The 230686-nt window shown below is 67.9% G+C and carries 211 protein-coding genes, 2 tRNA genes and 5 pseudogenes (2 of these 218 running past the window's edge); 111 read left to right on the top strand and 107 right to left on the bottom strand.

The window, feature by feature from the left end; translation table 11 throughout:
• The 3 genes in view from EV192_RS23030 to EV192_RS23040 are tightly spaced (at most 49 nt apart) and all read left to right on the top strand, a layout consistent with a single transcriptional unit that may run on beyond the window.
• Window positions 1-300 carry the 3' end of an NCS2 family permease gene (locus EV192_RS23030; RefSeq protein ID WP_132118688.1) on the top strand. 1158 nt of this gene lie to the left of the window's left edge, so 300 of the gene's 1458 nt are visible here — the last part of the coding sequence; its start codon lies off the left edge, out of view; the stop codon is at window positions 298-300.
• Window positions 301-349: 49 nt separating this feature from the next.
• Complete coding sequence (locus EV192_RS23035; protein ID WP_132118690.1) at window positions 350-781, top strand: MarR family winged helix-turn-helix transcriptional regulator; 432 nt, start codon at window positions 350-352, stop codon at window positions 779-781.
• A 33-nt stretch (window positions 782-814) separates the two neighbouring features.
• Entirely contained in the window at window positions 815-2116 is a 1302-nt protein-coding gene (locus EV192_RS23040; RefSeq protein WP_132118692.1) for an MFS transporter, read from the top strand.
• Between the two features lie 175 nt (window positions 2117-2291).
• On the opposite strand, the gene EV192_RS23045 is transcribed toward EV192_RS23040, so the two are convergent.
• The 4 genes from EV192_RS23045 to EV192_RS23060 form a co-directional block, all read right to left on the bottom strand.
• On the bottom strand, window positions 2292-2924 hold the full coding sequence (locus EV192_RS23045) for a superoxide dismutase (RefSeq protein WP_132118694.1): 633 nt from the start codon (window positions 2922-2924) through the stop codon (window positions 2292-2294).
• A 223-nt stretch (window positions 2925-3147) separates the two neighbouring features.
• A complete protein-coding gene (locus EV192_RS23050) occupies window positions 3148-3789 on the bottom strand; it encodes a biliverdin-producing heme oxygenase (RefSeq protein ID WP_132118696.1) in 642 nt (213 codons plus the stop codon).
• 76 nt (window positions 3790-3865) lie between these two features.
• The gene (locus EV192_RS23055) at window positions 3866-4459 is read right to left on the bottom strand and encodes a TetR/AcrR family transcriptional regulator (protein WP_132118698.1); all 594 of its coding nucleotides are present in this window, start codon (window positions 4457-4459) and stop codon (window positions 3866-3868) included.
• A gap of 12 nt (window positions 4460-4471) precedes the next feature.
• Window positions 4472-5968, bottom strand: coding sequence for a glutamate-cysteine ligase family protein (locus tag EV192_RS23060; protein ID WP_132118700.1), 1497 nt, complete (start codon window positions 5966-5968; stop codon window positions 4472-4474).
• Window positions 5969-6156: 188 nt separating this feature from the next.
• Here EV192_RS23060 and EV192_RS23065 point away from each other — a divergent pair, with 188 nt between their 5' ends.
• Together EV192_RS23065 and EV192_RS23070 are read left to right on the top strand one after the other, a co-directional pair.
• The gene (locus tag EV192_RS23065; protein WP_132118702.1) at window positions 6157-6954 is read left to right on the top strand and encodes a TrmH family RNA methyltransferase; all 798 of its coding nucleotides are present in this window, start codon (window positions 6157-6159) and stop codon (window positions 6952-6954) included.
• An 8-nt stretch (window positions 6955-6962) separates the two neighbouring features.
• Window positions 6963-7547 carry a DUF2537 domain-containing protein gene (locus EV192_RS23070; RefSeq protein ID WP_132118704.1) on the top strand — a complete coding sequence of 195 codons (585 nt, stop codon included), beginning with the start codon at window positions 6963-6965 and terminating at the stop codon, window positions 7545-7547.
• A 255-nt stretch (window positions 7548-7802) separates the two neighbouring features.
• On the opposite strand, the gene EV192_RS23075 is transcribed toward EV192_RS23070, so the two are convergent.
• A complete protein-coding gene (locus tag EV192_RS23075) occupies window positions 7803-9623 on the bottom strand; it encodes an ABC transporter ATP-binding protein (protein ID WP_132118706.1) in 1821 nt (606 codons plus the stop codon).
• Window positions 9620-11383 (bottom strand): ABC transporter ATP-binding protein, encoded by a 1764-nt coding sequence (locus EV192_RS23080; protein ID WP_132118708.1) that lies wholly within the window; start codon window positions 11381-11383, stop codon window positions 9620-9622. Before EV192_RS23080 ends, EV192_RS23075 begins: the two co-directional genes overlap by 4 nt.
• 148 nt (window positions 11384-11531) lie before the next feature.
• Between EV192_RS23080 and EV192_RS23085 the strand changes: the two genes are divergently transcribed.
• From EV192_RS23085 to EV192_RS23095, 3 genes are read left to right on the top strand one after another with little or no spacing between them, the layout of a single operon-like run.
• The gene (locus EV192_RS23085; RefSeq protein WP_132118710.1) at window positions 11532-13259 is read left to right on the top strand and encodes a glycosyl transferase; all 1728 of its coding nucleotides are present in this window, start codon (window positions 11532-11534) and stop codon (window positions 13257-13259) included.
• Between the two features lie 29 nt (window positions 13260-13288).
• Entirely contained in the window at window positions 13289-13801 is a 513-nt protein-coding gene (locus EV192_RS23090; protein WP_132118712.1) for a SigE family RNA polymerase sigma factor, read from the top strand.
• 5 nt (window positions 13802-13806) lie between these two features.
• Entirely contained in the window at window positions 13807-14637 is an 831-nt protein-coding gene (locus tag EV192_RS23095) for a hypothetical protein (protein ID WP_132118714.1), read from the top strand.
• A 31-nt stretch (window positions 14638-14668) separates the two neighbouring features.
• Here EV192_RS23095 and sepH read toward each other — a convergent pair whose 3' ends face one another.
• Window positions 14669-15916: a septation protein SepH gene (gene sepH, locus EV192_RS55940; RefSeq protein WP_243727008.1), complete on the bottom strand. Its 1248-nt coding sequence runs from the start codon at window positions 15914-15916 to the stop codon at window positions 14669-14671.
• A gap of 159 nt (window positions 15917-16075) precedes the next feature.
• Here sepH and EV192_RS55945 point away from each other — a divergent pair.
• Window positions 16076-16948 (top strand): annotated as a pseudogene (locus tag EV192_RS55945) (glycosyltransferase 87 family protein); the annotation flags it as partial.
• 206 nt (window positions 16949-17154) lie between these two features.
• Here the strand turns inward: EV192_RS55945 and EV192_RS23110 are convergent.
• Together EV192_RS23110 and EV192_RS23115 are read right to left on the bottom strand one after the other, a co-directional pair.
• Window positions 17155-18312, bottom strand: a complete 1158-nt coding sequence (locus EV192_RS23110) for an ATP-binding protein (protein WP_132118718.1) — start codon at window positions 18310-18312, stop codon at window positions 17155-17157.
• Entirely contained in the window at window positions 18309-18965 is a 657-nt protein-coding gene (locus EV192_RS23115) for a response regulator transcription factor (protein WP_132118720.1), read from the bottom strand. The genes EV192_RS23110 and EV192_RS23115 overlap by 4 nt, the downstream gene beginning before the upstream one ends.
• A 146-nt stretch (window positions 18966-19111) precedes the next feature.
• Between EV192_RS23115 and EV192_RS23120 the strand changes: the two genes are divergently transcribed.
• From EV192_RS23120 to EV192_RS23135, 4 genes are read left to right on the top strand one after another with little or no spacing between them, the layout of a single operon-like run.
• On the top strand, window positions 19112-19666 hold the full coding sequence (locus EV192_RS23120) for a hypothetical protein (RefSeq protein ID WP_132118723.1): 555 nt from the start codon (window positions 19112-19114) through the stop codon (window positions 19664-19666).
• Window positions 19663-20751, top strand: a complete 1089-nt coding sequence (locus EV192_RS23125) for a peptidoglycan-binding protein (RefSeq protein ID WP_243727009.1) — start codon at window positions 19663-19665, stop codon at window positions 20749-20751. The genes EV192_RS23120 and EV192_RS23125 overlap by 4 nt, the downstream gene beginning before the upstream one ends.
• A complete protein-coding gene (locus EV192_RS23130) occupies window positions 20748-21428 on the top strand; it encodes an ABC transporter ATP-binding protein (protein ID WP_132118725.1) in 681 nt (226 codons plus the stop codon). Before EV192_RS23125 ends, EV192_RS23130 begins: the two co-directional genes overlap by 4 nt.
• Window positions 21425-22654 (top strand): ABC transporter permease, encoded by a 1230-nt coding sequence (locus EV192_RS23135; protein WP_243727010.1) that lies wholly within the window; start codon window positions 21425-21427, stop codon window positions 22652-22654. Before EV192_RS23130 ends, EV192_RS23135 begins: the two co-directional genes overlap by 4 nt.
• A gap of 39 nt (window positions 22655-22693) precedes the next feature.
• On the opposite strand, the gene serC is transcribed toward EV192_RS23135, so the two are convergent.
• The 7 genes from serC to EV192_RS23170 all read right to left on the bottom strand — a co-directional run bounded on the left by serC (window position 22694) and on the right by EV192_RS23170 (window position 29947).
• The gene (gene serC / locus EV192_RS23140; RefSeq protein WP_132118727.1) at window positions 22694-23830 is read right to left on the bottom strand and encodes a phosphoserine transaminase; all 1137 of its coding nucleotides are present in this window, start codon (window positions 23828-23830) and stop codon (window positions 22694-22696) included.
• 61 nt (window positions 23831-23891) lie between these two features.
• Window positions 23892-25247 carry a serine hydrolase domain-containing protein gene (locus tag EV192_RS23145; RefSeq protein WP_132118729.1) on the bottom strand — a complete coding sequence of 452 codons (1356 nt, stop codon included), beginning with the start codon at window positions 25245-25247 and terminating at the stop codon, window positions 23892-23894.
• Between the two features lie 68 nt (window positions 25248-25315).
• Window positions 25316-25936 (bottom strand): response regulator, encoded by a 621-nt coding sequence (locus EV192_RS23150; RefSeq protein WP_132118731.1) that lies wholly within the window; start codon window positions 25934-25936, stop codon window positions 25316-25318.
• Window positions 25933-27102 carry a sensor histidine kinase gene (locus EV192_RS23155; RefSeq protein WP_132118733.1) on the bottom strand — a complete coding sequence of 390 codons (1170 nt, stop codon included), beginning with the start codon at window positions 27100-27102 and terminating at the stop codon, window positions 25933-25935. Before EV192_RS23155 ends, EV192_RS23150 begins: the two co-directional genes overlap by 4 nt.
• Complete coding sequence (locus tag EV192_RS23160; RefSeq protein ID WP_132118735.1) at window positions 27099-27890, bottom strand: ABC transporter permease; 792 nt, start codon at window positions 27888-27890, stop codon at window positions 27099-27101. Before EV192_RS23160 ends, EV192_RS23155 begins: the two co-directional genes overlap by 4 nt.
• Window positions 27887-28723 carry an ABC transporter ATP-binding protein gene (locus EV192_RS23165; RefSeq protein WP_132118737.1) on the bottom strand — a complete coding sequence of 279 codons (837 nt, stop codon included), beginning with the start codon at window positions 28721-28723 and terminating at the stop codon, window positions 27887-27889. The genes EV192_RS23160 and EV192_RS23165 overlap by 4 nt, the downstream gene beginning before the upstream one ends.
• A gap of 81 nt (window positions 28724-28804) precedes the next feature.
• The gene (locus EV192_RS23170; protein WP_132118739.1) at window positions 28805-29947 is read right to left on the bottom strand and encodes a citrate synthase 2; all 1143 of its coding nucleotides are present in this window, start codon (window positions 29945-29947) and stop codon (window positions 28805-28807) included.
• Between the two features lie 194 nt (window positions 29948-30141).
• Here EV192_RS23170 and EV192_RS23175 point away from each other — a divergent pair, with 194 nt between their 5' ends.
• The 10 genes from EV192_RS23175 (at window position 30142) to EV192_RS23220 (ending at window position 38372) form a co-directional block, all read left to right on the top strand.
• Window positions 30142-31086 carry an ornithine cyclodeaminase family protein gene (locus EV192_RS23175; RefSeq protein WP_132118741.1) on the top strand — a complete coding sequence of 315 codons (945 nt, stop codon included), beginning with the start codon at window positions 30142-30144 and terminating at the stop codon, window positions 31084-31086.
• Window positions 31087-31111: 25 nt separating this feature from the next.
• Window positions 31112-31414 (top strand): urease subunit gamma, encoded by a 303-nt coding sequence (locus EV192_RS23180; RefSeq protein ID WP_132118743.1) that lies wholly within the window; start codon window positions 31112-31114, stop codon window positions 31412-31414.
• A gap of 8 nt (window positions 31415-31422) precedes the next feature.
• Window positions 31423-31779, top strand: coding sequence for an urease subunit beta (locus EV192_RS23185; protein WP_132118745.1), 357 nt, complete (start codon window positions 31423-31425; stop codon window positions 31777-31779).
• A complete protein-coding gene (locus tag EV192_RS23190) occupies window positions 31760-33478 on the top strand; it encodes an urease subunit alpha (protein ID WP_132118747.1) in 1719 nt (572 codons plus the stop codon). Before EV192_RS23185 ends, EV192_RS23190 begins: the two co-directional genes overlap by 20 nt.
• The gene (locus tag EV192_RS23195) at window positions 33478-34143 is read left to right on the top strand and encodes an urease accessory protein UreF (RefSeq protein ID WP_132118749.1); all 666 of its coding nucleotides are present in this window, start codon (window positions 33478-33480) and stop codon (window positions 34141-34143) included. Before EV192_RS23190 ends, EV192_RS23195 begins: the two co-directional genes overlap by 1 nt.
• Before the next feature lie 37 nt (window positions 34144-34180).
• Window positions 34181-34816 (top strand): urease accessory protein UreG, encoded by a 636-nt coding sequence (gene ureG / locus EV192_RS23200; protein ID WP_132119752.1) that lies wholly within the window; start codon window positions 34181-34183, stop codon window positions 34814-34816.
• On the top strand, window positions 34813-35520 hold the full coding sequence (locus EV192_RS23205; RefSeq protein ID WP_132118751.1) for an urease accessory protein UreD: 708 nt from the start codon (window positions 34813-34815) through the stop codon (window positions 35518-35520). The genes ureG and EV192_RS23205 overlap by 4 nt, the downstream gene beginning before the upstream one ends.
• A gap of 111 nt (window positions 35521-35631) precedes the next feature.
• Window positions 35632-36303 carry a pyridoxamine 5'-phosphate oxidase gene (gene pdxH, locus EV192_RS23210; RefSeq protein WP_243727011.1) on the top strand — a complete coding sequence of 224 codons (672 nt, stop codon included), beginning with the start codon at window positions 35632-35634 and terminating at the stop codon, window positions 36301-36303.
• Between the two features lie 199 nt (window positions 36304-36502).
• Window positions 36503-37039 carry a lytic polysaccharide monooxygenase auxiliary activity family 9 protein gene (locus EV192_RS23215; RefSeq protein ID WP_243727012.1) on the top strand — a complete coding sequence of 179 codons (537 nt, stop codon included), beginning with the start codon at window positions 36503-36505 and terminating at the stop codon, window positions 37037-37039.
• Between the two features lie 94 nt (window positions 37040-37133).
• Entirely contained in the window at window positions 37134-38372 is a 1239-nt protein-coding gene (locus tag EV192_RS23220) for an MFS transporter (protein WP_132119754.1), read from the top strand.
• 80 nt (window positions 38373-38452) lie between these two features.
• Here EV192_RS23220 and EV192_RS56860 read toward each other — a convergent pair.
• Window positions 38453-38701: pseudogene (locus EV192_RS56860) on the bottom strand (response regulator transcription factor); the annotation flags it as partial.
• Here EV192_RS56860 and EV192_RS55955 point away from each other — a divergent pair.
• Entirely contained in the window at window positions 38655-38822 is a 168-nt protein-coding gene (locus EV192_RS55955) for a hypothetical protein (RefSeq protein WP_243727085.1), read from the top strand. The pseudogene EV192_RS56860 and the gene EV192_RS55955 sit on opposite strands and share 47 nt — an antisense overlap.
• Window positions 38823-39102: 280 nt before the next feature.
• Complete coding sequence (locus EV192_RS23230) at window positions 39103-39756, top strand: VWA domain-containing protein (RefSeq protein WP_165960558.1); 654 nt, start codon at window positions 39103-39105, stop codon at window positions 39754-39756.
• A 49-nt stretch (window positions 39757-39805) separates the two neighbouring features.
• Here the strand turns inward: EV192_RS23230 and EV192_RS23235 are convergent, their stop codons facing one another.
• From EV192_RS23235 to EV192_RS23245, 3 genes are read right to left on the bottom strand one after another with little or no spacing between them, the layout of a single operon-like run.
• Window positions 39806-40204, bottom strand: coding sequence for a cytotoxic translational repressor of toxin-antitoxin stability system (locus EV192_RS23235; RefSeq protein WP_132118759.1), 399 nt, complete (start codon window positions 40202-40204; stop codon window positions 39806-39808).
• On the bottom strand, window positions 40201-40608 hold the full coding sequence (locus EV192_RS23240; protein ID WP_132118761.1) for a prevent-host-death protein: 408 nt from the start codon (window positions 40606-40608) through the stop codon (window positions 40201-40203). The genes EV192_RS23235 and EV192_RS23240 overlap by 4 nt, the downstream gene beginning before the upstream one ends.
• Window positions 40609-40668: 60 nt before the next feature.
• A complete protein-coding gene (locus tag EV192_RS23245; protein ID WP_132118763.1) occupies window positions 40669-41562 on the bottom strand; it encodes an aldose 1-epimerase family protein in 894 nt (297 codons plus the stop codon).
• 31 nt (window positions 41563-41593) lie between these two features.
• On the opposite strand from EV192_RS23245, the gene EV192_RS23250 reads away from it, so the two are divergent.
• From EV192_RS23250 to EV192_RS23270, 5 genes are all read left to right on the top strand, one after another.
• Window positions 41594-42682 (top strand): RNA-guided endonuclease InsQ/TnpB family protein, encoded by a 1089-nt coding sequence (locus tag EV192_RS23250; protein WP_132118765.1) that lies wholly within the window; start codon window positions 41594-41596, stop codon window positions 42680-42682.
• 167 nt (window positions 42683-42849) lie between these two features.
• Complete coding sequence (locus EV192_RS23255; RefSeq protein ID WP_132118767.1) at window positions 42850-43656, top strand: S1 family peptidase; 807 nt, start codon at window positions 42850-42852, stop codon at window positions 43654-43656.
• Between the two features lie 78 nt (window positions 43657-43734).
• On the top strand, window positions 43735-44277 hold the full coding sequence (locus EV192_RS23260) for a TetR/AcrR family transcriptional regulator (protein WP_132118769.1): 543 nt from the start codon (window positions 43735-43737) through the stop codon (window positions 44275-44277).
• Window positions 44278-44279: 2 nt separating this feature from the next.
• Complete coding sequence (locus EV192_RS23265; RefSeq protein ID WP_132118771.1) at window positions 44280-45098, top strand: MBL fold metallo-hydrolase; 819 nt, start codon at window positions 44280-44282, stop codon at window positions 45096-45098.
• A 141-nt stretch (window positions 45099-45239) separates the two neighbouring features.
• Window positions 45240-46490, top strand: a complete 1251-nt coding sequence (locus tag EV192_RS23270) for an amidohydrolase (RefSeq protein ID WP_243727013.1) — start codon at window positions 45240-45242, stop codon at window positions 46488-46490.
• 36 nt (window positions 46491-46526) lie between these two features.
• Here the strand turns inward: EV192_RS23270 and EV192_RS23275 are convergent, their stop codons facing one another.
• Complete coding sequence (locus EV192_RS23275; protein WP_132118773.1) at window positions 46527-47675, bottom strand: acyl-CoA dehydrogenase family protein; 1149 nt, start codon at window positions 47673-47675, stop codon at window positions 46527-46529.
• A 57-nt stretch (window positions 47676-47732) separates the two neighbouring features.
• On the opposite strand from EV192_RS23275, the gene EV192_RS23280 reads away from it, so the two are divergent.
• Complete coding sequence (locus tag EV192_RS23280) at window positions 47733-48635, top strand: carbohydrate kinase family protein (RefSeq protein WP_132118775.1); 903 nt, start codon at window positions 47733-47735, stop codon at window positions 48633-48635.
• A 205-nt stretch (window positions 48636-48840) separates the two neighbouring features.
• A complete protein-coding gene (locus EV192_RS23285) occupies window positions 48841-50157 on the top strand; it encodes a citrate synthase (protein WP_132118777.1) in 1317 nt (438 codons plus the stop codon).
• A gap of 42 nt (window positions 50158-50199) precedes the next feature.
• Here the strand turns inward: EV192_RS23285 and EV192_RS23290 are convergent, their stop codons facing one another.
• Both EV192_RS23290 and EV192_RS23295 read right to left on the bottom strand, forming a co-directional pair.
• Window positions 50200-51405 carry an ABC transporter permease gene (locus tag EV192_RS23290; RefSeq protein WP_243727014.1) on the bottom strand — a complete coding sequence of 402 codons (1206 nt, stop codon included), beginning with the start codon at window positions 51403-51405 and terminating at the stop codon, window positions 50200-50202.
• A gap of 29 nt (window positions 51406-51434) precedes the next feature.
• Window positions 51435-52346, bottom strand: a complete 912-nt coding sequence (locus EV192_RS23295) for an ABC transporter ATP-binding protein (protein ID WP_132118781.1) — start codon at window positions 52344-52346, stop codon at window positions 51435-51437.
• 126 nt (window positions 52347-52472) lie between these two features.
• Between EV192_RS23295 and EV192_RS23300 the strand changes: the two genes are divergently transcribed.
• Genes EV192_RS23300 through EV192_RS23310 form a run of 3 tightly spaced genes read left to right on the top strand, consistent with a single transcriptional unit; the run spans window position 52473 to window position 54007 of the window.
• Window positions 52473-52907 carry a YbaB/EbfC family nucleoid-associated protein gene (locus tag EV192_RS23300; RefSeq protein WP_132118783.1) on the top strand — a complete coding sequence of 145 codons (435 nt, stop codon included), beginning with the start codon at window positions 52473-52475 and terminating at the stop codon, window positions 52905-52907.
• Between the two features lie 9 nt (window positions 52908-52916).
• Window positions 52917-53231 carry a type VII secretion target gene (locus EV192_RS23305; protein WP_132118785.1) on the top strand — a complete coding sequence of 105 codons (315 nt, stop codon included), beginning with the start codon at window positions 52917-52919 and terminating at the stop codon, window positions 53229-53231.
• Window positions 53228-54007 (top strand): hypothetical protein, encoded by a 780-nt coding sequence (locus tag EV192_RS23310; protein ID WP_132118787.1) that lies wholly within the window; start codon window positions 53228-53230, stop codon window positions 54005-54007. The genes EV192_RS23305 and EV192_RS23310 overlap by 4 nt, the downstream gene beginning before the upstream one ends.
• On the opposite strand, the gene EV192_RS23315 is transcribed toward EV192_RS23310, so the two are convergent.
• Both EV192_RS23315 and EV192_RS23320 read right to left on the bottom strand, forming a co-directional pair.
• Window positions 53943-55436 (bottom strand): glycerol-3-phosphate dehydrogenase/oxidase, encoded by a 1494-nt coding sequence (locus tag EV192_RS23315; protein ID WP_132118789.1) that lies wholly within the window; start codon window positions 55434-55436, stop codon window positions 53943-53945. The genes EV192_RS23310 and EV192_RS23315 overlap by 65 nt on opposite strands.
• On the bottom strand, window positions 55433-56032 hold the full coding sequence (locus tag EV192_RS23320) for a TetR/AcrR family transcriptional regulator (RefSeq protein ID WP_132118791.1): 600 nt from the start codon (window positions 56030-56032) through the stop codon (window positions 55433-55435). Before EV192_RS23320 ends, EV192_RS23315 begins: the two co-directional genes overlap by 4 nt.
• A gap of 16 nt (window positions 56033-56048) precedes the next feature.
• On the opposite strand from EV192_RS23320, the gene EV192_RS23325 reads away from it, so the two are divergent.
• Window positions 56049-57650: an FAD-binding oxidoreductase gene (locus tag EV192_RS23325; RefSeq protein WP_243727015.1), complete on the top strand. Its 1602-nt coding sequence runs from the start codon at window positions 56049-56051 to the stop codon at window positions 57648-57650.
• Here the strand turns inward: EV192_RS23325 and EV192_RS23330 are convergent.
• From EV192_RS23330 to EV192_RS23350, 5 genes are all read right to left on the bottom strand, one after another.
• Window positions 57637-58497, bottom strand: a complete 861-nt coding sequence (locus EV192_RS23330) for a DUF3558 domain-containing protein (RefSeq protein ID WP_132118795.1) — start codon at window positions 58495-58497, stop codon at window positions 57637-57639. The two genes, EV192_RS23325 and EV192_RS23330, sit on opposite strands and share 14 nt — an antisense overlap.
• A 228-nt stretch (window positions 58498-58725) precedes the next feature.
• Entirely contained in the window at window positions 58726-59112 is a 387-nt protein-coding gene (locus tag EV192_RS23335) for a hypothetical protein (protein ID WP_132118797.1), read from the bottom strand.
• 54 nt (window positions 59113-59166) lie between these two features.
• The gene (locus EV192_RS23340; RefSeq protein ID WP_132118799.1) at window positions 59167-59793 is read right to left on the bottom strand and encodes a DUF4232 domain-containing protein; all 627 of its coding nucleotides are present in this window, start codon (window positions 59791-59793) and stop codon (window positions 59167-59169) included.
• Between the two features lie 83 nt (window positions 59794-59876).
• Window positions 59877-60842 (bottom strand): gamma-glutamylcyclotransferase family protein, encoded by a 966-nt coding sequence (locus tag EV192_RS23345; RefSeq protein WP_243727016.1) that lies wholly within the window; start codon window positions 60840-60842, stop codon window positions 59877-59879.
• Window positions 60839-61216 carry a winged helix-turn-helix transcriptional regulator gene (locus EV192_RS23350; protein ID WP_132118803.1) on the bottom strand — a complete coding sequence of 126 codons (378 nt, stop codon included), beginning with the start codon at window positions 61214-61216 and terminating at the stop codon, window positions 60839-60841. The genes EV192_RS23345 and EV192_RS23350 overlap by 4 nt, the downstream gene beginning before the upstream one ends.
• A gap of 102 nt (window positions 61217-61318) precedes the next feature.
• Between EV192_RS23350 and EV192_RS23355 the strand changes: the two genes are divergently transcribed.
• Window positions 61319-61981 (top strand): alpha/beta fold hydrolase, encoded by a 663-nt coding sequence (locus EV192_RS23355; protein ID WP_132118805.1) that lies wholly within the window; start codon window positions 61319-61321, stop codon window positions 61979-61981.
• Here EV192_RS23355 and EV192_RS23360 read toward each other — a convergent pair.
• The 3 genes from EV192_RS23360 to EV192_RS23370 form a co-directional block, all read right to left on the bottom strand.
• The gene (locus tag EV192_RS23360) at window positions 61971-63206 is read right to left on the bottom strand and encodes a C39 family peptidase (protein WP_132118807.1); all 1236 of its coding nucleotides are present in this window, start codon (window positions 63204-63206) and stop codon (window positions 61971-61973) included. The two genes, EV192_RS23355 and EV192_RS23360, sit on opposite strands and share 11 nt — an antisense overlap.
• Window positions 63207-63270: 64 nt before the next feature.
• A complete protein-coding gene (locus EV192_RS23365; RefSeq protein ID WP_243727071.1) occupies window positions 63271-63765 on the bottom strand; it encodes a PadR family transcriptional regulator in 495 nt (164 codons plus the stop codon).
• Between the two features lie 339 nt (window positions 63766-64104).
• A complete protein-coding gene (locus EV192_RS23370; protein WP_132118810.1) occupies window positions 64105-65748 on the bottom strand; it encodes a long-chain fatty acid--CoA ligase in 1644 nt (547 codons plus the stop codon).
• Between the two features lie 417 nt (window positions 65749-66165).
• On the opposite strand from EV192_RS23370, the gene mihF reads away from it, so the two are divergent.
• From mihF to EV192_RS23385, 3 genes are all read left to right on the top strand, one after another.
• Window positions 66166-66477 (top strand): integration host factor, actinobacterial type, encoded by a 312-nt coding sequence (mihF, locus tag EV192_RS23375; RefSeq protein ID WP_132118812.1) that lies wholly within the window; start codon window positions 66166-66168, stop codon window positions 66475-66477.
• Window positions 66478-66603: 126 nt separating this feature from the next.
• The gene (locus EV192_RS23380; protein WP_243727017.1) at window positions 66604-67710 is read left to right on the top strand and encodes an isochorismate synthase; all 1107 of its coding nucleotides are present in this window, start codon (window positions 66604-66606) and stop codon (window positions 67708-67710) included.
• Window positions 67711-67720: 10 nt separating this feature from the next.
• Window positions 67721-68557: a PhzF family phenazine biosynthesis protein gene (locus tag EV192_RS23385; RefSeq protein WP_132118816.1), complete on the top strand. Its 837-nt coding sequence runs from the start codon at window positions 67721-67723 to the stop codon at window positions 68555-68557.
• A 29-nt stretch (window positions 68558-68586) separates the two neighbouring features.
• Here the strand turns inward: EV192_RS23385 and EV192_RS23390 are convergent, their stop codons facing one another.
• The gene (locus EV192_RS23390; protein WP_132118818.1) at window positions 68587-69222 is read right to left on the bottom strand and encodes a signal protein; all 636 of its coding nucleotides are present in this window, start codon (window positions 69220-69222) and stop codon (window positions 68587-68589) included.
• Window positions 69223-69252: 30 nt separating this feature from the next.
• Complete coding sequence (pdxR, locus tag EV192_RS23395; RefSeq protein ID WP_132118820.1) at window positions 69253-70659, bottom strand: MocR-like pyridoxine biosynthesis transcription factor PdxR; 1407 nt, start codon at window positions 70657-70659, stop codon at window positions 69253-69255.
• A gap of 296 nt (window positions 70660-70955) precedes the next feature.
• On the opposite strand from pdxR, the gene EV192_RS23400 reads away from it, so the two are divergent.
• Complete coding sequence (locus tag EV192_RS23400; protein ID WP_132118822.1) at window positions 70956-71444, top strand: hypothetical protein; 489 nt, start codon at window positions 70956-70958, stop codon at window positions 71442-71444.
• A gap of 127 nt (window positions 71445-71571) precedes the next feature.
• Here the strand turns inward: EV192_RS23400 and EV192_RS23405 are convergent, their stop codons facing one another.
• From EV192_RS23405 to EV192_RS23415, 3 genes are all read right to left on the bottom strand, one after another.
• Entirely contained in the window at window positions 71572-73239 is a 1668-nt protein-coding gene (locus EV192_RS23405; RefSeq protein WP_132118824.1) for a substrate-binding and VWA domain-containing protein, read from the bottom strand.
• Window positions 73240-73475: 236 nt separating this feature from the next.
• The gene (locus EV192_RS23410; RefSeq protein WP_132118826.1) at window positions 73476-75269 is read right to left on the bottom strand and encodes an AMP-dependent synthetase/ligase; all 1794 of its coding nucleotides are present in this window, start codon (window positions 75267-75269) and stop codon (window positions 73476-73478) included.
• Window positions 75270-75503: 234 nt separating this feature from the next.
• Entirely contained in the window at window positions 75504-76499 is a 996-nt protein-coding gene (locus EV192_RS23415; protein ID WP_243727018.1) for an asparaginase, read from the bottom strand.
• 53 nt (window positions 76500-76552) lie between these two features.
• On the opposite strand from EV192_RS23415, the gene EV192_RS23420 reads away from it, so the two are divergent.
• Window positions 76553-77791: an SGNH/GDSL hydrolase family protein gene (locus EV192_RS23420; protein ID WP_132118828.1), complete on the top strand. Its 1239-nt coding sequence runs from the start codon at window positions 76553-76555 to the stop codon at window positions 77789-77791.
• 49 nt (window positions 77792-77840) lie between these two features.
• On the opposite strand, the gene EV192_RS57435 is transcribed toward EV192_RS23420, so the two are convergent.
• Window positions 77841-78395: a zinc ribbon domain-containing protein gene (locus EV192_RS57435; RefSeq protein ID WP_424923374.1), complete on the bottom strand. Its 555-nt coding sequence runs from the start codon at window positions 78393-78395 to the stop codon at window positions 77841-77843.
• Between the two features lie 876 nt (window positions 78396-79271).
• Here EV192_RS57435 and EV192_RS23430 point away from each other — a divergent pair.
• The 5 genes from EV192_RS23430 to EV192_RS23450 all read left to right on the top strand — a co-directional run bounded on the left by EV192_RS23430 (window position 79272) and on the right by EV192_RS23450 (window position 83181).
• The gene (locus EV192_RS23430) at window positions 79272-80009 is read left to right on the top strand and encodes an SDR family oxidoreductase (protein ID WP_132118830.1); all 738 of its coding nucleotides are present in this window, start codon (window positions 79272-79274) and stop codon (window positions 80007-80009) included.
• A gap of 70 nt (window positions 80010-80079) precedes the next feature.
• Window positions 80080-80769 (top strand): ABC transporter ATP-binding protein, encoded by a 690-nt coding sequence (locus tag EV192_RS23435; RefSeq protein ID WP_132118832.1) that lies wholly within the window; start codon window positions 80080-80082, stop codon window positions 80767-80769.
• Window positions 80766-81443 (top strand): ABC transporter permease, encoded by a 678-nt coding sequence (locus tag EV192_RS23440; RefSeq protein ID WP_132118834.1) that lies wholly within the window; start codon window positions 80766-80768, stop codon window positions 81441-81443. Before EV192_RS23435 ends, EV192_RS23440 begins: the two co-directional genes overlap by 4 nt.
• 11 nt (window positions 81444-81454) lie before the next feature.
• Entirely contained in the window at window positions 81455-82579 is a 1125-nt protein-coding gene (locus EV192_RS23445) for a sensor histidine kinase (protein ID WP_165960559.1), read from the top strand.
• The gene (locus EV192_RS23450; protein ID WP_132118838.1) at window positions 82576-83181 is read left to right on the top strand and encodes a response regulator transcription factor; all 606 of its coding nucleotides are present in this window, start codon (window positions 82576-82578) and stop codon (window positions 83179-83181) included. The genes EV192_RS23445 and EV192_RS23450 overlap by 4 nt, the downstream gene beginning before the upstream one ends.
• Here the strand turns inward: EV192_RS23450 and EV192_RS23455 are convergent.
• On the bottom strand, window positions 83178-83915 hold the full coding sequence (locus tag EV192_RS23455; RefSeq protein ID WP_132118840.1) for a FadR/GntR family transcriptional regulator: 738 nt from the start codon (window positions 83913-83915) through the stop codon (window positions 83178-83180). The two genes, EV192_RS23450 and EV192_RS23455, sit on opposite strands and share 4 nt — an antisense overlap.
• 97 nt (window positions 83916-84012) lie before the next feature.
• Here EV192_RS23455 and EV192_RS23460 point away from each other — a divergent pair, with 97 nt between their 5' ends.
• From EV192_RS23460 to EV192_RS23525, 14 genes are all read left to right on the top strand, one after another.
• On the top strand, window positions 84013-85473 hold the full coding sequence (locus EV192_RS23460; protein WP_132119760.1) for an ABC transporter substrate-binding protein: 1461 nt from the start codon (window positions 84013-84015) through the stop codon (window positions 85471-85473).
• Window positions 85470-86417, top strand: a complete 948-nt coding sequence (locus EV192_RS23465; protein WP_132118842.1) for an ABC transporter permease — start codon at window positions 85470-85472, stop codon at window positions 86415-86417. Before EV192_RS23460 ends, EV192_RS23465 begins: the two co-directional genes overlap by 4 nt.
• A complete protein-coding gene (locus EV192_RS23470; RefSeq protein ID WP_132118844.1) occupies window positions 86414-87220 on the top strand; it encodes an ABC transporter permease in 807 nt (268 codons plus the stop codon). The genes EV192_RS23465 and EV192_RS23470 overlap by 4 nt, the downstream gene beginning before the upstream one ends.
• Window positions 87217-87972 carry an ABC transporter ATP-binding protein gene (locus EV192_RS23475; protein ID WP_132118846.1) on the top strand — a complete coding sequence of 252 codons (756 nt, stop codon included), beginning with the start codon at window positions 87217-87219 and terminating at the stop codon, window positions 87970-87972. Before EV192_RS23470 ends, EV192_RS23475 begins: the two co-directional genes overlap by 4 nt.
• Before the next feature lie 31 nt (window positions 87973-88003).
• On the top strand, window positions 88004-88726 hold the full coding sequence (locus EV192_RS23480; RefSeq protein WP_243727019.1) for an ATP-binding cassette domain-containing protein: 723 nt from the start codon (window positions 88004-88006) through the stop codon (window positions 88724-88726).
• Window positions 88726-90168, top strand: a complete 1443-nt coding sequence (locus EV192_RS23485; RefSeq protein ID WP_132119762.1) for an aldehyde dehydrogenase family protein — start codon at window positions 88726-88728, stop codon at window positions 90166-90168. Before EV192_RS23480 ends, EV192_RS23485 begins: the two co-directional genes overlap by 1 nt.
• Window positions 90165-90938 carry an SDR family NAD(P)-dependent oxidoreductase gene (locus tag EV192_RS23490; protein ID WP_132118850.1) on the top strand — a complete coding sequence of 258 codons (774 nt, stop codon included), beginning with the start codon at window positions 90165-90167 and terminating at the stop codon, window positions 90936-90938. Before EV192_RS23485 ends, EV192_RS23490 begins: the two co-directional genes overlap by 4 nt.
• Window positions 90935-92293, top strand: coding sequence for an amidase (locus EV192_RS23495; protein ID WP_132118852.1), 1359 nt, complete (start codon window positions 90935-90937; stop codon window positions 92291-92293). Before EV192_RS23490 ends, EV192_RS23495 begins: the two co-directional genes overlap by 4 nt.
• Before the next feature lie 168 nt (window positions 92294-92461).
• On the top strand, window positions 92462-93256 hold the full coding sequence (locus EV192_RS23500; protein WP_132118854.1) for a TIGR03084 family metal-binding protein: 795 nt from the start codon (window positions 92462-92464) through the stop codon (window positions 93254-93256).
• Window positions 93257-93303: 47 nt separating this feature from the next.
• On the top strand, window positions 93304-94989 hold the full coding sequence (locus tag EV192_RS23505; RefSeq protein ID WP_132118856.1) for an acyclic terpene utilization AtuA family protein: 1686 nt from the start codon (window positions 93304-93306) through the stop codon (window positions 94987-94989).
• Window positions 94986-96581, top strand: a complete 1596-nt coding sequence (locus EV192_RS23510; protein ID WP_132118858.1) for an acyl-CoA carboxylase subunit beta — start codon at window positions 94986-94988, stop codon at window positions 96579-96581. Before EV192_RS23505 ends, EV192_RS23510 begins: the two co-directional genes overlap by 4 nt.
• Before the next feature lie 10 nt (window positions 96582-96591).
• The gene (locus EV192_RS23515) at window positions 96592-98526 is read left to right on the top strand and encodes an acetyl/propionyl/methylcrotonyl-CoA carboxylase subunit alpha (protein ID WP_132118860.1); all 1935 of its coding nucleotides are present in this window, start codon (window positions 96592-96594) and stop codon (window positions 98524-98526) included.
• Window positions 98527-98582: 56 nt separating this feature from the next.
• Complete coding sequence (locus EV192_RS23520; protein ID WP_132118862.1) at window positions 98583-99857, top strand: sensor histidine kinase; 1275 nt, start codon at window positions 98583-98585, stop codon at window positions 99855-99857.
• A gap of 103 nt (window positions 99858-99960) precedes the next feature.
• Window positions 99961-100488 (top strand): hypothetical protein, encoded by a 528-nt coding sequence (locus EV192_RS23525; protein ID WP_132118864.1) that lies wholly within the window; start codon window positions 99961-99963, stop codon window positions 100486-100488.
• 31 nt (window positions 100489-100519) lie between these two features.
• Here EV192_RS23525 and EV192_RS23530 read toward each other — a convergent pair whose 3' ends face one another.
• Together EV192_RS23530 and EV192_RS23540 are read right to left on the bottom strand one after the other, a co-directional pair.
• The gene (locus tag EV192_RS23530; RefSeq protein ID WP_243727020.1) at window positions 100520-103522 is read right to left on the bottom strand and encodes an AfsR/SARP family transcriptional regulator; all 3003 of its coding nucleotides are present in this window, start codon (window positions 103520-103522) and stop codon (window positions 100520-100522) included.
• 2316 nt (window positions 103523-105838) lie between these two features.
• The gene (locus tag EV192_RS23540; protein WP_132118870.1) at window positions 105839-106339 is read right to left on the bottom strand and encodes a hypothetical protein; all 501 of its coding nucleotides are present in this window, start codon (window positions 106337-106339) and stop codon (window positions 105839-105841) included.
• A 183-nt stretch (window positions 106340-106522) separates the two neighbouring features.
• Between EV192_RS23540 and EV192_RS23545 the strand changes: the two genes are divergently transcribed.
• From EV192_RS23545 to EV192_RS23555, 3 genes are all read left to right on the top strand, one after another.
• Window positions 106523-107476 (top strand): LacI family DNA-binding transcriptional regulator, encoded by a 954-nt coding sequence (locus EV192_RS23545; protein ID WP_165960560.1) that lies wholly within the window; start codon window positions 106523-106525, stop codon window positions 107474-107476.
• 54 nt (window positions 107477-107530) lie between these two features.
• Entirely contained in the window at window positions 107531-108277 is a 747-nt protein-coding gene (locus EV192_RS23550) for a tRNA(His) guanylyltransferase Thg1 family protein (RefSeq protein ID WP_207926200.1), read from the top strand.
• A gap of 105 nt (window positions 108278-108382) precedes the next feature.
• Entirely contained in the window at window positions 108383-108604 is a 222-nt protein-coding gene (locus EV192_RS23555) for a hypothetical protein (RefSeq protein ID WP_132118876.1), read from the top strand.
• A 48-nt stretch (window positions 108605-108652) separates the two neighbouring features.
• Here the strand turns inward: EV192_RS23555 and EV192_RS23560 are convergent, their stop codons facing one another.
• On the bottom strand, window positions 108653-110992 hold the full coding sequence (locus EV192_RS23560; protein ID WP_132118878.1) for a Tex family protein: 2340 nt from the start codon (window positions 110990-110992) through the stop codon (window positions 108653-108655).
• A gap of 175 nt (window positions 110993-111167) precedes the next feature.
• Here EV192_RS23560 and EV192_RS23565 point away from each other — a divergent pair, with 175 nt between their 5' ends.
• The gene (locus EV192_RS23565; protein ID WP_132118880.1) at window positions 111168-112670 is read left to right on the top strand and encodes a CocE/NonD family hydrolase; all 1503 of its coding nucleotides are present in this window, start codon (window positions 111168-111170) and stop codon (window positions 112668-112670) included.
• 95 nt (window positions 112671-112765) lie between these two features.
• On the top strand, window positions 112766-113725 hold the full coding sequence (locus EV192_RS23570; protein WP_132118882.1) for a ring-cleaving dioxygenase: 960 nt from the start codon (window positions 112766-112768) through the stop codon (window positions 113723-113725).
• Here the strand turns inward: EV192_RS23570 and EV192_RS23575 are convergent.
• Entirely contained in the window at window positions 113694-114323 is a 630-nt protein-coding gene (locus EV192_RS23575) for an alpha/beta fold hydrolase (protein WP_132118883.1), read from the bottom strand. The two genes, EV192_RS23570 and EV192_RS23575, sit on opposite strands and share 32 nt — an antisense overlap.
• On the bottom strand, window positions 114320-114763 hold the full coding sequence (locus tag EV192_RS23580; RefSeq protein WP_165960562.1) for a hypothetical protein: 444 nt from the start codon (window positions 114761-114763) through the stop codon (window positions 114320-114322). Before EV192_RS23580 ends, EV192_RS23575 begins: the two co-directional genes overlap by 4 nt.
• A 79-nt stretch (window positions 114764-114842) precedes the next feature.
• Here EV192_RS23580 and EV192_RS23585 point away from each other — a divergent pair, with 79 nt between their 5' ends.
• Window positions 114843-116291, top strand: coding sequence for a carboxylesterase/lipase family protein (locus tag EV192_RS23585; protein ID WP_243727021.1), 1449 nt, complete (start codon window positions 114843-114845; stop codon window positions 116289-116291).
• Between the two features lie 15 nt (window positions 116292-116306).
• Here the strand turns inward: EV192_RS23585 and EV192_RS23590 are convergent, their stop codons facing one another.
• A complete protein-coding gene (locus EV192_RS23590; protein WP_132118888.1) occupies window positions 116307-117008 on the bottom strand; it encodes a GntR family transcriptional regulator in 702 nt (233 codons plus the stop codon).
• A 175-nt stretch (window positions 117009-117183) separates the two neighbouring features.
• Here EV192_RS23590 and EV192_RS23595 point away from each other — a divergent pair, with 175 nt between their 5' ends.
• Window positions 117184-117699, top strand: a complete 516-nt coding sequence (locus EV192_RS23595) for a DinB family protein (RefSeq protein WP_207926201.1) — start codon at window positions 117184-117186, stop codon at window positions 117697-117699.
• Window positions 117700-117714: 15 nt separating this feature from the next.
• Here EV192_RS23595 and EV192_RS23600 read toward each other — a convergent pair whose 3' ends face one another.
• Window positions 117715-118050: a hypothetical protein gene (locus EV192_RS23600; RefSeq protein WP_132118890.1), complete on the bottom strand. Its 336-nt coding sequence runs from the start codon at window positions 118048-118050 to the stop codon at window positions 117715-117717.
• Between the two features lie 91 nt (window positions 118051-118141).
• Entirely contained in the window at window positions 118142-121144 is a 3003-nt protein-coding gene (locus EV192_RS23605; protein WP_132118892.1) for an AfsR/SARP family transcriptional regulator, read from the bottom strand.
• 85 nt (window positions 121145-121229) lie between these two features.
• Here EV192_RS23605 and EV192_RS23610 point away from each other — a divergent pair, with 85 nt between their 5' ends.
• The 6 genes from EV192_RS23610 (at window position 121230) to EV192_RS23635 (ending at window position 126028) form a co-directional block, all read left to right on the top strand.
• The gene (locus EV192_RS23610; RefSeq protein ID WP_132118894.1) at window positions 121230-122114 is read left to right on the top strand and encodes an NAD(P)-dependent oxidoreductase; all 885 of its coding nucleotides are present in this window, start codon (window positions 121230-121232) and stop codon (window positions 122112-122114) included.
• The gene (locus EV192_RS23615; RefSeq protein ID WP_132118896.1) at window positions 122102-122935 is read left to right on the top strand and encodes an NAD(P)-dependent oxidoreductase; all 834 of its coding nucleotides are present in this window, start codon (window positions 122102-122104) and stop codon (window positions 122933-122935) included. The genes EV192_RS23610 and EV192_RS23615 overlap by 13 nt, the downstream gene beginning before the upstream one ends.
• A 35-nt stretch (window positions 122936-122970) precedes the next feature.
• Window positions 122971-124008 carry an aldo/keto reductase gene (locus tag EV192_RS23620; RefSeq protein WP_132119766.1) on the top strand — a complete coding sequence of 346 codons (1038 nt, stop codon included), beginning with the start codon at window positions 122971-122973 and terminating at the stop codon, window positions 124006-124008.
• 122 nt (window positions 124009-124130) lie between these two features.
• Complete coding sequence (locus tag EV192_RS23625) at window positions 124131-124604, top strand: carboxymuconolactone decarboxylase family protein (protein ID WP_132118898.1); 474 nt, start codon at window positions 124131-124133, stop codon at window positions 124602-124604.
• A gap of 39 nt (window positions 124605-124643) precedes the next feature.
• Complete coding sequence (locus EV192_RS23630) at window positions 124644-125543, top strand: LysR family transcriptional regulator (RefSeq protein WP_132118900.1); 900 nt, start codon at window positions 124644-124646, stop codon at window positions 125541-125543.
• Between the two features lie 44 nt (window positions 125544-125587).
• Window positions 125588-126028 (top strand): group II truncated hemoglobin, encoded by a 441-nt coding sequence (locus EV192_RS23635; protein WP_132118902.1) that lies wholly within the window; start codon window positions 125588-125590, stop codon window positions 126026-126028.
• Window position 126029: 1 nt separating this feature from the next.
• Here EV192_RS23635 and EV192_RS23640 read toward each other — a convergent pair whose 3' ends face one another.
• Together EV192_RS23640 and EV192_RS23645 are read right to left on the bottom strand one after the other, a co-directional pair.
• A complete protein-coding gene (locus EV192_RS23640) occupies window positions 126030-126572 on the bottom strand; it encodes a YciI family protein (RefSeq protein ID WP_132118904.1) in 543 nt (180 codons plus the stop codon).
• Window positions 126573-126582: 10 nt separating this feature from the next.
• Window positions 126583-127191: a class I SAM-dependent methyltransferase gene (locus tag EV192_RS23645; RefSeq protein WP_243727022.1), complete on the bottom strand. Its 609-nt coding sequence runs from the start codon at window positions 127189-127191 to the stop codon at window positions 126583-126585.
• A gap of 39 nt (window positions 127192-127230) precedes the next feature.
• Between EV192_RS23645 and EV192_RS54860 the strand changes: the two genes are divergently transcribed.
• The gene (locus tag EV192_RS54860; RefSeq protein WP_207926202.1) at window positions 127231-127650 is read left to right on the top strand and encodes a MerR family transcriptional regulator; all 420 of its coding nucleotides are present in this window, start codon (window positions 127231-127233) and stop codon (window positions 127648-127650) included.
• Here the strand turns inward: EV192_RS54860 and EV192_RS55960 are convergent.
• The 10 genes from EV192_RS55960 to EV192_RS23695 form a co-directional block, all read right to left on the bottom strand.
• Complete coding sequence (locus EV192_RS55960; protein WP_132118910.1) at window positions 127634-128983, bottom strand: DUF2786 domain-containing protein; 1350 nt, start codon at window positions 128981-128983, stop codon at window positions 127634-127636. The genes EV192_RS54860 and EV192_RS55960 overlap by 17 nt on opposite strands.
• Before the next feature lie 825 nt (window positions 128984-129808).
• A complete protein-coding gene (locus tag EV192_RS55965) occupies window positions 129809-130048 on the bottom strand; it encodes a 3'-5' exonuclease (RefSeq protein ID WP_341770891.1) in 240 nt (79 codons plus the stop codon).
• Window positions 130036-131592 (bottom strand): UvrD-helicase domain-containing protein, encoded by a 1557-nt coding sequence (locus EV192_RS23660; protein ID WP_243727024.1) that lies wholly within the window; start codon window positions 131590-131592, stop codon window positions 130036-130038. Before EV192_RS23660 ends, EV192_RS55965 begins: the two co-directional genes overlap by 13 nt.
• 9 nt (window positions 131593-131601) lie before the next feature.
• Entirely contained in the window at window positions 131602-132759 is a 1158-nt protein-coding gene (locus EV192_RS23665; RefSeq protein WP_243727025.1) for an McrC family protein, read from the bottom strand.
• A gap of 38 nt (window positions 132760-132797) precedes the next feature.
• A complete protein-coding gene (locus EV192_RS23670) occupies window positions 132798-134633 on the bottom strand; it encodes a DUF4357 domain-containing protein (RefSeq protein WP_132118912.1) in 1836 nt (611 codons plus the stop codon).
• Window positions 134633-138748 carry an Eco57I restriction-modification methylase domain-containing protein gene (locus EV192_RS23675; protein ID WP_132118914.1) on the bottom strand — a complete coding sequence of 1372 codons (4116 nt, stop codon included), beginning with the start codon at window positions 138746-138748 and terminating at the stop codon, window positions 134633-134635. Before EV192_RS23675 ends, EV192_RS23670 begins: the two co-directional genes overlap by 1 nt.
• A complete protein-coding gene (locus EV192_RS23680; protein WP_132118916.1) occupies window positions 138748-141645 on the bottom strand; it encodes a DEAD/DEAH box helicase in 2898 nt (965 codons plus the stop codon). Before EV192_RS23680 ends, EV192_RS23675 begins: the two co-directional genes overlap by 1 nt.
• 23 nt (window positions 141646-141668) lie before the next feature.
• The gene (locus EV192_RS23685; protein WP_132118918.1) at window positions 141669-147899 is read right to left on the bottom strand and encodes a protein kinase domain-containing protein; all 6231 of its coding nucleotides are present in this window, start codon (window positions 147897-147899) and stop codon (window positions 141669-141671) included.
• Window positions 147900-148219: 320 nt separating this feature from the next.
• A complete protein-coding gene (locus tag EV192_RS23690) occupies window positions 148220-149380 on the bottom strand; it encodes a hypothetical protein (protein ID WP_132118920.1) in 1161 nt (386 codons plus the stop codon).
• A complete protein-coding gene (locus EV192_RS23695) occupies window positions 149377-149751 on the bottom strand; it encodes a hypothetical protein (RefSeq protein ID WP_243727026.1) in 375 nt (124 codons plus the stop codon). The genes EV192_RS23690 and EV192_RS23695 overlap by 4 nt, the downstream gene beginning before the upstream one ends.
• Before the next feature lie 90 nt (window positions 149752-149841).
• Between EV192_RS23695 and EV192_RS23700 the strand changes: the two genes are divergently transcribed.
• The 3 genes from EV192_RS23700 to EV192_RS23710 are packed head-to-tail and all read left to right on the top strand — an operon-like array spanning window position 149842 to window position 151713.
• The gene (locus EV192_RS23700; protein WP_132118922.1) at window positions 149842-150690 is read left to right on the top strand and encodes a hypothetical protein; all 849 of its coding nucleotides are present in this window, start codon (window positions 149842-149844) and stop codon (window positions 150688-150690) included.
• Complete coding sequence (locus EV192_RS23705; protein ID WP_243727027.1) at window positions 150687-150989, top strand: helix-turn-helix domain-containing protein; 303 nt, start codon at window positions 150687-150689, stop codon at window positions 150987-150989. The genes EV192_RS23700 and EV192_RS23705 overlap by 4 nt, the downstream gene beginning before the upstream one ends.
• A gap of 16 nt (window positions 150990-151005) precedes the next feature.
• Complete coding sequence (locus EV192_RS23710) at window positions 151006-151713, top strand: hypothetical protein (protein WP_132118924.1); 708 nt, start codon at window positions 151006-151008, stop codon at window positions 151711-151713.
• Between the two features lie 19 nt (window positions 151714-151732).
• Here EV192_RS23710 and EV192_RS55970 read toward each other — a convergent pair.
• The 9 genes and pseudogenes from EV192_RS55970 to EV192_RS23765 form a co-directional block, all read right to left on the bottom strand.
• A pseudogene (locus tag EV192_RS55970) lies at window positions 151733-152223 on the bottom strand (DUF2399 domain-containing protein).
• Between the two features lie 293 nt (window positions 152224-152516).
• On the bottom strand, window positions 152517-153071 hold the full coding sequence (locus EV192_RS23730; RefSeq protein ID WP_132118928.1) for a hypothetical protein: 555 nt from the start codon (window positions 153069-153071) through the stop codon (window positions 152517-152519).
• A 6-nt stretch (window positions 153072-153077) separates the two neighbouring features.
• On the bottom strand, window positions 153078-154211 hold the full coding sequence (locus EV192_RS23735; RefSeq protein WP_132118930.1) for a hypothetical protein: 1134 nt from the start codon (window positions 154209-154211) through the stop codon (window positions 153078-153080).
• 4 nt (window positions 154212-154215) lie between these two features.
• Entirely contained in the window at window positions 154216-154548 is a 333-nt protein-coding gene (locus tag EV192_RS23740; protein WP_132118932.1) for a hypothetical protein, read from the bottom strand.
• 12 nt (window positions 154549-154560) lie between these two features.
• Window positions 154561-155073 carry a YbaB/EbfC family nucleoid-associated protein gene (locus EV192_RS23745; protein ID WP_243727028.1) on the bottom strand — a complete coding sequence of 171 codons (513 nt, stop codon included), beginning with the start codon at window positions 155071-155073 and terminating at the stop codon, window positions 154561-154563.
• Between the two features lie 494 nt (window positions 155074-155567).
• On the bottom strand, window positions 155568-155876 hold the full coding sequence (locus tag EV192_RS23750) for a hypothetical protein (RefSeq protein WP_132118936.1): 309 nt from the start codon (window positions 155874-155876) through the stop codon (window positions 155568-155570).
• 53 nt (window positions 155877-155929) lie between these two features.
• The gene (locus EV192_RS23755; RefSeq protein WP_132118938.1) at window positions 155930-156511 is read right to left on the bottom strand and encodes a hypothetical protein; all 582 of its coding nucleotides are present in this window, start codon (window positions 156509-156511) and stop codon (window positions 155930-155932) included.
• A gap of 185 nt (window positions 156512-156696) precedes the next feature.
• Window positions 156697-158646 carry a tyrosine-type recombinase/integrase gene (locus tag EV192_RS23760; RefSeq protein WP_132118940.1) on the bottom strand — a complete coding sequence of 650 codons (1950 nt, stop codon included), beginning with the start codon at window positions 158644-158646 and terminating at the stop codon, window positions 156697-156699.
• A gap of 592 nt (window positions 158647-159238) precedes the next feature.
• Window positions 159239-159739 (bottom strand): hypothetical protein, encoded by a 501-nt coding sequence (locus EV192_RS23765; protein ID WP_132118942.1) that lies wholly within the window; start codon window positions 159737-159739, stop codon window positions 159239-159241.
• Here EV192_RS23765 and EV192_RS23770 point away from each other — a divergent pair.
• Window positions 159738-159953 carry an NHL repeat-containing protein gene (locus tag EV192_RS23770; RefSeq protein WP_132118944.1) on the top strand — a complete coding sequence of 72 codons (216 nt, stop codon included), beginning with the start codon at window positions 159738-159740 and terminating at the stop codon, window positions 159951-159953. The genes EV192_RS23765 and EV192_RS23770 overlap by 2 nt on opposite strands.
• Before the next feature lie 412 nt (window positions 159954-160365).
• On the opposite strand, the gene EV192_RS23775 is transcribed toward EV192_RS23770, so the two are convergent.
• The 3 genes from EV192_RS23775 to EV192_RS23785 all read right to left on the bottom strand — a co-directional run bounded on the left by EV192_RS23775 (window position 160366) and on the right by EV192_RS23785 (window position 163005).
• The gene (locus EV192_RS23775) at window positions 160366-161577 is read right to left on the bottom strand and encodes an RNA polymerase sigma factor (protein WP_132118946.1); all 1212 of its coding nucleotides are present in this window, start codon (window positions 161575-161577) and stop codon (window positions 160366-160368) included.
• Between the two features lie 4 nt (window positions 161578-161581).
• The gene (locus EV192_RS57150) at window positions 161582-161764 is read right to left on the bottom strand and encodes a YciI family protein (RefSeq protein ID WP_341770892.1); all 183 of its coding nucleotides are present in this window, start codon (window positions 161762-161764) and stop codon (window positions 161582-161584) included.
• A 278-nt stretch (window positions 161765-162042) separates the two neighbouring features.
• Entirely contained in the window at window positions 162043-163005 is a 963-nt protein-coding gene (locus tag EV192_RS23785; RefSeq protein ID WP_165960563.1) for an RNA polymerase subunit sigma-70, read from the bottom strand.
• Window positions 163006-163094: 89 nt separating this feature from the next.
• On the opposite strand from EV192_RS23785, the gene EV192_RS23790 reads away from it, so the two are divergent.
• Together EV192_RS23790 and EV192_RS23795 are read left to right on the top strand one after the other, a co-directional pair.
• Entirely contained in the window at window positions 163095-164003 is a 909-nt protein-coding gene (locus EV192_RS23790) for a TIGR03086 family metal-binding protein (protein ID WP_132118951.1), read from the top strand.
• A 548-nt stretch (window positions 164004-164551) separates the two neighbouring features.
• Window positions 164552-165427: an NmrA family NAD(P)-binding protein gene (locus tag EV192_RS23795; protein ID WP_165960564.1), complete on the top strand. Its 876-nt coding sequence runs from the start codon at window positions 164552-164554 to the stop codon at window positions 165425-165427.
• 91 nt (window positions 165428-165518) lie between these two features.
• Here the strand turns inward: EV192_RS23795 and EV192_RS23800 are convergent, their stop codons facing one another.
• From EV192_RS23800 to EV192_RS23815, 4 genes are all read right to left on the bottom strand, one after another.
• On the bottom strand, window positions 165519-166919 hold the full coding sequence (locus EV192_RS23800; RefSeq protein WP_207926204.1) for a peroxidase family protein: 1401 nt from the start codon (window positions 166917-166919) through the stop codon (window positions 165519-165521).
• Window positions 166920-167200: 281 nt separating this feature from the next.
• Entirely contained in the window at window positions 167201-168067 is an 867-nt protein-coding gene (locus tag EV192_RS23805; RefSeq protein WP_132118955.1) for an alpha/beta fold hydrolase, read from the bottom strand.
• 167 nt (window positions 168068-168234) lie between these two features.
• Window positions 168235-169059 (bottom strand): SDR family NAD(P)-dependent oxidoreductase, encoded by an 825-nt coding sequence (locus EV192_RS23810; RefSeq protein WP_132118957.1) that lies wholly within the window; start codon window positions 169057-169059, stop codon window positions 168235-168237.
• A 4-nt stretch (window positions 169060-169063) separates the two neighbouring features.
• Complete coding sequence (locus EV192_RS23815; RefSeq protein WP_132118959.1) at window positions 169064-169567, bottom strand: SRPBCC domain-containing protein; 504 nt, start codon at window positions 169565-169567, stop codon at window positions 169064-169066.
• 88 nt (window positions 169568-169655) lie between these two features.
• Here EV192_RS23815 and EV192_RS23820 point away from each other — a divergent pair, with 88 nt between their 5' ends.
• A complete protein-coding gene (locus EV192_RS23820) occupies window positions 169656-170276 on the top strand; it encodes a TetR/AcrR family transcriptional regulator (RefSeq protein WP_132118961.1) in 621 nt (206 codons plus the stop codon).
• Here the strand turns inward: EV192_RS23820 and EV192_RS23825 are convergent.
• Window positions 170256-170897, bottom strand: a complete 642-nt coding sequence (locus EV192_RS23825) for a hypothetical protein (RefSeq protein ID WP_132118963.1) — start codon at window positions 170895-170897, stop codon at window positions 170256-170258. The two genes, EV192_RS23820 and EV192_RS23825, sit on opposite strands and share 21 nt — an antisense overlap.
• Window positions 170898-170983: 86 nt before the next feature.
• Here EV192_RS23825 and EV192_RS55975 point away from each other — a divergent pair.
• From EV192_RS55975 to EV192_RS23845, 6 genes and pseudogenes are all read left to right on the top strand, one after another.
• Window positions 170984-171631 (top strand): annotated as a pseudogene (locus EV192_RS55975) (thiamine pyrophosphate-binding protein); the annotation flags it as partial.
• A gap of 271 nt (window positions 171632-171902) precedes the next feature.
• Window positions 171903-172226: a hypothetical protein gene (locus EV192_RS55980; RefSeq protein WP_243727029.1), complete on the top strand. Its 324-nt coding sequence runs from the start codon at window positions 171903-171905 to the stop codon at window positions 172224-172226.
• Window positions 172227-172230: 4 nt separating this feature from the next.
• Window positions 172231-172446 carry a thiamine pyrophosphate-dependent enzyme gene (locus EV192_RS55985; protein WP_243727030.1) on the top strand — a complete coding sequence of 72 codons (216 nt, stop codon included), beginning with the start codon at window positions 172231-172233 and terminating at the stop codon, window positions 172444-172446.
• Between the two features lie 14 nt (window positions 172447-172460).
• Window positions 172461-173165, top strand: coding sequence for a flavodoxin family protein (locus EV192_RS23835; RefSeq protein WP_132118965.1), 705 nt, complete (start codon window positions 172461-172463; stop codon window positions 173163-173165).
• Window positions 173166-173226: 61 nt separating this feature from the next.
• Window positions 173227-173886 carry an RNA polymerase sigma factor gene (locus tag EV192_RS23840; protein WP_243727031.1) on the top strand — a complete coding sequence of 220 codons (660 nt, stop codon included), beginning with the start codon at window positions 173227-173229 and terminating at the stop codon, window positions 173884-173886.
• A complete protein-coding gene (locus tag EV192_RS23845) occupies window positions 173883-174122 on the top strand; it encodes an anti-sigma factor family protein (protein WP_132118969.1) in 240 nt (79 codons plus the stop codon). The genes EV192_RS23840 and EV192_RS23845 overlap by 4 nt, the downstream gene beginning before the upstream one ends.
• A 168-nt stretch (window positions 174123-174290) precedes the next feature.
• On the opposite strand, the gene EV192_RS23850 is transcribed toward EV192_RS23845, so the two are convergent.
• The 4 genes from EV192_RS23850 to EV192_RS23865 all read right to left on the bottom strand — a co-directional run bounded on the left by EV192_RS23850 (window position 174291) and on the right by EV192_RS23865 (window position 178220).
• Window positions 174291-175580: an ArsB/NhaD family transporter gene (locus EV192_RS23850; RefSeq protein ID WP_132118971.1), complete on the bottom strand. Its 1290-nt coding sequence runs from the start codon at window positions 175578-175580 to the stop codon at window positions 174291-174293.
• A gap of 10 nt (window positions 175581-175590) precedes the next feature.
• Window positions 175591-176031 (bottom strand): CBS domain-containing protein, encoded by a 441-nt coding sequence (locus tag EV192_RS23855; protein ID WP_132118973.1) that lies wholly within the window; start codon window positions 176029-176031, stop codon window positions 175591-175593.
• A gap of 30 nt (window positions 176032-176061) precedes the next feature.
• Window positions 176062-177267: a cation:proton antiporter gene (locus EV192_RS23860; protein ID WP_132118975.1), complete on the bottom strand. Its 1206-nt coding sequence runs from the start codon at window positions 177265-177267 to the stop codon at window positions 176062-176064.
• A 494-nt stretch (window positions 177268-177761) separates the two neighbouring features.
• A complete protein-coding gene (locus EV192_RS23865; protein ID WP_132118977.1) occupies window positions 177762-178220 on the bottom strand; it encodes a GbsR/MarR family transcriptional regulator in 459 nt (152 codons plus the stop codon).
• Between the two features lie 84 nt (window positions 178221-178304).
• Between EV192_RS23865 and EV192_RS23870 the strand changes: the two genes are divergently transcribed.
• Both EV192_RS23870 and EV192_RS23875 read left to right on the top strand, forming a co-directional pair.
• Complete coding sequence (locus EV192_RS23870; protein WP_132118979.1) at window positions 178305-179207, top strand: ABC transporter ATP-binding protein; 903 nt, start codon at window positions 178305-178307, stop codon at window positions 179205-179207.
• A complete protein-coding gene (locus tag EV192_RS23875; protein ID WP_132119778.1) occupies window positions 179194-179988 on the top strand; it encodes an ABC transporter permease subunit in 795 nt (264 codons plus the stop codon). The genes EV192_RS23870 and EV192_RS23875 overlap by 14 nt, the downstream gene beginning before the upstream one ends.
• Window positions 179989-180280: 292 nt before the next feature.
• On the opposite strand, the gene EV192_RS23880 is transcribed toward EV192_RS23875, so the two are convergent.
• Window positions 180281-180931 carry a maleylpyruvate isomerase family mycothiol-dependent enzyme gene (locus EV192_RS23880; RefSeq protein WP_132118981.1) on the bottom strand — a complete coding sequence of 217 codons (651 nt, stop codon included), beginning with the start codon at window positions 180929-180931 and terminating at the stop codon, window positions 180281-180283.
• Complete coding sequence (locus EV192_RS23885) at window positions 180928-181500, bottom strand: TetR/AcrR family transcriptional regulator (RefSeq protein WP_243727032.1); 573 nt, start codon at window positions 181498-181500, stop codon at window positions 180928-180930. Before EV192_RS23885 ends, EV192_RS23880 begins: the two co-directional genes overlap by 4 nt.
• Window positions 181501-182207: 707 nt before the next feature.
• Between EV192_RS23885 and EV192_RS23890 the strand changes: the two genes are divergently transcribed.
• From EV192_RS23890 to EV192_RS23900, 3 genes are all read left to right on the top strand, one after another.
• Complete coding sequence (locus EV192_RS23890; RefSeq protein WP_132118983.1) at window positions 182208-182657, top strand: hypothetical protein; 450 nt, start codon at window positions 182208-182210, stop codon at window positions 182655-182657.
• A 386-nt stretch (window positions 182658-183043) separates the two neighbouring features.
• On the top strand, window positions 183044-184264 hold the full coding sequence (locus EV192_RS23895; RefSeq protein ID WP_132118985.1) for a hypothetical protein: 1221 nt from the start codon (window positions 183044-183046) through the stop codon (window positions 184262-184264).
• A gap of 460 nt (window positions 184265-184724) precedes the next feature.
• On the top strand, window positions 184725-186365 hold the full coding sequence (locus EV192_RS23900) for a flavin monoamine oxidase family protein (RefSeq protein WP_165960565.1): 1641 nt from the start codon (window positions 184725-184727) through the stop codon (window positions 186363-186365).
• A gap of 1102 nt (window positions 186366-187467) precedes the next feature.
• On the opposite strand, the gene EV192_RS23905 is transcribed toward EV192_RS23900, so the two are convergent.
• Window positions 187468-188751 (bottom strand): glycosyltransferase, encoded by a 1284-nt coding sequence (locus tag EV192_RS23905; RefSeq protein WP_132118989.1) that lies wholly within the window; start codon window positions 188749-188751, stop codon window positions 187468-187470.
• A gap of 183 nt (window positions 188752-188934) precedes the next feature.
• On the opposite strand from EV192_RS23905, the gene EV192_RS23910 reads away from it, so the two are divergent.
• Window positions 188935-189390, top strand: a complete 456-nt coding sequence (locus EV192_RS23910; protein WP_132118991.1) for a GbsR/MarR family transcriptional regulator — start codon at window positions 188935-188937, stop codon at window positions 189388-189390.
• Window positions 189391-189548: 158 nt separating this feature from the next.
• Here EV192_RS23910 and EV192_RS53990 read toward each other — a convergent pair whose 3' ends face one another.
• Window positions 189549-189722: a hypothetical protein gene (locus EV192_RS53990; RefSeq protein ID WP_165960566.1), complete on the bottom strand. Its 174-nt coding sequence runs from the start codon at window positions 189720-189722 to the stop codon at window positions 189549-189551.
• 200 nt (window positions 189723-189922) lie between these two features.
• Here EV192_RS53990 and EV192_RS23915 point away from each other — a divergent pair, with 200 nt between their 5' ends.
• From EV192_RS23915 to EV192_RS23925, 3 genes are read left to right on the top strand one after another with little or no spacing between them, the layout of a single operon-like run.
• Window positions 189923-190273, top strand: coding sequence for a maleylpyruvate isomerase N-terminal domain-containing protein (locus tag EV192_RS23915; protein WP_132118993.1), 351 nt, complete (start codon window positions 189923-189925; stop codon window positions 190271-190273).
• A gap of 12 nt (window positions 190274-190285) precedes the next feature.
• Window positions 190286-190441: a hypothetical protein gene (locus tag EV192_RS23920; protein ID WP_132118995.1), complete on the top strand. Its 156-nt coding sequence runs from the start codon at window positions 190286-190288 to the stop codon at window positions 190439-190441.
• Window position 190442: 1 nt separating this feature from the next.
• Window positions 190443-190898 (top strand): SRPBCC family protein, encoded by a 456-nt coding sequence (locus EV192_RS23925; protein WP_132118997.1) that lies wholly within the window; start codon window positions 190443-190445, stop codon window positions 190896-190898.
• 66 nt (window positions 190899-190964) lie between these two features.
• Here EV192_RS23925 and EV192_RS23930 read toward each other — a convergent pair whose 3' ends face one another.
• Window positions 190965-191810 carry a GNAT family N-acetyltransferase gene (locus tag EV192_RS23930; protein WP_132118999.1) on the bottom strand — a complete coding sequence of 282 codons (846 nt, stop codon included), beginning with the start codon at window positions 191808-191810 and terminating at the stop codon, window positions 190965-190967.
• Between the two features lie 167 nt (window positions 191811-191977).
• On the opposite strand from EV192_RS23930, the gene EV192_RS23935 reads away from it, so the two are divergent.
• Entirely contained in the window at window positions 191978-192511 is a 534-nt protein-coding gene (locus EV192_RS23935) for a GNAT family N-acetyltransferase (protein ID WP_132119001.1), read from the top strand.
• A gap of 125 nt (window positions 192512-192636) precedes the next feature.
• Here EV192_RS23935 and EV192_RS23940 read toward each other — a convergent pair whose 3' ends face one another.
• The 3 genes from EV192_RS23940 to EV192_RS23950 form a co-directional block, all read right to left on the bottom strand.
• The gene (locus EV192_RS23940) at window positions 192637-193644 is read right to left on the bottom strand and encodes a PH domain-containing protein (RefSeq protein WP_132119003.1); all 1008 of its coding nucleotides are present in this window, start codon (window positions 193642-193644) and stop codon (window positions 192637-192639) included.
• A gap of 15 nt (window positions 193645-193659) precedes the next feature.
• Complete coding sequence (locus EV192_RS23945; protein ID WP_132119005.1) at window positions 193660-194475, bottom strand: hypothetical protein; 816 nt, start codon at window positions 194473-194475, stop codon at window positions 193660-193662.
• 335 nt (window positions 194476-194810) lie between these two features.
• Window positions 194811-195542 (bottom strand): PASTA domain-containing protein, encoded by a 732-nt coding sequence (locus EV192_RS23950; RefSeq protein WP_165960567.1) that lies wholly within the window; start codon window positions 195540-195542, stop codon window positions 194811-194813.
• A 77-nt stretch (window positions 195543-195619) separates the two neighbouring features.
• On the opposite strand from EV192_RS23950, the gene EV192_RS23955 reads away from it, so the two are divergent.
• Entirely contained in the window at window positions 195620-198184 is a 2565-nt protein-coding gene (locus EV192_RS23955) for a LuxR C-terminal-related transcriptional regulator (RefSeq protein WP_165960568.1), read from the top strand.
• A gap of 100 nt (window positions 198185-198284) precedes the next feature.
• Here EV192_RS23955 and EV192_RS23960 read toward each other — a convergent pair whose 3' ends face one another.
• Window positions 198285-198467 (bottom strand): hypothetical protein, encoded by a 183-nt coding sequence (locus tag EV192_RS23960; protein ID WP_132119011.1) that lies wholly within the window; start codon window positions 198465-198467, stop codon window positions 198285-198287.
• 1 nt (window position 198468) lies between these two features.
• On the opposite strand from EV192_RS23960, the gene EV192_RS23965 reads away from it, so the two are divergent.
• Window positions 198469-198684 carry a hypothetical protein gene (locus tag EV192_RS23965; RefSeq protein WP_132119013.1) on the top strand — a complete coding sequence of 72 codons (216 nt, stop codon included), beginning with the start codon at window positions 198469-198471 and terminating at the stop codon, window positions 198682-198684.
• 36 nt (window positions 198685-198720) lie between these two features.
• Window positions 198721-199370: pseudogene (locus EV192_RS23970) on the top strand (DUF2326 domain-containing protein).
• 96 nt (window positions 199371-199466) lie between these two features.
• On the opposite strand, the gene EV192_RS23975 reads toward EV192_RS23970, so the two are convergent.
• From EV192_RS23975 to EV192_RS24000, 6 genes are all read right to left on the bottom strand, one after another.
• Window positions 199467-199694 (bottom strand): hypothetical protein, encoded by a 228-nt coding sequence (locus EV192_RS23975; protein WP_132119017.1) that lies wholly within the window; start codon window positions 199692-199694, stop codon window positions 199467-199469.
• 148 nt (window positions 199695-199842) lie between these two features.
• Window positions 199843-201099 (bottom strand): AlbA family DNA-binding domain-containing protein, encoded by a 1257-nt coding sequence (locus EV192_RS23980; RefSeq protein WP_132119019.1) that lies wholly within the window; start codon window positions 201097-201099, stop codon window positions 199843-199845.
• A 643-nt stretch (window positions 201100-201742) separates the two neighbouring features.
• Window positions 201743-201816 (bottom strand) — tRNA-Arg (locus EV192_RS23985).
• 51 nt (window positions 201817-201867) lie between these two features.
• The gene (locus EV192_RS23990; RefSeq protein WP_132119021.1) at window positions 201868-203550 is read right to left on the bottom strand and encodes a site-specific integrase; all 1683 of its coding nucleotides are present in this window, start codon (window positions 203548-203550) and stop codon (window positions 201868-201870) included.
• Between the two features lie 517 nt (window positions 203551-204067).
• Window positions 204068-204140, bottom strand: a tRNA-Arg gene (locus EV192_RS23995).
• 114 nt (window positions 204141-204254) lie between these two features.
• The gene (locus EV192_RS24000; RefSeq protein WP_132119023.1) at window positions 204255-207467 is read right to left on the bottom strand and encodes a penicillin acylase family protein; all 3213 of its coding nucleotides are present in this window, start codon (window positions 207465-207467) and stop codon (window positions 204255-204257) included.
• Between the two features lie 225 nt (window positions 207468-207692).
• Between EV192_RS24000 and EV192_RS24005 the strand changes: the two genes are divergently transcribed.
• Entirely contained in the window at window positions 207693-208340 is a 648-nt protein-coding gene (locus EV192_RS24005) for a response regulator (protein ID WP_132119025.1), read from the top strand.
• Here EV192_RS24005 and EV192_RS24010 read toward each other — a convergent pair.
• The 3 genes from EV192_RS24010 to EV192_RS24020 form a co-directional block, all read right to left on the bottom strand.
• Window positions 208316-209797 carry a GGDEF domain-containing protein gene (locus EV192_RS24010; RefSeq protein WP_132119027.1) on the bottom strand — a complete coding sequence of 494 codons (1482 nt, stop codon included), beginning with the start codon at window positions 209795-209797 and terminating at the stop codon, window positions 208316-208318. The genes EV192_RS24005 and EV192_RS24010 overlap by 25 nt on opposite strands.
• Before the next feature lie 179 nt (window positions 209798-209976).
• The gene (locus EV192_RS24015) at window positions 209977-210624 is read right to left on the bottom strand and encodes a histidine phosphatase family protein (RefSeq protein ID WP_132119029.1); all 648 of its coding nucleotides are present in this window, start codon (window positions 210622-210624) and stop codon (window positions 209977-209979) included.
• Between the two features lie 15 nt (window positions 210625-210639).
• Window positions 210640-211611, bottom strand: a complete 972-nt coding sequence (locus EV192_RS24020) for an SGNH/GDSL hydrolase family protein (RefSeq protein ID WP_424923375.1) — start codon at window positions 211609-211611, stop codon at window positions 210640-210642.
• 74 nt (window positions 211612-211685) lie between these two features.
• Here EV192_RS24020 and EV192_RS24025 point away from each other — a divergent pair, with 74 nt between their 5' ends.
• The 5 genes from EV192_RS24025 (at window position 211686) to EV192_RS24045 (ending at window position 216541) form a co-directional block, all read left to right on the top strand.
• Window positions 211686-212297, top strand: a complete 612-nt coding sequence (locus EV192_RS24025; RefSeq protein ID WP_132119031.1) for a trimeric intracellular cation channel family protein — start codon at window positions 211686-211688, stop codon at window positions 212295-212297.
• 48 nt (window positions 212298-212345) lie between these two features.
• A complete protein-coding gene (locus tag EV192_RS24030; RefSeq protein ID WP_132119033.1) occupies window positions 212346-213041 on the top strand; it encodes a response regulator transcription factor in 696 nt (231 codons plus the stop codon).
• The gene (locus EV192_RS24035; RefSeq protein ID WP_243727033.1) at window positions 213038-214429 is read left to right on the top strand and encodes a HAMP domain-containing sensor histidine kinase; all 1392 of its coding nucleotides are present in this window, start codon (window positions 213038-213040) and stop codon (window positions 214427-214429) included. Before EV192_RS24030 ends, EV192_RS24035 begins: the two co-directional genes overlap by 4 nt.
• A gap of 86 nt (window positions 214430-214515) precedes the next feature.
• Complete coding sequence (locus tag EV192_RS24040) at window positions 214516-215469, top strand: ATP-binding cassette domain-containing protein (RefSeq protein ID WP_132119035.1); 954 nt, start codon at window positions 214516-214518, stop codon at window positions 215467-215469.
• A 268-nt stretch (window positions 215470-215737) separates the two neighbouring features.
• The gene (locus EV192_RS24045) at window positions 215738-216541 is read left to right on the top strand and encodes an ABC transporter permease (RefSeq protein ID WP_132119037.1); all 804 of its coding nucleotides are present in this window, start codon (window positions 215738-215740) and stop codon (window positions 216539-216541) included.
• Between the two features lie 16 nt (window positions 216542-216557).
• On the opposite strand, the gene EV192_RS24050 is transcribed toward EV192_RS24045, so the two are convergent.
• From EV192_RS24050 to EV192_RS24060, 3 genes are read right to left on the bottom strand one after another with little or no spacing between them, the layout of a single operon-like run.
• Window positions 216558-217769 (bottom strand): aminopeptidase, encoded by a 1212-nt coding sequence (locus EV192_RS24050; RefSeq protein WP_132119039.1) that lies wholly within the window; start codon window positions 217767-217769, stop codon window positions 216558-216560.
• Window positions 217770-217772: 3 nt separating this feature from the next.
• Entirely contained in the window at window positions 217773-218885 is a 1113-nt protein-coding gene (locus EV192_RS24055) for an MFS transporter (protein ID WP_132119041.1), read from the bottom strand.
• Window positions 218882-219376 carry a helix-turn-helix domain-containing protein gene (locus tag EV192_RS24060; protein ID WP_207926206.1) on the bottom strand — a complete coding sequence of 165 codons (495 nt, stop codon included), beginning with the start codon at window positions 219374-219376 and terminating at the stop codon, window positions 218882-218884. Before EV192_RS24060 ends, EV192_RS24055 begins: the two co-directional genes overlap by 4 nt.
• A 101-nt stretch (window positions 219377-219477) precedes the next feature.
• On the opposite strand from EV192_RS24060, the gene EV192_RS24065 reads away from it, so the two are divergent.
• Window positions 219478-220341, top strand: a complete 864-nt coding sequence (locus tag EV192_RS24065) for a serine hydrolase (RefSeq protein ID WP_132119045.1) — start codon at window positions 219478-219480, stop codon at window positions 220339-220341.
• Here EV192_RS24065 and EV192_RS24070 read toward each other — a convergent pair.
• The 4 genes from EV192_RS24070 to EV192_RS24080 are packed head-to-tail and all read right to left on the bottom strand — an operon-like array spanning window position 220336 to window position 224864.
• A complete protein-coding gene (locus tag EV192_RS24070; protein ID WP_207926207.1) occupies window positions 220336-221670 on the bottom strand; it encodes a glycoside hydrolase family 36 protein in 1335 nt (444 codons plus the stop codon). The two genes, EV192_RS24065 and EV192_RS24070, sit on opposite strands and share 6 nt — an antisense overlap.
• A gap of 4 nt (window positions 221671-221674) precedes the next feature.
• Window positions 221675-222598: a carbohydrate ABC transporter permease gene (locus tag EV192_RS54870; protein ID WP_243727035.1), complete on the bottom strand. Its 924-nt coding sequence runs from the start codon at window positions 222596-222598 to the stop codon at window positions 221675-221677.
• Window positions 222595-223548, bottom strand: a complete 954-nt coding sequence (locus tag EV192_RS54875; protein ID WP_207926208.1) for a carbohydrate ABC transporter permease — start codon at window positions 223546-223548, stop codon at window positions 222595-222597. The genes EV192_RS54870 and EV192_RS54875 overlap by 4 nt, the downstream gene beginning before the upstream one ends.
• Entirely contained in the window at window positions 223548-224864 is a 1317-nt protein-coding gene (locus tag EV192_RS24080) for an ABC transporter substrate-binding protein (RefSeq protein WP_132119048.1), read from the bottom strand. Before EV192_RS24080 ends, EV192_RS54875 begins: the two co-directional genes overlap by 1 nt.
• Window positions 224865-225125: 261 nt before the next feature.
• Between EV192_RS24080 and EV192_RS24085 the strand changes: the two genes are divergently transcribed.
• Genes EV192_RS24085 through EV192_RS24095 form a run of 3 tightly spaced genes read left to right on the top strand, consistent with a single transcriptional unit; the run spans window position 225126 to window position 228467 of the window.
• Window positions 225126-225938 (top strand): DeoR/GlpR family DNA-binding transcription regulator, encoded by an 813-nt coding sequence (locus EV192_RS24085; protein WP_132119050.1) that lies wholly within the window; start codon window positions 225126-225128, stop codon window positions 225936-225938.
• Complete coding sequence (gene galT, locus EV192_RS24090) at window positions 225935-227035, top strand: galactose-1-phosphate uridylyltransferase (protein ID WP_132119052.1); 1101 nt, start codon at window positions 225935-225937, stop codon at window positions 227033-227035. The genes EV192_RS24085 and galT overlap by 4 nt, the downstream gene beginning before the upstream one ends.
• Before the next feature lie 55 nt (window positions 227036-227090).
• Window positions 227091-228467 carry a S1C family serine protease gene (locus EV192_RS24095; protein WP_132119054.1) on the top strand — a complete coding sequence of 459 codons (1377 nt, stop codon included), beginning with the start codon at window positions 227091-227093 and terminating at the stop codon, window positions 228465-228467.
• Between the two features lie 283 nt (window positions 228468-228750).
• On the opposite strand, the gene EV192_RS24100 is transcribed toward EV192_RS24095, so the two are convergent.
• A protein-coding gene (locus EV192_RS24100) for a serine/threonine-protein kinase (RefSeq protein WP_424923380.1) crosses the window boundary here: on the bottom strand, window positions 228751-230686 show its 3' portion. 410 nt of this gene lie beyond the right edge of the window; 1936 of the gene's 2346 nt are visible here — the last part of the coding sequence; its start codon lies beyond the right edge, outside the window; its stop codon occupies window positions 228751-228753.

Genomic DNA, 230686 nt, shown 5'->3' on the forward strand with positions numbered 1-230686 from the left:
CAGGTCGTGCCGGTGGAGGCCGCAGCGCCCGCGCTCGTCGTCGTGGGTGTGCTGATGATGAGGCAGATCAAGGAGATCGACTTCGACGACTTCTCGATCGCGCTGCCGGCGTTCCTGACGATCGTGGTGATGCCGTTCACGTACTCGATCGCCAACGGGATCGGCGCCGGGTTCATCGCATTCGTGGTGCTGCGGACGGTTTCCGGGCGGGCGCGCACGATCCACCCGCTGATGTGGGTGGTCGCGGTGGCGTTCACGGCGTACTTCGCCATCGGTCCGATCCAGGCCGCGCTGCGGTGACTCAGAGTTACATATGCCAAGCACATAATTTATGAGGTATGCTAACTATATGTCCGAGCCCAGTGGTGAGCGCACGCTGACCAGCCGACTTCGGCTGTCGGTGATGCGGCTCAACCGCCGGCTGCGGGCGCAGCGGACAAGCTCGTCCGTCACGTTGAGCCAGATCTCGGCGCTGTCGAGCCTGCACAAGTGCGGCCCGATGTCACCGGGCGAGCTGGCCGCGCGGGAAGGCGTGCAACCGCCGTCGATGACGCGGGTCATCGGCGCCCTGGAGGACATGGGGTACATCTCGAAACGCGCGCACCCGAACGACGGCCGGCAGGTGATCGTCGAGCTCACCGAGAAGGGCCTCGGCTACATCGAGGCCGACATCTCCGCCCGGGAGGCGTGGCTGGACGCGCGACTGTCCGAACTGGACGACACCGAGCGGGCGATCCTGTCCCGCGCGGCGGAGATCATCGAAAGAATGGCGGGCAAGTAGGGCGGCGGCCCGCCGGTGTGGAGGCGTGCACAGGTGACGACTGGGGCGGGTCAGGCCCGAGAGAAGCGACCAGTCAGCGACTCAGACCTACCTCCGCCACCCGAGGCACCGCCCAGCGGCACCTTCTCGTCCCTGCGGATCCGCAACTACCGGCTGTTCTTCTGCGGCCAGGTCATCTCCAACGTCGGCACCTGGATGAACCGGATCGCCCAGGACTGGCTGGTCTTCACGTTGACCGGCAACAACCCGGTCGCCCTCGGCGTCGCCGCCGCCCTGCAGTTCGCGCCCACCCTGCTGCTGTCGCTGTGGGCGGGGGTCTGGGCGGACCGGTCGGACAAACGGAAGATGCTGATCGTCCTGCAGACCGGGATGGCCGCCTGCGCCGTGATTCTGGGACTGCTGACCGTCACGCACCTGGTCCAGATCTGGCAGGTCTACCTGCTGTGCCTGGTGTTCGGCGGTTTCGTCGCCTTCGAGACACCGACCCGGCAGTCGTTCGTCAGTGAGATGGTCGGCCGGGCCCAGCTCACCAACGCCGTCGCGCTCAACTCCACGTCGTTCAACCTGGCCCGGATCGTCGGTCCGGCCATCGCCGGCCTGATGATCACCTGGGTCGGCACCGGCCCGGTGTTCTGGATCAACGCGGTCAGCACGATCGCGGTGATCACCGGCCTGGTCCTGATGAACCCGGCCGAGCTGCACCGCGGCCCGGCCGTGAAACGGGCCAAGGGCCAGTTGATCGAAGGCCTGCGGTACGTCCGCGGCCGGATGGACCTGGTGATCGTGCTGGTCCTGCTGTTCTGCGTGAGCACGTTCGCGATCACGTTCTTCACCACGCTCGCCGTGATCGCCGCCAACGTCTTCCACAAGCAGGCGGACGGCTACGGCCTGCTCTCCAGCGCACTGGCGGTCGGCACCCTGGCCGGTGCGCTGCTCGCGGCCCGCCGAAGCGTTCGCGGCCGCCCGAAGTTGCGGATGCTGTTCGGTTCGGCCTTGCTGTTCGGCCTGCTGGAGGTCCTCGCCGGCCTGATGCCCACCTACGTCTCGTTCGGTCTGGCGCTCATTCCGGTGGGTCTGGTCCTGATGACGTTCATGAACATGGCGAACACCACGGTCCAACTGTCGGCCAGCCCGGAGATGCGCGGCCGGGTGATGGGCCTGTACATGCTCGTCTTCCTCGGCGGGAACCCGATCGCCGGCCCGATGACCGGCTGGCTGGCCGACCAGTTCGGCGGCCGGTCCCCGATGATCATCGGCGGCGCGGCCGCGGCCGTCGCGGCCGTGGTGTGCGGAGCGGTCCTGTACTTCCGCACACGCAAGCCGATCACGGCCTGAACCTCGACCGGCCGGACCCGTGCTTGCGGATGAAGTGAGGGTAGGCTAACCTCATTCACGTCCGCTTCGTGGTGGGAGCGGCAGTCAGTTCGGGAACAGTGAAGGCCCCGGCCAATCGGCCGGGGCCTTCATCTTTCCTGGGAGCTTCGCTTGTCGGAGCATCCGCTACCAGGGGCTACTTGGCCGTCGGGACTCGCAGTCCGTTCAGGCCGTTGCGGGCGTCCACGAACCGGCTGTTCACGTCCTCCCAGTTCACGACGTTCCACAGCGCGTTGATGTAGTCCGCTTTCACATTGCGGTACTGCAGGTAGTAGGCGTGCTCCCAGACGTCGAACGCCAGCAACGGGGTGGTGGCGATGGACAGGTTGGCGTGGTGGTCCTTGAGCTGCTGGGTGAGCAGGCGTTGGCCGACCGGGTCCCACGACAGGATGCCCCAGCCGGAGCCCTGGATCGTGGTGGCCGCCGCGTTGAGCTGGGCGCGCAGTTTGTCGAACGAGCCGAAGAACTCGTCGATCGCCGCGGCCAGCTCGCCGGTCGGCTTGTCGCCGCCGTTCGGGCTCAGGTTCTTCCACCAGACCTGGTGCAGCGAGTGGCCGGCCAGGTTGAACGCCAGGGTGGTCTCCAGGCCGACGATCGAACCGAACTCGCCCTTGTCCCGGGCCTCGTCGATCTTCTCGACGGTGTCGTTGGCGCCTTTGACGTACGCGGCGTGGTGCTTGCCGTGGTGCAGCTCGTTGATCTCGCCGATGATCGCCGGTTCGAGGTCGGCGTAGTCGTAGTCCAGGTCCGGCAGGACGTACGGGGCCATCGGCCCTCCTCACGAGTAGTTGTGACCATGATGTGGTAATTGCAAGCTACTCGCAACAAGGGATGTGGGCGGGACGGGGGCGGTGTTCCATGGGCCACACGGCCACCCCGGAATACCGCCCCCGGCCTAGCCGTTCGCCAGTGGCTCGTCTACGTAGCCACTGCCCGTGACGGTGATCGTCCCGCCGTCCGGGTTCCCGTGCTGCTGGCCGCCCTGGTTCTGGTCAGGCGACCGAGGACAAGGTCCCGTCCAGTTCGGTGAAGACCGCGGTGTTCAGCTCGAACGCGTACAGCGTCTCCACGATGACCTGCTTGTGGTCCTCCGGCGACCAAGGCGCGGAGTTGAGCAAGGAGCGGTAGCGCTCGCGGAACTTCGCCGGGCTGCCGAGGCCGGTGAAGTCGTAGAAGTGCACGCCGTCGTCGGTCAGGCCGTGGTACTGGCGCATCTTGGCCTTGGTCACCTGGCCGCCCGCGAGGTCGCCCAGGTAGCGGGTGTAGTGGTGGGCGACGAATCCGGTCGGTGTCCCGGACGCCGACCGGATTCGGTCGGTGTAGGTGACGGTGGCCGGGTGCGGGGTGACGGTGTCCCGCCAGTCCGGGCCGATCAGGTGCGCCAGGTCGCGCTCTAACGCGGGCACCCGGTTCAGGCCGTCGTGCACGAACGGACCGGCGACCGGGTGATCCCGGTTGGCCTCGGCGGCCTGTTCCAGTGCCGTGTAGATGAAGTAGTGCTGGGTGACCAGTTGGGCGAACGCGGACAGCGGCAGCGAGCCACCGAGCAGGCCGGACATGTACGGCGAGTCGTGCGCGGTCTGGTGCGCCTGCCTGGTCGCGGTCCGGAGCGTCTCGGCGAACGGTGTGCTCATGGTGCCTCATTCCTGTCCGTTTTTTATGACAGCAATGTCAGAATAAGGCACCAAATCTGGTTAGGCTAGCCTTATCTTAGAGCGTCGCACCCACCGCACGCAGCACGAACCTGACCGCGGTCTCGATCGTCACCTCCAGGTCACCGGCTGTGTCCACCACCTCCCGGCTGGCCAGGCACGCGGTGACCATGGCCACCAGCACGTCCAGCGGGTCATCGGTCATCCGGCCCAGCCGGGCGCCCGCCGCGAGAATCTCGCGCAGCTCGGCGGTGACCAGGTCCACGTGCTCGGCCATCCGCCGGTACGCCTCGGGGGACAACGCCGCGTTCAGCGCCGTCCCCGGCGGGGTGTGCCGCCCGGCCAGTACCCGCAGCTGCATGCGGACGAACACAGCCAGCGCCTCGACCGGGTCGTCGACCGGCGCCAGCGCCGCCCGCAGCCTGGTCACGTACTCGTCGGTCTCGTGCGCCACGAAGGCCACCAGCAGGGCTTCCCGGTCCGGGAAGTGGTTGTAGACGGCCGTGCGGCCGACCCCGGCGGTCGCGGCCACCCCGGACAGGGTGATCGCGTCGAACCCGCTGGCGTACAGCAGCGTCCGCACGGCGTCGAACATCCGGGCGCGAACCTGCTCGCGGTGTTCGGTCAGCGAACTGCCGATGATCTTGGGCACAGCCGGACCTCCTCAGCCGATCGGCCAAGTGTGCACGGGCTCGCCTTCGGTCATCAGCTCGACGTAGCGCCGCAGCATGCCAACCAGGGCGGACTCCCGGCTCAGGCCGTGTTCCTCCAGCCTGGCCACGGTCGCCCGCTGCCAGGACGACCCGGTCCGCCTGGCCACACACCGCTGCTCGATCACGCCGAGGTAGCGCTCCCTGGCCTTGTCGGACACCCCGCAGTCGCGCAGGCCCTCGTGCGCCATCGGCAACAGCCTGCGCAGCACCAGTTCGTCCGGCGGCACCCAGCCGATCCCCGGCCAGTACATCTGTGACGTCATGCCGTGCTTCGCGGCCGCGTACAGGTTCTCCTCGGCCGCCTGGAAGGACATCTGTGTCCAGAGTGGACGGTCCTCCAGGATGAGCGCGCGCTGGGCGCCGTAGAAGAACGCCGCGTTCGCGACCATGTCGAGCACGGTCGGGCCGGCCGGCAACACCCGGTTCTCCACCCGCAGGTGCGCCTTGCCGTCGACGACGTCGTACACCGGCCGGTTCCACCGCCACACCGTGCCGTTGTGCAGCCGCAGCTCGCGCAGGTTCGGCGCACGTCCGTCGGCGAGGACCTCCATCGGGTCCTCCTCGTCGGTCTCCGGCAGCAGACCCGGGAAGAACCGGACGTTCTCCTCGAACAGGTCGAAGATCGACGTGATCCACCGCTCGCCGAACCACACCCGCGGCCGCACACCCTGGTTCTTCAGCTCGTCCGGACGGGTGTCGGTGGCCTGCTGGAACAACGGGATCCTGGTCTCGTGCCACAGCGCCTTGCCCAGCAGGAAAGGCGAGTTCGCGGCCAGCGCGACCTGCGGCCCGGCCAGGCACTGCGCCGCGTTCCAGTGCGCCGCGTACCCCTCCGGCTCCACCTGCAGATGCAGCTGGGCCGACGTGCACGCGGCCTCCGGCAGGATCGACCGGGTGTACGTGCGCAGCCGGTCCGGCCTGGTGCCCGGCATCGGCTGGCCTTCCATGTTGAGCAGCATCTCCTCGCCGCGGGCGGCGAAGATCTCCTCGTTGAGCCGGGCGTACCGGCTGCTCGGCGACAACCAGCGCGCGTCGAAGTGCTCCTCGCCCACCGTGGGCAGGATGCCGATCATCACCATGTCGGCGCCGGCGTCGTGGGCCTTGGCGTTCGCCCGCGCCAGGGTGTCCCGCAGGTCCTGCTCCAACTTGATCGCCTCGTCGCCGGCGAGCGGCCGCGGCGGGACGTTCAGCTCGATGTTGTGCTGGCCCAGTTCGGTGGTGAAGGTCGGGTCGTTGATCTTCTCCAGCACCACGGTGTTCGTCATGGCCGGCCGCAGCCGGTCGTCCACCAGGTTCAGTTCGATTTCCAGGCCCATCTGGCGGCGGTGGAAAGCGAACGTCTCACTGTCGAGCATCGCCGCCAACGCGTCCAGGCAACGTTGGATCTTGCGGCGGTAACGTAGCCGGTCCGTCCGGGTGTATGTCCCGGTCGTCACGTCGCTTCCCATGCCGCCTCCCCTTCACTCGGCTCGGCCAGCACCAGCGGGAGAAATAACGTTGACACAGCAATTGTCCGCCGGGCTAGCGGCCAAATCGGTGCAGTAAGTCACCCGCGGATAACGCTGTGCGAAATATCGTTGGTCCGAACCGGGGTTTCCCGGGCGGCGCGATTTCTCGCCGTGGCAAGATCCGCTGTATGGCGGATGTGACCCGGGTGGGGGACCCTCACGACCCCCGACTGGCCGACTTCCGCGACCTCACCACGGCCGACCGGCGGCCGGACCGGCCCGGGGGAAAGGGCCTGGTCATCGCCGAAGGTGTGGTGGTCGTGCGGCGGCTGCTCGCGTCGCCGTACCCGGTGCGCGCGCTGCTCGGGGTGGAACGCCGGATCGCCGAGCTGGACGCCGAAGTGGACAGTGCGGTGCCGGCGTACGTGACGTCCGCCGAAGTGATGGCCGAGGTCGTCGGATTCCATCTGAATCGCGGGGTGTTGGCCGTCGCGGACCGCGCGAAACCATGGACGTTGGATGATCTGACGGCGGGATCACGCCGGCTCGCGGTCCTCGAAGGCGTGGGCGACCACGAGAACCTGGGTTCGTTGTTCCGCAACGCGGCCGCGCTCGGCGTCGACGGGATCGTCCTCGGCCCCGGCTGCAGCGACCCGCTCTACCGGCGCAGCGTCCGGGTGTCCATGGGCCACGTCCTCGCGGTGCCGTTCACCACCGCCACCGACTGGCCGGGAGCGCTGGAGTCGTTGCGGGACAAGGGTTTTCAGGTCCTCGCGTTGACGCCTCGGGCGGATGCCGTCGCACTCAACGAGGTTCGGGTGGACGGCCCGGTCGCGGTGTTGCTCGGGTCCGAGGGACCAGGTCTGACCGACGAGGCGATCAAGGCCGCCGACCACGCTGTGCGCATCCCCATGGCAGGGGGAGTCGACTCGCTGAACGTCGCCACGGCCGGAGCGATCGCCTTCCACAGTCTGGGGGCTGGTTAGCTGTGCCCGTGGAATTGCGTGTGACCGGTGAGCGGGCGGTGCTCGTTGGCCCGGACGAGCAGGTGATGGACCCGTTCCGGCTGGCCATCTCCGCCGAACTGTCCACGGCGCTGCAGGAATGGGCCCAGGTGGTGGCTGCCATGCTGCGTGCGGAAGCGGCCGACGACCCGACCGCCGCGATCGTCGTGTCCCGTAGAGGGCGCCAATTGGCCGATCGGCTGTCGGCCGCGTTGCACAGCACGGTCCGCTACCACGATCCGCTGACCGGTGAAGTCCTCGTCGTGGACGCCGTGGTCACGCCGGTCGAGGTGATTCCGCAGGAGCCGCGCCCGCCGGAGCCGGTGCCGTGGGTTCCTGGGCTCACGGTCACTGTGCTGATGGCGGTTGTGACGTTGGCCGCGGTGCTCACGTTGGCGGTGACGCTCAACGAGACGAACCCGTTGTTGGCCGTGGGTGCGAACGTCGTGGTCACGGCTGGGTTGGCGCCTTCGGTTTGGCTTGCTCGGCGGGTTCTCGTTTGGCGCTGGGTTGCTTTGGGGGTTGCCGCTGGGTTGGCTTTGGGGTGGGTTGGACTGGTTTTCGTGCTGCTTTGAGGGTGATCCCGGTTCGGTTCGACTGCTTCCGGTTGGTTGACACTCGCTTCCGGTTCGGTTTGACACGGGGGCCCCTGCGGCGGTTGCAAGCCGACTACGCCGGCAGGCCAAGGATCTCTGTTTCGCATCCTCCAGGCCTGTTATTAGGGCGACTTTGGGCCTGCCGCCGCAGCCAGCTTAAAACCACCGCCACCCCGTGTAAAACCGAACCTCCGTCGCTGGGGTTGGCCTGCCACTCCGTCCGTGGCCATGCTTCTATACTAGTGAGTCCACCCAGGCTTGGTGGAGGGTTGCGAATTCTCCGTTGCCTGCCGCTATCAGTTCGTCTGGTGTGCCGTCTTCGGCTATTCGGCCGTTGTCTATCACCAGGACTCGGTCGGCTATCAGCACTGTGGACAGTCGGTGGGCGATGATCAGGGCTGTTCGGTCGGCCAGGACTGTTTCCAGGGCCGCTTGGACCGCTCGTTCGCCGGGGACGTCCAGACTGGACGTCGCTTCGTCCAGGACGAGGACTGTGGGGTCGGCCAGGAAGGCTCGGGAGAACGCGACCAGTTGGCGTTGGCCGGCGGAGAGTCGGCCGCCTCGTTTGCGGACGTCCGTGTCGTAGCCTTCGGGGAGGGCCACGATGAACTCGTGGGCGCCGACGGCCGCTGCCGCGGACTCGATCTCGGCTCGGGTGGCGTCTGGGCGGCCGAGTGCGATGTTGTCCGCGACCGAGCCGGCGAAGAGGAAGTTCTCCTGGGTCACCATGACCACTCGTTGCCGGAGTTCGTTGTCGGTCACGTCCCGTAAGTCCACTCCGGACAGACGGACCGCGCCGGTTGAGGGATCGTAGAACCGGGCGACCAGTTTGGCGACTGTGGACTTGCCCGCGCCGGTGGCGCCGACCAGGGCGACCGTCTGGCCGGGTGGGATGGTCAGGTCGAACGCGGGCAGCACCACCGGGGTGTCCGGTCCGTAGTGGAACTCGACGTTGTCGAAGACGATCCCGCCGCCCTTGGGCAGCTTCTTCGGTGTGGTCGGGTCCGGCACCGACGGCGCTTCTTCGAGGACGCCGGAGATCTTCTCCAGGGCCGCGCTTGCCGAGGCGTACGAGTTGGTGACCATCGCGAGGTCGTCCAGTGGGTCGTAGAACCGGCGCAGGTACAGGGTGAACGCGGTCAGCACACCGATCTCCAGGGTGCCGCCGGTGACCCGCCAGGCGCCGATGCCGAGCACCAGGGCCAGCGACAGGTTGCCGATCGCGCGGACGGACGCCGTGTACGTCGCGATCGCGACATACGCTTTTGCGTCCGCGTCGCGGTACCGGCCGTTCAGTGAGTCCATGATGGACTCGTTGCGGCTCTCCCGGCGGAACGCCTGCACCGCGCGCATCCCGTTCATGGTCTCCACGAACTGGACGATGATCCGGGCGATCGCCGCGCGGGTGACGCGGTAGGTCCGCCGTGACGACCGCTGGAACCAGCGGGTCACCAGGAACAGCGGCACGAAACCGGCCATCACCAGCAGGCCGAGCGGCACGTCCAGGATCAGCATCATGGTTCCGACGCCGCCGACCGTGAGCACCGCGTTGAACAGTTTGTTCAGGCCGTCGTCGAGCAGGTCGTTGATGGTGTCGACGTCCGCGGTCAGCCGGGAGATGATCTTGCCGGACGTGTACGACTCGTGGAACGACAACGACAGCCGCTGGGCGTGCCGGAAGATCCGTTCCCGCAGGTCGAGCAGGACGTCCTGGCCGATCCGGGTGGACAGCCGCTGGAACGTCAGCAGCAGCCCGGAGTTGGCGAACGCGCTCACCACGTACCCGCCGACGCACCACGCGAGCGTCGCGGTGTGGCCGTCGACCGCGCTCGGGATGCCGTCGTCGATCGCGATCGCGATGAGCAGCGGGCCGACCAGGGCGGCGGCGTTCTGCGCGACCACGATGGCCACCGCGAACAGGCACCGCCAGAGGTGTGGCCGCAGCAGTGACCCCAGCAGTCGCCTGGACCGCGCCTGGAGGCGCACTCTGACCTGGCTGTCGAGTTCGTCGGTGTCCTCGGCCGCGACGCCGCGCCACGACTCTTCGTCGCTCACGCCCGCACCTCCTCGGGAGCGTCCAAAGTGGACAGCAGGGTTCGGTAGCCTGGGTTGTTCGCGAGCAGGTCCGAGTGGGTGCCGACGGCGACGATCCGGCCGCCGGCGAGCATCGCCACCCGGTCGGCGAGCTGGACCGTGCTCGGCCGGTGCGCGACGACCAGCGCGGTCACCCCGGCCAGCACCTCGCGCAGGGCCCGCTCGACCTCGGCCTCGGTGTGCACGTCCAAGGCGGACAACGGGTCGTCCAGCACGAGCACCCTGGGGCGCCCGGCGATCGCCCGCGCCAGCGCCAGGCGCTGCCGCTGGCCGCCGGACAGCGACAGGCCCTGCTCACCGATCCGCGTGTCCAGCCCCCACGGTAACCGGTTCACGAACTCCTCGGCCTGTGCGACCTGGAGGGCCTCGCGGACCTGGCCGTCCGTGGCGTCCGGCATGCCGAGCGCGACGTTCTCCCGCACGCTGGCGGAGAACAGCACCGCGTCCTCGAAGGCGGTGGACACCAGGCCGCGCAGGTCGGCCAGGGACATCTCGGTGATGTCCACGCCGTCGATGGTGATCCGGCCGCCGGTCGGGTCGGCCAGCCGCGGCACCAGGGCGGTCAGTGTGGTCTTGCCGCTGCCGGTGGCGCCGACGAGCGCGACCGTCTCACCCGGCTGGACGTCCAAGTCGACGCCGCGGATCACCTCGGACGAGGTCGGTGAGTGCCGGAACCGGACGTTCTCGAACCTGAGCCGGCCCCGGGCCGGTTCGGCCGGCGGCCGGGGGTTCGCCGGGTCGGTGATCGTCCTGGGCGAGTCCATGACCTCGAAGAACCGGTCGCACGCGGACGCGGTCTGGTCGGTCTCGGCCAGCAGCCAGCCGATCGAGTCGGTCGGCCACCGCAGGTAGTTCGCCACCGTGATGGCCGCGACCAGCGTGCCGAACGTCATCGTGTGCTGGGTGACCCCGATCGCGCCGACCACGAGCTGGCCGGCGATGCCGACCTCGGGCAGCAGCACGATCGCGGCCCAGATGATCGAGATGATCCGGACCTTGCGCATCTCGGTGCCGCGCAGGTCACGGGCCTGGCGGAGGAACTTCCCGGCCAGGTGCGGGCCGCGGCCGAACGCCTTGAGCACCCGGATGCCGAGCACCGACTCCTCGACCGTGGTGGCCAGGTCGCCCTGCTGGTCCTGGGCGAGCCGGGCGACCACCTTGTACTTGCGCTCGAACACCGTGGAGATCGCGACCAGCGGCACCGCGCCGAGGAGCACCACCAGGCCGAGCATGAAGTCGAGGCTGAACAGCACGACCAGCCCGGCCAACAGGATCAGCGAGTTCACGATCAGGAACACGCCGACGAACGCCATGAACCGGCGGATGGTGGACAGGTCGGAGATCGCCCGGGACAGCAGCTGGCCGGACTGCCACCGGTCGTGGAACGCCATCGGCAGGCGTTGCAGGTGGTGGTAGAGGTCGGCGCGCATGGTCGCCTCGGTCCTGGTGGTCGGCTTGGCCAGGACCTTGCGCCGCAGGTAGAAGAACCCGGCCTCGCCGAGGCCGAGCATGGCCACCCCGACGATCGGCCACACCAGGCCGGCGGTGTCGTGCCGGGCCACCGGGCCGTCCAGGATCCGCTGGATCAGCAGCGGGATGACCAGGCCGCACGCCATCGCGCAGAACGTGCCGACGACGGCGAAGGCCAGGTATCCGCGGACGGGTCTGAGGTAGGGACCAAGACGTGCGATCGATCTGAAGGCCGACTTGTGTGCGGCCATACTTCTACCCCCCTCTGGTCCGCGCGGTCCCTCGACGTTAGAGATCCACGAACTCCGACGCACTCGAATTTCCGCCCGATGGTGCGACCTGAACCGCACTGGAGGTCAACTACGCAACCTGACGAACCTCTCATGTGTCTCTATACGTGTGACGGATCTCGGCCAGCAGGAGGTGGCCCGCCGCACCCGGCTGACGGCCGTGGACGCGGCGGTGTTCGGGGGCTACCTGCTGGCCGCCATCCTGCTGTTCGGTCGCATGTGGACGGACCTGGACCACGGCTACCTGCTCAACAGCATGCAGGACCAGAACCTGTTCGAGTGGTACTTCGCGGTCGCCGCGCACAACCCGGGCACCCTGGTCAGCACGATGCAGAACTACCCGGCCGGCGTGAACCTGATGGCGAACACGTCCGTGCTGGGCCTCGGCATCCCCTTGGCGCCCGTCACGTGGCTGTTCGGGACGACCGTCACTTGGACGCTCGCCCTCACCCTGAGTGTCGCCGGCAGTGCGGCCGGCTGGTACTGGGTCATCTCCCGGCACATCACCGGCTCCCGGCCGGGCGCGGCGGTCGGCGGCGCCTTCGCCGCGTTCGCGCCGCCGATGATCTCGCACGCCAACGCACACCCCAACTACGTCGCGCTGTTCGTGCTGCCGTTCATCGTCGGCCAGTTGATCAAGCTGGTCCGCGGGCAGAACGCGATCCGGAACGGCATCATCCTCGGGCTGCTGCTGACCTATCAGGTGTTCCTCGGCGAGGAGCCGTTGCTGATGGCGGCGACCGCGTTGCTCATTTTCGGCATCGCGCGGCCGTCGGTGTGGAACCGGTCACTGCTCACCGGCTTGGGCATCGCCGCGCTGACCGCCGTCCCGCTGTTGGCGTATCCGCTCTGGACCCAGTTCTTCGGCCCGCAGAGCTACTCCGGGATGTTCCACGGCCCAGCCGGCAACGACCTGGCCGCCATCACCGGGTTCGCCAGTGCCTCGATCGCCGGTGATCCCACGGCGCAGCGGCTCGCGGTCAACCCGACCGAGGAGAACGCGTTCTTCGGCTACCCGCTGGTGATCCTGGTCGTCGTGCTGACGGTTTGGCTGTGGAAGGTGGCGAACGTCCGGGCGCTGATGATCACGTGCGCCGCCATGGCCCTGCTGTCGCTCGGCGGGACCCTCGTCATCAACCGCGTGGACACCGAGATCCCGTTGCCGTGGCAGTTCGTGCACGAGTTGCCCATCTACGACTCGGCGATCGGCTCGCGACTCACCATGGCGTGCGTCCCGGCCATCGGGATTCTGCTGGCGTTGGCCACCGAGCGGATACTGACCCTTGCCGCGCACGCCACCCACACCCCGTTGCGCCTGCTGTGGGTGGGCGCGTTGCTCGCGGTGCTGGTGCCGATCACCCCGGTGCCCCTGGAAGTGGTGAAACGCCAGCCGACCCCGGCGTTCTTCGCGAACGGCGTCTGGCAGGACTACGTCGGCAAGGACCGGTCGGTGGTCTTCGTCCCGCTGGCCAGCACCGGCTACTCGCTGCCGCTGTACTGGCAGGCCCGGACCGGCCTCGGGTTCCCGCTGGCCGAGGGCTACTTCACCGGCCCGGACAAGAAGGGGAAGGGCACCTACGGAGCCGTGCCCCGGCCGACCTCCACACTGATCGACAACGTCGCGCGGACCGGCATCGTGCCCCCGATCGGGGAGGACGAACGCGCCCAGGCCCAGCGTGACCTGCAGTATTGGCACGCGGGTGCGGTCGTGCTCGCCCCGCACGACCGGCAGGACGCCTTGCGGCAGACGTGCGACGCGCTGTTCGGCGACGGTCGTTATGTTGGCGGCGTCTGGCTTTGGACTGTGCCGGAGGTCACACAACCCATCGGCTCGTAGGCGGTGTCCACGGAGCGAGGGGGTGGAGCGTGCGGGCAACGGACGAGCAGCAGTACACCGAATACGTGTCGGCACGGCTGCCCAAGCTGCGCCGGATCGCGTTTCTGCTCTGCGGCGACGAACACCGTGCCGACGACATCGTCCAGACCGCGATAACCAGGCTGTACGTCCATTGGCGGAAGGCCAGGACCGCGGCGAACATCGACGCCTACGTGCGGACGATCGTGGTCCGCACGTTCCTCAACGAGCAGCGGACCGGCTGGTGGTCGAAGGTCCGGCTGGCGGACGAACTCCCCGACCGCGCGGCACCCCCAGGCCTGGACGTGGAGACGACGCAGGTCCTGCACGCGGCACTCGCCCGGGTGACCCCGAAGCAACGGGCCGTGCTGGTCCTCCGGTTCCTCTATGACATGCCGGTCGCCGAGGTCGCGGGCGTACTTGGCTGTTCGGTCGGCAACGTGAAGGCACAGACCGCGCACGGCCTCGCGGCACTGCGGAAACAACTGGGCGAGCACACATTGAGCCTGTTGGGCGGGAGGTGACGAGGATGGACCACTTCGACGAGGAAGGCACCACGCTCCTGGCACCGCTGCGTGACGTGGAACCGACCGCGCGGTCCAGCGTCGACATCGCCCATGCCCGCAAGGTGGGCAGGCGGCGGCAGCGGAGCCGGGTCGTGGCCGGAGTGGTCGCGGTGGTGGTCGCGGTCGCGGCACCGACCGTGCTGGTGGCCGGCTGGCCGCACGGCGACGTGCTCCCCGCAGGGCCGGGAGACTACTTCGACCCGCTGGAACAGGTGGTGACCGTGGGCTCGGCCGGCGGGTTCACGCCGCGCACCTATCGAACCGGCAGGGACAAGCAGGTGATCGAGTTGGTGTGGGCGGCCGGCGACGGGCCTACGGCCACTGTCACGGTCTACCCACCCGCCGCAGCCAAAGGGAGCGGTGACTACGCCTGGGAATGGACGCCGGGGGCATGGGCGACGATCAGCGTCGCCGGCGCCGGCGGCGACCTCAAGGACAGGCTGGCCCGCGTCGCCGAGAGTGTGCGCCCAGACCTGCACAAGCCCGTCACTTTGCCGTTCTCGCTGCCGGCCACGCTGAACAAGGACCTGGTCGGCGTGTCCTACGACTACCACGACCCGTACGCCGTCATGGCCTTCCAGCCGTCCCTGACTGTGGGCATCGCCCCGGCGAACGACCAGGTCGAGGGGCACCCCGTCGTGGTCCCCGTCGACACATCACCGGAGTTGACGGCCTACGCGACGGACGACGACTCGAAGTCGGCGACACTGCGGTCCTACGCCGCGGCCGTGCGGGTGGTACCCAACCCGAATGACCGGTCCACCTGGGTTCCGCCCTTTCGGGTGAGGGGTTGACGCCAGGCCTCTCGTCGAGGGGCCTGACGTCCTAGCCTCGGTTGGAGCGGACGCCGAGCAGCACGTCCTCCCAGGAGGGCACGATCGGGTGGTTCTTCTTGCCCTTGCCCCGGCGGGCCGGGGCGGGTTTCTCGGCCGGCTTCTTCTCCTCGGCGACCGGGTCCACCAGCTGTTCCTGCACCGGCTCGGTCACCGCGGCCGGCTCCTGGACCGGCTCCGGTGCGACGGGCGGTTCCGCCAGCGCGGCCGGCACCGGCGCCGCTTCGGGCTCCGGTGGCGCGTAGACCGGCGGCTCCGGCTGCGCGTACACCGGCTCCGGCTGGTGGGCCGGTTCCTGCTGCCGACGCGCGGCGGGCTCGGCCGGGCGTTGCGCAGGCTCGGGCTGGCGGTGCACCGGCTCCGGTTGCCGACGGGCGGGCTCCGGCTGGTGCACCGGCTCGGCCTGCTTGTGGATGGGTTCCGGCTGGCGTTGCGCGGGTTCTGGCTGGTTGTGGCCCGGCTCGGGCTGGCGATACACAGGCTCGGCCGGCCTGTGGACAGGTTCCGGCTGCCGTTGCACGGGCTCCGGCTGCCGCTGGGCCGGCTGCCCGGGTGGCATCGGCTGGGTCGGCTCGGCCTGGGGTTGCCGCGGCGGCGCCTCCACCGCAAGCGCTTGCCTGGCCAGCTCGGTCACCGGCCGGACCGTCCGCAGGGACCTGTTCGGGTTCGGGTCGAGCAGTTCGTGCGCGTGGTCGTCCAACGGCGTGATGGTGCCGCCGTGCGCGCCCGGGTGGAAGTTCCAGTGGGCGTGGTTGTCCGACCGGCCGGCGGTCCAGCGCAGCTGCACCACCCACTTGCCGTCCTCGCCTTTCCACGAGTCCCAGGCCGCTTCGGTGTACTCCTGGCCGCGCAGGCCGAAGGAGTGCGCCACCACTTCGCCGAGGGTCTGCACGTCCGGCCCGTCCTCGCGGACCGGGTGGGCGCGCTGGGCCAGGTCCGCGGTGCGGGACCGTTCGAGCAGCACCGGGTACGCGAACCGGTCGACCTTGTCGGCGGGCAGCCCGGAGGCGGCCGTGACCTGCTCGACGGACTCTCCCGCACGGATGCGGGCTTGGATCTCACGTGGGCGCATCTGGCTCTCCAGCTCGATTTCGATCTGGCCGAGTCTGGTGACGTCGCCACGGGCGGCCGCGCGCAGCCGCTCGTCCGCCGGCAGTTGGAAACGCTCGCCACGGATCGGGTCCTCGAGGATGACGGTCGTGCCGTCCTCCCCTAGTCCCACCACCCTGAGCGCGCGCACCGCTAGCCTCCCGATGACTTCACCTCGCTGACTTTGTGACGTTATTACGGCGCGCCTCCTTGACGAGGGAGGCGCGCCGCGCCTCAGCGAGATCCACCTTTGATCTTCCCGCAATTCCAGCCAATGCGCACTCCTGAATTGAGTACCTTGTTGGACGACATGAACGGCAAAAGGTTGCTGGACAAACGGACATGGGTTCTGGTCGTGGTCGCGGAGCTGGCCGCGGTCGCGCTGATCCTCGGCGTGAAGGTGTTGGACGGCCTGGATTTCGAGGTCTACCGGCTCGGCACCGCCGCATGGCTGCACGGGGACGACCCGTATGGCGGATTGCCACCCACCAGCCGTGGCTTCGTGCTGCCGTTCACGTACCCGCCTTTCGCCGTGCTGGCGTTCGTTCCCACCGCGTTGGTGCCGGCCCGCGCGGGTTTCCTCGTGCTGACGGCGATCTCGGTGATCCTGTTGTTCGCCGTGGTGTTCGCGTTCGTGGTCGCGTTGCGTGGTCGCGAGAAAGGGCTTGTGGTCCCGGCGTTCGTCGCCATCGGTGTGCAGGTGCTGGCGGCGGCGACGGACCCGGTGCGGTCCACGCTCGGTTACGGGCAGATCAACATGGTGTTGATGGCGTTGGTCGCGGTGGACTGCCTGGCCCGCCGGCCTCGATGGCCACGCGGAGTGCTCGTCGGCCTGGCCGCGGCGATCAAGCTCACCCCGGCGGTGTTCGTCCTGTTCTTCTTGCTGCGCAAGGACTATCGGGCCGCGATGTGGTCCGGTGTGAGCTTTCTCGCGGCGACCGCACTGGCTTTTGTGCTACTGCCGGGCCCGTCGGTCCAGTACTGGACGAAGCTGGTGTTCGTCGGGGACCGGATCGGACCGCCCTTCTTCGTGGCCAACCAGTCGTTGCGCGGCGCGTTCGCCCGGTTGGCACACGAGACGTGGTGGGTGGCCCCCGCGGTCGTCGTCGTCGCGCTGACTGTGTACGTCGTGCCGCGCGTGCGGTTGCCGTTGGCGTTGGCCGTAACGGCGTTGTGCGGGCTGCTGGTGTCGCCGGTTTCGTGGATTCACCACTGGGTGTGGCTCGTGCCGATCCTGGTCGTGCTCGGTTGGATCGCGGTCACCGAGCGGCGGGTCGTGATCGGGCTTTCGGTGCTGTTCGCGCTGGCGGTCGCGGTCGTCACGCCGGTCTGGCGGTACGAGAAGGGCGGCTGGGACGCCGGCCCGGTCCAGCAGTTGACCAGCGACGCCTACGTGCTCGCCGGGATCATCCTGCTGGGTGTCACGGCCGTGTACGCCAGCGGTAGGTCCACCCGGATGTCCAGGCCACCGGCCCGTGGCGCCCCGGCCGCGATGGATCCGTCGTGGGCCTTGACCACGGACCGCACGATCGACAGCCCCAGCCCGGAGCCGCCGCCGGTGGCGGTCCGCTCCAGCCGCCGGAAGGGCTCGAACAACCCGGCCAGCTCCGCCGTCGGCACCACCGGCCCGGTGTTCACCACCCGCAACGCGGGTGACCCGCCCACTGACACGGACACCGACCCACCTGGCCGGTTGTAGCGGATCGCGTTGTGCATCAGGTTCGTGACCAGGCGTTCCAGCAGGACCGGATCGCCGGCCACGGTCCGCGGCTTGATCACCTTGGTGACCGTCACGTTGTGCTCGTCGGCCAGGCCGATGCACCCGACCAGGACGGTTTCGACGAGCTTGTCCAGCTCCACCAGGACCCGGCCGGGCAGGCCGCGGTCGCTGCGGGCGAGCACGAGCAGGCCCTCGATCAGGCGTTCGCTGCGTTCGTTGGTGAGCAGCAGGTGCTGGCCGAGCCGGCGCAGCTCCGGCGTGGCCGCCGGGTCGGCCATGGCGACCTCGACCAGCGTGCGCTGGACCGCGAGCGGGGTGCGCAGCTCGTGCGAGGCGTTCGCGACGAACCTGGTCTGGCTGTCGAACGCGGTGGCCAGCCGGTCCAGCATGGTGTCGAACGTGTTGGCCAGTTCTTTGAGTTCGTCGTCCGGACCGTCCATGTTGATCCGGCGGTTGAGGTTCTCCGCGCCCAGCCGGCGCGCGGTGGCCGTGATCGAGTGCACCGGCCGCAGCACCCGGCCGGCCATGTACCACGCCGCCACGGTCGCGATCACCCCCGCGATGATCAGGGCCACCAACGACGTCCACACGATCGTGGACACCGTGGAGGTGCGGTAGTCGTCGAGCTTGGTGATGATCACCTGCTTCCCGGGGATCGGCGTCGTCGGCATCAGATCCGAGTCGACCCGTTGTGCCGCGACCGCGGTCGTCGACGGCAGCATCCCCAGCACCAGCAGGTAGTTGACCAGCAGCAGGACCAGGCCGATGGCGACGAACATGCCGCCGTACATGGCCGTCAGCCGGCCACGGGCGGACCAGCGCATCATCGGAGCTGGTACCCGGCGCCCGGCAGGGTGGTGACCAGCGGCGGGTCGCCAAGTTTGCGCCGCAGCGTCATGACCGCCACCCGCACCGCGTTGGTGAACGGATCCGCGTGTTCGTCCCATGCCTTCTCCAACAGCTCCTCCGCGCTGACCACAGCGCCCTCCGCCCGCATCAGGACCTCGAGGACGGCGAACTCCTTGGGCGACAGCGCCAGGTGCCGGCCGTCCCGGGACGCCTGGTGGCGGGGCAGGTCGAGGACCACGCCGGAGCGGCACAGGACCGGCGGCAGCGCCGGCCGGGACCGCCGGCCCAGCGCCTGCACCCTGGCCACCAGCTCGTCGAACGCGAACGGCTTGGTCAGGTAGTCGTCCGCGCCGAGCCGCAGGCCGGCGACCCGGTCGGTGACCTCGCCGGAGGCGGTCAGCATCAGCACCCTGGCCTCGCCGCCCGCGTCGATCACCGCCCGGCACACGTCGTCGCCGTGCACTTTCGGCAGGTCGCGGTCGAGGACGACGACGTCGTAGCCGTTCACGCCGACGCGGTGCAACGCCGCGTCACCGTCGTAGCAGACGTCCACGGCCATGGACAGCCTGCGCAGGCCCTCGGCAAGGGTGTCGGCGAGCAGCTGTTCGTCCTCCACCACGAGTACCCGCATACCGCCAGTGTCCCTCATCAGCGGATAAGCGCGAGATAAGCGCTTTCGCTTAGCGGGCCCGAATCGTCCGGTCCCTAGAACTGACGCCGCGGGCCTGGGCCGTCGGGGGTCCAGGTCCGACCAGAGGCCCCGACCAAGGAGGACAGATGCGACGGCTGATGCTGATCGCGGTGGCGACCGTGGCCCTGACCACGGCGTGTGGCAAGGCCGGCGGGGACGACAACGGCGTGGCGTCGTTGAACGGCGGCGGCAAGCCGTCCGACTCCGCGCAGGGGGCGTCCGACCAGGGGTCGGACGAGGACAAGATGCGCGCGTTCACCAAGTGCATGCGGGAACACGGGATCGACATGCCCGAGCCGGACGGACAGGGCCATGTGCAGGCCAAAGCCGCCGGTGCCCCGGGCGAGATGGACAAGATGAAGGCGGCCGACGAGGCGTGCAAGAGCCTGCTGCCCAACGGCGGCAAGCCCAAGCCGTTGAGCCCCGAGGACCTGGACAAGATGCGCAAGACCGCGAAGTGCATGCGGGAACACGGCATCGACATGCCCGATCCGGACCCGAACAACCCCGGGATGATCACCATCGGCGGCGACGGGGACAAGGACAAGGACAAGATGGACAAGGCCATGAAGGACTGCGGCCTGGGGGTCAAGATGGAGTCCGCCGATGGCGCGGGCGCCGCGTCCGGCGGTGGCAAGTGACCGACGAGGGACCACGCCGGCTGCATCGCCGCAGGCGGACCAGGTGGATGATCACGGGCACGGCTGTCGTCGTCGCCCTCGGCGTCGGTACCGCGGTGGTGCTGACGAGGGTGGGCGCGGGACCCGCCAACGCCACGCCACAAGGGCCCGCGCCCGCCGACACCACCGCGATCGTCAAGACCGACCTGGCCGACCGGCGGACCGTCACCGGAAAGATGGGCTACGGCACGGAGACCGCGTTGCCCGGCCACAAGCAGGGCACGGTCACGTGGCTGCCGACGGCCGGCGCGGTGATCGAGCGCGGCGGTGTCGTGTACAAAGTGGACGCGAAGCCGGTTCCGCTGTTCTACGGCGACATCCCGCTGTACCGGCCGGTCGGCCCCGGGGTCGACAAGGGGCCGGACGTCAAGGTGATCGAGGAGAACCTGAAGGCGTTGGGGTTCGGCGGGTTCGGTACACCGGACGAGAAGTTCACCGACAGCACCGCGACCGCGATCAAGAAGTGGCAGAAGTCGTTGGGGCTGGCGGAGACTGGCACGGTCAACATGGGTGACGTGGTGGTCACCACCGGTTCGTTCAAGGTCAGCTCGGTGACCGGGACGCTCGGCGGGCCGGGCGCGGGCGACGTGCTGAAGTACACCGGGGTGAACCGGGCCGTGACCGTGCAGATCAAGCAGGACCAGCGCGACCTGGCGCAGATCGGCGCCAAGGTGTCGCTGACCGCGGGCGGGAAGTCGACCACCGGTACGATCTCGAAGATCACCGAGGTCCCGCCGGACAGCAACCCGATGCCGGGCCAGTCAAGCGACTCCAAGTTCAACGTGTCCATCGCGCTGGACGACCCGAACGCGATCACCGCGGCGGACTCGACGTCGGTGGACGTGAAGTTCACCGCGGCGAGCCACTCGAACGTGCTGGCCGTGCCGGTCGGCGCCCTGCTCGCGTTGGCCGAGGGCGGGTACGCGGTCGAGTTGGCGGACACCCACAAGCTGGTTCCGGTGACCCCCGGCCTGTTCTCCGACGGCAAGGTGGAGATCAGCGGCCCGGACATCCGGGAGGGCATGCGGGTGGTGACGACGTCGTGACCCCGGTTCTGGCCGTCCGGCAGGTCGGCAAGACGTATCCGGGCGGGGTGCGGGCCCTGCGGGACGTGTCGATCTCGGTCGCGCACGGGGAACTGCTCGCCATCGTGGGGCCTTCGGGGTCCGGAAAGTCCACTTTGCTGCATCTGATGGGCACTTTGGACAAGCCGTCGTCCGGTGTGGTCGAGGTCCGCGGGCATGACGTGGCCCGGTTGACCGACCGTCGGCTGTCGGCGCTGCGGTCGCGGTGGATCGGGTTCGTGTTCCAGCAGTTCTTTCTGTCGGAGGGACTTTCAGCCGTAGAAAATGTTGCTACTGGTCTGCTGTACGCGGGAGTTTCCGTGCGACGTCGAAAGCAGGTCGCGCTCGACGCACTGGAGCAGGTCGGCCTCGGGGCCCGTGCGTGGCACCTGCCGTCGGAGCTGTCCGGCGGGGAACGGCAACGGGTGGCGATCGCACGGGCGGTGGTGAACCGGCCGGCGATCCTGCTGGCCGACGAGCCGACCGGGAACCTGGACTCCACCACCGGCGCGGGGATCTTGCGGCTCTTGGGCGAGTTGAACGCGGTCGGGACGACGGTCGTGATCATCACGCACGACCACGACATCGCGGCGTCCGTGCCGCGGCGGATCGAAATGCGGGACGGCCTGCTGCGCCTCGACACCGGAGTGGCGGCATGACGGCGCTGATGGACAAACCGCCGGAAGCGCAGCCGCTGCCGTCGCCGTACCGGCTGGGGTCAGGCGACATGCTTCGGTTGGGGGCGCACGGAATGCGCACCCGGCCGTTGCGGGCGGTGTTGTCGGCGTTGGGGATCGCGATCGGCATCGCCGCGATGATCGCCGTGGTGAGCATCCCGGCGTCGAGCAGCAAGGCGTTGTCGGACAAGCTGGCCGCGCTCGGCCCCAACCTGCTGACCATCGCGCCCGGCATGACGTTCGGCGGCGACAACGCCACCCTGCCGACGTCCGCGGTGCCGATGATCAAACGGATCGGGCCGGTCACCGGGGCCGCGGCGACCGGCAAGACCGGCGCGACGGTCCGCCGCAACGACAAGGTCGACGCCACCGAGACGTCCGGCCTGGCGGTGTTCGCGGCCGAACCGGACCTGCTCGGGGTGCTGAACGCGACCATCCACAGTGGAAAGTGGCTGGACCAGGTGACGTCGCGGTACCCGACGGTCGTGCTCGGCTCGGTCGCCGCGACCCGGCTGGGCATCTCCCAACTGGACCCGGCGCGGCCCACCCAGGTCTGGATCGGCGGCCAGTGGTTCACCGTGGTGGGGATCCTCGACGCCATGCCGCTGGCACCGGAGATCGAACGGTCCGTGCTGGTCGGCTGGCAGGCGGCCAAGGACCGGCTGGGCTTTGCCGGCAACCCGGGAACCGTGTACGTGCGGGCGAAGGACACCAAGGTCGAGAGCGTCCGAAGTGTCCTCGCGGCCACGGCCAACCCGGAGCAGCCGAACGAGGTCGATGTCCGCCTGCCGTCGGAGGCACTGAAGGCGCAACGCATGGCCGAACAGTCCTACAGCGCGTTGTTCCTGGCGCTCGGCGGGGTGGCGCTGCTGGTCGGCGGCGTCGGCGTGGCCAACACCATGGTCATCTCGGTGCTGGAGCGACGCAGGGAGATCGGGCTGCGCCGGGCGTTGGGCGCGACCCGCAGACAGATCCGTGGCCAGTTCCTGGCCGAGTCCGTCCTGCTGTCGGGTCTCGGCGGCCTGGTCGGGGTGGTGCTCGGGATCGGTGTCACCGCGATCTACGCGCTCAGCCAGCACTGGCCGGCGGTCCTGCCGCCAGAAGCCCTGATCGGCGGAGTGGCGATCTCGGCGGTCGTCGGTGCGGTCGCCGGCGCGTATCCCGCGATGCGCGCGGCCCGGCTGACCCCCACCGAAGCCCTCGCCTGAAAAAGAAGGGCCCTCGCGAAGCGAGGGCCCTTCCGCACGTCAGCCCAGTTGTTCCACGACCCATTCGACACAGGCCGTCAGCGCGGTGACGTCCTCGGGGTCGATCGCCGGGAACATCGCCACCCGCAGCTGGTTGCGGCCCAGCTTGCGGTACGGCTCCACGTCAACGATCCCGTTGGCGCGCAACGCTTTCGCCACCGCCGTGGCGTCCACCTCGGCGGCGAAGTCGATGGTTCCGACGACCTGCGAGCGGTTCGCCGGGTCAGTCACGTACGGCGTGGTGTACGAGGTCCGCTCGGCCCAGTTGTACAGCCGGGTCGACGAGTCGAGCGTCCGGCCGACCGACCAGGACAGGCCGCCGTTGCCGTTGATCCAGTCGATCTGGTCGGCCAGCAGGAACAGCGTGGCCACCGACGGCGTGTTGTACGTCTGGTCCTTGGTCGAGTTGTCCAGTGCCGTGGCCAGCGACAGGAACTCGGGGACCCACCGGCCGCTGTCCTTGATCTCCGCGATCCGCTCCAGCGCCGCCGGGGACATCAGCGCGATCCACAGGCCGCCGTCGGACGCGAAGCTCTTCTGTGGGGCGAAGTAGTAGACGTCGAAGTCCTCGGCCTTGACCGGCAGCCCGGCCGCGCCGCTGGTGGCGTCGATCGCGACCAGCGCGCCGTCCGAGCCGGCCGGTCGGCTCACCGGCACCGCGACACCCGTCGACGTCTCGTTGTGCGCCCAACCGACCAGGTCGGCACCGGGGGAGTAGACGATCGGCGGTGCGGTGCCCGGGTCCGCCTTGACCACGACCGAGTCCTTCAGGAACGGCGCGTCCTGCGTGACCTTGGCGAACTTCGACGAGAACTCGCCGTACGTGAAGTGCTGCGCCTGCGCCCGGACCAGGCCGAACGCGGCCGCGTCCCAGAACGCCGTGGTGCCGCCGTTGCCCAGGACCACCTCGTAGCCGTCCGGCAGGTCGAACAGCGACCGCAGGCCCGACCGGACCCGCCCGACCAGGCTCTTCACCGGCTTCTGGCGGTGCGACGTGCCCATCAGCGCGGCCCCGGCGGACGCCAGGTTGGCCAGCTGCTCCGGCCGCACCTTCGACGGGCCGGAACCGAACCGGCCGTCGGACGGCTTGAGGTCGGCCGGCAACTTCAGCGTGGTCGGGTCGACGGTCTGCGTCATGGCGCCTCTTCATGAGATCGAGGGGGAACGGCGACGTTGCCGGGACGTTACAAGTCTGGCATCACGGTGACGAGGCCCAACCGTGAGGATCGACACCTCCCGGGATGGGCCCGGCCGGCGAGTACGGCCGCCGGGTGAAGATGAACGTGGCCAGGTCGATGTGGCTGACCTTGCCGTCCTCGTCCCGCACGACTCTGAGCGTTTCCCCAGCGTAGTAGGCGTCGACCCCGGTCCAGGTGCCGTCGCCGACCGGCCGGAACCGCGACGCGCGGCCGTAGCCGGTGGTCGGCCCCAGCTCCAGCCACGCGCCGGCCCGCAGTTTCAGCGTGTACGGGGTCGGTCCCCAGTGCCACGTGCCGGTGAGGTCGAGCAGGTCGGGGTGCGCGCTGGCCGGCTCCCACTCGGCCGGCAGGACCGGCTCCAGCTCGTCGGCCGTCTTGATCAGGTCGATGGCGAGCCCGACGATGCCGACCCCGGCGGTGCTGTTGGCCAGCACGAGCGCGCCGGTGCCGCTGCCCTCGTCGGTGAGCAGGTTGGCCAGGAAGCCCGGCATCGACCCGGTGTGCCCGGCGAGCCGTCGGCCGGAGTCCCGGAACAGCTGCAGCCCGAGACCGATCCCGGATGTCCAACTGTCGGCGTCGTCCACCGCGACCGGTGTGCGCATTTCGGCCATTGTGTCCGGATGCAGGATCTCGCCGGTGTCGCCGGCGACGAACCGCAGCCAGCGGGCCAGGTCCGTCAGCGTCGACCACAGTTGGCCGGCGGGCGCCATGGCGCCCGCGTCATGCGCCGGCTCCGGCAGCAGCACGTCCGCGTGCGGGTGCACGGCCCAGCCAAGCGCGTGCGGCGCCTGCGGAACGGGTGTCGTCCGGTTCAGGCCGAGCGGCTGCAACAGCTCCTTGGTGACCGCGTCCAGCCAGGACATGCCCCGGTACCTGGCGACAAGCTCACCGAGGACGCCGAAGCCGACGTTGGAGTAGTGGAACTTGCTGCCCGCGCGCAGCACCATCGCCTCCGGCCCGAGGCTGTCCCGCAACGCCGCCCAGTCCCCGCCGGCGGACCGTTCCCACCACACCCCGGGCGACTCGGACGTGACACCGCTGGTGTGCGACAGCAGTTGCGCGATCGTCCGGTCGCCGAGGACCGTGCCCGGCAGGTGCTTGTCCAGCGGGTCGCCCAGGTCGAGCCGGCCTTCGTCGCGCAGCCGCATGACCAGCGCGGCGATGAACGTCTTCGTGATCGACCCGATCCGGTACTGGGTGTCCACACCGGGTCTCGTGCCGTCGACCTTGCCGCGCCCGCCGGACCACACGATTCCGGTGTCCCGCACCACGGCGGTGACCAACGACGGTGTCCGGCACACGGCCTGCTCATGGGCGACTCGGCGAAGCAGGGCCAGCTCAGTGGTAGGCAGCATGACCTGATTGTTTCCTGCCTGGCCACCGGTGCTGTCCCGCCCCGGGGCATCATCGCGATCTATGGGGCTCACGTGAGAATGCCACGTTCCATCGCGGTGGTGACGGCCGCGGTCCGGTCGGACACACCCAGCTTGTTGAACACGCGCAGCAGGTGGGTCTTCACGGTGGCCTCGCTGATGTGCAGGGCCGCGCCGGCTTCCGCGTTGGTCTTCCCCTTGGCCACCAGGCGGAGGACTTCGATCTCGCGGGCCGACAGCGACTGCGGGGTCGGCTGGCGCATCCGGCGGACCAGGCGGCCGGCGACCGACGGCGCCAGCACGGTCTCGCCTCGGGTGGCGGCCCGGATCGCGCCGGCCAGTTCGGCCCGGGAGGCGTCCTTCAACAGGTAGCCGGCGGCGCCGGCCTCGACGGCTCGGAGGATGTCCGCGTCGGACTCGTACGTGGTCAGCACGATCACCCGGATGTCGTTGGTGGCGGCCATGATCTGCTCGGTCGCGGTGGCGCCGTCCATGCCGGGCATGCGCAGGTCCATCAGCACCACGTCGGGCTGCTTGGCGCGGGCGAGCGCGACCGCCTCGGCGCCCGAACCCGCCTCGCCGACCACCGAGAGGTCCGGTTCGGCCTCGAGCATCCCGCGCAGGCCCTCCCGCACCACGGGGTGGTCGTCCACCAGCATCACCTTGATCACGCGCACACCTCCAGTTCTATCGTGGTGCCCGCCCCCGGCGCACTGGTCACCGACAGGGAGCCGCCGACCTGGTCCACCCGGGACCGCATGCCCCGCAGTCCGAAGCCGTCGGACACGCCGGCCGGGTCGAAGCCCGTGCCGTCGTCGGTGACAAGCAGCACGACCGCTTTGTCCTGATAGGACAGTACGATTTCGACAGTGGCGGCGTTGGCGTGCTTGCGGATGTTCGACAGCGACTCCTGGAGGGTGCGCAGCAGGACCACGTCGATCCGGGTGGGCAGCTGGCGGCGGTCGCCTTGCACGACGAACTCCGCGGCGACACCGGTCTGCTCAGTCAGCCGATGTGCCTGGCGCTCCAGGGCGTCCAGCACCGAGCTCTCGGTCAGGTCGGCCGGAGCCAGCGCGGACACCAGCGCACGGGACTCCGCCAGGTTTTCCCTGGCCGTGCGCAACATCAGGTCCAGGTGCTTGCGGACCTGGGCGTCGTCCCGGCCGAGCTCGGACTCCGCGGCCTGCACCAGGGTGACGATGCTGGTGAAGCCCTGGGCCAGGGTGTCGTGGATCTCGCCGGCCAGGCGTTCCCGTTCCGCTGTCACTCCTGCCTCGTGCGACAACCTGCCCACCTCCGCCTGACTGGCCTCCAGCTTGGCGATCAGCCCGGCCCGTTCGTAGCTCTGCGAGATCACCCGGACGATCCACACCCCGATCAGCGTCGCGAACGCGGTGCCGATGACGCCGATCGGGACCAGCGTCCGGAACAGGTCGTCGGTCGGGCCGACATCCAGCAGCGAGACGAGGGCCGGGACGAACATCCCGGTGGCCACCAGGAACACCGCGGGGAACAGATGCGAGCTGATGAACACGATCGGGATGACCCCGAACAACGCGTACGCGCTGATCGGGGTCAGCCAAACCGAGACCGCGAACAGCGCCATGATCGTCACAAGGAACGCGTGGGTACGCCAGTCGTGTCGGTCTTCCAGCATGTACGCCCGCCCCAGGAACACGTACAGCGCGACGACGCACGTCAGTGCCACGGCGGAGCCGTAGGTCGCCGCCGCGCTCACCTGGCTGGCTTGCACCAGCACCAGGTAGAGCACGGCGAGGTAGACGACCGCGAAGTAGCAGTCCCAGAGCCAGAAGAATCGCGCGGTCTCGTGGCTCACGCTCGGCGGTTGCTCCACCGGAACGTCAGCAGGCACAGCACGAGTCCGACGACGCACCAGCCGCCGAGCACCAGCGCGGTCTTGCCCAGTTCCCATGATCCCGCCATCTCGTACACCTGCATGCTGTCCGGCAGGAACGCCGCCCGGAAGCCCTGGCACACCCATTTCACCGGGAAGAACGACGCCACCGTGACCATACCGGCCGGCAGGTTGGTGATCGGGTTGATGTAAACCCCGGAGATGAACTGCAGCGCGATGTACGGCACGTTCGACACCGCGGCAGCGCTCTGCGCGGAGCGGGCGATGGTGCTGATCGCGATGCCCAACAGCGAGCAGCTCACCACCGACAGCGCGAACACCCACACGAACGTCATCCATTTGTCGACAGTGGACGGCAGCGGGGCGCCGAACAGCAGCTTGCCGATCGCCAGCACCAGCACGGCCTCGGCGAGGCTCGCCACCGCGACCAGGACCACCTTGCCGATGAAGTACGACACCGCCGACATGGGCGTCCCGCGCAACCGGAGCAGTGTTCCGTCGTCCCGGTTCAACGCCACGCTCACGCTCAGGTTCACGAACGACGTCGCGATGATGCCCGCGCCGACCATGCTCGCGGTGAACACGTGGCTGGAGGTGACGCCTTCCGGGTACTCACCCTTGAAGATCGATCCCAGCAGGGTCAGGATCAGCAGCGGGAACGCGAAGGTGAAGACCACCTGTTCCCTGGCCCGGAAGAACTGTTTCAGTTCGATGCCGCCGCGGGCCATACCAATGCTCATCGTGCTCATCGCGAGCCTCCCACCAGGTCGAGGTAGATGTCCTCAAGGGACGGACGGGTCACGGTCAGTCCGGCGAGCTCTCGACCCCCAGCCGAGAGTTCGTTGACCAGCCGGGTGGGGGTCGACGTCTTCATCTCCTGCGGGCCGCGCTCGTCGGTCCACCGCACGGTCGCCTCGGCCATCGCCCGGCCGCCGATGCTCTTCGGCGTGCCCTCGGCCACGATTCGCCCGGCCGCCAGCACGGCCACCCGGCCGGCGAGCGCCTCGGCCTCGTCCAGGTAGTGGGTGGTGAGCAGGATCGTGGTGCCGTCCGCGGCGAGCTTCTCGATCAGCCCCCAGAACTGCCGCCGCGCCTCCGGGTCGAACCCGGTGGTCGGCTCGTCCAGGAACACCAGCTCGGGGGTGCCGATGATGCCCAGTGCGACGTCCAGCCGGCGGCGCTGCCCACCGGACAGGCTCTTCACCCGGGCCTTCGCCTTCTCGCGCAGGCCGCACAGGTCGATCACGTCGTCGACGTTCCTGGGCCTGGGGTAGTACCGGGCGAAGTGCCGCACGGTCTCGGTGACGGTGAGCTCGGCGGCGTCGGTCGCGGTCTGCAGGACCATGCCGAGCCGGGCCCGCCACGCCTGGCCGGCGGTGCCCGGGTCCTCGCCGAGGACACGCACCTCACCGCCGTCCCGGCGTCGGTGCCCTTCGAGGATCTCGACGGTGGTGGTCTTGCCGGCCCCGTTCGGGCCGAGCAGGGCGAAGATCTCGCCCTGGGCGACGTCGAGGTCGATCCCGGCCACCGCCTGGTGGTCGCCGTACCTCTTCTGCAAACCCCTGACTTGTATCGCGGTCATGGGTCAATCGTCGGCCGCCCCAGGCCTGACTGGGACGACCGCGAGACTGAACCCCGGTGTCCACCGATCGGTGGACAGGGCCTACGAATGCGCGATGGTGTCCCAGCCTTCGACGTCCTCCGGACGGCGCGGCCCCGGCCCCACGTAGTGCGCGGACGGGCGGACCAGCTTGCCGGTCTGCTTCTGCTCCATGATGTGCGCGCACCAGCCCGCAGTACGGGCGCACGTGAACATCGCCGGCATCATGTGCGGCGGGACCTGCGCGAAGTCCAGGATCACCGCGGCCCAGAACTCCACGTTCGTCTCGATCGCCCGGTCCGGCCGGCGCTCCCGCAGCTCCGCCAACGCGGCCTGCTCAAGCGCGGCAGCCGCGTCGTACCGTGGCGCGTTCAGCTCCTTGCAGGTACGGCGGAGTACTCGGGCACGCGGGTCCTCGGCGCGGTACACCCGGTGCCCGAAGCCCATCAGCCGCTCGTGCCGGTCCAGGATTCCCTTGACGTAACCACGCGCGTCGCCGTTCCGCTCCACGTCCTGGATCATCGGCAACACCCGCGCAGGCGCACCGCCGTGCAGCGGGCCGGACATGGCTCCGATGGCGCCGGACAGGGCCGCGACGACGTCCGCACCGGTGGACGCGATCACCCGCGCGGTGAACGTGGACGCGTTCAGGCCGTGCTCGGCCGCGGACACCCAGTAGGCGTCGATCGCCCTGACGTGCGCCGGGTCCGGCTCACCTCGCCATCGGGTCATGAACCGTTCGGTGATGGTGGCGCACTCGTCCACCCGGCGCTGCGGCACCGCCGGCTGGCCGATGCCCCGGGCCGACTGGGCCACATAGGACAGTGCCATCACCGACGCACGGGCCAGTTCGGCGCGGGCCTCAAGGTCGGTGATGTCCAGCAACGGCTGGAAGCCCCAGATGGGCGCGAGCATCGGCAGCGCCGCCTGCACGTCCACCCGGACGTCGCCGGTGTGCACGGGAATGGGGAACGGTTCGGCGGGCGGCAGTCCCGGTCCGAACCTGCCGTCCACCAGCAGGCCCCAGACACTGCCGAACGTCGCGTGCCCGACCAGGTCCTCGATGTCCAGACCGCGGTAGCGCAGGGCGCCGCCGTCGCGGTCGGGCTCGGCGATCTGCGTCCGAAACGCCACGACGCCTTCCAGGCCCGGCTTGTAGCCGTCGTCAAAGTCAAACTCAGGTGGGTTCACCGTGGGTGTCGACATGCGTGTTCGCCTCTTCCCGTCATCCCCGACTTTCGCGCAAGGCCACGGGCGGGTGAGCCGGGCGACACTGCGCGGGCTTGGCCGAAACGATTCCCCTCATCAATCCCTATCGCAACGAGACTGAGCCGTGGTTTCGGTCACGATTCCGTGAACGATTCAGTATGCTAGTCGCCTGATTCCGGTAGTAGTTGTCCATGCGAATCCTTTCCGCGACGGACGTCGCCAAGGCGCTGCCGATGCGCGACTGCGTCGAGGTGATGGCCGAGGCGCTCACCGCCCGCGCGGTCGGCGAGGTGGAACAACCCCTGCGTACGGCCTATTCGCCGCCCGGTGCGGACGGACGGCTGACCGTGTGGATGCCCGCGTACCGGGGTGGTGCGCGGCCGTTGTTCGGCACGAAACTGCTGTGTCTGGTGCCGGACAACCCCAGTCGTGGGTTGGACGCGCATCAAGGCGTCACGGTCCTGTTCGACGGCGTGACAGGGGCGCCGGTGGCGGTGTTGGACGCGTCGGCCGTGACCGCGATCCGGACGGCGGCGGTGTCCGCACTGGCGACCCGGACGCTGGCCAACCCGGACGCCTCGATTCTGGCGATCATCGGTGCCGGCGTTCAGGCCGAGGCCCATCTGGAGGCGATTCCGCTTGTCCGCGGGATTTCCGAGGCACGTGTCTTCTCGCCGCGTTCCGCGCCGGCTTTGGTCGACCGGATGACCGTGCCGTTCTCGTTGACGGCCACGAGTTCGGCCGAAGAAGCCGTTCGGGGCGCCGATATCGTCGTCACGGCGACCACTTCGAATATCCCCGTGATCGATTTCCGGTGGCTCAAGCCGGGCGCCCACATCAATGCGATCGGGGCCAGCGTGCCCAGCCACCGCGAGGTCGACGACGCCACGGTCGCGGCCGCCGAGGTGTACGCCGACGCCCGCGAGTCGATCGCCGCCGAAGCCGCGGACATCACGCCCGAGCAGTTGCGCGGCGAGCTGGGCGAGGTCCTGGCCGGCCAGGCACCCGGCCGCGGCTCAGCGAGGTCGCTGACGCTGTTCCGGTCACTGGGAATCGCGGCCGAGGACCTGTTCGCCGCCGACTTCGCCGTGCGCCGGGCCGCTGAGCTGGGACTGGGAGTGGAAGCGCCGATGTAACAACACCTGGGTATTTTCTCCTGTCATGCACCTGACCCCGCACGAACGGGACAAGCTGCTGGTCCACGTGGCGGCCGACGTCGCCCGCAAGCGGCTCGACCGGGGCGTGAAGCTGAACTACCCGGAGGCGGTCGCGCTGATCACCGACCACGTGCTCGAAGGCGCCCGGGACGGGCGGACAGTGAGCGACCTGGTCGCGAGCGGCCGGCATGTGCTCGGCCGGGACCAGGTGATGGCCGGCGTGCCCGAGATGGTCGATGCCGTCCAAGTGGAGGCCACGTTCCCCGACGGCACGAAGCTCGTCACCGTGCACGACCCGATTCCGTGAGGTGACGCGTGCGTCCAGGAGAGATCATCCCGGCCGGGGAGCCGGTCGAGCTGAACCCGGGCCGGCCGCGGGTGCGGCTGGTGGTCCGCAATGTCGCGGACCGGCCGGTCCAGGTGGGGTCGCACTTCCATTTCGCCGCGGTCAACCCCGGCCTGGAGTTCGACCGTGCCGCGGCGTGGGGTCATCGCCTCGATGTCCCGGCGGGCACGTCCGTTCGGTTCGAGCCGGGGGTCGAGCGCGAGGTCGACCTCGTGCCGATCGCGGGGCGTCGCGTCGTCCCTGGACTGAGGCGCGGTGGGGGTGGGAGCCCCCGCAGGGGGCTGGTAGAGAACGGAGGACTCGCCGGTGACCTCGATCGGGCGTGACCGGTACGTCGAGCTGTTCGGGCCGACCGTGGGCGACCGGGTCCGGCTCGCCGACACGAACCTGTTGATCGAGGTCACCGAGGACCGCAGCAGGGGCGCGGGAGCGGGCGACGAGGTGATCTTCGGCGGCGGCAAGGTCATCCGGGAGTCCATGGGCCAGGGCACGGCCACCCGCGCCGAGGGCGCGCCGGACCTGGTCGTCACCGGAGTCGTGGTGCTCGACTGGTGGGGTGTGGTCAAGGCGGACGTCGGCGTGCGCGACGGCCGGATCGTCGGGATCGGCAAGGCCGGCAACCCGGACGTGATGGACGGCGTCGACCCGGCGCTGGTGATCGGGCCGTCCACCGAGATCCTGGCGGGCAACGGCAGGATACTGACCGCGGGCGGGATCGACTGCCATGTGCACTTCATCTGCCCGCAGCTGACTGACCAAGCGCTTGCTTCAGGGCTCACGACCATGATCGGCGGCGGCACCGGCCCGGTCGAGGGCAGCAAGGCGACCACGGTCACCCCGGGCGCGTGGAACCTGGGCCGGATGCTGCAGGCGATGGACGCCCAACCGGTGAACGTCCTGTTGCTGGGCAAGGGGAACACCGTCAGCCACGAGGGCCTTCGCGAACAGCTGCGCGGCGGGGCGGGCGGCTTCAAGCTGCACGAGGACTGGGGCACCACACCGGCCGCGATCGACGCGTGCCTGACGGTCGCGGACTCCGCCGGCGTCCAGGTCGCCATCCACACCGACACGTTGAACGAGGCCGGCTTTGTGGAGTCCACAGTGGACGCCATCGGCGGCCGGTCGATCAACGCCTACCACACCGAGGGCGCCGGCGGCGGGCACGCGCCGGACATCATCCGGGTCGTCGCCGAGCCGAACGTGCTGCCGTCGTCGACGAACCCGACCCGCCCGCACACCGCGAACACCCTGGACGAGCACCTGGACATGCTGGTGGTCTGCCACCACCTCAACCCGTCCGTACCCGAGGACCTGGCGTTCGCCGAGAGCCGGATCAGGCCGACCACGATCGCGGCCGAGGACGTGCTGCACGACATGGGCGCGATCTCGATGATCAGCTCGGACTCCCAGGCCATGGGCCGGATCGGCGAAGTCGTCATCCGCACATGGCAGACCGCGCACGTGATGAAGGACCGTCGCGGCGCGTTGCCAGGGGACGGTCGGGCCGACAACACGCGGGCCCAGCGGTACGTGGCCAAGTACACGATCAACCCGGCGATCGCGCACGGCATCGACGCGCACGTCGGCTCGGTGGAGGTCGGCAAGCTGGCCGACCTCGTGCTGTGGGACCCGAAGTTCTTCGGTGTCAAGCCGCACGTCGTGCTCAAGGCCGGATTCGTGGCCTGGGCGGCGATGGGGGACGCGAACGCGTCCATCCCGACTCCGCAGCCGGTCTACATGCGGCCGATGTTCGGCGCCGCGCCATCGGTCGCAGTCGCCAGTGGTCTCCACTTCGTCGCGCCCGAGGCCCTGGAATCCGGTGTGGCGGAACGGTTCGGCATCGCCCGGCGGCTCGTGCCGGTGGCGAACACACGCCAGGTGGGCAAGGCGGACATGCGCCTCAACGACGCGTTGCCCGACGTCCGGGTGGACGCGGACAGCTTCGCCGTGTACGTGGACGGGGAGCTGGTCGAACCGCAACCGGTCGACGTGCTTCCCTTGGCCCAGCGGTACTTCCTCTTCTGATGGATGTCGTCGCGTTGATCCTGGCGGACTCCCGGTTCCCGGGCGGTGGGCACGTGCACTCCGGCGGGTTGGAGGAGGCCGCGAGCCGTGGGCTGGTGACGGACGTCAGCACCCTGCGATTGTTTCTGGCCGGGCGATTGGCGACCGCGGGTGAGTTGGCGGCCGTGTTCGCGGCGGTGTCGGTGACCTGCCGCGAATGGTCCGCTTTGGACAGTGAACTGGACGCCCGGACGCCGTCACCCGCTCAGCGGGAGGCTTCCCGGGCGCAGGGCCGGGCCACGCTCCGGGCGGGGAAGCGCGCCTGGCCGTCGCCGGTCGTCGACGATCTGGCGGCAGCGACTCCCCGGCCGCACCACGCGATCGTGCTCGGCGCGTTGACCGGGATCGCGGGTGGGAGTGCCGAGGGCGCTGCGCTGGCAGCCGCGTACTTGTCAGTGAGCGGACCGGCGAGCGCCGCGATCCGTTTGCTGGGCTTGGATCCCTTCGCTGTCAACGCCGCCGTGACCGCGCTGGCGGGCGAGATGCGTGGGGTGGCTACGCGTGCGGTGGCCGCGGTCGGGTTACCGTTGGGTGATCTTCCCGCGCCCGGCTCGCCGGGCCTGGACCTGTTGGCCGAGGCGCACGTGCGTCATCACAAGGAAGAGGTGCGTCTCTTTGCTAGCTGACCACACGCACACCCACCCGGTCACGTACGACCCGACGATGTCGGAACCCGACCGGTACGAGCCGGTCGCCGAGGAAGGCCGGGCGTTCCGGATCGGCATCGGCGGTCCGGTCGGCAGCGGCAAGACCGCGCTCGTCGCCGCGCTGTGCCGGGCGTTGGGCGACGAGTTGAACCTCGCGGTGGTGACCAACGACATCTACACCACTGAGGACGCCGACTTCCTGCGCCGGGCCGGTGTGCTGGACACCGACCGGATCGAGGCCGTGCAGACCGGATGCTGCCCGCACACCGCGATCCGCGACGACATCTCCGCCAACCTGGACGCGGTGGACACGCTCGAACACCGCCATCCCGGGCTGGACCTGGTGATCATCGAGAGCGGCGGGGACAACCTCACCGCGGTGTTCAGCCGGGGCCTGGTGGACCGCCAGGTGTTCGTGGTGGACGTGGCCGGCGGCGACAAGGTGCCGCGCAAGGGCGGGCCCGGGGTGACCACGGCGGACCTGTTGGTGATCAACAAGATCGACCTGGCGCCGCTGGTCGGCGCGGACCTGGACGTGATGACGTCGGACGCGGCCAGGATGCGTGGCCCGCTGCCGGTGATCGTTCAGTCCCTGGTGGAAACCCCGGACGCGCCCGAGGTCGCGTCGTGGGTCCGAGAACGCCTGAGATGAGGGCACACGCGCGGGTCGTCGCGGAGGTCGTCGACGGCCGGACGGTGTTGCGTGAGCTGCGATCCATGGCTCCGCTGACACTCGTTCCGCGTCGAGGCGTCCCCGGTGCGGTCCATCTGGTCTCCTCGGCGGCGGCCCCGCTCGGCGGCGACGACCTGGAGCTCTCCCTGGTCGCCGGTCCTGGCGCGACACTCCGGCTGGCCGGCGTGGCCGCGGCCCTGGTCCTGCCCGGCCCCACGCCGGCTGTGAGCCGGGTCACGGTCACCGTCGAAGCGGCCGAGAAGTCCACTGTGGAGTATCGGCCGGCGGCGACGGTCGTCACCGAACGCGCGTCCCACGAGGCGGTGTTCGTTGCGTCACTCGCGGCCGATGCCCGCTTGCTGGCAAGGGAAGTACTCGTCCTCGGCCGGGCCGGCGAGTCGCCCGGCCGGCTGGGCACGGTAACGATCGTTCACCGGTCCGGCGGGCCGGTGCTCAACCAGCGGCTGCGGGTCGGCGCGCTGGCCGCCAGTCCGGCTGTTCTCGCAGGTAGAAGGGTCCTTGCCACGTCCTTGCGGGTCGACGGCGACGAGCCCGTCGACACCGTCGCCCTGGACTGGGCCTCGCTCGTCCCGCTCGCCGGCGGGGGCTCACTGGCTACCGCCCTGGCCCATGACGCGGTCACGGCCGGGCGGCTACTCGATCAACTTGATCGATCAGGTTGATCGGTCAGGGTGACTCCGCGTGGGTGTAATCACCACGCCCGCTGTTTCTCTGGACCCCCCAACCCCGTAACGTCGTTGGGAACCAAGAAAACTAGGCGGAGGATGACTGGCATGACGGACGCCGACGTAACGTCCAACATCACGCTGAACCTGCCGGCGATGCGCGCGTCCTATGAGGGTGGCACGCTCGACGAGTCCGAGCTTCTGCCGAGCTGGCACGAGCAGCTCCAGTACTGGCTGGACCAGGCCGCCCGGTTGGGTGTGGTCGAGCCCAACGCCATGGTGCTGGCGACCGCGGACCCCACCGGCCGCCCGTCGTCACGGACCGTGCTCGCCAAGGGCCTCGACTCGCGGGGCGTCGTCTTCTTCACCAACTACACCTCCAGCAAGAGCCACGAGCTCTCCGCCACCCGCTACGCCTCCGCCACCTTCCCCTGGTACTCGCTGCAGCGCCAGGCGCACGTGCGCGGCACAGTCGAGAAGGTCGACCCCGCCGAGACCGCGGCCTACTGGGCCAGCCGGCCGCGGGAGTCCCAGCTCGGCGCGTGGGCGTCGCCGCAGTCCGTGGTGGTGTCCGGGCGGTCGGCCCTGGACTCCTCGCTGGCCAACATCCAGCGACAGTTCGCCGACGCCGACATGGTGCCCGTGCCGCCGCACTGGGGCGGCTGGCGGATCCGCCCCGAGGTGGTCGAGTTCTGGCAGGGCCGCCGCAACCGGATGCACGACCGGCTGCGCTACAAGCAGACCCGGGACGGGTGGAAGGTCGAGCGGCTCGGCCCGTGAGCCGGGACAACCCGCCCAAAGAGGTCTAGACCACGTGTACCCGCCGTGTTATTTTCGCCACGCAAGGTCGTGACGCGGCGGGGGCGCGACGCACGTCCACGACGGCCAACCCTGCAGGTCGGAAATCGTGGAAGGGGCAGCAATGCCTGCTACCCGGACAAAGCGCGGAATCGGAATCCTCGCTCTTGCCCTCAGCTCCATGTTGTTCTCCGTATTCGTCGCCGACGCGCACGGCTACACCACGGCTCCAGTGAGCCGGCAAATGTACTGCGCCGACGGCACGGTCACCAACTGCGGCGAAATCCAGTGGGAGCCGCAAAGCGTCGAAGGTCCCAAGAGCTTCCCGAAGGCGGGACCGCGGGACGGCACCATCTGCTCGGGCGGGTTGAGCCGGTTCAGCCAGCTCGACGACCCGCGCGGCGGCAAGTGGCCGACCGGGGCGGTGACCGCCGGCACCGCGACGTTCACCTGGCGGCTGACCGCCATGCACGCGACGACGTCGTTCCGGTATTTCATCACCAAGGACGGCTGGACCGGGACGAAACCGTTGACCCGGGCCGATCTCGAACCGCAGCCGTTCTTCACCAAGAACTGGAACGGCCGGCAGCCCGGATCGACGGTCACCGACACCGTCACCGTTCCCAGTGGAAAGACCGGCCGTCACCTGATTCTCGGTGTGTGGGATATCGCGGACACCGGAAACGCCTTCTATTCCTGTTCTGACGTGCGATTCTGACCACTGACGACCAGTAACCACTGGCTGGGAAACCCGTCCCGGCCAGTGGTTACTTGCCTTAAGCTAACGAGTTGTGAGTCTTCGTGACCTGGTCATGGACGTCCGGCCGCTGCGGGTCCCCGCGTACCGCAGGCTGTGGACGTCGACCGTCGTCACCGCCATCGGCAGCCAGCTGACCGCGGTCGCGGTGCCCAAGCAGGTGTACGACCTGACCGGCTCCTCCGGCTTCGTGGGCCTCACCGGCGCGGTCGCGTTGGTTCCCCTGCTGGTCTTCGGCATCTGGGGCGGGGCCATCGCGGACGTGATGGACCGCAGGAAACTTCTGTTGATCACCAACACCGGCATCGCGGTCAGCTCGGTCCTGCTCTGGGCGCAGGCGGCGACCGGCGTGCACTCGGTGTGGGTCGTGCTCGTGCTGCTCGGTCTGCAACAGTCGTTCTTCGCGATCAACATGCCCACCCGCAGCGCGGTGATCGCCCGGCTGGTCCCGACCGAGCTCATCCCCGCCGCCGCTGCCCTGGGGTCGACGGTGTTCACGTTCGGCGCGGTGATGGGGCCGTTGCTGGCCGGCGCGCTGCTGCCCGTCCTCGGGCTGTCCACTTTGTACCTGATCGACTCGGTGGCGCTGGTGCTCGCCCTGTGGGTGATCTGGCTGCTGCCGCCGCTGCCGCCACTGAGCGGGGTGGTGCGGCGCGCCGGCCTGCGGGACGTGTTGGACGGTTTCCGTTATCTGGTCACCCAGAAGGTGCTGCTCGCGTCCTACCTCGCGGACATCATCGCCATGGTGGCCGGGATGCCGCGCGCCTTGTTCCCGGAGATGGCGGAGCGCACGTTCGGCGACCCGCCCGGCGGTGGCGTCGCGCTGGGCTGGCTGTACGCGGCGATCCCGTTGGGCGCGATGCTGTGCGGGCTGTCCTCCGGCTGGATCTCCCGGATCACCCGGCACGGCGCCGGCGTGATCGTCGCGGTGCTGGTGTGGGGCCTCGCGGTGCTCGGTTTCGGCCTGGCCAACTCGGTCTGGCTGGCTGTGGTGTTCCTGGCCGTGGCCGGCGCGGCGGACATGGTCAGCGCGATCTACCGCACGGCGATCCTCCAGACCGCGGCCGAAGACGATATGCGCGGCCGGATGCAGGGCGTGTTCACGGTTGTTGTCGCCGGTGGCCCACGCCTGGCGGACGTGGCGCACGGCTGGACGGCCGCGGCCGCGGGGACGACGGTGGCGGCCGCGGGCGGAGGGATCCTGGTGATCGTGCTGACCATCGCGTGGGTGGTGGTGATCCCGGTGTTCTGGCGATACCGCGCGGTGCCGTCGGACGCCGAGCCGGTGTCGTGACGTCGCCCCCTCAGTGATGGGCGTTGTCGGTGCCCTGGCCGGTTGGGTTCGACCAGGCCGGTTTCGTAGGCGTAGGCCACGGCCTGCGCCCGGCTGGTCAGGTGGAGTTTGTTCATCGCGCGGTAGAGGTGCGTCTTCACCGTGGCCTCGGCGAGCGTCAGGCGAGTGGCGATCGCGGTGTTGGACAGGCCGCGCGCGACCAGATGCAGCACGTCCCGTTCGCGGGCGGTGAGGGATTTCAGGTCGACGTCGCAGGGTGCCGCGTCCGGTGTGCGGTCCTTGGTGAACACCTGGATGAGCCGCTGGGTGATGCTGGGCGTGAACGGCATGTCCCCGGCGGCGAGCTCCACCGCCTCCTCACCTGTCGACCCGCTGTGCCCGTTGCCGCTGTTCGTTCGCCAACTGCTGGCTGAGCGCGGCCAACCGTTCGTTGCAACGCAAAACCAGTGAGCACCAACGCGGAAACCAGATCCCGAACCCAGGGATCGATCCGCCCAGCAACCACAACGGCACGACCAACCCCCTGCCGCACCCACCCCGCCGTCACCACCAAAGCGTAAGCAGTCGCGTGCCCCGTGGCAGGAACAGGACACGCAATCGCCAATCCGCAGGACACCGGGCGCGGTCCGCGTAGCGTCGCGCTGTGGCAGTTTTGCGCTGGGGGTGGATGCTGGGGCCATTGCTGGTTGTCGCCGTGCTCGTTTCGGCGTGTACGAAGGAGGTGCCCGGTGTGGCCGTGCCGGGTTCGAAATCCGTTGCGGTCTGCGACGACGTGGTGGTTCTGCTGATTCAGGTGTCGCTGGGCATGGCGGCGACGGATGTGGCGCCGACTCGGTTGGACGCTGCTCAGCGGGCCGGGAAAGCCTTTGCGGACTCGCTGCCGCCGAAAACCCAACTTGGGTTGATCTCGTTCAGCGCAACCGCGGTGACCCAGGTGGCACCGACAACCGATCGCGGCAGTGTCAAAACCGCCCTCGACAGGCTGATGCTGAACGCGGGGAATGCCACCGGTGAAGGAATCCTGACAGCGGTGCAGGCGATCGACGCTCTCCGCGACATCGGTCTGGCGCCCGGATCGAAACGGATCATCCTGGTACAAGGCAGCAGGCAGTCAGTGCCGGCTGGGCTGGACGATCCCCGAGGCGCATACCCGGCGGCCCGGGAAGCCAACCTGCGCCACATCCCGATCTCCGCCATCGCCCTGGGCACCGCCCAGGGCAAGATCGAGATCGAACCGGACAACGGCGGGCCGACCCCTGTTCCGGTACCGGTCGACCAGACCTCGTTGCGTGAGATCGCGAAACTCTCCGGCGGAAGTTTCCACACCGCAACCAATCTCGCCGAGCTGACCGGGGCCTTTGCGGAGCTGACCTGCCATCGGTGAGGACCGTGTCCGGTAAGTCATCTCAGCCGGAGCGCGATCGCCGGGACGGTTATGTGTCGCCTTTTTCCCAGTAGATGTCGAGGCGGGCGATGGCTTCCTTTCGGGTTAGTTGGGCTACCGCGGATTCGGTGAGGCCTACTCGGGTGAGGAGGAGGTGGACCAGGTCCACCGGGAGGGCGTCCGGGCGGGGTTTGGCTACGCCGCGGTCGGGTTTCTCGCCTTCTTGCACGCAGGCCCAGAAGGTGTCGTTGTCCACGTCCAGTTGGTCGGTGAGGATGTGGTTCCAGAGGTTGGGGCCGTAGGTGGGTCGGCGGGAGACTCGGGTGCGCAGCACGCGTCCGTCGGGCAGGCCGAGTTCGTAGGTGATCCGGGTGCCTTCGCGCACGCTGATCCAGCCTTCGACCTGACAGAACCGATCGTGGTCAGCCGGGGTGGGATCGTCGTTCACTCGGTCGCTCCGACCAGCCACGCGCGCAGTTGGGTGTCGTCGCTGAGGCCGATGAGCTGGACCAGTCCCCAGTTGTCGCGGTGGTTGGGGGTGTCCAGCAGGCGGTCCTGCCAGTCCTGCGCGTACTCGCGTAAAGAGGTGATCATCTCGGTGATCGCGTCGTCGAAGGTGGCTCCGTCGGCGGCGACCGGGAGACCGGGGATGAAGACCGACCAGCCGTCGGGCTCGGCGACCACGTGCGCCCGCGGTTGGTTCATCGTCATCAGGACCTGGTGCAGGCGAACGACATCGACCACCGCTGTCCGCGCGTGGTCACGCCGGATCGTGGCCACGCGCCCTTTCTCCGCCGCGTCAAGGATGTCCTTGAGATGCGTGCGGGCGTCGGTGTAACTGTCGAAGTGCATGACGTCCCCTCTTCTCGCTCGGTTCCAGTGTCCCGAACCGGGTGAGGTACGTCAAGTACTTCACGTACTTGTTGGAGTTATGCCCCATCGGGCGGTCCAGGTCGCCCCTGGTGCCAACACGATCAGGCCGGTTCCGGAGTTCAGGGCGTCCGGCGGGCAGGTCATCGGCTCGATCGCGACCGCCCGCCCGCGCCCGGGGAACTCGTCCGGCGTGAACACCTGGACCCAGCCGAAGTCCGGGTCGGCCCAGAGTTCCACACCGTCCGCCGGCCCGGTCAGCCTGTGCCGCACCAGCCCGTCCGGACCCGGCACGCAGCCGCCGAACGGCGTGTCCAGGTGGACTCCGGACAACGGCCGTGGGGAGCGGAAGTCGTACTCGGTGCCGTCGACGGGCACTGCCGGGCCGTTGGGGATCATCGTCGACGGATCCAACGGCAGCACAGTCGAAGCGGCCAGTTGGAGGACGCACGAATCGGTCGAAGCGTTGCCCGCGCGGGGATACGGATGCGTACCCACGCCGAACGGGGTGGGCTGCGAGCCGACGTTCTCCACCCAGTGGGTCACGGTGAGCCCGTCGTCGCCCACGGCGTACTCGATGGTGGTGCTCAGTTCGACCGGCCACCCGGCCTGCGGGGCGATCACGACGTTGAGCGAGACCGTCGACGCGGTACGCTCCACCACCGTCCACTGTAGACGTCGGACCAGGCCGTGAATGGCGTTCCCCCGCGCCGGCTCGGTGATGTCCAACTGCTGGGTGGACCCGGCCAACGTCCACCGCCCGCCCGCGGTCCGGTTCGGCCACGGCACCAGCACCATGCCCGCGCCGAGCGGCGGGGCCTCGTCGGCGCCGAACGTCTCGCCGTAGGGGACGCCGTCGACCTCGAACGATCGCAGCCCCGCGCCGGTCGCGGTGACGACCGCCCGTGCGTTACCGTGCATGATCTCAAGGCTCATCCTCACACAGTAGCGTGCTAGCGTGTGAAATATGGCGAAGACGCTGGTGAAGCGGGCGTTCAAGTACCGCTTCACCCCGACGGTGCAACAGGAGCGGGAACTGTTGCGCACCTTCGGCTGCGTCCGCCACGTCTACAACATGGCCCTCGAAGCCCGCACCGCCGCGTGGTACCGCGAGCGACGGCGGGTGACCTACGCCGAGACCTCCGCCCTGCTGACCGAGTGGAAGACCACCGACGAGCTGGCGTTCCTCAACGAGGTGTCCAGCGTGCCGTTGCAGCAGTGCCTGCGGCACTTGCAGAAGGCGTTCACCAGCTTCTGGGAGAAACGCGCGCGGTACCCGAGGTACAAGTCCCGCAAGCGTGGGAAGGCCACGGCGGAGTACACGCGCTCGGCGTTCCGTTACCGGGACGGGCAGCTCACTCTGGCGAAGATGGCCGAGCCCTTGGCGATCGTCTGGTCCCGGCCGCTGCCGCCGGGGGCGCGGCCGGCCACGGTGACCGTGTCGCGGGACCCGGCCGGTCGCTGGTTTGTGGCTCTGCTGGTGGAAACCAGCGTCGGGCACCTGCCGGCCGGCGAGGCCGAGGTGGGGGTGGACGCCGGCCTGACCGCCTTCGTGACGCTGTCGACCGGCGAGAAGGTCACGAGTCCGCGCGAGAACGAAGACCGGGCGCGGCTCGCTGTCGCGCGAAGAAGTCTGGCGCGTAAGCAGAAAGGCTCCCGAAACCAGGCGAAGGCACGGCGGCGGGTCGCCCGGATCCTCGCCCGGATCGGCGACCGGCGCCGGGATTTCCTGCACAAGCTGAGTACTCGACTCGTCCGTGAGAACCAAACGATCGTGATCGAGGACCTGAACGTACGCGAACTGCGGTCGATGCTTGAGTACAAGACCCAGTGGTACGGCCGCCGGCTCGTGGTGGTCGACCGCTGGTATCCCAGTACGAGAACCTGCTCGGAGTGCGGGTTGCTGCTCGACCGCCTCCCGGCGCACGTCCGCGGATGGACGTGCCGGCGATGTGGCGCCAAGCATGATCGCGACGTGAACGCCGCGAAAGCGATTCTGGCCGCCGGACGGGCGGTCACGGCCTGCGGAGCCGGAGTAAGACCACCCCGGCACTAGTCGGCAAGGCATCCGGCGCAACCTCCCCCACGGGGCGGCGGAAACAGGAACTTCCCAGCTCACACCGGGGAGAACGTCAAGAATGCGCCTATCGGCGGGTGGTACGACGGTTCGCCAGCGGCGACGCTGAGTCACGGGGGAACCCTGCGATTGGAAGGAACCCGAATATGATCAGGCGTGTACTTGGCACGCTGTTCGCCGCACTCTCCGTCGGCGCGATGGCAGCCGCGCCGGCCGACGCCGTGCAAGCGGCCGACTTCACCGGGATCGTGGCGCTGAGCAACTGTTCCGGCTCGGTGGTGAAGCCGCCGCAGGCCCTGGACTCCGACCCGGCACTGGTGATGTCCAACGGGCACTGCGTGAAGTTGATGGGCGCCAACGAGGTGATCAGAAACCAGTCCTCGAGCCGGACCTTCACGCTGTTGAGCGGCCCCAACGCGTCGACGCTCGGCACCTTGCGCGCCACCAAGATCTCGTACGCGACGATGCACGGCACCGATGTCTCCTTCTACCAGCTCAACCAGACGTACGCGCAGATCAGGCAGCGGTTCCCGCAGTTCCGCCCGCTGGTGCTGAGCACGACGCACCCGACCCAGGGCGCGGGTATCCAGGTGGTGTCCGGTTTCTGGAAGCGGATCTGGACGTGCAACGTGGACGGGTTCGTCTTCCAGCTCAAGGAGGACGTGTGGACCTGGAACGACTCGGTCCGCTACACCGCGGCCTGTGACACGATCGGCGGCACGTCCGGGTCGCCGGTGGTCGACGGCACCGGCAAGGTCGTCGCGATCAACAACACCGGCAACGAGGACGGCCAGCGCTGCACCTTGAACAACCCGTGTGAGGTCAGCCAGAACGGCCAGGTCACCGTGCGCCAGGGGATCAACTACAGCGAGGAGATCTTCCAGATCTCGGCGTGCATCGGCGCCGGGAACCAGTTCACCCTGACCTTGCCTGGGTGCACCCTACCCAGGTAGAACCAAGGGGCCCCCTCGTGTGCACGAGGGGGCCCATTTAGGTCTTGCGGGTAGTAGACCAGTCTGTATAGTAACTTCGTGCCCAAGAAGACCGACACCCGCGAGCGGGTGCTGCGCACCGCGGCTGTCCTGTTCCGCACCCAGGGATACCACGCCACCGGCCTCAACCAGGTCCTCGCCGAGGGCGGTGCCCCGAAGGGCTCGCTGTACTTCCACTTCCCCGGCGGCAAGGAGCAGCTGGCGGTCGAGTCGCTGCGGCTGTCGGCGGCGGAGTTCCAGGCCGAGCTCCGCGCGGCCGGGTCGATCGAAGCCGCGCTGGAGGCGCTCGCCCAGCTACTGGTGGCGTCCGACTTCCGGGAAGGCTGCCCGATCGCGACGGTCGCGCTCGACGTCGTCAACGAGAACGACCAGATCCGTCAGGCGTGCGCCGAGGCGTACGCCGGCTGGACCGACCTGATCATGGAGTTCCTTACCCGCCAACGAGTTCCGGGCGCAGCCGACCTGGCGACCGTGGTGCTCGCGGCGATCGAGGGCGCGTTGCTGTTGGCCAGGACGCGCCGGGACCTGACGCCGTTACGTCAGGTCGCGGCCCACATCCAGACGTTGCTTCCAAAGGAGTGACCATGCGCGTTCACCATCTGAACTGCGGCACGATGCGTCCGTTGGGCGGCAGGCTGCTCGACGGTTCGTCCGGGTACCTGGGGCGCGGCCGGATGGTCTGCCACTGCCTGCTCGTCGAAACCGAGTCCGACGGTCTGGTCCTGGTGGACTCCGGGCTTGGTGTGGCGGACGTGACGAACCCGCGCGGCTCCCTCCCGACGCAGTTCATGCTGCTCACGAACCCCGTGCGGGACATCGAGGAAACGGCTGTGCGCCAGGTGATCCGGCTCGGGTACAAACCCGAGGACGTGCGGCACATCCTGCTCACCCACATGGACCTGGACCACGCCGGCGGGGTGCGCGACTTCCCGAACGCCAAGGTGCACGTGTACGCCGAGGAGTTGCGTAACGCCCAGGCGCAGGCCAATGCGGCGGACCGGATGCGGTTCCGCACGGTCCAGTGGTCGGAGGCGGACTTCGAGACGTACGAAGCCGATGGCGACGCCTGGTTCGGGTTCGAGGCGGTCCGCAACCTCAAGGGCCTGCCGCCCGAGATCCTGATCGTGCCACTGGCCGGGCACACCAAGGGGCACGCCGGAATCGCGGTCGACACCGGGGAGAAATGGTTGCTGCACTGCGGCGACGCCTATTTCTTCCGTGGCGAGATGAATCCGGCCCAGCCGCACTGCACACCGCTGCTGCGGGTGTTTCAGAACGTGGTGCAGACCGACCGCGGCCGCCGGCTCGCCAATCAGGACCGGCTTCGGTCGCTGGTCCGGGAGCACGGGGACCGGGTCGAGGTGTTCAGCGCGCACGACTCGGCCGAGCTGGCTCGGTACTGATCGGAGATATGACCGATTTCAGTCCGTTCTGGACATGGTGCTGGACAGCGCTCGGGGCACCCGTCCTGACCTGCGGGCTCGTGATGTTCTGGCCGAAAGTACGGCGCCGACGTGGAGACTTCCCTAGTACGGTGTCCCATCGTGACAGTGACAAACCAGCCCCCTGCGGGGGCTCCCACCCCCACCGCCGCTATCACGGGTGGATACGTCGTTCCGGTCAAAGGTGACCCCATCGCGGGCGGCACCGTGCTGGTCGAGAACGGGAAGATCGTCGCGGTGGGCGCGGACGCGGACGTGGACGTCCCCGACGACGCCGAGATCGTCGACGCGGCGGGGCTGTGGGTCCTGCCGGGGTTCGTGGAGGCGCACGGCCATGCCGGCGTCGGTGAGGAGGGCATCGGCTGGGAAGGCCGGGACTACAACGAGATGACCGACCCGAACGGCGCCCGGCTGCGGGCGGTCGACGGGATCAACCCGGACGACCAGGGCTTCCGCGACGCCTTGGCGGGCGGCGTCACGACCATGGTCTGCAAACCGGGCTCGGGCAACCCGATCGGCGGGCAGACGGCGGCCGTGAAGATGTGGGGCCGGACCGTGGAGGACATTCTCCTCAAGGCCCCGTGCAGCATGAAGAGCGCGCTGGGGGAGAACCCGAAGCGGGTGTACGGCGAGCAGAAGAAACTCCCGTCGACCCGGCTGGGGGTCGCCGCGGTCATCCGGGACGCCTTCGTCAAGACCCAGGACTACCTCGCCAAACGCGCGAACGCCGCTGAAGAGGGAAAGCCGTTCGAGCGGGACACCACCCTTGAGGGCCTCGCGCTGGTCCTCGACGGCACCATCCCGTGGTGTCAGCACAGCCACCGCGCCGACGACATCGTGACAGCCATCAGGCTCGCGGACGAGTTCGGCTACAAACTGGTGGTCAACCACGGCACCGAGGGGCACCTGATCGCGGACACCCTGGCCGAACGGGACATCCCGGTGATCATCGGCCCGTTGTTCACCAGCCGCTCGAAGGTGGAGGTGAACCGTCGGTCGTTGCGCAACCCGGGCATTCTGGCCAGGGCCGGGGTGAAGATCGCGATCACCACCGACCACCCGGTTGTCCCGATCGACTTCCTGGTGCACCAGGCGACCCTGTCGGTGAAGGAGGGCCTGGACACCGACACGGCACTGCGGTCGATCACCCTCAACCCGGCCGAGATCCTGGGGCTGGACGACCGGGTCGGCGCGCTGGCGCCGGGGCTCGACGCGGACATCGTGCTGTGGTCGGGGGATCCGCTGGACGTGATGAGCCGGGCGCTGCGGGTCTTCGTCGAGGGCGAAGAGGTGTACCACTTCGACGAGGCCACCGGCGAAGGGGTCACCAAGAGCCCCTGGTACAGCGAGTAGGGCACGGGTCGGGCTGGGCACAGCCCGACCCGAACCTCACACCGTGCGCAGTTCCCTGGCGATGACCATTCGCTGGATCTGGTTGGTGCCCTCGAAGATCTGCGGCACCTTGGCCTCCCGCATGTACCGCTCCACCGGGAAGTCCTTTGTGTACCCGGCGCCACCGAGGACCTGGACCGCGTCCGTGGTCACCTTCATGGCCGCGTCGGTCGCGACCAGCTTGGCCACCGACGACTGGCGTTTGAACGGCATGCCGCGGTCGCGTCGGCGGGCCGCGTCCAGGTAGGTGGCGCGGGCCGAGTCGACCGCCGCGGCCATGTCCGCGAGCAGGAACTCCAGGCCCTGGAACTCGATGATGGGTTTGCCGAACTGGCTGCGTTGCTTGGCGTACGCCACCGCTTCGTCCAGAGCGGCCTGCGCCAGCCCGACCGCGCACGCGGCGATCCCCAGCCGGCCGGAGCTCAACGCGGTCAACGCGAGCTTCAGGCCGTCGCCCTCGGCGCCGATGCGGCGGGTCGCCGGGACCCGGGCGCCGTCGAAGATCATCTGGGTGGTGGTCGACCCGGTCATGCCCATCTTGCGTTCCGGCGCGCCGGCCGTCAGGCCAGGGGTGTCCGCGGGCACGAGGAGGCAGCTGACACCCCGGCCGCCGTCCGGCGACGTACGGACCATCGTGGTGTAGAAGTCCGCCTCACCGCCGTGCGTGATCCACGCCTTCGTGCCGGTCACGACGTAGTCCGTGCCGTCCTTCGTGGCCCGCGTGACCAGGGCCGCGGCGTCGGAACCCGCGCCCGTCTCGGACAGGGCGTACGCCCCGAGCAGGTCGCCGCCGAGCATGCCGGGCAGCCACTCGGCGCGCTGTTCGTCAGTGCCGTGTTCGGCCAGCGCGTAGCAGGACATGGTGTGCACGGACAGGCCGACGCCGACGGTCAGCCAGGCGGCCGCGATCTCCTCAAGGACCTGTAGGTACACCTCGTAGCCGACGCCGCCGCCGCCGCCGTACCGCTCCGGGTAGGGCAGGCCGAGCAGGCCGCTTCGGCCGAGCAGCCGGAACTGTTCACGGGGGAAACGCTCCTTTTCCTCGTACTCGCCGGCCAGCGGGGCGAGTTCCTGGGTGGCGATGTCCCGGGCCAAGGCGATGAGGTCCTCCGCCTCGGTGTCCGGGAGCAGACGTTCGACTGTCATCGCGGGTTCTCCGTCATCAACAGTGCTGAAGGACCAGGTCACATTACTATTCCCGGCGTGATCGTCGTCGGTGGTGAAGCTCTGGTGGACCTGGTGCCGTCGAAGGTCGAGCCCGGGTCCTTGCGGCCCGCGCTCGGCGGCGGGCCCTACAACGTCGCGGTGGCGGCCGGGCGGCTCGGTGTGCCGACCGCGTTCCTGTCAAGGATCTCCGAAGACGACTTCGGCGACCGGCTGGTCCAGCGGCTGGTCGACTCCACTGTGGACATCACGTACGTGCAGCGCGGGCCCGAGCCGACCACGCTGGCGGTGGCCGGGATCGGCCCGGACGGCGGCGCCAGGTACACGTTCTACGCCGAGGGCACGGCCGACCGGCTGTTCCGCGCCCCCGAGGTGCTGCCGGCCATGTCGATCCTGTCGCTGGGCACGTTGTCCCTGGTCCTGGAGCCGGGCGCGAGCGCGTACGAGGACGTGATGCGTCGCGCGAACGTGCTGACGGTGCTCGACCCGAACATCCGGCCGGTGCTGATCGCCGACCCGGCCGCCTACCGGGCCCGGTTCAAGCGGTGGCTGCCGGATGTGGGGTTGCTGAAGCTGTCCGAGGAGGACGCCGCCTGGATCGCCGAGGGCGACCCGGTCGAGGCCGCGATGGCGTGGCCCTGCCCGACCGTGATCACGCGGGGTGGCGCCGGGCTGAGCGTTGTCACCGGTGCGGGTGAACTTGTCGAAGTTCCGGCGGCGCCCACGACGGTGGTGGACACGATCGGCGCGGGCGACACCGTGCACGGCGCACTGCTGGCGTGGCTGCATACAGAAGACATCAAGTCGGTCGAACAACTGCGCGGGCTGGATGCAAACTCCTGGCGGGAAGCGTTGCGATACGCCGGGGCCGCGGCGGCGATAACCGTGTCCCGCGCGGGTGCCGAACCGCCGTTCGCGGCCGAACTCGTGATCGGCATCTGAATCGTTCTGTGAATCGATGTGAGAAGCGTCCCACCAGCGTGTCTTACCTTACGCCGCACTGTGCGATTCGCGTTCGGCGCACTAGCGTTGGTGCTTGACAGGACCCCAATGGGGCGGTGCTGCGGTGCGGCGATCATCACGACCGGTACGCACGTGGCCTGATCCGCCAGATCCACCGCCCTGACCGATCGGGAGAGGGACGTTCATGCCCGACGCGACGACCGCGCCGCAATCCGGTACCCGTACCGTCGCGCTTCACCACGACAACGGTGAGCTCGAGATGGCGGTGGTACCCGCCAGCGAAGGCTCCGACGGAATCGAGCTCGGCAAACTGCTCGCGAAGACCGGGATGGTCACGCTGGACCCCGGCTTCGTCAACACCGCCTCGTGCTCGTCGGAGATCACATACATCGACGGTGACGCGGGCATCCTGCGCTACCGCGGCTACCCCATCGAGCAGCTGGCCGAGCGTTCCACGTTCATCGAGGTCAGCTACCTGCTGATCTACGGCGAGCTGCCGAGCGAGGCGCAGCTCGCCGACTTCACGTCCAAGATCAACCGGCACACGCTGCTGCACGAGGACCTCAAGCGGTTCTTCGACGGCTTCCCGCGGGACGCGCACCCGATGCCGGTGCTGTCCTCCGCGGTGTCCGCGCTCTCCACGTTCTACCCGGAGACGCTCCGGCCGGTCACCGACAACCTGACCGAGATCGCCACCATCCGGCTGCTGGCCAAGCTGCCGACCATCGCGGCGTACGCCTACAAGAAGTCGGTCGGCCAGCCGTTCCTCTACCCGGACAACTCGCTCGGCCTGGTGGAGAACTTCCTGCGGATGACGTTCGGCTTCCCGGCCGAGCCGTACACCGTGGACCCGGACCTGGCCCGCGCGCTCGACCTGCTGTTCATCCTGCACGCCGACCACGAGCAGAACTGCTCCACGTCCACCGTGCGGCTGGTCGGCTCGTCCGAGGCGAACCTGTTCGCGTCGATCTCGGCCGGTATCAACGCCCTGTTCGGCCCGCTGCACGGCGGCGCGAACAGCGCGGTCCTGGAGATGCTCGAGGGCATCCGGGACTCCGGCGGCGACGTCGACACCTTTGTCAAGAAGGTGAAGAACAAGGAGGACGGGGTCAAGCTGATGGGCTTCGGCCACCGGGTCTACAAGAACTACGACCCGCGGGCCGCGATCATCAAGAAGACCGCGGACGAGATCCTCGGCAAGCTCGGCGGCGACGACAGCCTGCTGGAGATCGCCAAGAAGCTCGAAGAGCACGCGCTGGCCGACGAGTACTTCATCTCCCGCAAGCTCTACCCGAACGTGGACTTCTACACCGGGTTGATCTACCGGGCGATGGGCTTCCCGACGAAGTTCTTCACGGTGCTGTTCGCGCTCGGCCGGCTGCCCGGCTGGATCGCGCACTGGCGGGAGATGACGCACGACCCGGCCACCAAGATCGGCCGGCCCCGCCAGGTCTACATCGGACCGAAAGAGCGGGACTTCGTGCCGATGGGCGACCGTTAGGTCCTCGTGAGTGGTTTGGTGGGTTGGAACGCGCCAAACCACTCACGAGGTGAGGCCGATGGCGTCCCGTAGGCGGACGCGGCTTCCGGTGCGCAGCACCGCGTTGCGGTAGATCCGGCCGCCGATCCAGGCCACCAGGGCGATTCCGCCGAGGGTGAGCAGGATCGCCGCCACCTGCAACCAGATCGGGGCCACGCCGAGCGCGGTCAGGCCGGGCATCAGGATCGGCGCGAACGGCGGCAGCATCGCCATCACCGTGGTGAGCGTGCCGGAGCTGTTGCCGATCAGCAGGTTGATGCTGAAGATGAAGCCGATCACGATCACCAGGAGGACCGGGGTGAGCACGCCCTGGGCGTCCTCCTGGCGGGACACGAGTGAGCCGACCGCGGCGAAGATGGTGGCGTAGAAGAAGAATCCCAGCAGATACCACAGCACGCCGGTGAGTAGCCCGCCGACCGCGGCGCCGCTGATGGTGAGCACCCCGCTGGCCGTCCCGACGATCAGCCCGACCAGGCCGATGGCCGTGAACTGGACCAGCCCGACCAGTCCGAGCCCGAGTACCTTGCCGCTGAGCAGCTGCCACGGCCGCAGGGTGGCGAGCAGGATTTCCACCACCCGGCTGGACTTCTCCTCGATCACGCCCTGCGCGACGGTCTGGCCGTAGATCATCAACGCCATGTAGAGCAGGATCGCGATCACCAGGCCGATGCCGAGGCGTTGGCCGTTCTCCCCGCTCTTCGGGTCCAGCGGGACGACCGTCACGTGCTGCTGGGCGGCGGCGGCCATGGCGCTCTTGTAGTCGAACGTCCGAGGGTCCACGTCCTGCAGGCCGCTGGCCAGCGCCGCGCTGAGACTCTGCTCCCGGACCAGGGAGTTGAGCGTGCTCAACAGTTCGGGGCCGAGCTTGCCGGGGTCCTTGACCGCGACGCTGAGCGAACCGACCGGGCCGTACACGGACGCGTCCAGGTTGCCGCCGCGCACCTTCTGGTCGCCCTCGGCCTGGTCGGCGATCTCGACGATCTGCACGTTGCTGTTGAGGGCGCGGACGGACGCCTGGATCTGCGGCCCCAGCGCGGTCGCCTGGCCGGTCAGCCCGACCTTGCTCGTCCCCTTGCCGCCGATGGATCCGCTCTGCAGCAGCATGAACACACCGAGCACCAGAATGGACACCACGGTGCTGATCAGAAACGCCCGGGTGCGCAGCCGGGTGTTCAGCTCCCGGCCGGCCACCAGGAGCACTGCATGCATCGGCCTCACGCCTGGGGTCATCTTGGTGCTCAACGGACGTTCCCCTCATGCACGACATTCCGGAACAGTTCGGTGAGCGCCAGCCTACGTCGGCTGAATTCTCGCACCGGCCCGGTGGCCAGTGCCTTGGCCAGGATCTCCTGGTCGTCCACCCAGTCCTCGACCCGGAGCGCCACCCGGCCATCCTCTTCGGACATCACGGTGACGCCGGTGATGTCGGCCGCCCACCCGAGCGGCGCGGCGGGCGCGTGCACCACTAACTCCGTTGGCGCGCCGGAACGCAGTTCGTCCACGGTCCCGCAGGCGACCATTTTCCCCTTGTTCACGATCCCGACCCGGTCGCAGAGCCGTTCGACCAGGTCGAGCTGGTGGCTGGAGAACACCACCGGGATGCCGGCCGCGGTCTTCTCCTTGAGTACCTGGCTCATCACGTCCACCGCGACCGGGTCGAGCCCGGAGAACGGCTCGTCCAGCACCAGCACGTCCGGGGCGTGCACGAGCGCGGCGGCCAGCTGGACGCGTTGCTGGTTGCCCAGGCTGAGCTTCTGCACCTCGTCGGTCCGCCGGGCGCGCAGGTCCAGCCGGGTGATCCACTCCTCGGCCGCGCGGTGCGCGTCGCCGGTGGCCAAGCCGTGCAGCTTGGCCAGGTAGACCAGCTGGTCCAGTACCTTCATCTTCGGGTACAGGCCGCGTTCCTCAGGCATGTACCCGAATCTGCGCCGCATGTCGAGTGTGATCGGCTGACCGCCCCAGCGCACTTCGCCCGCGTCGGCGGCGAGCACACCGAGGGCGATGCGCATGGTGGTCGTCTTGCCGGCGCCGTTGCTGCCGACGAACCCGAACAGTTCACCCGGCCGGACCTCGAACGTCATGTCCGACAGGGCGACGACGTCGCCATAGCGCTTGGAGACGCTGTCGATCTCCAGTCCCGCTTGAGGCACTATCGATCCTTCCTCGCCGCACGTGTCCCCACGAGTATCCAGGCTGCTCCGCCGGGCCCGCGCGGCGGATGTCTCGACTCGGTCACTTTGCCGCGAACAGCACGTGCGTCGGCTTAGATTCGGCCAATGATCCAGGACGGACCATCAGAGCAATGGATCGCGCAGTACGACGAGACGCTCAAACAGGCCGCGGCCGACGCCCAGGCGACCGACCTGGCGCTGCGGCAGGTCGGCGGGGCGGCGACGTCACCGGACGGTGAGGTCGTGGTCCGGGTGAACGCCAGTGGCGCCACCACGGACCTGGTGCTCCGCCCTGGCGTGCGGGGGCTGGAGCCGGAACAGCTGGCCCGGCTGATCCTCCGGACCACCCAGCAGGCCCAGGCCGACGTGGGCCAGAAGGTCGTCGAGACCATGCGCGAGTTCCTCGGCGAGGGTGACGCCCTCGAGTTCGTGAAGAGCCAGGTGCCCGTTGTGCCCGAGCCGGTCGAGGAACCGATCGGCCGGCGCGACGACCGCGCCGACGACGACTACTTCGACAATCCACCTGACTTGATCAAGTAGGGGGTGCTGATGTCTGAATCCTTCGACTTACGGATAGACCAGCTGCTCAAGCACGCGGACACGGTGGCCGGCCTGGCCAACGACGCGCGCGCGGCGGCCACGGCCGCGCAGGCGGCGTTGAGCGGTGACGCGTTCGGCGTCATCGGCCAGTTCCTCGCGGCGTTGCTGCTCCAGGCGACGGGCGAGGCCAAGAACGGCATGACCAAGGCGGCACAGACCATTTCGGACGTCAACACCGGCCTGTTGTCGACCGTCAAGGCGTACCAGGACACCGACAACAAGCACGCGAACGTGTTCGGCCGCATCAAAGGGGGGTCGGAGTGACCACCACGCCCACAGCCCAGCAGAGCGGTACGCGCCTGCTGCCGGACATCAAGAGCACGGTCGCGGCGATCGAGAGCGGCGACTGGATGTCCGCGGCCGGCGGGATCGCGCAGACCGCGCTCGACGTGATCGGGATCTCGGCCGACCCGCTCGGCGCGATCTCCAGCGCCGGCTTCGGCTGGGCCGTGCAGCACGTGTCGTTCCTGCGCCAGCCGTTCGACATGCTGTTCGGCAACCCGGAGTCGATCAAGTCGAACGCGGCGAACTGGACCAACGCGGGCACGCAGCTGGCCACCACCGCCCAGCGCTACCGGGAGACGTCGGTCGCGCAGACGTCGAACTGGACCGGCGCGTCGGCCGACGCCTACCGCGCGACCAGCGCGAACCACGCGGACGGCATCGAGGGGATCGCCCAGGCGGGCAAGGGCCTGTCGGCCGCGATCACCGGCGCCGGCCAGCTGGTGGCGGAGATCCGCAAGCTGGTGATGGACCTGATCTCGAAGGCCGTCAACAAGATCATCATGCAGATCATCCAGGCGTTGTCCACGTCGTGGTGTTCGTTCGGCGCCAGCATCGCCATGGCGATCGTGAACATCGTGCAGACGGCCGTGTCCACCGCCCAGAAGCTGCTCGGCGAGCTGGTGAAACTGTTGCAGTCACTGCAGAAGGTCTTCCAGCTGGTGGTGAAGCTCGTGCAGATCTTCAAGACCGTCAAGGCGGCGATCGAACAGTTGGGGAACCAGGCCAAAGGCGGCCCAGTTCCCGCGAAAGCCTGACGGCTTCCGCGTCGACGAGCCCGATCCGGGTCCGGCGGTGCAGCACGTCGTCGACGTCCAGTGCGCCCTCGTGCTCGACGGCCCAGGCGACCTCGGCCATGGTCAGCTGTGGATGCAGCTGCTCGGGGTCGCCCTGGGCCACCGCGACGGCTTCGGTGCCGTACTTGGCGACCAGTCGGGCGGGCGCGTCGAGCCGGGCCAGCTCGGCGCGCGACGCGGCGCCGACGAGCGGGATTTTGTCGGTCCGGGAAGGGCTTGTGACCAAGCCGGTCGCGTCCACGGCGTCGGCGGCCATCCGGCGGTACGTCGTGAGCTTGCCGCCGACGATCGTCAGCACGCCGTTGGGCGCGGTCAGCACGGCGTGCTTGCGGGACAGATCGGCGCTGGCCCCGTCTGCCTCCAACAGCGGTCGCAGGCCCGCGTACGTGCCGATGACGTCGTCGTTGGTGAGTCTCCGCTCCAGCACCGAGGACGCCACGTCCAACAGGAAGTCCACATCGGACTGTGGCGCGGTCGGCACGTCCGGGATCTCGTCGACCGGCTCGTCCGTCAAGCCGACGTAGACGCGGCCGTCGACCTGCGGCAGCACGATGACGAACCGGTTGCTGGTGCCCGGGATCGGCACGGTCAGCGAGGTGCCGGTGAAGCCGTCGCCGGCGATGACCACGTGCGAGCCCCGTGACGGCCGGAGTTTCACCGACGGCACAAGGCTTCCGGCCCACACACCGGTCGCGTTGACGACCCGCCGGGCCTGGATCTCGAACTGCTCGCCGGTGATCGTGTCCAGGACCTGGGCGCTGTTCCGCTCAAGGCCAAGAGCTTTCGCGCGGGTGATGATCCGCGCGCCCATACCGGCGGCGGTCCGCGCCAGCGCGACGACGAACCGTGCGTCGTCGATCAGTTGACCGTCGTACGACAGCAGCCCGCCGCGCAGGCCGTCCCGCTTCAGCATCGGCGCCAGCGCAAGGGCTTCGGCCGCGGGGACACGGCGTGGGCGCGGAAGCAACGCACCGGGCGTCCGCGCGAACCGCCGCAGCAGGTCACCGGCGTGCAGGCCGGTGTGGGTGAACAGCTCGTGGCCACGGGACACCGTGTCGTGCAAAGGAATGAGCTGGGGGAGGGTCCGGGTGAGGTGCGGCGCGGTCCGGGTCATCGCGATGCCACGTTCAACTGCGCTCTCGTACGCCAACGCCACATCGCCGTGCGCGAGGTAGCGCAGGCCGCCGTGGATGAGCTTGCTGGACCACCGGGACGTGCCGAACGCCAGGTCATGGGCCTCGATCAGGGCGACCGACAAGCCACGGGAGGCCGCGTCCAACGCGACTCCCGCACCGGTCACGCCACCGCCGACCACCAGGACGTCCACGGGCGTCTCGGCAATCGCGGCGATGTCCCGGGCGCGGCGTTCGGCGTTTAGTGATGTGGTCACCGGTCCTCCAGGGCGCCGTCGAGGATCTTCGCCAGTTCGGCGAGCAGGTCCTCACTGTCTACATCGGACGAAGCCGGCCGCATCGACAGCACGAACGACTGCACGACCAGCAGCAGAGCCCGGGCCTGGGCCGGCACGTCCGCCCGGCGGATCGAACCGTCGGCGTGGCCGGCCATGACCTCGACGCGCAGGTACTCCTCGGCGAGCCGTTGAGTGCTGCCGAGCCGTTGGACGACGTACGGGGTGATCAGTTCCGGCTCGAGGTCGAGCACGGCCCGCATGATCGGGTTCGCCACCAACGCCCGCACCCCCTCGACCACGCTCCCCACGAGCCGCTCCCGGGCTGTCGGCGCGGCCACCGGGGTGGCGCTGAGCAGGCCGCTGAACTCCCTGGTCATCAGCGCCGCGATCAGGCTGCGGGCGTCCGGGAACCGCCGGTACAGCGTCATCCGGCTGACCCCGGCCCGGCGCGCGACCTCGGTCAGCGTGGTCCGGCTCACCCCGATCGTGAGCACGCAGTCGCGGGCGACGTCCAGGAGGAGCTGGTCGCCGACTCGATTATGGTGACCTTGTTTACTGTGACGATGTGACGTCATGTGTCACACTGTACTCATGATGAACCGGGAAGACCACCTCCGCAGGGCCGACTGGTCGGCCGAACAGGTCGAGTTGCCGCCGCACGCGCTGCGCTGGCTGCGGTCCGAGACCGGACTGAACGACGTGCACACGCCGACGCGCCAGGTCACGGCGTCCGTGTCGGAGCTGCCGGAGAAGGCGCGGGACGTCCTGGCGGACATCGTCGGGTCGGCCAACGTCCTCACCGCCGACGGTGACCGGCTCGGCCGGGCCGGCGGCCTGTCATATCTGGATCTCTTAGCGCACAAGGGCTCCGGTGCGGTCGCGGCACCGGACGCGGTGGTGCTGCCGGCCGATCCGGACGAGGTCACGGCCGTCCTGGCGGCGTGCGCGGAGTGGGGGATCGGGGTGGTCCCGTTCGGCGGCGGCACCTCGGTGGTCGGCGGCGTCGCGGCGCTGCGCGGCGACAAACAGGCCGTGATCGCGCTGGACCTGGTCCGGCTGGACCAGTTGGTGTCGGTCGACCGGGTGTCCAGGCTGGCGGTGCTGCAGGCCGGGGTCCGGGCCCCGGCCGCGGAGCAGCTGCTGGCGGCGCACGGGTTCACCCTGGGGCACATGCCGCAGTCGTTCGAGCGGGCGACCATCGGCGGCTTCGCGGCCACCCGCTCCGCGGGCCAGGCGTCGTCCGGGTACGGCCGGTTCGAGGACATGGTCGAAGCGGTCCGGGTCGCCACCCCACGCGGCGAGTGGCGGCTGGGCGTGGCGCCCGCGTCCGCCGCTGGGCCTGACCTGCGGCAGCTCGTGGTGGGCAGCGAGGGCACCTTAGGTGTGATCACCGAGGTCACCGTGCGGATCCGGCCGTTGCCGACGGTCCGCCGCTACGAGGGGTTCGTGCTCGACGGCTGGGAACGCGGTGTCGAAGCGGTCCGGGAACTGGCCCAGCATCGGGTGCTCGCCGACGTCACCCGACTGTCCGATATGGACGAAACCACGGTCGGGCTCGCGTTGACCGGCGGGTGGAAGGTCAAGGCGCTGCGGGCCTACCTGAAAGCGCGCGGGGTCAGCGAGCCGTGCCTGCTGATCCTCGGCTGGGAGAGCGACGTGCAACGGCGGCGCGCGGCCACGCTCAACACCCTGCGCGGAGCCGTCCGAGTGGGCAGGCCGCTGGGCGAGGCGTGGCGGCACGGCCGGTTCGCCGGGCCGCGGCAACGGGACGCGCTGATGAACATCGGCGTGTGCGTGGAAACCCTGGAAACCGCCACACACTGGTCGAAGCTGGGCCTGCTCAGGTCGGCGGTCCGGGCCGCGCTCACCGGCGCCCTTTCCGCGCCCGGCCGCAAACCCGTGGTGATGTGCCACATCTCGCACTCCTACGAGACCGGCGCGTCCCTGTACTTCACGGTCATGGTGCCCAGGGACGAGCGGGACCCGGTCGGCCAGTGGAAACGGGCGAAACAGGCGGCGTGCGAGGCGATCGAGAAACTCGGCACGATCACCCACCACCACGCGGTCGGCGTCGACCACAGCCCGTACCTGGCGACCGAGATCGGCGAGTTGGGGGTCGAGGTGCTGGCGGCGGTCAAACAGGTACTCGACCCCACCGGCGTGCTCAACCCCGGCAAACTCACCCCTCGGTAGCCGACTCGTTGGCCGCGTTCGTCGCCTTGCCACACGGGTCCGAAGTGGACGAAACCTCGTACTGGGTGGAGTAGTACGAGTCCTGCGGCGCGTCCCGGAGCCTGACCATGACCATGCAGCGGTTCTGCTGGTCCGGCTCCTGGTGGCGCATGCCCTCCTTGCCCGCGATGGTCAGCGGCTCGCCGTGCTGGTGGCTGGTGACGTTGATGATCTCCTGGCTGATCAGCAGGGACCCACTGCTGCCGGTCATCTCGCAGTTGATGATGGTCGGCCGGCGCAGCGACTTCACCGTCCCGATCTCGTGCGCGAGCCGGTCGACCGGCTGGCACGGGTCGCGGCCGTGAAACGGCGTCGAGTACGGGTTCTGCGGCGGCGTCTTGAGCTGCGCGCGCACAGCGGTCGCGATCCGCTGGGCCTGCTCGCACTGCTTCTCGAACTCGTAGCCGCCCACCGAGATGCTGATCCCGTCGTCCCCGGCCACCTTGACGGTGACCGCGCACGACGAGTCCTGCACCGCAGGCACGCCCGCGAGATCGAGCTGCTTGGCGTCCGGCGCCGCCCGTTCGCCGACGAACGCGCGGGCCGTGGTCCTGACACTGTCAGGTGCGGTGATGGTCGCGACGCAGCTGTGCACGCTGGCGCCCGCGAACTGCTTGTCGCTCACCTTGCCCAACGGGGCCAGCGCGGTCTCGTCCAGGATCGCGCAGGCGTCGATACTCCGCATCGACGCCCACTCGTCCGGGGTCGCGGCCGCGTTGCCGCTGGTCTCCGGCTGGTTGTGGTCGGACGAACTACAGCCAGCGATGAGGAGCAGGGCGACAATCACTGTGTGCAGTCGATTCCTCATACACAGTGATGCTACCTAGTGGTCTAAACCATATCTACTGTCCTCGCTGTGTCTGATTGTCCTCGCTCCGCTCGGACGGGCTTGGTCGCCTTCAGCCGATCATTTCCCCCTCGCACCACGCGACCGACATCTTCGCTCGGGGCAAGTCGCCGCCGTGGCCGGGGCGATGTCGGGCGTGTTGCGAGGCGTAAATGACCGGCGCGACCAAGCCGGTTGTCTTTGCTTAACTCATGCCGTTTTGCGTCTGACTGTCACGAGCCACGCGCAGCCGGCCAGCCCGGCGAAGAACAGGCCCCAGGCCGGGTAGGTGCGGGCGTTGGTCGAGTCCTCGCACATGTGCACGTACTGGGCCAGGACCATCTCGTCGGTCGGCTGGCCGAGGGCGCTCGCCACCTGCGGGGTCTCCACGCCGCCGAGGATGTTGCCGCAGCTCACCTTGGTGGTCTTCGTGGTGTCCAGGGTGGATACCCGGACCGGGATCAGCACCAGCACCAGGCCGACGACGAGCGCGGCCAGGAACAGGACCGCGGCGAAGGTACGCGGCGCGAGCGTGACCTTCGCGAGCGGATCCGCCTGCTCGATGGGGGCAGGCAAGAGGGACGCTTGCACGGGCATGCGCGCAAGCGTCCCTCTTTTCGATCGCCTATGGGTAACGAACCGGCGAATTCACTACTTGTAGTACGCGCTGCCGTCGACTGTCCCGTGCTCGCACACCGAGCCGAGGTTGGCCTTGACCGCGAACGGCTGGGTCTCGTCCGGGGGGATCACGTTGAGGCCGGCCGACTCCGGCTCGCACGGTCCGGACGTCGACTCGGTGCCGTCCGGGACCGCGCCCCAGTGCAGGTTCTTGGTCGCCTTCTGGCCGGGTTGGAGGGTCACCAGCGTCGGCTTTGGGTCCAGGGTGCGGGTCAGTTTGGTCGGCATGTCGGTGCCGGTCGCGTTGGCCAGCGCCAGACCGCCGTAGCCGTACAGGGTGCATGCGGCTTTGCCGGTGTTGGTCACCACGAGTTTGGCGTACCGGTTGCCGGCCGCCGCGTCGCCGTTCTGCACGTCACCTTTGAGCGTCGCCGCGGAACACCTTGACGTGCCGTTGCTCTTGACGCTGTCCGGCTGTTCGGTGCTCGTCGGCGTCTTGCTGGACGTCGGTGACGTTCCAGTCGACGGTTGGGGTCCGCTTGTCTGCGTCACCGTCACGGCAGGCGGCTGCGCGTTGTTCGAGTTGCCACCGCCGCACGCGGTGAGCGTGCCAAGGGCGACAACGGCCACACCGATGGCGATCAGGGTGTGTCGAGCCATGGTTCCACCTTCCGGAAACGTCGTCCCCAGGTCCTATCAGTAAGGACGGGTACCCGCGCGCCGGGTTGCGTATGCTCACTCGGTCAGGCGATCCACAGGTACGTCCAGCAGATCGTGCCATCGGACAAGGAGATTCGGGTCCGCCGGTACTCGTGGCCCTCGTAGGCGTCCAAAGTGGCCAGTGCGCCGGGCCGCAGCGGCAGCACCCAGCCGGACACCTTGCCGTCGCCCCGGAGCAGCCCGGGATACCCGAACCCGGTGTCGAACACCGTGCCGTGGGTGGTCGCCTGGTAGGGCTCGCCGTCGACCCATGGCTCGACCAGCTCCCACGCCGACGACCCCGGCCGGAGTGTGCCGTACACGAAGACCCGGCCCGGGAAGTCCTCAGGGGACGGATCACCATCCACAACGGACACTCGTAGTCCGGTCGTACCGGGCTCGCCGGTGAGTGCCTGTGCCCGCGCCTGGGACATGTCCGCGCACCGCACCGGCTCGCCGTCCACCAGGATCGGCTGCCTGATCTCGGCGGCGCCGGTGTACGCGAGGAGACGGTCCCAGACCGTGCCGTCCTCCAGCTCGACCCGGCCGGTTTCCAAGCGGGACAAGTGATATCGCTCGCCGCGGCCCTCGCAGACGTCAAGGACCCGCACCTGGTCGGCGTCCGCCATCCAGACCGCGTGCGTCTCGGTGACGTCCGGCATGGCGGCCAACGTGACCGGCCGCTGCGTGTCGACCACTCTGAGGCCGGCCGCCCACACCGCTGCCAGGCCGGTGCATCGCACGCGCAGCACCGGCACCGGGCCCGCGAGCCCGAGGTGCTCCCGTAACCAGGTGATCTTGCTGGGGTTGGCGTTCGACCCGTAGGTCAGGACGGGGACGCGTTCGGCCAGGGTCGGCGACTTGGTGTCGGCGAGCCAGTCGTCCAGGTCACGGCCGTCGACCTGGTAGGACCGGGTGAGCGGCCAGCTCCGGCCGTCGAGATGGACATACGAGAACCCGGGACGTTCACCGGGATAGGGCTCAGCGGGGAACTCGGCGTCGACGGTCACGCACGCGCCTTGCGCTCGTCGTACGCCTCCTGGGCGGTGGCGAAATCCTCCCACCGCTCGAAGAGCAGGTCGAACAGCCCCCGCACCGCGGTCGCGGTCCGGACACCCAGCTCGGTGAGGCTGTAGTCGACGTGCGGCGGGATCACCGGATGGACCAGCCGGTGCACGACGCCGTCCCGTTCGAGCGCCTGCAGCGTCTGGGCGAGCATCTTCTCGCTGACGCCGCCGACCTCGCGGCGCAGTTCGTTGAACCGGTGCGTGCCCCGGAGCAGCACGATCTGAACCAGCACGCCCCACCGGCTGGACAGGTGCTCCATCACCGGCCGGGACGGACAGTTCACATCGAAAGGCGACACTACGTGCACACTTTCCATGGCGGCAGTATACAACTTTCCGAACGTGCCATAACTGCTGCTTCTGGTTTTGAGCAGAGCAAGCTATTGGACTTATAGTTCTACCGGTCGCAGAGTTGACCCATGTCCACCTACGTCCTTGTTCCCGGCGCCTGCCACGGCGGCTGGTGCTTCGCGTCGCTCACCACACCCCTGCGCCGGCTCGGCCACGACGTCCACCCGATCACGCTGACCGGCCTCGCGGCCAACCAGTCGGCCGCCGGTGTGAACCTGGAGACCCACATCGCCGACGTGCTCGGCCTGCTGTCCGACGAACAGATCGAGGACGCGGTCCTGGTCGGCCACAGCTACGGCGGCGTGGTCATCACCGGCGTCGCGGACCGCGCGCCGGACCGCGTGCGTTCCCTGGTGTACCTGGACGCCTTCGTGCCCGCCGACGGCGAATCCTGCTGGACGCTGACGAACGACGAGCAGCGCGCCTGGTACACGTCGGTCGACGAGACCGGCTTCGGCACCAGGCCGCTGCCCTTCTTCGATCCCCGCGCCAAACCGCACCCGCTGGCCACCCTCCTCCAGCCGATCCGGCTCACCGGCACGCTGGACCGCTTCGCCCGCCGCGACTACGTGTACGCCGAGCGATGGGCCGGCGAGTCCCCCTTCACGCCGACCCTGGAGCGGCTCCGGGACGATCCACAGTGGAATGTGCACACCCTGGACGGCGGGCACAACCTGATGCGGGACGTCCCGGCCGACGTGCTCAAGATCCTGCAGGCGGCTACGGGGTGATGATGTAGGCGACCCCGCCGGGACCGCCGGCGACGCTGCCGTCCGCGCGGTGCCGCTTGGTGCGCTGCCAGATCGTCTCGAACTGGGCGCGCTTGTACACGTTGCGAACCCTGGTGTTGTCGCTGGCGGCGGGGTCGTTCACGATCACGTCACCGGTCTGGGTGAAGCCGACGACCACCATGATGTGGCCGCTGGTGCCGTAGCCGGCGCCGTCCAGCTCGCTCGACAGGAACGACTGGGACGTGATCACCGGGATGCCCCGGCGGATGTAGCCCTCCAGTTCGGTCAGCGAGTGCAGCCTGGTGATGTGCGCCTTCAGGCCGTAGCTCGCCGCGTACGCGGTGTTGAACGGCCAGTTGCCGGTGCCGTCGTAGTCCTTGTCGTACATGTACCGGGCCGCGTAGTCCACCGTCGGATCCATATAGGACGGATCGATCCACGCCATGTTCTCGGCCGACGGGTGCTTGCCCCAGTACTCGACGACCATCTCCGTGGACGTCGGGCTGCACCAGGCCTCGCCGCCGCCGCCGTACTGCGGATACTGTCCCAGGTGGAGGTTCTGGGCGTACGGCCGCACCGGCAGCTCGATCCCCCACGCGCCACCGGACGGGGAGATGGGTACGGTGAACCGGTCCGGGATGTTGGACGTCATCGCGCCGGCCATGGCCAGTGTCGGGGTGGCGTTGGTGCCCGCCAGCCGGTACAGGGTCACCCGCAGCTGGTAGCCGCGCAGGGTGATCCCGGAGTTCGCCACGAACGTGTCGACGTCCACGAACCCGTTGGCGTCGGACTGGCCGGGCAGGCTGGTCCGGGTGACGTCGGTGTCGCCGAGGGCCCACTGGCCCATGCCGTACCACATCGTCGACGCGCCCGAAGTGGTCCGACCGCGCATGTCCACGCGCAGCCACGTGCCCTTCGGCGTGTCGGCGTTCCAGGAGGCGACGAGCTCGGAGGCGTCGAAGCCGGGCCGGTAGAACGGCGAGGTCCAGGTGCCGTAGTCGTAGGTCTGGGTGCCTGAGGGTTCGGTGTGCTGGACCGTGCCGGCCGGGCGGCCGATGCGCAGGCCCTTCAGTGACGGGACGAGGCCGTCGCGGTCGCCGGCGAACAGCAGCTCCGGCGACCGCCACTGGTGGAAGTTCACGGGCGCGGAGTCCTGGGCGGCGAGGGCGGGGGATGCCGATAACACGAGTAACGCGCTGACGGCGAGCAGGGTGAACCGGGTCATGACAGCTCCCAACGAGAGGGGTGGGAGATATTTTCACCATGCGACCCGATCCTGTAAACCGCTGTCAGGGTGGATCGCGGTCCAGCTCGTCCAGGAAGTCCTTCCAGAACCGTTCGACCGTCCGCTCGTAGCGCAGGCCCAGCTCCAGCGTCTTGAGCTGCCACCGGTCGGCCCGCGACTCGATCTCGGTCCGTTGCTGGTTGTAGCCGTCCGCGCGGGCCCGGTGCGACTCGTAGCGGTCCCGGGCCAGCCGGCGGATGTCCGCCGGGGACGCGCCGAAGCTGAAGAACAGCTTCAACAGGCCGGTGTCCCGGACCTCGGTCTGGTCCAGCGTGGGCTCGGCCAGCCACTCGGCCAGCGCCTTGCGGCCGTCGTCGGTGATCGAGTACGTCCGCTTGCGCCGGCCGCCCTGCTCGATCGACTGGCTGACCAAGCCGGCCGCGACCAGCCGGGCCGGCTCGTCGTACAGCTGCGAGTGCGCGAACGCCCAGAAGTTGCCGATGGTCTGGCCGACCCGCTGCTTGAGTTCGTAGCTCGTGGCCGGGCCGTAGCACAGCATGCCGAGCACGACGTACGACGTCGCGTTCAGCTTGCGAGACCTACCGTTCGGTGGCTCGGTCGGGTCGGCGGGCAGCGGGCACCTCCATCAGGGGATCGCCTTGACCATAGCGATCACCGCACGGTTCTGCCGCTCCCCCATCCCTAACTATGACACCTCGACCACCCAGAACGGCTTGACGAATCTCGAACGGACGGTCCGACCCGGGTCGCGCCCTGGGCCGAGAGTGTCTCGTGTGGACGATGGGCCGATCCGATGAACGGACGCCGGGAGGCCACCCGGGCCGGGCTGACCGCGCGCTGGGCGGTATGCCGCAACGCGCGGTCGAGCGCCTGGACGTCAGCTGAGGTGCGTGATGTCCAGCTTGCCCTCGGCGTACGCGGCCCGGATCCGCTTCTTGTCGAACTTGCCCACACTCGTCTTGGGGACCTCGTCGATGTACGTGAAGTTCTCCGGCACCTGCCAGCGCGCGACCTTGCTCGCCAGGAACTCCCGCAGCTCGGCCGGGCGCACGTCCTTGCCCTCCCGCAGCACGACGGCGACCAGCGGCCGCTCGTCCCACTTCGGGTCCGGGATGCCGATCACCGCGGCCTCGGCCACCGCCGGGTGGCCCATCACCTGGTTCTCCAGCTCCACCGACGAGATCCACTCGCCGCCGGACTTGATCACGTCCTTGGACCGGTCGGTCAGCTTCAGGAAGCCGTCCGGGCTGAACGCGCCGACGTCGCCGGTGCGCAGCCAGCCGTCCCGGAACTTCTCATCGCTGTCGCTGTCGCCGTCCTCCGCCTGCCGGTAGTACGCCGCCGCGACCCACGGCCCACGGCACTCCAGCTCACCGACGCTCACGCCGTCCCATGGCACCTCTTCGTCGGCGTCGTCGACCAGGCGGCACTCGACGGACGCGGGCGGGCGGCCCTGCGTGAACCGGTACTCCCACTCCTGCTCCGGCGTCAGCCCGGTCGGCGGCCGCGAGACGCTGCCCAGCGGAGACGTCTCCGTCATGCCCCACGCGTGCGTGATGTGCACGCCGTAGCGGTCGTTGAAGGCACGCATCAGCGACGGCGGGCAGGCCGAGCCGCCCACGACGACGTCCCGCAGCGACGAGATGTCCTGGGGGTGCGCGTCCAGGTGCGCCAGCAGGCCCTGCCAGATGGTCGGCACCGCGCCCGCGAACGTGGGCCGCTCGGTGGCCATGATCGCGGCCAGCGGCTCGGGCTGCAGGAACCGGTCCGGCATGACCATCGACGCGCCGACCATCATCGACGCGTACGGCAGGCCCCACGACATCGCGTGGAACATCGGCACGATGATCAGGGACTTGTCGGTGGTGGCCAGGTTCATGCTGTCGGACATGCACACCTGCATCGAGTGCAGGTAGATCGACCGGTGCGAGTACACGACGCCCTTGGGGTTGCCGGTCGTGCCGGACGTGTAGCACATGGCCGCGGCTTGACGCTCGTCAACTTCTGGCCAGTTGTACTCCTCCGGCCGGCCGTCGAGCAGCTCCTCGTACGAGTGAACCTCGATCCCGTCGGGCGCCTCGACGGCCGCCTTGGGCCCGTTCGCCACGACGATGTGCTTGATCGTGTTCAGCTGCGGCAGCACACGGGCCAACAGGGGCGCCACGGACGCGTCCACGATCACGACGTGGTCGGCCGCGTGGTTGGTGACGTAGGTCAGCTGGTCGGGGAACAGACGCAGGTTGAGGGTGTGCAGCACGGCACCCATGGCCGGCACCGCGAGGTACGCGTGCAGGTGCTCGGCGTTGTTCCACATCAGGGTGCCGACGCGCTGGTCGCCGGTGACGCCCAGGTCACGGAGGGCGTGGGCCAATTGGGCCGCTTTACGTCCGGTTTGCCCGAAGGTCTCCCGCCGTCCCTCGGTGCCCATCCATGTCACGACCTCGCTGGAGGCGTGGAGTCGGGTCCCATGGCGGACCATCCGCCCGATCGTGAGGGGGACGTCTTGCATCGTGCTGAACATGGTCGCTCCTGTGTCCTGCGTCACCGCACCGTGCGCCTTACTGCACAGTAGATGGTCTTACCTCGAGTAGGTGAGACCTGCGGCACTGGTCACAGGTTGCGACCGGAATTAACCAGGTGTAGTCGGCTATTCCGCGGAGATCAGCAGGATAAGGCCAAAAAACAACGGTGAAACTCGCCGGAGTGTCTCTCCGGATTGCCCGGCGTGTCGCGCTGGAAACCGCCCTGAAGGGTGAATTACGGAGGGTTGTGGCTGGTCGACGGCGGGATGTCCGGCGGAAAGTCCCGCGTGTCGGGGGTATGTTCCGCAGGTGGGTGTCGTTTACTGGGCGCGTCGTTAGGCGCGGCCGGACCCGAAAAAGGGCGGTGCGGAAATCGCGTCGGCGACACCAGACCTCGACATAGGAAGGACAGCACGTTGGCTCTGCCTACGTTGACTCCCGAGCAGCGCGCTGATGCGTTGGCCAAGGCAGCCGAGGCACGCAAAGCGCGCTCGGAGCTGCTCGCCTCCATCAAGGCCGGCAAGACCACCATTGACAAGGTGCTCGCCAAGGCCAAGGAGGACAAGACCATTGGCAAGACCAAGGTCAAGCAGCTGCTGATGGCCGTGCCCGGCCTCGGCGCGGTGAAAGTCTCCGCGCTGCTGGAGAAGGCCGGTATCGACGCCGAACGCCGCGCCGCTGGCCTGGGCGACCGCCAGCGCGGTGCCCTGATCGACGCGCTCAAGTAAACCGGTCCCGAATCGGGGCTCAGTCGTGCCGAAGGTGGTCCTCACATGATGAGGGCCACCTTCCGCAGTTCTGGCCGGACCCAGGGTGCACGATGGTGAACGGGCGGACTGACGAGAGGCGCTGGTGTGGAGCTGATTGACGAGTACCAACCCGGGTCGTTCTTCTTCGCCACCCCCGATCACACCCTGCTGGCCGGTGACCCACGCCAGGTGTTCTCCGAGAAGGACACCTTCGCCCTCGCCGACCAGGTCAGCGCGGCCCTCACCGAGCACGGCGGCCTCGCCGTCGGCGCGTTGCCCTACGACAACACAGGCGAAGCGCACGTCCTGCTGCCCCGGACGGCGCTGTGGGGCGGTCCGGCCAAACCAGGCCCGCAGCCGCCCTTCCTGCCGGGCTACCGGGTCAGCAACGACCCGGCGCCCGCCGAGTATGAACGCCAGGTCGCCCAGGCCCTGCCCGTGCTTCGCCGCGGCGACCTGCAGAAGGTCGTCCTGGCCCGGACGCTTCTGCTGGAGCTCGACGCGCCGCTGGACATGCGCCGGATGCTGGCCAACCTGACGGCGATGAACACCCACGGCTACACGTTCGCCGCGCCGCTGCCGCTCGGCACCACCCTCGTGTCGGCGAGCCCCGAGATGCTCGTCCGGCGAACCGGGTCGACCTTCATGTCCCGGCCCCTGGCCGGCTCCCAGCCCCGCGGCACCGACCCCGCCCAGGACCGGGCGAACGCCCAGGCCCTGCTCGCCTCGAAGAAGGACCACGACGAGCACAGGTACGTGGTCGAAGCCGAGGTGGCAGCCCTCCGGCCGTTCTGCCGGCGGCTGTCCGTGCCCGGCGCGCCCACCCTGGTCAGCACACCCAGCATGTGGCACCTGTGCACACCCATCACCGGCGAGCTGATCGACCCGTCCGTCACCGCGTTGACCCTGGCCGCGGCCCTGCACCCGACACCGGCCGTGTGCGGTTCGCCCACCCCCGCGGCGCGTGAGGCGATCGCTCAGATCGAGTCGTTCGACCGCGGCTTCTACACCGGCGCGGTCGGCTGGGTCGACGCGGACGGCGATGGCGAATGGGCCGTCGCGATCCGGTCCGCCGAGGTCACCGAGCAGTCGTTGCGCCTGTACGCGGGCGCGGGAATCGTGCAGGCCTCGTCGCCGCCGCTGGAACTCGCCGAGACCTCGGCCAAGTTCCAAACGTTGTTGCGCGGCATGGGCCTCGACCTGACGCTGTAGGTTCTGCGTCATGCATCCGTATGTCGTGGCTGACGTCTTCACCTCGCAGCCGCTGAAGGGCAACCCGGTGGCGGTCTTCACCGCGGGTCAGGACGTGCCAGAGTCGCTCATGCAGGACATCGCGCGGGAGATGAACCTGTCCGAGACAGTGTTCGTCCTGCCGTCCACGGTCGCCGACGCCAAGGTCCGGATCTTCACCCCGACCATCGAGCTCCCGTTCGCCGGGCACCCGGTCCTGGGCACCGCGTACGTCCTCGGCCAGTCCACGCCGTCGACGGCGATCACCCTGGAAACCGGCTCCGGCGTGGTCCCGGTCGAGCTGACCAGACAGGACGACGGCCAGATCACCCTCGGCCGCATGTCCCAACCGGTACCCACCTGGCGCGAGTTCGCCGACGCCGGCGAACTGCTCGCCGCGCTGGGTGTCCGGTACTCGGTGCTCCCGGTCGAGATCTACGACAACGGCGCCCGCCACCTCTACGTGATGCTGGACAACTTCGACGTGGTCGCCGCCCTCAAACCGAACCTCTCCGTGCTCGCCGGCCTGCCCCAGGTGGGGGTCAGCTGCTTCGCCGGCTCAGGGACGACCTGGAAGACCCGGATGTTCGGACCGTCGGTCGGGGTGATGGAGGACCCGGCCACCGGCTCCGCCGCCGGGCCGTTGGCGGTGCACCTCGTGCGGCATGGCAAGGTCGCGTTCGGGACGGAGATCGAGATCAGCCAGGGCGCCGAGCTGAAGCGGCCTTCGACGCTGTACGCCCGGGTCTCGGGTGCGGGTGCGAACGTCACCGCGGTGGAGGTCGCCGGGGCCGCGGTGATCACGGCGCACGGGCAGTTGGCTCTGTAAGGGGGCTCCCGGAGGTCCTTTGTGGACGCTCAGTTCGTCTTCGGGAGGGTGACCACGGTCAGGTCGTAGTTCGCTTCCGTGGTCAGCGCGCCGCTGGTGCCGCGCAGGGTCAGGGTGTGCTCGCCCGGCGAGAGAGGGTCCAGGGTCATCCAGAGGCCGCAGCTGAAGGCCTGCTGCTGGCCTTTGCTCGAGTCGTAGGTGATCTTCATCGGCTCGATCTTCCGCAGTTGCTGCGGTTTGTCGTCGAGGAGGGCTTCGCCCTTGGCGTTGGCCATGAAGTTCTGGCAGCCGGCCGCGTCCGGGGTGGTCACGTTGACCGCCGGGCCGGCGATCGGCAGGGTGGACGGTACCTGGCAGCGGCGGTCGGCTTCGCCGCCGTGGGTGCCGGCGACCAGCCAGACGCCGAAGGGCTGGCTGTCCGCGCAGAACTGGCCGTCGGTGTCGTCGACCGGGCTTTGGCCGGGCGCGGCCGAGCTGGCCCAGCTCCACCACAGGGTCTGCAGGCGCTCCGGGGTCAGTGGCTCGGCCTTCACCTGTTCCACCGCGGTCGGGTCCGGCATGGACGGGTCGGTCCAGCCGGGGGCGGCCGGTGCCGGCGGCGTGCTCGAGCAGCCGGCCAGCAGCAGAAACGCGGCTGCGCCAATGGCCACGGGGCGTCGGATCACCGGCGAATCGTAGCCATGCCGGCGGCGCCGTCAGATACAGGCCCTCAACCTGCGCAGGCCCTCCTCGATCCGGGTGGCCTGGATCGCGCCGTAGCCGATCACCAGCCCTGTCCGGCCGGGCCCGAAACGCCGGAACGGGGTCAGCGCGGCCACGTTCACGCCGATCTCGCGAGCACGGCTGCGGATCGCCACGTCGTCACGGTCGTCGAGCAGGTACGCGGACATGTGCAGGCCCGCCGCGGCCGGTACCGGTTCGAGCACGTCCCCGAAGGACGTCCGGAGCACCGACACGATCCGTTCGTGCCGGGCCTGGTACTCGCCGCGGGTTCGGCGGATGTGCCGGGCCAACTGCCCCTCGTCGATGAACTCGGCCAGCGCCGCCTGCAACGGCCTCGACGAGTTCCAGTCACTGACGTACTTCGCCGCGCGCAACGCCGGACGCAGGCTCGGCGGTGCGATCAGGAAGCCCAGCCGCAGCGTCGGCATGAGCACTTTGGACAGTGAGCCGACGTAGACCACCCGGCCGGTGCGGTCCAGGTTCTGCAACGGTTCGATCGGCCGGCCCCAGAACCGGAACTCGCTGTCGTAGTCGTCCTCGATCACCACCGCGCCGGTCTGCTCGGCCCAGTCCAGCAGTGCCGTGCGGCGGGCCAACGACATCGGCATCCCCAACGGGAACTGGTGGGACGGTGTCACGTACACCAGCCGGGCCGAGTGGGGCAGGGCGTCGACGATGAGTCCCTCGTTGTCCACAGGCACCCCGACCACCTCGGCGCCGAGCGACGCGAACAGGTGCCGTGGGCCGGAGTAGCCCGGATCCTCCACGGCGACAACGGTTCCCGGCCCGACCAGAACCCGGCCGATCAGGTCGATGGCCTGCTGGGCGCCGTTGGTCACCAGGACGTCGTCCGCGGTGGCCCGCACCGCCCGGGAGACCCCGATGTGCCGGGCCAGGGCGGCGGCCAATGGGGGATAGGAGGCGGCGCCGTCATGCCCGAGCGAACCGATCCGGCCGAGTGTGAACTGCCGGGCCAGCAGCCGCCGCCAGGTCGCGAACGGGAACAGTCGCCCGTCCGGGATGCCCACCCGGAAGTCGAACTCCGGGGTGGAGGTGTCCGGCGGCGGCGCGGTGATGTCCGTCCACACGTCTCTCGGCCGCGGGCCAGGCGCGTCGGCCGGCTCCGGCGGCCGGTCGAAACCGCTGGCCCGGACGAACGTGCCCGAGCCGGTCCTGGCCGCGACGAAACCCTCGGCGATCAGCCGGTCGTAGGCGGTGCTGACCGTGTTCCGTGCCACTTCGAGGCGCCTGGCCAGCTCCCGGCTGGGCGGCAGGGCGTCGCCGGCACGCAGCCTGCCGTCCAGGATCGCGGCCTTGACCTGCTGGTATATCTGGCCGGTCAGGTCCTCGCGGCCGAGCAGGCTGACGTGGAAATCCACCGGGCGAGCCTACCCGGATTGGCCCAGCCGAACTTGCCGGATTTGGACCTACCGGAGGGCCGGTCGACTTTCCTAGGGTCGGTGCGGGACGCCCGGGGGCGGCCGCCGGTGATCAGTCCGCAGTGGACTGGAAGCCGCGTCCGAAGGCGCAGCGGGCTGGGGGTCCGCTGCGCTGCATCGGCTGTGTTGTCTGCCGGCTCCGCGGGGAGAGCACGTCGGCTGTGTTGTCTGGCGGCTCCGCGGGAAAGAGCACGTCGCCGCGCGGGACCCCTGCGCCGGCCGCCATACTTGACCGCGTGACCGACACGCCGCCGTCCACACCGCACCAGACCACCCTGCCGGAGTGGATCGGAGTGAGTGCGGGCGCTGTCGCGGTGGTCGCCAGCTTCCTGCCCTGGTTCACGTTGTCCGGCACACTCGCCGACCAGCAGAAGACACTCGGGCTGCGGAGCTGGCTGACCGCGTGGGGCGCCGGGTTCCTCGGCTGGTTCCCGACCGTTCTGCTGGTCGTTGTCGCGGCCGTGATCGTCAGCCAGCGGTTCGCCAGGGCACTGCGGATCCTGGCGCCGCTGTGGCTGACGCTCGCCGTGGTGGCGATCGCGATGATCCTGCTGCGGTGGATCACCGTGCCGGACGCCACGAAGCTCACCGGCCAGAGCCCGGACTACGCCTCGTTCCACAGCGGCGTCGGGCTGTACGTCGGCCTGGTCGCGGCCGTGGTCAGCGCGGTCACCGGACTCTTCGCCTTCCTGGCCGCCCAGAAGCAGGTCAGTTCCGCCGAGTGAGACAAACGTGCCCTTGTCCGTGCACCCGAACACGGTCTGTTATCGGATTCGCCGGGCACCGGACGGGATCTGGACCGGCCGCCTCGGTTTGTAACTCTTCTCCGCGAGTGGGCATCGCGGGCATATCTCACGACTTGCCGGAGATGACCCGGCTCAACGCCTGGAAGAAGATCTCGTTGATCTTGTTCGGGTCGGCGGTCGCGAACACCTGGCCGCCGGTGGGCTTCACGATCGCGCCCAGCTCGTCCTTGTCGACCTCGGGGCCGATGCCGATGAACACGATCGGCAGCGGCCGGTTCGGGTCCTGCAGCTTGGCCAGCTGGCCGACCAGGTCGTCCCGGGTGATCGACTTCTTGTCCGCGTTCTGGCCGTCGGTCAGGATCAGCACCAGGTTGATCCGGCCGGGCTCCCAGTTCTGCCTGGCCGACTGGTACGCCGCCAGCGTCGTGTCGTACAGCCCGGTCTCGCCGTTCGGCTGCACCTTGATCGCCCGCAGCTTGTCCAGCGCGCCGTTCGGGATCGCCTCGTCGAGCGGGGCGACCGGCAGGACCTCCCGGTAGTCGTTGTCGCCGTCCAGGTTGGTGGAGAACACCCAGATCCCCAGCTTGGTGTGCGGGTTCATCAGCTTGATGCCCTGCTCGGACGCCTCGAGCGTGACCGCCATCCGGGTCTTGCCGGATCCGGGGATCGTGCTGTTCATCGAGCCGGACACGTCCAGCACGGCCTGGATCCGCGACGACCGGGTGATCCCGGCCCACGTGTTGAGCACCTGGTCCAGCTCGGCCGTGCGCGGCGGCGGAACGGGCCGCAGCAGCCGCACGATCGTCCGGTTGTCCGCGGGCGGAGTGCCCGGGACGCGGCCGTCCGGGAAGCGCAAGCCGTTGGCCGCCAACGGTTCCTGTGTGTCCTGGGACAGCAACGCGCTGCGGAACTTGGCAGCCGCGAGACCCACGTCGTCCGGCGACGGCAGCACGGCGTACGGGAAGTCCAGCGACGGCGCCGCCGGATCCGGGTAGACCGCGACCAACTGCTCGTTCTTGCGCTTGGTGTTGTTGTCCAGCAACGCGTGCTCGGAGGTGGGGAACGCGGTGAGGGCCGGGCCGTTCGGACCGCCCGCCCTGTCGAACAGCTCGGACGCGCCCGAAGCCGCGTTCGGGGACATCCTGCGCAGCGCGGCGACGTTGTTCGCGGCCGGGTCGGCGGTCAACGCGGTGACGCCGCGGACCGCGATCAGCGCGGACACGCCCACGGCGTCCACGGACGGGTCGACCATGCCCACAGTCAGGTCCGCGCCACCCGGACCGATCACGTCCGACCAGGTCAGCTGCTTGTCCGGCCAGCCACGCTTGCGGGCCTGCGGCTCGGCCAGCGCCATCACCACCGGCGAGCTGGCCACCGACGACCCGCTGTCCGGCACCTGTCCGGCGCCCTTCTCCCTGGCCCGGCGCAGCCACACGGTCGAGTCCGGGATCCACACCGCCGGATTGGCGGCCGGACTGTTCTGGGCCAGGCTGTCCGCCTCGGCCGAGGAGTCCCGGATGACCGTCTGGACGCGGTAGCACACGTTCGGGTCGTCCGGGTTCTGCGTGCGGGCCACCCGGTCCACCACACCGGCGATGTCCGGCGCGGCCACCACGTTCAGGGTGACCGGGTTGGCGCACGTCGCCTCCGGTGCACGCAACCGGTCCACGGTGAACCACGCGACTCCGGCGACCCCGCCGCCGACCAGGACGATGGCCAGGGCGAGCACCAGTTTGCGCCAGCCACGCTCCTCGACCATGCCGTGCCGGCCCATGGCGTCAACCTCCTGTCTCCCGCCGGCATTTTTCCGGCCAATCACGAAGTCATCTCGAATGTACTGCCTCGAATGGCGTTGCCGAATACGCCGTGTGCAGTAACACCGGTTTCGTCAATGATTGTCGTTTCAGCCGGCTGGATCGTTATCAATTGGAGGGTGTTGTGCCTGGCCGGACATGTTTTGTCATGCGCATGGTTCGTCACGAATTGTGATCGGTGACCTGAGGTGATCGGTCATGAGTAGAGAGCGGCCACATCCGAGGCGAAGTCCTTCATGATCACCGACCGCTTCAGCTTCAGCGACGGCGTCAGGTGCCCGGTCTCCGGGGTGAACTCGGTCGTCAGGATCCGGAACCTACGCACCGACTCGGCCTTGGACACCGCCTTGTTCCCATCGTCCACCGCGACCTGGATCTCGGCGTTGAGCTGCGGATCCTCCACCAGATCGGCCACCGAGGCGTCCGCCGGCTTGCCGTTCGCGGACTTCCAGAACGTGAAGTAGTCCGGCTCGATCGTGATCAGCGCGGCGATGTAACTGCGCCCGTCGCCGACCACCATGGCCTGGCCGACCAGCGGATGCGCCGCGATCCGGTCCTCGATCACCGCGGGCGCCACGTTCTTGCCGCCGCTGGTGACCAGGATCTCCTTCTTGCGGCCGGTGATCCGGAGGAACCCCTCGTCGTCCAGCTCGCCCAGGTCACCCGTGGCGAACCAGCCGTCGGCGTCCAGCACCGCCCGGGTGGCCTCGTCGTTCTGCCAGTACCCGGTGAACACCTGGCCGCCCTTGACCTGCACCTCGCCGTCGTCCGCGATCCGCACGGTCACGCCTGGCAGCGGGTGCCCGACCGTGCCCGCCTTGAACTTGCCCGGCGCGTTCACCGTGGACGCGGCGGTCGTCTCGGTCAGGCCGTACCCCTCGAGCACGGTCAGGCCGACGCCGCGGAAGAAATGTGTCAGCCGCAGACCGAGCGCGGCCCCACCCGAAATGGCGTACTTCGCCCGGCCACCGAGCGCCGCGCGCAGCTTCGAGTACACGAGCCGGTCGAACACCGCGTGCTTGAGCCGCAACACCAGCCCGGCCCGGCCCTCGGCCTCGCTGAACTGGATCGCGGTGGCCGCCGCCGCGTCGAAGATCTTGCCCTTGCCCTGCGCGTGGGCCCGCTGCCGGGCGCCGTTGTAGACCTTCTCCAGCACGTACGGCACGGACAGGATGAACGTCGGCCGGAACGTGGCCAGGTCATCGGTGACCTTCTTGACGTCGGCGGTGTGCCCGAGCCGCGCCCGCGCCATCACCGCGCCGACCTCCACCATCCGGCCGAACACGTGCGCCAGCGGCAGGAACAGCAGGGTGGACTTCTCCGCCAGGTCGGTGCCCTTGAACACCAGGTCAAGCATCTCGACCACGTTCGCGCCCTCGGCCCAGAAGTTCGCGTGGGTCAGCACACAGCCCTTGGGCCGGCCGGTGGTGCCGGACGTGTAGATGATCGTGGCGACGTCCGCGGCCTTGACCGCCTTCCGCCGTTCGTCCACGGTCTCGGCCTTCTCGTCCGCGCCAGCCGCGACGACCTCCTCGACCGCGCCCTTCTCGATGTTCCACACCTGCTTGAGCGCGGGCAGTTCGGCCCGGACCGCGTCCACCTTGGCGCCGAGCGCGTCGTCCTCCACGATCACCGCGACACTGCCGGAATCCGACAGGATCCACTGCACCTGCTCGTTCGACGACGTGGCGTAGATGGGCACGGGCACCGCGCCGACCGCCCAGATCGCGAAGTCGAACAGGGTCCACTCGTACCGTGTCGCGGCCAGGATCGCGACCCGGTCACCGGCGCCGATGCCGGAGCCGACCAGGCCCCTGGCGAGGCGTACGACCTCGTCGGCGAACTCCTTCGCGGTCACGTCTTCCCAGGTCGCGCCCTTCTTGCGGTTGAACACCACGGTGTTCGGCGCCTCGGCCGCGTTGGTGTAGATGAGGTCGGCCAGTCCACCGCCATAGGGCTCCACCAAGGGGGCGACCGCGATCTCGCGCATACCTCACTCCTCCGACCTGCTACTACCCGGTAACCAGGACCAACATATTGCCTGCCAAGTGGAGCAACGGCCAGAGGGCGCACCCGAATCGGTACCTACCGGACTTCTCGCCCGGCCGGCGGCCGTCCGGTTGGCCGGCAAACGTTTTCCCGGTCCGACGGAAATGTATGACGGGCATTTGTCGGTGGGGGTGGGCGGCCCCTGTAGGGGGTCGGCAATGGACACAGTATCGGTTCAGCTCACTTGGATCTCACCGGAGTCCTGAAATGCTCTCGTGATCTCTTCGCGACCCGCGCCGGCCGCCACCAGAACGTGCAGAAGCACCCGTGCCTTGAACGGATCCAGGAATCCGGCGTTGATCAGCCCGCGGGACAGCAGGTCCTGTTCGGAACCCGGATATCCATATGTTCGGCGGAGGACCGGCCCGGAACCGGTACGGGACGCCAGGACGACCGGTTTGGCGTCGGCCAGCTCGTGCAGCAACGGCACCAGCCTGCTCGGCACGTGCCCACCGCCGAACCCGGCGATCACCAGACCGTCGGTGTGCTCCGCGAACGGCCGCAACCAGCTGCCGTCGTCGCCGAGGGCGGCGTGCACCATCCCGATGGACGTCGTCCGGGTGCCGCGCGGCAGCGGCGGGCACGGGCGGGGGCGGCTGAGCAGGACGAACTCGTTCTCCACGATGTGCCCGATCGGGGCCGCGTTCGGCGACGTGAACGCGTTCGTGCTCGTGCTGTGCGACTTGCGGACGTAGCGCGCCGCGTGGATCTCGTCGGACATCACCACCACACAGCCGAGACCCCGGGCGTTCGGGTCGGCCGCCACCCGGATCGCGCTGAGCAGGTTCGCCGGACCGTCCGGGCTGGCCTGGGTGGGGTGCCGCATCGCGCCGGTCATCACGATCGGGGTGTCGCCGCCAATCGTGCGGTCCAGGAAGTAGCTGGTCTCCTCGATCGTGTCGGTGCCCTGGGTCACCACGATCCCGTCGGCGCCGGCCGCGATCTCCCGTTCGATCACGGTCGCCAGCTCGGCCATCACCCCGAACCCGATGTCCGGGCTGGGCAGCCGCCGGAAGTCGTGCGTGGTGAGGTCCACGTTCACCTCGGCCAGCTCGGGGATGGCCCGCAAGAGGTCGGCGGCGGCCAGCTTGGGGACGACGGCACCCGACTCGGTGCCCGGCGTCATGGCGATCGTGCCGCCGAGGGTCAGCATCGAGACCTTCTGTTTCACGAGGTCAAAGGGTAACTCCCGAAAATGTCAGACCCCCGTGCTTGGATCGGGGTATGCGAAAGAAGCTGCTTCTCAAGCTGGTGGCCACCTTTGTCGGCACGGTCACCGCGATGGGACTCGTGGGCGCCCCGGCGTCGGCGAGTCCGTCTGGGGGCTGGGAAGGTACCTGGACGGCGTCGCCGCAACGGCCCGGCGCCGGGTTCAGCCCGAACTGGTCGGTGGCCGGATTCGCCGACCAGACCGTGCGTCAGGTCGTCCGGATCAGCCAGGGCGGGCCGTCCGTCCGCGTCCATCTCACCAACGTCTACGGGTCCGCACCGCTCGCGGTGACGGGCGCGACAGTCGGCCGCGCCGGGACGGGCGCGGCAGCGACTTCCGTGCGGCCGTTGACTTTCGGCCACTCGCGTTCGGTCGTCATCCCCGTGGGGCACGAGATCTCGAGTGACGCGGCGCCATTACCGGTGCGGCCCTTGGAAAGCCTGACGGTGACGATCTACTTCGCCACGCAGACCGGCGCGGTCACGTACCACGCGGACGCGGAGGCGACGAGCTTCCGTGCCCCGGGCGACCACCGCTCGGACGCCGCTGGCACGGCGTTCACCGAGACGTCGACGTCCTGGTACGCGCTCGCCGGTGTCGACGTGGCGGACTTCTCGCCGCGGCGGGACGTGGTCGTCACGTTCGGCGACTCGATCACCGACGGCGCCTTCGCGGGCGTGGACCAGAACGCGCGATACCCGGACGAGCTGGCCGAGCGGTTACACGGGCGGCTCGGTGTGCTGAACGCGGGGATCGGCGGCAACCGGGTGCTGAACGACTCACAGTGCCTGGGGGACAAGGCGACCACCCGGTTCCGCCCGGACGCCCTGGCCCAGCCCCACCTGCGGACGGTGATCGTCCTTGAGGGCATCAACGACATCGGAGCCAGCGAGTTCAACGATTTCGACTGCTTCAAGCCGAACCCACGAGTCGCCGCGGCCGAACTGATCGCCGGCCACCGCGAGCTGATCCGCCAGGCACACACAGCCGGCGTCCGCATAGTCGGCGCAACCCTGTTGCCCTACAAGGGAGCGGTCTACTACACCCCCGCGGGCGACCAGGTGCGCACGGACCTGAACAACTGGATCAGAACCTCCGGCGAATACGACGCGGTCATCGACTTCGACCGAGCGATGGCCGCCCCAACCGACGCGAACGCGATGAACCCCACCTACGACAGCGGAGACCACCTCCACCCGAACGCCCCCGGCTACCACGCAATGGCCGAAGCCATCAACCTGCACACCCTTTGACGTCCTGCCCACCGTCAACGGGTCGGCATTCCGGCCTGCGTGGCTAAGGTCATGCTTCCGCTGGGGCCGACTGCGGGACCGGGCTCCCGTCCGACACCGGCTCCACAGGCATTGATCTGTCGGCCCGTCCGGCCGCCAGGATGTCGGGTGCCGCGTTGTGGTCCCGGTCGTGGACCGCGCCGCAGGGGCAGGTCCACGACCGGAGGTGCAGCGGGAGCTTGTCCCCGACCGCACCACACGCCGAACACCGGCGGGTGGCGGGAACCATCGGTCGATCCGGCCGAAGGTGCGCCCGTACCGGACGGCCTTGTGCGCCAGCATCGCTGTGAACTGCGCCCACCCGGCGTCGTGCACGGACTTCGCCAGCCCGGTCCGGCCGAGACCCACCACACAATGGCGCGGACTTCGACTTCCGGGGTGGTGAGGCGCCCAAGCCGAGGGCGCGGTCTGGGTTTCCGCCGGCGGGAACTCGGTTGTCCGTGTTGCCGAAGGCGGTGCGGTCCTGCAACGCGTCGAGCTCGGCGAGAACCGGGCACCTTTCGAGGCGATGCTTGGTGGTGCTTGGGTGGTGCTTGGGTGGTGCGGACCGGCGGACACTGTTCATCCTCACCGCTCATTCTCACCGCCGAATGGCGGCCGGGCGACGACGCCACCGCCAACCTCGAACGGCTGACCAACGGGCCTCACACCGGAGAGATCCGGACACACCGCGTGCCCGCGTGCCTGTGCCGGGCGGCCATGACAGGCGGTCCAGGACGACCTCGATCGGCCGGCCTGGTCTCGGGCGGCTGTGATCTGCCGCCGGGCATGCCTTCTTGACCGGCCAGTCGTGGGTCGGCGAGACCACTGCCGGTCGGACACCCGGCCTGGCCTCGGATGGCTGTGATCCGCCACCGGGCGCGCCTTCTTGACCGGCCAGCCGTGGGTCGGCGAGACCGCTGCCAGCCCGGCACACCCGGCCTGGTCTCGGGCGGCTGTGATTCGCCGCCGGGCACGCCTTCTTGACCGGCCAGCCCTGGGTCGGCAAGACCACTGCCAGCCCGACACCCGGCCCGGCCTCGGACGACTGCGATCCGCCACCAGACGCGCCTTCTTGACCGGCCGGCCCTGGGTCGGCAAGACCCTGCCAGCCCGGCACACCCGGCCTGGTCTCGGGCGGCTGTGATTCGCCGCCGGGCACGCCTTCTTGACCGGCCAGCCGTGGGTCGGCAAGACCGCTGCCAGGCCGACACCCAGCCCGGCCTCGGACGGCTGCGATCAGCTGGCCCGACGGCGGCTCTACTTCGGGCGGCTGCGATCAGCTGGCCCGGCGCCGGCTCCGCTTCGGGCGGCCCCGATCGGCGAGCGCGACACCAGCCCGGCCTCGTTGAGAGCCCGTCTGGTCCGTCGACTGGCCGATCTTCGTGGCGGAGCGGGGCGCTGAGTGGGGGCGGTGTGGGTGGAATCGCCTGGTGGGGTGGGCCGGTGTCAGACTCGGGCCATGAACCAGGTTGCTGTGATCACTGGGGCGGGGTCGGGTATCGGTCGGGCGGTGGCGGTCGATCTGCTGGATGCCGGATACCGGGTTGTGTTGGCTGGGCGGCGGGAGGACAGGTTGCGGGAGACCGCCGCGATGAGTGCGGGGCGTTCGGTCGTTGTCCCTACGGATGTGGCGGATGTGGGTTCGGTCAGGGCGTTGTTCGGACTGGTTCGGGCCGAGTTCGGTCGGCTGGATCTGTTGTTCAACAATGCCGGGCTGAGTTTGCCTGGCACGGTGGGGGACCTGTCGCTGGAGCAGTGGCGGACCGTGATCGACATCAATCTGACGGGTTCGTTCCTGTGCGCGCAGGAGGCTTTCAACATCATGCGGGCGCAGGATCCGCGGGGTGGGCGGATCATCAACAACGGGTCCATCTCGTCGGTGTCGCCCAGGCCGGCGAGTCCGGCCTACACGGCGTCCAAGCACGCGATCACCGGGTTGACCAAGTCGATCTCGTTGGACGGCCGGGCTTTCGACATCGCGTGTGGACAGATCGACATCGGCAACGCGGCGACCGACATGGGCAGTCGGATGGCGGACGGTGTGCCGCAGGCCGACGGGAGGATCGCGGCGGAGCCGATCTTCGACGTCCGGCACGTCGCGGACGCCGTGCGGTACATGGCCGGCCTGCCGTTGGACACCAACGTCCAGTTCATGACGGTCATGGCCACCAAGATGCCGTTCATCGGCCGGGGGTGACGGTCGTCATGGATGAGGTCACGATCCGCGACACTTACCGCTCGGGTCAGGAGTTCCTAGCGTTGTTCCCATGGAAACGTCGTTCGAGGGGGTCAGCTACTCCTACGGGAGGGTGCGGGCGCTGACCGACATCAGTTTTCGGGTCCCCAGTGGACAGTGCGTCGCGCTGCTGGGGGCCAACGGTGCTGGCAAGTCGACCATCGTGGACCTCATGCTGGGGCTGCGACGACCGCGCAGCGGAACTGTGACCGTTCTGGGGGGAACGGCGGTCGCCGCCGTCACCAGGGGACGGGTCGGGGCCATGTTGCAGACTGGCGGGCTGCCGGCCGACGCCACTGTTCGGGACGTGCTGGATCTCGCGCGCCGGCTGTACGGAAAACGCCGGAGTCTCAAGGAGTTGCTCACCATCGGTGGGCTGCAGGACGTGGCCCGGCGCAAGGTGGACGCGTTGTCCGGTGGGCAGGCCCAGCGGGTGCGGTTCGCGGTCGCCATGGCCGGCCGGCCCGAGTTGCTGTTCCTGGACGAGCCCACGGTCGCCATGGACTTCCGGGCCCGACGGCAGTTCTGGCAGTCGGTGAAGGCCGACGGGAACACGGTTCTGTTCGCCACGCACTACCTCGACGAGGCGGATGAGTACGCCGACTCCGTCATCGTCGTCGACCGGGGGCGGGTCGTCGCCGAGGGCACGCCCGCCGAGATCCGCGGCGACTCCCGGCTGGAGGACGCCTTGTTCGCGCTGACCGCTGAGGAGGACCGGTGACCGCGTTCATCCGTTTCGAAGTCATCCGGACCTTGCGCAACGTCCGGTACCTGGCGTTCCTGGTCGTCGTGCCGGTGCTGCTCTACCTGATGTGGGGGCGGACCGGCGGGCCGGGCGCGATGGTCGCGATGGCGGTCTACGCCGCCTGCGGCGGGGCGTTGCTGGGCGGTGGCAGCACGATCGCGGAGGATCGGGCCACCGGGTGGCTGCGGCAGTTGAGGATCACGCCGCTGGCCGACCGGGCGTGGCTGGGCGGGAAGATCGTGCAGGGCACGCTCATGGCCATCCCCGGCGCGTTGGTGGTGTGCGTGGTGGCCGCGTCCACTGGGCACGTCAGCCTGTCCGTCGGGCAGTGGGCCGGGCTCGGGGTGCTGATCCTGGTGGGCTGCCTGCCGTTCGCCCTGATCGGTGTGTTCGGCGGCATGTTGTTCAAGGGCAAGACCGCGACTGTCGCGTTGATGCTGCTGTTCATCGCGTTGATGCTGGTCGGTGGCGTCATCACCGGGGGCCAGCAGATCGTGTCGTGGGGGAATGTGGTTCCGTCCTATGACCTAATGGCTGCCGGCATTCAGATCGTGCACGGTACTCCGATTGGCGGCGGGTACGTCGTCAACCTGGGCGGATGGGCACTGCTGGGTGGTGCCGCTGTGCTACTGAGGTGGCGCAGGGCGTAACAATGACCGGTGTGACCGTGGATGATGATCTCACCGACGACCGGCTCCAGATGATGTGGAACCGGCGCCTGTGGTCCCGGTTCGTGCTGATGTACGTGGGTATGGGTGCCTCCACGGCGATCTACCTCACCAATCGTCCACCCGTATGGCAGGCCGTGCCGGTGTTGCTCGCCGCGCTGGTCACCGCGGTGCTGGGCATGCGGACCACCTTCGAGCTGCCCATACCGTGGTTGCGTCGGCTGCCGTTCTGGCCGTCGTACATCGCGCTGGTACTGCTGTCCGTCGCGTTGCCGGCGGTCGCGGGCTCAGAGTGGTCGTTCAACGCGGCGTGGGCCGGTGCGGCCACCGGCTGGATCGGCGGCCGGTGGGTGGTGGTCAGGCTGGCCGCGATCGGCGCGGTGATCGGCTTGATCGCCTGGGTGCAACACTCCGATGCCGCGGTGGTCGTCTGGGTCGCGTTGACCAGTGTGGTCGTCGGGTTCTTCACCTCGCAGGCGCGCGACCAGATCGACATATTCTCCGAACTGCAGGACAGCAGGCGGGAGCGGGCCAGGCTGGCGGTGGCCGAGGAACGTGACAGAATCGCCCGCGACCTGCACGATCTTGTCGGGCACAGCCTGTCGGTCATCGCGGTGAAGACGGAGCTGGCCCGGCGCCTGGTGGCAGCCGATCCGGAACGGGCCGAGAATGAGCTGGCCGACATCGACACGGTGGTCCGGCGGGCGTTGTCCGAGGTCCGACAGGCCGTCACCAACTACCGCCAGCCCACTTTGGCCGGTGAGCTCGCGTCGGCCCGTCGCGCGGCTGCGTCAGCTGGCATCGACTGCCGGGTCCAGGCGCCGGAAAGCTGGAACCTCCCCATGCCGGTGGATGGCGCGCTGGCGTGGACCGTCCGTGAAGGAGTGACGAACGTGCTGCGCCACAGCCGTGCCGCCAACTGCCGGATCCAGTTGTCCATCGTGGACAGTTCGGCGGAGTTGCGGATCGCCGACGACGGCGCCGGCCCGGACGAGCCGGACAGCCGGGGCAACGGCCTGGTCGGCCTGGCCGAGCGGGTCCAGGCGCTGGGTGGCTCGATGTCGTCGGGTGCCGGCCCGAACGGCGGGTTCGTCGTGCACGTCCAGGTCCCGGCATGATCAAGCTGTTGCTGGCCGAGGACCAGACCATGTTCCGCGGCGCCATGGCCACCCTGCTGTCCCTGGAACCGGACCTGGAGGTGGTGGTCCAGCTCGGCCGGGGGGACGAGGTGGTGCCCGCGGCCGAGGCGTTCCAGCCGGACGTGGCCCTGCTGGACATCGAGATGCCCGGGATGGACGGCCTGGAGGCCGCCCGCCGGCTCAGGACCCGCGTCCCGGCGACCAAAGTGGTCATCCTGACCACGTTCGGCCGGCCCGGCTACCTGCGCTCGGCGGTCGACGCCGGTGTCGCCGGGTTTCTGCTGAAGGACGCGCCGGTCACGGAACTCGCCGTGGTGATCCGCCGGGTCGCGGCGGGCGAGCGGGTCGTCGACCCGTCACTGGCGCTGGCCGCGTTGAGCGAGGGCGCGAGCCCGCTGACGCCGCGGGAGACCGAGATCCTGGCCGCCTCCCGTGGCCACGGCACGATCGCGGAAATGGCCCGTGGCATGCACCTTTCGCCTGGGACCGTACGGAACCACCTGTCCGCGGCCATCCAGAAACTGGGCGCCCGCACCCGTGCGGAAGCCCTTGACATCGCGGAGTCGAAGGGCTGGCTCTAGCCCAACAACGGCGACAGCATCTCCCGCTCGGTCTCGGGCAGGTACGGCGCGTACGAGTCGTGCAGCGCCCGCCGGGCCAGCTGGGACGCCAACTCCCCGTCACCGTCCCGAATCGCCTGCAGCACCTCGGTGTGGTGGCGCAGATAGCTCAACATCAACGCCCGCTGGTCCGCCGCGTGCGCGATCCGGTCGGCGATCAGGTCCACCACCACTTCGCGGACGACGTCGCTGCACACCACGATGAGCGTGTTCTGGGTGGCACGGGCCACCGCCTCGTGGAACGCCACGTCCGCGTCGCTGAACGCCGAGTAGCCCTCGTCCACGGCGGCTGCCATCGCGGCCAGGGCCACGTCCATCTCGGCCAGTTCGTCGGCCGACCGCAACCGGGCGGCCAGCAGGTAGGCGGAGCCTTCGAGGAGCATCCGGAACTGCAGCAGCTCGCCAAGTGACATCGAGGTACGGGCCAGGCGCCTCATGGACTTGTGCAGGTTCTCCGGGGACGCGGCCAGGATCTCCGGACCGCGCGGGTCGCCCGCCCGGGACTGGATCATGCCGTTGCTCTGCAGCACGCGCAGCGCTTCCCGGATCGTCGAGCGGCTGACCCCGAACTGGGTCATCAGGTCCCGTTCGCTGGGCAGTCGGGCGCCGGGACGCAACCGGCCGGTGAACACGGCCTGCTCGATCTGGTCGACCACTCGCTCGTACGCCCGGATCGGGCTCACCGGCTGGAACATGGGATCACTCCTCTTGACCAGCACCGGACCGAGTGGGAAGGTCCACTGGTCGGACCAGCATACTAGGTGGTGGTGGCCAGTGCGGGCAGTTGTCGCGATGGTGGCCGTTGCCGCGCTGGTCGCGGGATGTTCGGCGGGGTCGTCCGCGTCCGCCCCGAACGACCCGGACGCGATCTCGATCGGGTTCACCGCGGAACCGGCCAACCTGGACTTCACCCATGCCGATGGTGCCGCGATCCCGCAGGTCCTGCTGACCAACGTGTACGAGGGCCTGGTCAAACTGGACGCCACCGGCAAGATCGTCCCGTTGCTGGCCCGGTCCTGGACGGTGAGCGACGACCAGCGGACGTACGACTTCGACCTGCGGCCGGACGTGCGGTTCAGCAACGGCCAGCCGTTCGGCGCGGCCGACGTCAAGTTCTCCCTCGACCGGGTGAAGAGCGACTGGACCATCTCGTTGAAGTCCAAAATGGACGTGGTGGACCACGTCGAGGTCCTGGCGCCGGACCACGTCAGGGTGGTGTTGCAGCGGCCGAGCAACAACTGGCTGTTCGACATGACCACCCGGGTCGGCGCGATGTTCAGCCCGAGCGGGGTGGCCGACCTGGCGAACACCGCGGTCGGCACCGGCCCGTACGTGTTCGCCGGCCGCAAGCGCGGTGACTCGATCGTGCTGCGCGCGAATCCCGGCTACTGGGGCCGCGAACCCGTGTACACCACGGTGTACCTCAAGTACTTCAAGGACCCGACCGCGCTGAACAACGCCTTGCTGAGCAACGGGATCGACGTGATCTCCGCGGTCACCACGCCGGACTCGATCCCGCAGTTCGAGTCGGACGACCGGTTCACGGTCGTGCAGGGCACCACGAACTCCGAGGTCACGTTGGCGTTCAACAACGCCAAGGCGCCGCTGAACGACAAGACTGTCCGGCAGGCGTTGACGTACGCGATCGACCGGAAGGCGGTCATGGCCACGGTCGCGGCGAACCGCGGCACGTTGATCGGCAGCATGGTCCCGCCGACGGACCCCTGGTACGAGGACCTGTCGAACGTCTATCCCTTCGATCCGGCCAAAGCGCGGGCGTTGCTTGCCGGCCGGCACCTGTCGCTGCGACTGCGGATCCCGAACCTGCAGTACGCGTTGTCGGCGGCCCAGGTCGTCGCGTCGGAGTTGACCGACGTCGGGGTGAGCGTGCGCATCGAGCCGCTGGACTTCCCCGCGGTCTGGCTCAAGCAGGTCTTCACCGACCACGACTTCGACATGTCGATCATCCAGCACGTCGAGGCCAGGGACATCGTCACGTTCGACAGTCCCAAGTACTACTGGGGATACGACAGTCCCAAGGTGCGGCAGCTGATCACCCAGGGCGACACGGGAACACCCGCCGACCAGGTCACGGCCATGAAGGAGGTGGCGCGGACGCTCAACGCGGACGCCGCCGCCGACTGGCTGTTCCTGTTCCCGAACCTGGTGGTGGCCAAGCGCAAGGTCACCGGACTGGTGACCAACCAGGTGAACGAGTCGTTCGACCTGAGCGGCCTGGGGCGGGCCGCATGACCCTCCGGATAGCCCGCCGAGCCGCGATCTTCGTCGTCAGCGTCGCGGTCGCGTCGGTCGCGGTCTTCCTGTTCATGGCCGTGTTGCCCGGCGACCCGGCGCAGGTCGCGCTCGGCGTGAACGCCACTCCCGATCTGGTTGCCAAGACGCGCCATGACTTCGGGATCGACCGACCGTTGGTGACGCAGTACTTCTCTTGGATCGGCAACGTGTTCACCGGGGACTTCGGGCGGTCGTACGTCACCCGTGACCTGATCGGGCCGCAACTGGTCGACCGGCTCGGGGTGACGCTGTGGCTGGTCGGCGCCGGGACGGTGGTGGCGGTGCTTATCGCGGTCCCGTTGGGGACGTTCGCGGCGGCACGGCACCGGAAAGCCAGTGGGGCAGTCGTTTCCGGGCTGTCCCAGCTGGGTGTCGCCGTGCCTGCCTTCCTCGCCGGGATCCTGCTGGTGCAGATCTTCGCCGTGCAGTTGCGGTGGCTGCCGTCCGGTGGCTGGACACCGCCGAACCAGGACTTCGGCGAGTTCGTCCGTGGGCTGGTCCTGCCGGCGTTGTCCTTGGGACTTGTGCAGGGCGCGGTGCTCACCCGCTACGTGCGTTCGGCGGTGCTGGACACCTTGCGCGAGGACTATCTGCGGACCGCGCGAGCGAAAGGTCTTCTGCCGTGGCAAGCGCTGATGCGCCACGGACTGCGTAACGCGGCTGTGCCCGTGGTGACGGTCCTGGGGTTGCAGTTGACGACGTTGCTCATCGGCGCGGTGGTGGTCGAGCGGGTGTTCGTGTTGCCTGGCCTGGGAAGCATGCTGTTGGACTCGGTCGCCTCCCGCGATCTGTTGACAGTTCAGGGAATCGTGCTGGTGCTGGTGGTCGCGGCGCTGCTGGTGAACTTCGTCGTGGACGTGCTGTACACCGCGATCGACCCACGGCTGCGGAGGTCCCGATGAGAACGCTGGGGACCGGGGCGATCCTGGTCGGACTCGTGGTTGTCGCAGCACTGGTGTCTTTTGCCTGGACGCCGCACGACCCGCTGCAGGTGGACGCGGCGATCCGGCTGCTCGGCCCGACCGGCGACCACGTCCTCGGCACCGACAAGTTCGGCCGCGACCTGCTCAGCCAGATCATGGTCGGCGCCCGGACCACGCTCTACGTCGGTGTTGTCGCGGTGGGTGTGGCCGCGGTGATCGGCACCCCGTTGGGGATCCTTGCCGGAATGAGTCCGCGCTGGCTCGGTGAGTTCGTTATGCGGGTCAACGACTTGCTGCTGGCGTTCCCCGCGCTGCTGCTGGCGATCATGTTCGGCGCGGTGTTCGGCGCCGACACCCTCACGGCGATGATCGCGATCGGCATCGCGACGGTTCCGTCGTTCGCGCGAATCGCCAGATCGGGGACACTGCAAGTGATGAGCACTGAGTACGTGCTCGCGGCGCGCGCGGCCGGCAGGCCACGGCTGGCGATCGCGGCCAGACACGTCCTGCCGAACATCGGCGGGCTGCTGATCGTGCAGTGCTCGGTGTCGTTCGCGATCGCCGTGCTCTCCGAGGCCGCGCTGTCGTTCCTCGGCTTCGGCACCCGGCCGCCGACGCCGTCGTGGGGGCGGATGTTGCAGGAATCGCAGGAGTTGCTCGCCGTGCAGCCCAGGCTCGCGCTGGTGCCGGGGATCGCGATCGCCGTCGCGGTGCTGGGTTTCAACCTGCTCGGCGACGGGCTACGGGATCGCCTTGACCCGAAACTGGCAGGCCACCGATGAGCGTGCTCACTGTGCAGAGCCTGACCGTGTCCGTCGACGGCGACTGGCTCGTCGACGACGTGTCGTTCGAGATCGAGCCTGGGGAACGGGTCGGGCTGATCGGCGAGTCCGGGTCCGGCAAGACGTTGACCGCGTCCGCGGTGATGGGCCTGGTGTCCGACGAACTCACCGTGCGCGGGTCGATCCGGCTCAACGGCAAGGAGATCGTCGGCGCCAGGGAACGGGAACTCGCCCGGTCGCGCGGTCGGGATATGGCCATGGTGTTCCAGGAGCCGATGACCGCGCTCAACCCCACCATGCGGGTCGGCAAGCAGGTCGCCGAGGCCATGCTCGTGCACCGGACCCGCCCGGACCGGCGCGACGCCACGAAAGCCGCCGCCGAGCTGCTGGATCTCGTCCAGCTCCCGGACCGGGCCGCGAAGGCGTATCCGCACCAGCTTTCGGGTGGGCAACGGCAGCGCGTGATGCTGGCCATGGCGCTGGCCAACGACCCTTCGCTGCTGATCTGCGACGAGCCGACCACGGCGTTGGACGTGACCGTGCAGAAGCAGATCCTGGAGCTGATCCTGGCCGCCACCGACGACAAGGCCCTGTTGTTCATCACCCACGACCTGGCCGTGGTCGCCTCGGTGTGCGAACGTGTGATGGTCATGCGGGACGGGAAGATCGTCGAGTCCGGGCCCGTGCAGGATGTGTTCACCAGCCCGAGCCACGAGTACACCGAACACCTGCTGGCGGTGTCCCTTGATTGAGGTTCGTGACCTTCGGCGGAACTACCAGGGTATGGCGGCGCTCAAGGGGGTGTCCTTCGAGGTCATGGCCGGGCAGCGGTTCGGGATCGTCGGCGAGTCCGGCTCCGGGAAGTCCACATTGGTCAGACTGCTGGCCGCGCTGGACCGGCCGACCGGTGGGACGATCTCCTTCCGCGGTGTCCGGATCGACCACCTGCCGGAACGGCGGCTCAAGTTCCTCCGGGACGAGCTGCAGATCGTCTTCCAGGACCCGATGGGCTCGCTGGATCCGCGGATGCGGGTGAAGGACATCATCTGCGAGCCGCTGGGCCGCGCCGACGACCGGGCCGGTCGGCTGCGGGAGCTGCTGGACGCGGTCGGCCTGCCGCAGGACGCCGCCGCCCGGTATCCGCACCAGTTCTCCGGTGGGCAGCGGCAGCGGATCTCCATCGCCCGTGCCCTGGCGCCGCATCCCAAGGTGCTCGTCGCGGACGAGCCGGTCAGCGCGCTCGACGTGTCCGTCCGGGCCCAGATCCTGGACCTGCTGGTGGATCTGGTCGAACGCTACGACCTCACGCTCGTCTTTGTGTCCCACGATCTTTCGGTGGTCCGACGCGTCTGCGACACGGTCGCGGTGCTGCGCCGCGGCGAGATCGTCGAGCTGGGGGACGTTGAGCAGGTCTACCAACGGCCGGCGCACCCGTACACGCGGGAGCTGATCGCCGCGGCTCCGACGCTCCGCGGTGCGCTGGCGAGGTTCCAGGAGGGATCATGATGTTCGACCCGCCCTACCCGCCCGGACTCCCGATCGGAGCCGAGTGGATACCGACGGCCACCCGGCCGGTCACGTTCCCGTACGACGGAAGCGCGGTCGCCGAAGCCCCGGAAGGCACCAGTGAACTGGCGGTGAAAGCGATCGACGAAGCCGTGGCGGTCAAGGCCGCGGTCGCGGCTCTGCCGTCGCGCGTTCGCCGGCAGATCCTGACCGACACCTGGCAGGCCATCGAGAAGCACCGCGCCGAGTTCGAACGGTTGCTGGTGCTGGAGTCCGGCAAGCCGTTGGTGGACTGCCGCAACGAGGTGGCCAGGACCATCGTCACCTTGCAGGCGTCGGCCGAGGAGGTCGCCCGGTTGCACGGCGAGACCGTGCCGCTGGACCTGCTGCCGTCCGGGGACGGGCTGGTTGGCTTCTGGACCAGGCGGCCGATCGGGGTCGTCGTCGGCATCGCCGGGTTCAACTACCCGTTGCTGCTCGCGGCGCACAAGATCGCGCCCTCGGTCGCGGCCGGCTGCCCGGTCGTGTGCAAGCCCGCGCCTTCGACACCGTTGGCAACGCTGTGGCTGGTCCACTTGGTCCGGCAGGCGGCTGTCGAGGCGGGTGCGCCGGCTGCGTTCGTCCAGCTGGTCACGGGTGACGCCGAGGTCGGTTCGGCGTTGGTGACCGACTCGCGGGTCGGTGCCGTGTCGTTCACGGGTTCGGCGGCGGTCGGCCACCAGATCGCCCGCGCCGCGGCGCCGCGGAAGACGTTGCTGGAGCTGGGTTCCAACGCGGCTCTCGTCGTCGCTGAGGACGCTGACCTGGATGCGGCCGTGGACGCCGTGCTGCGCGGTGGTTTCTACGCGTCCGGGCAGGCGTGCATCTCGGTGCAACGGCTCATTGTCGTCGAGTCGGTTGTTGACGAGTTCACGAACCGACTCCAGGCCCGGCTCGGTGATGTCGTGACCGGCGATCCGCGCGACGAGGTGACCCGGGTTTCCGTGTTGATCGACGAACGGTCCACGAAACGCGTGCTGCAATGGGTTGACGCCGCCGTTTCCGCGGGCGCGCGGGTGCTGGCCGGCGGCGGGCTTGACGGCGGCGTGATCCAGCCGACCGTGTTGCTGAACGTGCCCGAGGACGCGGCGTGCTGGGTCGAGGAGATCTTCGGGCCGGTGGTGTGCTTGCGCACTGTGTCCACAGTGGAGGAAGCGTTCGCTCTGGTGAACGAGTCCCGGTACGGGCTGAACAGTTCGGTGTTCACCCGTTCGCTGGCGACCGCGTTCCGGGCGATCGACGAACTGGAGGTCGGCGCGGTCGTGGTCAACGAGGTACCCGGCTTCCGGTCGGACACCATGCCGTACGGCGGCGTGAAGGACTCCGGCATCGGCCGGGAGGGCCCGCGGTTCGCCGTGGAGGAACTGACCGTGACCAGGATGGCGGTGATCCGGCCGGCATGACCGACTACACCCAACTGTTCCGTTTGGACGGTCGAAACGCGGTCGTGATCGGCGCCGGCAGCGGCATCGGCCGCGAGTCGGCGTTCGCGCTCGCGGCCCACGGGGCCTCGGTGGTGTGCGCGGACGTCAACCTTGGGGCCGCCGAGGAGACCGCGTCGGCCATCGGCGCCGAGGCGTACCAGATCGACGTACTCGACCCCGACGCAGTCGAACGCCTCGCGGACCGGGACACGGATGTCGTGGTGCTCACGGCCGCAATGAACGTGCGCAAGCGCTTGCTTGAGTACACGCGGGCCGAGTTCGACCGGGTCGTCGCGTTGAACCTGGGCGCGACTTTCGACGTCGTGCGTGCGTTCGGCAGGCGAATGGTCGCCCGTGGCAGCGGCAGCATCATCGGGTTCTCGTCGATCCGCGGGACGACCGTGGAACCTGGCCAGAGCGTGTACGCGGCCACCAAGGCCGGGCTGGTGCAGCTGTTCCGGACCGCGGCCGTGGAGTTCGGGCGGCACGGCGTACGGGTCAACGCGATCGCGCCCGGTGTCGTGGAGACGCCGCTGACCGCGCAGATCAAAGCGGATCCCGCCTGGTACCAGGCGTACGCGGACAAGGGTGCGCTCGGTCGCTGGGCGCAGCCGTCGGAGATGGCGGGAGCCGTGGTGTACCTGGCGTCCGACGCGGCTAGTTTCGTGACAGGCGCGGTGCTGGCCGTGGACGGCGGCTGGACCGCGGTCGACGGACGGTTCGAACCACCCGAGGGGAAGAAAGCATGACTGAGCTGGCGGATGTGGCCGCGGTGGACCTGGTGCCCCGGTACCGGTCCGGTGACCTGTCCCCGGTCGAAGTGGCCGAGGCCGTGCTGGCCAGGATCGAGGCGCGGGAGCCCGAACTGCGGGCGTTCTACAAGCACGACCCGGCGGCCGTGCGGACCGCCGCGAAGGAGTCTGAGCAACGCTGGCGGTCCGGCAGTCCACAAGGGCCGCTCGACGGCGTCCCGATCACCCTCAAGGAGAACATCGCCACCGAAGGCGTTCCGATTCCCCTGGGCAGTGCCGCGACCGAGCTCGTGCCGGCCGTGCGGGACGCTCCGGCGGCGGCGCGCATCCGCGAGGCCGGCGCGGTGCTCCTTGGCAAGACGACCATGCCGGACTACGGAATGCTCACGTCCGGCCTGTCCAGCTTCCACCAGACCGCCCGCAACCCGTGGGACACCGAGCGGACTCCAGGCGGGTCGAGCGCGGGCGCCGGGGCCGCCGGTGCTGCCGGGTACGGCCCGCTGCACGTGGGCACGGACATCGGCGGATCGGTCCGGCTGCCGGCCGCGTACTGCGGTCTGGTCGGGCTGAAGCCCAGCTTCGGCCGGGTGCCCGTGGACCCGCCGTACATCGGCCGCGTGGCCGGCCCGATGACCAAGACGGTCGCGGACACGGCTCTGCTGATGAGTGTGCTGTCGCAGCCGGATCCGCGTGATCACATGAGCCTGCCGCCGAGCGACATCCCGTGGCAGTCCCTGGACGTCGACCCGACCGGCGTGCGGATCGGCCTGCACCTGGACGCGGGTGTCGGGCTGGCCGTCGAGCCGGAGATCGCCGCGGCGGTGCGTGCCGTCGCGGACGCGTTCGCCGCGGCGGGTGCGGTCGTCGAGCCGCTGGATCCGTTCGTCACCAGGGAGATGCTGGACGGGCTCGACCTGTTCTGGCGCACCCGGCTGTGGTCCGACCTGGTCAAGTTCGCGCCCGAGCGGCGGGAGCGGGTGCTGCCGTACATCCTTGAGTGGGCGCGGGCCGGCGCCGAGACCAACGGGGTCGACGTGTACCGGGGATTCAGCCAGATCGACGCGATGCGGGCGAGTGCGCTGCGGGCGACCGAGCGGTTCGACTTCGTGCTGTCGCCGACTTCGCCGACCCAGGCGTTCCCGGCGGAGTGGGCGTCGCCCGTGAACGATCCGGCCAAGCCGTTCGAGCACATCGGTTTCACGGTGCCGTACAACATGTCCGGCCAGCCGGCGGTGTCGGTGAACTGCGGGTTCACCACCGAGAAGCAGCCGATCGGGCTGCAGATCAGCGGGCGCCGGTTCGACGATCTCGGCGTGCTCCGAATGGCGGCGTGGTACCAGCGATCCCAGTAACGGACGCGCCCGGCGAATGGGTCTGGGGGACATTCACCGGGCGTGCCCACGCCCCAAGGTAGGGGCTGGCCAGCGGCTTCGACAGACCTTTCGAACAGGGCCGAATAGTGTCCAGGCAGTGAAACAAGCGCGCTTGCTTGTTTTGCTTCCGGGTGGCACGCTGGGCGGATGTCGACGCAGCTACTCGGCCTGCTGGACGACCTTCGGGCGGAAGGCGACGCACTGGAGTCCCTGGTGGTCGGCCTGCCGGCGGACGGGTGGGCGACACCGACGCCGGCGGCCGGCTGGACGATCGGGCACCAGATCGCCCACCTGGCCTGGACCGATGAGGCGTCCGTGGTGGCCGCGACCGACCAGGTCGCGTTTCAGGCGATCCTGGCGCAGGCACTGAAGGCGCCCACCGCGTTCGTGGACACGGCGGCCGCGCAAGGCGCCGCTCGTGCCCCGGACGAGTTGCTTTCGTGGTGGCGGGTGAGCCGGATCGCCCTGGTGGAGGCGTTGGCGAAGGTCCCGGCCGGCACCAAGCTGCCCTGGTTCGGGCCGCCGATGAGCCCGATGTCCATGGCCACCGCACGGCTCATGGAGACGTGGGCGCACGGTCTCGACGTGGCGGACGCGCTCGGCGTCGAGCGGACCGCCACCGTCCGACTGCGACACGTCGCGCACATCTCGGTCCGTACGCGGGATTTCGCGTTCACGATCAACGGCCGCACCCCGCCGGCCGAGGAGATCCGGGTCGAACTCGCCGCCCCGGACGGCTCGACATGGGCCTGGGGCCCGACTGACGCGGCCCAGCGGATCGTCGGGTCCGCGCTGGACTTCTGCCTGGTGGCCACCCAACGCCGGCACCGCGCGGACACGAACCTGAAGGCGGACGGCCGGGATGCGGACGCGTGGCTGGACATCGCCCAGGCGTTCGCCGGCCTGCCCGGCCCAGGTCGGGCGAGCACCGCCCACGAATAAAACAAGCATGCTTGCTTGTTTTCATCCCGGCTGGCATGCTGGCAGCCATGTCGGCGATCAGGATCGGCAACTGTTCCGGGTTCTACGGGGACCGGTTCGGCGCTGTCCGCGAGATGCTCACGGGCGGGCCGCTGGACGTGCTCACCGGTGACTACCTGGCCGAGCTCACCATGCTCATCCTCGGCCGGGACCGGATGAAGGACCCGCGGCGGGGCTATGCGAAGACGTTCCTGCGGCAGATGGAGGACGGCCTCGGCCTCGCGCTCGACCGCGGCGTCAAGATCGTCGCCAACGCCGGCGGCCTGAACCCGGCCGGCCTCGCCGACGCCCTGCGTGAACTGACCGCGGGGCTCGGCCTGACCGCCAGGATCGCCCACGTCGAAGGGGACGACCTGATCGGCCGGGTGGACGAGCTGGGGCTGGGCAAACCGTTGACCGCCAACGCGTACCTGGGTGCCTGGGGCATCGCGGAGTGCCTCAAAGCCGGCGCGGACGTGGTCGTGACCGGGCGGGTGACGGACGCCTCGGTGGTCGTCGGTCCGGCCGCCGCCCACTTCGGCTGGGGTCCGGCCGACTACGACCAGCTGGCCGGGGCCGTGGTGGCCGGGCACGTGATCGAGTGCGGCGCCCAGGCGACCGGCGGCAACTACGCGTTCTTCGCCGAGCACGACATCCGGCATCCGGGCTTCCCGATCGCCGAGATCAACGCCGACGGCAGCAGCGTGATCACCAAGCATCCGGGCACCGGCGGCGCTGTCACAGTCGGAACCGTTACCGCGCAACTGCTGTACGAGATCGGCAGCGCTCGCTACGCCGGCCCGGACGTGACCGCCCGCTTCGACACCGTGTCACTGTCCCAAGAGGACGTTGACCGGGTGCGGATCAGCGGGGTTCGTGGGGAGGCGCCGCCGCCGACGCTGAAGGTGTCGCTGAACACCCTCGGCGGGTTCCGCAACGAGATGGTGTTCGTGCTGACAGGTCTCGACATCGAGGCCAAGGCCGAGCTGGTGAAGGAGCAGATGACCGAGGCGTTCGCGGCCCGGCCGCCGGCCGAGGTCCGGTGGACTTTGGCCCGGACCGACCACCCGGACGCGGCTGTGCAGGAGGAGGCCAGCGCCTTCTTGCGTTGCGCGGTCAAGGACTCGGACCAGAAAGTCGCCGGCCGGGCGTTCTCCAGCGCGGCGGTCGAGATCGCGCTGGCCAGCTACCCAGGCTTCCACGTGACCGCGCCGCCCGGGGACGCGTCGCCGTTCGGCCTGTTCACCCCTGGGTACGTGGACGCCAAGCTGGTCGAGCAACTGACCGTTGTGGACGGTGTGCGCACAGTGATCCCCCCGGCGCCGGAGGTCCGTGAGCTGGAGCCTGTGCCCGCGCCGCCGTTGCCGGAACCGCTGTCCGGGCCGACCCGGAACGTCCCCTTGGGACTCGTCGCGGGCGCCCGCAGTGGGGACAAGGGCGGCGACGCCAATGTCGGCGTGTGGGTGCGGACCGAGGCGGCGTGGCGCTGGCTGGCGAACACGTTGACCGTCGACGAGTTCCGGCTGCTGCTGCCGGAAACCGCGGACCTGCCGGTGACCCGGCACGTGCTGCCGAACCTGTTCGCGCTGAACTTCGTGGTCAGCGGGCTGCTCGGGGACGGGGTAGCGGCCCAGGCGCGGTTCGACCCGCAGGCCAAGGCCGTCGGCGAATGGTTGCGGTCGCGGCACATGGACATCCCGGAGGCGCTGCTGTGACGCTGTTGCAGTCCACATTGGATACTTCGGCTGACGACTTCGCCGCGAACCGCGACTCGATGCTCGGCAAGCTGGCCGACCTGGACGCGGAGTACGCCAAGGCGATCGCGGGCGGCGGGCCCAAGTACGTGGAGCGGCACCGCAAGCGTGGCAAGATGCTGGCCCGGGAACGGGTCGAGCTGCTGATCGACCCGGACTCGCCGTTCCTCGAACTGTCCCCGCTGGCCGCGTGGGGCAGCGACTACACCGTCGGCGCCAGCGTGGTCACCGGGATCGGCGTGGTCGAAGGCGTCGAGTGCGTGATCATGGCCAGCGACCCGACCGTGCGCGGCGGGTCGAGCAACCCGTGGACGGTCAAGAAGACGTTCCGCGCCATGGACATCGCGTTGGAGAACCGGCTGCCGCTGATCAACCTGGGCGAGTCGGGCGGCGCGGACCTGCCGTCCCAGAAGGAGATCTTCATCCCGGGCGGCCGGCTGTTCCGTGACCTCACCCGGTTGTCCGCGGCCGGCATCCCCACCATCGCCCTGGTGTTCGGGAACGCCACCGCGGGCGGCGCCTACGTGCCGGGCATGTCCGACCACGTCGTGATGGTCAAGGGCCAGTCGAAGGTGTTCCTCGGCGGGCCGCCGCTGGTGAAGATGGCCACCGGCGAGGAGTCCGACGACGAGTCGCTGGGCGGTGCCGAGATGCACGCCCGCACGTCCGGCCTGGCCGACTACTTCGCCGTGGACGAGCAGGACGCGATCCGGATCGGCCGGCGGATCGTCGCCCGGCTGAACTGGCGCAAACGCGGTCAGGAGCCTGGACTCGTTGTCCCGCCGCTGTTCGACGAGGAGGAGCTGCTCGGGATCGTGCCAGGCGACTTGAAGATCCCGTTCGACCCACGGGACGTGATCGCCCGCGTGGTCGACGGCTCGGACTTCGACGAGTTCAAACCGTTGTACGGCACGAGCCTGGCGACCGGATGGGCCCGGGTGCACGGATATCCGGTGGGCGTGCTGGCGAACACGCGCGGTGTGCTGTTCAGCGAGGAGTCGCAGAAGGCCGCCCAGTTCATCCAGCTCGCCAACCAGACCGACACCCCGTTGATCTTCCTGCACAACACCACCGGGTACATGGTCGGCAAGGACTTCGAACAGGGCGGGATCATCAAGCACGGCAGCATGATGATCAACGCGGTGTCCAACTCGAAGGTGCCGCACATCTCGATCCTGATGGGCGCGTCCTACGGCGCCGGGCACTACGGCATGTGCGGCCGCGCGTACGACCCACGGTTCCTGTTCGCGTGGCCGTCGGCGAAGTCCGCGGTGATGGGCCCGCAGCAGCTGGCCGGCGTACTGTCCATTGTGGCCAGGGCGGCGGCGGTGAGCCGCGGCCAGGAGTACGACGAGGATCAGGACGCCGCCATGCGCGCGATGGTCGAGTCCCAGATCGAAGCCCAGTCGCTGCCGAAGTTCCTGTCCGGCCTGCTTTACGACGACGGCGTGATCGACCCACGCGACACCCGGACCGTGCTCGGCATGTGCCTGTCCGCGATCCACACCACGCCGGTCGCCGGCGCGGACGGCTTCGGCGTCTTCAGAATGTGATGTGAGAGCGATGATCACGAGTGTTCTGGTCGCCAACCGTGGGGAGATCGCCCGCCGGGTGTTCCGCACGTGCCGTTCGCTCGGCATCGGCTGTGTGGCGGTGTATTCCGACGCTGACGCCTCGTCTCCGCACGTGCATGAGGCCGACGCCGCCGTGCGCCTGCCGGGGAACGCGCCGAGTGACACGTACCTGCGAGCCGACCTGATCGTCGAAGCTGCCCGCCGGGCCGGGGCCGACGCGGTCCACCCGGGCTACGGCTTCCTGTCGGAGAACGCGGACTTCGCCCAGGCCGTGATCGACGCCGGGCTGGTGTGGATCGGCCCGTCGCCGTCGGCCATCGCCCGGATGGGCTCGAAGATCGCGGCCAAGGAGCTGATGGCCGCGGCCGGCGTGCCCGTACTGTCCTCTATGGAGGATCCGGAGTCGTTCCCGGTGCTGGTCAAGGCGTCGGCCGGTGGCGGCGGCCGGGGGATGCGGGTGGTCCACTCGGCCGCCGAACTGCCCGCCGAACTGGCGGCGGCCCGATCGGAAGCCCAGTCCGCGTTCGGTGACTCCACGGTGTTCTGCGAGCCGTACCTGGAGAACGGCCGGCACATCGAAGTCCAGATCATGGCGGACTTACACGGCACGGTCTGGGCGGTGGGCGAACGTGAGTGCTCCATCCAGCGGCGGCATCAGAAGGTCATCGAAGAGGCACCGTCCCCGCTGGTCTCGCGTGTTCCGGGGATGCGTTCGGAGTTGTTCGACGCGGCCCGTTCGGCGGCTTCCGCCATCGGGTACGTCGGCGCCGGCACGGTCGAGTTCCTGGCCGACGAGCAGGGGCGGTTCTACTTCCTGGAGATGAACACCCGCCTGCAGGTGGAGCACCCGGTCACCGAGTGCACCACGGGACTGGACCTCGTCCGGCTGCAACTGCTTGTGGCACAAGGGGAACGCCTCGCCGCCGCGCCGCCGGACCCGACCGGCCACGCGATCGAGGTCCGCCTGTACGCCGAAGACCCGGCGCAGTCGTGGCGCCCGCAGAGTGGAACGCTCCATCACCTGTCCGTGCCAGGCGTGACCACCTCGTTCGCGGTGCCGTCACACGGCTTGCGACTGGACAGCGGCGTGACCGACGGCTCGGTCGTGGGCGTCCACTACGACCCGATGCTCGCCAAGGTCATCGCCTACGCCCCCACCCGTTCGGAAGCCGCGCTCAGCCTGGCCGGGGCACTGGCACGAGCTCATATCCACGGCCTGACCACCAATCGTGACCTGCTCGTACGCGTCCTGCGGCACCCGGAGTTCCTCGCCGGCAACACCGACACGGCGTTCCTGGACCGCCATGGCCTGGCAGCGCTCGCGGAACCCCTCGCGGACAAGGACACAGTCGAGCTCGCGGCCCTCGTCGCGGCGTTGGCGGACGCGGACTCCCGTAAGTCCGACGTCCCCAGCGGCTGGCGGAACGTGCCGTCCCAGCCACAGCACAAGACCTACCGTTCCCAACTCGGCGACCACACGGTCAGCTACCGGCACACCCGCTCAGGCCTGGTGGCCGACGGCTTCGCCGGCGTCCGCCTGCTCGCCGCCGACGCCGGCAAGGTCACCCTGGAGGTCGCCGGCGTCCGCCGGGACTTCGCCGTCGCGACCTACCCGGATCTGGTCTGCGTGGACTCGGCGCTCGGCCCGGTGGCACTGACCCCGGTGGCCCGGTTCACCGACCCGTCCACCCAGGTCACCCCCGGCTCCCTGCTCGCGCCGATGCCCGGGACCGTGGTCCGGATAGCGGTCGCGGAAGGCGACGAGGTCACCCAGGCCCAACCACTGCTGTGGCTCGAAGCGATGAAGATGGAGCACAAGATCGCGGCGCCGGCCGCCGGAGTCCTCACCGAACTGCCGGTCAAGGTCGGCCAGCAGGTCGAACTGAACGAGGTCCTGGCCGTGGTGACGGGCCCCACCCCCTGACCAAGAGTGGGTCTAAGTCCACTGGCCAGCGGCCGCGGACAGGTCAGAATGGCGGTATGACCGCAGTCGCCGTACGCCCGACCCACACCCGTTGGCAGTTGTTCGGGTGGGGCCTCGCACTCATCGGGCTCGAGGTGCCCGCGTACGTGCTGATGGTGCTGTTCTCGCTGGCCGTGGGGTTCATCCCGTTGTGGATCGGGTTCCCCATGGTGATCGCGGTCACCACGGTGGTCCGCCGGTTCATGAACTTCCACCGGCGCCGGGCCGGGTGGGTGCTCGGCGAGGAGATCGAGCGGCCGTACCGGTCCCGCCGGGCGGACAGCGGGCTGGTCATCCGGGTGTTCGACCTGCTCAAGGACCCGGCGACCTGGCGTGACGTGGCGTTCATGTACGTCCAGACGTCCGCCGGCATAGCCCTGGTGTTCGTCCAGGTCGGGCTGCTGATCGGCGGGATCGGGCACGTCACGCTGGTGGCCTGGTGGTGGGCGCTGCCGGCCGACGCGAACTTGAACCTGGTCGGGTTCCTGTCGGTCGACTCGACCGAGACCGCCCTGATCTACGGCGGCACCCTCGGCGTGATCTACCTCGCACTGTGGTGGTGGGGCGGCCCGCACCTGATGCGGACGCAGGCCCAGATGACCAGGTGGCTGCTGGCACCCACCGAGCGGGCCCGGCTGGCCAACCGGGTGCAGCAGCTGACCGAGTCCCGTGCGGACACGGTGGACACCCAGGCGGCCGAACTCCGGCGGATCGAACGCGACCTGCACGACGGCGCCCAGGCGCGGCTGGTCGCGCTCGGGATGAGCCTCGGCATGGCCGAGGAGACCGTCGCACGGGACCCGGCGGCCGCGCGGGAACTGCTCGCCGAGGCTCGGGCGGCCAGCTCACAGGCCCTGGCCGAGCTGCGCGACCTGGTGCGGGGCATTCACCCGCCGGTGCTCGCCGACCGCGGCCTGGACGGGGCGATCCACGCTCTGGTGCTCTCCCACCCGTTGGCGACCGACGTGGAGATCGACATTCCCGGGCGGTTGTCCGCGCCCGTGGAGTCCGCCGCGTACTTCGCGGTCGCCGAGACGTTGACCAATGTGGCCAAACACGCCGGCGCCAGCAAGGCCTGGATCCGACTGGACTATGCGGACGGACGGCTCACCATCCTCGTCGGCGACGACGGCAGAGGCGGCGCCGATCCCTCAGGTGGAACGGGTTTGCGTGGCATCGAGCGGCGCCTGGCGGCATTCGATGGCACTCTGGTGGTGAGCAGCCCGATGGGCGGTCCGACCGTCGTGGTGATGCACCTGCCGTGCGAGCTCATCGCCACACAGTCGTCCTAAACCGTGTGTTTGTTCCGTGTGGCCGGTGTTCCTACTGTTCTGCGCCTGGGTGACCCCCGATTTGTCGCCCGTAACCACGCGGATCAGAGGGAGAACCACGGACGTGAGCACATACCCGACCACTCCTGCCCAGGGCAATCGCACCGGCGCCGCTCCTGTGCGGCCGGGCACCCTGAAGGCCGCGGTCCTGATCGCCGTCGTCGTCGGACTGGCGGAGGTCGTGAACGCCGTCGTGATGCTGACCGGGGGCATGGACCTGGCCGCGAAGCTGGCCGCCAAGGGCTTGGACATCCTCAACCTCGACCTCGGCGCGGACCTCAACAACCAGGTCATCAAGGAGGCCGCCACGCAGATGCAGAGCACCCTGCAGGGGCGGGCCTTCATCCTGCTTGTCTTCGGTGTCGGGATGCTGCTGTTCGGACTCCTCATGACCAAGGCGGCGACCTGGGCGCGGGTCCTGGTGACCATCTTCGCCGCGCTGACCCTGGGCATGTCCGGCTTCGTCCTGCTGGACGTGAACACCACGCTGATGATGGTCCTCGGCGCCGTCGCCACGCTGGGCGCGATCGTCTCCATCGTGACGACGTGGCTCGGCCCGAACGGCCGCTACGCCAAGGCCCTGAAGGCCTGACATCGCACCACAGTCTCGGGGTCCGGGCACATCAGGGGAGTGCCCGGCCCCCGTTTGCCTTTGGTACGGCCAAGTTCAGCAGCATTCTGAGCAGTGTCGACGAGTTGCCGTCCCGTGGGTCGCCGATCCGCTCGGCCTCGTCCCGGGACGCGTTCGCCGCTCGGGGGTCGCCCGTCGCGTCGTACGCGGCCGCCAGCAGATGCAACGTGATCACGGTCGCTGACGTGCTTCCCATCGCGCGGTACTCCTGAAGACACGTCCGCAGCGCCGGAATCGCCTCGCCGGGCCGGCCGTCGCCGATCCACGCGGCCGCGATCGCCCGGGTGCACGACAGTTCACGAGGTCGTTCACCGAGATCCCGGGCGATTTCCCTGGCCTCCCGGAACGCCCGTAACGACCCGTCGCGGTCATCGAGCCCGGCGCGGACAGCGCCCGACGTGCGCAACACCTTCGCCAAAGCCGACGGTGAACCGACCTTGCGGAGCAACGCGATCGCTTCCTCGGTCAGGTCCAGAGCCCTGGCCAGGTCGTCCTTGGCCAGCACGTAACCCCACGCCCGGTCGTGCAGCGCCATCGCCAGTTGCCGGGGCTCGCCATGTGCCCTCGCCAGGTCAAGCGCCTCCGCCTCGATTCCGTTCGACTCGGCGATCCGACCCTGCCTGCTCAACGCCGCGGCTTGGATGTGCAGAACCGAACCGAGCGCGAACCTGTCGTCCCGCAGCCGCGCACGAGCCGTGGTCGCCAACGCGACCGATTCGTCAGGCGAGCCGACGGCGATCAGGCACGCCGCGAGGTTGTTGTGCACCCACCCCAGCGCCTCGCCCTCGCCCAAGTCGGCCAGTTCCGCCGCACATCCGCGATACTCCTCGATGGCCTGCTCGTAGTTGCCGCGCGCATGGCGAAGCAACGCGAGCACCGACCTGGCGCGTGCCGCCACCCGGCGATCCGGGTTGTCGGCGAGAGCCTGGTAGCCGAGGCGCATGTCCGCGTACTGGCCGTGGAACCACAGGTAGACCGACAGCCTGTCCATCAGCATCATCGCCTCGGCCGCCCAGCCCCAATCGGCCACTTTGGACAGAGCGGTCAGCAGGTTCATCCGCTCGGCGGCGAACCACGCCCCCGGGTTCGCGGTCAGTCGCCGCACCCACGCCGGCGGCAAAGGCTGCGGTCTCGGCAGGGCACCCAGCCGAGGCAACGGAACCGTCCACGGCAGCTGCCGCGCGGCCACGTCCGCGATGCCCACCATCGCGTCGATGATCAACTCGCCGTCGGCCATCCGTGCCGCCTGGTCGTCCTCGGCCCGCGCCCGTTCCATCGCGAACAACCGGACCAGGCTGTGCATCCGGTATCGCGGCTCGCCGGTCTCGTCCGTGCCGGTGGGGTCGAGCAGCCCGGACTCCACCAGGTCCTCCACCGCGTCGTCGGCGGCTTCGGCACCCAGCAAGGTGACGATCCACCACTCGGGCAGGTCGACGATGTCGATGTTCCCCAACCGCCGCAGCGCCGCCCGTGTCGGCTCGCTGAGCGAGGCGTAGCTGAGCGTCAAGCTCGCACGCACCTGGAGGTCGCTCACGGCCAGCTCGTCGAGTCGCCGCCCTTCGTCCTCCAACCGGTCGGCCAACACACCCAACGGCAAGGTCGGCCGAATCGCCAGCCGCGTCCCGGCGATCCGCAGCGCCAGCGGCAGATTTCCGCACGCGGCGGCGATCCGGGCCGCGTCCGGTCGCTCGTCGGCCACCCGCGCCCGGCCGACGATCCGCTCCAGCGCGTGCATCGCCTCGTCGTCGCTGAACGGGCCGACGATCACCCGGCTCGCCCCGGCCAACCCACTCAGCCGACGCCGACTGGTGATCAGCACCGCACACCCCGGCGTACCGGGCAGCAGCGCCCGCACCTGCGCCGGATCGGCGGCGTCGTCCAGGACCACCAGGACCTTCCGGTCGGTCAGCAGGCCACGGTAGGCCGCCGCCCGCGCCTGCGGGTCGTCCGGGACCGCCGGGCCGCTGACTCCCAACCCGCGCAACAGGTCCGCCAGCACCGCCCCGGTGTCCCTCGGTGCGTCCGCGCCGGACAGCGGCACGAACAGTTGGGCGTCCGGGTACACCGACCGAAGCTGGTGCGCGACGTGGATGGACAGCGTCGTCTTGCCCGCGCCGGGGTCGCCGCTGAGGACGACAACGGGAACGCCGTGCCCACCAGGGTTGAGCAGACCGGTCACCTCACTGAGGTAGTCGACACGCCCGGAGAAGTCCGCCGCGACCGCCGGCAGCTGGCAGATCGGCCACGTCGGCCTCGGCACCGGGACATCGGCCTCACCCCGCAGCATCGACTCGTGCAACCGCCGCAGCGCGGCCCCAGGCTCAACCCCCAACTCGTCGATGAGCGTCGCCCGGGTGGCCCGGTAGACCTCCAACGCCTCCGCCTGCCGACCGGAATGCCGCAACGCCAGCATCAACTGCCCGGCCAACCGTTCCCGCAGCGGATGCTCGACCACCATGGCCTGCAGCTCCGCAGCCAACTCCACATGCCTACCCACCGCCAACTCAGCGTCCGCACAGTCCTCGAACACCGCGAGCCGTTCCGACTCCAACCGAGCCACGTCAGCCTCGAGCGCGGGAACATGCATGTCGCCCAACGGATGCCCCCGCCACAAAGCCAACGCCCGCCGCAGGTGCACAGCAGCCCGGTCCGGCTGACCCGCCCGCGCGGCAGTCCGCCCAGCAGCGGCCTGCTCACGAAAGACAAGAAGGTCGACATCCTCAGTCGCCACAAGCAACCGATAACCCCGCCCGGCATGGTCGATCCGAACCCCCGGCAACCTCGCCCGCAACCTGGACACATAAGTGTGCAGGTTCGACGCGTACGACTTCGGCGGCAACTCCGCCCACAACGCCCCCACCAACCCATCGGTCGTGACCATCCTGTTGGCGTGGAACACCAACATGGCCAGCAGAGCACGCTGATGCTCGCCACGTAATCGAACCTCGCCGCCGCTCCCAACGACAGCCAACGGACCGAGCACACCGAACTTCACAATCTCGCTTCTCTCCCCACGGACAGGCGGGATGCAGCATAACCAGCCAAGTGAGCGAATACGTCACCATATAAAACCACGTTTCGTCAATAAGTCACCTCCAACGGTGCTGGTAGAAGCGCTGACACCGGCCGACAAGTGGACTGGGGGCCGGCGACTGCCAGATCAGCTGCCTTACTGGTGAAAGTTGTGCCGGGTTGCCGACCATGCTGCGATGGCGACCGCCGCGTTGGCCCGGCCCTTGTGCTGGATGGTCGTTGTTTTGTGTGGCTGCCGTGGCTTGCCTGTGGGATCGGGGTGGTTGCTGAGTTGAGGTTGACCATTGGGCTGGGTTGATGGGGTTGTTGGGGTAAGGGTGACCGTTGGGCGGGATCGGGTCGGTGGGTGGTGGGTGCGGGTTGGTCATCGCGGTGGGCTGGTCGTTCGGCTGGGATGGTTGGGCGCCGTCTGGCTGGGCGCCCGCCTGGTTGGGTGCTGCGCTGGTTGGCTGTTGGGCCGGATTGGCCGTTGGGCGGGTTGACGGCGCCGGGTTTGATGGGTCGGCGGGTTGGTGAGTTTGATGGGGTCGGCAGGTCGGCAGGTCGGCAGGTCGGCGGGTTTGGTCGTTCGGCGGGGCGGTGGGTCGGCGGGTTTGGCGGGGTTGATGGTGGCTGGGTTTGGTGGTTGGCCAGGTTGATGGGTCGCCAGGTTGGCCGGGTTGGCGGTTCGTGGTTGGGTCGGGTTGACGGTGGACGGTTGGTGGGTGGGGCCGAGTTGGTGGTTGCCGAGGTTGGTAGTTGTGCCGAGCTGACATTGGGTCGGGGGCGACGGCCACGGTGGTTGACGGTTGGGGCTGGGCCGCCGACCGCGGGCCGATGCCGATGCCGATGCCGATGCCGACGGCTGGCTTGATCGTTGGGGCCGACTTGATCTTCGTGCTGAGTTGCCCACCGTGCCGGGTTTGGTCGCCTTGCTGATTGACCGTCGTGAGGGTTGGGCTGTTGTGGGTTGGCTGTTGGGCTGGTTGGTGTCTGTCGGGTAGGCCAATGCGTTGGTTGGTTGTCCTGTGGGTCCGGCTGTGGGGTTGGGTTGATTGTTTGAGTGGGTGGGGTGGCAGTGGTCGGTTGGTCGTCGCAGTGGATTGGTCGCTGGGTCGGGTGGTTGGCTGTCAGGTGGATTGCTTGTTGGGGTGGTTGGCTGTCAAAGGCGGTTGCTTTGTTGGGTGGGGTTGGTGGCCGCCAGGTTGGTTGTTGTGCCGGTTGGTCACCGCGTTGGTGGTTGTCGTGCGAATTGGGTGAGGGGCGGGAGGTTTCTGGGGTGGGGTGAAGATTGGGTTGGGCTTGTTCAGGTGAGTGCTTGTTGCGCGGGTCGCGGGGCTCGGTTGATCCTCGCGGTGAGTTGGTGAGTTGGTGAGTTGGTGAGTTGGTGAGTTGGTGAGTTGGTGAGTTGGTGGGGCGGCTGGGTTGATCCTCGGGGTGAGTCGGTTGGTGGTTGGGGCGGTTGGTTGTCGTGCGGGTTGGTTGTGGGGTCAGAGTGGTTGTCGGGCTGGGGTTGAACATTGGGTCGGGTCGGGTTGTTTGGATGGGGTGATCGTTTGGTGGCGGTTGGCGATGGCCGGGTTGGTCTGAACCGCGGCGGGTTGGCTGTCGCGTTGGTTGCTGCGGCGTTGGGTTGGCCGCTGTGCTGGTTGCCGCGGTGTTGGGTTGGCTGTCGCGTTGGTTGCTGCGGCGTTGGGTCGGCCGCTGTGCTGGTTGGTGGTCGCGGTGGGTTGGTCGTCGTGTGGGTTGTCGTGTGGGTTGGCTGTTGGGCCTGGGTGGTTGCGGGGTTGAGGTTGACCGTTGGGTCGGGTTCGGTTGAGGGTGATCGTCGCTCCGGCTCCGGCTCCGGCTCCGGCTCCGGCTCCGGCTCCGGCTCCGGGTTGGTTGGGTTGGTTGGCGGGTGGTTGTTTGGGTGGGTGGCTGCTGCGTGGCGTTGCCACTGTGTGGGTTGGTGTTGGGTGGGGTGGTGAGCGTGTTGGGCAGGGTGTTGGCGCGGTTCAGGTCGGCCGCGTGGGGTTGGCTTTGCGTGGCATTGGGGTTGGGGTTGTCGGATGGGCTCGCTGTTGTTGGTGACAGCGGTTGGCGTCTTCGTTTCTTGCTGGGGCGTCGGGGACGTCTGGCTGTGCTGGGTGGGGTGGTTGGGCGCTGGGGATGTTGCCGCCGTTGCCGCGTCGGCTTCGGGGCACCGGATGTGGGGCGGGCGAAGCCGATCGCGGAACGGTGGGTTGGTGGCGATGGTTGGGAGTCTTTCGGCAGCACCGGATTCTGAGTGGGGCCGCTGTCAGGTTGGGGGCGGTGGTCAGGTGGTGCTGGGGTTTGGGTGGGGCGGTGGGCGTTCCTCGGTGGGGATGAACGCGTGGCCGGGGGCGTCCGGGTTTGCTCCGATTTTGAGGAGGCGGGCCCTGATGGAGCCGAGTGACCGGCCGAAGTGGGTGGCCAGTTCGCGCCGGACGGTGGTGGCCGAGTGGGTGTCGCCCGCGGCGAGCCACAGTTCCATCAGCTCTTCGTCCTGCTTGGTGGTCCAGGGCGCTTGTGCGTTGGACGCGCCGGTCGTTGTCGGCCGTCCGTTCAATGTGGACACTCCGGTCATGACCTGGTGCAGCAGCCGGCCCACCGCCGCGAGGCCGTCCGGCGGCAGGGTGAATGCGCCGGACGCGCTTGGCAGGCCTTCCATGTCGGTGCCGCCGACGGACACTTCTATTCGCTCACCGAGCTCTCCGGCCGGCGGCAGCGTGGTCGCCCGGACGGTGTACTGACGGCCGTTGGCATACACATCCGCCTTGCAGTCCAACATTCCCATGACTTGCTCCTGTTTCTGGTGCGTAAGCCGCTGGTCGGGCTTTGTGGGTCCAGCTTGCCGTGGGGGTCTGACAGTTTTTCTGGGTAGGTGGTGGGAATCGGCCTTGGTTGTGCGGTCTGAGCTGGGTTCGGTCCCTCAGTCGGGTGTATTTCTCGGGCGGCTCGTTACAGGATGGAAGCTGCCATGAAGAGACCGACGATAGGTGACATCGCCCGACGCGCGGGGGTGTCCAAGGCCGCGGTGTCCTACGCGCTCAACGGCAGGCCCGGGGTGTCCGAGGAGACGCGGGAACGGGTCTCCCGGATCGCGCACGCGTTGGGGTGGCGGGCGAACACCGCCGCACTCGCGTTGTCCGCGGAGCGCGCCGGTGTCGTCGGTCTGGTGGTCGCCGGGCCGGCGCCGTGGGCGATGGTCGAGGGGATCGAGCGGGAACTCGCTGTCGACGGTGTGGCGCTGCAGGTCGCGATCGTGCGGGACACCGAGGCCGAGGCGGAGACGTACCGTGACTGGTGGGCCGCCCGGCGGGTGGACGGCGTGCTGGTGATCGACCCAAGGTCCGACGATCCCAGGATTCCGTTGCTGCGCAAGCTCAACGTGCCCGCGGTGCTCGTCGGAGCCCATGCGCCGGACATGTCCGCCGTCGTCGACGACCCCGTGACGGAATGCCGGCGGGCGGTCGAGCACCTGATCGAACGCGGCCACCGGAAACTGGGGCATGTCGCCGGACGCGCCGAGCTCTGCCGCAACGCGCATCGCAGAGAGGCGCTGTGGCAGGTGTCCCAGGAGCTACTTGGCGTCGTGCCCGTGGCGACCGGTGGGGACCTGCAGGCCACGCGGGCGTTGCTGGCCAGACCGGACCGGCCGTCGGCGCTGATCTACGACGAGGAGACGGCGGCGGCTACGACAGTCGCGCACGCGTCCGTGCTGAACTTGCGGATTCCGACCGAACTCGCGGTCGTCGCGTGGGGCGACTCGGCCGTGTGCCAACTCGTCCATCCGGGTGTCACGGCGATCCGCCACGACGACGGCGCGGCCGGTACGTTCGCCGCCCGTCTCCTGCTGAACCATCTCAAAACGGGCATACCAGAACAGCGGTTGGTCGGCCCAGGCGAACTTGTCATCCGAGGCACCACGTAACCCTGAATGCCGATACTGTTACGCACAGTGTCATCGTGTGCGGAGGGTAACAGCGTGGACGGCGAGGAGTTCGAGGCCAGCCAACGGTCCCGCGAGTGGTTCCACTCGCTGGTTCTGGTGCCGGGCGCGTGGACGGTCCTCAGGGTGGACGGACGGAGCTTCTCCCGGTTCACCGAACAACGCTTCGACAAGCCGTTCGACCTACGCTTCTCGCAACTGATGACGGAAGCCGCACGGGCGCTGCTCACCGAGTTCGGCGCCCGGTACGCGTACACCGAGAGCGACGAGATCTCGGTCCTGCTCGACCCGTCGTCCGAGATCTTCGGCCGCGGCGTGGAGAAACTCGTGTCCGTCTCGGCGAGCATCACCGCCGCCACGTTTACCCACGCGGCCGGCGAACCCGCTCAGTTCGACAGCCGAATCTGGATCGGCAACGGCCCGATGGACGTCCTCGACTATTTCTCGTGGCGCCAGGCCGACGCACACCGTTCGGCACTCAACGGCTGGTGTTATTGGACCCTGCGCAAAGCCGGCCAGTCACGGGAAGAGGCCACCAAGGCACTGGAAGGTGCCAACGCGGCAGCCAAGAACGAATTGCTGTACCGGCACGGCGTGAACTTCAACGAGGTTCCCGCCTGGCAGCGGCGAGGCGTTGGGCTGTGGTGGGAGACGTACGAGCGGCCGGGATACGACCCCATGCGGGAAATGGCGGTGACGGCGACGCGGCGACGCGTGCGCGAGGAGCGTGAGCTGCCGATGAAGGAACCCTATCGGGAGTTCCTGGCGGATCTCATCTCCTGACTCGCCATATCAGGAATCCTGAATGAGTTTCCCTGTTCTTCACCGGAAAGTGGCCACTTTTGAGTGACTTGCGGGGGTGTTCGCTGGCGGGCCAGGCTGGGGGTCATGAGTTTTCGCGACTTGACCATCAGGGTGCTGGGGGAGTTCTCCAACGCGGAGTACGCCGGGCTGGCTTATGAGGTCGGGTTGCGGTTACGGGCCGCCGGGCTGGGTGAACGGTCGATCTTGATGGTGGACGGCGACATGTCGTCGCAGGACATGCACGCGTTCTTCGGCGCGCCGGATCCGTTGCCACACAGGAATTGGACCGCGCGCTGGATTGAGTAACGCGGCTGGGTCGCCGGCGCGATCGGCCGACGACCCGTGCCGCGACGGTTACTTCTTGCCGAAGCCGGCTCGGCGGAGGGCGTCCGCCATGGAGCCGGTGGCGGCGGGTTCGTTTCGGCGTTGGCGTTGTTGGCCGCCGCCGCGGTTGCCTTGGCGGTTGTCCCGGCGGTTTCCGCCGCCGCCACTGCCCGTTGGCTGTTGCGGTTTCCCGGGTTCGTCCTCGAGACGCAGGGTCAGGCCGATCCGCTTGCGTGGGATGTCCACCTCGAGCACCTTCACGCGCACGATGTCGCCGGGTTTCACCACGTCCCGGGGGTCCTTGACGAAGGTGCGGGACATCGCGGACACGTGCACGAGCCCGTCCTGGTGCACTCCGATGTCCACGAACGCGCCGAACGCGGCCACGTTCGTGACCACACCTTCCAGGGTCATTCCCGGCTTGAGGTCGGAGATCTTCTCCACGCCGTCCGCGAACGCGGCCGTTTTGAACGCCGGACGCGGGTCACGGCCGGGCTTGTCCAGTTCGGCGAGGATGTCGGTGACTGTCGGCAGGCCGACCGAGGTGTCGACGAAGTCCTTGGGCTGCAACGACTTCAGTGCCGGGCTGCCGATCAGTTCGCGGATGCCGGCGACTTTGGTCGCGGTCAGGATGCGGCGGACCACCGGGTAGGACTCGGGGTGCACGCTGGACTGGTCGAGCGGGTCGTCGCCGTCGGCGATCCGGAGGAAGCCGGCGCACTGCTCGAAAGCCTTGGGGCCCAGGCGGGTCACGTCTTTCAGGGCGCTGCGGGAACGGAACGGCCCGTTGCGGTCCCGGTGCAGCACGATGTTCTCAGCCAGGCCTTCGCCGATGCCGGACACCCGCGTCAGCAGGGGCGCGGATGCCGTGTTCACGTCGACACCGACGGCGTTCACGCAGTCCTCGACGACCGCGTCCAGGGACCGCGACAGCTTGCCCTCGGTCAGGTCGTGCTGGTACTGGCCGACGCCGATGGACTTCGGGTCGATCTTCACCAGTTCCGCCAACGGGTCCTGCAGGCGTCGCGCGATGGACACCGCGCCACGCAACGAAACGTCGAGCTCCGGCAGTTCCTGCGACGCGTACGCCGAAGCGGAGTACACCGAAGCTCCCGCCTCGGACACCATGACCTTGGTCAGCGGCAGGTCCGCGTGCAGCTTGATGAGGTCAGCGGCGAGTTTGTCGGTCTCGCGGGACGCGGTGCCGTTGCCGATCGCGATCAGTTCGACGTTGTGCTGCTTGGCCAGGCGGGCCAGGGTGGCGATCGACTCGTCCCACGCCCGGCGCGGCTCGTGCGGATAGATGGTGTCGGTGGCGACGACCTTGCCGGTCGTGTCCACCACGGCCACCTTCACGCCGGTGCGGAACCCCGGGTCGAGGCCCATGGTCGGGCGGGTGCCCGCGGGTGCCGCCAGGAGCAGGTCACGCAGGTTCGCGGCGAACACGCGGACAGCCTCGTCCTCGGCCGCGGTGCGCAGTCGCATCCGCAGGTCGATGCCCAGGTGCACGAGGATCCGTGTCCGCCAGGCCCACCGGACGGTGTCGGTGAGCCATTTGTCGCCCGCGCGGCCACGGTCGTCCACGCCGAAGCGGCCGGCGATGCTGATCTCGTAGCCGCTCGGGCCGGTCGCGGGCTCGTCGTCGGGCTCCGGGCTCAGGGTGAGATCGAGGATCTCCTCCTTCTCGCCGCGGAACATCGCGAGGATCCGGTGGGACGGCAGTTTGGTGAGCGGTTCGGCGAACTCGAAGTAGTCGGCGAACTTGGCGCCGTCCTCTTCCTTGCCCTCGCGGACCTTCGAGGCCAGCCGGCCACGCGACCACATGCGCTCACGCAGCTCGCCGATCAGGTCCGCGTCCTCGCCGAAACGTTCGACCAGGATCGCCCGCGCGCCTTCCAGGGCGGCCGCGACGTCGGCGACGTTCTTGTCGGCGTCCACGAACCCGGCGGCGGTCGCCTGCGGGTCCAGTGTCGGGTCGGCGAGCAGCTGCTCGGCCAGTGGTTCGAGGCCTGCCTCGCGGGCGATCTGCGCCTTGGTCCGACGCTTGGGCTTGAACGGCAGGTAGATGTCCTCCAGCCGGGCCTTGGAGTCCGCGGCGAGGATCTGCTGCTCCAGCTCGTCGGTCAGCTTCCCCTGTGAACGCACCGAGTCCAGGATCGCCGCGCGCCGCTCCTCCAGCTCACGCAGGTAACGCAGCCGCTCCTCCAACGAACGCAGCTGGGCGTCGTCGAGCGTGCCGGTCACCTCCTTGCGGTAACGGGCGATGAACGGCACGGTCGCGCCGCCGTCGAGCAGGTCGACCGCGGCCTTCACCTGGTTTTCACGGACACCCAACTCCTCGGCGATCCGCTGGTCTATCGACAGAGTCACATCGAGCATTCTGCCCAACCCGGCAACGCGCCGTCAGCCCGACCACGCCGCGACGGCCGGTCCATGATCGACATCGGCCGGCCCCACTACCCACTCGGGTGAACGAAGTTACTGGTGCGTAACTCTCCGGTGGGTGTCGCGTTGTGCCGGATACGCGACACCCAATGGAGGGTAAATGCGCAGCTCACGGATATTGACCCTGCTGATAGCCGTAGCCGCGGCGGGCACGCTGACCGTCCCCGCCACCAACGCCGTCACGTTCGGCGCTGACATCTCCTACCATTCGATCCCCGGTGCCGGCGGCACGCCGATGCGCGGGTTCGTCGTCACCCCGACCGGGCGCGGCGACGGCCCGTTCCCCCTGCTGGTCATGCCGGCCAGTTGGGGCGCGCCGAACCTGGAGTACGTCGGCGCGGCCCAGAAGCTCGCCACGACCAGCGGTGACGTGGTGATCAGCTACACCAGCCGGGGGTTCTACGACTCCGGCGGTGAGATCGACGTCGCCGGGCCGGACACCGTCAACGACGTCAGCGCCGTGATCGACTGGGCGGTGGCGAACGCGAAGGCCGACGTGAACCGGGTCGGCGTCGCGGGGATCTCGTACGGCGCGGGCATCGGCCTGCTCGCGGCCGCGAACGACCGGCGGATCAAGGCCGTCGCGTCGATGAGCACGTGGGCGGACCTGGAGGCCAGCCTCTACCCGAACCAGACCATCAGCCTGCTGTCCGGGGGCGCGTTGTTGGCCGTGGCGCAGGTGGTCGGCCGACCAGGGCCGGACCTGCGGCGGGTCACGTCCGAGTTCCTGGCCGGGAAGATCGACTACGCCCGCCAGCTGGCGCCGTCCCGGTCCGCGGCGAGCAAGGTTGACCAGGTGAACGCCAACGGGGCCGCGATCATGATCGCGAACTCGTTCGAGGACGCCATCTTCCCGCCGAACCAGGCGGTCGACTTCTACGACAAGCTGCGCACGCCCAAGCGGATGCTGCTGCAGGGCGGTGACCACGCCACGGCCGAGCTGCTGGGCGCGGTCGGGCTCTCGAACGACGTGTGGGACACGGCGACCAAGTGGTTCGACCACTACCTCAACGGCGTCGACAACGGCGTCGACCGCACCCAGCCGGTCCAGGTGATGTCGGCGAACGCGAGTGCGTGGGCGGGCTATCCGTCGTTGGCCGCGGCGGCCACCACGACCGACACGATTCCGTTGTCCACCAGGACTTTCGGCAGCGGTGTCGGTACGGTCGCGGACAGCGGCATCCCGCTGCTCAGCGGCGCCCTGCAGGGCTACCTGAAGATCCCGACCGGGGTGGTGATCCCGGCGGTGCTGCCCGCGCTGGCGGGGATCTGGAACGGGCCGACCTACCGCACGGCCACGACCGTCGTCGGGAAGCCACGCGTGACGGCCACGGTCACGTCCACGGCGTCGAACACGTCGCTGTTCGCGTACCTGTACGACGTGGACGCGCTCGGTATCGGCTCGTTGATCACGTACAAGCCGTACACGATACGAGGCGCACGAACGGCCACGGTCGATTTCCCGTTGGAAGCGATCTCGTGGGACGTGCCCGCCGGTCACCACCTCACGCTCGTGGTGGACACCATGGACCTGCGGTTCACCAGTGCGAGCACCGCCGGCCTGGTCAAGGTGAGCGGCACGTTGACGGTGCCACGCAGATGACGCCGCTGAACCTGTGCCGATAGAGGCTGCCTCCTCGTGAGCACGCGCCAAAGCGTGCTCACGAGGGGACAATGGCGGAGGCGAGAGGAGTCATCATGTCCATCGCGACGAGCGGCCTCCATCACGTGACCGCTATCGCTGGCGACCCACAACGCAATGTCGACTTCTATCTCAAGGCCCTTGGCCTGCGGCTGGTCAAGACCACCGTCAACTTCGACGACCCGGGCACGTACCACCTCTACTACGGCGACAGCGCCGGCAAACCCGGCTCGTTGCTCACGTTCTTCCCGTGGCGCGGCGCGCCGCTCGGCCAGCGCGGCACCGGCCAGGCGACCACCACGGCGTTCTCCGTGCCCGAGTCCGCCATCGGCTGGTGGAAGTCACACCTGGCGGAGGCGGGGGTCGAGGTCAGCGAGGTGGTCAACCGCGACGACGAGGACGTGTTGACGTTCCACGACCCCGACGGCCTGATCATCGCGCTCGTCGCACACACCCAGGGCGACCCGCGTGAGCCGTGGGACCACGGGTTCGTCCCGCCGGAGCACGCGATCCGCGGGCTGCACTCGGTGACCCTGTCGGTGGACCAGGAGGAGGCGACGGCGGGCATGCTCGTCGACGACCTCGGCCTGCGGCAGGTCGGTGCGGACTCGAACAGGTTCCGGTTCGCCGCCGGGCAGGGTGGGGCCGGTGCGCTGGTCGACGTGCTGGTGACTCCGGAGGCGCCGCCCGGTCTGGTCGCGGTCGGGACCGTGCACCACGTGGCGTGGCGCGCGCCGGACGAGGAGACCCAGGCGCTCTGGCGGGACGAACTGATCGACCGGGGCGTGACCGTGACGTCCATTTTGGACCGTCAGTACTTCCGGTCGATCTACTTCCGCGAGCCCGGCGGCACTCTGCTCGAAGTGGCCACCGACGAACCGGGATTCGCCATCGACGAGCCGCTGCTCGAGCTGGGCCGGGCGTTGAAGCTGCCGCCGTGGCTGGAGCCCCGGCGCGAGGAGATCGAGGGGATCCTGCCCCAGCTCACGCTGCCTTCGCCAGTAGAAACTCGGTGACCAGCGCGGCCACTTCCCGTGGCTTCTCGCGGACCATGTTGTGTGAGGCGTCGAACTCGACGACGTCCGCACGGCCGGCGAGGTCGGCGAGAACACCCTTGCGGGCCGCCGTGTAGAAGTCGGCGAACGGCTCCTGTGGCGGCATGAGCCTGCCCGCCACCACGGCGAGTGCCGGGCAGGTCAGGCCGTCGTAGAGCTCGGTGACGGTTTCGTTGTCGACGAGTTCGCGGATCGGCAGCAGGTCGGGGTCCATGGTCGTGGCCATCTGGTCGAAGATCTCGGTCAGCTTCCGTTTCCAATCGGCCAGTTCGGGCTCGGCCAGGCCGGGATAGCCGCTGGGGAAGCCGTGGCCGTCCAGGTTGACGACCGCCGGGCACTCCGGATGCCGTTTGCCCCACCGGACCGCCAAGGCGCCGCCCAGGGACAGGCCGACGACCGCCGGGTTGCCCAGCCCGAGGTCCTCGATCTGGTCGAGCATGGACTCCCAGGTCCATGGGCTGTGCAGGTCGATGGTGTGGGCAGTGCGGCCGGGGAGTTCGAACTCGTCCCAACACGACGAGTTCCCGCCGGCTCCGTGGATGAGCAGCACATCGGTCACGTTCTCGGTCCCTTCAACTGGACGCGTTCCTGGATGGAGGTGACCGTGACGCCGCCGTCGGGATGTCGCGTGAGCTTGTCGCGGGTGACTAGGTCGTGCACGCCTTGCCTGGTCATCCCCAGCATCTCCCCGGCGACCGCGTACGACACGGCCGCTTTGCCGGGGAATCCCATCTGCCGCAACACCACACGGCCCAACGGCGTCCGCCACCAGCCCGCGGGCGGGTCGAACACGTCGTCGCTCGGGTACAGCGCGCCGATGATGCTCGCCACCGCGTACGTGGCATTGGGTCCGGTCAGGCGGGCCGCCCAGATCCGGGCGGCCCGCTCACAGCGGGCCCGGACGTCCACGACCGGGTCCTCCAGCAGGATCTCCAGCGGGTCCAGCAGCCGGTTCGACATCACCTGGATCAGCTGCTCGACGAGTCCGGTCGGGTCCATCGCCCACCTCCTTGACATCAAGTGTCAAGTACTTGACGGAAGGTGTCAAGTGAGCCGAATCTGCCTATAGTTGGGTCGCGTGGCGGTGGTGACGATCGGGCAGGGTCGGCTCGGCGGGCTTCAGTTGGACGATCACGTGGTGTGGCGGGGGATTCCGTACGCCCAGCCGCCCGTCGGTGAGCTGCGCTGGCGGGCGCCGCGGCCGGCACCGGAATGGCAGGGCACCTGGCGGGCCACGGCGTTCGGACCGCAGTCCTTGCAGCCGGAGGAGATCGGGATCGCGCCGGCGCCCTCCAGTGAGGACTGCCTGTACCTGAACGTCTGCGCACCGGCCGGGCCGGTGCCGCCGGGCGGCTGGCCGGTGCTGTTCTGGGTGCACGGCGGCGGATACCGGACCGGCAGCGGCAACCAGCTCAGCGAGGGTGCGGCGTTCGCACGGGCCGGGATCGTGGTGGTGACCATCAACTACCGGCTCGGCGCGTTGGGCGTCGCCCATCTCGGCGGGATCTTCGGCCCGGCTGAGCAGGACGCCGGGGTCGGCGGCCTGCTGGACCAGATCGCCGCGTTGCGGTGGGTCCGGCAGAACATCGGGGCGTTCGGCGGGGACCCGGCGCGGATCACGGTCTACGGCGTGTCCGCCGGCGGCAAGAGCGTGGGCAACCTGATGGCGAGCCCGTTGAGCCGCAACACTTTCCACCAGGCCATCATCAGCAGCGGCGGGGACTACCTGGCCAGCCCCGAACAGGGCACGGCGGTCGCCCGGCGACTGCTGGCGGAACTGGACCTGCGTGACATGCGGTCGCTGCGAGCGGTTCCCGGCGAGGAGATTCTCGCGGCACAGGAACGGATCCTGACCGGACTGAGCGCTGTCTGGCTCTGGCGGCCCACGCCGACCCCGCGGGTGCTCCCTGACCGGCCGACCACGCTGATTCATGACGGTGTGGCGGCGGGGACACGGCTGATGATCGGCACCAACGGCAACGAGGCCGCCCTGTTCGCCGCGTTCCTCGGCGAGGAGGCGACCGCCCCGGCGACCGACGTGCTCACCGAGATCTTCGGCGATACCAGGATTCTGGACACCTACGCGCGAACGTGGGGCGAGGACAACGCGGCGGTCGCGGCGATGGGAGACGAGCGGTTCGGCATCCCGTCACAGCGACTGGCGGACGCGCAAGCCCGGCACGCGCCCGTGTACCGGTACCGGATCGACATCGCGCAGCCCGGCATGCCACATTTTCTGGACGGCGCGCACGGGATGGAACTCGCGATGGTGTGGCGGGTTCCGCCGCAGCTGGCTGGAGCGGCGCCGGAACCAGCCCGGGAACGGGCCGCCGAGTTGGTCCACCAGGCGTGGGTGGACTTCGTCAGAACCGGTGTGCCGTCGCCGGACTGGCCGCGGTACTCCGCGGACCGGCCGGTGTTCGTCTTCGACGAGGACAGCCATGTGGAGATGGATCCGCGCCGGGCGGACCGGCTCGCCTGGGGTGACGTGTCCTGGCAGCCGGGGACATGGTTTCCGGTCACCTGAACGTTTACCAATTGGTCAATAAGAGTGGTCGAACGTGAGGTGCGTGGTGATCCGGTAGCGGTCGCCGCGGTAGATCGAGCGGCTGTACTCGATGACACGGTCCGCCGTGTCCGTGGTGGTCCGTTCGAACAGCAGCGCCGGCGCGTGCAGCGGGACACCGAGCAGGTCGGACTCGGCCGGGTCGGTCACGGTGGGCTCGGTGGTCTGCATCGCCTTGCTGGCGATCACCTCGTAACGCATCCGCAGCAGCTGGTAGAGCGAGCCGGTCTCGAAGTCCGCCGGGGCCACGTCCGGCACGAGCTCGGCCGGCAGCACCAGGCGTTCCACCGCCATCGGATGTCCCTCCACCACCCGCACCCTGGTGACGTGCACCAGTTCCGTGCCGGGGGAGACGCGCATGCGCCGGCCGAGGCGGGCACCCGCGACCTCGGTGGCGAACCGGACCACCCGGTTGATCCCGGTGCCGTCCGGCCCGGTGAACCCGCCGGTCGCGGTCGGCGCCAACTCGTGCACGACATCGCGGGCGCCGGTGAACGTGCCGCGGCCGTGCTCCCGGACCAGCAGGCCGTCCTTGGCCAGGTCGCTCATTGCCGCGCGCAGCGTCGGCCGGGACACACCCAGTTCCTCGCTGAGGTTCCGCTCGGACGGCAACACGTCGCCCGGTTGCCGCGACCTGATCATCGTCCGCAGCCGTTCGCGCACCTCAGCCCGCTTCACCCAGCCAGCCTAGCACCAATAACTGACCAGTTTTCTGCCCCTCCAACAGGGAGATCGGCCCCGAGAGTTTACCTCCAGAGAACCCGTGTGGCGGCGGCAGGCTTACCAGTTGGCCGGTTCGACGGACCAACCGCGCAGTGGCAGGACCTCACCGCCTGCTGACACCATTACGCCGGTGGAACCAGTGTCCGAACCAGAGTTGACCCTGCATGACCCGGCCGACCTGCTGGCCGGGTACCTCGACTACTACCGCGACGGAGTGGTGCGCAAGTTCTCCGGCCTGTCCGACCAGGACGCCCGGCGCAGCTTCGTGCCGTCCGGATGGACACCGCTCGGACTGCTGAAACACTTGGCGTACATGGAACGCCGGTGGATGCGGTGGGGTTTCGCCGGCGAGCGGGTGACCGAACCGTGGGGCGACCAGAAGCTCAAGGACGGCGAATGGTACGTCGAACCCGGTGAGACCGTGGACGACGTGATGGCGTTTTTTCGAGAGCAGTGCTCTCGATCGCGGGCGATCGCCGCGTCCGCCAAACTCGACGACCACGCGGCCGTCGGTGGCCGGTTCAAGTCCGCCGCGGAGACACCCACGCTGGCGTGGGTGCTTTTCCATGTCCTCCAGGAGTACGCCCGGCACCTCGGCCACCTGGACATAGTCCGGGAACTGGCCGACGGCGTCATCGGCGAGTGAGAACACCCCAGTACTTCAGGGGTCCAGGATGGTCCGCGCGAGAGTCGACAGGGAGGACTGGATCTGTGACGGCATCTCACCTTTGCGGATCAGGCTCTGGCTGCGCCACAGGATTTCGGCCATCAGGAACGCGGTGTCCGGGGCGACCGTCGTGAGGTAGTGCGCGGTGCTGGGCGCCCACGTTCCCAGCAGCACGGCGATGTCCATGCCTTCGCGGCCCGTCAGCCGGACAGTGCCGGCGTCCTCGACGACCCGCCACACGCCCGGTGCGGCGTTGCGACTCAGTTCCCGCAACCGCTCGGATGCCTTCCTGACGTCGGTCGCGGCCCGCCCACGCTCATATTCGAACACGTGTGCGATCTTTCGTCGCGGGATGGTCGACTCGCAAGTCGCCGTAACCCGAACGGGGGAGTATCGGCTGGTCAGCGGGTGTGTCGCGGTGTCAACGCCGGTGCGCCTCGATGGTCGCGGTGATCCGGTCGACGTCGCCGCGCTGGGCCTGGGGGAGCGGCCGGCCCACCGACTCCCTGATCCGGGCGGCCTCGTCCAGCAGTCCCGCCGCGTCCACAGTGGACCCTTCCAGGGCGGCGACCCCGGCGAGGCCCTCCAACGCGAGGGCGACGGCGCGTGGCCCGCCGCTCTCCTTGGCGATCTTGAGCCCCTCGGTCTGCCAGCGCCTGGCTTCGGCGGCGTCCCCGCGCAACTCGGCCACGAATCCCAGCTCGGCCAGGATCAGCGAACTCCCGGCTTCGAAGCCGCCCTGCCGGTGCCACTCGAGCACGTGCAGCAGGTGCTTCTCGGCGACGTCAAGCCTGCCCTCGCGGCGCGCGCCCATCGCCAACCCGGTCTCCGCGTACATCTCAGCCGGCTTGAACCCCTGCTCGGCGCCCAGCCGCATGGCTCGAGAGTGCAACTCCCACGCCCGTGGGTAGTCGGCCATGCTCATGGCGACCCGCCCCAGCCACGACAGCTGGTACGAGACCTCGGTCCACAGCCCCAGCTCCTCGGCCATCCGTAAACCGTTGCGGTGTAACCGTTCGGCTTCGGCATGATCCCCGCGTGCCTGCGCGAGCATGCCCAACGTGAACGAGGACTGTAGTTGTCCCCATCGCTCGCCCAATTCCTCGAACAGTTTCGCCGACACCACGGCATCCCGTTCCGCGGCAACGAAATCACCCATGCCGGTCCACTGCGTCACGCGGTCGTCCAGCGCCGCGGCGATCCCCCACTGATCACCTTGGGCCTCGAACAAAGCCAGCGCCTGGTCGGTCAGCCGCGTGCTGCCCGGGTCACCCATGGTCGCCGTGACATAGCCGAGAAACCAGAGAGCTCTGGCCCGCTGGGCCGGGTCTTCGATGTCGTCGGCCGCGGCGAACCCAGCCATGTCGGCCGCCTCCCCGGCGAGCACACCGAGCCCGGCCAACCACGCCGTCGCGTATGCCCGTGGCCCATCACCGGGAATCGCCAGCGCCTGCCGAAGCGACCGACGGGCCTCCCCCAGCCGCCCACGAAGAAACCAGTACCACACCAAGGCATTGACCAGACGCAATGCCAACACCGAGTCATCGTGCAGGGTCTCCAACGCCCGCCGCAGATTCCCACTCTCGGCATCCAGCCGCTCCAACCACCCCCGTTGAGAAGACGTGCGCAGCAACGGATCCGCCCGCTCGGCAAGCTCCACATAGTAGCCGGCATGCCGCCGTCGCATCTCGGCCAACTCACCGGCATCCGCGAGCCGCTCGACACAGTACGCGGCAACAGACTCAAGCAACCGATACCGCGGCCCGGAACTGACCAACGACCGATCCACCAGGCCGGCAAGCAACCCGAGCACATCCTCCGGCCGTACATCGGCTGCCGCGCACAGTGTTTCGGCCGCGTCGAGTTCGCAGCCGTCTCGGTGGACGGCCAACCGGCGCAGGACGACCTGTGCGGGCGGGGTGAGCAGGTCCCAGCTCCAGTCGATCATCGCCCGCAGGGTCCGTTGGCGGGCAGGGGCGTCTCGGCTTCCGTTGTCCAGCAGGCGGAACCGGTCCGACAGGCGGTTCAGGAGCTGGTCGACGCCGAGCGCGCGGACACGGGTCGCGGCCAGTTCCAGGGCCAGTGGGATGCCGTCGAGCCGCCGGCAGATCGCGGCCACCGCTGCTGCTTTGTCCGGCGTGTAGACGAATCCGGCGTCCGACGCCCGCGCCACGAACAGGCGCGCGGCGCTGTATGCCAGGACGTCCGATGTCGACTGCTCGGGCACCTCCAGCGCGGGCACGTTCCACAGCACCTCACCGGCCAGGCCGAGCGGCTCCTGGCTGGTCGCCAGCACCCGCAGTCCCGGAGCCGCCTTGAGCAGGGTCGACGCCAGCCGCGCGACCGACGACACCACTCGTTCGCAGTTGTCGAGAACGAGCAGGATCTCCCGGTCCCGCAACGCGTCCAGCAGGTCGTCGTCACGCACGCCGAGGGCGGCCGCGGTCGCCTCGCGGACGCCGTCGTCGCCGATGTGGTCGTGGCCGGTGAACTCGACCAGCCAGGCGTTGCCGACCTGGCGGGCGACCTCGATGGCCAGCCGCGTCTTGCCGACCCCGCCCGGTCCGGTCAACGTGACCAGCCGGGTCTCCGCCACGAGCTTGCGAACCGACCGGATCGCCGCGTCCCGGCCGACCAGTTCGGTCAACGGCGCCGGCAGGTTGGTCTGTGGCGTTGTGGTCCGCGGCACCGTGCCCGGCAGGCTCTGGGTGAGGATCGCCTGCTGTATCGACGCGGTCTCCGGGCCGGGTTCCAGCCCCAACTCGTCGGCCAGCCGGGAACGCAGCTCCGCGAAGCTCGCCAGCGCCTCACTTTGCCGCCCCGCCAGGTAAAGCGCCCGCATCTGCAGCCCGCGCAGCCGCTCCCGTAACGGATACTCGGCCACCAGTTCGCCCAGCTCGCCCACCAACTCGCCGTGCTCACCGAGGTCGAGCCGCGCCGACGCCCACTCCTCCCACGCGACCAGTCTTTCCTCCGTGAGCCGCTGCACGAACGGCACGACGAACGGAAAGTCGGCGAACTCCGCCAGCACCGGACCCCGCCACAGTCCCAACGCCTCGGCGAGCAACGCGACCCGCCCGCCCGGATCCTCCTTCGCCCGCGCCACCAGATCCCGGAACCGCGCCACATCGACATCGACCCGCATCACGTACCCAGGAGCGTGATAGGCCACCAGGTCCCGCCCGCCCGGCTCGGCCTTCTCCAGGACCCGGCGCAGCTGCGAGATCTTCGTCTGCAGGGTGTTGGTCGGGTTGCCCGGCTGCCGGTCGCCCCACAGGTCGTCGGCCAGCCGGTCCGCCGCCACCGGCCGGCCCGCCGCGACCAGCAGGGCGGCGAGCAGCATGCGGACCTTCACCTCAGGGACGCGTACCTCGCGCCCCTCAGTGGTCCACACGGCCAACGGCCCCAACACTCCGAATCGCACATTCGCGACAGTAACCCCGGGCACTGACATTTTCGCGTGCGGAGACCCCCAGCGAACCGTGCGTGGCTGACGACAGCCTGGTCACATGGAAGAAAACAAACCAGCGGTGACTGTGCTGGGCCTGGGCGCGATGGGGCGGGCGTTGGCGTCCGCACTGCTCGCCGCGGGCCATCCGACGACGGTGTGGAACAGGTCACCCGGCAAGGGCGTCGAGCTGGTGGACGCGGGCGCGGTGGAGGTCGGTACCGCGGCCGAAGCCGTCCAGGCGAGCCGGCTGGTGATCGTGTGCCTGCTCGACCACCAGTCCGTTGTGGACGTGCTGGCCACCACCTCGCTGTCCGGTCGGATCGTGGTCGATCTCACGACCGGCACCCCGGCACAGGGCCGTGCCTTGGCGGAGTGGGTGACTGGCCGGGACGCGGACTTCCTGGACGGCGGGATCATGGCGATCCCGCCGATGATCGGGGAGCCGGGTGCGTTCGTCCTGTACAGCGGATCCCGTGCGGCCTTCGACACGTACGAGTCGGTGCTGGGCGCGTTCGGGGGAAGTCGTTACGTCGGTGCGAATCCTGGCTTCGCCTCGCTGTACGACATCGCGTTGCTCAGCGGGATGTACGGCATGTTCGCGGGGATCGGGCAGGCGTTCGCGTTGATCGCCAGCGAAGGGTTGTCGGCGGCTGAGTTCGCGCCGATGCTCACGCGCTGGCTGGTCGCGATGACAGGAATGATCGCGACCACAGGGGCGTCGGTCGACAAGGGCGTCCACAACGTTGGCGTGACGTCGAATCTCGCCATGCAGTCGGCGGGCTTCTCGAATCTCATCGACACCGCGGTGGACCAGGGCGTCAGCCCGGAACTGTTGGCGCCGCTGGGAGATGTGCTGGCAGAGCGGGTCGCGGACGGGCACGGCGACGACAGTGTCGGCGGAATCATCGAAGTACTCAGGAAAGGTGGACGATGGTCACGGTGATCGGCCTTGGCCCCATGGGCCAGGCAATGGTTCGCAAGTTCGTGGCGGCCGGGTATCCGACGACGGTGTGGAACCGGACCGCCGGCAGGGCGGACGGGCTCGGCGCGGCGGTGGCGCCCAGTGTCGCCGACGCGTTGGCGGCCAACCGGTTGGTCGTCTTGAGCCTGACCGACTACCAGGCCATGTACGACGTCCTCGGCGGCGCGGAACTCGACGGGAAGGTGATCGTCAACCTCAGCTCGGACACCCCGGCCAGGACCAGGGCGGCCGCGAAGTGGTTGGCGGACAGGGGAGCGGAGCTGATCGCCGGTGGTGTGATGGTTCCGGCCCCGCTCGTGGGCACCGAGCACGCGTACATCTTCTACAGCGGCCGTGCGGATGTATACGCTGTACACAGCGAACTGCTCGGCCACCTCGGCAAGGCGCATTATCTCGGCGCGGACCACGCGTTGGCGCAGCTTTACTATCAGGCGCAGCTCGACATTTTCCTCACGTCGTTGTCGTCATATCTGCACGCTTCGGCGCTGCTCAAGGCGGCCGGGGTGTCGGCCGCGGACTTCGCGTCCTTCGCCGTGGACAACTTCAACTCGTTGTCGATGTACGTGGCCGACGCGGCCAGGAACATCGACTCCGGCGAACACCCCGGTGACCTGGCGAACGTGACCATGATGGGCGCGACCGCCGACCATATCGTCGGCGCCAGCCGGGAGCTCGGCGTGGACCCCCGGCTGCCCGAGGCCGTGCAGGCCCAGTACGAGCGGGCGGTCAAGGACGGGCACGGGAAGTCCAGCTGGACGAGCCTGATCGAAGGGTTGACCTAGAGTGCGGTCCAGCTCCTAGGCTGCTCGGTATGACCATGCGTTACCGCGTTCTCGGCGGCACCGGAATCGAAGTCAGCGTGCACTGCCTTGGCACCATGATGTTCGGGCAGATCGGCAATCCCGACCACGACGACTGCGTCCGGATCATCCACGCCGCACTCGACCAGGGAATCAATTTCGTCGACACCGCGGACATGTATTCCGCCGGCGAATCGGAGACCATTGTCGGGAAAGCGCTGAAGGACCGGCGGGACGACGTCGTACTGGCCACCAAGGTGCATTTCCAGATGGGCGAGGGCCCCAACCGGGGCGGGAACTCGCGACGCTGGATCGTCCAGGAGGTCGAGGCGAGCCTGAAGCGGCTGCAGACGGACTGGATCGACCTGTACCAGATCCACCGGCCGGACTACACGACCGACGTCGAGGAGACCCTGTCCACCCTGACGGACCTGGTGCACCAGGGGAAGATCCGCGCGTTCGGCTGCTCGACGTTCCCGGCGGACGAGATCGTCAACGCCTACCACGTGGCCGAACGCCGGGGCCTGATGCGGTTCCGCACCGAGCAGCCGCCGTACTCGATGCTGGCGCGGGAGATCGAGCGGGACGTTCTCCCCGCCTGCCGGCGGTACGGCATGGGTGTCCTGGTCTGGGGCCCGCTCGCCTCGGGGTTCCTGACCGGCCGGTACCGCAAGGACCAGCAGGCCGACCTGTCCACCGGCCGCCCCAGCATCACCCCGCACCGCTTCGACCCGAGCCTGCCGGAGAACGCCGCCAAGCTGGACGCCGTGGAGAAACTCATCGACGTGGCGACCAGTGTCGGCTGCACGCTGCCGGAGCTGGCCATGGCGTTCACGGTCACCCACCCGGCGGTGACGTCGGCGATCATCGGGCCGCGGACCATGGAACACCTCGACTCGATCCTCAAGAGCGCCACGTTGACCCTGGACGACGCGACACTCGACCGGATCGACGAGATCGTGCCGCCGGGGACGACCATGTACGACGTCGGCGGTCTCCGAGACGCCTCCGTTCTCACCAAACACGCCCTCCGTCGCCCGGTCGACGATCGCTGACTTTGTCCCCGTCACCGGCGCCCCCGTTGCCGCCGGTGACGGTCGTCACAGACTGTCACACGCCGAACCACCGCGTCGTCCTGTGTGCGTACGGACGCGAACCCGGATGTGAGGACAGAGCAATGGAACTCCGAGTCAACCTGTTCACCAACGAGACCGCCGGCAAGATCGTCAAGCGGATGTCCGCCATCAGCCAGGTCCTGCAACAGTCGGCACTGCCGCAGTCGACCCAGCTCCTGGTCGAGATCCGGGCCAGTCAGATCAACGGGTGCGGATTCTGCACCGACATGCACACCAAGGACGCGGCCGAGGCGGGTGAGACCTCGGTGCGACTGAACCTGGTCGCGTCCTGGCGGGACGCCACCGTGTTCACTGACGCCGAACGGGCCGCGTTGGCGTTGGCCGAGGAGGGCACCCGGCTGGCCGACGCGCACGGCGGCGTCAGCGACGACACCTGGGCGGAGGTGCGCAAGCACTACGACGAGGAGCAGATCGGCGCACTGGTCTCAGTGGTCGCCCTGATCAACGCGTTCAACCGGCTGAACGTGATCGCCCGTACCCCGGCGGGCGACTACCAGCCAGGGATGTTCGGCTGACGATCACGAAGCCCCGTCCTGCACTCGTACACTCGGAGCGTGGAGCTCGCTGACGTCGAGGCGTTCCTCGTCCTTGCCGAGGAGCTGCATTTCGGCCGGGCCGCGGAGCGCACCCACGTCTCCGCCGCCCGGGTCAGCCAACGGATCAAGGCCCTTGAACGACAAGTGGGCGGGACGCTGTTCGAGCGGACGAGCCGTCGGGTCCGGCTCACCCCATTGGGCGCTCGGATGCGTGCGGAGTTGCGTCCCGCCTACGCGGCGTTGACGGACGCTCTGGCCGGAGCCAGGAGCGCCGCGCGTGATGTCGCGGGCTTTCTGCGTGTCGGCGCGACGACGACCACCTGCGGTCCTGAACTGGACCGGCTGGTTGTGGCGTTCGAGCGCGACCACCCTGACTGTCGCGTCGAGGTCCGGGAGCTGCCTTTGCTCGATCCGCTGTCGGCCTTGCGCGACGGCGATGTCGATGTGCTGGTGAACTGGTTGGTGTTGGGGGATCACGACCTCACGATGGGGCCGGTGATCGCACGCCAGCCGCGGGTGGTGGCGGTGGCCGCGGATCATCCGCTGGCCGCTCGGGACGAGGTGTCCGCCGAGATGCTCGGTGACCACCTGGTCGTCAACTGTGACGCGCTGGGGCCGTTCCTGGCCGCGATCCGACGGGTGATCGTTCCCGAGGTGACGCCGTCCGGCCGGCCGGTCCGGGTGCACCCGACTCCGCTGCGGACGATGACCGAGGGACTGAGCCTGGTGGCCAGGGGACAGGCGATCCATCCGACGGTGGCGTCGCTGGAGCGTCAGACGAACCGGCACGACATCGTGTTCCGGCCGATCGTCGACCTGCCGCCGCTGCCGCTCGGGCTGATCTGGGCCGCCGCTCACGAGAACGCGCGCATCCGCGCTTTCGCCGCCACCGTCAAGGAATCCTTCACGGTCGTTTAGCACTACGGCATTGATGCCTGGCGCGGCTCAGCGATCATTTAGTCATGGAAACGATGTCCGAGCACGCCGGCGGCGAGCCGGCCCTACGTCAGTTCGTGGCGACCTTCTACGCCAGCGTGTTGGCGGATCCGGTGCTGGGGCCGGTGTTCGGCGCGGGCAAGCCGGAGCACGTGGATCACCTGACCGCGTTCGACAACGAGGCGTTCGGCGGGGACGACCGGTACACTCGGGAACTGGGCGGTTTCCAGACGATCATCGATGTGCACCGAGGTCTGCGGATCACGGAGGAGCAGCGCCAACGGTTCGTGCAGCTGTACATGGCCGCGGCGGACACCGCTGGGCTCCCTGCCGACGCGGCGTTCCGCGAGGCGCTGCGCTCCCATGTGGAGTTCGGTACCAACGTCGCTGTGCAGAACTCTCACGCGCGCAGCGACGACGAACTACACCCTTTGCGCGAGGTGCCGCGGTGGAAATGGAACGGGTGATTCACCGCCGTCCGCCGAACTCCCAGTTGTGGACCTCGATGTCCGCGTACCGGTCGCGGCTCAGGATGGCGCGCGCCGTCTCCGGGTCCGGCGCTCGGACCAATGCCGCCGTACCCAGCCAGTTGGCGCCGTTGTCGGACAGCAGCGGCCCGTACGCGATCAGTTCGTCCAGATCGGGCCCGGCCTCGGCGCCCTGTCCGGAGCCGAGGCCGAGCACCAGGTACCGGTTGCCCTCGGTCGGGCCGCCGGGGAAGTCCCACATCGTGCGCCCCAACGTGTTGCGCCACCGGCGCAGCAGCACGTCCCGGTACACGCCGGCCTGGTAGTTGGGCTCGTCGAAGGCGAACGCGCGGGCTGCGGCGGGATCCGGCAGGTCGACGATGTGCAAGCTCCCGGTCGGCGTTTCGCCGTCGTCGGCGAAGGTCGGGCCACGGGCGATCATCTCCGCGGCGTACTGGTCCATGTAGGACCAATGCTCCGCCAGCAACTCCTCGCGCAACGGTACGGAGCCGGGCCGATCACGGTGGTAGCACAGGAACTCCATGCCCACAGTCTTACCAGTCGTTGACCGCCAGGACACATGCGACCGGCGGGTCCAGGTCGAGGATCTCGGTCCTGATCTGGGTGAAACCCGCCTGGGTGAGCATGTCGCGAAGCCCTTGAGCGGCCCCGTCCGTGGTGGTGCCGGGGATCCTTGGCTGGCTGGCCAGCGCGATGCGTCCGCCGGGACGAAGCAGGTGCCGCAGACCGCGCAGCCGCTCCACCGGATCAGGCCAGAACCCCAAGGAATTGACGGAAAGAATGGCGTCGAGCGGATCGTCGAAGCGCGGCAGCTGATCCACGGAGCCATGACTTAGGTGCACCCGGCGGGCGCGGATGGCGGCGGCGTTGCGCACGCTGGCCTGGCGGACCATGACCGCGGAGTGGTCGACGCCGAACGCCTGTCCCGCAGTGACCCGGTCGGCGATCTCGGCGATCGCGACGCCGGGCCCGAAACCGATCTCAAGGACCCGATCCGTGGGGCGCAAGTCCAGCAGCGACACCACCCAAACGTTGCGTCGCAGGTTGGACCGGCGATGACCCATGACCCACCCCGCCATGCGTCCGACTACGCCCCGGGGATTCCCAAACTGGCGTATCAGGCTCTGCTTGATCGCGTTCACGGTCGCCAGCCAACGGCTTCAAGTACCCTTGAAGTCAAGATGGCGGACGAACAGTTGACGATCGGTGAGGTGGCGAACCGCACCGGCGTGGCCACCTCGGCCCTGCGCTACTGGGAGGAGATCGGCCTCCTCCCAGCGCCGGTCCGTGTCTCGGGCCAGCGCCGCTATCCACCGTCCACGGTGAACCTGGTCGGCGAGATCCTGGTCCTGAGCGACATCGGCTACACGCTGCGCGAGCTGAAAGCGGTCATGGCGTCCCGGTACTCGGCCGACCGCGGCTGGCGCGACCTGGCCCAACGCAAACTCACCGAGTTGGACCGCCAGATCGCCCACGCCCAAGCGGCCCGCGCCGCGATCGCCCACGCCCTGGACTGCCCGCACGGGAACCTCCGCGACTGCCCCAGCTTCGGCAACGTGGTCGCGGCCCGCCTGGCCGGATCGACTACGAACCGCTCGTGACCGTTTGGCGTTCGATGGCCAGGTCGGCGCGGTCGGCGGCGGCCCGGCCAGCCTGCCAGCCGGCACCGTTGGTGACCGATGTCGTCCGCTCCACGGTCCGGCTGAACATCGTCTGGAACGTCTCGTCGACCAGCCGGGAGCGATTCGCCAGCACCGGCAGCAGTCGCGCGTCCTCAGCCGGGTCGTGTGCGCGTGCACTCGCCTTTTCGAGCCGCTCGCCGACACGGACGGCGTAGGCGATGAGAAAGGACCGTCGGAAGGACCGGGTCCGCGACGTTCCGCTTCGGGTGGTGTGACTGCCTTCGGCGATCATCGCCCGGGTGGCCTGCACCAGCAGGGACGTGGCCAGCAGTTCGGTGATCTCCAGGTCCATCTCCTCGCCGACGAGTGCGACGAATCCGATCTTGGCGTAGAAGACCGACCTGCACCGGTTCGCACTGGCGATCGCGGCAACCAGGTTGGCCTTGGCCTCCACATACGGGTTGTCCAACCACAACCGGATCGAAGCCGCCTCCGGCAACCGCTCACTGTCGGCGTCAACCAAAGCACGCTCGAAGGCGTACCGGTTCATCAACTCCTGCGCCTTGGCCGACAACGCCTCGGCCTCCGCACCGAACTGCGTGGACTCCGCCTTGGCCAGCAACCCCCGCACCCGAGCGAGAATCTTCTGGTCGACCCCGGAAACCGACGCGGTCGAACGACGAGTGGCAGTCCCCGGCGGCGGAACGATCCGAGGCAGTTCCGGCGACATCATCAGCGCCGCCAGCAACGCGATCGTCGTCAGCAGCGCCTGTTCGAAACCGACTCCCTCGCGCTCAGCCCATTGCGGCAGGTACGGACGATCACGTTCCCACCACACATCCGCACCCAACCACCGAACCTGCGCCAGCCAACGATCATCCACTGTAGACAAAGCATACCGGGCGATGTCCTCGGCGATCATGTCCACCACAATGCCAGCGGCGGCAGAATCCACAGTGCGCCTGATACCCTCCCAAACATCGACCGGCAACCACCCCATCTTCCACAGCCGACTAAACATTGTGGACAGTGCGATACCCGCCCCAGTCCCCACAACGCGTCGCTCGTGTGCCGTCAACTCCGCCGCACACGCCGCCGCGGCCCTGGTGTCCCCCATGGCATGGGCCCGCGCCGCCTCCAGCAACGCGTTTCCCACCAGTTCGGCCGGCTGTCCCGCTGGTGGGACCCGGAAATCATCCTCGTCGCAGGTACAGTCAGGCCCGTGCGGGCCACTGGGAACGCCATGATCGTCACCCGGATGCCGCCGCTTGCGTTTCTTCGCAGCCCGCTTCTCCTGATTCCGTTTTCCCATCGGGCTCTCCACGTGCTGTTGGATGGACGTGGCGGACGGAGACGCCACACGGGACACCTCTGCCAAGGATACGGCGCGGTCCGCGGTCACCGGGAAGGCCCCTGGTGCGACGCCGGACTGCACTGACAATGCTCACGCTGACCTCGCGCCGGTCGCAGATGTTGGTGTCCTCGCCGAGAAGTGGTTACTGGGCGTGGAAACTGACCAGGCGAGCTGATCGAACCGGATGCCTTGCCGGAGGGGCACCGAGTGGTTCGACTTCCCCACAGGCACTGAAGGAAGGGACATGAACGTCGCCATCCCGTCGCCTGATGTGGACGGGCCCCAGGTACGACTGATCGAGCACCAGCGCCGGCCAACCTGAACCGGGACGCGTACATTTCGGTGAGGGCCAGGCGGTTCTCTTCCCAGGGACGCTGTTCGTCCTGGTCGTCGACTGCGTCGTCACGCAGCAGTGCGTCGATCTTCGCAGGCGTGCCTGCCGTCCGCCAGCGTTGACCGCGCGAGCGGCGGAGGTCAAGGTCCGGCTCGTCGTCGACGTCGTCCGGGCCTTTGAGCGCCGCGGTCCATCCGTACGGATGGACCTGGTGAAAACCGTGGTCACGCGGGCTCAGGAACGCACCTCGTTCAAAGACGCACGGCACACTGCTCGGCGAAAGATCCGCGATGAGTTTGCCCGCGTTGGTGACCTCGAACGTGTCCCGCCGTTTCTCCCCTGTCCGTCTATAGGTCGAGACGGTGGGCAAGTTCGCGTACGCGGCGCATTCCGGCTCCGTGACTCCAGTGATAGGTTCTTCGCCGACGAACAAGTCCCCCGGTTAATCTTCAGCTACCGGCCCTGGTGACAGGCAGAAACGGACTTGGGGTACCGCTCCATGAAATGGCAAGGGCTTCTCGGGCGCGAGTACACGCGACGAACAACAGGCAGCGTTCCATGAGCATGTCGCTTTCGTGCTGCTGACGATCTACCTCCAACGGCGTGATCTCTTTGGCGAAGGGCACAGCTCTCGCGGTCATGCCGACTACTGCGACACAGCGGAATTCCAGCCCCTTCATGGCATGCATGCTCGCGAGGCGTACACCATCCACATGTCCTTCAACCGCACGACCGGAATGCCGTTGTCCCGCAGACGAGAGTGCACTTTGTCCAGCAGGATGTTGAAACGTGTGCACACCGCGATCTCGCCAGGCTCGACGCCTTGGCTGATCCAGCCACGTATGCGCTCCCCGAGCGCCGCGACTTCGGCCTGTTCGGTGGGGAATCCCGCAGTCTCGGGCCGATGCCCGTGCAGGAGGGAACGGTAGCCGGCAAGGTTGTCGTTGCCGTCGCCGCCGAGGTCTTCGACCGGCGAGCCGTCGATCACGCGCGCCGACCATTCAAGGATTTCCGCGGTGCTGCGGTAGTTGACACGCAACCGGCTGCTGCGGCCTGTCACCGAGATACCCAATGCGCGCAGTGAGACGCGGGAGTCGTAGATCCGCTGGTGCGGATCACCGGTGATGAACAGATCGTCCGGACCCGCCGGAACGGCGGCGCGCAACACTCGCCATTGAGCTGGACGAAGGTCCTGCGCCTCGTCGACGACCACGTGGTCGAACTGATGAGCGTGGCCGTCTGGGGTACTGAGCAGCCTGGCCGCGTCGGCACCGATCTGAAGATGCGTAGTCCTCCCCGTGGCCCGCAACTCGGCCAGTGCGTTGGTGAAGGTGGTGAGCAGCACGCGGCTGTGTGGCGATCTGGACAGCAAGTGTTTGACACGGTGCAGTGCGACCACCGTTTTTCCCGTGCCAGGGCCGCCGGTCACCTGGGCCGCCCCGTTGAACGATGTCCGGTATGCGAGACGGCGCTGAGACGGGTGAAGGAACACCCGCCATGCCGCGAACGGCTTCTCCAGGATCTCCGCAAGCTCGTCAGGAGTGCTGACGAGCGTGATCCGGCTGGCGGTGTTGGTGATGGCGATCGCCAGGCTGTCACTCACGGCGGCGGCCTGAGCCGGCTTGCGCGCGGTGACGACATCCCGGTAGACCTCGTCCGCGGAGAACCCCTCGGCGAGGAACTGTAGAACCTCGAACTGGTCCTCCGGCAGGAGACTGCTGAACGCCTGCAACTGGGGTTTGTCGGTGATGGCACGAGCGGCACGCAGCACCTGGTCGTCGATGCCGAGTTCGCGCAGCACGCTGTCGGAGTGGCGCTCGAAGAGCAACTCCGGGGCGCCGGCTGCCGCTTGCTCCAGTGGCGGCGTCAACTGTTCAATGGCGACGACATTCCGCACTTCCAAAGCGTGGGTGGCGGTGTTGACCGTGTACAGGCGTTTGGCCGCCCACGCATAGGCGTCGTCGTGCGTTACCACGCTCAGCAGAAGAAAGATATCGCTGCCGTCGTCCGGCGCGAGGACGACACCTCGCCAGAAGTTGGTGATCCTGATGGTCCGCATCCGAGGATCCCGGGACGCCTCCACGGATTCCAGATGCAGGCCCTTGTCGGCATACAGTTCGGCCACGGAGAGCTGCTGAAACTTCGCCATTGCCCTGCGGACACCGGCTTTGGCCTGCTTCTCAAGCAGATCGTAGGTTTCCCAGAAGGTGTTCGTGAAGGCAAGTCGTGGCACGGTCGAGCATCATATGGCCGGGACGAGCCGGTTCGCCAGCTTTTGGATGTCCTTGAGCAGATCTTCCGGCGTCTGGTCGAGTTCCAGCGTGTGTTGATGGATTGTTATCCCCGCATGCTTCACCCGATGGGAGCCGTGCGGCTCGTTGCCTTTGGCATAGATGAGATGACCTTCAGGCAGGTTCAACGCTGTGCAGTACGCGAGTATCTGGTACAGGTCGGCGTCGGGGAAGCCGGACGGCTTCTCTGCTTTGTACTTCGCGTCCGCCACAGCCACCGGTGTTCCGTCGTCGGCGTATCGAACAAAGTCGGGTTTCATCTTGATGGCGTTGCGTTCGTCGAGGTAGATCGCGGTCTGCAGGCCGCAGTGGCCGGCGATGGCGGCGAACTTCTCGCACAATGCGATAGTAACGAAGTCTTCGAAGACCTTGGGCATGTCGAAGAGAAAGCCGTTCACCGCAACGCCACCGCCACGGTTCTCCACGGAAGCACCTTGAAGAACCAACTCGGCCAAGCGCAGTGCCTTGTGGAATCGAGCGTTGTTCCGGTTGGGGAGCCATCCTGGAAGACTGTGTCCGTGACCAGCCGGTGTCACGTCTCGCAACGCGAATCGCAGCCGCAGAAGCCGCTGGTGAACGTCATGGGGAACACCGGTCGTCAACCCGAGAAGCACGTCGGTGGCCTTCTGCAGCACCCAGTTCTCGGCTACGTCGATGGTGTGCTCGTCATGCGTGACTTCCAACGGCACAAGCCTGCCGTGGTGCCGACGGACCTGGTCGGCGTTGCGGATACGGCCGCGAACGACCAGAGCCGTTTCCTGGACCGGACAGTAGTCCTTGTGCAGCCCCTGCTGGAGTGCCTTTTCGGCCTGCCATGCGAAGAGCCGCGCCATGACGGGCAACAGCTCCTCGTCCTCGTCCACCAGTACGTCCTCGGTACGCCAGCCCTTGGGGTTCTGCCGGTAGTTCAGCAGGAACAGCAGCCTGGCGATCGGGATCTTGGGGCGGATACGCAAGGTGATCGGTTCACGGCCAGGTACTCGCAGTGTTGCCGCACCGACTTTTCCCTTGGCCGACAACAGCCATTGGCCCTTGGTCGCCAGGTCCGGTGTCGCCGTCAAAATGTCCGAGGCGGCGAGGGCCCGGCCAACGGCATCGTCGAGTGCCACGGCCCGCTTTCGTTCGTGCTCGGCGAGCTCAGGGATGTTCATGAGGTCGAATCGGCCTCTGACGGGGGCGGCACGGTGGTCCGCAGGTTGCGTAGCCCGTAGAGATGTTCGACGTCGATGCCTTGTCCGTAGTGGTGCTCCACGAGCAGCGGGAGAATCTTGGTGCGCCAAGCGCGTTCCAGCCCGCCGTCCCGGTAGACCGCTTTCCGCATCAGATAAGAGGGACCGATCTGGAAGTCCGCGTCGCCAATACGGCCATTCAACGCGTCCAGAAGCTCGGCGGGCGCGGCGTCGTAACCTTCCCGCGCGAGCCACCGGCGAAGCAGGCCCTTGGTGGGCTCGGTCCGCGGAGACAGTTCGACGAACGAGAAGCGGCGGCGCATCGCCGCGTCCACAAACGCGATCGACCGGTCGGCAGTGTTCATGGTGCCGATAATGAACAGGTTCGGCGGGAGCGCGAAGTCGCCGCCCGAGTAAGTGAGTCGCACCGACTTGTTCCGATACTCCAGCAGGAAGTACAGCTCACCGAACACCGTGGCGAGGTTGGCCCGGTTGATTTCGTCGATGACCAGGAAATGCGGGATGTGCCGATTGCCCTCGCGGGACGCGAGACTGGCTATTTCGCGCAGCGGGCCGTCGGTGATCCGGAAGGCGACCTCGCGTGTCTTCGGGTCTTCCTGAGGACGGAACCCCTCGAAGAAGTCCTCGTACGCGTAGGACGGATGGAACTGCACCAGTTTGACCTGTTCCGGGCCACCGCCGAGGAACTCGGCCAACCGCAGTGCCAGGTAGGTCTTCCCAGTACCTGGCGGCCCGTACAGGACGACCTGGCGATCGTCCCAGAGCAGATCGCGTAGTTCCCGCAACCACTCGACGTCGTGCACCAGAAGTTCTTCGGCGAGCTTGTCGGTGGGCTCGGGCAGTTCCAGTTCCCGACGAGCGACGAGCGCGGCGACTTCGGCACTGGCCGACCCGTCCACCTCACTGGCCGCGTCGGTCAGTTCCTGGTCGCTGCGGCCAAGTCCGGCGACTATCGCGGCGACGGAGGTGAGTTCGACAACGTCGTTCTGGATGGACAGCTTCTGCTGCAACTCTTCGGGCAACTCGTGGTACGGATACCCAACGCTCTGCCACTCCACGGGTCGTCGAAGGTTCGACCGGCCACCCTCAGCGGCGACCTGCTGAACATCCCCTGTGACCTCGCCGACGTACACCAACCCGGTGGAAATGGTGCAGACAGTGTCGCCTGGCTTCATCTTCGACAGGAAGATGTGAAGCTCGTCGACCAGCTTGTTTCGCTGGCTGTAGGTAAGGGCGGACTCGTAGTCCTCCTCCACGAGGGAACGCACCTGGTCCTTGGTGATGCCCTGGTGGACACCTTCACGCAGGTGAGTCGCTGGAACGCTGACTCGCCCCTCGGGTAGCCACATGCGTTGAACCAGGTCGAGACCGGACACATTGGAACCCCGCACCAGCCAGGTCCGGTTGGGCCCCGACCAGGTGGCCTCCAGAAAGTCGGAGAGCGGATGCCCATCGGTGGTCTTCCAGTCCAGCCAACCGTTGGCACTGCGGCCCAGCAGGATCTCAGCGGCCGCGGACGGAGAGTTGCAGGGGATGTCCCTGGTCGTCTCCAGATATCCGGGCCACTTGCTGGACTCCACGATTGAGCCATCCGCGATGAGCCTCTCCCGAAGCCCATAGGAGGAGGGCATCTGGATCTGGAACGACGGCACCACCTCGGGCCGGACTGGTGAGCCCGCGCCCACCAGGAACCGCTGACTGCCGTTGGTGCCCTTTTCATCGAGCAACCGGCCATGTGCGGTGGGGCCGTTGCGTGGCAGGCGGAGTTGAAAATCAGGATAGTTACCGGACATCAGGCTCTCCCACTGTCGACTGCGGGATGGCGGGGACCGTGACCAGGGGGTGGGGTGAGAGTGGACGTGTAGTTCTCGCCGTCGACCAGCGGGCCGGTGAGGCTGAGCCCGGCCGTCGCCATCCGGTCGTACTCGGCGAGCACGAGGTCCTTGGTGCGGTAGGTGCCGTACTTGGCGATCTCGTTGTTCTTCAGGCCGCCGCCTGAATCGGACTGGAAGGTCTCCAGAATGTAGTCCACATCGGACCGCTCGATGCCGTAGAGATGGAAGAAGTACGCGTCCAGCTCGGCCCGCATCTGGGCCCGTCGTTCCTCGTCCCACTGGAAGGGCGGCCCGGAGTCATCGAGATCGCGGGCAAGCCCGGCCATGTCATAGGCGGTGAAGACGAGTTCGAGAACGCGTGGCGTGATGAACGATACGTGTGGTTCCGTCATGTCAGGAGTGGGAACAGGGAGCTGCTTCCACGTCATCAGGGCCATGTGAATGCCGCCCACCTTCTGGCGGCTCACAAAGTCGAAGACCAGAGAACTCTGAGTCGCGACAAGCGCCGCGACGAGCGCTGGAGATACACGCGGCAACATGAGAGGGAGGGTGTGCCCGACTGAGGTACGTGGCAGGAGGGCGGGGATGGCGGTGCGTTCGTCGGTCGCACGACAGACGTCACGCCAGCCGCAAAGCCAATCCTGGCGCCACTCCATTGCGGTCAAGCGTTCGGTGACACCTGGGATGTCGACTTCCTTGCCTCCCCTGACGGTGGCGATGAAACCGCTCTCTGCGATCCAGTAGCGCGAGTCAGCAGCAACTGAAGGATCTCGCTTCTCAGCAAGTGAAAGGCGATGACGATCTTCGTTACCTGTGTCATGGTAGGAGTTCCAGCGGTGATCGAAGTGATGGACCATCTTCGCCTCGTACAGCGGTAGCATCCGCTTGTCACCCAGGACAAAGACGTTGCCCTCCGACGACCAGCCTTCCCGCTCCAGTTGCTCACGCGTGCGGAAGAGGTCCGAGTCGTCAGTCATGTCGAAGAGGCGCTTGAATGTGAGGCCCCAAGAATTGCCGCCACTCTTCGTCTCGTTCCACAACGCTGGAAGACGACGATAGACCGCCGCGGTGAGGTCGGCATCTCGGCGGCTGCGGAAGATCGGTAGATTGCCTGTATTGGGGTTGATGAGGTCGATCTCCGCAGGGCTGAGCGCAAAGACGCGATCGGCATCGTCGAGATCGGTGGTATCCGCGAGGAAGAAGGCAAACTTCGCTGTTGGTTGGCGGAGATCTTGGCCGAGCAAGGACAGCAGGCAGAACTTCTGGCGTGAGTCGACCCCGTCGAAGAGCTTGTTGCGGTTCTCGAAGTCGTAGAGCAGGGTGATGGCGCCACGGTTGGTCAGATCAGCGAACAGGTATTGTGCGCCAGCGCCAGTAGCGATCGCTGTCGGGATGATGCATCCAATGCGGCCAGCGGGTGCGACGATGGCTGTGAACCGCTCCGCGAAGAGCTGGTCGGTCTGGAGCGAGTTGACGCCTTTGATCGTGAGCCCTTTGCCGCAAAGTGCGAGCGCTCCGGAGCTGGCCGCGAAGAGGAACGTGGATTTCTGTGTGCGGCGCGCGGCGCGGTAGCGCTCACCCGCTTCCGCGTTGTCCCTTGCCCACTTGGCGATCTTGGTACGGCGTGCCGTGCCGGCGATAGCCGCTATCGACGGTTCGACGACACTGAAGTACTTCTTGTCCTCGAAGTCGACCTTGTCCCACGGTGGATTGCCCAGGACACAGGAGAATCCACCCGTCCAGCCAGTGGCCGGGTCCACTCCCGTACCGTCGTCGGGGACGGCGAAGATGTGAGGGAAGGTCAAGTGCCAGTGGAAGAAGGTGTACTGCTCGCGAAGGCGGCGAATCTCGTCATGGGTGGACTGGGTGGCCGCTGACGCGTTCGGGTCTTGAAGCCTGAGGAAGACCTCGTGGGTGACCGCAGGCGGTGCGTCCTTCGTCTTGCGCCACATGAACGCGGCGCACCAGGCGTCAGCCACATGCTTGGCGTGGCGGTATTCAGCCGAGTTCTCCCAGTCCAGGTAGTCTGCGGCCTGCTGGTGAACGTCCGCGAGGGTGTTCGCCGGGGCGTCTGCGATGACTTGAAGTCCGGCGGCGAAGGTGGCGTTGGCCACCTTTGCCTCTGTGGTCAGGTCGAACAATCCGGTCTGACCGGCTCTCTCCTGGTCGTTCTGTTTACGCAGAAACTTCGCGTAGGCGTCGTCGTCGCCCTCGACGGACTTGAACGCGGTACTGGGAATACCGTCGCGCAGCAGGAGGGGGGTCGCGCCAACCAGCCCGTTGCCGTGTTTGATGTGGGCGTCGAGAAAGCTCAGCGGTTGGCCAGGCTCAAGGGCCTCCAGCCACAGGGCGACCTTGGCGAGTTCGACGGCCATCGGGTTGAGGTCCACGCCGTAGATGCAGCGGGCGATGACCTCGTGCAGAGCGTGACGTACCGCGTCCAGTGTGGGTTCCGGGTTGCTTTCGCGCACGGCGGCAATGCGTTTGGCGATCCGTCGGGCGGCCGCGACGAGGAAGTGGCCGGACCCACAGGCAGGGTCGCACACCGTGAGAGACAGCAACTCGGCCACGATTGTGTCGGCTGGGTCGGGGTTGCCCGCGGCTGCCGCCTTCTGCTCACCAAGTTTCTGTGCGTCGTCGATGAGCGGGTCCAAAGTGGAGTCGAGCAGCGTCTCGATCAACGAGCTGGGCGTGTAGTACGAGCCGGTCTTCTTGCGGTCGTTGCCGGCGCGGTCGATGAGTTCAAAAGTCCGGTCCACAGCACTGTGTTTGGGTACGAGTTCGAGCAGCGACTCGTAGATGGAGCCGAGTTCCTCCGCGCCCATGTGCCGGTAGTCCACCTGCCGCCAGCGGTTCTCGTCACGGACGCGAGACAGATGTCTGACCGCCTCCAGCAGGTGGACATTCGCCAGCGACCGGCCCTTCAACGGGAGATCGGTGGAGGTGTCGTCGAAGAGACCTCCCAACCCGACCAGGCCAAGCTCCGGACGTCCCTGCTCGTCACCGAGGGCATGCAGAACGATCCGCATGCATTGGTAAAGGTCGCCATGAGCGGTGCCTCTGCGGCGGTTCGCCTGTTGACGTAGACGGGATGAGGAGAAGTAACTGGAGTAACGTCGGCGGACCTCTTCGGGCGCATCCGTTGGATGCAGGGCGTTACGGTCCTCGGCGACGAACAGGAAGATCAGCCGGTACGCCATGCGCAGCAGCGCGGCGTGGAAGCTGTGGACGTCAAGGTTCTCGCGGAGTTCGGCGTTGTCCGGGTGCTTGAGGAAGCCGGTGCCCAAGATGGTGATCGCGTTCTTCACGCCGTCGCGGATGTTCTCCAGCGCCCGCACGCCAGACGTGATCGCCTCGGTCCGCCACCTCTCCAGCCAACAGGTCGACGGTGCGCCGTCGGCGACCGCGAAACGCGTGACGTGGAGCAGCCGGTACAGCAGGACGAACTCGCTGAAGAGCTCGCCGTCGAAGATGGCTTCCAGATCGAACTCGACGTACGACGCGGTCGCCAGTGCGTTGGAGTCACGCAGCAGCCGCAGCTGCCGTCCGTTGGTGACCACACCCCACAGGTGCTCATCGGAACGGTTCAGGCATTCCTGGACAAGCGACTGCGGCGGTACGGTGCCCGCGCCGCCCGGCCGCTTGTCCAAGGAGACATTCCACGCTGCCAGATGGATCGGCACATGGTTCCAGCGATGGCTGATGGCGAACGTCTTGGTGCCGTCGTCCGAGGTGATACCGGTAAGCCCCAGCGCGCTCAGCTCGCCGAAGCCGAACTCGGCGAAGAAGGGCAGCAGCCATTGTGTGATCGCCAAACCCGTGGGGTCGGCGGGGGTGTCGGCCTCGGGGGCGACAGGAAGTCGGTCCCGCAGCTCGGTCCACACCGACCGCAGGTAGTCCCAATGGCGTTCCGCGTCGTCACGGACCGAGCGCGAGCCGATGACGTGATAGTCGACGGGCAGGCATCCCTTGACGTCCTTGCCTTCGGAGATGCGCACGAGCATGTCCGCGGGCAGCAGACCGCCGATGGTGTGGACCGCCGAGAAGATCTGGTTGCGGGCGACGGCAGACATCAGGAGTCGCCTCCAGACACTGGCAGGTACACATAGACGCCGAGGATGTCGACGGGTTTCAGCGCGACCACGTTCACCCCGCGGACGATCTCGCCGGAGGCACTGCGGACCCGCCGATGCGAGGTGAGCAGCTCCGCGGCGAGATCGTCGCCGTACGAATCAAGGTGTGCTTTCGTCGCCGGCAACCCGTCCAGCACACGCCCCATCGTGCGCCTGGCGAATGTCGGGTCGGTGTTCTCGTCGGCGGACAGCTCCACCAGCGCCAATGCGTCCTCTGTGGACAGCCAGGTTGCACTGGCGGGCGCCTTCTGGAAAGCGAGCATCCGCGCGTCCTCAGCGACCAGTTGTCGCTGCCCGGTTCTCGATGGCAACGTTAGGTGGAAGCGGTAACGGACCAGGAGAAGTGTCGTACGAACGTCGACGCTCCTCGTTCGGATGACACCGCAGCGGCGGGCCGGGCGCGATCCGTCGGCCTTCGTGTCAAGGGCGGCGTTGAGGACGTATCCGGCCAGGGCGCCCACGACCGGGTCGGTACGCACCAGTGCGGCTTCACCTCGGGCCACCGACGCGGTCGTGCGGAACGGCACTGGGCGGCCGTGGTCGATCATGTCACCGCCGAGCACAGGTGCCAGTGCGTCGCGAAGTCCCGCCGGCGTGCTGCTCAGGTCCGCGGTGAAGTCACTGCCGCCGTCATTCCGCAGGACGGCGTCGAGGGCTGTCAGCGCGTGTTGGACGAAGCTGCGGACCTCGCCCGTGCGTCCCATGGTGTCTCGGATGGCCGCGACCTCACGGGCGACCTCGTCCGGACGGACGGAGCGCTGAGCGAACCGGGAGCGGGAAGTCTTCTCTCGTTCGGCAGCCGACTTCCAGTCCGCCGCCAGTGCCGCTGCCGCGGTGTCGACCGTCTCCACTTCGAAGAGGCTGGCCTGCGCCGCGCCCTGGCTGCGCATCAGCAGCCACTCGACGATCGCGTCCGTCACGCCGGACGATGCGGCGTCGGGAACCGAGACGGAGATTCCCAAGTCCTTACGGATCTGTCGGTGCTTCCTGATGAGGACTTCGAGGACCTTGCCGTCGATACCGTTGTCACTGCCGTACAGCGTGATGACCTTGACTTCGTCTCGTTTCTGGCCGTAGCGGTCGACGCGGCCCTCACGCTGGTCGTGCCGGGTAGGGTTCCACGCCAGGTCGTAGTGGACAACCGCGTCGAAGTAATGCTGGAGGTTCACACCCTCGGACAGGCAGTCGGTGGCCACCAGAACCCGTCGGGCGGCGGCGTCCTCGCCGGCGGCGTCCGCCAGTTCCTCTATCCGTTGCAGCCGTTGTTGTGGGGAGAGTGTTCCGGTGACGGCACGCACGATGGTCTTCTTGCCGAGCTTACCGGCCAGATGGTCGGCGACGTAGTCGGCGGTGGGGATGTAGCGACAGAAGACGATTGGGTGGTAGCCGTCGGCGAGGAGCCCCTGAAGGTAGTTGGTCAGGGCGACCAGCTTCCGGTCGGCGTCCGTTCCTTCGAGTCGGGCCGCTCGATCGGCCAGCTCGGCAAGCCGTGCGCCCGCTTCCTCGGTCTGCGCGCCGGGCACGACATCCAGCCCTTCCAACGCGTCACTGTCGGATGCGTCGCGGGTGAGCGGGGCGCCGAGGCGGTCGGCTTCCTCGGCGCTGGCCGCCGCCGCGGCCGCGGACCGGGTCCGCAACGTTTGCGCAGCGGCCCGCGGCGAGGACACCAGGGACCGCAACAGCGCGATCGCTGACCACCACGCGATCCGCGCCTCACGCTTGCCCCGGTTACCGGCCGCTGTGACGCGCTCGCCGGCGTACGCAATGGCGTCTTCGAGCAGAGCTCGGTATGCCGGCGAGAGCTGGTACGTCTCATCCTTGAAGTAACGGTCCGAGGGGAAGGCGGTGTCCTCCCGCAGGCCGTCGTCCGCCAGACCATCGCGGACGGACAGGAACTGCCGGACGTCGGCCCGTTTGCGCTGCACGAAATGGCTGGCAAGCAGACGGCGTCCCGGTTCCGAATCGAGCTCTACCATGGCGAGCTCAGGCCGGACGAGGCCCAGCAGAGCGCGAAAGGCACTTTCCTTGCCACTGTGTGGTGTCGCGGTGACCAGAAGCAGGTGGCGATCTGCGTCAGCCGCGACACGCTGGAGCAGCTCGTAACGCAGTTGACTCTGAGTGGAGGCACTGTCGTCGGCGGCGACGCACGTGTGCGCCTCGTCCACGATGACCAGATCGGGACAGTGCCGGACGAAGTCGTCTCGGTGCCGGGTGGACTTGATGAAGTCGGTGGACACCACCACGTTCAGGTGTTTGTCGAACAGCGACTGGCCCAGGTCGAGTCCGCGTTCCAGTCTGGACACCGTGGAGGACAGCACCAGCTCCGCGTCGATGCCGAACTTGGTGCGAAGTTCGTCCTGCCACTGCTCGGCCAACGCCGGTGAACACAGGACTGCGAGCCCACTCGCGCTGCCTTGGGCAAGCAGCTCGCTCGCGACGAGACCCGCCTCAACGGTCTTGCCGATTCCGACGTCGTCGGAGATCAGCATGCGTACCGTCTTCTGCCGCAGGGCCATCATCAGCGGGACGAGCTGATACGCCCGGGGTTCGACGGCGATCCCGGCAAGTGACCGAAAGGGTCCGGCGCCGGACCGGAAACCGATCCGCAGAGCCGACCGGAGCAGGCCCGCGGCCAGCGCGTCACCAAGGTCTTCCGCCGACGGCGGTTCGAACTCGGCTCCGTGGACGTCCTCGAAAGCGGGGAAGACAGCCGCGATGTCGTCGTCCGAACCGCCCAGCGGCCGCAGCACGAGCATGTCGGTATCGCTCTCCGGAAGAACGATCCACTCGCGTCCACGCGCGGAGACCAACGAACCTGCGGTGTAGGTGGTCGACATCAGTGTCGTGTTCGCCTTTCTCGTCAGACGCCCACGCTGGGCCCGAAGTATCGCTCGAACTGCTTCACCACGCCCGACCAGTCACCGTCATAGGGAAACCGCACCACGTCCCAGCCGCTGTCGTACAGGCGGTTCTCAGCTTCCTGGTCGCGTTGCGCGATGAACTCGTGATTGTGCGCGGGACCGTCAACGAAGATCGCGACCTTGCCGCCGGGGAGGCGGTAGACGAAGTCTGGCCGAGCGAGCGCTTCCGAGACGAAGGTCTGCGCCTCATCCGGCAAACGCAGGCCCTTCTCTTTGAGAAACGCGATCAGCGTGGCCTCCAGCTGTGACTCTGTCCTGGTAGCCAGCCGGGCCAACTGCTCCGAACGGGACTCGTTGGCGCCTGTGGTGATGGTCTCCGCGCCCGCGAGACGCATCAGAAGGTCGCGAATCGCATGGCGGTCGATGGCTCCATGGTTGGCTTGGTTGCCGTACGTCAGAAGGCACTCATAACAGCCCCGGGCACACGGCCGGTCGACATGCGGGCCACCCCGGTCCGTGCCGTCAACGTCGAAGTGGCAGATGCCGAGAGCGGTGGCCGCAGCTACGCCGAGAGCATGCCGGTCAGCCTGCATCAGACGCAGCACTCCAGCACCACCCTCGGCGGCCTCGGTGAACAGTATCCGTTCCCGAGGGCCCTCCGTTGGCGGCAACAGCTCGCTGGTCAGCTCGGAGTCCTCCAGCTCGAAGGCGGCTTCGATGCCACGCTCCAGCGCATACATCAACGACAACGCCACAGGTTCGGTCAAGGGCTCGGCCAGCCGCATCACCATGAGGTTGCGCCGATCCTCCACATAGGGAATGACGCGCTTCTTGCGGCGTTTCTCGTTGCCGTCGGCGTCGATGACGGGCATCTCACCGGAGTCACCCGAAGCCTCGGCGGCGTCGCGTTCGTTCATCCATCGTCCGTCGGTGGCGTCGAGCCAGAAGCCGTCCGGTTCGTTCTCCTTGGCACGCACACGACCGACATTGCTGATGCGCACGGTGGCGGAGTCGCCGTAGGACACTGTCGCGATCTTGCCGTCGTCATCGGAGACAACAGCGTCGCGGCGGCCCGGCCGAGCGCCGTGGTCGTGGAATCGGTAGGAGGTCACCAGCCGGAAACCAGCTCGGCGCCGCTCTTCCTCGTCTGACGAGATCCTCTCCCGCCTCTTGGTATAGACGGTGTGCAGTTGCAGCAACCCCGGCGTGGTCTCCCGCAGCGGCTCCTTGCAGAACTGGCAGAGGTTGGCCTCTTCGTTCGCGTCGTGGTGATACCCGCAGGACGCACACCGCTTGGCGGATGTCGTGACCACATCGCCGGTGGCCTCAGGGGGCAACTGGATCCGGGTGACCTGGTACCGCGACCCTTCGTGGTAAATGAGCGCGCCTGGACCGAACTCCCGCACAGCCAGGAAGCGGGGACGCTGGAGGTAGTCGCCGTCGCCGAACCGACGGCCGGAATGCGGGATGTACGCGGCGAGCGGTAGGCGTGGAAACGAGTAACCAGGGAGGAAGCCCTCGCTGGCGAGATAGCGGTACGGGTTGAAGTCGGCCAGTACCGACTTGTTGTCCGTGCCCTCGTTCTTGAGGAGGTTGAGCTGGGTCTCCGCCTCCTTCCGTCGCCCGACGGCGATGTTCCGGTCCCGCTCGGACAGGGTGTGGTCGAGCACCCGGCGGTTCTGCTCGGCCTGGTCCACCAGCGCGGCGGAGAACAGCTGCCGCCACCGGCCGAAGTCCTGGTCGAACTGTTCTCCCGCGGTGCGGACAGTGTCCTCGATCCACTGGTCATACCACCAGGTGGTGTCCGCGAAGTCGGCCAGCAGCCCACCGAGCACCTGCTTCGCCGCCGTGACCGCACGACTCTGTGCGTCGGCGTCGCGAACCGCGATCGCGATGTGGTCATGCAGGGGCAGTGGTGGGTCCGGGCGACGGGCACCGTCGCGGTCGCGGATGTCGATGACTTCTGGGATGGCTCGGCCGAGCTTCAAACCGGTTTCCGCCAGCCAGATGGCATGGACGTGGGAGCGAACCAGGTCCTCGTTGGTGAGGTCGAGCCGCGGCTGGGCGATGATGCCGGCGACCATCCGCTCCGAGCGGCGGAAGTAGTACTGGTCGTGGCTGTTGCCGGTGGCACAGTACGTCGTGACAAGGGCAGGTTGTCCGGACCGGCCGGCGCGGCCGCTGCGCTGGGCGTAGTTGGCGGGTGTGGGTGGCACGTTGCGCATCATGACGGCGTTGAGCTCGGAGATGTCCACGCCCAGTTCCATTGTCGGCGAGCAGTAGAGCAGTCTCAGCTCTCCCTTGCGGAACGCCTCCTCGCGTCGCTCCCGCTCCACCGGGTCGACCTGCGCGGTGTGCTCCCTGGCAGCCAACCCGTTCAGTGCGCCGGCAGCGCCTCGATAGAGGTCGCGGAAGAACGTGTTGACCCTGGGACCGTCACCACTGGCGTAGGTACGGGTCAGTGGATCGTGCGCGCCAGCCTCACCTGTCCCAGCCCGCCAGATCAGGCATCTGGCTGCCACACGGTAGCCCGTCGCGGTCGGACTCGTGACCCGCCTGTAGCGGCCCGCGCGCTGCGGCGCCAGGTCGATCTTCTCCACCAACTGGGCTCCGGCCAGCACCTCCAGAAGGTTCACGATGACCTGCTGCGCTTCGTCGGTGGACAGAGTGGTGAAGTGCACTCGTCTGAGGTACTTGCCGAACTTGCCACGGCCGGACAGGAACAACCCCGAGCGATCCATGCCTGGCCGGGAACCCTGAGGATAGGCCGTGCCCACCTGAGGACGGTCGCTCGGCGACAACACCCACGGATCGACAAGGCGTTCCGCACTGGCGCGTTGCAGGATCTCGAAATCGTCCCGGAAGTGCTGCACGTCGACGGCCAGAGCTCGGCGCATTTCATCGAGCAGAACCCGCATGATCTCGGCCCGGCGACCCGGCTCGGCGTCCCGGACGGTCGCGTGCTTGCCCGCCCACCGTTCGTCCTGCCCGGCGAGCCAGTCCAGATCCTCGTACTCGATGCGCAGCAGACCGGTCTGCTCCAGGTTGGGCATGGTGACGCGCCATCCGCGTTGCAGGTCCAGATACAGCTGAAACGCGATGACGTCCTGCAGGGTTCTGGCGGCGTTGCGAGCAAGGGCGGGAGCAAGGTCCGCCGTTCCGGCGTAGTCGGCTGGTTCCAGGCCCAACGCGTCCGCGACCCGGGAAGCGAGGTCCTCGTGCCGGACACCCTCGTCACCCGCCTCCACCACAGCCCGGTAGAGGGCGCCCCGAAGCTGGACCACCTTCACGAAATCGTTGAAGTGACCTGCTTGCAGTGAAGCGTCCTGGCGGTTGTCCACGAAGGTGAGGAGCTTGCGCGCCTTCTTGTCGAGTGCGTCGGGCGGCGCTTCCTTGAGTGAACGCACGATCGATGTGGAGACGAGCGACGTCGCCGAGGAACGGCCCTCCTGGTCGAGAGTCGCGAGTTTGGCGAAGTCCTTTCCCCTGACCTGCTCGTAGCTCACTCCGCAGTGCAGGCAGAAGAGGAAGGGAGCGGGTATGAACGTGGCCGCCAGGTCGCCGAGGCCCTCCGTGCCGTAGGGGTCCACGGTGATGGCTTGGGGCAGCCGTTTTCGGTACGAGTCCCGCACACTCTCGTATCCGTGGTCGTCGACCTCCAGCCAGGACTCCGGGAGCCGCCGATCGGCCATGGCTTCCGCGGGTGTACCAGGCCACGGCCGGTCGGGGTCGACGTACAGGTATCCGTCGCCTGCCCGGCCACCAGTCGCGGCAGTGTCCCGACGTGGTTCGTAGACGACCCGGTCGTCCGTCGTCCTACGCCATACGGTCAGATACTCCTGACCGCACTCACGGCAGAAGGCCAGCGGCAGCAGGACTTTGCCGTCCGATCCTGGCTGGATACGCTGGTAGTCCCGAGTGAGATACCGGACCTTCTTGTCCTCAAGGGTCGCGTATACGGTGTCCCCCTTGGACAGAAACTGGTGCAGGCGGAACGCGAACAGAGGGCGTTCGGTGACCGGGTGCCTGGCTTCTGAACCAGCCTTGAGCGTGCGGCGGATGGCTTCCACGCAGTCCTTGTCGGTCAATCCGGTGGCCGTCGCGAGTTTGGCCGCCGCGTCCTCGATCTTCGCCGGCTTCTGCCGCACCAGACGGTCCGAACGGTCGGTGCCCAGGCCGAAGTAGGTTTCGATCCAGCGGGCGAGCGGGTCGGCGACCAGGCCGGTGTAGGAACGTGGGACGTCGTACGCCTGGAGTCGTTCGGCTGACACGGCAACAGGTCCGTCGTCGGTGGCGCGCACGAGAGTTTCGCCGATGACACTGATGGGGTCGACGGTGGTGCCGAAGAGGGTCGACGCGACCTCGGCGACGACTCTCCGCTGGTCGTCGGCCGTGTCCTCGCTGGACATGGTCGCGGAGGTGCCCACGCACTGGAGATGTCCGGTCTGGCAGGCTTCACGCACCCTGCGGATGAGCAGGGCGACGTCGGCGCCCTGGCGCCCCCGGTAGGTGTGCAGCTCGTCGAATACGAGGAACTCCAGCCCGTGGGCCATCCTGATGAGCGAACGCCGGTCGTCTGGCCGGGTCAGCATCAGCTCAAGCATCACGTAGTTGGTGAGCAGGATGTCCGGGGGACTGTTGCGGATCTCCTTACGTCGTTCGTCACTTTCCTGGCCGGTATAGCGCGCATAGGTGACCGGTTCGCGGCCTGGGCCATAGCCGTTGAGCAGGTACTTGTCCAGCTCCTTGAGTTGGCTGTTGGCGAGGGCGTTCATCGGATAGACGACGACCGCGCGGACCCGCTTACGACTTTTGGGATCATCGTTGGCGCGTGCCTTGAGCACCTTGTCGACGATCGGAATAATGTAGGAAAGGGATTTGCCGGATCCGGTTCCCGTGGTGAGCACGTACGATACGCCCGACTGGGCGATGTCGATCGCCTCGCGCTGATGGCGGTGCAGAGTGAGCGGACGACCGTCGCACACTGTGCGGTTCTCGACCTTGCCGATCTGGAAGATACGCGCGCATTCTGGGTGCAGTATCCCAGCGGTCGCCAGTTCGAGAACTGTGCTTCCAGAGGCGAAGAAAGGGTTCAGTGACAGCCACGGGTCAGGCCACTGAGATTTCGCGTCGAGATCCTTCTCGACAAACTCTGCCACCCGGTCATCGCGAATGATCGTCCCACCCTCGGTGAAGTCCCGATAGTCGGCGATGAGCTTTCGGTGCACCTCGAAAACATCCATGCCGGGCGTGGTCGGCCGCGTACCGGCAGTCTGTGGCGGTTCAACGGGCCTGAGGTTACGGCTTTGAACGAGCCAGGCGACCGGGTTCAGGTCGATCCAGCCCTGAACGGATTCCTCGCCGTCAGCGAATTGCGACAACGTTTCCCGGACGGCGACAGCGTCAATGGGACGACTGGCCGGAGTCTTGGCCAGTAGCGACTCGATCAGTCGCGCCATCTCGCTCGGGATATCCGACCGTATCGGCCGGACCGACGGTGGCTGTTCTTCGAGGTGCTTCTTGCCGAGCTCATGTGCGGACTCACCGGAAAACGGCGGAGTGCCGACGAGAAGTTCGAACAGTACGCAGCCGAGCGCATACAAATCAGCGCCCGGCCCCACAGTCGACGCCTCGAACTGCTCGGGAGCCATATACCGCGCGGTTCCGACGGTGACACCGGTGCTGGTGATCTTTCCATCTTCCGCATCGTCGATGATGCGGCCCATGCCGAAGTCGAGAACCTTGACCTTTCCGCCGTAAAGCACCATCACGTTCGCTGGTTTGAGATCACGGTGGACCACACCGGCCGAATGCGCCGCGGCCAAGCCGTCCGCGATTTGCGTACCCAGGGCCGCCGCCCAGGACACCGGCAACCGTGAACTTTCGGACGCGAGGTCACGAAGGGTCCGCCCGTGCAGAAACTCCATCGCCAGGTATGGCAGGCCGGCGCCGTCCACTCCACCGGCGACGACCCGGGGGAGATGGGGGTGACCGAGCCTGCTCATGATTCGCACCTCGCGGTCGAACCGCAGGACGACCGGGTCGTCGGCCGACGGGTCGAGGACCAGGCCGGACCGGCTGCGTAGGATCAACTTGACCGCGACTACGCTGTCCGGGGCGTCGGCGGCGGCCGTCAGGTCCAGTGCGCGGTGAACCTCGCCCATGCTGCCCTTGCCGATCAGGCCCAACAGGCGAAACCGCTCCGCTATCACTTCCATGCCCGGTGCCATTCTCGTCCTCCCCGAACGGTGGCCACGAAAGTACCGTGTGCCGTACGTGGACAGAAGTGCTGTGCCCAGACACAGTACACGCGGCGTCGCACGTACGGCGAAAATAGCGTTAACGACGTCAACGTATAAAGCCCCAGGCGAATGCGGAGTTCTGGTCCGTCGACCGCGTGTACGAACACACCTTGGTCGGCCGGTTCCCCTGTCCGGTGTCGCGGCGGACAGAGGACGGTCGAACAGCCCTTGGCCGCCGTGCTAAGACGAGCCAGGGTTTGTGGTCGACAAGTAAACGTCGTCCACGGAACCCACCGTGGATTCGACGGTCAGATACCTGCTCGGTTGAGGCGATCGATGAGGCTGGGTTTGCGCGCGTGCGTCTGCCGCAGTGCGATGGTGCGCAAGGTGAACGCGTCGTAGTGGTCGTCGCGTTCGGCGAGTGCTTGGAGATCGGTGAGTAGCGTAACGGCGGCGTCGTACTCGGCTGGTTTCCTGGTGGCGATCATCGCGTCGACGCGTGACCACGCGACATCATCTTCGCGCGCCAACTCGTCCAGTCGTCGTTCGCGGGCCAGTGCACGCACTTTCTCCCGACGCGCCTCCTCCTCGGCCCGCTGGGAGGCCAGCCGACGTTGACAGTCTGCTCGTAGGCGAGCCGCGTCATCGAGCAGGTCGCCCACGGTCCGGCGGGGCGGAACAGGGACGATCGGAGCATTGTCGCCGCGGAAACCGCGCAACAGTTCCATCCGCACCCGAGCGGCCTCACCCTGCACGACCCGTGTCAGGAGCCGGTTCTTCTCGGCAGCCGGCAGGCACGTCACCCATGCGGCCAGTTCGCCGGGATCGTCGGCGGCATCCTCGATCGGTGGGCTGGTCCGGGCTGCGGTCGCGAGCAGGTCGTCGTCGAGTCGGAGGAAGTCGGCCAGCGACCGCTGTGCCGCGGTGAGCGTGCCAAGGCCGGGCGGCATGGGTGGCTCAAGATCGTCGTCGGCGTCGCGGTCGAACACATCCTCGTCGCGTTCCCAGAGACCGGAGGCGGCCAGCCAAGCGAGGTAGAGCGGCCGGAGATCACCTGCGGCGAGTTCGGCCCGAACTCCGACGATCGACGACAGCAACGTCTCGGCGTCGTAGTCGAATTCACCGGCATCGTCCTCGCTGGTGAGGTCGAGCACGATGAAGTCGCCGGTGACTCGGGCACTCACCTGGTCACCTACGCAGTAGTCGTCGACGACGTCGGGATCGAGTAGGTCGCACGGCAGACGGAACATCACGCGGTGCGTGCCCCAGTTGGCCAGGTACAGGTGCGCGTCGTAATAGAGCTCCACCAACCGGTTCGGATCACCCCTGAAGTCGCCCCAGTGGTACTCGTTCACGAAACTGGTGGCGGTGATCCGCGCCCGGGTCGACAGTGACCGAACCTCAGCCCGCTCGTCATCGTTCAGCGGCCGGTCGACTGCCAGGAATTCGTAATACTGGTACTCGCTCACTGTCCGCCCAGTCCATCGGCGCCGGTGGAGGATTCCGCGCGGAAACCCGAGTCGTCGCCCATGTGAAAGAACAGGCGCCCGTCAAGTGTCCCGTCGTCGGCGAGGGCGGCCCAGCCGCGTCCGCTGACCTGGTCGCCCTCGTCGTTGCCTGCCCAACTGAACTCGACCACGGTCCGACTGTCGCGCTGGGTGGTGCGGCAGTCCATCCAGCCGCGGACGGCGGCGAAGCCGAACTCTCCGGTCCTGTCCTTGCGGAACTTGATGAAGCCGGGCTCGACGAGGTCGATGACGTCGCGGTCCCACATCTCCATCTCCGTGATCCGCCATCGGCCGGTCAGGGGCGTCGCTGCTGCTTTGCGCCTTGCCGCCATGCCGCGTAAGCGTAGCCGCCTGGCCACGACACCCCGTCACGGGTGTGACGGGGGATTGTGTGGGTGACGCGGACTGCTCGAGTGTCGTCGATGCCCACCCTGGGTGGCTCGGCGTGCCACGGCTTCACACCTTCTGCTGATTCACGCGCAAAATCGCGGGGGTGGTGGCGTATTTGGGGTGTAGGCACTCAAACCAAGGAGGAATACGTGCCTGATCGATCCACTCCGCGTGGCATTCTCACGTCGTCCAACCTGTTCAGCGCGATCGAGACGGAGGTCGCGTCCGCGGCCGAATCGACGGTGATCATCGAGCCCGATGCTTGCGCACCCGGCGTTCCCGCCATGGCTGTCACCGCCGCGCAAGCTCGGGAGATCGTGCGCGGCATCGAGCCACGTGACTCACTTCGCGACGCGATCTGGGCAACCCTGGTGCGCCGGACGATCACCTGGCCGCGATCGTGGCAGCAGCTCGCGATCTGGACGGCGCTACCGGGATTGCGTGTCATCGTGAACCGGCTGTACCGGGTGTGGCGCACCGACCTTGACGATCTGCGTTCGGAGGTCGTGCTCGGATTCCTTGAAGCACTGCGGCGGGCCGACCCTGAACAGTCGCATCTCGGTGCGCGCCTGTGGTGGAACACTTACCGTCTCGCTCTCCAGATGTGTCAGCAGGGGGTACGTGAGCGCGCAGTTGAGAACATCGAACTGGCCGCCGGGCTACGAGCGGGTGTCGGCGACACGGAGCCGCTACCAGCGTCGGGTCAACACGATCCGCAGGCTGTCGAGAGTGCGCGACTCGGGGCACTGGCCGCCAGGCTGGGATTGCGAGCCGTGATCAACACTCGTCCGTCCGATGACGGGTGCCGGGTCGTGTTCCTGCCGAAGGGGCCGTCGAACGTAGCGAATTTCCGTGGCAATGGGTCAGGTGAGGCCGCGTGAGCCACACACAGATCACGTTGCCGCGTCGGCGTGTTGCCACCATGACGTTTCCTGAACTGTTTCGGCTGCCAGCCACGGTCGACCTGACGACGGCCGCCAATGCTCTGGGAATACATGTCCAAACCGCGTACAAACTATTGCGAAGCAACGCGTTTCCCTGTTCCGTGCTCAGGCTGGGTCGGCGGTACCGGGTTCCTACCAGGGCACTGCTGCTGGCGTTGCGCATTGAGGAGATACCGGTCCAGCTCGACGACGTCACCACCGGAGCCGCCTTCGCGGCGCGGTCCATCGAAAGCTGATATCCCGAGGAGTGCCATGCCCGAACGACAACGGTCCTGCCTGGATCTGACCGAAGAACAGTTTCACTTGCTGTCCCGAGGTTCTCGCCCCGTCACCGTCGACGGCCGCCTCATTTCGCGTGAGCTGCCGGCGCGACGTGTCGGGCTTCAGGAACTCCGGGTCACCATGCTCAAGCGCCGGGCAGGCGACCGGCTGACTGATGCCGTCTGGTCCCACTTGGTGCGAATGGCCGGCACAGAACCCGATCCGTGGGTGATCGCCGCCGCCGGCATGATGCTCCCCGGCCTCAAAAGCATCGCGGCCAGAATGCGCGGCTGCTACCCGTACGACACCTGTGACCTCGACTCGGAGATCCTCGAAGCGTTCCTGCACGAACTCAGGCGGCTGGCCCCCGACCGCCCGGGCCTGCACATCCAGCTGTACCAGGCGGCGTGGCGCCGTGGTTGGCAGACCTGTCGGCGAGAAGCGCGCAGGGCAAGCAGGTGCGTGCCGTTGCCAGAGGGTCTCGCCGATCACCGCAGTGGCAACCCCGACATCCCACTCGCGCGTGCCCTGCTCGACGGTGTGATCACCGCCGAGCAGGCAACTCTCGTATGCCGTGTGCACCTTGACTCGGCACAGCGTGGTGACGTTGCCCGCCAGCTGGGCATGGGTCGAGACCGGGCCCGGCGCGAACTGGCCATCGCCACCCGCGGGCTGTCCGTCTACCTCGCCGCTGCGTGACCCACCACCAGGCCATCCATCACGTCGAAGGGACGGCTGCGCGTAGGTAGTCGATCAGGGCAGGCAGTACCAGTTCCTCGTCGACTCGCACACCACGCTGTTCCAGCGCCGCACGGAGAACGAGATCCCAGGCGGCGTCCACCGGCCTGCCGACAAGCTCACCGTCGTCGCCTGGTACGCGGCGGTGTCGAATCGCCATGGGCGCCAGGGAATCCGCTCCCGCAGGGTGTTGCCGATCCGAACCCCGCCCTAGTCGAAGTCGCCGTGGTACATCAGCTCGGCACCGTCCGCCACGAGTTGGTCCAGCAGCCGCCACACCGCTGCCGACGGCTGACCGTTCACGCACACCGGCGGCGGACACTCCGGACCAAGCTCATCGGCGGCCGACGCGAGCACGATCGGGTTCTCGCACGCCCAAACCAGGCCACTGCCGACGCCGAGATCGACCTGGCCCAGTTGGCGCAACGTCAGTACGCACGGTTCGCCGCCCGCGCGAGCCAGGGCTAACATCCTGCCGGTCAACGTCCCAACGCTACCCGGAAGCCCGAGGCACAGCACGGACAACGACAACTCGTCGGTTCCATTGCCGCGCCACTGCTCTGGTCGGCGGTAACTGCATGATTATCGCGCAGCCTTGGACAACCCTGATGCCGCCCGCCGGGCATGACACGTTCAGATTGACATCGCTTCGTCGATCGTGAGCCCGCTTCCAGGACCTGCGTCTATAACCAGATGGCATACAAGTAGACGTTCGTCGGATCGAGAAGGACGCCGGAGTGCCACTGGTCAACTATTCACCCTCGTCAGTTTCGTCGGGAGCGGTTGAGGAAGTCCAGTTCTTCAAAACTTACGTAGTAGTTGTACTCGGAACCGTCCGGCCAGGTCAGTCGACGGTTACGCGGATAGTGTCGAGGAAGGTCGGGTTTCGTGGCGTGCCACAGCATTCGGGGAGGTTCAGCGTCTTTGGGGTCGGTGTACGCGTTTCCGCTGTCGACTACCGCGATATGGGACTCGGAGTAGACCAGCCAGGCCGCTTTGGCCGGCCTTGCCGCATCGACGAGGTTCAAGGCTTGGGCGTTCGGCGGACCCGTGACGCTTCCGTTTCGGCTGAAGACGTTGCCCGCTCCACCGCCCGCAACGATCAGGACCGCGTTGGTCACGGCGCCGAGGGTGCCGCGGAAGAGATTCCAGAAGAAGCGGCGGACCAGCCGTTTGCCCTCGATCGTCCCGTCTTTTCGCCGGCCGGGCACGGTGAAACTGGGCTTGACTTCGTCCAGGTGGACCACTGTCACCTGGACGCGCCACTGGCTTTCGGCTAGATCCCTTACTCGCTGACGGAACTCGGGCTTCGGTCGCATCGCTGGCTACATGTCCAGATTCTTGTGGGTTTCTCCGGTGGTGCGGCCGCCGCCGATATCACTCTCGTCCAGCATCCGACCGTCGCGAGCGTCCTCGTAGGCTTCTTTTCCAGCCCCTTTTCCGGCTCCGATGCCAGCCTTGATTCCCGCGCCGGTCACGAGTGGACCCGCTCCGGAGGCGGTGCCCAGACCGGTTGTGAGTACCCGGCGGCTAGGGATGTACATCTTGTGGTCGGCCACTTTGCCGATCACGGGAAGGGTTTTCTCGCCCTTCTCGACGACCTTGCCTACTCGGAGCTTGTTGGCGAAGGTGATGAGCTTGTCGGCGTACTTCTGTAGGTACTCGACGAACTTGTCCAGCAGCTTGCCGAACATGCCGAGGTACTTCGTGACCTTCTTGAAGACGGCCGCCGCTTTGGCGATGGAGGCCGTCATCGCCGCCGCCACCGAGCTACCGAAGCTGATCACCGAGGTGGCGAGCGCGGGGAGCCAGATCGTGATCAGCCAGGACACCAGCTCGGAGATGATCGCTTTGATCACCTCTTCGATGACGACCATCACCATCGACCACATCTGGAGCACTTCGGCCACCGAGCCGGCACTCGAACCGACACCCCGGATGCCGTTCGAGAATTCCGCCAACGCCTGACGGGCCTCGTCACCAGCCTGGTCCTGCCAGTCCTTCAGGGACGTGTCACCCTGCTTCTGGAAGTCGTCGGCCAGGGCCACGAAACCCTGTGCGATCGACGTGAAGTTCGCCGAGGCGTGGCCGATGGCCGGGCCGTCGCCGGTCACCTGGTGCAGCGCGTCCTGAAGGGGATGGACCAGTTCCAGGAGCATGTTCAGGCCGTGGCTGACCAACCAGCCGATCGGGTCCATGATGAACGTGGTCGCTTCCATGGCCGCTGTGCCCACGAACTTCGCGCCGTCGCCGAGCAGGTGTCCGGCCGCGGAGGTCAGGTCACTCATGTCGTCGGCCGTGGCGAGGTCCTGGGCGTGCTCGGCGATCGACTTTCCGGTCTTGTAGGCGTTGCCCACCACCGGCGTGCTCTCGACGGCCCGTTCGACGTTCGCGCCGAAGCTCTCGTCGTAACGAGTCACGCCCAAGCGGTCGGCAATGCTGGGTTTCGGGTCGGTCATCGGATCACCTCGGCCCGTCGATCATGGCTTCGTGGCTGCCGAACATGATCACCTTGTCGTCCTCATTGCCCTGATAGATGTTCGCGGACTCGGCGACCTTCGCGGACAGCGCCTGCACCCCATCCTTCATTTCATCCATCAGCGACCGCAGTTCAGCCAGGCGGTCCGTGTAGCCTTTCTTCGCCCATATGCCCACAACGCCCCAGGCTTCATTGGTCACGTCGGCCGTGTCTACCAGTCGACCGAACTTGTCCGCCTCGGTTTCGTAGTAGTCGAGCTGCTTCGCGTAGGCCGTCAGCGCCTGCACATCCACTGCGACGTGGTCAGGGTTGGTCAACGTGGGTCCTTGTCATCGCGAGAAGATCGAGCCCTGGTTGAAGTAGTCGTCGTCGTCCGGTGGCGGCGCCGAGGGCCGCGACCTGGGGGATGACAGTTCGTCGACGGCGGTTCCCAACGCCTCTTCCTGGGCCGCGCGGACCTGGTCGGACACGGCGATGCCGAACGCCTCGCCGACCGTCTCGTCGACGATCCCCGCCTGCAACTGGGCGGCTTCCGCGACAGCGGCACGCAGCGTGGCCATGATCGTGGCGGCCAAGGCGGGCGCCGGTTGGAGCACGGCGTCCTGCGTGAGCTCGATGTTCTTGATCGACCCGCCCGCGCCAGCGGTCACCTTCACGGTTCGGTCCGACGACGACGCCACGGCTGCCAACTCGGCCAGCCGCTCCTGCATATCGCCCACGCCACTGAACTTCACCTCGACCTGCTTGATCCGGGCCTGGAACTTCTCGAACTCGGCGGCAAGCCGTTCCAAATCAGCCGACAACACCCCACCCCTTTGGTCACTGACGTCAGCGACGAGCATGCCACGCGGCGTGACACCTTGGACGCGGAAACCAACGATTCGGACCAACTGGCCACCCGCAACGACGGCTCGCACCTATGTGCAACCACCTGCCGGCCACAAACAAATGGCCTTGCTCATTTGATCAAGGCTCTGACCTGGGTGCCCCCGGCAGGAATCGAACCTGCGACACATGGTTTAGGAAAGCGCTCTTACCAGTCTGTACGGCCTCTATCAGCAACTACATTATCTCAGCCCGTCCCGATGGTATCCTGAAACCTCCTCGATCTCCAGGGTTTCCTGTCATAAACCCTGTCAGATCTGGCAAGGTTTCGAGTGCTGTCACAAGAAGTAACTCGTCGGAGTTGGGCTGCTGCCTGGAGTCGTACCGTCATGGGGTGGACTTCGGTCCTGCCGCGAGTCGTAGTGTTGTGCCACGGCATGTCTATTGGCCTCCGTGAAGCTGCAGGACGGGTTGAGTGATCCTTGTTTAGTGACTGTATTTTACACGCCTGTCAGCGGCGAAACGGTCGTCGTCCGTCGCGCGGCTGCAGGTCGGAAAATAGTTCGAACCATGCTGAGGGGCGGTAGTCGCCCATGCCTATCCATTGATTCTGTTCGGCATCGGGATCCTCGATCCCGTCGAGCTCAGCATTGAACAGGCCGAGGATGTCGAGGTCCTGGAACAGGATGTCGAGGAGCGTGTCCCAGTCGAAGTCTTCGGCGTGCTCGGGAAGACTCGCGAATTCCGTGGTTTCAGTAACTCCTGCCCAGCCGTCGGCGACTGATGCTTTCGCGTTCCGTAAGATCAGGTGCAGGGCCATTTCTTCCGCTGCGCACCGTGGCTGGGGCCACTCGCCGGCCGCGAGGTCGGCGGCTAGATCGTCGAATGAGCGGGCCGCTGGCGCCGCCACACCGCATTCTGTCGCCATGTTGTCTTGGGAAACTCATCGAATACTGACCACGTCCCGTCGGTGTGGACCGCCTGGTCGCCATTCTCCAGTACGTCCTGGTATGCCTGATCGGCTAAGAACGTTCCTGTCGACCACAATATGGCAGCAGTACGCGGGGTCACTTGATTGCCGGCGCATGCGTCGCATCCTTCGTCGCCGCATGTGCACACCGGAAAGAGCTCGACAAAGTCGGAGACTGTCGGCAGCGGGTTTCCGTCTTGGCCCACTTCCTCGACCGTGTGCCAAGCCTGGGTACGCACGGCGCCCAGTCGATCGACTATCACATCCGGGTCGACGAGTTGGCTTACCGCTGCTAAGAGATCGCCGGTGACTTGTTCACGTTCAGATTCTCGAACGTTGTCGACAGTTTCCCCATCGCTAACGCAATATACGATCGTATCGATATCGGCCAGCGCAGTACGCTCGACCGCGTCCGTGTCAGGAATGTCGACGATGACTTTCGCCGTGACCTTTATCCTGCGCATGGTCGCCTTATCGCTCGTCATGCAGTGATTCTACGGCTGGGCGTCGCCGACAGAGGGGATGGAAGGCCGGGCCTGCGATGAACTGGAGTCGCGGTGTACAGCGGAGGAGTCGCTGTCTGCTCAGGCTGATGATGCCGCGTAGGCCGATAGCAGGAGATGGTGTCGATGTTCGGTGTCCACGGAGTTGCTGGTGCGCTGTGGCGTGTCTACTGGGGCGACTGGAGTCGTAGGCGTCTCCAGCGGGTGATCGTCTGTTGGCGTGGCGGTTGTCTGGGTGTCGGCGCGGTGTCGCATGTTCCTGGCGGTTGCTGATGCTGGATGCCCGGCGTGGTGCTTGCGGGAGGGGTGTTGATGGGCTGGTGATGCTGGATGCGCTCTGGTGGTGTGCTGGCGGCGCGCTGGAGCAGGAGGTGGGCGAGTTGGAGGAGGTGTGGGTCGATTGCCGTTGCTGGTGACGAACCGGATCGGCCGGCGATATGGGGGCGGGGTGGTGTTCGTGCGATGCGAGGTCGGCGGATACGGCGTGGCCGTGGTTGTGGTGATGGTGGAACGGGGAGGGGGAAGGGAATCGCGGCCGTCGATGGTGTGGTGGGCGCGCTGCGGCGTGGGACTGGTGTGGGGTGGGGGAGGACGGTGGCGCGGTGGCCTCGGCTGACGGTGATGAGGTTGTGTTCGGCGAGGTGGGTGATGGCGCGGTGGATGGTGCCGGTGGAGGCGTGGTAGTGCTCGGCGAGTTCCTGGTTGGTGGGCAGCGGGCTGCCGACGGGGTAGGTGCCGTTGGTGATGGCCTCGTGGAGGTCGTGGGCGATCCGCTGGTAGATCCCGTTTGGTTGTTGGGGTGGGGCGTGGTGACGGGGTGGTGGGGTGAGGCGGACGGGGATGCGTTGGGTGAGGGCGGTGGTGGCGTGTTGGTCGGCTTCGCTGATCCAGGCGGTGTAGGTGTTGAGGGTCAGGCTGGTGTTGGCGTGGCCGAGTCGGCTGGCGACGGTGCGGATGTTGATGTTGGCGAGGATGAGTTCGGTGGCGTTGAAGTGGCGCAGTTTGTGCAGGGTGGTGTGGATGCCGAGGCGGGTGACGAGTCGGCGGTAGCGCTGGCTGAGCGTGGCGGGGAGGAGGCATCGGGATCCGTCGGGTGCGGGGGAGAACATGAACGCGTCCGGCGGCAGGGTGAGTCCGTGGTTGGCGGCGAGGGTTTCGCGGTGGTTGCGGTAGGCGGCGAGGAGTGCGGTGGTGTCGGGGTCGAGGGCGGTGTGGCGCTGTTGATGGTTTTTGGTGTCTTTTTCGAGGGTGTGTCGTCCGTCTTGGGTGATGCTGCGGGTGATGTATTGGGTGCGTCGGTCGGGGTGGAAGTCGGTCCAGCGCTGGGCGCAGAGTTCGCCGCGGCGGGCGCCGGTGATGATGGCGAGCCAGATCAGGACGCCGAGGTCGGGTGTGGGCCATGCTTCGGTGAGGATGCGGGTGACCTCGTCCGGTGTGGGCGGTTGCGGGTTCGGTCGTGGTGGGGATGGTGGGCTGGCCAGCGGGGTGGGGCTGGTGTGGATCCATCCCCAGCGTCGGGCTCGGTTGTAGGCGGCGCTGATGAGGAAGTGGACTTTGCGGATGGTCGTGGGGGACAGTGGCCGGCATGCGTGGCACTTCTGCTTCCCAGCCAACGATCGGGCAGTGGTGGGTGTGGCTTTGTTGGTGATCCTGCGGTCGGCGGGTGTGCCGCAGTGGTCGCGGCAGCGGGCGAGTTCGGCGTAGAAGCTGTCGAGGATCTCAGGCGTGACCGCGCCGATACGGAAGTGGCCGATCAGTGGCGTGATGTGGTTGCGGAGATAGCCGCGGTAGCTGGTGCGGGTGCGCGGGCTGGCGGACAGGATCGCGAGGTGCCGGTCCAGCAAGAGGGTCAGGGTGGCGTTGGTGCGCGGGTGGCGGCCTTCTTGGACCTGGGTGACCAGTCGTTGGCGTGCTGTTTCGGCGTCCCGTGCGGCGGTGGGGCCGTGCGGGATGGTCCGGGTCAGGTAGTGCTGGTGGTGGGTGACCGGGTCCGTGCCGGCGTAGACGCGCACTCGTAGTGATCCGCTGGGCAGCGTGTCGATGCTGCCGCGAGCTCGACGGGCGCGTGTGGTGTGGGCACGGCCACCGGAGGTCGTGCCAGATTTGCTGGCACGCATGATCGGAATGTACGCCGCTGGGACCGAGGTTTCGAGGATCACTGGGGGTGCCGTTGAACTGTGACCGGTTTGTGGTCGCACCGTGCTTTGTGGACAGAGGGCACGGTTGTTCGGGTCGGTTGCCCATGAGGGGTACGTGGATGATGCCTGTCGTGACGTACCTCTTGGTGGCGAAGGATTGACCAGTGTGGACAGAAGGTCAGTAGGTGGCCATACTGCGCAGAACCTGCGTACACCGTGTCTCACAGTCCAGTTCGGTCAGTTCGGCCAGCACATATGGTCAGCCGCGCACTCTGACCGATGCGGCACTGAGGCGGCGAGTAAGTGAGCGGAATAGGTGGCCCTTTCGAAACAGTATTGGACGCAGTGCCATTCAGCAGAATCCGGCCAACACAGGGCCTTAGCGCTGGCCCAGATGTCCTTGGCGTGGAGGTCGGAGGCCGGGCCGCTTGGCCTCTCACCGTGACCACGAGCGCTGTTGAGGTTCTGTTCCGCGAGGCGGGTGACCGTGAACGGATAGGTCATATCCATGATGGTCTGACTGTGCTGTGCGAGGTTGTCCTCGGCGATGTCGGTCGGGACTGGCCGCTCACTACTTCTGACCTGGCGGCTGATCGTCGAACGGCTCGGGCCAGCCACCACCCGTTTCGTTCATCAACAACCGCTGAACCTGGGGATCAGCCCAGACGCGGAGCTGTTGAGCCGACAGCGGCTGAACGGAGTGGTCGGCCCGCGCTGCGGTCACGAGCAGGCTTGGCAGCCACGTGAGCCGTTCGGCGTTGACATCGGCCGCGAGCGCCGCGAGCTTGTCGTTCCGGTCGAGCGCGGCCATGCTCGCGCGGTGACGATCGGCCTCGGAAGCGTTGCGCATCGCCAACTGTCGGGCGGCCTCGACGTACTGTGGCACCGGTCCAAGATCAGGATCGTCGATGACTCGGTACCGTGCGATCTGCGACCAAGGCAGCCCTGACGTCGGGTCGAGATCGCTACCAGGGCGCGTGAGCCATGCAGCGATGCGGTCGCGTCTGGCGCGAAGCTTCTCCTGCAATGTACGGCGCTTGAACTGTGGGTCATTCAACAAGATCGGCCGCATGGATCCCCTCCTCCACGTAGTGGTGGACTTCCCGCTACCTGTCCTTGGCGCACAACCCCGCGGCATCACCGCCGGAGGTGGCCTGCTCTGGTTCACCCAGCAGTCCCTTGACCAACTCGGCAAAATCAGCCTCACCGGGGTGATCAGCGGAATTCCCCTGCCGCAGTTACCGTATGACAGTGCCGGGCCCGCCAAGGCAGTTGTGCCGCGTTGAACAGTTGACGAACGCATTCCAGTCGTCAAGATCCGGAAGAACGCCGAGCCGCGGGGCGTCAAGCAGTTCCGCGGATGAATGAATAGCAGTGACGAAATCCAAGCCAGTTCCGCGAGCATCTCGACCTGGCCGCGGCCACGATCCGGAAGCGCACGCTCACCGTCCACCAGCTCCACGTTGACTTGGAAGCCTCCAGCAAGGTCACCTCGATCGACACTAGGATGCGGACCCGATGACAATCAACGCGACCGGTCGACTCCGGAACCGACCGGGATGTTCACGATCTTTTGTGTGCAGTCCGGAATTGGATCCTGGAGTGCTTCCGGTGATGGTGCGGCTGTTTGTCACGTTCGATGAAGGAGCGGCTGAGCGTGCGATGCAAGGTGACCCAGGTCGGTAGCGGCAAACGACGTCAGTGTGAGGTTCGGCCGCCGCGTTTGTGGAAGTCCCGCTCGGTGTCGGTTGGTGCGAGGTCGGCGGCGCGCTTGTAGGCGGTTGCGGCTTCGCTGTTGCGGCCCAGGCGCTGGAGCAGGTCGGCTCGGGTGGCGTGAAAAGGGTAGTAGTTGTCGAGATCGAGTTGGTCCACCAACACGAGGGCTGCGTCGGGGCCATGCACCTCGCCGATGGCGATGGCCCGGTTGAGTGCGACGACCGGCGTGGGAGCGATGGCGAGGAGCTGGTTGTACAGGGTGATGATCTGAGGCCAGTCGGTCTGCACGGCTGTTGTGGCATCGGCGTGTACGGCGTTGATGGCGGCTTGTAGCTGGTAGGTGCCGGGTTGGTTGCGGTGCAGGCACCAGCGGACGATCGCCTGGCCTTCGTCGATCAAGGCCCGGTCCCACTGACGGCGATCCTGTTCGCTGAGCAGGACAAGGGATCCGTCCGGTCCGGTTCGGGATGCGCGGCGGGAGTCGGTCAGCAGCAGTAGTGCCAGGAGGCCGGCCACCTCCGGCTCGTCGGGCATGAGTGCGGTGAGGAGCCGGGCCAGGCGGATCGCTTCCGGACACAGGCCGGGGCCAGCTGGGTTGTTCAGCCCGCCGGTGTAGATGAGGTAGACGACGGCGAGCACGGAGCGGAGCCGGTCGGGCAGCTCATGCCGGGCCGGTACGCGGTAGGGGATCCGGGCGGCCCTGATCTTGCGCTTGGCCCGGACAAGTCGGACCGCCATCGTGTGTTCGGCGACCAGGAAGGATCGCGCGACCTCGTTGGTGGACAGGCCGCCGAGCAACCGCAGCGTGAGCGCCACCTGTGTGGCGGGGGACAGGGCTGGGTGGCAGCAGGTGAAGATGAGCCGAAGCCGGTCGTCCGGCACGGACTCCACCTCCCCGGGCATGCCTGAGCTGTTGGGCCAGAGTGCCGCCACTTCGCCGAGCAGTTCCCGGCCTCGAGATTCGCGCCGCAGCCGGTCGATGGCGCGGTTGCGGGCGGTCGTGGTGATCCAGCCGCCGGGGTTGGGCGGCAGGCCGTCGCTTGGCCAGAGGCGCAGGGCGGTGGTGAACGCGTCCTGCACCGCGTCCTCGGCGATGTCGATGTCTCCGAAGACGCGGATCAGGGTGGCCACCGACCGACCGGACTCCTCACGGAAAAGGCGGCCGACCGCGGCCTCGTCGAGTTCGTCGCGCACGCAGTCAGGCCCCAGGCAGTGTCACGAACGGACGGACCTCGATCGGCGCCCCGATCAGCGCGGTGACCTTTGACGCCCAGGCCAACGCGGCGTCCAGGTCCGCGGCCTCGATGATGTAGAACCCGCCGAGGTGTTCCCTTGCCTCGACGAAGGGGCCGTCGGTGGTCAGCACCGCGCCGTCGGACACGCACAACCGTGGCGGTGTCGGGTCCGTGCAGACGCCCGCCGAAGACCCACGCGCCGGCCGTCTTCATCTCCTCCTGCAGGAGGTTGACCTGCTGGTAGGACTGTTGTACCTCGTCGTCGGTCATCGGAGCATGGGCTTCGCCGTCGACGCTGTGTACGGACAACAAGTACTGCGTCATCGCGGTCCTCCTGGTGACGAGCGGGCCTGTCCCACTCCGCACTCCGACTACGAACGGGCCATGCCCGAATTGACAGGTCGCCGAGAACACCGGCCAGGCTTTACACCGGACTCAGACCGGTGAAGACCTCGCTGGGCGCGCAGCGCGGGTTCTGGGACAGTTCGCAGCTGGGGAACCCGGTGATCCGGACAACCGCGTTGTCGTCGAGGTCGAACACCATCAAGCCGTACGGTCGCGGCGCGCCGGACTCGTCGGTGTCGAACGCCGCCACGGCCAGCTGGCCGTTGGCCCGGGTGGGGACCAGGCGGATGGTCTCCAGGCGGCCCTCGGCGGGGACGGCGGCGAAGAACCCGATCACCGCGTCACGGCCGAGGAACTCCATGGTCTCGGGTGGCATGCGCAGTTCGGCGTCTTCGCGCAGGAGGGCGGTGAGTCCGGCGATGTCGCGGCGGTGCCAGGCGTCGATGAACCGGGTCAACACCCGGTGGTCGGCCCCGGTGAGGGGACGAGGGCTGGGTGCGGTGTCTCGGAGCGTCGCACGAGCGCGTTGCAGCATGCTGTTGACCGCGGGGACGGTGGCCTCCAGCAGGTCGGCGACTTCCACGGCGCTCCAGGCCAGCACTTCACGCAGGATGAGCACGGCCCGCTGCGTCGCCGGTAGCAGCTGCAGGGCGGTGATGAACGCCAGGGACACCGACTCGCGGCGTTCGGCCAGCGCCGCCGGGTCGGTGTCGGGCAGGGCGTCGAGCAGCCGGTCCGGGTAGGGCTCCAGGTAGTCGATGTCGGCCACGGCTGCCGGCTGTTTCGCCCGCGCGTTGATGATCTTGAGGCAGGTTGTGGTCGCGATGCGGTACAGCCAGTGCATCAGCGGCGCTCGTTCCGCGTAGGTGTCCAATGACCGCCATGCCCGTAGCTGCACGTCCTGCAGGGCTTCCTCGGCGTCGTGGTACGAGCCGAGCATCCGGTAGCAGTGTACGTGCAGCAGGGCCAGGTGTGGACCGAGCAGTTGCCGGAAGGCGTCCTGGTCGCCCGCTCGCGCGGCGGGCAGCAGTGGCGTATTCACGCGCAGAGGGTACGCCGGAGGTCGACCGATGAGTTTCGTTGCGAACCGGGATCAGAGGGGATGAAGAGTCCGCAGACGAAGGAGTGCTCATGGATGTCAGGACGGCCGCGACCGTGTACTACGACGCGTGGATGACCCGCGCGGGTGACATGACCGAGGTCCCGTTGGCGGCGGAGTTCGTGTTCACCGGGCCGGTCGCGAGCTTCGACTCGGCCGACGGGTTCCGTGCGATGGCCAAGCAGGCCGGCGCGGCGGTGCGCCGATTCCAGGTACGTCACCAGTTCGTCGACGGGAATCTGGTCTGTTCGGTGATCGACTGGGAGATGACGATGCTGCCGGGCGTGTTGACCGCCGCTGAGGTGTTGGAGGTCCGCGACGGCCGGATCGTCCGTGGCGAGCTGATCTATGACGCGCAGGAGTTGCGCGAGGCGATGGCACGCCCGGCGATCTTCTCGTTGCTGGCACAGACCTATCAGGACACAGCCGAGATGCTCGGCGGGATCGACGACGCTGGCTGGGTGGCGCAGAGTGGATGCGCGCGCTGGACCGTGCGGCAAGCGGGCAACCATCTGGTCGGTGCGCTCACGTTGCTGGCCAGGATCGCCGGTGGCGAACCCGTTGACGTGTCCGATGTGGACGCTCAACGGACCGCGGGCACCGACTGGCCTGACCTGGTGGAGGCGTTCGGCCGTGCGGCCGAGCGGTGCCTGACCTTGTTCAGCGGTCCGGAGGTGCTCCAGCAGCGGTTCGACATCCCGGCGCCGGACGTCTCCGGTGAGCGGCTGGCGGCGATCAGCTTGCTGGAGTCGCTGGTGCATGGCTGGGACATCGCCGTGGGCGCGGGTGTCGCCTACCAGCCGGATGACGCGGTGGTGGAGTACGCGCGTGCGGCGTTCGACGAGGTCCGGCGTGGTGATCAGTTCGCTGCGGCGATTGTGGTCGGGGCGGGTGCGGATCCGTTCACAGCGTTGCTGGGGCATCTGGGCCGTCGGGCCTGAGCGGATCGCGGCGTGGCGTGTGGCGATGGGTGACTGGCAGGTCAGGGCGGCGAAACGACGGGTGAGCGTGGCGCGCCGGTTGGGGTCGCGCGGGCGAGAGTGCCGAGGGGGCAGGCCCTGCCACGATCGGCGTGGATCACGGGACAACGCGGTCTCCACGGTGGGGTCGAACAGGGGTCCACAAGCGAGGCCATGACCGCTGGTGAGCAGGATCGGCTTCACGGTCGTCGACGGTGAGTCAGCCTGCCCCGGTGGTGATGACGTGGAAGGCCACGACCGCGGTAGAAACGTGGCGCCCCAGGGCGCATGGAAGCGGTTGCGCGAGTACATGATGCCGCTGCGGCGGGTCGTGGCGACCACGTCTGCCACGGGATCGTCCACCGCGGTTCCCATGACGGTGAGGATGTGCCATGAGCCGAACGGGCATGTTCCTGTTCTGATCTGTCATGGAGTAGCGCATGCGTGGTGCATAACGTATTGGGGCAAGGGGCAACACCGTCTTCGTGTCGGGCGCGACCGGCACGATCGGTCAGAATCTGGAGACTGATGTGGGTAGCACCGTCCTGGTCACCGGTCCGACTGGCAAGGTCGGGCGGCGTCTGATTCCGCTGCTGGTTCGCCGGGGTGTGACCGTCCGCGCCGCGAGTCGGTCGCCGCTGCCGGAGCGTGTGGGCATTGAGCCGGTCCGCTTTGATTGGACCGACGAGAGCACGTATGAGACCGCGCGGATGGGAGCGGGCTCGATGTATCTGGTCGTCGGACCCATCCCGCAACCGGAGCACGCCGATTACGTGCGCGCTTTGCTCGACGGCGCGGCCGAGGCCGGGGTTGCGCGGGTCGTGTTGTTGTCCACGTACGGTGTGGACCAGGCGCCTCCGGAGAATCCGCTGCGCCGTATCGAACTGGCTGTCGAATCGTCCGGCGTGCCGTACACCATCCTGCGGCCGGCCGCGTTCATGCAGAACTTCTCAGAAGGGCTGAGGTGGCGTGAGTCGTTGGTCGATCTCATCCGCGAGCGGGACGAGATCGTAGCGCCGGGCGGCGCCGGAGTCGTGAGTTATGTGTCGACTGAGGACATTGCGGCGGTCGCGGCCGTCGCAATGACCGAGGATGGGCACGAGGGCACCGCGTACGCACCGTTCGGCCCGCAGCCGCTGACCTTGACGGAGGTCGCCGAGCACATTTCATGGGTCACGGGACGTCGGATAAGATACGTCGAGACCGACCGCACACCCATCCGCGACGCGCTACTCGCCGCGGGCGCCCCACCGGAGACCGCCGAGCACAACAGCCAGGTCTACGTCCACGCGTTCAGCTCCGGTGCGTTAGGTGTGCTCAATGACGACGTGCTGGACGTGACCGGCCGACCGCCGGTGAGCTTCGCCGAGTTCGCCGTGGGCGCCGCAGCGGCATGGCGCCAATGAGACCGGTCACGGGCACCGACTGTCCTGATCTGGTGGAGGCGTTCGGCCGTACGGTGCCTGACCCCGTTCAGTCGCGCGGAGGTAGCCGGGATTACCGCGGAACGACGCCGGCGAATCGCAGTAGGTCCACTATGCCGAACTGGCCGGGGTCCGTGGCGAGAGTGGGTTGCCATGCCGGGTAGGCGGCACGGTAGGAGGTTGGGTCCGCGTCCAGCAGTCCGATGAGGACTTCGGCGACCAGCCGGCTGCCGACCGGGCCGAGATGTGCTCCGCCGGCACGGACCTCGGCTTCCTTGAGGATGTAGTACCAGAGGTAGATCGGGCCGGTGGTGTCCAGTTCCCGGTCGGTCAGCGGGATCTCGCCGATCTTGCGTGCCACGTCCTGACCGGATGGCAGGCCTTGGGCCTCGCTGCGCAGGAGGTTGCGGACCACCAGTGAGGCGACGGGGCGGGCCAGCGCGCCGGCCTTCGCTCCGGGCACGGCGCTGACTGGCAGGTCGAGCAGTTGGGTGTTCAGCTTCGCCTCGATCCGTTTGGCGGCCTGGGGCTGGCGGTCGCGGTCGGTGTGGAAGAAGAAGGAGAAGTCCACCGCGTGCGCCGCGTCGACCGGCCCGCCGCGCAGGTCTGTGCGCGGTGTGGCCGGCTGGTCCGGGTCGTCCGGGAAGATCTTGCCGGTGAAGTTCTCGTTGACGCGGTAGCCGGAGCGGATGGTCGGGTGGCCGAAGCGGTACGCGGCGACGGCGAACTCGGCCGGGATGAACGGCCGGCCGTTGGGTGTGAAGAAGCGTGGCCCGTTGTCTTCGACGTCGCGTACCACGTGTGGGTCGGCGACGGTGGGCAGGAACTCGTGCACGATGATCCACTGGTAGTGCCAGCGGACGAGTCGCTGCGCGCTGGCGAACACGGTGTTGTAGTAGTTCTCCACGTCCAGCAGTTGGTCGAGGGTCGCGCCGGGCTGTTCGTCGGCCGGCTCGTCCGGTGGCTGGGGCGGTAGGTGGTCACCGAACACGTCGGTGATCTTGCCGGCCCGCAGTTGGTCGACCACCTGGTTGTGGAACTTGATGAACGCCAGGTGCAGTTGCGCGAGCAGCATGTTCTCGTCGTTGCGCGGATCGCCGATCAACGCGACACCGTCGGCCGTCCGGGCCAGGTCGACGCCGTCCGCGGACAGCACGAGCTTGGTCTGGTGGGACGCCTGGTCGTACAGCAGCGGGCTGACGACCGGTCCGCCGCCGTACAAGCTGTCGATGTCCAGCCGGGGTGACCGGAAGTCCAGGAGGCCGTTCGGATCGGACTGGTGGTCGAGCCGGGAGATCGCGTCCAGGGTGAGGTCGTGGTCGGTGAACTGCCCGAAATAGGTGAAACCGGCGGGAAACCGTGGATTCTCCTGTTCCGCGCCGGTCTGTCCGCCGTCCATCTTTCCGCCGGGCAGTCCGAACTGTTCGGCCATTTCCAGTCCGGTTGGCCGACGGGCCTCGAGAGTGGGGAACATTCGGCCGAAACTGCCCGCGGTGACCTGTGAGCCCGATGGGATCACCAAACCTTGAGATGTCGAACCGTGCACTGTCATCAGTTTCCCCCTGACGTGATCGAACGTCATCGCCGGCGTCGTGATCGACAACGGGAACAGCACGCGGCGATTCCCCAGAAACGATCATTGGTGGCGCCCCCGGTATTCGACGGCGAGCCTACCGAAAGATGCGCGGCCTTTCCACGCGTCAAACAATTGGACGCCGGCGTGCGGTCCAATTGTTGTGGCTGGGAGAGGTCTGGTCAGTCGTGGATGGCGGGTGGTTCGCTGTGGAGGAAGGCGCGGATCTCGGTTGCGATGTCCGGCCAGTCCGGCCCGAACCAGATGAAGTGGCTGTCGGCGCGGCTTTCGATCAGCCGGGCGTTGGGGATCGCGGTGGCCAGCTGGCGAGCGTGGGTGAAGGGAACCGCGCCGTCGGTGCGCGTCGCGATGACCAGCGTGGGTTGGTGGACTTGCGATGTGACGTCTGGGTTCGCCGTCAGGTCGTTGCGGAATCCGTGGCCGGATCGCATGCTGGAGAACAGTTCGATCAACTCCGCTCGGTGGTCGACATTGAGTCCTTTTAGGACTTTGTGGACAGGCGTCACCGACAAGTCGGGGAGCAGCAAGCGCAGGCCGGCGTCGGGCGCCCGCCGCATCAGCAGCCGTACCGCGCTCCACGTCGCGCGTTCCGTGGCCGCGGCGAACACGATGTGGGCACCCAACCGGACGTGCGGAGCAGGCCAAGGAAGTGGCCCGACCGCGCTTTGGAGTATCACTCGTCTGACCAGGTCGGGGTGGCGGGCAGCCAGGGTCACCGCGGCGCGGCCGCCGGCCGAGCTGCCCACTGCGGCGGCGATCTCGGTGATGCCCAGATGCTCGCAGAGGGAACGGACGGCGTCCGCGAATCCCGCCTCTGACCTGCCTGTCGACACGGGTGTGCGGCCGTAGCCGGGACGTGAGGGTGCCAGGATCGTGTATCCGTCGTCGGCGAACACTTCCTCGCCCAGCGCGAGGCCGGCCCGCATGTGCCCGCCGTGCAGCACAAGAACGGTCCGTGGTCCGCGGTGTTCCAAGCAGTATTCGAGGTCACCCACAGGCAGGTGGGCGACGTGCGTGGGGCGTTCCATCCGCTCATCATGCCGTTGTCCGGGTTGGTGCCGCAGGTCTGATCGTTGACAACGTTGCCCGCCCGGACGTCCGGCCCGAACTCCGCGCCGCCGTAGCCGCCTCGGGTTTCGTACTCCGGTCCGTAGGCAAGATCACTCTCGAGCGTGGGCGCGCTTTTGCCTGTGGGTCACGGGAGTTGGTTGCCTGAGGAGGCTTGGCGTGCGGCGAGGTTGGCGGCGGCTTGGCCGAGCAGGCGGCCGTTCATCCGGATGGACATTCCGCGTGGGGTGAGTCGGGTCACCAGCCGCAGTCGCCGGTCGGGCACGACGGTGGCATGTCCGGCGTTCAGGGCGTCGATGGTTTGTCGGATGGCGGTGGTCGTTGGCAGGGGGCGGATCGGGAGACGGGTCCGGTCCACGCCGAAGCGGTCGATGATAGGGGTGTCGACGTTGCCGGGAAGCATGACGGTGACCTTGACTCCCGCCGGTCGCAGTTCGTGGTGCAGGGCCTCGCCGAGGTTGAGAACGTACGCTTTCGCGGCGCTTTCGTGGGCCATGTTCGGGAGGCCGTGGATCGCGCCGAGTGCGGAGACCAGCACCATGGCGCTGCGCTCGCGGTGGACGAAGCGGCGGCCGAAGGCGTGCGCGAGTTCGAAGTGGGTGGTGGTGTTGAGGGTGAGTCGCTGGTGCAGGTCGGGTACGTCCTGGTCGAGGAACCGGCCGGGACGTCCGGTGCCGGCGTTGGAGACCAGCAGTCCGACGTTGAGGTCTTCGGTCGCGGTGATGAGGTGGGTGGCGCCGTCGGGGTGGCTGAGGTCGACGGTGACCACGCGGTGGTCGATGCCGTGGGCTGTGGTCAACCGCCGGCCCAGGTCTGTCAGCCGGTCGGTGGAGCGTGCCGCGAGCACGAGGTTGAGCCCGTCGGCGGCGCAGTGTTCGGCGAACGCCTGGCCGATGCCGGACGAGGCCCCGGTGATCACGGCCCAGGGGCCGTAGGCGGAAACAGTGGCCATGGGTTCATGCCTCCAGGGTGTCGGCGTTCATGCTGTGGCCGGTTTCCAGGACGGTCTTCAGTCCACTGAGGACGCGCATCCAGCCGGTCGCGGCGACTCGGGCGGCGGTCTTCGGCGCGGCGTCGAGTTGGTCGTGGTGGACGGTGACCAGGGTGACCCCGTCCTCGCCGGGTTCGATCAGCCAGGTGACCCGGCTGGGTGGTTCGGCGGCGAGTTCGGGGTCGTACAGGGCGCGGTAGGTGATGACGAGCCGATGGGGTGGTTCGGCGTCCAGAACGGTGTCCTCGCCCCATAATTGTGAGCGGTCGGGTGCGTGGTAGAGGAATGGGGAGCCGATCTCGGCGGTGGTGTCGACCAGGGCGCCGAACAGGTATCCGGCGCTGTACTCGGGTTGGGTGATGCCGTCCCACACGTCTTGTGCCGTGGCCCGGATGAACACGTGGTAGGTCTGCGCCGAGCCGGTCGTGGGGATGTGCGGCGGGGCTGAATCCGCTGTGTCGATGGTCATGGTCGGGAGGACCTCCAAGATTCAGTTAGTTGACTGACTAATATGACGCTAGCAGGCTGTTCACCGCTGGATCAAGGGTGTGAGTGAGTTGTCTGACTCAGACGGTGTTTTCGCGGGATTCGGTCGTGGCGGCAAGCGGGACCGGCTGGTCGCCAGTGCGGCCGACCTGCTGTATCGCAACGGTGTCGCGGCCACCACGCTCGCCGACGTCGCGCGGGCCGCGCAGGTGCGGCCTGGAAACGTCTATTACTACTTCAAGACCAAGGACGACCTGGTCAGGGCCGTGATCGGGATGCAGGCCGGCCAGGCGGGGGCCATGCTCGCCACGCTGGAGACCCTGCCCGACCCGGCGGAGCGGCTCAAGGCCCTGGTGCGGCGGTGGGATCAGATGCGTGACGTCATCGCTCGGCACGGTTGCCCGTTCGGTACGCTCGCTGCCGAGTTCGGCCGGCTCGACGACGATCTCGCCGCCGAGGCGGACGGGCTCATCCGGGGCATCGTGGAGTGGGTGGAGCGCCAGGTCCGGCACTTGACGTCGAGGGACGCCCGGGAACTCGCGATCATGTTGTTCGCTGCTGTCCAGGGCGGCGCTGCGCTGTCTCGGGCGATGCGCGACCCGGGTGTGATGTCCGGCCAGGTGCGGCACCTTGAACGATGGATCGACACGCTCGCCGTGACGCCGCCGTGGTCACGCGGGCCGGAGGTCTGATCGGGACAGCAGGTCTTGTCCGGTCCGGAAGAACTGGGTGATCGCGTTCGCGTCGCCGAGTCGCGCGAGTGGGCGTGCGGCGCCGAACGGGGCGTTGAAGAAGTCGTCCTGGACGGTGTCGTGCGGTCCGACGTAGGCGTAGGGCTCGGCGAGATGGTGGTCTCCGGGGGAGACTCCGTAGTTCACGCGGTCGAGGGTGATGGCGACGTCGAAGTGTTCGGGCCACAGTACGGGGACGAGGTCTGGGGCGAACTCGCGTAGTGCGTGGTCTCCTTCCCGGAATGCCCGCAGCAGTGTCTCCCGTTGCGCACTGTCCATTGTGATCACTTCGTCCGGTCGGACGCCGGAGCCTTCGCCGTAGACCCCGGCCGGTTCTCCGGCCTGGATGCCCGCGACCGAGGCCACGTCGGTGTAGGTGTGGCCGTTCAACTCGACCTGTCCGAATTCCGTAAGGAGTTTGTCACCCTGTAGCCGCAGTGCGGGGGCCGCGGTTGTGGTGAATCCGCCTTCTACCACGGCAAGTGCGAGCTCGCCGGTTGCCCGCCACTGCGGGCCGGCGAGCAGTAGTTCGGCCACGCCGTGCAGGAAACGCCGGGTGGTGGTCAACGCCGGGTCGGTCATGTCCGCGCTCCTTGTGTAACGCCTGGGTCGGTCGGCGGCACTGAGCCAGCCGTCATCGCAGTGTCAGCAAGCCCGGGAGGCGTTACATGTCGGACAGTCACACACCAGCAGGCGCTTGGTACCGGGTGGATCCGGCCGACGTGCCGGCGGACGGCCGGGTTCGCAGTGTCACTGTCGGCGGCCGGAGCGTGGCGTTGTCGCGATGCGGCGCCCGGCTCGGCGCCCTGGAGAACCACTGTCCGCACCAGGGCGGGCCGTTGGGAGAGGGCTCGATCGAGAAAGGTTGGCTGCGCTGTCCCTGGCACGGCTACGACTACGACTACGACCCGGTATCCGGACTGCCGCCGGAGGGGTTCGGCGACTCGGTTCCCACCTACCCGGTGCGGGAGCGCGCCGATGGCGTGTTCGTGCGGGTGCCCGAACCCGCACCGCCGGCGCGGACGGTGGCCGATGTGCTGGTCGAGACACTTGTGGCCTGGGGTGTGCGGCATGTGTTCGGCATGGTCGGGCACTCGAATCTGGGATTCGCCGAGGCATTGCGCCGGGCGGAGGACCGCGGCGAGATCACGTTCGTCGGTATCCGGCACGAGGGTGCTGCGGCGTTCGCGGCGAGCGCCTATGGCAAGCTGACCGGTCTCCCGGCGGCGTGTTTCGCGATCGCCGGGCCTGGCTCCACCAACCTGCTCACCGGGCTGTACGACGCGAAACTGGACGGCGCACCCGTGGTGGCGATCTCCGGGCAGGTGCCGTCGAAGGTGCTCGGCCGTGGTGCGTTTCAGGATGTCGACCTGTCCGCGGTGTTCCGGGACGTGCCGGTGTCCACCACCATCCACAGTGGAAGCGGCAACGCCGAACTCGCCGCGCTGGCCGTCAAGCACGCCGTGGACCGGCGCGGAGTCGCGCACTTGGTGCTGCCGGACGAGGTGCAGGTCCAGCCAAACGACGCCGCACCGTCCACACCGGACGGGCGACGCCAGGACCGCCGGGTGCGACCGGACGAATCCGATGAACGAGGCGGACCTGCTGATCGTGATCGGCGCGTCCTTCGCCAACCACACCGGGATCGCCACCTACAAGCCGATCGTGCAGATCGACGACGACCACGCCGCGATCGGCCGGTTCACCGCGGCCACCGCCGGCCTGCTAGGCGACGCGCAACTCGCCGTCGCCGCACTGATGGCCGTCCTCGGTGAGACCAAGGCGGAGGACCAGCGGGCGGACGTCGCCGCTCGCCAGGCGATCTGGCGGGCCGAGAAGACCTGCCGAGCGCAGGACGACCGGGGCCGCGGTCAAGTACGGGATACCAGCGAAACATGTCCTGCTCAATAACAACGTGCTCGGCAAGATCAGCAAGGAACAGCTCGCCGGGGACTACCCGGTCTGGCAGACCTCCCTGCGCAACCCGGACTGGGCCGCGTACGCCGAACTGTGCGGCGCCACCGGGATCCGGGTGACGTCCCGGGACCAGCTCGACGACGCGATGACCTTGATGTTCAGCACCGACGGACCCGTTCTGCTCTGCGTCGAGCAGGACGCCGAACTGCTCTGAAAGGAACCTGAGCCATGACCGGATACGACGACTTGCGTGCTGTGTTCGTCAACTGCACCCTGAAGCGCTCGCCGGAACCGAGCAACACCGAGGGGCTGGTCGACGTCAGCAGACAGATCATGGCGAAGAACGGCGTCACGGTGGAGGTGCTGCGGGCGATCGACCACGACATCGCCACCGGTGTCTGGCCGGACATGACCGAGCACGGCTGGGCCAGCGATGAGTGGCCGGCGATCTACCAGAAGGTGCTGGCCGCCGACATCCTGGTGATCGCCGGGCCGATCTGGCTGGGGGACAACAGTTCGGTGACCAAGCTGGTGATCGAACGGCTCTACGCGTGCTCACACCTGCTCAACGACGCCGGCCAGTATGCCTACTACGGCCGGGTGGGCGGTTGCCTGATCACCGGCAACGAGGACGGGGTCAAGCACTGCGCGATGAACATCCTCTACAGCCTGCAGCATCTGGGCTACACCATCCCGCCGCAGGCCGACGCCGGCTGGATCGGCGAAGCGGGACCCGGACCGTCCTACCTGGACCCTGGGTCCGGCGGGCCGGAGAACGACTTCACCAACCGCAACACCACCTTCATGACGTGGAACCTGATGCACATGGCCAGGATGCTCAAGGACGCCGGTGGGATCCCCGCACACGGCAACCAGCGCAGCGAGTGGGACGCGGGCTGCCGGTTCGACTTCGCTAACCCGGAGTACCGCTGACCCGCGCTCACGTAAGACGATGGTCATCACTGGCTGCGTGTTCCCGGGCTATATTCGGCGAGTGCCTCCATTGCCGCCGGACGAGGAACTCGTGGCCGCGCTCCGCGCGGGCGACGAGCAGGCGTTCGCCGCGACGCTCGAAGCCTGGTCGTCGTCGTTGCTGCGGCTGGCGCGGTCGTTCGTGTCGACCCACGCCTCGGCCGAGGAGGTCGTCCAGGACACGTGGTTGGCCGTGATCAGGGGCGTCAACGGCTTCGAAGGTCGTTCGGCGTTCAAGACCTGGGTGTACCGCATCCTGGTGAACACAGCCAAGAAACGCGGCGCCCAGGAACACCGCAGCGTGCCCTGGGCGAGCCTGGTGCCGCAGGACGAGGACCACGGTCCCACGGTGGACCCGGCCAGGTTCCAGGGTCGTGACGGGGCCTATCCGGGTCATTGGCAGGAGCCGCCGCAGACGTGGTCGTCGCCGGAGAACAGGGCGCTCAGCTTGGAGATCCGTGCGGTGATTACCAGCGCTCTGGACGGCCTGCCGGTGCGTCAGCGAGCGGTGATCAGCTTGCGGGACGTCGCCGAGCACACCTCCGACGAGGTGTGTGACATCCTGCAGATCTCCGCGGCCAACCAGCGGGTCCTGCTGCACCGGGCCAGGGCGGTGGTCCGGGAACGGCTCGCGGAGTATCTCGGCCGGACACCGACAGCGTCTGGGGGACCGCGGGCATGAACTGCGACGAGTTCGTCGAACTGGTCACGGCTTTTCTGGACGGCACACTCGACCCGGACACCGAAGCCCGGTTCGTCGAGCACATCTCGCTGTGCGAGGGCTGCGAACGCTACCTCGACCAGTTCCGCGTCACGATCGCCGAGCTCGGCCAGTTGCCGCCGCACAGCCTCACCCCACAGGCCAGGGACAATCTGCTGACCGCGTTCCGTGACTGGCACCAGCGAGGGCAGGGATGATCTCAGGCTTCAGAACGCGGTGACAATTGGACTCGTAGTCGTCCGGCGAGCACCGCGACGAAGACCGCACCGAGTGATGCGGACAGGGTCACCCGTCCGTGATTCACCCCACTGGGCAAAGGTTTTGCTCCGGCGGTGACAGCGAAAGCCGCAGTATGCAACTGTTGGTCACGCCAGAACGAAGTACCTCAGCCACAGGTACGGAGCGGCGATCGCGATCGTGATGGCGGTGACGACCGCGCCTTTCCTGGTGAACTGCCAGAAGGTGATCGGGGTTTCGGCGCGCTGGGCGATGCCCAGGACGACGACGTTGGCGCTGGCTCCGACCGCGGTCATGTTGCCACCGAGATCGGCGCCCAGTGCCAACGCCCACCACAGGGCCTGGGAGTGTGCGGGGTCGCCGATATCGGCTGCGAGTTGAGCGACGAGCGGGCTCATGGTCGCCACGTAGGGGATGTTGTCGACCACGCCGGACAGCAGGGCTGACACCACCAGGACCAGCATGACCGCGACCAGCGCGTTGCCTCCGGTGGCCTCGGTGACCAGCCGGGCGAGCGCGCTGATCACCCCGGTTTTCACGAGGGCGCCGACCATGATGAACAGGCCGGCGAAGAACAGCAGTGTCTCCCATTCGACGCTGGGCATGTAGTCCTTGGGACGCAGGCCCGAGATCAGCACGAGCAGCCCGGCGCCGAGCAGGGCCACCACCGAGGGTTCGATGTGGACTGTCGAATGGGTGACGAAGCCGCCGAGCACCAGGGCCAGCACGGCGCCGGACTTGACCAGCAGGCGGGGCGCCCGGATGGCTTCGCGTTCGTCCAGCCCGATCAGCTCGGCGACCCGGTCGGGATCGACGGCGAACGCGCCACGGAACAGCCTGGGCACCACGAGGACCAGCGCGACCAGTTCGACGGCGATGATCGGGGCGAGGTGGACGAGGAAGTCGTTGAACGCCAGGCCGCCGCGGCTGCCGATGATGATGTTGGGCGGGTCGCCGATCAGGGTCGCGGTACCGCCGATGTTGGACGCGAGCACCTCCGCGATGAGGAACGGCACCGGGCTGATCCCCATCCGGTCGCACACCAGCAGCGTCACCGGGGCGATCAGCAGGACCGTGGTGACGTTGTCCAGGAACGCCGACGCGATGGCGGTGATCACGACCAGCAGGATCATGATCCGCAACGGGGAACCGCCGGCGCGCTTGGCCGCCCAGATCGCGACGTACTCGAACACCCCGGTGCGCCGCAGCACGCCGACGATGATCATCATGCCGAGCAGCAGGAACACGACGTCCCAGTCGATACCGGTGTCGTGCGAGTAGAAGACGTCCTGCGATCCGGTCACGCCGAACGCGAGCAGGACTCCGGCGCCGCCCAGGGCGGCGATCAGCCGGTGCACCTTCTCGGTGGCGATGAGGATGTAGGCCACGACGAACACTGTGACCGCGACCGCGGTCACAGCGCCGTCCTCAGCCGAGTGCCTTCTCCAGCAGGCGGGACGCGGTGATCACACCGAGGACGCTGTCGCCGTCGAGCACCGCCACCAGGGGACATCGCATCCGGGCCATGATGGCGGCGACCTCGATCACGGTGTCGTCCGCGTCGACGACCGCGAGTTCCGCGGTCTCCTTCGGCAGCAACTCCCGTACCGAATGACCGGAGAGCTTGTTCGCGACCTTGTCGGCGAACTGTTCGTCGAGCACGCCGGCCAGCGACGGGTCGTCCTGCACATATTTCGGCACGATGAACCGCACCACCTGGGAGGCGCCCAGGATCGAGTGCGGCCGTCCGCTCCCATCGGTCACCACCAGACCGGGCAACCGATGCGTGGCCAACAGCCGCGCGGCTGCCAGTGCGTCGGAGTCCAGGCTGGTGACCGGGTACTCCTCGACCATCGAGCGTGCTCGCATACGTGCAGGGTACGGCGAGGTGAACAGACATCATGGTTCCCTGTCGTCGTCTTTACGGCCACCTGTGGGCAGGTTGTCCAGAGGCTCGACGCGCAGTGCTCGGGCCACGGGGACGTCGGTCGAGGAATGAAGCACGATGGACAGCGCGATCGTGATGGCGACCAGGTCGAACACGTGCTCGCCGGCTGGGGTCGCGGACTGGAGTACGAGCAGGCCGTAGACCACGGAGGCGAACCCTTTCGGTCCGAACCAGGCCGCCGCCGCGCGTTCCTGGCCGGTCAAGGACGTGCGCAGCAGGGACAACGCCATGGTCGCCGGTCGCACCAGCAGGATCGCCAGGACGGCAACCGCCCAGTCACCGACACTCAGGTGTGAGATCCGCGCGGGCGTGATCAACGCGCCGAACACCAGCAGCGCGCCGAACTTGGTCAGCTCGGACATCAGGTCGCCGAACGGTTCGAACTGCTCGGCCGCGGTGCGGTCCAGGGTGGCCAGCGTCGACCCGGCCAGGAAGGCCGCCAGGTAGGGGTTCGCGCCGGTGAGGTGGCAGGTCGCGAACAGCGTCACCGCGATAGCCACCGGCCCCAAGGCCTGCAACCGGGGTTCGGCCGTCAGGATTCGTGTGCGCCACGCGAGCGCGACGAGCGCGGGGACTGCGATGCCCAGCACGACGCCGGCGGCCAGCTCCAGCGCGACCTCACCGAGGTGGGACTGCTGCTGGGTGGCGGTGGCGAGGAAGATCAGCACGAACGGCAGTGCGAGGCCGTCGTTGAGACCGGATTCGACGTTGAGCAGGCGCCGTAGCCGCAACGGGACATCGTCGCGGCCGACGATGGCCGAGGCGAACACCGGATCGGTGGGCGACAGGATCGCGCCGAGCAACAGCGCGGTCGGCCAGTCCAACCCGGCCAGGAAATACGCGGGTATCGCGACGCCGGCCATGGTCAGCGGCATGGCCAGGCCCAGTGCTCGACCGGACAGCCGCCAGCCCTCGCGCAACGCGGGAAGGCTGGCCCGTTGGCCGTCGGTGAACAGCACCGTGAACAGCGCGACGTCGGCCAGGCCGGTGACCAGCGGATCGCCGGGCGCGACGTGCACCAGACCGAACCCACCCTGACCGATCAGAGCACCGGCCAAGAGGAAGAGCAGTGCCGTGGACAACACGGTCCGAGCCGCCACCCCGGACAGGGACACACTGATCAACAGCACGACACCGAACGCCAGGACCAACGCCACGCGGGAACTCCTCATCGCCACGACATCACCCCAAGGCGGCGTGATGTGCCGACCAGACTTCCCGGCGCTCCACACGTAAAGATGCCGTAAACGCGCACGAAGAGCAAACCGGCGGTGGGTGCGGTGTGGTGAGCGAACCGTGGTACGGGGCGTCCCGACGCGCAGTGGTGCGTCGTGAGCTTGTGCGTCGTGATGAGCATCAGGTCCACAGTGGTCACTAATCGCCGCGGGTTGCGGTTCATCGGCGATGTTCTGGAACGGGCTGATTGTCCGTAGTGGAGTGGGATCCGAGTGGACTGGCAGGCAAGAGCGTTGCGGTACTTGCATGAAAGCTTGCAAGGCGCAAATCTGTGAGTGGTCGCCAAGGGGGCGCCCTGGTGCCGGCGAGGCGCACACCCCGTGCCTCGCCGGCATCCTGACATATCGGGTCCCGCGCGGTCAGACCTTTCCAGTACCGATCGCAGCGGGCGAATCCGGTTCGGTCCTCGGTTCGGTCACGTGTCGGGCTTACGGGATTCCCGCCATCGGTCGATCACGGCCGGCAGTTCGCGCATGACGTGCGCGTAGAAGTCTCGCATCGCCACCAGCCGACGGCTCGCGACGCTGCCTTCGCCGGCTGCCTCGATGCCGTCCTCGGCCGCGGTCCGCATCAGCCGCACAACCGTGTTCTGGTCGGACATCAGCCGAGCCCATCCGTCGTCGGGGAACCGGTAGTGCTCGCGTCTGCTGCCGGGCGCGGGCACACGCTCGACCAGTCCGACACCGCTCAGTGTCTTGATCGCGACCGAGACCGATCCGGGGCTGGCGTCGAGCTGCTCGGCGATCTCGCCGGCGGTGATCGTCTCCCGCTCGCTGAACAGCATCGCTGCCAGCACGCGCGCGGTCATCTTCTGCAGGCCGTTGCGGGACAAGGTCAGCGCCAGCTGCTCCGCGGCGCTCGATGTGTCAGCCATGTCCGGCCACTCCTCTCAGTCTTGGCGGAATCTTAACAGTTGCGAGTGTTTGCAGATTTCCAAACATTCGATACGGTACGGTTCATGGAATCAGTGATCCGGCTGGACCGGCTCGTCAAGGCGTACGGGCCCCGCCGCGGAGTCGTGGACCTGTCCCTGGAGGTCCACGCGGGCGAGGTCTTCGGCTATCTCGGTCCGAACGGCGCGGGGAAATCGACGACGATCCGCCTGCTGGTGGATCTGATTCGGCCCACTGGTGGTTCGATCCGTGTGCTCGGTGGCGACCCGCGTGCGGGTGGGACCGTACTGCGGGCCAGGATCGGATATCTACCGGGTGATTTCGTGGTCGGCGCCCGCCAGCGTGTCGGCGAGTATCTGACCTTCCTGGCCGGCCTGCGCGGCGGTGCGGGGCAGGCCCGGATCGGTGAACTCGCCGAGCGGCTGGACCTGGACCTCACCGCCCGGGTCGGCACCCTGTCCAAGGGCAACAGACAGAAAGTCGGTCTCGTCCAGGCGTTCATGCACGAGCCGGACCTGCTGATCCTCGACGAGCCGACCTCAGGGCTGGATCCAGTGGTCCAGCAGACCTTCCTCTCGATGGTCGCCGAGGCGAAAGCTGCCGGCCAGACCGTGTTCATGTCCTCGCACATCCTCAGTGAGGTCGAGCAGGTCGCCGACCGGGTCGCCATCATCCGCGACGGTGCACTGGTGACAGTGGACAGTGTGGTGAACCTACGTGCCCGCGCGGTACGTCGAGTCCAGGTCACGTTCGCCACCCCGGTGCCCGTATCGGAGTTCGCCGGTCTGCCCGGAGTCGACAGTGTCACGGTCGATGGTCCAGTGCTGCGCTGCCGGGTGACCGGCAGCCCGGACGCGCTGATCAAGACCGCCGCCCAACACTCGATCGTCGATCTGCTCAGTGACGAACCTGCACTCGAAGAACTTTTCCTCGCCTACTACGAAGGCCGTGACCATGTCGCCGCGTAACGTGTACAGCAAGACATTGTGGGACGCGCGTCGCTCGCTTGTCGCGTGGATGGTGGGCACCGCCGCCATCGCCGCGGTGTACGCCGGGTTCTATCCGCAACTGGCGGGTGGCGGGATGGCGGAGGCCATCGCGAACTTCCCTCAGGCGATCAAGGACGCCTTCCGCCTCGACGACATCTCCTCCGCGGCCGGATACCTGCAGTCGACCACTTTCGGGCTGCTGGTCCCCCTGCTGGTCATGATCAACGGCATCGTGTCCGGCACTCGCGCGCTCGCCGGTGACGAGGAGGCAGGCCACCTCGACGTCCTGCTCGCGCATCCCTTGAGCCGTACACGCCTTGTTCTGCACCGGTTCGCCGCCGTCGCAACGGGGGCCGTGCTGACTGCGGCACTGGTGTTCCTGGCGATGCTCGCCATCCGGGACTCCGCGCGCCTGGACACCGTCTCCATCGGTGGTTTCGCCGCGCAGGCCCTCAACGTCGCGTTGCTGGGCTGCGTTTTCGCCGCGCTCGCCCTCGCCATCGGTGCCATCTCGGGCCGGCGTGCGCTGACCCTGGGAATCACCACAGCGATCGGTGTGCTCGCCTACGCCGCCACAACCGTCGGCCCGCAAGTCGGCGCAGCTTGGACCCGCACCCTCTCACCATTCCACTACTACTCCGGTGGTGAGCCGCTCAAGCACGGACTCGACTGGGCCGGATCGTGCGTCCTGGCCGTCACTTGCGTCGTCCTGGTCGCAGTCGGCGTCTGGGCGCTACGTGGCCGTGACCTACGTAGTTGATCATTGTTCGGGCGATCAGCCGGTGGAGCCTTACCCGGTGTGCATTCGGCAGTGCCGACAGGTGGTTGTGGGCGTGGCCGGCGACGAGACCCGGCCGTCGAACCGGCGCGCATCCGTTGGTCGAACCAGCAGCGGCGGCGGAGCTGTCCGACACGGTCCTGGACGCACGCAGCGCCGACAACGGGCGTAGGTCACGGCGGATGGCAACCGTTCGGTGTGATCAGGATGTGGTGGGTAGATCGAAGATCTCGAACAAGTCGGGATCGGGGAATCAAAGCTGGCCCGAACGGGGTCAGGTCAGCCGGGCACGCAACGTGGACAGCCCGGCGCCGGACAGGTCGGTGAGAGCGGTGGATCGCCCGGTGACGGCCAGGATGATGGACGCGATGGGGCCGATCACCTCGGGACCGTCGCCCGCCGTCCACTCCAGGTCGTCGGCGCGCAGGGTGAGTCCGGCGGCGCGTCGCTTGCCATGCAGGAACACGTTGGTGGTACGGCAGGTCTCGGCGACGGTGATCAGGCTCGTGGACGGGACGGCGATGGGCAGGCCCAACGGGCGAGCGATGTCATAGGCGTGGACGACCGCCTCCACCAGTGCGTACCTTGCCTCCGACGACGGGACGCGGTTCTGGTCGGCGGTCGCCTGGTATTCGTCGAGCAGGTCGGGGATCGTGGCCTGCCGGTGTCGTTCCACCCATCGCTGGTTGCGGACGTCGAGGCGAAAGCCGGCGCCGACCATCTCTCGCACGAGTCGCCAGGGCGTGGCCACGTGTGACTGGACGCAGTGAGCGGCGACGTCGCGCACACGCCATCCCCGGCACAGCGACGGCGCGTCCCACTGAGTGTCCTCCAAGGACCGCAAGAGGTCACCAAGAGCGCCGCGTTGGGCACGCACCAACGGCCAGAGATGTCCGCCGTGCGCGGTGTTCCCTGTTCGGGTCATGATCGGCCACCACTGGTGACGAGCCGGCACACGGCGGCGATCACGGACTGGATGTCCGGACTCGAACCGAGCCCACGGTGAAGCAGCAACCCATCGACACACGCCAAGACGACAGCAGCTGTTTCCTCCGCTGCGAGCACGCCACGGTCATGCAACCACTGGCCGAACCTCTTCCGGAACCCGTCGATCACACCGTTGATCAGTCCGCGAAGCTCCTCGTCACGGCCTGCTGCCAGGTACGCCTCGACGAACAGCAACGACACCGGGTCGGCCCCCGTGTACTGGTCCACCGACGCCAGCAGCGCCTCCACCGCCCGCACTGGCGTGCGCGCGGTGTCCAGCAATGTGTCCACATCGGTCATAACCTGACGCATCATGCCGATCACGGCCTCGCGTAACAGTGCTTGCAGCGTTGGAAAGTGGTAGTGCACCACGCTCGGCGTGACCCCGGCGCGGTCTGCCAAGACTCTGGTACTGACCGCCGTCCACCCGCGCTCAGGGATGAGCTCGACCGCCGCGGCCAGCAACCTCTCCCGCACCGCCCGGCCCCGCGCCGCCGCTGATGTCACCGCGCCCGTTCCTCACGAGGCAATCGCCCTGATCGATCGTCCTGTACGATCGCCCTGATCGTAGCGCGGTGTCGCACCAGCGTCGAACCGTCCTGCGCTTGCCGAAAACGTCATCCGCGCTGGTCAGGTTGGCTGGTGGTACTCGTTGAGGATTCCTCCCCACCGCTGGCGTCGGCGGATGCCGAGACCTGATGATCTTGGCCTGGTCGGTGATCAGCGACGGCAGTGGTCGTAGTGGTCGGGCGTTGGCGATGCCTTGATGGGGTCGGTGGTTGACCGAGTTCACTGCCGGCGTCGGTGCGGGTGGCGGCCGGCAGGCCGTGGCCGCCGGGGGCAGCATGGGTGGGGTGTTGTCGACCCGGTGGTTCCAGTCGTTCGGTGCTGTCCACCAATACCGCCGGACAGCCTGCGTGGGGACTCGTGTGTGTCGGCCACCGCGCCGAGCGGCCAACGAACTTCGCACGACGGTCACAAACTTTGAAATTCCTCTGGGCAAGCACCTAGATCTGAATCCACCCTCTTGCTCAGGCTGATCCATCGAAAGGTTATTCCGGGCAGGCTACTTCGACGACTCTCCGAGAGTAACGATCCACGATCGTGCAAGATGTCCGTTGACCCCTTCCGGCCTGCTGTCTCGGTCGTGTAGACCGAAGAGCGGGTTCTGTAGTCTATGTGACATCGAGTCAACTGCTCACGGAGGTACCGAAATGGGCGCGGATCGCGGTAAACGTGAATCGTACTACGGCAGGTATGTCGGAACAGTGAAGAGGCTGGGGGCGGAGTCGAGAGTTGTTGATACCGGGATCGGGCAGAATCTGATGAACTCGATTCCCGAGTTCGCCACCGGGCAGGTTGTAGGGGGTACGAAGACGGCCCTCGGGGTGAAACCAGCTCCGCAGAAGGACACGAGTACGACCCACAAGATGACCCTCGAGGTCACTTCGTCGAAGGTCGTGGCGATCATCGACGGTGAGGAGTTGTCGGACTGCGGCTACCAGGTCGGTGTCGAAGGCGGCGGCGTTGCCCGGCTTATTTCCGGCGACATGGACTTCTCGGCGGTTATCGGTGAGAGCACCCCTGACGGCAAAACGGCGAAAACGCTGCTTATCAGCCTGTCGGACGGCTACGGGAACGGCGGCCCGCTGAAGCGTGTCTGAGCTGCGCCGCGAGGCTGTCGGCACAAAAATGTCGAGCTGATCCTCGACCCGAAGAAGATCGTGGAGATGTGCCCGGCCTTCGCCTGCACCGGCCACGCGGGCGCAACGTTGAAGCACTACGACGAGCATATCAAGTCGTTCGAGATCACATCGAGCACGCTACCGAATTCGGAACCTCCCGAAGGGCGCCCAAGGCTCCTTTAAGGCGTCGCGGAATACTTACACGATCCTGTTTTGGCTCGCCGGGTGGTATTTTAGCAGCCAATTCCCGGTGGCCGAAATCCGAATATGCTGTCCGACTCACCCTGATCGTGAAACCTGCTGGACGCGCCTCCCGGCGTGGGCTTCGGTCGAGTTGGATTGTCGCAGAAGAATGGAGTGGATCAATGACAGCGTCGACTTTGGTGCGTGGCGGAGAAGCAACCGAGGCTGTGAAGACGCTCACCGCGCAGTGGTACAACGCGGTCGTCGAGGGCTGCGGCCTCGACCGGAATACATTCCAACTGGCGCAGGGCTTCATCCAGCCCGGCGTCACGTCCGAATCGCTGTGGAAGATTTTCAACGCGATTCCGCCGGTGACCGTGACGCACTACTGGAACCCGGCCCAGATCAACAACTTCTCGTCGACCTACGGCGCCCTGGTGAGCAATCTGGTCCCGCAGGACTCGGGTGAGTTCCAACAGACCATGGGTGACTACTACGCGAGGTGGCAGAACTACCTGCAACACAGCACCCCGCCGCCGACGATCCCGAAGCCAGGCGGCATCCTGGAGCTGTTCAACCAATGGCAGCAGCTCAACATGCCACCCGAGCAGGGCCAGGCCGCCTACACCGCGTACCAGCAGGTATCCCAGGGCGTCGTGCCGATCGCGATGCAGAAATGGCTCGCCGCGGGCGGTGGCGCGAGTGGCACGAAGGCGTACAACGCCACGGTCGAAGACCTCAAGAGGATCATGAGCCAGGGCGGGCCGGGCAAGTCGGTCCACATGGACAGCTCGACCACGTCCAGCGACGTGACCAACACGTGGGCGAAAGGCGAGGTCGGCGGCTTCTACGAGTTCTTCGTCGGTGAGGCGTCAGTCGAGTGGAAAAAGTACACGGAGAAGATCTCCGCGTCGAAGTTGACGATCGACGCGACGTTCAAGACGATCGGCACCTTCACCTGCGGGCCACTGGCCGAGCCGAGCACCGATCCGATCCTGGGCCAGTACGTGCCGTGGTACCACAGCGCAGCGGTCAACCTGGCGTACCAGAACAACAACTACTACGTGTGGAAGCACACCCCGCCCACGTGGGACGGCACGTTCGGAGACAAGGGCGACCTCCGGTTCTTCACCACCAGCCTCATCGTGGTCAGCGGGGTCGACACGACCGTCAGCTCGGAGGCGTCGTTCAGCGAGCAGGAACAGGAGGAGCTGACGGCATCCGCGCAGGTCGGCGTCTTCCCGTTCTTCGAGGCCAAGGGATCAGGCGGGTGGAACCACAAGTTCAAGTTCGACGACTCAGGCCGTATGACAGTCAGCTGTAGCGTGCCGCCAGGGGTGTTCGTCATCCTCGGCGCCATCGTCACGCCGACGAAGGACGCCTTCGGAGGCGGCCAGGCTTGACGTGGCCGGTTCGGCACGAATCGGCGGATGGGCGTTGCCGACACCGCACGCTGTTCCGGATCACCGAGTGCCGAAAGCAGGTCCTGACCGGCGGGCCAGCCGTGTTTGATCCGACTACCCAGGCCCGAGCCGGTGCGCGGGTCTCGACCAAGGAGGCTGCCCCGAGGGTCAACAGCCCATCTGGACGCTGGAGCGTCTTTGGCTACCGATGAGGAGAGCACCGCACGCGAGGTCGCCGCCGAGGAGCGCTGCCGCGACAAGGACAGCGGGTGGCCCGCCCGGCACTGCCCGGAGCGAACAGGCTGGCCGGGCTGCGATCCCCGCCAGTGTGGGGTCGCCGTCCTCGGCGTACGTGTTCTGAAGCTGCCACTGCTCAGGCCTGTCCGTCCTCGGACCGTCAGGTGAATCGGCGCGGCGGCGTTCTCGGGCGATGCCCTTGATCAGGAAGGTCGAATCCGCGATGACATGGTCTTTGGCTTCACAGGCGTTCGCCGGTGCCCCGGCGGACGATGACGACGTACAGCTCTACACCGCCTACGAGCAGTGGCTGCGGGAGAACTCCCCCGGTGACCCCGTCGAGCCGCTGCGCAACGAGAGCCCGGACGTGAAAACCGTGACGGTGGGTATCGTCGGCGGTGGGCACGCCGGGCTCTACTCGGCGATGCTCCTGCTCGGCCAGGGCGTGCCGGGCCGCAACATCACCGTCTTCGAGGCCAGTGACCGCCTCGGTGGCCGGGTGTACACCCACCAGTTCAAGGCCAGACAGAACGACGTCACCCAGTACAGCGACCTCGGTGCGATGCGGCTGCCGGACATCCCCGCCCACAAGATCGTCTTCGACGTGATCGCCGACCTGAACGTCTGGCTGGCGCAGCACACCAAACCGCTGCTGAAGCAGATCCCCTATCACCTGTCCGCCCCGGAGAACCTGATCTCCGTCAACGGGCGGAAACCGATCAGCGTCGTCAAGGCCGAGACCAACCCGGAGCTGCTCGGGTTCCCGGCGTCCGCCACGAAGGACGAGAGCCAGCGCAAACACGTGTCCGCAAGCGGGTTCATGAACCTCGCGCTGCACCGGTTCACGTCGATCAAGGACCCGGAGAAGCGCCTCGCCACCATCCTCAGCTACGACAACATCTCCTTCAGTCAGTACCTGCGTGCGGAGATGGGCTGGCAGGCCGACCGGATCAATTACGTCGAGACCGTCCTCTCAGCCACCGGCAACTTCGACCGCGCCGTGCCCGAGGTCGTGCTGTCAAGGGGCGAGTTCGACCCCAACGCACGCTGGGTGACGCTGGCAGGCGGGCTCGGCAAGCTCACCGCCGCGATGGCGGACTACCTGCGCGCGCACAACGTCGCCATCCACATGACGACCCCGATCGCCGCCGTCGGCGAGACCAAGGACGGCAAGGTGCCGCTGACCCCCGCCAACGGCACGCCCCGGTCGTTCCACCGGGTCATCCTCGCCATCCCGACCGCCCCGCTGCGTCTGATGGACACGCCCGCGTCCTGGGCGGTGGAGAAGAAGGCCGCCATGCGACGGTTGGCCACAGAGGACCTGTACAAGGTCGGCCTCCAGTTCCCGAAACGCTGGTGGGACAGCCCCGGCGGCCAGTCCCACACCGACCGCGCACCATGGTGGCTCGTGTACCCCTCGGACCCGAAGATGAACACAGTCCTGCTCTACGGCTGGGCAACCGACGCCCGCAACATGGCCACGCTCTCCCAGGACCAGCGCCTCAAGGTCATCACCGACGCGATCCGCTCCCTGCACCCCAAGGTCAGGCAGACGGACCTGAAGCCCCTCGAAACGGTGGAAGTCTTCTGGGGCAACACCCAGGCGGGCGGCATCGGCCACTTCGGTCCCGGCCAGTTCACCGACTACTACAACATCATGCAGCGCAACGAGGGCTACGTGTCGTTCGCCGGTGAACACCTCAGCCTGCACCACGGCTGGATCGCCGGCGCCTGCCAGTCCGCACTGCTGGCCGTCAGCCACGCCCTGGGCATGATCGTGAACCCGATCGGCTTCGACGCCGCGCCACCCCCGCCACGCACCGAGACCACGACCACCCACCGGGCCGTCAAACTCGTCACGTGACTCTCCCGCCTACCCGTCGGCCGACGATCATGACCCATCCGATGTGCGTCCCCCGTACAGCAACCCAGAGCCAACCGTTCGTCCGGTTCGACCGGATCCGATGCCGACAGCGTTTCGGTGGACTGCTCAACGAGTACCGGCCCGCCGGGTAAACGTCCAGGCCAGAATCGGTAACCGAATTTCGACCACCGCAGGCAGTTCGTGTTCCTCGCCGCGGCGCCGCCGGGTAGCCAGGTGGTGTTCACCTACATCCGTCAGGACTTCCTGGACGACACCGTGCTCTACGGCGGGAAGGCGGCGTACCGGGAGTTCGTGCAGAACGTCGGCTGCGGCATTTCGGGCTTCTCCCGAGCAGGTCGCCGGTTTCCTCCCGCCGTACGGGTGGACCGAGGTCGAGCAGGCCGGACGGCAAGAGTTCACCGCGCGCTCCCTGCAACCCGGTGCCTCCACCCTGACCAAGCGCTATGGCGATGTCGTTGCCGTGGACCGGATCGAGCCGGGTGAGATCTACGCGCTGCTCGGCTGAACGGGGCGGGCAAGACGACAACGATTCGGATGCTGCTCGGGCTGGTCCGCCCGACGAGCGGCATGGTGTCGGTGCTGGGGCGCCCCGGTGCGTCTCGGCGGGCATGCGGTGTGGTCACGGGTCGGGTATCTGGTGGAGACCCCGGCCGCCTGCCCCGAGTTCACGGTGGTCGAGAACCTTCAGGTCGCGGCGCGGCTGCGCGAGTTGACCGGCCGAGGCCCGGTCGAGGAGGTGATCGCCCGGCTGGGCTTGGCGCCGTATGCCGATCACCGGGCACGAACCCGCCAACGGCCTGGACCCGGCCGGGGTGGCCGAGATCCGCGGCCTGCTCCACGACCTCACTCACGAGCAGGGAGTCACTGTGGGGCTGTCCAGTCACATCCTGACCGAGGTGTCGTGGCTGGCCACCCGCATCGGCATTCTCGACAACGGGCGGCTCGTCAAGGAGATCCACGCCCGCGATCTTGCTGCACAAGCACGCCCTCGACTGAGCGTGACCGTCCGCGACCTAGGACCGACCGTACTCAACAGAAACGACCGGAAGGACCTGGGCGACGTGCAGAACCGGACCCACTGTCAGGTTGGGCGGTGCGCCAGCGCGACGCCCTCCAGGGCGGTCACCGCATCGCCGACGCCGTGGTCCGCACGAACACAGCGGCCCAACTGCTCGGCCGTGCGCGCCAGGTCGGAATCTGTGATGGCAGTGGTGATAGCGGCGGCGAGACCGGACGGTGTGAGGTGGCGCTGCGGTAGCGGCTCGGGCGCCACGCCACGGCGATGCGCCAGCCGGGCCCAGAACGGCTGGTCGCCGACGAAGGGGCACACCACTTGCGGACGTCCAGCGGCGAACGCCACGCCGGACGTGCCCGCGCCACCATGGTGAACCACGGCAGCAACGCGCGGGAACAACAGCTGGTGATCGACCTCGTTCACAACAAGAACGTCGTCACCCGCCGCGCTATCGGCCAGGCCGCCCCACCCGGTGGCCATCACCAGGCGCGTCCCGGCTCGTCGGGCGGCCTCCAGCACGACGGCGGTGCTGTGCGCGGGGTCACGGCCGGACATCGAGCCGAACCCGACGAACACCGGCGGGTCGCCCGCCGAGAGGAACTCCTCGACCCGGTCCGGCAGCGGCTCGGACGAGGGTGGCAGGACCCAGTAGCCGGTGGTGCGCACCGAGTCCGGCCAGTCTGCTGGTGCATGCAGCACGGCGGGACTGAACGCGTGCAGGACCGTGCCCTGGTCGTTGTCGGGTCGGCGCAAGGGATCGTGCCGTCGGCGTCGGCGCGGCAGGCGCAAGGTGTGCTCGCGCCATCGGTCGACAACCCGGCCGAACATCGCCACAGGGGCTTTCATCCCGAGGAAGGTCGCGCGATTCGCAGATGCGGGCAGCCACGGCGGGAAGCCCGCACCAGGCCAGGGGAACTCCCGAGTCGGCACGTACATCGGGACCGGCAGCGCCAGCACCGCCGGGATCCCCAGCGCCTCGGCCACATGCTGCCCGGCGAGGATCTGACCGTTGTGCACCACCAGATCCGCCCCGGCGCCCGCGCCGCGCGACGCGACGACCCAGCAATCCTCCAGCAGTTGGGTGAACATCGCCGGCATGGTCCGTGCCTGCCGCAGCCGGGCGCGTATCCCGCCCTCGATCACTGCCCCGGCGCCTGCCGTGTCGTCCATCAATCGCATCGGACCGTCGTCCACCCCGGTGAACGGCACCCCATGGCTCGTGACGAACCCGGCGAACCGGTGCGGCGCAGTCAGTACCACCTCGTGCCCGGCCGCCAGCAGCCCCCGCGCCAGCGCGACGAAGGGCTGGACATCACCGCGTGTCCCCAGCGTCATGATCAAGACCTTCATCGGTGTGTCTCCTACTCAGGTGAGGTCCAGGGGCAGCCCGGCAGGGCCGAAACGGCGGCCGTAGGTCATGGTGAGCTGGTCGAGCTGGATCACCGATTCCATACCCCGGACAGTACTGAGTATTTGGAAATCTGCAAACACTGCGAACTGTTAGGATCACGTCGAGACGATCGAGGGAGAGGCATGTCCGACACCGCCGACGCGGCCGAACAACTCGCACTGATGCTCACGCAGAACGGCCTGCAACGGATGACCGCACGTGTCCTCGCGGCGTTCCTCTTCGCCGAGCAAGACACCGTCACCGCAGGTGAGATCGCCGAACAACTCGCGATCAGCGCCGGATCGGTGTCGACCGCCATCAAGTCGCTCATCAGCGTCGGCCTGATCGAACGGGTACCGGCGCCCGGCAGCCGCCGCGAGCACTTCCGCGTCCCCGACGAGGGCTGGGCCAGGTTGCTGTCCACCCAGAACACGGTCGTGCAGATGATGGAAGAGGCCGCGAACAAGGGCATCCAAGCAGCGGGTGAAGGCAGCATCGCCGGGCGGCGGCTGGCGAACATGCGTGACTTCTACGCCCACGTCATGCGAGAACTCCCCGCCGTTGTTGACCGCTGGCGCGCCAACCGCACCTCCGAATGATCCGCGCACACCGATCCGAGCGGGTTCCCGACCCGACCCTCTCGACGTTGGCACTCGTTGACGCTGGCTGATTCTGATCCTCGCGACGACCGCGCTTCACGCTCCGGCCTGGGCTTCCAGTTGGGTGTCAACCATCCGTCCTGGCGAGTCGGCCCTGATCACTGCCACGTGTCCACGGAGATCGGCCGACGATGCGCCTCCCAATGGCGGGCGTGCTCCGCCTTCGCCTGCTCAAGGAGGTCGTCATCGGTCATCACGGAGGTCGGCTGCGTGATCCGTTGGTCCGGCGATGCGTTGTCGGACTCCGAGCCGGTCACGGACGACGCCGACACGTCGGCGATTTGAGCCAAGTCGCCGACAGAGATGGTCGCCTCGGGAGGCCGGTCGAGATGACCCGCCTGTCGATGCGGGGGATCGTGCGGCCGGCATTGACCTCCGTCACCCGCCGCACGCTGATCAGCGTGCGGCGCGTGAGCGGAGCATCAGTTTCTGCAGGTGGCGGACCGTTGACGCGCAGGAGTTGCGTTCGGTGATGGCACGGCCGCCGGTCCTCTCGTTGCTGGAACAGTCCTATCAGGACACGGCGGAGATGCTCGGCGGGATCGGCGACGCCGGCTGGGTGGCGCAGAGCGGGTGCGCGCGCTGGACGGTGCGCCAAGCGGGCAATCATCTGGGCGGCGCGCTCGGGTTGCTGGGCGGGATCGCTGGGGGAGGGGCCATCGATCCGTCTGAAGTGGACGCTCAACGGGCTGCGGACATCCCAGGGGAACGGCTAGCCGGGATCAGCTCGCTGGAATCGCTGGTGCACGGCTGGGACATTGCCAGTGGGGCGGCCGCGGATCCGTTCACGGCGTTGCTCGGGCACCTCGGCCGTCGGGCCTGAGAGGATCAGGGCATGGCGTACGACGAAGGTTTGGCGACCCGGTTGCGGGAGTTGATCGGTGAGCTGCCCGGGGTCGACGAGAAGCGTATGTTCGGCGGCCTTGCCTTCCTGCTCAACGGGAACATGGCCTGCGGTGTGATCACCATCGCTTTCCGGGAGGCTGACTGAGATGACGGTTGATGTCCATCCTGCAGTGCTCATTCACCGGCCGCCCGCTGACGTGGCGGCGTTCATGTTCGATCCGCGGCATGATCTGGAGTGGACGGGTGGGATCACGTCGAGCACGCCGGCCCAGCCGGGTCCGCTCGTCGAGGGCGCGACGGTGGAGCGGACGGCGAAGTTTCTTGGCCGGACGTTCGTCTATGGCTACGTCGTCACCGCGCATGAGCCAGACCGGCTGGTTGAGATGACGGTCGACCGGCCGTTTCCGATGGTCGTGCGTTACGAACTGGCCGCTGACCCCGAGGGCACACGGGTGTCCATTCACGCATCGGGTGGACCCGGCCGCTTTTTCGGGTGGCTCACACCCCTGCTTACGCGCCAGGTTCGCAAGAACATCACAGACGACCTCGAACGACTGCGCGCCTGCCTGGAGTCCCCAGCCGGCCGCGCCGAGACGCAGTGATCATGGACGTTGTCGACCGGAGTGTCGGCTCGGCATCTTGAGTGCTACCGGCCTGCGGTTCGTACGCTACGGGTTGTGCTTCACCAGCACGGCCCGGGTGTAGAGCAGATCGAACCCCTGGCGTTGCGCGTTCTGCTGCGACTTGGAGCCCGGTTGGGTGGTGATGACGGCGACGTCACAGCCCGCGGCCTTGGCGTCGGCGAGCCGGGCCGACAGCAGCGCGGACTGGATACCGCGGCGGCGATGCACGGGCGCGGTCGCAGCGCCCGCGAACTGGGCGATGCCCTCGGACACACGCAGACCGGCCCCACCGGCGAGGACGTCTGCGCGTACCGCGGCATAGCGCCGCACCCCGGCTGATGCCGAGTCACGCAGGGCACGTTGGTAGATCTCCCGCGGAAACTCCTCGTGCCACGGCACTCCCTGGGTGTCGGGCTCGGCGACGGCCTCGGCCATCACATCGAGCCAGTGTTCGAACTCGTCGTCCCCGCTGGGTCGGATCACGATCCCCGCGGGCGAGGATCGCTCGTACTCGCCGTCGAGCGCGAGGCCGAGCACGTTCTCGAACGATTCGAGCCGGTAGCCGCGCGCGGTGAGCAGGGCGCCGATCTCGGGATCGGCCAGGTGGGCCAGTTCGACCTGGGGCGTGGCGCCGTGGGCGGCGAACGCCTCCTCGACCGCGTCGAGGTCGGCCGCGCTCGGTAGGCCGTCGAAGCCGAGCCCAGCGACCTTGTTGTACGGCGAGTCTTCCTCTGCGAAGCTCGCCACCCCACCCGCGACGACACGGACGAAACCCTTGGTGCCGCGCCGTTGGGCAGCCTCGGCGCATTCGGCCATCAGCAGCGCCTCGGCCCGCTCGATCCGCTCGGCGAGAGCGAGATCGCAGAACAGGGGTGTTCGGTCGGCGGTCATGGGCTCCGTGCTCGTTTCGCTTCGGGACGTGCCGTCACCGGGCGGAAACGACTTCTCCACCATGCCTGAGCCTGACCGGGCGGCGGTAGCCGCAACAGCTTACGTGGCGCTTACCGGTCGACGGTCGACGCGCGATCCGGTCACCTTGTCTGTGAGACTTTCCGATCATGCGCGATCGATTGAACGTCGATGACGTGTGCGTGGGTCTGTACACCGGTTCCCGCGACGCACTGCGGCCGTTGTTCGAGTTGTCCGAGGACTCGCCGGCTCAGCTCGACAGCTACCTGTCCGCCGGGCGGATCCTGGTCGCGCTGCACGGCGCCGACGTCGTCGGTCACCTGCAGCTCGTGGGTGCCGACCAGCCGGGTGTGGTCGAGCTCAAGAACATGGCGGTCCGGGAAGACCTGCAGGGCCTGGGCATCGGCGCTCGGCTGGTGCGAGCCGCCGTCGATCTGGTCGCCGCCGAGGCCGCGTCGGCGTTGGTGGTCGCCACGGCCGCGGCCGACATCGGCAATCTCCGCTTCTACCAACGACAGGGCTTCCGCATGCGCGCGATCGAGCGGGACGCCTTCACCCCTGCCACCGGCTACGCCCCGGGAATCCGGATCGACGGCATCGAACTGCGCGACCGGGTCTGGCTGGACCACCAGCTCACGGCAGGGGTTCCGACGTACTATCCGGCCGAGGCCGAGCGCTGCTGACAGCACGCCGTCAGCGTCCTTGAGTAAACCCTGGGCGACCGGGCGACTACGCACTCACAAGGTGTTCTGGAAGTGCTGCCCCCTCCAATTGGACCGTACGATATGTGTGCATCCCACCGTGCGGTTCAGACGAAGGTGGCTTTCACCGCACGTCGTTCATGCAGTATCTGCCGGGTCAGATAGGTGACGAGCTTGTCCGTTCTCGCTCGGTTGCCGAACCCCACCAGTTTCAGCTGACCCCAGCCGCCGGCCTTCTGGTAGTTGAAGAAGAACCCAAGCGAGCGGGCCGGAAGTTTCTCAGACTCGATGATCACCGTGGCCGTGTGGGTCAGTGTCTGCCATGGATTGCTTCTCGAGTACACCGGCCTTTCCACGTCGTAGAGCCAGATGCCGCGACGGGTGCGGAACAGGACGCCCGCGTGCACTTCGATCCGTCGCTCATAGACCACGTACCAGGTGGTCCACCAGCGAAGCACCGCCCAGACTCCGGTAAACAGCAGCAGAGGCGGCCACGCTGCCCACAGTAGACGATTGGCCAGCGCCACCCAGTGTGGGCCCTGACTGCTCTGTAGGGCGAACCACACGACCGGGATCGCCAGCAGTCCCAGCAGGGCGGCGGTCCGCAGGCCACCACCGCCCACACCTGGCGGGCACCACCACACCGGCCGGTGTCCCCACTTCAGGTCACCTGGCGCCCCTTCGAGATCTGCGACCGTGAGGTCCTTTTTGGACATTATGTCGGCGACCGTGGCCGAAGCTGGCGGTTCCTGGGCCGGCTTGATCTCGTCCGGCGGGGTGGCCTTGGCCAGTAGTTTCTCTGCTAGGTTGTAGCCGGGCGCCAGTTTGAGGGCTTTCCGGGCGAAGTCACGTGCAGCGGAAACGTTGCCCTGGCGGAGCTCCACGCCGCCGAGTTCGACCTGCACGCGGGGCAGGATCATCGGATCCTCCGCGGCCACGTGCAGCTGTGCGGCGGCTTTGTCGAACAACCCGCGTTTGGAGTACAGGATGCCCAGTCCGAGCCTCGCACGGCTGGCCAACGGGGTGTCCAGCAACCGCGTGTACTGATCGCGGGCGCCGTTGGGGTCGTTGTCCCGACGGCTGTCCGCGTCCGCCAGGATCTCTTCGTCGGTCATGGTCCTTCCTTCGGGTCAGGCGTCTTCCTCGGCCACGTCAGAAGATTCGACTTCGACTTCGGACTCGTCGAACAGCTCGTCCAGTTCGTCGAGCTGAGCCAGATCGATGGAATCCACATCGACCTCGCTGTCCAGCAACGACGTATGGCCGTCGTCATTGTGGACAGTCATCGAGGAATGCGTTACGTGACCGTTCACATCGGTCTCGTTTCGCTCGATCTCACGCTCATGGTGGGTGGCGTCGTAGCGTTCCACCACGGCTTCGAGCGTGCCGTCCGGGTTGCGCACCGAAGTCGTGCGCTCCCAGTTGCCGTCCGGGTGCCGGACCATGTCGGAACGTATCTGGCTGCCCACGTCGTAGACCCGCCCGTCGCCGATCCCCTGTTCGACGCGGTAGTAGCCAGTCGGCGACTGGTCCTCGATGACGTGGACGCCGGACTGCGCGTCAATGTAGTCGTGGTGGAACTCCAGCGCGTGTGAGCCGTCGGTGACCTCCCACGATCCGTTGGGGCGGTCGTGGTCGTACTGCTTGATCAGCATCTGACCATCGGGAAGTTGTTCGTGGGAGGCGGTGATCTCGCACTCCCGGGGTTTGTTGTCTCGGTCCAGGTAGTAGTGGTGGCCGGGGGTGCCGCGGAGTTCGCTGGCCGGGATGGTGGGGGCCACCCTGGCTGGCGCCCCTGAATCGAGGTCGTGGACGGCATACGCGTGCGGGTCCGCGGCGACTCCGGACGGCTTCGCGAGAGCCGTGTCGCCGAAGGAGTCCTGTTCGGCCTCGGCACGAGGAGGGTGGAACGCGTCGACTTGACCCGGGGAGTCTTCATTGCGCACGCTGGCGCCGTTGGCAGGATGTGAAGCGGGAGGCCACTGACCACCTCTCGACGGGTGGTCGTAGAGGTCGCCTGGATCTTGGTAGTTACCGTGGCCGTCTATTTTCTCTCGGTGCACATGCGAGGTGTGCCAACCATGGTCGTAGTAGGCAACAGGTTGCCCCTCCGTCAAGCCCAGATTGTGCCCGGCCAAGGGTTGCCAATGACCGTCGCGGTGAACGAAGGTCGCACTGTGCCAGGTGTCGACGAGGCGCAGTGACCCACGGGTGTGCGAGACACCACGGCCCGACGTTCGCCAGTACACAGTCCTGGTCTCGTTACTCATCGGTTTCCTCGCTAGTTGCCCGGACGACCCGTCGAAGCCGCGGCCAGGGTGTAGACCCGCAGCCGGACGGGGTCGGCCGGCTTGAGCTGGCTGTTCGGCAGTGGGTCCTGGTCGAAGATGCGGCCGGCCTGGCTCGGGTCGCCGGTCGGTGTGTCGGATCGATCGAAGGCGCCGGTCCATCCGAGGGCTCGTAGTTTCTGCGTGGCCTGTTCCACGGTGAGGCCGACGAGGTCAGGCACCGCGATGGGAGCGTGGCTGGACGCGCCCAGTACGAGCACGATCGTGGCACCGCGCCGCACGGACGACCCGACCGGCGGGGTGGTGTCCACGACCACGCCGACAAGGCCCTGATCCGCCTGCCGATGAGTGAGCGGCCCAACCGCCAGACCGCTTTGCCGCAACGCGGCTCGGGCGTCGCGTTCGGACAGACCAAGCAGCATCGGCACGGTCACCTGCGTGTCAGCCGCGACGGTCGACGCGTGCGTAGTCGTCGACTTCTGCCCGGTGGGGACCGGGAGCGTCGTTGCAGGGTCCGTGGTCGCCACCGGACTCGGCGTCGAGGTCGTGGTGAAGGGCAAGGGCGGCGTTGACGGGGTCGTCTGGCTGGCGTTGACGATCGACGGGCCGTCCGGGCCGTTGTACCGGAGTACGAGCCAGCCGCCGGCCAGGAGCAGGGTGAGGACCATCAGCCTGGCCGGCACCGCCTCGGCCCGGCCGGTCGGCTTTGACTTCCGCTCACTCATCCCGCCATGGTCGGGGCGGCGGATCGGGTCCGTCATGAGTAGCGGCCTACTCAATGCAGGGGAGTAGCGTCCTGGGCATGACGGGCCGGTGGCCGTTGGTCGGCCGTGGCGAGGAAATCGCGTCACTCCATGACACATTGGCCGACGCGGCCGCACACACGGTGGTCCTGGCCGGGCCCGCGGGTGTGGGCAAGACCAGGCTGGTCGAGGAGTTCGCCGGACAGGCCGCGGCGTCCGGACGGGTGACGTGCTGGGTGACCGGGACGAAAACGCTGGCCACGGTCGCCTTCGGTGCCTTCGCGCACCTGCTGCCGGCGTCGAGTGCCGAGGAGCCGACACCGGCGCAGGTCATGCGGATGGCAGTGGATGAGTTCGCGCGCCGGGCCAGCACGGCAGGGCTTGTCCTGTGTGTGGACGACGCGCATCTGCTGGACGCGTCGTCGGCTGTGCTGGTGCACACGATGGCACGTAACGGCTTCGCGTTCGTGGTCGCGACCGTACGCAGCGGCGAACAACCACCGGAATCCGTTGTGGCACTGTGGAAGGATGGCCTCGGCCCACGCGTCGAACTGCCGTCGTTGTCCCGTGCGCGGACGGCGCGCCTGCTGGCCGAGGTCCTCGGGGGGCAGGTGGACACCGCGACCGAGTACCGGCTGTGGCGTAGCGCTCAGGGAAACGCGCTTTACCTCAGGGAACTGGTGTTGACTGGGCTGGAGCAGGGCCTGCTGACGGCGCGCGGCGGGGTGTGGTCGTGGACGGGCGAGTTGGCGTGCGGCGAACGTCTCGGCGAGCTGATCCGTCAACGAGTCGGCGAGGTCGACCAGGCACAGCGTGACACCCTGGAGCTCCTCGCGTTGGCCGAGCCGGTGGGGCCGGCGTTCCTGGGCGATGACCCGGCGGTGCTGGAAACCCTGGAACAACGCGGCCTGGTCACCGTGACGATGGAGGGGCGTCGCTGTGTTGTACGGCTGGCGCACCCGCTATATGGGGAGACGCTGCGCGCGGGCATGGGTACCTTACGGCGCCGTGCACTGCATACTCGGCTGGCCGACACACTGACAGCCTGCGGAGCCCGCCGTCACGGGGACGTGCTGCGCCTCGCGACCTGGCGGCTCGATGATGGTGACGCTGATGCCGAGGCACTGCTGGCGGGAGCGCGGCAGGCCCGTGCGTTGTCCGACCATGCCCTGGCCGAACGGCTGGCAACCGCCGCCCTGACCGCCGGAGCTGGCCGAGAGGCCGCGACTCAGCTTGCCGACGCGCTTTTCTGGCAGGACAAGTTCGTCGACGCAGGACGCGTCCTGGACCAGCTCGTACCCGAGGCCGGACACGCGGGGGAGTGGGAGGCCATCGTCACCAGTTCGTGCTTGTTCTGGGGCTTGGGCGAGGTCGGCCGGGCCGACAAGGTGCTGGGCGCACACCAGGATTCCGCCCACGTCGCGGCGCACTGGGCGTCGCTGTTGATGTTCAACGGACGCGCCGGTCAGGCGCTTGCGTTGGCGGAGCCGATCCTGTCGTCAGCGGACAGCGACGACGTGGCACGGGCTCGAGCGCTGATCGCCGCCGTACCGGCCTGGGCCCTGGTCGGCCGGGGTGACACCGCGGTCGCCGCCGCCACAGCGGGTCTGGCAGTGGCGGCGCAAGTGGCTGAGGACGAACCGGTCTTCCGGGGATACGTGGTGGCAGGGCAGGCGACGGCGTACTGGTTGCTTGGCGACTTGGACGCGATGGAGAACATCGTCTGTCCCGCCTACGAGAGCGCCGCGCGCCGCCCCGACGAGCTCGACGGGCTGTGGGCGTTGCAGCTGGCCCGCGTGGCCATGGCCCGTGGCAAACCTCGAAGCGCATTGCGGCTGTGCCGGGAGGCGTCCGCACGGTTCCGCGAACACGACGTGATCGGCCAGCTTCCGTCGTGCCTGGCCACGACCGCAATGGCGTACGCAATGCTCGGTGAGCCGGAGGAAGCCACGCACGCTGCCACAGCCGCACAGCAGGCTCTCCGCCCGGCTGTGCGTGTGGTGAACACGGAGCTGCTGCTGGCTCAGGCATGGGCCGCCGCAGCTCGTGGCGAACGTACCTCCGCACGTGAACTGGCCATGACCGCGGCCAACGATGCCGCCGATCTTGGCCTCAAGCCGTTTCAGTCGTGGGCCCTGCACGAGGCATTGCGTCTCGGCCAGCCGGACGTCTCCATGGCCCTGGCGGCCGACGGCCCGCTGGTCAAGCTCTACGCCGACCATGCGGCCGCCCACGACGGCCCGACGCTCGACTCTTGCGCCGAGCGGTTCGCGGCTGCCGGCTTCCTCCTCCTGGCGGCCGAAACCTCCGCCCAGGCCGCATTGGCCCACGTCCACGACCAGGACGCCCGCAACTCCCGACAGAAAGCGCTCGCCTGGGCAAACCATTGCGAGGGAGCGTCGACCGCGATCTTGCGTACCGTGGCGATCCCGCAGGTCACCGCGATCAGCGAGCGCGAACGGGAAATCGCCGAGTTGGCAGCCCGGGGTCTCTCCAACCGGCAGATCGCCGACCTGCTCGTCATCTCGATCCGGACGGTCGGCAACCACCTCAACCACATCTACACCAAACTCGGCATCAACAGCCGCTCCGAACTGGCGGCGCTGTTGCACGTCATCCAATGATGTCCGGATGTTGTCGTCCAGACCTGCCGATACCGCACCGACGATCAGCACCAGCTACTCAGCCTCTTCCGCCGGCTACACCTCGGCGACGGCCACATTGCTAGAACTCGTCCTGTAGATGTGCCCGCAAGGTCGCCAGCACCACCACCCGATGCCCGGAGATCATCCAAGTCTGACCGGTAACGCCGTCCGCACCCAGGTACCCATTTGTCCGCATCGCCTCATACGCGGGCCTGGACTTGCCGGCCATGGAATCCCCCACGACAAGGAGAAACCCGTCCACCTTGAGTGCTGCAGCTTCGACATCCGGTCTCGTGCCACGAACGGCCGAACCTGATCAAGGGCTCGCCGAGCTCTCCGCCGCCGTGCAACTCCCTGACGTCGCGCTGGCCGCCTACGACGACGTGCAGGCGTTCCACGACTCCGTCATCGCCAACCGACGCCAGTACCTCGACGCTGAGATCGGTCGCATTACCAACCACCTGGCCACCAACACCTAGGAGCGAGACCGCCTTGCCGAACAACGGCCTGAGGGCATGCGACTGCCTGCCAGTGGCGGCGCTGCGGAAACCTTGCTCGAACTGCAACGGGATGTCGCCAAGCGCCAGGTCCGCGTCGAACAGCTGCGCAACCGCTACGACAACGCCATCGCGCTTGAATCACAGCAGGGCGAGCTCCGGCTGGAACGTCAACGGCTCGCCGCCATCCTGACCCGCGATCTGGCCGAGCGCCAACAAGTGCTGCGCCCGGCGTTCGTGATCTTCGAACGACTGTCGCAACGTCTCTACGCCGATCAGCAACACGGTCGCCTGGTCGTCAACGCCACCGACAACGGCCCCGAGATCACCGCCACCATTCCCCGCGGGCGCAGCAAGGGCATCACCAATATGCAGGTCTACTGCTTCGACCTCGACCTGATCACCCTGTGGTCCGCAAACAACGCGGCCCGGGCTTCCTCGTCCACGACAGCCACCTGTTCGACGGCGTCGACGAACGCCAACGCGCCTCAGCTCTCCAGTTGGGCGCCGAGTACGCGGCTGCTGAAGGCTTCCAGTACATCGTCACCCTCAACAGCGATGAAACCCCGAACACGCTGCCCGACGGTCGCGCTGTTGAGGACTTCGTCCTTCCCGAACGTCTCACCGACCACGGTGAGGATGGCGGCCTTTTCGGCCAGCGGTTCTGACCGGCGACATCGCCGATGACTCATGAGATGTGTGCGACCTCATGGTTGTGTCGCCTATCCTGTCAGATGCCGCAGGGGCAGCGGCCCAGGGCCTTGTCACGCCGAGGGGCGGGTGGGTGGCCAGCTGCGGGGATTGGCCAGCGTGGAGTCGGTGATCAGGTACAGGGCCGCGGGGCCGTACTGCGAGTCGACATAAGCGCAAGCGCCGCCGGTGGGCCGCAGTCCCATCTCCTCAAGTTGGGATTGGGTGCGGAGAAAGCCAGGCGCTTGGTTTGCGTGGTAGCAGGGCAGGCCATGCGGAGTCCAGTCGTACGGCACACTCATCCGACGACCATAGCGACGTACACCCGGGTCGCGGATCCACCAAGAGCGTGCTGATGTTGTTGTCTGCCAACGTCTAACTGTCGACCTGCTGACCTGAGCCGAGACCCCCGATGCTCCGCATCCCTTCCGGCGGCGTCAGGTCATGCTTTCACCATTGCAGGTCCTGCCCCGGGTATCCGAACTGGGACACCACGTCGGTCGCGATCGCCCGGGCGATCGCGCGCATTTGATCGACGACGTCGGTTCTCGGGGCGACAGTGACCGCTGGTATGAATCGGCGGACGTCTCTGGTCCAGAAGGGCTGGGTAAAGTTACCTCCGTGTCGGTCGGGCGCGATCAAGGCGAAGGGGGACTCGTCAGATCGCAGCAGGTCCACGCGTAGCAACGTATGCCCGGTGAATCCACTCGCTTCAGCGGTGGACTGGACAAGCGCTACGAGGTCGACGGCGAACCCGGTGACCATGTAGTCAGGCACGCAGCACTTGCCCTTGATGGAATCGCGGTACCAGCCGTCGAGTCGCGTGGCCAGGACGGTGCTCCCGTCGTGGTGTAGTTCGATGTGGACCTGATCGCTCAAGCCTTCCGGGGTGCGGTTTGTCTGTGTTGCAGCCACCCATCGGCGAAGTCCCACCCTGGGGTTCAACGCGTTGTTGTCCAGGGCGCGGATGACTTCGGCGCGGCGGTTGCTGGCAGGTGCGATGTTCACGCCGAGTTGCAATGCGTGTTGCAGTGTGGCGACTGTAGCGTCGCGGTCTGGCGCTGGTGTGGTCGACGGGACGGGGACGCTGGGATGTGCCGCACCGACCAGCCAGCAGCCGCTGTGCACGTCGACCTGATCGGCGACATGGTCGATCAACTCGGCCAGGCGGGTTTCCTGGGAGGCTTGCCGGGCGAAGCGTTCCCGGTAGGCGCGGTCGAGGTCGAATTCGCGCATCCAGAACGTCTGCGTGCCGACCCGGTACGGGAAGCCAAGGGTGTTGTCCTTGCCGATGCCGTGTGGTGCGTCCGGGCTTTCCGGCACGCTGATCACCAGGAAACCCTGGCTGGCCGATCCTGGTTGGGGTAGGGCGAGGAATTCCACACCGCTGACCATGGGGTTGATGCGGGTGCTGAGCCACGCCCGGATCCGGCGCTGTTCGCCTTCGGCCAGGCTCACTGGCATCGCTGTGGCCGCGCGGCCGGTCGAGCGCTCCTCGGCCACCCCGTACACCAGCAGACCGCCTCGGCTGTTAGCGAACGCGGCGACGTCTTTGGCTGTTTCATCGCCGTCGGTGGACAGTTCCCGCTTCCAGTCCAGGCGTTCGTCTTCCGCTACTTTGTCGTCGATCGCCTTCAGTACCAGGTCATAGTCAAGCGTGCCGGTCACCCCGAGGGCGGCGTGGATGCTGGAGAAGCGGACGGTCATGCGGGCCAGCCTACGATCAGCCACCAGCCAATATCGGGCCGCGCCCGTGGCCGGGTGCACTCCGGTTCACTACATGTGGCGTGCGACCTTTGAGGGCTGAGATCAGTAGGGCAGCGGTGAGCGCGGGGGCGAGGACCAGCTCGGGATAACGTCGAGCTGGACGTCAGAGCTGCCGCCAGGCGCAGGTTGCGAGCAGGACCCGGCCGGTGTCGCGGCTGTAGTGGCCCTCCGCAGTCGTGTCAGCTCCCTCCAGGCCGCTCGACCGCGCATTCGACGCCGGCCAGGGATGAGACCAGCGCATCAGAGAGCTGATCTTGATCGGCTTCGGTGAACATGTGCAGACAGTGCATCCAACTGTCACGACTGTGTCCCTGACCGTCGGCCGCTTGTGAGCGGGCGCTGGTGCCGGTGGGCAGGCGCATAACGTGAGCAACGCTCCGCCACCTTGGAGCCATCACCGTTCCTTACGCCTTCCGACAGGACTCTGGTCCCCATGATCCGCCCCGTTGGGCCACTCCTTGTCTCGCACGCGCTGGTCCGCCGCCTGCGGGCTCGGTAGCTCAGGGGGATGGCGGAAAGACACCTTCACTGACTGAGGTACGAACACAACGGCTCAAAACCGGTGTTTACGCTGGTCAGAGCTAGCCCCCAGTCAGGAATCGAACCTGCGGCCTTGAGATTAGAAGTCCTACGCTCTGTCCAACTGAGCTATGGAGGTGTGACGTTCCGTGAACCAGTGATGGACGGTCTGCTTCCCCGGCCGGCACATCAGCGCCCCGTGCCGCACCTGTTTCTGGTGTGTCCTTTGTGGGTGTGGCCGGCGATGTGGCGTGGTGGCCGGTGTCGGGGCGGTGTGTGGCGGGGGAGTGGTTGGCGGGCGGGTAGTTGGGTGGGTACGCGGGTTGGTACGAGTTGGGGGATGGGTGCTGGTGATGGTGTGGTGGGTGGGTTGTTGGTGATGGTGGTGGGGTGTCCTGGTGTGGTGTGGACGAGGTTTTCGTGGGCGAGTTGGGTGATGGCGCGGTGGATGGTGCTGGGGGCGACGTGGTAGTGGGTGGCGAGGGTGTGGAGGTTGGGTAGGTGGGTTGTGGGTGGGTAGGTGTGGTTGGTGATGGCGGTGCGTAGGTCGTTGGCGATGGCCTGATGCGGGCTGGTGGAGGTGGGTGTGGGTGTGGGTGGTTGGGGTGTGACGGTGAGACGCAGTGGGAGGCGGTTGGTGAGGAGGGTGCTGGCGCGTTGGTCGGCTTCGTTGATCCAGGCGGTGTAGGAGTTGAGGGTCATGGCGCTGTCGGAGTGGCCGAGTCGGCTGGCGACGGTGCGGAGGTCGACGCCGGCGAGGATGAGTTCGGTGGCGTGGTAGTGGCGGAGTTTGTGCAGTGTGGTGTGGATTCCCAGCCGGGTGGTGTGTCGGCGGAAGAGTTGGCTGAGGGTGTTTGGTGCGATGCAGGTTGATCCGTCGGGTGTGTGTGAGAACAGGAAGGCGTTGGGGGCGCTGGTGATCCTGCGGGCGGCGGCTTGGTGGCGGCGGTGGTTGAGGTAGGCGGCGAGGAGGTTGGTGGTGTCGGGGTCGAGGACGATGTGGCGGTGTTGGTGCAGTTTGGTGTCTTTCTCGATGAGGTTGGGGCCGTCGTGGGCGATGCTGGTGTGGATGTGCAGGACGCGACGGTGGGGGTCGAAGTCGTTCCAGCGTAGGGCGCACAGTTCGCCGCGGCGGGCGCCGGTGGTGATGGCGGTCCAGGCCAGGACGCCGAGGAGTGGGTCGGGTTCGGCCCAGAAGTGGGTGAGGACGCGGGCGACGTCGGCGGGGTGGGGTGGTCGTGGGTGGGGTCGTGGTTTGGCGGGTGGTTTGGCCAAGGTGGTGGGGCTGGTGGTGATCCATCCCCAGCGTTGGGCGGATCGGTAGGCGCCGCTGATGAGGTAGTGGACCTTGCGGATGCTCGCGGCGGACAGTGGCCGGCATTCGTGTCCTGGGCCGATATGTTTGTGCTGCTCGAGTGTGGTGGCGCGTGGGGATAGTGGGGTGCAGTGGGCGCGGCAGCGGGCGAGGGTGGCGTAGAGCGCGTCGAGTGTTTCGGCGGTGATCGTGTGGATGCAGAGGTGGCCGATCAACGGTGCGATGTGGGTGCGGTGCGATCCTTGGTAACCGGCTTTGGTGGTGACCGCGACGGGCAGCTTGGCGATGTGTTCGTTGATCAGTTCAGTGAGGGTGGCGGTGGTCTGGAGCTGGTGTTGCTGGTCGATGCGGTCGATGAATTGCTGGAGAACGCGCTGTGCCTGGTGTTCGGCGGTGGGGCCGGCGGGGATGGTGTCGGTCAGGTAGTGGGGTTTGTGGGTGATGGGGTCGGTTCCGGAGTAGATGCGTACGCGTAGTGATCCGCTGGGCAGGGTGCCGATGTGGCCGCGGCGACGGGACCTATGGGCACGTTTGCGGGGACGGGTGGTTGATTTCATGGCGCATTTCCATTCCGATTGCGCGCGAATCACCCGAGTACGTGATGGGTTGGTGACATCGACCGCTCGTGTCACGGGCACCCGCGCGGCGTCTACTGTGGACTTAACGCTGCGGGTGACGGTGGTCGTGGCGGCTGGTGTTCGAGGTGTGACGACATCTCTTGGACGTCGCGTGACACGGTGCCTCGCCGCCGCTCATGGGCAGGCGCGGCGAGCGTCCGCGCTGGTAGATGGCTTGCGAGAGGAGCGTGACTGGTTGTTCGAGTGCGCTCGGCCTCGTGTCACGCCGTGCTGTGACTGGGCCGGCTCCCGGACGTGGCCTGGCCGAGCTGTTTTGCCAGCTCCGGAACTGTGTCCACGCCATCCTTCGACGGGCTGGACACGTGCGGTCGGTCAGCATGTCCCTCGTATGCGGGCGGCTGGCGTAATCGCTCCAGACCGCACTTACACCACATCTCATGTCACACGACCCTTTTCAAGATCGCTGACAGACGCCATACTGCCTGGTCAGACTAGGTGCCCCCGGCAGGAATCGAACCTGCGACACACGGTTTAGGAAACCGTTGCTCTATCCCCTGAGCTACGAGGGCGTCGGGTCAGATCATACGGGGTCGGTCGGTCCGGAGGGCGGCAACCTCGGGTAACGGGTCGCGGTGGGCTGGGTGCCGCCGGCCCAGCGCGGGGCCGGCGGCACAGGCAGGGGATCAGTAGGAGTAGGTCTCGAACTCGTACAGGGAGTAGCCGTAGCGGGTGCCGCGCTGGGTTCCGGTCATTCGGACGTAACGGGCGGATGTTGTCGGGAAGGTGACTGTGTTGGTTCCGCCGGTGGCGGTGGTGGTGGCGTAGGCCTGTTGCCAGGTTGTGCCGTCGGTGGAGACGTCGATGTGGTAGCCGGTGGCGTAGGCGGTTTCCCAGGTCAGCACTACGCGGGCGACTGGGCGGGCGGTGCCGAGGTCGACTGTGATCGACTGGTTGTCCGACCAGTCGCTGGCCCAGCGGGTTGTGGGGTTTCCGTCGACCGCGTTGGCGGCTGGGTAGGAGACGAAGATGTTGTGTTCGTAGCTGGTCGCTGTCGCTGTTCGGCCGGATGACAGGTTCGCTGTCGATTGGCCTCGGCGGGCTGGGTATTCCACGACCTGCTGGAATGTCGGGCGGTTCTGCCAGGTGATCTTGTCCTGGGTGATGCCGCCAAGGGGTGACTGGATGATCGAGTCCGCGCACCACTGGTCGCCCGCGGCGCAGTTCCCGTCACCTGGGTACACCTGGTTGGCGGGGGCGGCCGCGGCTTGGGCCAATGTCGTCAGCAGTGCCTGGCGGCAGCCGGCGAGGGTTCCGCCGCCGCAGAACTTCGAGCCCAACGCACCGGAAACCTGGTCGCCGAGCACCGACTTGATGTCCTTGCGCACGTAGCCCCACCAGCCGGACTGGAACGACGACCCCTTGTGGGGCTGGCCGACGTGGAAGTCCGGGGTGCCGTTCTGGAAACCCGAGGGGGACTCGTTGATCTCCAGGTTGTTCGTCAGGGCGTTGTACACCGTGTCGCCGAGGCCGGGTTGGAACTCGGCTTTCACCAGCAACGGCCACCAGGCGTCGAGGGTCCTGATCGCGTCCGCGTCGGCGTAGGTGTGGCTGCTCTGCGCGGTTTCCTTGCGCAAGCCGCCGTGCGACAGCCATGTTTGCAACGACGCCACGGCCGTGGCCTGCGCTGGGTCGGTCACTGGTTGGCTGTTGATGACCCGAAGCAGGTCAGGCAGATTGCGTTCGGCGCGCAGGTCCGCGAGGGCCGCGTCCGCCATTGCCTGCGTCAGGTTTACGCGGGTGACCTTGGTGCCACTGGTCAGCAGCTTCTTCACCCGCGCGTCCAACAGGTCGACTCTGTGCACCGCGCTCTTGTCGTAGCCGGGCGCCGCGTAGTCACGTGCCTGCGCGTTGTTCCAGCTGACGAAGTAGTCCTGGTTGATCGCCTGCGGGTGCTGGGCGAACGGGGTGTACTGGGCGCTGTTGGAGGTGGGGTCCCAGCCGTTCCACTCGTTGGCCGGGTCCGCCTTGATCGGCATGTTCGGGTCCACAGTCGCCTTGCGCGACGGGTTGGCGCCCGAGTTGAAGTACGCCGTGTCCCGTGAGTCCACATAGAACCAGTTGAACGTGTAGTTCACGTCCATGGCCGCGCGCTGGAAGTCCTGCGCGGAATGGATGAGGTCCGGGTCGTTGAACTCCTGGAACCCGATGATCGAGTCGATCTCGTGCTTGTACGTCGACCGCAGGCTCGCGTAGGCGACCGGTTTCCCGCCGACCGTCGCCCGCGAGATGATCGGCCCGTAGGCGGTCTTGAAACTCACCAGGCGGTACGAGCCCGCCGCGGTCCCGTCCGCGACTGTCGGTTTCCAACTGTTCTTACGCTCCAGTGTCTGGATCGGCACACATTGGCCATGCAGCATGTAGAACGCGGAGTCCTTCGTCACCGGCTTGCCGGTGGGGTCGCACAGGTCGACGGCGAATGTGTCGATGATGTCCTGTGCGGACGTGGTCGCGCTCCATGAGTAGTCCTGACCACGGCCGAGCAGCACGTAGAAGCTGATCCCGGCGAACGAAGCGCCGCGGGCGCTGATCCCGGGGCCTTGAAGTTCTTGTAGGACAAGCAGTTGCGGCGCGAAGTAGCCGGTCTGCGGACCGAACACGGCCACCGGGTGCCCACTGGCCGTGTACTGGCCGGACACGACTAGGGCGTTGGACATGCCGTGCTTGTCGCTCACCAGGTCACCGGGCAGCACGCCGTTGTCGAACATGCCCTGCGCGGCTTCCTGGCCGGCGGGAGCCGCGACCTTCACCGGTGCCGCGGACGGGTTCGCCGCCGAGCCGGTCTGGTCGAACACGAGCTGCTGCGGAGTCACCGAACCCTTGTCCGGCATGGCCACGCCGGACGGGTTGGCGGGCGCCTGGCCGTACGGGAAGCTCTGGCCGTTGTGCAAAGTCAGCGTGGTCTCCGGGTCGTTCTGCGCCCGGAACGCCTGCCATTGCCGTTCACCCTCGGCCATGCCGTAGCGCTCCTGGAACGCCATGCGCGTGATCGCGGACTCGACTTCCCCGCCGCCACCGCCGCCGAACTGCGCGCCCACGACAGAGGCGAGGACCACCAGGTCAGGCAAGGTGAACGGCTCGATCGAACCGGCGTTGGTGATCGCGTCGACGTGTCCGGTGAGGACGTACTCACCCGGGAAGTACCGGCCGTTGTACGACTGGGTGACATACGCGTTCACACCGTCCAAATACGACTTCGCGTCGGCCAACGCCTGTGCGCCGCGCGGGCTGGCCGCCGCCGCCCGGTCGATCTGGGCCTGCAACTCCTGCTCGTCGTACGGCGCGGACCGGAAGAAGTCCTGTTCGAGCTGGCGGTTCGCGGGTGCGCCACCGGCGAACGGGGTCAACTGGCCGCGGCCGACCCGGCGGAACAGGTCCATCAGCCACAATCTGTCCTGCGCGGTGGCGTATCCGGCGCCGAACTCGGTGCCTGAGCGGGTGGTGCCGGTGATGTGGGGAACACCCAACTTCTTGTCGCGCACGATGGTCACGTCAGCGCGCGGCCTGATGGTGCTCTCCACCTGGTCCGACGGCACGCCGAAAGAGGAGTCGTTGTAGAACTGGCCGATCTTGTCGGTGGTCAGGCCGGAATAGCCGGCCGGCAGGCTGTCGTACTTGCCCAGTTGGTCGGCGGCGTGTGCCGGCCGGGTGCCGAACACCTTGTGCGCCAGGATGTCGGCCAATGTCGCGTTGCCGTTCTGGCCCGGCGGCAGGATGTCGTTGCACTGGCCCAGGCAGTAGTCGTTGGTGACGGGGGCGGCCAGCGCCGGAGCGGCCGCGACGAGGCCGGCGGTGGCCGTCGCCACGGCGGTTAGTGCGGCGAGTAAGCGTCCGCGCATTGCAGGGCTCCTCTCAGGGAGGTGACGAAGAGCACGTTACCGCCAAGTAACGTCATTGCGAAAGAGTCTCATGTTTAACGGTGTGCAACGGGCTCCGCCCCCTGAGTAGACAAATGTGACCCGTTGGTGGTTGACGATCAGCCCATTGGGTGAGAAAAAGGGCCATTGGACTCCGTCCGCCCTGGCCGTACCACGGGACGGAACCCAAACAGGGAGGCGCCAAAGGTGATCAAGGTGATGCTGGCCGACGACGAGGACCTCGTTCGTTCCGGCCTTCGAACCATCCTGACAAGCGCGGGGGACATCGAGGTGGTCGCCGAGTGCGACGACGGCCTGCACGTGGCCGACCTCGCCAGACAGCACCGGCCGCACGTGGTCATGCTGGACATCCGGATGCGCTCGGCGGACGGCCTGTTCGCGCTGCGTCGGCTGCGTGCCCTGCCTGAACCCCCCAAGGTCGCCATGCTGACCACGTTCGACGTGGACGAGTACGTCACCGAGGCCCTGCGCATCGGCGCCAGCGGGTTCCTGCTCAAGGACACCGAACCCGCTGTGCTCGTGCGTGCGGTCCGTGACCTCGCCGCCGGCGGCGCCGTGCTCGACCCGGGAGTCGCGGCGCGGGTGCTCTCGTCGGTCGCGGACGGTGAACGCGCCGCGGAACCCGCGCGGCGGTTGCTCGCGTCGCTTTCGGAGCGTGAACGGGAGGTCGTCGGCCTGATCGGCCAGGGCCTGTCGAACGCCGAGATCGGCAGCGCACTGCACCTGTCCGAAGCCACCGTGAAGGGCTACGTCTCCGCCGTGCTCGGCAAGATCGGCGCGGTGAACCGGGTACAGGCGGCGCTGGTCGCCTACCGGGGCGGGCTCATCGCCTGATCGAGGTCGGGCCATTCGACACGGTTCCGGCCGTTGCGTTTGGCCAGGTACAACGCGGTGTCCGCGGCGGCGAACAGATGCTCGAGGCTGCCGCGGCCACTGGCCACACCGATGCTGACGGTGGGCCGGCGGGCCGCGCCGAGGCGGGAACGCCAGTCGTGCCCGTCGACCGCCGCGCGGATCCGTTCGGCCACCACCGGCCCGAGCTGCCCGTCCCCGACGAGCAGGATGATGAACTCGTCGCCAGCCCACCGGGCCACCAGGTCGTTGGCCCGGCACTCGCCGCGCAGCAACTCGGCGATCTCCCGCAGCGCGCTGTCCCCGACGGCGTGTCCGGCGTCGTCGTTGATCTCCTTGAACCAGTCCACGTCGATGAGCACGAGCCACGGTGTGAGCCCGGCGGTCCCCGCGTTGGCCAACACCTTCGGCGCCGTGTGTTCGAGCCCCAGACGGTTCGTCAGGCCGGTCAACGGGTCCCGTACGGCCGCCTCCTGCGCCGCGGTCGCGAGCCGTTGCGCCTGAATCGCCAAACGGCGTTGCTCAAGCGCCTGACGAAGACCTTCCTGCATCATCGACATGGCCGTTTGCCGCGCGCTCACGTTACGGCGCAACGCCGTCGCCTCACCCGCGTAGTCGTCCAACGCCGCGCAGATATCCGCCAGATCCGTCGAGAACCTGGTCAGCAGGGAGATGTCGTTGATCATCTCGGCCTGTCGGACCGCGTTGGCCGCGAATGTCCGGGCCTCCACCAGCGCGTCCTGGCGGCGGCGGACGCTGGACAGCACCCAGTTACCCACCGCTGTCGTCCACCTGTCGCCCGCGGCCAGGCCGGCCTCCAGCGTCTGCAGCGCGACCTTCTCGCCCGCGTCGATCTCGCCGCACCCGACGAGCGCGGCACCGTACGCCCCCAACAACCCCAGCCGTACCGACTCATGGGTACGCAGGGTGAGTCCCTCGGCGAGGAGTTCCCGGGACTCGGCGAACATCGGACCCGCGGCCGCCGCCGAGCCGTTGACCGCCTCGAAGTTGATCGTGCCGCCCAGCCGCTGCAACGCGACCGCCAGTTCGGCCTCGTCGCCGGACTCCCGCGCGGCCTGTACGGCCGCTCGCAGCAACGTCATCGCCGCCTGGTGATGCCCGATGCCGGTCAGCAGGTACCCCAGGAGGCTCATGGCCATCACGGCGCGTGCACCCGCCGGGTGCTCGCTGTCGATGTCCGTCCAGCCCTCGGCGGCCAGTTCCAGGGCGAGCGGGATCCGCCGCAGCCGCCACGCGGTCACCGCCCGGCCGGTCAGGATCGCCGCCCGGGACCATTGGTCCAGGTCGACGGGCAGTGTGTTCAGCGACTCGTCGAACCGCGTGCCGGCGTCCGCGGACCGGTCGGTGTTCAGCAGCTCGCGGATCTCCCGGTCGGCCCGGATTATCTCGCCGGCTCTGTCCTGCTCGTCCTGGTCCAACCCGACCTCAGCAACTACTCAGCCCCTCGGAGCGCCCCGACTGGCAAGGTTACCCGCGTGCGAACGTCGACTGGCCGATGGCGGACCAATGCGTTGATCTATAACTCTTTCGGGCTAATCATGTGACCTGATCACGGTTTCAGTGTGATCCACAGTGGACGGCCGGTCACGTGCGCGGATCAGCCCTGGGCGGTGCCGTCCGGGGACGGTCGCCACTGTGCGAACGGGCGGTCCAATGTCCACGTGTTCCCGGTGAGACTCAACGTTCTTGTCTCGCATTGTCCCGGATTGGACAGTGACTCGAACAGGTCCACGCTCCAGGAGAAGACCCGGCGGCACAGCAGGCGCATCGTCAACCCGTGCGTGACAAGCAGAACGGTGTCCGGATGCGCACTGTCCGAACGCATAGTGTCACGCAACTCCGCGATGAACGCGGCCACGCGGTCGTCCACATCGGCGCCTGACTCGCCATGGGCGAGCCGGTAGAAGAAATGTCCGAACTCGTGCCGTTTGAGCTTCTGAATCTCCTGTTCGACCGGATCCTGCAGATTGCCCCAGTCCTGTTCACGCAGCCGGGGCTCGGCGACCTTGCGCTCCACCAGGTCGTCGAGCCCCAGCAGGTCGAACGTGCGTTGAGTTCGGACATACGGGCTCACGTACACCGCGACCGGCTCCGGACCGAGCAGCTCGCGCACCCGGGGACCCGCGGCGCGCGACTGCTCCTCGCCAAGGACGGTCAACGGCAGGGCGTGGTCGGGAATCCGGCAGTACGCCAGCTCGTCGACGTTTCCCAGGCTCTCCGCGTGCCGCAGCAGAATGATCCGCACCGGTTCATCGTGCCGTCACCCGTGATAGCCCGCCCTAGTGAGGAGGGTCACGGCAGCCTTGCCACCCACCACCGAGGCGGGCACCGACCGTGGCACGGCGCGGCTGCCCGAGCCCGTCCGGACACCCAGGGCCTTGCCGACCTGGTTGGCCATGCCGACCATGCCGGACTTGAACGGGTGGTAGGCGATGGCCGCGAACAGGTTCGTGTCCTTGCCCTGGATCCACGCGTTCCGGCCGGCACACGCGTCGTGACCCAGTGACGCCGGGTACATGTCGACGAACGTCGTGGCGCCGTCGTTGGCCGCGGCCTTGGCGAGCGCCGTGTTCAGCGCCACCTCGACCCCGTCCAGCCACTTCAGGTCACCGTCGGCGAACGGCAGCACGTCGGGACACGTGCCGGACGCCGGGGCGATCCTGGGGTAGCCGACCAGCACGACCTTCGCGTTCGGCGACCGCTGGTGCACGCCGGCCAACACCGCCTGGACCCGGTCACCGGTCATGGCGACCTTCGCCTTCATGGTGTCCACGCCGTTGACCGTGAAATGGGCCTGGCAGGGCGTCCCGGTCGGGTCGGACGCCCGCAGGTCGGGGCACGTGCTGGTCAGGTCGCCGACCACGCCGAAGTCGTTGCCGCCGATGCCGACAGTCACCAGGTCGGTGTCCGCCCGCAGGTAGCTGAACTGTGCCCGGTGCGTGCCGATCGGGATCGGCGGCACCTGGGCCTGCGTCATGTTCGTGGTGTCCGCGCCGCCGCAGCTGCCGTCGGTGTACGAACGGAGACCCAGGTTGTCGGCGAGCAGCGCCGGGTAGTTGTTGGTCGACGTGAAGCAGGTCAGCCGGTCCAGCCGAGGCCACGGAATGCCGGGACCGGAGGTGTAGGAGTCGCCGAGCGCGACGTATCTCTCGTACTGCGGGGCGGCCGTGGCTACCGCGGTTCCGGTCAGGAACAGGACAAGGACGGCCATGATCACGCGCAGTGTGTTCACCGTCACACTCCAACACCGGCGTGGGTGATTGTCCAGGTCAGTCCCCCGATCAGAGCTATTTAGACTGACCACTCATGCTGCTCGTGGTGCTCGACTTGGTGGGTATCGCCGTGTTCGCGGCGTCCGGCGCGCTGGGTGGGGTACGGGCGCGGTTGGACACCTTCGGGGTGGTCGTGCTGGGGATGACGACCGCGTTGGGCGGCGGGATCATCCGGGACGTGCTGCTCGGCGTCCATCCGCCGGCCACGCTGCGCGACTGGCGCTACCTGCTCGTGCCGATCGTGACCTCGCTCGTGGTGTTCTGGTTCCACCCGCAGGTTGCGAAGTTGCGTAGGGCGGTGTTGCTGGCCGACGCCGTGGGGCTCGGACTGTTCACCGTCTCGGGCACGGCGACCGCGCTGGCCCATGGCGTTCCTACGTACACGGCGTGCCTGATCGGTATGACCGCCGGTATCGGCGGCGGCGCTCTACGCGACGTGCTGTTGCGTGAGATCCCCATGGTCCTGCGCAAGGAGATCTACGCGCTCGCCGCGTTGGCCGGCGCGGGGGTCGTGGTGCTGGGCGCGCAGCTGGGATGGCCGGACAATCCGGTCGCGGTCGTGGCCGCGGCGATCACCGTGACGATCCGGTTGGTCGCGCTGTGGCGTCGCTGGAACGCGCCGGTCGCGCGAGGTGTGAGCGGTTGATTGGGCGTTTCTCAGGCGCATCTCAGACCGAAAGGGAACACTGCCCTTATGCGCATTCTGGTAGTGGACGACGACAGGGCCGTTCGCGAGTCCCTCCGCCGGTCGCTGCAGTTCAACGGTTACCAGGTGGAGGTCGCCAGCGACGGCCAACAGGCGCTCGACACGATCGTCGGCAGCCGGCCGGACGCGATGGTGCTCGACGTGATGATGCCGCGGCTGGACGGGCTCCAGGTGTGCCGGCAGCTCCGCAGCACCGGCGACGACCTGCCGATCCTCGTGCTGACCGCGCGGGACCTGGTGTCCGATCGGGTGGCCGGTCTGGACGCCGGTGCCGACGACTACCTGCCCAAGCCGTTCGCCCTGGAGGAGCTGCTGGCCCGGCTGCGGGCCCTGCTGCGGCGAACCGCGGCCGAGAAGGCGGCCGTGGACAAGGCCGAGCCGATGCTGAAGTTCGCCGATCTGGAGCTCGACCCGGGCACCCGGGACGTGCGCCGTGGCGACCGTTCGATCAGCCTGACCCGGACCGAGTTCTCCCTGCTGGAGCTGTTGCTGACGCACCCGAAGCAGGTGCTGACCCGCAGCCGCATCCTGGAGGAGGTCTGGGGCTACGACTTCCCGACCTCCGGCAACGCCCTTGAGGTGTACGTCGGCTACCTGCGACGCAAGACCGAGGCGGCGGGTGAGCCGCGGTTGATCCACACTGTGCGCGGCGTCGGGTACGTGTTGCGGGAGACCCCGCCGTGATCCTTGCGCCTCAGCACGAACCCAGGCGCCAACGGATTTCGCTTCGAACACGAGTATCGCTGCTGGCCGCGATGTGTGTGGCCGGGACGGTCGCGCTCGTCTCGTTGGGCGCCTACATGACCGTGTCGAACAACCTGTACAACGGCCTGAACCAGAACCTCAAGGACCGCGCGGCGGCCGCGTTGAGCGCGACCGGCGCCGCGTCGAACAACATCCCGCTGCCGGCGCTCGCGGCGGGGTTGAGTGACATCAGGTTCGCGCTGATCGACGAGGACGGCAAGTACTACATCGAGGTGGGCCGGCCGTCGATCACCGCGCAGGAGCGGAGCGTCGCGGCGGGCAAGAAGTTCGACGGTTTCCGGGACGACGGCCCCACGGGCAGCCGCATCTACGCGGTCCACGTCCAACTGAGCACAGGGTCGTCCGGCGCCCTGGTGCTGTCGCTGCCGTTGCAGCCCACCAAGGCACTGTTGTCGCAGCTGGCGCTCGTGCTGGTGCTGATCAGTGCCGCTGGCGTTGTCGTGGCCGCGCTGGCAGGGACGGCCGTGGCGCGCACCGGGCTGATCCCGGTGGAACGGCTGACCCGCGCGACCGCCCGCGTCGCCAGGACCGGTGACCTGCGGCCGATCCCGGTCACCGGCGACGACGAGCTGGCCGGCCTGACCCAGAACTTCAACGTCATGCTCGCCGCGGTCTCGGAAGCCCGCGACCGGCAGCGGAACCTGGTCGCGGACGCCGGGCACGAGCTGCGGACGCCGCTGACCTCCTTGCGTACCAACCTCGAACTGATGATGGCGTCCGAGGCGCCGGGCGCGCCGAACCTGTCCGATCAGGACAAGGCCGAGATCCAGGGTGACCTGCGGGCCCAGTTGGACGAGCTGACCCAGCTGATCGGCGACCTGGTCGAACTGGCCCGCGAGGAGGCGGCGCACGCGGTCTGGGAGCCGGTCGAGATGGTCGAGGTGGTCGAGCAGGCGCTGGACCGGGCGCGTCGACGCGCCGGGGACATCCAGTTCGACGTGTCGCTGCAGCCGTGGCGGCTGATCGGGGACGCGCCCGCGCTGGAACGCGCCGTGCTGAACCTGCTGGACAACGCGGTCAAGTTCAGCCCGTCCGGGAGCACGGTCCAGGTCCGGCTGGGTTCGGCCGGCGACGGGTTCGCCGTGCTGGAGGTCGCCGACCAGGGGCCGGGGATCGCCCCGGAGGACCTGCCGCGGGTGTTCGACCGGTTCTACCGGTCCCAGGAGGCCCGGACGCTGCCCGGATCCGGCCTTGGGCTGGCGATCGTGCAGCAGGCGGCGCTGCGGCACGGCGGCGAGGTGTGGGCCGGTCGCGCGCCGGCGGGCGGGGCGCTGTTCACCCTGCGTCTGCCCGGGATGCCCGGCTGACACCGGGCCCGACGTTTCGGGCAAATCGAAATTGTCGGTGGTTGGGTGCAGTATGTCCGCAGGAGAGCGACTCCTGGGGAGACGAAATGGCACAAGCGATAGTCGCGGAGGGACTGGTCAAGCGATATGGCCAGGTCACCGCCCTGAACGGCCTCGATCTGGTGGTCGAGGAAGGCACTGTGATGGCCTTGCTCGGCCCGAACGGCGCCGGCAAGACGACGGCGGTCCGGGTCTTCACCACGTTGCTGCCACCGGACGGCGGCAAGGCGACCGTGGCCGGGCTGGACGTGGTCCGGGACGCGCGACGGCTGAGAACGTCCATCGGCGTGTCCGGGCAGTACGCCGCGGTGGACGAGTACCTGACCGGGTTCGAGAACCTGGACATGGTCGGCCGGCTCTACCACCTCGGTGCCAAGCGCAGCCGCGAGCGGGCCAGGGAGCTGCTGCGGCAGTTCGACCTGGTCGAAGCCGGCGACCGGCCGGTGAAGGGGTACTCCGGCGGGATGCGCCGCCGCCTCGACCTGGCCGGCGCGCTGGTGGGCAACGCCCCGGTGCTGTTCCTGGACGAGCCGACCACCGGGCTGGACCCACGGGCCCGGTTCGGGCTGTGGGACGTGGTCGAAGGGCTGGTCGCGAGCGGAACCACGCTCCTGCTGACAACGCAGTACATGGAGGAGGCCGAGCGGCTGGCGGACCTGATCGCGGTGATCGACCACGGCCACGTGATCGCCCTGGGCACCGCCGACGAACTGAAGGACCAGGTGGGTGGCGAGCGGCTCGAACTGGTCCTGAGTGACGTGGCGGACCTGGAGACGGCCAAGTCGGCGCTCGGCCGGGTCGCGGTTGGTGAGATCCAGTTGGACCCGGGCTCCCGCCGGGTGATCGTGCCGGTCAGCGGTGGGTCGGCGGCGCTGGTCGACGCGTTGACCCGGCTGTCGGAGGAGTCGGTGAAGGTGCTCGACGTCGGGTTGCGCCGGCCCACCCTGGACGACGTCTTCCTGGCGCTGACCGGGCATGAGGCCGAGGAGGGGGACAAGTGACGAGAGTCGAGGGCTTTCTACCGGCTTGGTGGGACGTGAGGACCCCGGCGGCGACTGCGGGCCGACTACGCCGGCAGGCCATGGGTTTCTCGGTTCGTTCCGCGGAACTCCGTGATGTAGGGGTCTTTATGGCCTGCCGCCGCAGCCAGCTCAAGGCCGCCGCACCCCATGTCCAATCGAACCTCCGTCGTCGGTTCATGCCCGTGCTACCTGCTGGACTTGGCTCCGCTTCCCACGTTCCGGCTGTGTCTACTGTGGATGGTGTGCGATGAGTTCGGTGGCCGTGGCGTTGAGCGACGGGATGACCATTGCCCGGCGCAACCTCATCAAGATCAAACGGGTTCCCGACCTGCTGGTGTTCACCACGTTGTCGCCGATCATGTTCGTGCTGCTGTTCGCGTACGTCTTCGGCAGCTCGATCTCCGTTCCCGGGGTGTCCTACCGCGAGTTCCTGATCGCCGGGATCTTCGTGCAGACCGCCGTGTTCGGTGCCTCGTGGACCGGGGCCGGCCTGGCCGAGGACATCCAGAAAGGGATCATCGACCGGTTCCGGACGCTGCCGATGGCCCGGTCGGCGGTGCTCGTCGGACGGACCACGAGTGACGTCGCGATCAACATGATCAGCTTGGTGGTCATGTCGCTCACCGGCCTGGTCGTGGGGTGGCGGATCCACTCGTCGTTCGGCGAAGCGGCGCTCGGGTTCGCGTTGCTGCTGCTGTTCGCGTACGCGTTGTCGTGGATGATGGCGGTCGTGGGGCTGTGGATCCGCAGTCCGGAGCTGTTCAACAACGCCAGCTTCATCGTGATCTTCCCGCTGACGTTCATCGCGAACACGTTCGTGCCGTCGTCGAACCTGCCCACGCCGCTCAAGGAGATCGCGGAGTGGAACCCGATCTCCGCGATCACCCAGGCGTTGAGAGAGCTGTTCGGCAACACCAACCCGTTGTTACCGGCGCCGGACGCGTGGCCCCTGCGGCACTCGGTGCTGATGAGCCTGGTCTGGACGGCGATCTTCCTGCTGATCTTCGTGCCGTTGGCGATCAGGCGTTACCGCAAGGCGGTGAGTCGCTAGTGTGCCGCGCGGCACACTAGAGCCGCCACTGGTCATCACGCAGGATGTCCACTCGGCCGCCGTCGCGGTGGATGCCGGTGACCGTGACCTCGGGGCCGCCGACCATGAAGTCGGTGTGCACCGCGGAGGAATTCAGCCCAACCGCGTCGAGTTCGGCCGCGGTGAGTTCCGAGGCGCCGGCAACGGCCGGCTTGATGCCGAATCCCCAGGCGAGATGGCAGGTCGCGTTCTCGTCGAGCAGTGTTTCCAGGAAGGTGATGCCAGACTGACCGATCCGCGACGAACCGTCCACCAGTGCGACCTCGCCGAGTTGCGCGGCGCCCCAGTCGGTTGCCAGCTGACCGCGCACGGCGTCGGCGCCAGTGGTGGCGCGCACGTCGCGGACCCGGCCGTCGACGAAGGTCAACTGAAGATCGCGGACCACGGTGCTGCCCAACGCCAGTGGGCGGGTGGAGCGGACTGTTCCGTCGACCCGGCGGTAGTCGGGTGCGGTGAACACCTCCTCGGAGGGCAGGTTCGGCACGAAGAACCGGCCGTCCGTGGCGTGGTGGCCCACGACCTGCCAGTTCGCTTGTGGGATAAGGCCGATGGTCAGGTCGGTGCCCGGTCCGGCGAAGTGCACGGCGTCGAACGCCAACTCGTCGAGCCGGGTCGCTCGGGCGGCGAGTTCGTCGAGACGTGCCCGCCACGCGGCCGCCGGATCGGGCTCGTCCAGCCGCAGGAAGTGCTTGAGGTGCCGCCACAGTCTCGGCATGTCCGGTTCGCCGAACACCCGCTGCGCCCAGGCCGCGCTCGGGTAGGCGACGATCGTCCAGCACACCAGGTTGTCGGCCTGTAGGCGGTACCGCGACACGAGGCCGGGCATCCGGTCGAGTCCGGCACGGTCCGGATCCACATCGGACAGCAGGTCCGGCTCGGCCTCGCCGCGGATGTTGATCAGCACGCCGCGCCGCTCGCCGAGCTCCTGGTTGCGGTGGTCGAGCCACGCGGGCACTTCCGCCAGGGTCGCGGGTTCGGCGTGCCGCGTCCTGGACTGTTTGGCGTGCGGGTCGAAGTACCAGATGTCCACGTACCTCGCGCCGCGGGCGTACGCGCCTTCCGCCAGCGCGCGGGCCAGAGGGGCGTGTTCGATCTCGGCGTTGATCAGCACCAGATCGTCGTCGCCTACCGGCACGCCAACAGTCAGTACGAGGTCGACGTAGGCGATCAGGTCAGAGTCAGAGATCATCGTTCACTCCTTTACCGGTGGGCCAGGCCCGACGACGGACGCCAGCAGGACCGCGGCGGCGGTTGAGATCACCGCGGCGGTCGCGAAGCCGAACCACAGGCCGAACAATTGGTTGACCGCGCCCAGACTCAGCGCGGAGGTCAGGTAGCCGACGTCGAAGAACGCCGTCACCGTGGCCAACACAGAACCTCGTTGTGAGGCAGGCACTGCGTTGATCGCGGTGGTGAGAAACGCCGGCAGGCCAAGGGCTTGGCCGACAGCGAGCAAGGTCGTGCCGCTGACCAGTCCGGGTGGTCGCGGCCACACCACCAGGACGAGCAGTCCTACGGCGGTGAAGACAAGCGAGACGACCCCGGTTCGGCGTGCGCTGAACCGCTCGGTCACTCGATGCCCCAGCACGCGTACACCGAGCAGAACCGCGCCGTAGACGAGGTATTCGACCTGGGCGTCGCGCCCACCGAGTTCAGCCACGTAAAGGGGGATGAACGTGTTGAAGGTGGTGTAGCCCCACACGCTCGCGGCGTAGGCGATGCCTGGCAGCAATCCCGCGCGATGTACCAACGGGACCTTGTCCGCACGGGAGTGGTTGGTGGCTGGCAAGGTGAAGGCGCAGCCCGCTGCGGCGAGCGCGGCGAGGGATGCTGCGATCCAGACCGCCGGAAAACCCCAGTTGGCCCGCAGAACCTCGCCGATCGGAGCGCCAAGCAGCAGTCCGGCGTATACGGCGACGGAGAACCACGTGACTCGCGTCGGCGCACCGTGGTCTTCCGACACGGCCGCTGCAGCGAAGCCGACATAGACGAGCGCTTCGCCGACACCGGCCACCACTCGGCAAACCAGCAGCGCGGGCATCGAGTCGGCAGCGAGCAAACCGAGTGTGGCGATCGCGAGCGTGATCGCGCCTGCGGCAGCGGCGCTTCGAGGCGTGCGCCGATCGACTACGCGTCCGGCGAAGGGGCGCGCCAGGATCGCTGCCACGCTCGGCAAAGCCGCGGCGAGCCCGACCATGCCGAAACTCTGGCCCAGGGGACCGGTGACGTATCGCGGAAGTGTCGGCACCAGCAAACCTATGGACAAGAAGCAGGTGCCGGCCCCAATGAGGACGGTCGACTTCATGTGAGTTCGTACAGAAACGCCGTCAGGCTGACGTGGACACTGCCCTCGGCCCGCGGCGGACCTGCTTTGTCGTGGGCCAGCCGGATCGCGTCGTCGACGAGCGAAACCACCTGCTCCCAGGTTTCCTGCGGCAGCCACACCTCGGCGTCCGCGCTGTGCCGCTGCCGGCTCATCGCCGCCTGCCGGCGACGCAGGTCGGTGAGGGTGGCTTCCAGCAACAGTTGCCGGCTGTCGCCGGAACTGTCGAGGCGGGCCGTGCTGGCCGGGTCGTAGGTGTATCGCCGCTGGGGTTGGCCGCGACCGGGGTTGTCGACGTGGTCGTCCACCCGCCGCAGGAATCCGGCGGCCACCAGCTGGCGCAGGTGATAACTCGCCGAGGCGTGCGCGATGCCCAACTCGTCGGCCACCTCGGTGGCCGACATCGCGGCGCCGGTCACCAGCGACACGATCCGGATCCGCAGCGGGTTGGCCAGTGCCCGAAGCGGAACCACGGACTCATTATCCCAAGACATCTTGGGATAATAGCAAGGCCGTCAGGGAACCAACAGGTTGTTCTCACACGATTCCCAGGGACCGTCCATAACGTGGAAATGTGTCCGGGTTCGGTCGAAGAGCGCTGGTCAGTGGCCTGGTTGTGGCCGCGGTCGTGCTCGCGGCGCCGACTCTCGCGACGTCGGTTACCCCGGCCGACCTCGCGGTGGAGGTGTTGGCGCCGCCGCCGATCCCGGTCACTCCAGGCCCCGCGCCCGAGTACGCGCACAACATGGTGGCGGCCGCGATGAACGCGGTCCCGGACGGCATGACGGTCGGGACGGCCGTGCTCGACCTGACAACGGGTGACCTGGAGACCGACGGTGTCGACCAGTTCTACTCGGCCTCGCTGTCCAAACTCATGCTGGTCGTGGACATGCTGGACCGAAATGTCGACTTGTCCACATCAGACGATCAACTCGTCGCCCGCGCCCTGAGCGTGAGCGACGACAACGCCATGAACGCGTTATGGGAGAAGTTCGACGGCCCGGACGCCATGACCAGGGTCGCCGACTCCCTCAACCTGCCGGACACGGCCACGCCGGACGACGCCAGCCAATGGGGCGAGACCGAGGTGTCCCCGGCCGGTTTCGCCCGGCTGTACCAACACATCCTGACCGAGATGGACCCGGACGACCGGGACCGGATCGTGGGCGACCTCAGTGCCGCCCAACCCACCGCCGCGGACGGCTTCCACCAGTTCTTCGGCCTCCTCGGCCAGCCCGTGGCCGACTACGCCAAACAAGGCTGGATGTACTACGGCAGCAAGCTCTACCTGCACAGCGCCGGCGTCGTCCACGACAACACCGGCGACTACGTCGTCGTCCTGATGTCCGTTCAGCCGGTGACGGCCGTGGCCACCGCCGAAGCGAAGGTCAACACCGTGGCCTCGGCCATGCTCGACGTCCTCGCCGGCGACTCATGATTCGACGAAGTACCGCGGAACCTGTTCGGACAGCAGGCGGCGGGTGGTCTCCAGACCCCATTCGTCCAGCTGGTCAAGGCCGTCGGAGGAACCGCGCAGGCCGCCGAACTGCGACACGTGGGCGGCCCAGTGTTCACGGCGTTCGACGTCCGGGCGGGCGACGAGGCAGTCGGGGTCGTTGATCCAGAAACGGCCGTGCTGGAAGGCCCGGGAGATGCCGTTGAGGGTCGCGCCCCACTGGCCGGGCATGGAGATGTCACCGTCCGCCGGCATGTAGGCCGGCGCGATGTCCGGGCTGACGCGCATCGCGTCCACCAGGCCGATCGACGGCAGTTGAGGCGCTCCGCAGCCGAGCAGGTAGGCGTCCGGGCCGATCGCGTCCCGGATCAGGGCCAGCGCCTCGCGGTAGGCGGTGATCGGGTCGACTTCGGCGTACCGGCGGCCGAACAGCGCGCCCGCGTAGACGAAGTCGATCTTGTGGAAGTCGATGCCCCAGTCGCGGAACGTCCGGTAGACGCCGGCCAGGTACTCGGCGGCGTCCGGGTGTGTGGTGTCCAGTGTGTACAGATCCTGGTTCCAGTTGTGGCCGGCGCTGACCGGTGAGCCGTCGTAGTTGCGCACCAGCCATTCCGGGTGGTCGGCGGCGACCGCGGAGCGTGCGCCGACCAGGAACGGGGCCGTCCAGATGCCGGCCCGGTGGTCCGAGTCGCGGATCCGGGCGAACAGGCCGGGCACGTCGGCGAAGTCCGGGGACGGCACCAGCCAGTCGCCGATCTCCACCTGGTAGCCGTCGTCCACCTGGACCACGTCGATCGGTAACGAGTCCATCAGCGCCAAATTGTCATCCACATTGGACTCGGTGACCTTGGTGAAGTACTGGTACCACGAGCACCAGATGGTCGGTGCCGGCCGGGGCGCGGCCAGTCCCAGCCCGGCGGCCACGTCGTCGGCCCAGCGGGCCAACGCGCCCTGCACCCCGCCAGGGCCGGCGTCGGTCCGGTCGGTGACCTCGCCGCTCGCGGACACCACCGCCCGGGAGTCCACAATGGATACGTCGATGGCGGGCACCGAGGCGGTCGGGTCGGCCGAGGCGATCACGTGCACCGGCCCGCCGTCGCCCGGGTCGACCACCACCAGGCCTTCGCCGCGGTAGACGTCGGGCGCCGGCAGTGACTCCGCCCGCCACGCGCCGATCCGCCGGATGTCGTTGGCCGGCCGGTACGGCAGCGTCCCGGGGGAGTACGACGTGGACGGCGACCACGACTGCCAACCCTGCTCGTGCACCAGGGCGCGGGACGGGTCGATGGGTATCTCGGTGACCGGCCGCACAGCATCAGCCTTTCGTCGATCCAAGGGTGAGACCGCCGACGAACTGCCGTTGCAGCGCGAAGAACACCACGAGACAGGGGACGGCGACCAACAGGGAACCGGCGGCGAGCAGGTTGTAGTCGGTGAAGAACTGGCCTCTCAGGTTCGACAGCGCGGACGTCACCGGCATCTTGTCGCCGGTCTGGATCAGCACGATCGCCCAGAAGAAGTCGTTGTAGATCCAGGTGAACTCGAGCGTGGCCAACGCGCCGATCGCGGGCCGGCACAGCGGCATGATGACCTGCCAGTACTGCCGGAACACCCCGGCGCCGTCCACCCGCGCGGCCTCGGTCAGCTCGGTCGGGATCGTGCGCATGTAGTTGCTGAGCACGAACGTGCAGAACCCGGTCTGGAACGCGATGTGGATCAGGATCAGCCCGAGTTGCGTGTCGAGCAGGGTCTCCTTGTAGTTCAGCCATTCCGGCACCGGGATCAGCCGGTACAGCCGGTACAGCGGGGTGATGATGACCTGCTGCGGCAGGAGGTTGCCGGCGGTGAAGATCATCAACAGCACGAGGTTGAACCGGAAGCTGAACCGGGTCACGCCGAACGCCACGAACGAGCTGAACAGCAGGATGACGATCAGCGCGGGGATGGTGATCTCGAGCGAGTTCAGGAAGTACGTGGGCAGGTCCGCACTCGACCACGCCTTGCCGAAGTTGCTGAGCGTCAGGTCGTGCGGCCAGGAGAAGTAGCCGTTGGTGGCGGTGTCGTCGTACGTGCGCAGCGAGGCGAAGACCGTCCACAGCAGCGGCGCGAGCCAGATCAGGCACACGATGACCAGGAACGTGTGCAACGCGATCCGTGACGCGCGCAGCCGAGCGTGTTTCTTGTGCTTCTGGCCGGTCCCGGCCTGGGACAGGAACGGCCGGTCCAAGGTCGTCGTCACGTTCGATCCTCCCGCCGGAACACCTGGACCAGGTAGGTGATGATGAAGCCGAGCGAGATCACCAGCAGGATCACCGCGAGCGCGGAACCCCAGCCGATCCGGCTGGACTCGCCGATGATGTTGTCGGTGATCAGCACGGACACCAGTTCCAGCCCGTTGCGGCCGCGGTTGATCGCGTACACGATGTCGAACGCCCGCAGCCCTTCGATCACCGTGATCACCAGCACGATCACGTTGATCGGCTTGAGCACCGGGAAGGTGACCCGCCAGAACGTCTGCCAGCCATTGGCGCCGTCCAGCGCGGCGGCCTCCTTCAGCGACGGGTCGAACGACTTCAGGCCGGCCAGGTACAGCAGCATCACGTACCCGGTGTGCTTCCACCCGGCGGCGATCAGCACCGCGTAGATGTTGATGTCCGAGTTGCCGAGCCAGTCGATCGGGTTGGTGTGCTCGATCCCCAGCAGGTTGTTGACCAGGCCCAGGTTCGGCTCGTACATCAGCTGCCAGATGAACCCGACCATGGCCAGCGCCAGCACCACCGGCAGGTACAGGATCGACTGGTAGATCCGGGTGAACTTCAGCTTGCGGTCCAGCAGCACCGCCAGCAGCAGGCCGAAGCTGGTCGGCAGGACCAACAGGAACGCCAGCCAGATGAGGTTGTGCTGGACCGCGGGCCAGAACCGCGGGTACGCGGTGAAGATGTCGACATAGTTCTGGAAGCCGACGAACTTGATGGTGCTCAGGTCGCCGATGCCGTCCCATGAGCTGAACGACAGTACGACCGACGACAACGTGGGTATCCACACGAGCGCGAGGTGCAGGAGCGTGGGAACGCCGACCATCACCAGCAGGACGATCCGGTCACTGCCGGACAGCGCGGTGGCCCGGCGCCGCCTCTTGCGGACGGGCGGCGTCGGGTCGGTGCGTTGCGCGTCTTGAAGGACCGTCATTACTTCTGGAAGTACTGCTTGGCCTGGCTGGCGATCTTCTTCACCAGACCGTCGATGTCGTTGGGGTTCTTGAGGAAGTCGTTGACGCTGTTGATCGCGACCTCGCTGGCGAAGCCCGGGTCGGTGTCGCGGTCCAGGAACTGGGTGATGTGCTTGGCGTCGTTCACGAACTTCACGCACTTCTGCTGAAGCTTGTTGTACGACGACACGTCGGCCTTGCCGCTGGCCGCGATGCTCGTCGGGTCCGACTTGAGGTACGCCTGCTGGGCCTGCGCGCTCGCGATGTACGTCAACAGCTTGTGCGCGTTGTCCTTGTTGCGTGGCTTGGGGGCCATGCAGAAGCCGTCGATCGGGGCCTCGATGGTGTCCTGGCCGTACTGCGAGTTGATCTCCGGGAAGGCGAAGAAGTCCAGGTCGTCGAGCTTGCCGCCGGCGCTGAACTGCTGGCCGATCTGCTGCGAGCCGATCACCATCATGCCGGCGTCGCCCTTGAGCACCGACTGGGCCGCGGTCTGCCAGTCCCGGCCGAGACTGTTGGGCTGGTAGAACTCCAGCAGCCGCTTCCAGTTGTCGAACGTGGCCTTGACCTTGTCGCCGGCCCAGTCCTCCTTGCCGGCCATCAGGTTGACGTGGAAGTCGTACCCGTTGGTGCGGAAGTTGATCTGGTCGAACGTGCCCAGCTGCGGCCAGCCGTTGGACTGCCCGGCGGCCAGCGGCGACAGGCCGTCGCCCTTCATCTTGCCGGCCAGCGTGATGAAGTCGTCGAACGACTTGGGGACGGTGTAGCCCTTCTGCTGGAAGACGCTCGGCCGGTAGAACACCGCCCACGGGTAGGAGTAGAACGGCACGAAGTACTGCTTGCCGTCGTTGCCCGTGGAGGCTTCCTTCTGCGCCGGGGTGTAGTTCGACGCCAGGTCGCCGCTCCACAGGTCGGAGATGTCGCCGACCAGGTTCTTGGACGCGAAGAACCGCAGCCGGAAGCCGGCGAACCAGGACCACACGTCGTCCGGGCCGCCCTGCAGGTAGTTGTTGATCTGCTGCTGGAACGCCTCGTGGTCCTTGGTGTTGATGGTGACCGGGAGCTTGGACGAGTCGGTGAACCCCTTCATCACCTCGGCGAGTGCGCCCTTGGGCACCGCGTCGGAGTAGTTCGAGCCGAGGCTGACCGGGCCGGTGTCGGCGCCGCCACCGCCTGAACCGGAGGAGCCGCAGGCGGCGAGCCCGGGAACGGCCGCCAGGCCCACGGTGGCGAACAGGCCCTTGAGCGCTGCCCTGCGCCCGAACATCGACTCGAACGGAGGAGTCAAGCGGTTCATGTGTCGCTCCAAACCCACGGACTCAAACAAGAGTGCTCACAATCTGGTAGCGCCCGAACGTCCTGTCAAGTCCCGTTACGGACCTGTTAACCCGATCTAGTGACGTCCCGGAGGCCGGTCGTGCGCGCATAATGAGAGGTACGGGCCGGTTCCGGCAGTTCGCGGACCGAACACGCCCGGCCGAACAGGATGTTTGAGTATGTTGTGTTGTCGCCTATGCTCCCCGGCGGGGGACCGGCATGGGCGGGAAGGGGTGCTGTGGTGCTCGCACGGCAGCGGCAGGCGATGATCCTGGACGAGGTCAAGAAGACCGGCGCGGTCCGGGTGAGCGACCTGGTCGACAGGCTGGGTGTCTCGGACATGACCGTGCGCCGGGACCTGGAGGTGCTGGCCCGGCGTGGCCTGGTCGAGAAGGTGTACGGCGGCGCGACCGCGGTGGTGGGCCGCAGCACCGACGAGCCCGGCTTCGAGGCCAAGTCCGTCCAGCAGCTACCGCAGAAGGAGGCCATCTCGGCGCTTGCCGCCGGACTGGTCAAACCGGGCACCGCGATCGGCCTCTCGGCCGGCACGACCACCTGGACCATGGCCCGCTACCTGGCCGACGTGCCCGACCTGACCGTGGTCACCAACTCCATCCGGGTCGCCGACGTCCTGCAACGCAACGAACGCCCGGACCGGACAGTCGTACTGACCGGCGGCGTGCGCACCCCGTCGGACGCCCTGGTCGGCCCGGTCGCCGTGCACACCCTCAGGTCGCTGCACCTGGACATGGTCTTCCTCGGCGTGCACGGGATGGCGTCCGGCCCCGGCTTCACCACACCGAACCTGAACGAGAGCGAGACCAACCGCGCGCTGGTCGAGGCCGGCGGCCGGCTGGTCGTGCTGGCCGACCACACCAAATGGGGCACGGTCGGCATCTCCACCATCGCCGACCTGGAGGACGCCGACGTCCTCGTCACCGACGACGGCCTGAGCCAGGACGGCCGGGAGTTCCTCGCCGAACGGGTCGGCGAGCTGATCATCGCCGATGTGGCCGACGACGGGTTGTCCGGCACCGGAGGGGAAACCGCGTGAGGCGTACCACCGCCAAGCTGGCCGACGGCCGGGAAATCGTTTACTTCGACGACACGCCGGACGCCCCGCCGCGAACCGCGGCCGACACCAGGGACCTGCCGACCCTGCAGAGTAGCTCGGAGATCCGCCGCGACCCGTTGACCGGCGAGTGGGTGGCGATGGCCGCGCACCGGCAGACCAGGACGTACCGGCCGCCCGCCGAGACGTGCCCGCTGTGCCCGAGCGAGCCGGGCCGGCCGACCGAGATCCCCGAGGCCAGCTACGACGTGGTCGTCTTCGAGAACCGGTTCCCGTCGTTCTCGCACGCGGTGCACGACTCCGGCGGCCAAGGACTGTCCACTGTGGACGGTATCGAACTGGTGCCGCGCGCGCCCGGACTCGGCCGCTGCGAGGTGGTCTGCTTCACCTCGGACCACAACAGCTCGTTCGGCCAGCTGACCGTGCCGAGGATCCGTACCGTCGTGGACGTCTGGGCGGACCGAACCGAGGCCATGTCCGCGCTGCCGTACGTCGCGCAGGTGTTCCCGTTCGAGAACCGCGGCGAGGAGATCGGCGTGACGCTGACCCACCCGCACGGTCAGATCTACGGATACCCCTTCATCACACCGCGCACCGAACGGATGCTGGAGATCGCTTCGTCCTATGTGGACAAAAACGGCCGGCCGGTGATGGGGGACGTGCTCGAGGCGGAACGGGTCGCCGGGACGCGCGTGGTCGAGACTTCCGAGCACTGGACGGCGTTCGTGCCCTCGGCGGCCCGCTGGCCGGTGGAAGTGCACGTGGTGCCGCACCGGCAGGTGCCGGACCTGCCGGCGTTGACCTCGGCCGAGCGGGACGACTTCGCCCACCTGTACTCGCGTGTCCTCAAACACCTTGACTCCCTGTACGCACGCCCACTGCCGTACATAGCCGCGTGGCACCAGGCGCCCGTGCGCGAGGGCCGCGACCTCGCATGGCTGCACCTTGAGGTCTTCTCCATCCTGCGGACCAAGGACAAGCTCAAGTACCTGGCCGGCTCGGAGTCCGGCATGGCCGTGTGGATCAACGACGTGACCCCCGAGGCCGTCGCCGAACGCCTGCGCAACGCGTTCACATAAAACTCCCCAGGTTCATCTCAGGCGCTTCTCAGGCACCGGGGGCAAGCTGGTGTCCATGACCGACACGAACCCCGGCGCGCAGCAGCCTGAGAGCGGGCACGCGCCGGGCGGCGGCGAGCCCACGCCGCCCAGCCCGTGGTCCCCGCATGGCCATGGCGCCGTGGAGGAGCCGCAGTACGCCAGTGGCGCCGCCGCGCAACCGCAGGAAGCGCCATACGTTCCCCCGCAGGAGCCGCCGCAGGTGCTGTTCGGTTCGGCTGTCGGTGGACAGCCGCCGCCGTACGTGCCGCCGGCCCACACCCAGACGTATCCGACTCCGCCGCCGTCGACACCCCCGCGCCGCTCCAGCGGCCTTGTGGTGAGGGTCGCCGTGCTCGCGCTGTTGGTCGGTGGTGGCGCGGGAGCTGTCGGCGGCCTTCTGGTGGCCGACCGCAACGCGCGAACCGCCCCGTCCGCCCTGGACACGGCGCCGCCCGCGAAGCAGGCGTCCGCCCCCGCGCCCTCCGGCACGGTCGAGGCGGTCGCCGACAAGCTGCTGCCGAGCGTCGTGCAGTTACGGACCCGCAGCGGCGAAGGATCGGGCTTCGTGATCCGCCAGGACGGCCTGATCGTCACGAACAACCACGTCATCGCCGAGGCCGCGCAGGACGGCGCCAACAATACGTTGAAGGTCAGCTTCCAGGACGGCCAGGTGGTCGACGGGACCGTGCTCGGCCGTGATTCGTCGTCGGACGTCGCGGTCGTGCAGGCCAAGGGCGTCTCCGGGAAGACACCGGTGGCGCTCGGCCGGTCCGACGACCTCAAGACCGGCCAGTCCGTGGTCGCGATCGGCTCGCCGTTCGACCTGTCCGGCACGGTCACGTCCGGCATCGTCAGCTCGCTGCACCGGCCCACCAGCGCGGGCGGCGACGAGACCGGCCAGGCCACGGTCCTGGACGCGATCCAGACCGACGCGGCCATCAACCCGGGCAACTCCGGCGGCCCGCTGGTGAACATGTCCGGCCAGGTGATCGGCATCAACTCGGCGATCTACAGCCCGAACGGCGGCGGTGGCGGCCGCGGCCAGCAGCAGGGCGGCTCGGTCGGGATCGGCTTCGCCATCCCGATCGACCAGGCCCGGCGCACGGCCGACGAGATCGTCAAGACCGGCAAGGCCACCCAGACAGTGCTCGGGGTCTCGGTGCAGACACCGCAGACCGGCACCGCGGGCGCCCAGGTCAGCCAGGTGACCGGCGGCGGCGCGGCGGCACAGGCCGGCATCCAGGTCGGCGACGTCGTGACCAAGATGGACGACCGCCGGATCGACACGTCCGACGCGCTCGTGGCCGCGGTCCGCTCCAAGGCACCTGGCGACAAAGTGACGCTGACCATCGGCAACGGCACCAGAACGGTCCAGGTGACCCTCGGCGGCCAGCCGGCGCCGACAAACTGAGAAACGCTCGGCCGTCGTAGCACGGCCGAGACCAAACTCCGGCCGATCGGGGAGGTCGGGGGAGATGGTGGAACAGGCTGGTGAGTGCTCTGCCCGGGAGCCGGAGCACTCACCGGCCGGACAACCGAAAAGACTCCGGCCCTGTCGGGTGGGCCGGAAACTCGGGCCCGGGTCCTCGGGAACCGGCCCCCGGCTCGTTGCCCCCGAGCCGGAAAGCGGAGCCGCACTTGACAGGTTCACCCCTCACCTGTCGAGTGCGGCTCAGCTATGTTCTTGGGCTTCCTCAGGTGCCGAACTGCCTGGTCGGCGGGTACTGCTTGGTCGGCCGAGTCCGGTCCGGGTCGGGCACCGGGGGCCTGATCTGGGTGCGTTCCGGGTCCGTGCGGGTGGTGCGTTCCGGGTCCGGCGCGGCAACCGGCGGCCGAGCCGGGGTGGGCGGAGGTGTGGTCGCCTGGGTGCGTTCCGGGTCCTCTGGCGCCCCTTGCGGCCGGGCCGGCGGGCCTGCGTTCGACAGTGCCGGAGTGGCCTGGGTGCGCTCCGGGTCCGGCGCCTGGCTCGGTGGGGTGACCTGCGTCCGGTTCGGATCCGGCGGTGCGGCCTGGTTCCGGCTCGGATCCGGTGGGGTGATCTGGGTGCGTTCCGGGTCCTGGGGGCGGTCCGGTGGCGTGATCGTGGTCCGCTCGGGGTCCGTCAGCTTGGTGCGGTCCTGCTCGGGCCCGGTGTTTTTCGGCCCGGTAGTTTTCGGCCCGGTAGTTTTCGGCACCGTCACTTTGGTGCGGTCCAGGGCCTGGATGTCCTCGCGCCGGACGACTTTGGTGATCGGCCCGTCCTCCTGGTGGCCGTTCTTGCTCAGCCAGCCGCCGGTCTGGCGGATCACCGTGTCCAGGGTCGGGCGGTTCGACAGGTCGGGGCCGAGGGCGGCGGCGAGCAGGCGCGAGTGCACGCTCTGGGTCGGCAAGTGGGTGACGCGTTCGGCTTTGGCCGCCGCCATCAGCGCGGCCATCGGGTTGTCCCGGACACCTCGTGGGGGTTCGCCGGTGAGCGCGTAAGAGACCGTCGCGGCGAGCTGCCAGGCGTCCGAGGCGGGGCTGGCGGGGCCGCCCGCGGCGGTCTCCGGGGCGAGGAAGTCGGGGGTGCCGACCATCATCCCGGTCTTGGTCAACGTGGAGTCGCCCTTGGAGCGGGCGATGCCGAAGTCGATCAGGTGGGGCATGCCGGACGGGTCGATCATGATGTTCGACGGCTTGATGTCGCGGTGCAGCACGCCCTTGGCGTGCGCCGCGGACAGTGCGCCGGCGATGGTCACCCACAGCCGTGCGGTGGCGACGTCGTCCAGGGGCCCTGAATCGTGCACGATGTCCGCGAGGGCCATGCCCTCGATGTACTCCATGACGATGCCGAGGCCGTCCTCGTCTTCGACGATGTCGTACACGCGCACGCAGTTGGGATGCCGTACGGCGGCGAGCGCGCGGGCCTCGCGCAACATGCGCTGCTCAGCTTCGGCGTCGGGCGCGTGGGCCATCTTCACCGCGACTGTGCGGTCCAGTTGGGTGTCCATGGCCAGCCAGACCGTTCCGAAACCGCCGTGGCCCAACGCGCGGATCTTCTGGAACCGGCCGCCGGACCTGGTCCACATCGAGTTGGCGACCTGCCTGGTCGGCGACTTCGGCGGCAGCGCTCCGCCGCCGGCCAGCGGGAACGGCAGCGGGCCGGGGGTCTCAGCGAGTTTCGCGGGCTGCTGGCGACCGCTGAGCAGTTCCTGGCCGGGGGACTGGCCGGACAGCAGCGGCGGCACGATCGGGTCGGGCCGCCGGGGTGGTGGCTGGAAGTTGGCCAGTTGCTGGCGGGCCGGCGACATCTGCTGGGACTGTTGCGGCGGCGGCATCTGGTGCTGTTGCTGGTGCTGTTGCGGCGGTGCCGGCGGCCGGTCCTCCTGGACCGACCGGTTGATCGTGGTCCAGCTCGGCGGGCCGATCACCAGGACCGGGATCAGGCCGAGGATGCTGGCCAGGAAGAAGCCGATCCACAGCAGGAACGCCGTGTTGGCGGCCAATCCCACGCTGAACACGAGGAAGGCCACGAACGGCACCCAGATCAACCGGCCCGGCCACCGCGGGCCGCGTCGTACGGCCGTGCGCGCCTGGAGGATCACGAACAACGCGCCCAAACCGGGCAGCACCACGAGCCGCGCGATGTCGACCACGTACAGCGCGCCGCCG

The sequence above is a fragment of the Actinocrispum wychmicini genome, assembly GCF_004345645.1.
GTDB lineage: Bacteria > Actinomycetota > Actinomycetes > Mycobacteriales > Pseudonocardiaceae > Kibdelosporangium > Kibdelosporangium wychmicini.

Bases quoted from the DNA above. Each gene is read 5' to 3' on its own strand.
- EV192_RS23035 (WP_132118690.1), top strand. From the start codon at position 350: ATGTCCGAGCCCAGTGGTGAGCGCACGCTGACCAGCCGACTTCGGCTG.
- EV192_RS23045 (WP_132118694.1), bottom strand. From the start codon at position 2,924: ATGGCCCCGTACGTCCTGCCGGACCTGGACTACGACTACGCCGACCTC.
- EV192_RS23050 (WP_132118696.1), bottom strand. From the start codon at position 3,789: ATGAGCACACCGTTCGCCGAGACGCTCCGGACCGCGACCAGGCAGGCG.
- EV192_RS23060 (WP_132118700.1), bottom strand. From the start codon at position 5,968: ATGGGAAGCGACGTGACGACCGGGACATACACCCGGACGGACCGGCTA.
- EV192_RS23065 (WP_132118702.1), top strand. From the start codon at position 6,157: ATGGCGGATGTGACCCGGGTGGGGGACCCTCACGACCCCCGACTGGCC.
- EV192_RS23080 (WP_132118708.1), bottom strand. From the start codon at position 11,383: ATGGCCGCACACAAGTCGGCCTTCAGATCGATCGCACGTCTTGGTCCC.
- EV192_RS23095 (WP_132118714.1), top strand. From the start codon at position 13,807: ATGGACCACTTCGACGAGGAAGGCACCACGCTCCTGGCACCGCTGCGT.
- EV192_RS23110 (WP_132118718.1), bottom strand. From the start codon at position 18,312: ATGATGCGCTGGTCCGCCCGTGGCCGGCTGACGGCCATGTACGGCGGC.
- EV192_RS23115 (WP_132118720.1), bottom strand. From the start codon at position 18,965: ATGCGGGTACTCGTGGTGGAGGACGAACAGCTGCTCGCCGACACCCTT.
- EV192_RS23120 (WP_132118723.1), top strand. From the start codon at position 19,112: ATGCGACGGCTGATGCTGATCGCGGTGGCGACCGTGGCCCTGACCACG.
- EV192_RS23135 (WP_243727010.1), top strand. From the start codon at position 21,425: ATGACGGCGCTGATGGACAAACCGCCGGAAGCGCAGCCGCTGCCGTCG.
- serC (WP_132118727.1), bottom strand. From the start codon at position 23,830: ATGACGCAGACCGTCGACCCGACCACGCTGAAGTTGCCGGCCGACCTC.
- EV192_RS23145 (WP_132118729.1), bottom strand. From the start codon at position 25,247: ATGCTGCCTACCACTGAGCTGGCCCTGCTTCGCCGAGTCGCCCATGAG.
- EV192_RS23160 (WP_132118735.1), bottom strand. From the start codon at position 27,890: ATGAGCACGATGAGCATTGGTATGGCCCGCGGCGGCATCGAACTGAAA.
- EV192_RS23165 (WP_132118737.1), bottom strand. From the start codon at position 28,723: ATGACCGCGATACAAGTCAGGGGTTTGCAGAAGAGGTACGGCGACCAC.
- EV192_RS23170 (WP_132118739.1), bottom strand. From the start codon at position 29,947: ATGTCGACACCCACGGTGAACCCACCTGAGTTTGACTTTGACGACGGC.
- EV192_RS23175 (WP_132118741.1), top strand. From the start codon at position 30,142: ATGCGAATCCTTTCCGCGACGGACGTCGCCAAGGCGCTGCCGATGCGC.
- EV192_RS23180 (WP_132118743.1), top strand. From the start codon at position 31,112: ATGCACCTGACCCCGCACGAACGGGACAAGCTGCTGGTCCACGTGGCG.
- EV192_RS23195 (WP_132118749.1), top strand. From the start codon at position 33,478: ATGGATGTCGTCGCGTTGATCCTGGCGGACTCCCGGTTCCCGGGCGGT.
- ureG (WP_132119752.1), top strand. From the start codon at position 34,181: ATGTCGGAACCCGACCGGTACGAGCCGGTCGCCGAGGAAGGCCGGGCG.
- EV192_RS23205 (WP_132118751.1), top strand. From the start codon at position 34,813: ATGAGGGCACACGCGCGGGTCGTCGCGGAGGTCGTCGACGGCCGGACG.
- pdxH (WP_243727011.1), top strand. From the start codon at position 35,632: ATGACGGACGCCGACGTAACGTCCAACATCACGCTGAACCTGCCGGCG.
- EV192_RS23215 (WP_243727012.1), top strand. From the start codon at position 36,503: ATGTTGTTCTCCGTATTCGTCGCCGACGCGCACGGCTACACCACGGCT.
- EV192_RS23220 (WP_132119754.1), top strand. From the start codon at position 37,134: ATGGACGTCCGGCCGCTGCGGGTCCCCGCGTACCGCAGGCTGTGGACG.
- EV192_RS23240 (WP_132118761.1), bottom strand. From the start codon at position 40,608: ATGCACTTCGACAGTTACACCGACGCCCGCACGCATCTCAAGGACATC.
- EV192_RS23245 (WP_132118763.1), bottom strand. From the start codon at position 41,562: ATGAGCCTTGAGATCATGCACGGTAACGCACGGGCGGTCGTCACCGCG.
- EV192_RS23250 (WP_132118765.1), top strand. From the start codon at position 41,594: ATGGCGAAGACGCTGGTGAAGCGGGCGTTCAAGTACCGCTTCACCCCG.
- EV192_RS23255 (WP_132118767.1), top strand. From the start codon at position 42,850: ATGATCAGGCGTGTACTTGGCACGCTGTTCGCCGCACTCTCCGTCGGC.
- EV192_RS23265 (WP_132118771.1), top strand. From the start codon at position 44,280: ATGCGCGTTCACCATCTGAACTGCGGCACGATGCGTCCGTTGGGCGGC.
- EV192_RS23275 (WP_132118773.1), bottom strand. From the start codon at position 47,675: ATGACAGTCGAACGTCTGCTCCCGGACACCGAGGCGGAGGACCTCATC.
- EV192_RS23285 (WP_132118777.1), top strand. From the start codon at position 48,841: ATGCCCGACGCGACGACCGCGCCGCAATCCGGTACCCGTACCGTCGCG.
- EV192_RS23290 (WP_243727014.1), bottom strand. From the start codon at position 51,405: ATGCATGCAGTGCTCCTGGTGGCCGGCCGGGAGCTGAACACCCGGCTG.
- EV192_RS23300 (WP_132118783.1), top strand. From the start codon at position 52,473: ATGATCCAGGACGGACCATCAGAGCAATGGATCGCGCAGTACGACGAG.
- EV192_RS23305 (WP_132118785.1), top strand. From the start codon at position 52,917: ATGTCTGAATCCTTCGACTTACGGATAGACCAGCTGCTCAAGCACGCG.
- EV192_RS23320 (WP_132118791.1), bottom strand. From the start codon at position 56,032: ATGACGTCACATCGTCACAGTAAACAAGGTCACCATAATCGAGTCGGC.
- EV192_RS23325 (WP_243727015.1), top strand. From the start codon at position 56,049: ATGATGAACCGGGAAGACCACCTCCGCAGGGCCGACTGGTCGGCCGAA.
- EV192_RS23330 (WP_132118795.1), bottom strand. From the start codon at position 58,497: ATGAGGAATCGACTGCACACAGTGATTGTCGCCCTGCTCCTCATCGCT.
- EV192_RS23335 (WP_132118797.1), bottom strand. From the start codon at position 59,112: ATGCCCGTGCAAGCGTCCCTCTTGCCTGCCCCCATCGAGCAGGCGGAT.
- EV192_RS23340 (WP_132118799.1), bottom strand. From the start codon at position 59,793: ATGGCTCGACACACCCTGATCGCCATCGGTGTGGCCGTTGTCGCCCTT.
- EV192_RS23350 (WP_132118803.1), bottom strand. From the start codon at position 61,216: ATGGAAAGTGTGCACGTAGTGTCGCCTTTCGATGTGAACTGTCCGTCC.
- EV192_RS23355 (WP_132118805.1), top strand. From the start codon at position 61,319: ATGTCCACCTACGTCCTTGTTCCCGGCGCCTGCCACGGCGGCTGGTGC.
- EV192_RS23360 (WP_132118807.1), bottom strand. From the start codon at position 63,206: ATGACCCGGTTCACCCTGCTCGCCGTCAGCGCGTTACTCGTGTTATCG.
- EV192_RS23365 (WP_243727071.1), bottom strand. From the start codon at position 63,765: ATGCTGTGCTACGGCCCGGCCACGAGCTACGAACTCAAGCAGCGGGTC.
- EV192_RS23370 (WP_132118810.1), bottom strand. From the start codon at position 65,748: ATGTTCAGCACGATGCAAGACGTCCCCCTCACGATCGGGCGGATGGTC.
- EV192_RS23385 (WP_132118816.1), top strand. From the start codon at position 67,721: ATGCATCCGTATGTCGTGGCTGACGTCTTCACCTCGCAGCCGCTGAAG.
- EV192_RS23405 (WP_132118824.1), bottom strand. From the start codon at position 73,239: ATGGGCCGGCACGGCATGGTCGAGGAGCGTGGCTGGCGCAAACTGGTG.
- EV192_RS23410 (WP_132118826.1), bottom strand. From the start codon at position 75,269: ATGCGCGAGATCGCGGTCGCCCCCTTGGTGGAGCCCTATGGCGGTGGA.
- EV192_RS23420 (WP_132118828.1), top strand. From the start codon at position 76,553: ATGCGAAAGAAGCTGCTTCTCAAGCTGGTGGCCACCTTTGTCGGCACG.
- EV192_RS57435 (WP_424923374.1), bottom strand. From the start codon at position 78,395: ATGAACAGTGTCCGCCGGTCCGCACCACCCAAGCACCACCCAAGCACC.
- EV192_RS23430 (WP_132118830.1), top strand. From the start codon at position 79,272: ATGAACCAGGTTGCTGTGATCACTGGGGCGGGGTCGGGTATCGGTCGG.
- EV192_RS23435 (WP_132118832.1), top strand. From the start codon at position 80,080: ATGGAAACGTCGTTCGAGGGGGTCAGCTACTCCTACGGGAGGGTGCGG.
- EV192_RS23450 (WP_132118838.1), top strand. From the start codon at position 82,576: ATGATCAAGCTGTTGCTGGCCGAGGACCAGACCATGTTCCGCGGCGCC.
- EV192_RS23455 (WP_132118840.1), bottom strand. From the start codon at position 83,915: ATGTTCCAGCCGGTGAGCCCGATCCGGGCGTACGAGCGAGTGGTCGAC.
- EV192_RS23460 (WP_132119760.1), top strand. From the start codon at position 84,013: ATGGTGGCCGTTGCCGCGCTGGTCGCGGGATGTTCGGCGGGGTCGTCC.
- EV192_RS23465 (WP_132118842.1), top strand. From the start codon at position 85,470: ATGACCCTCCGGATAGCCCGCCGAGCCGCGATCTTCGTCGTCAGCGTC.
- EV192_RS23470 (WP_132118844.1), top strand. From the start codon at position 86,414: ATGAGAACGCTGGGGACCGGGGCGATCCTGGTCGGACTCGTGGTTGTC.
- EV192_RS23475 (WP_132118846.1), top strand. From the start codon at position 87,217: ATGAGCGTGCTCACTGTGCAGAGCCTGACCGTGTCCGTCGACGGCGAC.
- EV192_RS23480 (WP_243727019.1), top strand. From the start codon at position 88,004: ATGGCGGCGCTCAAGGGGGTGTCCTTCGAGGTCATGGCCGGGCAGCGG.
- EV192_RS23485 (WP_132119762.1), top strand. From the start codon at position 88,726: ATGTTCGACCCGCCCTACCCGCCCGGACTCCCGATCGGAGCCGAGTGG.
- EV192_RS23490 (WP_132118850.1), top strand. From the start codon at position 90,165: ATGACCGACTACACCCAACTGTTCCGTTTGGACGGTCGAAACGCGGTC.
- EV192_RS23495 (WP_132118852.1), top strand. From the start codon at position 90,935: ATGACTGAGCTGGCGGATGTGGCCGCGGTGGACCTGGTGCCCCGGTAC.
- EV192_RS23500 (WP_132118854.1), top strand. From the start codon at position 92,462: ATGTCGACGCAGCTACTCGGCCTGCTGGACGACCTTCGGGCGGAAGGC.
- EV192_RS23505 (WP_132118856.1), top strand. From the start codon at position 93,304: ATGTCGGCGATCAGGATCGGCAACTGTTCCGGGTTCTACGGGGACCGG.
- EV192_RS23515 (WP_132118860.1), top strand. From the start codon at position 96,592: ATGATCACGAGTGTTCTGGTCGCCAACCGTGGGGAGATCGCCCGCCGG.
- EV192_RS23520 (WP_132118862.1), top strand. From the start codon at position 98,583: ATGACCGCAGTCGCCGTACGCCCGACCCACACCCGTTGGCAGTTGTTC.
- EV192_RS23540 (WP_132118870.1), bottom strand. From the start codon at position 106,339: ATGGGAATGTTGGACTGCAAGGCGGATGTGTATGCCAACGGCCGTCAG.
- EV192_RS23545 (WP_165960560.1), top strand. From the start codon at position 106,523: ATGAAGAGACCGACGATAGGTGACATCGCCCGACGCGCGGGGGTGTCC.
- EV192_RS23555 (WP_132118876.1), top strand. From the start codon at position 108,383: ATGAGTTTTCGCGACTTGACCATCAGGGTGCTGGGGGAGTTCTCCAAC.
- EV192_RS23565 (WP_132118880.1), top strand. From the start codon at position 111,168: ATGCGCAGCTCACGGATATTGACCCTGCTGATAGCCGTAGCCGCGGCG.
- EV192_RS23570 (WP_132118882.1), top strand. From the start codon at position 112,766: ATGTCCATCGCGACGAGCGGCCTCCATCACGTGACCGCTATCGCTGGC.
- EV192_RS23580 (WP_165960562.1), bottom strand. From the start codon at position 114,763: ATGGACCCGACCGGACTCGTCGAGCAGCTGATCCAGGTGATGTCGAAC.
- EV192_RS23610 (WP_132118894.1), top strand. From the start codon at position 121,230: ATGGAAGAAAACAAACCAGCGGTGACTGTGCTGGGCCTGGGCGCGATG.
- EV192_RS23615 (WP_132118896.1), top strand. From the start codon at position 122,102: ATGGTCACGGTGATCGGCCTTGGCCCCATGGGCCAGGCAATGGTTCGC.
- EV192_RS23620 (WP_132119766.1), top strand. From the start codon at position 122,971: ATGCGTTACCGCGTTCTCGGCGGCACCGGAATCGAAGTCAGCGTGCAC.
- EV192_RS23625 (WP_132118898.1), top strand. From the start codon at position 124,131: ATGGAACTCCGAGTCAACCTGTTCACCAACGAGACCGCCGGCAAGATC.
- EV192_RS23635 (WP_132118902.1), top strand. From the start codon at position 125,588: ATGGAAACGATGTCCGAGCACGCCGGCGGCGAGCCGGCCCTACGTCAG.
- EV192_RS23640 (WP_132118904.1), bottom strand. From the start codon at position 126,572: ATGGAGTTCCTGTGCTACCACCGTGATCGGCCCGGCTCCGTACCGTTG.
- EV192_RS54860 (WP_207926202.1), top strand. From the start codon at position 127,231: ATGGCGGACGAACAGTTGACGATCGGTGAGGTGGCGAACCGCACCGGC.
- EV192_RS55960 (WP_132118910.1), bottom strand. From the start codon at position 128,983: ATGGGAAAACGGAATCAGGAGAAGCGGGCTGCGAAGAAACGCAAGCGG.
- EV192_RS55965 (WP_341770891.1), bottom strand. From the start codon at position 130,048: ATGCATGCCATGAAGGGGCTGGAATTCCGCTGTGTCGCAGTAGTCGGC.
- EV192_RS23670 (WP_132118912.1), bottom strand. From the start codon at position 134,633: ATGTCCGGTAACTATCCTGATTTTCAACTCCGCCTGCCACGCAACGGC.
- EV192_RS23675 (WP_132118914.1), bottom strand. From the start codon at position 138,748: ATGTCTGCCGTCGCCCGCAACCAGATCTTCTCGGCGGTCCACACCATC.
- EV192_RS23680 (WP_132118916.1), bottom strand. From the start codon at position 141,645: ATGTCGACCACCTACACCGCAGGTTCGTTGGTCTCCGCGCGTGGACGC.
- EV192_RS23685 (WP_132118918.1), bottom strand. From the start codon at position 147,899: ATGGCACCGGGCATGGAAGTGATAGCGGAGCGGTTTCGCCTGTTGGGC.
- EV192_RS23695 (WP_243727026.1), bottom strand. From the start codon at position 149,751: ATGGCGGCAAGGCGCAAAGCAGCAGCGACGCCCCTGACCGGCCGATGG.
- EV192_RS23700 (WP_132118922.1), top strand. From the start codon at position 149,842: ATGCCCACCCTGGGTGGCTCGGCGTGCCACGGCTTCACACCTTCTGCT.
- EV192_RS23710 (WP_132118924.1), top strand. From the start codon at position 151,006: ATGCCCGAACGACAACGGTCCTGCCTGGATCTGACCGAAGAACAGTTT.
- EV192_RS23730 (WP_132118928.1), bottom strand. From the start codon at position 153,071: ATGCGACCGAAGCCCGAGTTCCGTCAGCGAGTAAGGGATCTAGCCGAA.
- EV192_RS23735 (WP_132118930.1), bottom strand. From the start codon at position 154,211: ATGACCGACCCGAAACCCAGCATTGCCGACCGCTTGGGCGTGACTCGT.
- EV192_RS23745 (WP_243727028.1), bottom strand. From the start codon at position 155,073: ATGCTCGTCGCTGACGTCAGTGACCAAAGGGGTGGGGTGTTGTCGGCT.
- EV192_RS23750 (WP_132118936.1), bottom strand. From the start codon at position 155,876: ATGGCCCTGCACCTGATCTTACGGAACGCGAAAGCATCAGTCGCCGAC.
- EV192_RS23755 (WP_132118938.1), bottom strand. From the start codon at position 156,511: ATGACGAGCGATAAGGCGACCATGCGCAGGATAAAGGTCACGGCGAAA.
- EV192_RS23760 (WP_132118940.1), bottom strand. From the start codon at position 158,646: ATGCGTGCCAGCAAATCTGGCACGACCTCCGGTGGCCGTGCCCACACC.
- EV192_RS23770 (WP_132118944.1), top strand. From the start codon at position 159,738: ATGGATCCCCTCCTCCACGTAGTGGTGGACTTCCCGCTACCTGTCCTT.
- EV192_RS23765 (WP_132118942.1), bottom strand. From the start codon at position 159,739: ATGCGGCCGATCTTGTTGAATGACCCACAGTTCAAGCGCCGTACATTG.
- EV192_RS23790 (WP_132118951.1), top strand. From the start codon at position 163,095: ATGGATGTCAGGACGGCCGCGACCGTGTACTACGACGCGTGGATGACC.
- EV192_RS23800 (WP_207926204.1), bottom strand. From the start codon at position 166,919: ATGTTCCCCACTCTCGAGGCCCGTCGGCCAACCGGACTGGAAATGGCC.
- EV192_RS23805 (WP_132118955.1), bottom strand. From the start codon at position 168,067: ATGGAACGCCCCACGCACGTCGCCCACCTGCCTGTGGGTGACCTCGAA.
- EV192_RS23810 (WP_132118957.1), bottom strand. From the start codon at position 169,059: ATGGCCACTGTTTCCGCCTACGGCCCCTGGGCCGTGATCACCGGGGCC.
- EV192_RS23815 (WP_132118959.1), bottom strand. From the start codon at position 169,567: ATGACCATCGACACAGCGGATTCAGCCCCGCCGCACATCCCCACGACC.
- EV192_RS23825 (WP_132118963.1), bottom strand. From the start codon at position 170,897: ATGACCGACCCGGCGTTGACCACCACCCGGCGTTTCCTGCACGGCGTG.
- EV192_RS55980 (WP_243727029.1), top strand. From the start codon at position 171,903: ATGAACGAGGCGGACCTGCTGATCGTGATCGGCGCGTCCTTCGCCAAC.
- EV192_RS23835 (WP_132118965.1), top strand. From the start codon at position 172,461: ATGACCGGATACGACGACTTGCGTGCTGTGTTCGTCAACTGCACCCTG.
- EV192_RS23845 (WP_132118969.1), top strand. From the start codon at position 173,883: ATGAACTGCGACGAGTTCGTCGAACTGGTCACGGCTTTTCTGGACGGC.
- EV192_RS23855 (WP_132118973.1), bottom strand. From the start codon at position 176,031: ATGCGAGCACGCTCGATGGTCGAGGAGTACCCGGTCACCAGCCTGGAC.
- EV192_RS23865 (WP_132118977.1), bottom strand. From the start codon at position 178,220: ATGGCTGACACATCGAGCGCCGCGGAGCAGCTGGCGCTGACCTTGTCC.
- EV192_RS23870 (WP_132118979.1), top strand. From the start codon at position 178,305: ATGGAATCAGTGATCCGGCTGGACCGGCTCGTCAAGGCGTACGGGCCC.
- EV192_RS23875 (WP_132119778.1), top strand. From the start codon at position 179,194: ATGTCGCCGCGTAACGTGTACAGCAAGACATTGTGGGACGCGCGTCGC.
- EV192_RS23880 (WP_132118981.1), bottom strand. From the start codon at position 180,931: ATGACCCGAACAGGGAACACCGCGCACGGCGGACATCTCTGGCCGTTG.
- EV192_RS23890 (WP_132118983.1), top strand. From the start codon at position 182,208: ATGGGCGCGGATCGCGGTAAACGTGAATCGTACTACGGCAGGTATGTC.
- EV192_RS23895 (WP_132118985.1), top strand. From the start codon at position 183,044: ATGACAGCGTCGACTTTGGTGCGTGGCGGAGAAGCAACCGAGGCTGTG.
- EV192_RS23900 (WP_165960565.1), top strand. From the start codon at position 184,725: ATGACATGGTCTTTGGCTTCACAGGCGTTCGCCGGTGCCCCGGCGGAC.
- EV192_RS23905 (WP_132118989.1), bottom strand. From the start codon at position 188,751: ATGAAGGTCTTGATCATGACGCTGGGGACACGCGGTGATGTCCAGCCC.
- EV192_RS23910 (WP_132118991.1), top strand. From the start codon at position 188,935: ATGTCCGACACCGCCGACGCGGCCGAACAACTCGCACTGATGCTCACG.
- EV192_RS23915 (WP_132118993.1), top strand. From the start codon at position 189,923: ATGGCACGGCCGCCGGTCCTCTCGTTGCTGGAACAGTCCTATCAGGAC.
- EV192_RS23920 (WP_132118995.1), top strand. From the start codon at position 190,286: ATGGCGTACGACGAAGGTTTGGCGACCCGGTTGCGGGAGTTGATCGGT.
- EV192_RS23925 (WP_132118997.1), top strand. From the start codon at position 190,443: ATGACGGTTGATGTCCATCCTGCAGTGCTCATTCACCGGCCGCCCGCT.
- EV192_RS23930 (WP_132118999.1), bottom strand. From the start codon at position 191,810: ATGACCGCCGACCGAACACCCCTGTTCTGCGATCTCGCTCTCGCCGAG.
- EV192_RS23935 (WP_132119001.1), top strand. From the start codon at position 191,978: ATGCGCGATCGATTGAACGTCGATGACGTGTGCGTGGGTCTGTACACC.
- EV192_RS23940 (WP_132119003.1), bottom strand. From the start codon at position 193,644: ATGACCGACGAAGAGATCCTGGCGGACGCGGACAGCCGTCGGGACAAC.
- EV192_RS23950 (WP_165960567.1), bottom strand. From the start codon at position 195,542: ATGAGTGAGCGGAAGTCAAAGCCGACCGGCCGGGCCGAGGCGGTGCCG.
- EV192_RS23955 (WP_165960568.1), top strand. From the start codon at position 195,620: ATGACGGGCCGGTGGCCGTTGGTCGGCCGTGGCGAGGAAATCGCGTCA.
- EV192_RS23975 (WP_132119017.1), bottom strand. From the start codon at position 199,694: ATGAGTGTGCCGTACGACTGGACTCCGCATGGCCTGCCCTGCTACCAC.
- EV192_RS23980 (WP_132119019.1), bottom strand. From the start codon at position 201,099: ATGACCGTCCGCTTCTCCAGCATCCACGCCGCCCTCGGGGTGACCGGC.
- EV192_RS23990 (WP_132119021.1), bottom strand. From the start codon at position 203,550: ATGAAATCAACCACCCGTCCCCGCAAACGTGCCCATAGGTCCCGTCGC.
- EV192_RS24000 (WP_132119023.1), bottom strand. From the start codon at position 207,467: ATGCGCGGACGCTTACTCGCCGCACTAACCGCCGTGGCGACGGCCACC.
- EV192_RS24025 (WP_132119031.1), top strand. From the start codon at position 211,686: ATGCTGCTCGTGGTGCTCGACTTGGTGGGTATCGCCGTGTTCGCGGCG.
- EV192_RS24030 (WP_132119033.1), top strand. From the start codon at position 212,346: ATGCGCATTCTGGTAGTGGACGACGACAGGGCCGTTCGCGAGTCCCTC.
- EV192_RS24040 (WP_132119035.1), top strand. From the start codon at position 214,516: ATGGCACAAGCGATAGTCGCGGAGGGACTGGTCAAGCGATATGGCCAG.
- EV192_RS24045 (WP_132119037.1), top strand. From the start codon at position 215,738: ATGAGTTCGGTGGCCGTGGCGTTGAGCGACGGGATGACCATTGCCCGG.
- EV192_RS24050 (WP_132119039.1), bottom strand. From the start codon at position 217,769: ATGATCTCTGACTCTGACCTGATCGCCTACGTCGACCTCGTACTGACT.
- EV192_RS24055 (WP_132119041.1), bottom strand. From the start codon at position 218,885: ATGAAGTCGACCGTCCTCATTGGGGCCGGCACCTGCTTCTTGTCCATA.
- EV192_RS54875 (WP_207926208.1), bottom strand. From the start codon at position 223,548: ATGACGGTCCTTCAAGACGCGCAACGCACCGACCCGACGCCGCCCGTC.
- EV192_RS24080 (WP_132119048.1), bottom strand. From the start codon at position 224,864: ATGAACCGCTTGACTCCTCCGTTCGAGTCGATGTTCGGGCGCAGGGCA.
- EV192_RS24095 (WP_132119054.1), top strand. From the start codon at position 227,091: ATGACCGACACGAACCCCGGCGCGCAGCAGCCTGAGAGCGGGCACGCG.